Annotated in this window: 206 protein-coding genes, 4 pseudogenes and 2 riboswitches (2 of these 212 only partly in view); of the genes and pseudogenes, 105 read left to right on the forward strand and 105 right to left on the reverse strand. The window is 72.7% G+C overall.

The annotated features are described in order from the left end of the window. Together AB0B86_RS01200 and AB0B86_RS01205 are read right to left on the reverse strand one after the other, a co-directional pair. Positions 1–403 carry the start of a hypothetical protein gene (locus AB0B86_RS01200; protein WP_357409446.1) on the reverse strand. It extends 500 nt beyond the left edge of the window, so the window shows 403 of its 903 coding nt (coding positions 1–403); the start codon lies at positions 401–403; its stop codon lies off the left edge, out of view. Then, on the reverse strand, positions 400–798 hold the full coding sequence (locus AB0B86_RS01205; protein ID WP_357414788.1) for a hypothetical protein: 399 nt from the start codon (positions 796–798) through the stop codon (positions 400–402). Before AB0B86_RS01205 ends, AB0B86_RS01200 begins: the two co-directional genes overlap by 4 nt. A 73-nt stretch (positions 799–871) precedes the next feature. Between AB0B86_RS01205 and AB0B86_RS01210 the strand changes: the two genes are divergently transcribed. After that, positions 872–3670, forward strand: a complete 2799-nt coding sequence (locus AB0B86_RS01210) for a CHAT domain-containing protein (protein WP_357414790.1) — start codon at positions 872–874, stop codon at positions 3668–3670. 33 nt (positions 3671–3703) lie between these two features. Here AB0B86_RS01210 and AB0B86_RS01215 read toward each other — a convergent pair whose 3' ends face one another. Next, complete coding sequence (locus AB0B86_RS01215; RefSeq protein WP_357409452.1) at positions 3704–4813, reverse strand: tetratricopeptide repeat protein; 1110 nt, start codon at positions 4811–4813, stop codon at positions 3704–3706. Positions 4814–4962: 149 nt separating this feature from the next. Here AB0B86_RS01215 and AB0B86_RS01220 point away from each other — a divergent pair, with 149 nt between their 5' ends. Together AB0B86_RS01220 and AB0B86_RS01225 are read left to right on the forward strand one after the other, a co-directional pair. Beyond that, positions 4963–5781 carry a hypothetical protein gene (locus tag AB0B86_RS01220; protein WP_357409454.1) on the forward strand — a complete coding sequence of 273 codons (819 nt, stop codon included), beginning with the start codon at positions 4963–4965 and terminating at the stop codon, positions 5779–5781. Positions 5782–5872: 91 nt separating this feature from the next. Next, positions 5873–6694, forward strand: coding sequence for an RNA methyltransferase (locus tag AB0B86_RS01225; RefSeq protein ID WP_357409456.1), 822 nt, complete (start codon positions 5873–5875; stop codon positions 6692–6694). A gap of 13 nt (positions 6695–6707) precedes the next feature. Here the strand turns inward: AB0B86_RS01225 and AB0B86_RS01230 are convergent, their stop codons facing one another. From AB0B86_RS01230 to AB0B86_RS01245, 4 genes are all read right to left on the reverse strand, one after another. After that, on the reverse strand, positions 6708–7244 hold the full coding sequence (locus AB0B86_RS01230) for an alpha/beta hydrolase (RefSeq protein ID WP_357409458.1): 537 nt from the start codon (positions 7242–7244) through the stop codon (positions 6708–6710). Positions 7245–7330: 86 nt separating this feature from the next. Beyond that, complete coding sequence (locus AB0B86_RS01235) at positions 7331–7705, reverse strand: hypothetical protein (protein ID WP_357414792.1); 375 nt, start codon at positions 7703–7705, stop codon at positions 7331–7333. Between the two features lie 337 nt (positions 7706–8042). Beyond that, complete coding sequence (locus tag AB0B86_RS01240; RefSeq protein WP_357409462.1) at positions 8043–8381, reverse strand: PadR family transcriptional regulator; 339 nt, start codon at positions 8379–8381, stop codon at positions 8043–8045. Positions 8382–8449: 68 nt separating this feature from the next. Further along, positions 8450–10006: an NAD(P)/FAD-dependent oxidoreductase gene (locus tag AB0B86_RS01245; RefSeq protein WP_357409607.1), complete on the reverse strand. Its 1557-nt coding sequence runs from the start codon at positions 10004–10006 to the stop codon at positions 8450–8452. 176 nt (positions 10007–10182) lie between these two features. On the opposite strand from AB0B86_RS01245, the gene AB0B86_RS01250 reads away from it, so the two are divergent. The 4 genes from AB0B86_RS01250 to AB0B86_RS01265 all read left to right on the forward strand — a co-directional run bounded on the left by AB0B86_RS01250 (position 10183) and on the right by AB0B86_RS01265 (position 13003). Then, entirely contained in the window at positions 10183–11409 is a 1227-nt protein-coding gene (locus tag AB0B86_RS01250) for a hypothetical protein (protein ID WP_357409464.1), read from the forward strand. Between the two features lie 33 nt (positions 11410–11442). Continuing rightward, positions 11443–11883 carry a hypothetical protein gene (locus AB0B86_RS01255; protein ID WP_357409466.1) on the forward strand — a complete coding sequence of 147 codons (441 nt, stop codon included), beginning with the start codon at positions 11443–11445 and terminating at the stop codon, positions 11881–11883. 93 nt (positions 11884–11976) lie between these two features. Continuing rightward, complete coding sequence (locus AB0B86_RS01260; RefSeq protein WP_357409468.1) at positions 11977–12549, forward strand: GNAT family protein; 573 nt, start codon at positions 11977–11979, stop codon at positions 12547–12549. A gap of 40 nt (positions 12550–12589) precedes the next feature. Further along, positions 12590–13003 (forward strand): type II toxin-antitoxin system Phd/YefM family antitoxin, encoded by a 414-nt coding sequence (locus tag AB0B86_RS01265; RefSeq protein ID WP_357409470.1) that lies wholly within the window; start codon positions 12590–12592, stop codon positions 13001–13003. A 102-nt stretch (positions 13004–13105) separates the two neighbouring features. On the opposite strand, the gene AB0B86_RS01270 is transcribed toward AB0B86_RS01265, so the two are convergent. From AB0B86_RS01270 to AB0B86_RS01300, 7 genes are all read right to left on the reverse strand, one after another. Then, positions 13106–14173: an ABC transporter ATP-binding protein gene (locus AB0B86_RS01270; protein WP_357409472.1), complete on the reverse strand. Its 1068-nt coding sequence runs from the start codon at positions 14171–14173 to the stop codon at positions 13106–13108. After that, positions 14170–14985: an ABC transporter permease gene (locus AB0B86_RS01275; RefSeq protein WP_357414795.1), complete on the reverse strand. Its 816-nt coding sequence runs from the start codon at positions 14983–14985 to the stop codon at positions 14170–14172. Before AB0B86_RS01275 ends, AB0B86_RS01270 begins: the two co-directional genes overlap by 4 nt. After that, complete coding sequence (modA, locus tag AB0B86_RS01280; protein ID WP_357414797.1) at positions 14982–15770, reverse strand: molybdate ABC transporter substrate-binding protein; 789 nt, start codon at positions 15768–15770, stop codon at positions 14982–14984. The genes AB0B86_RS01275 and modA overlap by 4 nt, the downstream gene beginning before the upstream one ends. Beyond that, entirely contained in the window at positions 15770–16189 is a 420-nt protein-coding gene (locus AB0B86_RS01285) for a TOBE domain-containing protein (protein ID WP_357414798.1), read from the reverse strand. The genes modA and AB0B86_RS01285 overlap by 1 nt, the downstream gene beginning before the upstream one ends. Positions 16190–16476: 287 nt before the next feature. After that, positions 16477–16869, reverse strand: a complete 393-nt coding sequence (locus AB0B86_RS01290; protein ID WP_357409480.1) for an SCO5389 family protein — start codon at positions 16867–16869, stop codon at positions 16477–16479. Positions 16870–17008: 139 nt separating this feature from the next. Continuing rightward, complete coding sequence (smpB, locus tag AB0B86_RS01295) at positions 17009–17500, reverse strand: SsrA-binding protein SmpB (RefSeq protein WP_355028660.1); 492 nt, start codon at positions 17498–17500, stop codon at positions 17009–17011. 25 nt (positions 17501–17525) lie between these two features. Then, positions 17526–19781: a hypothetical protein gene (locus tag AB0B86_RS01300; protein WP_357409483.1), complete on the reverse strand. Its 2256-nt coding sequence runs from the start codon at positions 19779–19781 to the stop codon at positions 17526–17528. A gap of 151 nt (positions 19782–19932) precedes the next feature. Between AB0B86_RS01300 and AB0B86_RS01305 the strand changes: the two genes are divergently transcribed. Next, a complete protein-coding gene (locus tag AB0B86_RS01305) occupies positions 19933–21591 on the forward strand; it encodes an FAD-dependent oxidoreductase (protein ID WP_357409485.1) in 1659 nt (552 codons plus the stop codon). An 87-nt stretch (positions 21592–21678) separates the two neighbouring features. Next, positions 21679–23136: an ATP-binding protein gene (locus AB0B86_RS01310; protein WP_357409487.1), complete on the forward strand. Its 1458-nt coding sequence runs from the start codon at positions 21679–21681 to the stop codon at positions 23134–23136. 106 nt (positions 23137–23242) lie between these two features. Here the strand turns inward: AB0B86_RS01310 and AB0B86_RS01315 are convergent, their stop codons facing one another. From AB0B86_RS01315 to AB0B86_RS01375, 13 genes are all read right to left on the reverse strand, one after another. After that, positions 23243–24814: a nucleotidyl transferase AbiEii/AbiGii toxin family protein gene (locus tag AB0B86_RS01315; RefSeq protein WP_357414800.1), complete on the reverse strand. Its 1572-nt coding sequence runs from the start codon at positions 24812–24814 to the stop codon at positions 23243–23245. A 42-nt stretch (positions 24815–24856) separates the two neighbouring features. After that, positions 24857–25666 carry an SAM-dependent methyltransferase gene (locus AB0B86_RS01320; RefSeq protein WP_357414802.1) on the reverse strand — a complete coding sequence of 270 codons (810 nt, stop codon included), beginning with the start codon at positions 25664–25666 and terminating at the stop codon, positions 24857–24859. Positions 25667–25834: 168 nt separating this feature from the next. Then, positions 25835–26344, reverse strand: coding sequence for an NUDIX domain-containing protein (locus AB0B86_RS01325; RefSeq protein ID WP_357409493.1), 510 nt, complete (start codon positions 26342–26344; stop codon positions 25835–25837). A 67-nt stretch (positions 26345–26411) separates the two neighbouring features. Next, the gene (locus tag AB0B86_RS01330) at positions 26412–27053 is read right to left on the reverse strand and encodes an SRPBCC family protein (RefSeq protein WP_357414804.1); all 642 of its coding nucleotides are present in this window, start codon (positions 27051–27053) and stop codon (positions 26412–26414) included. Next, complete coding sequence (locus AB0B86_RS01335; RefSeq protein ID WP_357414806.1) at positions 27053–27418, reverse strand: metalloregulator ArsR/SmtB family transcription factor; 366 nt, start codon at positions 27416–27418, stop codon at positions 27053–27055. Before AB0B86_RS01335 ends, AB0B86_RS01330 begins: the two co-directional genes overlap by 1 nt. Before the next feature lie 27 nt (positions 27419–27445). Beyond that, positions 27446–29527, reverse strand: a complete 2082-nt coding sequence (locus tag AB0B86_RS01340) for a xanthine dehydrogenase family protein molybdopterin-binding subunit (protein ID WP_357414808.1) — start codon at positions 29525–29527, stop codon at positions 27446–27448. A 23-nt stretch (positions 29528–29550) separates the two neighbouring features. Then, complete coding sequence (locus AB0B86_RS01345; RefSeq protein WP_357414810.1) at positions 29551–30534, reverse strand: xanthine dehydrogenase family protein subunit M; 984 nt, start codon at positions 30532–30534, stop codon at positions 29551–29553. Further along, positions 30531–31028, reverse strand: coding sequence for a 2Fe-2S iron-sulfur cluster-binding protein (locus AB0B86_RS01350; RefSeq protein WP_357415042.1), 498 nt, complete (start codon positions 31026–31028; stop codon positions 30531–30533). The genes AB0B86_RS01345 and AB0B86_RS01350 overlap by 4 nt, the downstream gene beginning before the upstream one ends. A 150-nt stretch (positions 31029–31178) precedes the next feature. Further along, positions 31179–31847, reverse strand: a complete 669-nt coding sequence (locus AB0B86_RS01355) for a TMEM175 family protein (RefSeq protein ID WP_357414812.1) — start codon at positions 31845–31847, stop codon at positions 31179–31181. Between the two features lie 106 nt (positions 31848–31953). Beyond that, the gene (locus AB0B86_RS01360; RefSeq protein ID WP_357414814.1) at positions 31954–33330 is read right to left on the reverse strand and encodes a GH1 family beta-glucosidase; all 1377 of its coding nucleotides are present in this window, start codon (positions 33328–33330) and stop codon (positions 31954–31956) included. Between the two features lie 29 nt (positions 33331–33359). After that, positions 33360–34199, reverse strand: a complete 840-nt coding sequence (locus AB0B86_RS01365) for a carbohydrate ABC transporter permease (RefSeq protein ID WP_357414816.1) — start codon at positions 34197–34199, stop codon at positions 33360–33362. Next, positions 34192–35184 (reverse strand): sugar ABC transporter permease, encoded by a 993-nt coding sequence (locus AB0B86_RS01370; RefSeq protein ID WP_357414818.1) that lies wholly within the window; start codon positions 35182–35184, stop codon positions 34192–34194. Before AB0B86_RS01370 ends, AB0B86_RS01365 begins: the two co-directional genes overlap by 8 nt. A gap of 70 nt (positions 35185–35254) precedes the next feature. Beyond that, positions 35255–36547, reverse strand: a complete 1293-nt coding sequence (locus tag AB0B86_RS01375; RefSeq protein WP_357414820.1) for a sugar ABC transporter substrate-binding protein — start codon at positions 36545–36547, stop codon at positions 35255–35257. Positions 36548–36781: 234 nt separating this feature from the next. Here AB0B86_RS01375 and AB0B86_RS01380 point away from each other — a divergent pair, with 234 nt between their 5' ends. Together AB0B86_RS01380 and AB0B86_RS01385 are read left to right on the forward strand one after the other, a co-directional pair. Beyond that, the gene (locus AB0B86_RS01380; protein WP_357414822.1) at positions 36782–37981 is read left to right on the forward strand and encodes an ROK family transcriptional regulator; all 1200 of its coding nucleotides are present in this window, start codon (positions 36782–36784) and stop codon (positions 37979–37981) included. Positions 37982–38583: 602 nt separating this feature from the next. Further along, the gene (locus AB0B86_RS01385) at positions 38584–41217 is read left to right on the forward strand and encodes a discoidin domain-containing protein (protein WP_357414824.1); all 2634 of its coding nucleotides are present in this window, start codon (positions 38584–38586) and stop codon (positions 41215–41217) included. A 114-nt stretch (positions 41218–41331) separates the two neighbouring features. Here the strand turns inward: AB0B86_RS01385 and AB0B86_RS01390 are convergent, their stop codons facing one another. Next, positions 41332–42675: an FAD-dependent oxidoreductase gene (locus tag AB0B86_RS01390; RefSeq protein WP_357414826.1), complete on the reverse strand. Its 1344-nt coding sequence runs from the start codon at positions 42673–42675 to the stop codon at positions 41332–41334. 181 nt (positions 42676–42856) lie between these two features. Here AB0B86_RS01390 and AB0B86_RS01395 point away from each other — a divergent pair, with 181 nt between their 5' ends. The 3 genes from AB0B86_RS01395 to AB0B86_RS01405 all read left to right on the forward strand — a co-directional run bounded on the left by AB0B86_RS01395 (position 42857) and on the right by AB0B86_RS01405 (position 45624). Next, positions 42857–43210: a YciI family protein gene (locus tag AB0B86_RS01395; RefSeq protein ID WP_357409520.1), complete on the forward strand. Its 354-nt coding sequence runs from the start codon at positions 42857–42859 to the stop codon at positions 43208–43210. Between the two features lie 2 nt (positions 43211–43212). After that, positions 43213–44421, forward strand: a complete 1209-nt coding sequence (locus tag AB0B86_RS01400; RefSeq protein ID WP_357409522.1) for an RNA polymerase sigma factor — start codon at positions 43213–43215, stop codon at positions 44419–44421. Between the two features lie 69 nt (positions 44422–44490). Beyond that, positions 44491–45624, forward strand: coding sequence for a glutamate--cysteine ligase (locus AB0B86_RS01405; RefSeq protein ID WP_357414828.1), 1134 nt, complete (start codon positions 44491–44493; stop codon positions 45622–45624). 11 nt (positions 45625–45635) lie between these two features. Here AB0B86_RS01405 and AB0B86_RS01410 read toward each other — a convergent pair whose 3' ends face one another. Together AB0B86_RS01410 and AB0B86_RS01415 are read right to left on the reverse strand one after the other, a co-directional pair. Then, entirely contained in the window at positions 45636–47420 is a 1785-nt protein-coding gene (locus tag AB0B86_RS01410) for an N-acetylglutaminylglutamine amidotransferase (RefSeq protein WP_357409526.1), read from the reverse strand. A 147-nt stretch (positions 47421–47567) separates the two neighbouring features. Further along, entirely contained in the window at positions 47568–47999 is a 432-nt protein-coding gene (locus AB0B86_RS01415) for a MarR family winged helix-turn-helix transcriptional regulator (protein ID WP_357409528.1), read from the reverse strand. Positions 48000–48096: 97 nt separating this feature from the next. On the opposite strand from AB0B86_RS01415, the gene AB0B86_RS01420 reads away from it, so the two are divergent. The 8 genes from AB0B86_RS01420 to AB0B86_RS01455 all read left to right on the forward strand — a co-directional run bounded on the left by AB0B86_RS01420 (position 48097) and on the right by AB0B86_RS01455 (position 58240). Then, positions 48097–49875: an ABC transporter ATP-binding protein gene (locus AB0B86_RS01420; RefSeq protein WP_357415044.1), complete on the forward strand. Its 1779-nt coding sequence runs from the start codon at positions 48097–48099 to the stop codon at positions 49873–49875. Between the two features lie 46 nt (positions 49876–49921). Continuing rightward, positions 49922–50572 carry a TMEM175 family protein gene (locus AB0B86_RS01425; RefSeq protein WP_357414830.1) on the forward strand — a complete coding sequence of 217 codons (651 nt, stop codon included), beginning with the start codon at positions 49922–49924 and terminating at the stop codon, positions 50570–50572. A gap of 96 nt (positions 50573–50668) precedes the next feature. Further along, positions 50669–53764 (forward strand): NACHT domain-containing protein, encoded by a 3096-nt coding sequence (locus tag AB0B86_RS01430; RefSeq protein ID WP_357414832.1) that lies wholly within the window; start codon positions 50669–50671, stop codon positions 53762–53764. Between the two features lie 63 nt (positions 53765–53827). Further along, complete coding sequence (locus AB0B86_RS01435; RefSeq protein ID WP_357414834.1) at positions 53828–54559, forward strand: restriction endonuclease; 732 nt, start codon at positions 53828–53830, stop codon at positions 54557–54559. Between the two features lie 163 nt (positions 54560–54722). Further along, positions 54723–56195 (forward strand): hypothetical protein, encoded by a 1473-nt coding sequence (locus AB0B86_RS01440; protein ID WP_357414836.1) that lies wholly within the window; start codon positions 54723–54725, stop codon positions 56193–56195. 52 nt (positions 56196–56247) lie between these two features. After that, positions 56248–56586 (forward strand): hypothetical protein, encoded by a 339-nt coding sequence (locus AB0B86_RS01445; RefSeq protein WP_357409538.1) that lies wholly within the window; start codon positions 56248–56250, stop codon positions 56584–56586. A 213-nt stretch (positions 56587–56799) separates the two neighbouring features. After that, entirely contained in the window at positions 56800–57180 is a 381-nt protein-coding gene (locus tag AB0B86_RS01450) for a hypothetical protein (RefSeq protein ID WP_357414839.1), read from the forward strand. A 109-nt stretch (positions 57181–57289) separates the two neighbouring features. Then, positions 57290–58240 (forward strand): DUF559 domain-containing protein, encoded by a 951-nt coding sequence (locus AB0B86_RS01455; protein WP_357414841.1) that lies wholly within the window; start codon positions 57290–57292, stop codon positions 58238–58240. Between the two features lie 48 nt (positions 58241–58288). Here the strand turns inward: AB0B86_RS01455 and AB0B86_RS01460 are convergent, their stop codons facing one another. Next, positions 58289–59176, reverse strand: a complete 888-nt coding sequence (locus AB0B86_RS01460) for a hypothetical protein (protein ID WP_357414843.1) — start codon at positions 59174–59176, stop codon at positions 58289–58291. 293 nt (positions 59177–59469) lie between these two features. Here AB0B86_RS01460 and AB0B86_RS01465 point away from each other — a divergent pair, with 293 nt between their 5' ends. After that, positions 59470–59919, forward strand: coding sequence for a ribonuclease domain-containing protein (locus AB0B86_RS01465; protein WP_357414845.1), 450 nt, complete (start codon positions 59470–59472; stop codon positions 59917–59919). 77 nt (positions 59920–59996) lie between these two features. After that, complete coding sequence (locus AB0B86_RS01470; RefSeq protein WP_357409583.1) at positions 59997–60365, forward strand: barstar family protein; 369 nt, start codon at positions 59997–59999, stop codon at positions 60363–60365. Positions 60366–60567: 202 nt separating this feature from the next. On the opposite strand, the gene AB0B86_RS01475 is transcribed toward AB0B86_RS01470, so the two are convergent. The 8 genes from AB0B86_RS01475 to AB0B86_RS01510 form a co-directional block, all read right to left on the reverse strand. Continuing rightward, on the reverse strand, positions 60568–62055 hold the full coding sequence (locus AB0B86_RS01475) for an FAD-binding oxidoreductase (RefSeq protein ID WP_357414847.1): 1488 nt from the start codon (positions 62053–62055) through the stop codon (positions 60568–60570). A 149-nt stretch (positions 62056–62204) separates the two neighbouring features. Next, positions 62205–62933: an HD domain-containing protein gene (locus AB0B86_RS01480; protein WP_357409587.1), complete on the reverse strand. Its 729-nt coding sequence runs from the start codon at positions 62931–62933 to the stop codon at positions 62205–62207. Positions 62934–63014: 81 nt separating this feature from the next. After that, entirely contained in the window at positions 63015–64364 is a 1350-nt protein-coding gene (locus AB0B86_RS01485; RefSeq protein ID WP_357409589.1) for a polysaccharide lyase family 1 protein, read from the reverse strand. Between the two features lie 65 nt (positions 64365–64429). Further along, on the reverse strand, positions 64430–65614 hold the full coding sequence (locus AB0B86_RS01490; protein WP_357409591.1) for a Gfo/Idh/MocA family oxidoreductase: 1185 nt from the start codon (positions 65612–65614) through the stop codon (positions 64430–64432). A 19-nt stretch (positions 65615–65633) separates the two neighbouring features. Further along, entirely contained in the window at positions 65634–67127 is a 1494-nt protein-coding gene (locus AB0B86_RS01495) for a mannitol dehydrogenase family protein (protein WP_357414849.1), read from the reverse strand. Next, positions 67118–68422, reverse strand: a complete 1305-nt coding sequence (locus tag AB0B86_RS01500; protein ID WP_357414851.1) for an enolase C-terminal domain-like protein — start codon at positions 68420–68422, stop codon at positions 67118–67120. The genes AB0B86_RS01495 and AB0B86_RS01500 overlap by 10 nt, the downstream gene beginning before the upstream one ends. Beyond that, on the reverse strand, positions 68419–69852 hold the full coding sequence (uxaC, locus tag AB0B86_RS01505; protein WP_357414853.1) for a glucuronate isomerase: 1434 nt from the start codon (positions 69850–69852) through the stop codon (positions 68419–68421). Before uxaC ends, AB0B86_RS01500 begins: the two co-directional genes overlap by 4 nt. A gap of 24 nt (positions 69853–69876) precedes the next feature. Then, positions 69877–71205 (reverse strand): Gfo/Idh/MocA family oxidoreductase, encoded by a 1329-nt coding sequence (locus tag AB0B86_RS01510; protein WP_357414855.1) that lies wholly within the window; start codon positions 71203–71205, stop codon positions 69877–69879. A gap of 238 nt (positions 71206–71443) precedes the next feature. Here AB0B86_RS01510 and AB0B86_RS01515 point away from each other — a divergent pair, with 238 nt between their 5' ends. The 6 genes from AB0B86_RS01515 to AB0B86_RS01540 all read left to right on the forward strand — a co-directional run bounded on the left by AB0B86_RS01515 (position 71444) and on the right by AB0B86_RS01540 (position 77471). Further along, positions 71444–72574: a LacI family DNA-binding transcriptional regulator gene (locus tag AB0B86_RS01515; protein WP_357409601.1), complete on the forward strand. Its 1131-nt coding sequence runs from the start codon at positions 71444–71446 to the stop codon at positions 72572–72574. 19 nt (positions 72575–72593) lie between these two features. After that, a complete protein-coding gene (locus tag AB0B86_RS01520; RefSeq protein WP_357414857.1) occupies positions 72594–73940 on the forward strand; it encodes an extracellular solute-binding protein in 1347 nt (448 codons plus the stop codon). Positions 73941–73971: 31 nt separating this feature from the next. Next, entirely contained in the window at positions 73972–74955 is a 984-nt protein-coding gene (locus AB0B86_RS01525) for a sugar ABC transporter permease (RefSeq protein ID WP_357409605.1), read from the forward strand. A 119-nt stretch (positions 74956–75074) separates the two neighbouring features. Next, positions 75075–75836, forward strand: a complete 762-nt coding sequence (locus AB0B86_RS01530; RefSeq protein WP_357409620.1) for a carbohydrate ABC transporter permease — start codon at positions 75075–75077, stop codon at positions 75834–75836. Beyond that, positions 75820–76554: a hypothetical protein gene (locus tag AB0B86_RS01535; RefSeq protein WP_357414859.1), complete on the forward strand. Its 735-nt coding sequence runs from the start codon at positions 75820–75822 to the stop codon at positions 76552–76554. The genes AB0B86_RS01530 and AB0B86_RS01535 overlap by 17 nt, the downstream gene beginning before the upstream one ends. Continuing rightward, positions 76551–77471: a PmoA family protein gene (locus tag AB0B86_RS01540; protein WP_357411867.1), complete on the forward strand. Its 921-nt coding sequence runs from the start codon at positions 76551–76553 to the stop codon at positions 77469–77471. The genes AB0B86_RS01535 and AB0B86_RS01540 overlap by 4 nt, the downstream gene beginning before the upstream one ends. Here the strand turns inward: AB0B86_RS01540 and AB0B86_RS01545 are convergent. Next, on the reverse strand, positions 77458–78267 hold the full coding sequence (locus AB0B86_RS01545) for a helix-turn-helix transcriptional regulator (RefSeq protein ID WP_357411866.1): 810 nt from the start codon (positions 78265–78267) through the stop codon (positions 77458–77460). The genes AB0B86_RS01540 and AB0B86_RS01545 overlap by 14 nt on opposite strands. A gap of 35 nt (positions 78268–78302) precedes the next feature. Here AB0B86_RS01545 and AB0B86_RS01550 point away from each other — a divergent pair, with 35 nt between their 5' ends. Further along, entirely contained in the window at positions 78303–78692 is a 390-nt protein-coding gene (locus AB0B86_RS01550; RefSeq protein ID WP_357411865.1) for a nuclear transport factor 2 family protein, read from the forward strand. A 154-nt stretch (positions 78693–78846) separates the two neighbouring features. Beyond that, positions 78847–79221 (forward strand): cupin domain-containing protein, encoded by a 375-nt coding sequence (locus AB0B86_RS01555; RefSeq protein ID WP_357411864.1) that lies wholly within the window; start codon positions 78847–78849, stop codon positions 79219–79221. A gap of 31 nt (positions 79222–79252) precedes the next feature. On the opposite strand, the gene AB0B86_RS01560 is transcribed toward AB0B86_RS01555, so the two are convergent. The 16 genes from AB0B86_RS01560 to AB0B86_RS01635 form a co-directional block, all read right to left on the reverse strand. Next, entirely contained in the window at positions 79253–80008 is a 756-nt protein-coding gene (locus AB0B86_RS01560) for a hypothetical protein (protein ID WP_357414860.1), read from the reverse strand. A 70-nt stretch (positions 80009–80078) separates the two neighbouring features. After that, the gene (locus AB0B86_RS01565) at positions 80079–80540 is read right to left on the reverse strand and encodes a hypothetical protein (protein ID WP_357411862.1); all 462 of its coding nucleotides are present in this window, start codon (positions 80538–80540) and stop codon (positions 80079–80081) included. Beyond that, positions 80537–81460 carry a hypothetical protein gene (locus AB0B86_RS01570; protein WP_357411861.1) on the reverse strand — a complete coding sequence of 308 codons (924 nt, stop codon included), beginning with the start codon at positions 81458–81460 and terminating at the stop codon, positions 80537–80539. Before AB0B86_RS01570 ends, AB0B86_RS01565 begins: the two co-directional genes overlap by 4 nt. Continuing rightward, entirely contained in the window at positions 81457–81972 is a 516-nt protein-coding gene (locus tag AB0B86_RS01575) for a phage tail protein (protein WP_357411860.1), read from the reverse strand. The genes AB0B86_RS01570 and AB0B86_RS01575 overlap by 4 nt, the downstream gene beginning before the upstream one ends. After that, positions 81953–84595, reverse strand: coding sequence for a putative baseplate assembly protein (locus AB0B86_RS01580; protein ID WP_357414862.1), 2643 nt, complete (start codon positions 84593–84595; stop codon positions 81953–81955). Before AB0B86_RS01580 ends, AB0B86_RS01575 begins: the two co-directional genes overlap by 20 nt. After that, complete coding sequence (locus tag AB0B86_RS01585; protein WP_357411858.1) at positions 84592–85026, reverse strand: GPW/gp25 family protein; 435 nt, start codon at positions 85024–85026, stop codon at positions 84592–84594. The genes AB0B86_RS01580 and AB0B86_RS01585 overlap by 4 nt, the downstream gene beginning before the upstream one ends. Further along, positions 85023–85361: a hypothetical protein gene (locus tag AB0B86_RS01590; RefSeq protein WP_357411857.1), complete on the reverse strand. Its 339-nt coding sequence runs from the start codon at positions 85359–85361 to the stop codon at positions 85023–85025. The genes AB0B86_RS01585 and AB0B86_RS01590 overlap by 4 nt, the downstream gene beginning before the upstream one ends. Beyond that, a complete protein-coding gene (locus AB0B86_RS01595; RefSeq protein ID WP_357414864.1) occupies positions 85361–86953 on the reverse strand; it encodes a contractile injection system protein, VgrG/Pvc8 family in 1593 nt (530 codons plus the stop codon). Before AB0B86_RS01595 ends, AB0B86_RS01590 begins: the two co-directional genes overlap by 1 nt. Beyond that, entirely contained in the window at positions 86950–87876 is a 927-nt protein-coding gene (locus AB0B86_RS01600) for a hypothetical protein (RefSeq protein ID WP_357411855.1), read from the reverse strand. Before AB0B86_RS01600 ends, AB0B86_RS01595 begins: the two co-directional genes overlap by 4 nt. Continuing rightward, complete coding sequence (locus AB0B86_RS01605) at positions 87876–89345, reverse strand: hypothetical protein (RefSeq protein ID WP_357411854.1); 1470 nt, start codon at positions 89343–89345, stop codon at positions 87876–87878. Before AB0B86_RS01605 ends, AB0B86_RS01600 begins: the two co-directional genes overlap by 1 nt. Further along, the gene (locus AB0B86_RS01610) at positions 89320–89805 is read right to left on the reverse strand and encodes a phage tail protein (RefSeq protein WP_357411853.1); all 486 of its coding nucleotides are present in this window, start codon (positions 89803–89805) and stop codon (positions 89320–89322) included. Before AB0B86_RS01610 ends, AB0B86_RS01605 begins: the two co-directional genes overlap by 26 nt. A gap of 1 nt (position 89806) precedes the next feature. Further along, positions 89807–91069: a phage tail sheath subtilisin-like domain-containing protein gene (locus AB0B86_RS01615; RefSeq protein ID WP_357411852.1), complete on the reverse strand. Its 1263-nt coding sequence runs from the start codon at positions 91067–91069 to the stop codon at positions 89807–89809. Positions 91070–91092: 23 nt separating this feature from the next. Beyond that, positions 91093–91791, reverse strand: a complete 699-nt coding sequence (locus AB0B86_RS01620; RefSeq protein WP_357411851.1) for a carboxypeptidase-like regulatory domain-containing protein — start codon at positions 91789–91791, stop codon at positions 91093–91095. Beyond that, positions 91788–92396, reverse strand: coding sequence for a glycine zipper family protein (locus AB0B86_RS01625; protein ID WP_357411850.1), 609 nt, complete (start codon positions 92394–92396; stop codon positions 91788–91790). Before AB0B86_RS01625 ends, AB0B86_RS01620 begins: the two co-directional genes overlap by 4 nt. Before the next feature lie 11 nt (positions 92397–92407). Further along, a complete protein-coding gene (locus tag AB0B86_RS01630) occupies positions 92408–92743 on the reverse strand; it encodes a hypothetical protein (protein WP_357411849.1) in 336 nt (111 codons plus the stop codon). Positions 92744–92888: 145 nt separating this feature from the next. Further along, on the reverse strand, positions 92889–93683 hold the full coding sequence (locus AB0B86_RS01635; protein ID WP_357411848.1) for a DUF3153 domain-containing protein: 795 nt from the start codon (positions 93681–93683) through the stop codon (positions 92889–92891). 129 nt (positions 93684–93812) lie between these two features. Between AB0B86_RS01635 and AB0B86_RS01640 the strand changes: the two genes are divergently transcribed. The 3 genes from AB0B86_RS01640 (at position 93813) to AB0B86_RS01650 (ending at position 96115) form a co-directional block, all read left to right on the forward strand. Continuing rightward, the gene (locus AB0B86_RS01640) at positions 93813–93989 is read left to right on the forward strand and encodes a hypothetical protein (protein WP_357414866.1); all 177 of its coding nucleotides are present in this window, start codon (positions 93813–93815) and stop codon (positions 93987–93989) included. Between the two features lie 9 nt (positions 93990–93998). Beyond that, positions 93999–94424 (forward strand): NUDIX domain-containing protein, encoded by a 426-nt coding sequence (locus AB0B86_RS01645; RefSeq protein WP_357411847.1) that lies wholly within the window; start codon positions 93999–94001, stop codon positions 94422–94424. A gap of 545 nt (positions 94425–94969) precedes the next feature. Then, positions 94970–96115, forward strand: a complete 1146-nt coding sequence (locus AB0B86_RS01650) for an FUSC family protein (protein WP_357411846.1) — start codon at positions 94970–94972, stop codon at positions 96113–96115. A 93-nt stretch (positions 96116–96208) separates the two neighbouring features. Here the strand turns inward: AB0B86_RS01650 and AB0B86_RS01655 are convergent, their stop codons facing one another. Further along, the gene (locus tag AB0B86_RS01655; protein ID WP_357411845.1) at positions 96209–97201 is read right to left on the reverse strand and encodes a LacI family DNA-binding transcriptional regulator; all 993 of its coding nucleotides are present in this window, start codon (positions 97199–97201) and stop codon (positions 96209–96211) included. A gap of 160 nt (positions 97202–97361) precedes the next feature. Here AB0B86_RS01655 and AB0B86_RS01660 point away from each other — a divergent pair, with 160 nt between their 5' ends. Further along, entirely contained in the window at positions 97362–98621 is a 1260-nt protein-coding gene (locus tag AB0B86_RS01660; protein ID WP_357414868.1) for an MFS transporter, read from the forward strand. Positions 98622–98694: 73 nt separating this feature from the next. Continuing rightward, positions 98695–99591: an aldo/keto reductase gene (locus tag AB0B86_RS01665; RefSeq protein ID WP_357414870.1), complete on the forward strand. Its 897-nt coding sequence runs from the start codon at positions 98695–98697 to the stop codon at positions 99589–99591. 19 nt (positions 99592–99610) lie between these two features. Here AB0B86_RS01665 and ileS read toward each other — a convergent pair whose 3' ends face one another. The 8 genes from ileS to AB0B86_RS01705 all read right to left on the reverse strand — a co-directional run bounded on the left by ileS (position 99611) and on the right by AB0B86_RS01705 (position 107802). Further along, positions 99611–102757 carry an isoleucine--tRNA ligase gene (gene ileS, locus AB0B86_RS01670; protein ID WP_357414872.1) on the reverse strand — a complete coding sequence of 1049 codons (3147 nt, stop codon included), beginning with the start codon at positions 102755–102757 and terminating at the stop codon, positions 99611–99613. Between the two features lie 279 nt (positions 102758–103036). Beyond that, positions 103037–103699, reverse strand: coding sequence for a hypothetical protein (locus tag AB0B86_RS01675; protein ID WP_357414873.1), 663 nt, complete (start codon positions 103697–103699; stop codon positions 103037–103039). Between the two features lie 32 nt (positions 103700–103731). Then, on the reverse strand, positions 103732–104523 hold the full coding sequence (locus tag AB0B86_RS01680) for a metallophosphoesterase (RefSeq protein WP_357411840.1): 792 nt from the start codon (positions 104521–104523) through the stop codon (positions 103732–103734). Then, positions 104520–104645 (reverse strand): hypothetical protein, encoded by a 126-nt coding sequence (locus AB0B86_RS01685; RefSeq protein ID WP_357411839.1) that lies wholly within the window; start codon positions 104643–104645, stop codon positions 104520–104522. Before AB0B86_RS01685 ends, AB0B86_RS01680 begins: the two co-directional genes overlap by 4 nt. Before the next feature lie 62 nt (positions 104646–104707). Beyond that, positions 104708–105778 carry a DUF5937 family protein gene (locus AB0B86_RS01690; RefSeq protein ID WP_357411838.1) on the reverse strand — a complete coding sequence of 357 codons (1071 nt, stop codon included), beginning with the start codon at positions 105776–105778 and terminating at the stop codon, positions 104708–104710. A 90-nt stretch (positions 105779–105868) separates the two neighbouring features. After that, a complete protein-coding gene (locus AB0B86_RS01695; protein WP_357414875.1) occupies positions 105869–106429 on the reverse strand; it encodes a hypothetical protein in 561 nt (186 codons plus the stop codon). 88 nt (positions 106430–106517) lie between these two features. After that, positions 106518–107228, reverse strand: a complete 711-nt coding sequence (locus AB0B86_RS01700) for a hypothetical protein (RefSeq protein WP_357411836.1) — start codon at positions 107226–107228, stop codon at positions 106518–106520. Beyond that, positions 107221–107802, reverse strand: coding sequence for an RNA polymerase sigma factor (locus AB0B86_RS01705; RefSeq protein ID WP_357411835.1), 582 nt, complete (start codon positions 107800–107802; stop codon positions 107221–107223). Before AB0B86_RS01705 ends, AB0B86_RS01700 begins: the two co-directional genes overlap by 8 nt. Before the next feature lie 119 nt (positions 107803–107921). Between AB0B86_RS01705 and AB0B86_RS01710 the strand changes: the two genes are divergently transcribed. Beyond that, on the forward strand, positions 107922–108257 hold the full coding sequence (locus tag AB0B86_RS01710) for a hypothetical protein (RefSeq protein WP_355032578.1): 336 nt from the start codon (positions 107922–107924) through the stop codon (positions 108255–108257). 11 nt (positions 108258–108268) lie between these two features. Here AB0B86_RS01710 and AB0B86_RS01715 read toward each other — a convergent pair whose 3' ends face one another. After that, positions 108269–108976, reverse strand: a complete 708-nt coding sequence (locus tag AB0B86_RS01715) for an MBL fold metallo-hydrolase (RefSeq protein WP_357411834.1) — start codon at positions 108974–108976, stop codon at positions 108269–108271. A 349-nt stretch (positions 108977–109325) separates the two neighbouring features. Continuing rightward, positions 109326–109455: riboswitch (cobalamin riboswitch) on the forward strand. Positions 109456–109793: 338 nt separating this feature from the next. Here AB0B86_RS01715 and cobN point away from each other — a divergent pair. The 12 genes and pseudogenes from cobN to cobA all read left to right on the forward strand — a co-directional run bounded on the left by cobN (position 109794) and on the right by cobA (position 126079). Further along, complete coding sequence (gene cobN / locus AB0B86_RS01720; protein ID WP_357414877.1) at positions 109794–113462, forward strand: cobaltochelatase subunit CobN; 3669 nt, start codon at positions 109794–109796, stop codon at positions 113460–113462. After that, the gene (locus AB0B86_RS01725) at positions 113459–115741 is read left to right on the forward strand and encodes a VWA domain-containing protein (protein ID WP_357414879.1); all 2283 of its coding nucleotides are present in this window, start codon (positions 113459–113461) and stop codon (positions 115739–115741) included. Before cobN ends, AB0B86_RS01725 begins: the two co-directional genes overlap by 4 nt. A gap of 60 nt (positions 115742–115801) precedes the next feature. Further along, positions 115802–116413, forward strand: a complete 612-nt coding sequence (cobO, locus tag AB0B86_RS01730) for a cob(I)yrinic acid a,c-diamide adenosyltransferase (protein ID WP_357411831.1) — start codon at positions 115802–115804, stop codon at positions 116411–116413. Further along, complete coding sequence (locus AB0B86_RS01735; RefSeq protein ID WP_357414881.1) at positions 116407–117762, forward strand: cobyrinate a,c-diamide synthase; 1356 nt, start codon at positions 116407–116409, stop codon at positions 117760–117762. Before cobO ends, AB0B86_RS01735 begins: the two co-directional genes overlap by 7 nt. Beyond that, positions 117759–118580 (forward strand): precorrin-2 C(20)-methyltransferase, encoded by an 822-nt coding sequence (gene cobI, locus AB0B86_RS01740; RefSeq protein ID WP_357414883.1) that lies wholly within the window; start codon positions 117759–117761, stop codon positions 118578–118580. Before AB0B86_RS01735 ends, cobI begins: the two co-directional genes overlap by 4 nt. Then, positions 118577–119410, forward strand: coding sequence for a precorrin-4 C(11)-methyltransferase (gene cobM, locus AB0B86_RS01745; RefSeq protein ID WP_357414884.1), 834 nt, complete (start codon positions 118577–118579; stop codon positions 119408–119410). Before cobI ends, cobM begins: the two co-directional genes overlap by 4 nt. After that, positions 119407–120558, forward strand: coding sequence for a cobalt-precorrin-5B (C(1))-methyltransferase (locus AB0B86_RS01750; RefSeq protein WP_357414886.1), 1152 nt, complete (start codon positions 119407–119409; stop codon positions 120556–120558). Before cobM ends, AB0B86_RS01750 begins: the two co-directional genes overlap by 4 nt. A gap of 5 nt (positions 120559–120563) precedes the next feature. Next, positions 120564–121877: pseudogene (gene cbiE / locus AB0B86_RS01755) on the forward strand (precorrin-6y C5,15-methyltransferase (decarboxylating) subunit CbiE); the annotation flags it as partial. Then, a complete protein-coding gene (cobJ, locus tag AB0B86_RS01760) occupies positions 121859–123682 on the forward strand; it encodes a precorrin-3B C(17)-methyltransferase (RefSeq protein ID WP_357414888.1) in 1824 nt (607 codons plus the stop codon). The pseudogene cbiE and the gene cobJ, both read left to right, overlap by 19 nt. Continuing rightward, a pseudogene (locus AB0B86_RS01765) lies at positions 123670–123831 on the forward strand (4Fe-4S binding protein); the annotation flags it as partial. The gene cobJ and the pseudogene AB0B86_RS01765, both read left to right, overlap by 13 nt. Before the next feature lie 29 nt (positions 123832–123860). After that, on the forward strand, positions 123861–124457 hold the full coding sequence (locus tag AB0B86_RS01770) for a precorrin-8X methylmutase (protein ID WP_357414890.1): 597 nt from the start codon (positions 123861–123863) through the stop codon (positions 124455–124457). Further along, positions 124454–126079, forward strand: a complete 1626-nt coding sequence (gene cobA / locus AB0B86_RS01775; RefSeq protein ID WP_357414892.1) for a uroporphyrinogen-III C-methyltransferase — start codon at positions 124454–124456, stop codon at positions 126077–126079. Before AB0B86_RS01770 ends, cobA begins: the two co-directional genes overlap by 4 nt. Positions 126080–126082: 3 nt before the next feature. Here cobA and AB0B86_RS01780 read toward each other — a convergent pair whose 3' ends face one another. The 7 genes from AB0B86_RS01780 to AB0B86_RS01810 all read right to left on the reverse strand — a co-directional run bounded on the left by AB0B86_RS01780 (position 126083) and on the right by AB0B86_RS01810 (position 132591). After that, on the reverse strand, positions 126083–128236 hold the full coding sequence (locus AB0B86_RS01780) for an FtsX-like permease family protein (RefSeq protein WP_357414894.1): 2154 nt from the start codon (positions 128234–128236) through the stop codon (positions 126083–126085). After that, a complete protein-coding gene (locus AB0B86_RS01785) occupies positions 128233–128913 on the reverse strand; it encodes an ABC transporter ATP-binding protein (protein WP_357411822.1) in 681 nt (226 codons plus the stop codon). The genes AB0B86_RS01780 and AB0B86_RS01785 overlap by 4 nt, the downstream gene beginning before the upstream one ends. Continuing rightward, a complete protein-coding gene (locus tag AB0B86_RS01790) occupies positions 128910–129434 on the reverse strand; it encodes a PadR family transcriptional regulator (RefSeq protein WP_357411821.1) in 525 nt (174 codons plus the stop codon). The genes AB0B86_RS01785 and AB0B86_RS01790 overlap by 4 nt, the downstream gene beginning before the upstream one ends. A gap of 91 nt (positions 129435–129525) precedes the next feature. After that, complete coding sequence (crcB, locus tag AB0B86_RS01795) at positions 129526–129888, reverse strand: fluoride efflux transporter CrcB (RefSeq protein ID WP_357411820.1); 363 nt, start codon at positions 129886–129888, stop codon at positions 129526–129528. Further along, complete coding sequence (locus tag AB0B86_RS01800) at positions 129885–130361, reverse strand: CrcB family protein (RefSeq protein WP_357411819.1); 477 nt, start codon at positions 130359–130361, stop codon at positions 129885–129887. Before AB0B86_RS01800 ends, crcB begins: the two co-directional genes overlap by 4 nt. Positions 130362–130470: 109 nt before the next feature. Next, positions 130471–131229: a class I SAM-dependent methyltransferase gene (locus tag AB0B86_RS01805; RefSeq protein WP_357411818.1), complete on the reverse strand. Its 759-nt coding sequence runs from the start codon at positions 131227–131229 to the stop codon at positions 130471–130473. A gap of 141 nt (positions 131230–131370) precedes the next feature. Next, the gene (locus AB0B86_RS01810) at positions 131371–132591 is read right to left on the reverse strand and encodes an MFS transporter (RefSeq protein ID WP_357411817.1); all 1221 of its coding nucleotides are present in this window, start codon (positions 132589–132591) and stop codon (positions 131371–131373) included. Between the two features lie 137 nt (positions 132592–132728). On the opposite strand from AB0B86_RS01810, the gene AB0B86_RS01815 reads away from it, so the two are divergent. The 4 genes from AB0B86_RS01815 (at position 132729) to AB0B86_RS01830 (ending at position 136123) form a co-directional block, all read left to right on the forward strand. Continuing rightward, the gene (locus AB0B86_RS01815) at positions 132729–133178 is read left to right on the forward strand and encodes a MarR family transcriptional regulator (protein ID WP_357411816.1); all 450 of its coding nucleotides are present in this window, start codon (positions 132729–132731) and stop codon (positions 133176–133178) included. Between the two features lie 302 nt (positions 133179–133480). Continuing rightward, positions 133481–134587, forward strand: coding sequence for a nucleotide disphospho-sugar-binding domain-containing protein (locus AB0B86_RS01820; RefSeq protein WP_357414896.1), 1107 nt, complete (start codon positions 133481–133483; stop codon positions 134585–134587). A 55-nt stretch (positions 134588–134642) separates the two neighbouring features. Next, positions 134643–135209 (forward strand): dienelactone hydrolase family protein, encoded by a 567-nt coding sequence (locus AB0B86_RS01825; RefSeq protein WP_357414898.1) that lies wholly within the window; start codon positions 134643–134645, stop codon positions 135207–135209. 98 nt (positions 135210–135307) lie between these two features. Then, on the forward strand, positions 135308–136123 hold the full coding sequence (locus AB0B86_RS01830; protein WP_357411813.1) for a class I SAM-dependent methyltransferase: 816 nt from the start codon (positions 135308–135310) through the stop codon (positions 136121–136123). 49 nt (positions 136124–136172) lie between these two features. On the opposite strand, the gene AB0B86_RS01835 is transcribed toward AB0B86_RS01830, so the two are convergent. Then, positions 136173–138401: an adenylate/guanylate cyclase domain-containing protein gene (locus AB0B86_RS01835; RefSeq protein ID WP_357414900.1), complete on the reverse strand. Its 2229-nt coding sequence runs from the start codon at positions 138399–138401 to the stop codon at positions 136173–136175. A 193-nt stretch (positions 138402–138594) separates the two neighbouring features. Here AB0B86_RS01835 and AB0B86_RS01840 point away from each other — a divergent pair, with 193 nt between their 5' ends. The 5 genes from AB0B86_RS01840 (at position 138595) to AB0B86_RS01860 (ending at position 147088) form a co-directional block, all read left to right on the forward strand. After that, on the forward strand, positions 138595–141492 hold the full coding sequence (locus AB0B86_RS01840; RefSeq protein WP_357414902.1) for an AAA family ATPase: 2898 nt from the start codon (positions 138595–138597) through the stop codon (positions 141490–141492). A 135-nt stretch (positions 141493–141627) separates the two neighbouring features. Further along, positions 141628–142398 (forward strand): DUF5995 family protein, encoded by a 771-nt coding sequence (locus AB0B86_RS01845; protein ID WP_357413790.1) that lies wholly within the window; start codon positions 141628–141630, stop codon positions 142396–142398. A 415-nt stretch (positions 142399–142813) separates the two neighbouring features. After that, on the forward strand, positions 142814–143215 hold the full coding sequence (locus AB0B86_RS01850; RefSeq protein WP_357414904.1) for a hypothetical protein: 402 nt from the start codon (positions 142814–142816) through the stop codon (positions 143213–143215). An 87-nt stretch (positions 143216–143302) separates the two neighbouring features. Then, positions 143303–145399 carry an amino acid transporter gene (locus AB0B86_RS01855; protein ID WP_357414906.1) on the forward strand — a complete coding sequence of 699 codons (2097 nt, stop codon included), beginning with the start codon at positions 143303–143305 and terminating at the stop codon, positions 145397–145399. A gap of 171 nt (positions 145400–145570) precedes the next feature. Continuing rightward, a complete protein-coding gene (locus AB0B86_RS01860; RefSeq protein ID WP_357414908.1) occupies positions 145571–147088 on the forward strand; it encodes a hypothetical protein in 1518 nt (505 codons plus the stop codon). A gap of 157 nt (positions 147089–147245) precedes the next feature. Here the strand turns inward: AB0B86_RS01860 and AB0B86_RS01865 are convergent, their stop codons facing one another. Both AB0B86_RS01865 and AB0B86_RS01870 read right to left on the reverse strand, forming a co-directional pair. After that, a complete protein-coding gene (locus AB0B86_RS01865) occupies positions 147246–148205 on the reverse strand; it encodes a TIGR03557 family F420-dependent LLM class oxidoreductase (RefSeq protein WP_357412535.1) in 960 nt (319 codons plus the stop codon). Positions 148206–148395: 190 nt separating this feature from the next. Further along, entirely contained in the window at positions 148396–148602 is a 207-nt protein-coding gene (locus tag AB0B86_RS01870) for a hypothetical protein (protein ID WP_110566517.1), read from the reverse strand. A 251-nt stretch (positions 148603–148853) separates the two neighbouring features. Between AB0B86_RS01870 and AB0B86_RS01875 the strand changes: the two genes are divergently transcribed. Next, positions 148854–149681, forward strand: a complete 828-nt coding sequence (locus AB0B86_RS01875; protein WP_357412538.1) for a hypothetical protein — start codon at positions 148854–148856, stop codon at positions 149679–149681. Between the two features lie 225 nt (positions 149682–149906). Here the strand turns inward: AB0B86_RS01875 and AB0B86_RS01880 are convergent, their stop codons facing one another. The 5 genes and pseudogenes from AB0B86_RS01880 to AB0B86_RS01900 form a co-directional block, all read right to left on the reverse strand. Then, the gene (locus AB0B86_RS01880) at positions 149907–151097 is read right to left on the reverse strand and encodes a low temperature requirement protein A (RefSeq protein WP_357414910.1); all 1191 of its coding nucleotides are present in this window, start codon (positions 151095–151097) and stop codon (positions 149907–149909) included. Between the two features lie 265 nt (positions 151098–151362). Next, positions 151363–151617 (reverse strand): annotated as a pseudogene (locus AB0B86_RS01885) (hypothetical protein); the annotation flags it as partial. 1184 nt (positions 151618–152801) lie between these two features. Beyond that, positions 152802–154151, reverse strand: a complete 1350-nt coding sequence (locus AB0B86_RS01890; protein WP_357412542.1) for an NAD(P)/FAD-dependent oxidoreductase — start codon at positions 154149–154151, stop codon at positions 152802–152804. 154 nt (positions 154152–154305) lie between these two features. Continuing rightward, positions 154306–154620, reverse strand: a pseudogene (locus tag AB0B86_RS01895) (TcmI family type II polyketide cyclase); the annotation flags it as partial. A gap of 90 nt (positions 154621–154710) precedes the next feature. After that, positions 154711–155508: a BTAD domain-containing putative transcriptional regulator gene (locus tag AB0B86_RS01900; RefSeq protein ID WP_357412544.1), complete on the reverse strand. Its 798-nt coding sequence runs from the start codon at positions 155506–155508 to the stop codon at positions 154711–154713. A gap of 445 nt (positions 155509–155953) precedes the next feature. On the opposite strand from AB0B86_RS01900, the gene AB0B86_RS01905 reads away from it, so the two are divergent. From AB0B86_RS01905 to AB0B86_RS01950, 10 genes are all read left to right on the forward strand, one after another. Further along, positions 155954–156292, forward strand: a complete 339-nt coding sequence (locus AB0B86_RS01905; RefSeq protein ID WP_357414912.1) for a TcmI family type II polyketide cyclase — start codon at positions 155954–155956, stop codon at positions 156290–156292. Beyond that, entirely contained in the window at positions 156289–158022 is a 1734-nt protein-coding gene (locus AB0B86_RS01910; RefSeq protein ID WP_357414914.1) for an acetyl-CoA carboxylase carboxyltransferase subunit alpha, read from the forward strand. Before AB0B86_RS01905 ends, AB0B86_RS01910 begins: the two co-directional genes overlap by 4 nt. Continuing rightward, entirely contained in the window at positions 158019–158540 is a 522-nt protein-coding gene (accB, locus tag AB0B86_RS01915; RefSeq protein WP_357412550.1) for an acetyl-CoA carboxylase biotin carboxyl carrier protein, read from the forward strand. The genes AB0B86_RS01910 and accB overlap by 4 nt, the downstream gene beginning before the upstream one ends. Before the next feature lie 19 nt (positions 158541–158559). Then, complete coding sequence (locus AB0B86_RS01920; RefSeq protein WP_357414916.1) at positions 158560–160002, forward strand: acetyl-CoA carboxylase biotin carboxylase subunit; 1443 nt, start codon at positions 158560–158562, stop codon at positions 160000–160002. Beyond that, the gene (locus tag AB0B86_RS01925; protein ID WP_357412554.1) at positions 159999–160754 is read left to right on the forward strand and encodes an SRPBCC family protein; all 756 of its coding nucleotides are present in this window, start codon (positions 159999–160001) and stop codon (positions 160752–160754) included. Before AB0B86_RS01920 ends, AB0B86_RS01925 begins: the two co-directional genes overlap by 4 nt. Beyond that, positions 160747–161151, forward strand: coding sequence for a cupin domain-containing protein (locus tag AB0B86_RS01930; protein WP_357412556.1), 405 nt, complete (start codon positions 160747–160749; stop codon positions 161149–161151). The genes AB0B86_RS01925 and AB0B86_RS01930 overlap by 8 nt, the downstream gene beginning before the upstream one ends. A 46-nt stretch (positions 161152–161197) precedes the next feature. Next, positions 161198–162472 carry a beta-ketoacyl-[acyl-carrier-protein] synthase family protein gene (locus tag AB0B86_RS01935; protein ID WP_357412558.1) on the forward strand — a complete coding sequence of 425 codons (1275 nt, stop codon included), beginning with the start codon at positions 161198–161200 and terminating at the stop codon, positions 162470–162472. A 50-nt stretch (positions 162473–162522) separates the two neighbouring features. After that, the gene (locus AB0B86_RS01940) at positions 162523–163779 is read left to right on the forward strand and encodes a beta-ketoacyl synthase N-terminal-like domain-containing protein (RefSeq protein ID WP_357412598.1); all 1257 of its coding nucleotides are present in this window, start codon (positions 162523–162525) and stop codon (positions 163777–163779) included. Then, the gene (locus tag AB0B86_RS01945) at positions 163776–164093 is read left to right on the forward strand and encodes an antibiotic biosynthesis monooxygenase family protein (RefSeq protein ID WP_357412559.1); all 318 of its coding nucleotides are present in this window, start codon (positions 163776–163778) and stop codon (positions 164091–164093) included. Before AB0B86_RS01940 ends, AB0B86_RS01945 begins: the two co-directional genes overlap by 4 nt. Before the next feature lie 86 nt (positions 164094–164179). Further along, complete coding sequence (locus tag AB0B86_RS01950) at positions 164180–164440, forward strand: hypothetical protein (protein ID WP_357412561.1); 261 nt, start codon at positions 164180–164182, stop codon at positions 164438–164440. A gap of 147 nt (positions 164441–164587) precedes the next feature. On the opposite strand, the gene AB0B86_RS01955 is transcribed toward AB0B86_RS01950, so the two are convergent. After that, complete coding sequence (locus AB0B86_RS01955) at positions 164588–166024, reverse strand: glycine hydroxymethyltransferase (RefSeq protein ID WP_357412563.1); 1437 nt, start codon at positions 166022–166024, stop codon at positions 164588–164590. Positions 166025–166043: 19 nt separating this feature from the next. Beyond that, positions 166044–166133: riboswitch (ZMP/ZTP riboswitch) on the reverse strand. 131 nt (positions 166134–166264) lie between these two features. Here AB0B86_RS01955 and AB0B86_RS01960 point away from each other — a divergent pair. Further along, a complete protein-coding gene (locus AB0B86_RS01960; RefSeq protein ID WP_357412565.1) occupies positions 166265–167071 on the forward strand; it encodes an SDR family NAD(P)-dependent oxidoreductase in 807 nt (268 codons plus the stop codon). A gap of 60 nt (positions 167072–167131) precedes the next feature. Here the strand turns inward: AB0B86_RS01960 and AB0B86_RS01965 are convergent, their stop codons facing one another. The 4 genes from AB0B86_RS01965 to AB0B86_RS01980 all read right to left on the reverse strand — a co-directional run bounded on the left by AB0B86_RS01965 (position 167132) and on the right by AB0B86_RS01980 (position 170900). Next, a complete protein-coding gene (locus tag AB0B86_RS01965) occupies positions 167132–167632 on the reverse strand; it encodes a hemerythrin domain-containing protein (RefSeq protein ID WP_357412567.1) in 501 nt (166 codons plus the stop codon). 80 nt (positions 167633–167712) lie between these two features. Beyond that, on the reverse strand, positions 167713–168582 hold the full coding sequence (locus AB0B86_RS01970; RefSeq protein WP_357412569.1) for an NAD(P)H-hydrate dehydratase: 870 nt from the start codon (positions 168580–168582) through the stop codon (positions 167713–167715). Then, on the reverse strand, positions 168566–169297 hold the full coding sequence (locus AB0B86_RS01975) for a histidine phosphatase family protein (RefSeq protein ID WP_357412571.1): 732 nt from the start codon (positions 169295–169297) through the stop codon (positions 168566–168568). Before AB0B86_RS01975 ends, AB0B86_RS01970 begins: the two co-directional genes overlap by 17 nt. Positions 169298–169340: 43 nt before the next feature. Then, complete coding sequence (locus AB0B86_RS01980) at positions 169341–170900, reverse strand: glycosyltransferase family 39 protein (protein WP_357412573.1); 1560 nt, start codon at positions 170898–170900, stop codon at positions 169341–169343. A 196-nt stretch (positions 170901–171096) separates the two neighbouring features. Between AB0B86_RS01980 and AB0B86_RS01985 the strand changes: the two genes are divergently transcribed. The 4 genes from AB0B86_RS01985 to AB0B86_RS02000 are packed head-to-tail and all read left to right on the forward strand — an operon-like array spanning position 171097 to position 175320. Next, positions 171097–171987, forward strand: a complete 891-nt coding sequence (locus AB0B86_RS01985) for a glycosyltransferase (protein WP_357412575.1) — start codon at positions 171097–171099, stop codon at positions 171985–171987. Between the two features lie 23 nt (positions 171988–172010). Beyond that, positions 172011–172985: an NAD(P)-dependent oxidoreductase gene (locus tag AB0B86_RS01990; RefSeq protein WP_357412577.1), complete on the forward strand. Its 975-nt coding sequence runs from the start codon at positions 172011–172013 to the stop codon at positions 172983–172985. Positions 172986–173006: 21 nt separating this feature from the next. Continuing rightward, the gene (locus tag AB0B86_RS01995; protein ID WP_357412579.1) at positions 173007–174311 is read left to right on the forward strand and encodes an acyltransferase; all 1305 of its coding nucleotides are present in this window, start codon (positions 173007–173009) and stop codon (positions 174309–174311) included. Between the two features lie 37 nt (positions 174312–174348). Continuing rightward, positions 174349–175320 carry a DNA primase small subunit domain-containing protein gene (locus AB0B86_RS02000; RefSeq protein WP_357412581.1) on the forward strand — a complete coding sequence of 324 codons (972 nt, stop codon included), beginning with the start codon at positions 174349–174351 and terminating at the stop codon, positions 175318–175320. Positions 175321–175333: 13 nt separating this feature from the next. Here the strand turns inward: AB0B86_RS02000 and AB0B86_RS02005 are convergent, their stop codons facing one another. Both AB0B86_RS02005 and AB0B86_RS02010 read right to left on the reverse strand, forming a co-directional pair. Beyond that, a complete protein-coding gene (locus AB0B86_RS02005; protein ID WP_357412584.1) occupies positions 175334–177523 on the reverse strand; it encodes an acyltransferase family protein in 2190 nt (729 codons plus the stop codon). Positions 177524–177598: 75 nt separating this feature from the next. Further along, positions 177599–178072: an Lrp/AsnC family transcriptional regulator gene (locus tag AB0B86_RS02010; protein ID WP_357412600.1), complete on the reverse strand. Its 474-nt coding sequence runs from the start codon at positions 178070–178072 to the stop codon at positions 177599–177601. A 106-nt stretch (positions 178073–178178) separates the two neighbouring features. Here AB0B86_RS02010 and pdhA point away from each other — a divergent pair, with 106 nt between their 5' ends. The 4 genes from pdhA (at position 178179) to AB0B86_RS02030 (ending at position 183713) form a co-directional block, all read left to right on the forward strand. Beyond that, a complete protein-coding gene (gene pdhA, locus AB0B86_RS02015) occupies positions 178179–179378 on the forward strand; it encodes a pyruvate dehydrogenase (acetyl-transferring) E1 component subunit alpha (protein ID WP_357412602.1) in 1200 nt (399 codons plus the stop codon). Next, positions 179375–180379 (forward strand): alpha-ketoacid dehydrogenase subunit beta, encoded by a 1005-nt coding sequence (locus tag AB0B86_RS02020; protein WP_357412604.1) that lies wholly within the window; start codon positions 179375–179377, stop codon positions 180377–180379. Before pdhA ends, AB0B86_RS02020 begins: the two co-directional genes overlap by 4 nt. Beyond that, positions 180376–181818, forward strand: coding sequence for a dihydrolipoamide acetyltransferase family protein (locus tag AB0B86_RS02025; RefSeq protein ID WP_357412586.1), 1443 nt, complete (start codon positions 180376–180378; stop codon positions 181816–181818). The genes AB0B86_RS02020 and AB0B86_RS02025 overlap by 4 nt, the downstream gene beginning before the upstream one ends. A gap of 215 nt (positions 181819–182033) precedes the next feature. Beyond that, positions 182034–183713, forward strand: a complete 1680-nt coding sequence (locus tag AB0B86_RS02030; protein ID WP_357415046.1) for a right-handed parallel beta-helix repeat-containing protein — start codon at positions 182034–182036, stop codon at positions 183711–183713. A gap of 101 nt (positions 183714–183814) precedes the next feature. Here the strand turns inward: AB0B86_RS02030 and AB0B86_RS02035 are convergent, their stop codons facing one another. Next, positions 183815–185914, reverse strand: a complete 2100-nt coding sequence (locus AB0B86_RS02035; protein WP_357412588.1) for a PQQ-dependent sugar dehydrogenase — start codon at positions 185912–185914, stop codon at positions 183815–183817. A gap of 23 nt (positions 185915–185937) precedes the next feature. Further along, positions 185938–186888: a sugar phosphate isomerase/epimerase gene (locus AB0B86_RS02040; protein ID WP_357412590.1), complete on the reverse strand. Its 951-nt coding sequence runs from the start codon at positions 186886–186888 to the stop codon at positions 185938–185940. Between the two features lie 711 nt (positions 186889–187599). Between AB0B86_RS02040 and AB0B86_RS02045 the strand changes: the two genes are divergently transcribed. Beyond that, a complete protein-coding gene (locus tag AB0B86_RS02045) occupies positions 187600–188868 on the forward strand; it encodes an Ig-like domain-containing protein (RefSeq protein WP_357412592.1) in 1269 nt (422 codons plus the stop codon). 112 nt (positions 188869–188980) lie between these two features. On the opposite strand, the gene AB0B86_RS02050 is transcribed toward AB0B86_RS02045, so the two are convergent. After that, entirely contained in the window at positions 188981–189994 is a 1014-nt protein-coding gene (locus AB0B86_RS02050; RefSeq protein WP_357412594.1) for an SMP-30/gluconolactonase/LRE family protein, read from the reverse strand. 200 nt (positions 189995–190194) lie between these two features. Here AB0B86_RS02050 and AB0B86_RS02055 point away from each other — a divergent pair, with 200 nt between their 5' ends. Next, positions 190195–190617 (forward strand): STAS domain-containing protein, encoded by a 423-nt coding sequence (locus AB0B86_RS02055; RefSeq protein ID WP_357412596.1) that lies wholly within the window; start codon positions 190195–190197, stop codon positions 190615–190617. A gap of 72 nt (positions 190618–190689) precedes the next feature. Here AB0B86_RS02055 and AB0B86_RS02060 read toward each other — a convergent pair whose 3' ends face one another. Both AB0B86_RS02060 and AB0B86_RS02065 read right to left on the reverse strand, forming a co-directional pair. Then, positions 190690–191082 (reverse strand): FKBP-type peptidyl-prolyl cis-trans isomerase, encoded by a 393-nt coding sequence (locus AB0B86_RS02060; protein ID WP_357412800.1) that lies wholly within the window; start codon positions 191080–191082, stop codon positions 190690–190692. A gap of 190 nt (positions 191083–191272) precedes the next feature. After that, positions 191273–191830 (reverse strand): hypothetical protein, encoded by a 558-nt coding sequence (locus tag AB0B86_RS02065; protein WP_357412798.1) that lies wholly within the window; start codon positions 191828–191830, stop codon positions 191273–191275. A 191-nt stretch (positions 191831–192021) separates the two neighbouring features. Between AB0B86_RS02065 and AB0B86_RS02070 the strand changes: the two genes are divergently transcribed. Further along, on the forward strand, positions 192022–192711 hold the full coding sequence (locus tag AB0B86_RS02070) for a CBS domain-containing protein (protein ID WP_357412796.1): 690 nt from the start codon (positions 192022–192024) through the stop codon (positions 192709–192711). 169 nt (positions 192712–192880) lie between these two features. Continuing rightward, complete coding sequence (locus tag AB0B86_RS02075; RefSeq protein WP_357412794.1) at positions 192881–193825, forward strand: TerC/Alx family metal homeostasis membrane protein; 945 nt, start codon at positions 192881–192883, stop codon at positions 193823–193825. A gap of 23 nt (positions 193826–193848) precedes the next feature. Here the strand turns inward: AB0B86_RS02075 and AB0B86_RS02080 are convergent, their stop codons facing one another. From AB0B86_RS02080 to AB0B86_RS02090, 3 genes are all read right to left on the reverse strand, one after another. Next, on the reverse strand, positions 193849–194409 hold the full coding sequence (locus AB0B86_RS02080) for a hypothetical protein (RefSeq protein WP_357412792.1): 561 nt from the start codon (positions 194407–194409) through the stop codon (positions 193849–193851). Further along, positions 194406–195470: an Asp23/Gls24 family envelope stress response protein gene (locus AB0B86_RS02085; RefSeq protein WP_357412790.1), complete on the reverse strand. Its 1065-nt coding sequence runs from the start codon at positions 195468–195470 to the stop codon at positions 194406–194408. Before AB0B86_RS02085 ends, AB0B86_RS02080 begins: the two co-directional genes overlap by 4 nt. 140 nt (positions 195471–195610) lie before the next feature. Then, positions 195611–196303, reverse strand: a complete 693-nt coding sequence (locus AB0B86_RS02090) for a hypothetical protein (RefSeq protein ID WP_357415054.1) — start codon at positions 196301–196303, stop codon at positions 195611–195613. Between AB0B86_RS02090 and AB0B86_RS02095 the strand changes: the two genes are divergently transcribed. The 3 genes from AB0B86_RS02095 to AB0B86_RS02105 all read left to right on the forward strand — a co-directional run bounded on the left by AB0B86_RS02095 (position 196287) and on the right by AB0B86_RS02105 (position 199917). Further along, entirely contained in the window at positions 196287–197342 is a 1056-nt protein-coding gene (locus AB0B86_RS02095; RefSeq protein WP_357415048.1) for a hypothetical protein, read from the forward strand. The two genes, AB0B86_RS02090 and AB0B86_RS02095, sit on opposite strands and share 17 nt — an antisense overlap. Before the next feature lie 107 nt (positions 197343–197449). After that, positions 197450–198328, forward strand: a complete 879-nt coding sequence (locus AB0B86_RS02100) for a hypothetical protein (protein WP_357412786.1) — start codon at positions 197450–197452, stop codon at positions 198326–198328. Positions 198329–198621: 293 nt separating this feature from the next. Then, the gene (locus tag AB0B86_RS02105) at positions 198622–199917 is read left to right on the forward strand and encodes a hypothetical protein (protein ID WP_357412784.1); all 1296 of its coding nucleotides are present in this window, start codon (positions 198622–198624) and stop codon (positions 199915–199917) included. A gap of 127 nt (positions 199918–200044) precedes the next feature. On the opposite strand, the gene AB0B86_RS02110 is transcribed toward AB0B86_RS02105, so the two are convergent. Together AB0B86_RS02110 and AB0B86_RS02115 are read right to left on the reverse strand one after the other, a co-directional pair. After that, positions 200045–200392, reverse strand: coding sequence for an Lsr2 family protein (locus tag AB0B86_RS02110; RefSeq protein WP_357412782.1), 348 nt, complete (start codon positions 200390–200392; stop codon positions 200045–200047). 101 nt (positions 200393–200493) lie between these two features. After that, a complete protein-coding gene (locus tag AB0B86_RS02115) occupies positions 200494–201141 on the reverse strand; it encodes a response regulator transcription factor (protein ID WP_357412780.1) in 648 nt (215 codons plus the stop codon). A 98-nt stretch (positions 201142–201239) separates the two neighbouring features. Here AB0B86_RS02115 and AB0B86_RS02120 point away from each other — a divergent pair, with 98 nt between their 5' ends. From AB0B86_RS02120 to AB0B86_RS02135, 4 genes are all read left to right on the forward strand, one after another. After that, positions 201240–201971 carry a HAMP domain-containing sensor histidine kinase gene (locus tag AB0B86_RS02120; protein ID WP_357412778.1) on the forward strand — a complete coding sequence of 244 codons (732 nt, stop codon included), beginning with the start codon at positions 201240–201242 and terminating at the stop codon, positions 201969–201971. Positions 201972–202054: 83 nt separating this feature from the next. Beyond that, positions 202055–202924, forward strand: coding sequence for a manganese catalase family protein (locus tag AB0B86_RS02125; protein ID WP_357412776.1), 870 nt, complete (start codon positions 202055–202057; stop codon positions 202922–202924). A 140-nt stretch (positions 202925–203064) separates the two neighbouring features. Further along, positions 203065–205395, forward strand: coding sequence for an endopeptidase La (lon, locus tag AB0B86_RS02130; RefSeq protein ID WP_357412773.1), 2331 nt, complete (start codon positions 203065–203067; stop codon positions 205393–205395). A gap of 132 nt (positions 205396–205527) precedes the next feature. After that, positions 205528–205932 (forward strand): DoxX family protein, encoded by a 405-nt coding sequence (locus AB0B86_RS02135; RefSeq protein WP_357412771.1) that lies wholly within the window; start codon positions 205528–205530, stop codon positions 205930–205932. 48 nt (positions 205933–205980) lie between these two features. Here the strand turns inward: AB0B86_RS02135 and AB0B86_RS02140 are convergent, their stop codons facing one another. Both AB0B86_RS02140 and AB0B86_RS02145 read right to left on the reverse strand, forming a co-directional pair. After that, on the reverse strand, positions 205981–207726 hold the full coding sequence (locus AB0B86_RS02140) for a DEAD/DEAH box helicase (RefSeq protein ID WP_357412769.1): 1746 nt from the start codon (positions 207724–207726) through the stop codon (positions 205981–205983). Between the two features lie 187 nt (positions 207727–207913). Further along, complete coding sequence (locus tag AB0B86_RS02145) at positions 207914–208786, reverse strand: DUF6010 family protein (protein ID WP_357412767.1); 873 nt, start codon at positions 208784–208786, stop codon at positions 207914–207916. Between the two features lie 132 nt (positions 208787–208918). Here AB0B86_RS02145 and AB0B86_RS02150 point away from each other — a divergent pair, with 132 nt between their 5' ends. The 8 genes from AB0B86_RS02150 to AB0B86_RS02185 all read left to right on the forward strand — a co-directional run bounded on the left by AB0B86_RS02150 (position 208919) and on the right by AB0B86_RS02185 (position 215661). After that, positions 208919–210070 carry a histidine kinase gene (locus AB0B86_RS02150; RefSeq protein ID WP_357412765.1) on the forward strand — a complete coding sequence of 384 codons (1152 nt, stop codon included), beginning with the start codon at positions 208919–208921 and terminating at the stop codon, positions 210068–210070. Next, complete coding sequence (locus AB0B86_RS02155; protein WP_357412802.1) at positions 210067–210672, forward strand: response regulator transcription factor; 606 nt, start codon at positions 210067–210069, stop codon at positions 210670–210672. The genes AB0B86_RS02150 and AB0B86_RS02155 overlap by 4 nt, the downstream gene beginning before the upstream one ends. Before the next feature lie 189 nt (positions 210673–210861). After that, positions 210862–211227, forward strand: a complete 366-nt coding sequence (locus AB0B86_RS02160; RefSeq protein ID WP_357412762.1) for a hypothetical protein — start codon at positions 210862–210864, stop codon at positions 211225–211227. Continuing rightward, positions 211224–211679: a hypothetical protein gene (locus tag AB0B86_RS02165; RefSeq protein WP_357412760.1), complete on the forward strand. Its 456-nt coding sequence runs from the start codon at positions 211224–211226 to the stop codon at positions 211677–211679. The genes AB0B86_RS02160 and AB0B86_RS02165 overlap by 4 nt, the downstream gene beginning before the upstream one ends. Positions 211680–211748: 69 nt before the next feature. After that, positions 211749–212267 (forward strand): 2'-5' RNA ligase family protein, encoded by a 519-nt coding sequence (locus tag AB0B86_RS02170; RefSeq protein WP_357412758.1) that lies wholly within the window; start codon positions 211749–211751, stop codon positions 212265–212267. Between the two features lie 725 nt (positions 212268–212992). Then, on the forward strand, positions 212993–213736 hold the full coding sequence (locus AB0B86_RS02175) for a winged helix-turn-helix domain-containing protein (RefSeq protein WP_357412756.1): 744 nt from the start codon (positions 212993–212995) through the stop codon (positions 213734–213736). A gap of 75 nt (positions 213737–213811) precedes the next feature. After that, positions 213812–214846 carry a cytochrome P450 gene (locus AB0B86_RS02180; protein ID WP_357412754.1) on the forward strand — a complete coding sequence of 345 codons (1035 nt, stop codon included), beginning with the start codon at positions 213812–213814 and terminating at the stop codon, positions 214844–214846. Further along, a complete protein-coding gene (locus AB0B86_RS02185) occupies positions 214843–215661 on the forward strand; it encodes an isocitrate lyase/phosphoenolpyruvate mutase family protein (protein ID WP_357412752.1) in 819 nt (272 codons plus the stop codon). The genes AB0B86_RS02180 and AB0B86_RS02185 overlap by 4 nt, the downstream gene beginning before the upstream one ends. Here the strand turns inward: AB0B86_RS02185 and AB0B86_RS02190 are convergent. Continuing rightward, the gene (locus tag AB0B86_RS02190; protein WP_357412750.1) at positions 215658–216335 is read right to left on the reverse strand and encodes a PIG-L deacetylase family protein; all 678 of its coding nucleotides are present in this window, start codon (positions 216333–216335) and stop codon (positions 215658–215660) included. The two genes, AB0B86_RS02185 and AB0B86_RS02190, sit on opposite strands and share 4 nt — an antisense overlap. A gap of 200 nt (positions 216336–216535) precedes the next feature. Between AB0B86_RS02190 and AB0B86_RS02195 the strand changes: the two genes are divergently transcribed. Genes AB0B86_RS02195 through AB0B86_RS02205 form a run of 3 tightly spaced genes read left to right on the forward strand, consistent with a single transcriptional unit; the run spans position 216536 to position 219982 of the window. Continuing rightward, positions 216536–217504, forward strand: a complete 969-nt coding sequence (locus AB0B86_RS02195; protein ID WP_357412748.1) for a hypothetical protein — start codon at positions 216536–216538, stop codon at positions 217502–217504. Between the two features lie 3 nt (positions 217505–217507). Further along, positions 217508–219109, forward strand: coding sequence for an asparagine synthase-related protein (locus AB0B86_RS02200; protein WP_357414919.1), 1602 nt, complete (start codon positions 217508–217510; stop codon positions 219107–219109). Between the two features lie 48 nt (positions 219110–219157). After that, positions 219158–219982 carry a MerR family transcriptional regulator gene (locus AB0B86_RS02205; RefSeq protein ID WP_357412744.1) on the forward strand — a complete coding sequence of 275 codons (825 nt, stop codon included), beginning with the start codon at positions 219158–219160 and terminating at the stop codon, positions 219980–219982. Positions 219983–220065: 83 nt separating this feature from the next. Here the strand turns inward: AB0B86_RS02205 and AB0B86_RS02210 are convergent, their stop codons facing one another. Then, positions 220066–221289, reverse strand: a complete 1224-nt coding sequence (locus tag AB0B86_RS02210) for an SLC13 family permease (protein ID WP_357412742.1) — start codon at positions 221287–221289, stop codon at positions 220066–220068. 161 nt (positions 221290–221450) lie between these two features. Then, positions 221451–222881 (reverse strand): hypothetical protein, encoded by a 1431-nt coding sequence (locus AB0B86_RS02215; RefSeq protein WP_357412740.1) that lies wholly within the window; start codon positions 222879–222881, stop codon positions 221451–221453. A 138-nt stretch (positions 222882–223019) separates the two neighbouring features. Between AB0B86_RS02215 and AB0B86_RS02220 the strand changes: the two genes are divergently transcribed. The 4 genes from AB0B86_RS02220 to AB0B86_RS02235 all read left to right on the forward strand — a co-directional run bounded on the left by AB0B86_RS02220 (position 223020) and on the right by AB0B86_RS02235 (position 228314). Beyond that, positions 223020–223730, forward strand: a complete 711-nt coding sequence (locus AB0B86_RS02220; RefSeq protein WP_357412738.1) for a DUF305 domain-containing protein — start codon at positions 223020–223022, stop codon at positions 223728–223730. 88 nt (positions 223731–223818) lie between these two features. Continuing rightward, entirely contained in the window at positions 223819–225030 is a 1212-nt protein-coding gene (locus tag AB0B86_RS02225; RefSeq protein WP_357412736.1) for a sensor histidine kinase, read from the forward strand. After that, positions 225027–225692 carry a response regulator transcription factor gene (locus AB0B86_RS02230; RefSeq protein WP_357412734.1) on the forward strand — a complete coding sequence of 222 codons (666 nt, stop codon included), beginning with the start codon at positions 225027–225029 and terminating at the stop codon, positions 225690–225692. Before AB0B86_RS02225 ends, AB0B86_RS02230 begins: the two co-directional genes overlap by 4 nt. A 147-nt stretch (positions 225693–225839) precedes the next feature. Further along, positions 225840–228314, forward strand: coding sequence for an ABC transporter permease (locus AB0B86_RS02235; protein ID WP_357412732.1), 2475 nt, complete (start codon positions 225840–225842; stop codon positions 228312–228314). A 191-nt stretch (positions 228315–228505) separates the two neighbouring features. Here AB0B86_RS02235 and AB0B86_RS02240 read toward each other — a convergent pair whose 3' ends face one another. Together AB0B86_RS02240 and AB0B86_RS02245 are read right to left on the reverse strand one after the other, a co-directional pair. Next, positions 228506–229768, reverse strand: coding sequence for a nucleotide sugar dehydrogenase (locus AB0B86_RS02240; protein WP_357412730.1), 1263 nt, complete (start codon positions 229766–229768; stop codon positions 228506–228508). Between the two features lie 126 nt (positions 229769–229894). Further along, positions 229895–230686 carry the 3' portion of a serine/threonine-protein kinase gene (locus AB0B86_RS02245; protein ID WP_357412728.1) on the reverse strand. 588 nt of this gene lie beyond the right edge of the window, so only the last 792 of its 1380 coding nucleotides appear in the window; its start codon lies off the right edge, out of view — the gene reads right to left on this strand; the stop codon is at positions 229895–229897.

Genomic DNA, 230686 nt, shown 5'->3' on the forward strand with positions numbered 1-230686 from the left:
ACCGCAACCGGCGTGCCTTGTCCCGCAGGGCCTGCTCGTAGCGGTCCACGGCGGCGTGCCAGCGGCGCCGCCGCCGACGGGCCACGACCTCGCCGGCCCGGCCCCAGTCCTGCGTCCACAGGGTCACGACCAGGCGTTGCAGGCTCTCCGCGGCCGTCGCGGCGACGACGCTGGCCAGCACGACACCGAGCACGATCAGCAGCGCGGAGCCGGTGCTCCGGGTCGGCGTCCCGAGGATGATCCGGTCCAGCTCCTGCCGCAGCAGCCGCAGGTCCCACCAGTGGGCGTGGCCGAGCCGCACCGCCGCGGCGTACACCGCCACGAACACCACACCGGGCAGCGCCAGCCCGGCGAGCCACCGCTCCGCCAGCTTGCCGCCGAGCGAGGCGATCACCGCGTTCACGGGTCCATCCGAAACGTCGTCAGCGGGCAGTCCCACACGGCGCAGCGCGGCGGGTCGGCGTCCGGCCGGGGGATCTCCACCCGGTCGCACAGATCACCGGGGCACACCTGGACCACCTCCGGGCGGCGGCCGTGGATGCCGGCCAGGGGCAGGTAGCGGTGTCCCCGGACGATCGGGTCACCACCGACCAGCCCGCCGACCCGCATCAACTCGGTCACCTCGGCGAACACCGCGTCCACGCCCTGGTCGGACCGCTGACGGTCGCGCAGTCGGGCCAGGGCCTGGGCCGGTGCCGGCCCGAGCAGGTCGCCCACCTGCGCGATGTCGGCGCAGATCCGGGCCAGCCGGGCCGCCCGGTCGTCGTCGAGTCGCCTGTCCGGCACCGAGTGACTCATCGGTTGATTATCTCCTGTCGATGTCGGCGCGCGGCTGGCAGGCTGGGGGCAACCGCGAGGGGAGGGTGCGCCAGTGAGTCGCTTTGCGAGGGACGCCGTCGACCACTGGCGTCGTGTCGCGGCCGGGCAGCGGCGCGGGGACCGGCGGTGGGCCGAGGCCCAGGTGGAGCTGGGGGCCGCGCTGCTCGACAGGTACGACGCGGACCGGGCGCGGGAGGGCCTGATCGAGGCCACCGTCGTGCTGGAGGCCGCGATCCGCACGATGGCCGACTCCTTCCTGGCTGAGGAGTTGGGTACGGCGCACGGTCTGCGCGCGCTGGCCACGTACACCGATGTGCTGCTGGCCAGAGCCCGGATCGAGAGTGAGCCCCAGCTGCTGGACATCGCCGAGCAGTATCTGCGGTTCGCGGAGGACACCTCTGCCGACCTCGGCAACAGCGCGGTGCTGATGCTCAAGACCTGCCAGGTCTATCGGGTCCGGCACGACTTCGACGGCTCGGTCGACACGCTCTACCGGCTCACGGCCATCGCCACGATGGCCGAGCAGTGGATCAGCGAGGAGCAGCGGCCCGCGTTGCGAGGCATCCACGCGGAGGCGCTGTTGCGCGCCTACCAGCTCACCGGGGTGGAGGACTACGTCGACGAGGCGCTGGAGCTGCTGTCCCCGGTGGACACCGTCGGGCCCGACCAGGACCAGATCGTCGTGCTGCGAGCCAGGTGCCTGCTGGCCAGGGCGACCGGGACCACCCACACCGCCGATGTCGAACGGGCCGTCGCGCTGCTGCGGGAACACACCCCGCAGAGCTACGAGCCGCGTTTCCTGCTCGGGCAGACGTTGCTCACCCTGGTCGACCGCACCGGCCGCGCCGAGTTGCTCGGCCAGGCCTGGGAGGAGTTCGCCGCAGCGCTGAGCACCGTCGGAGAGCGGCACCCGCACCATCGGATGGCGCTCGCCAGCCTCTCCACCGTCGGCATGAAGACGCACCAGCTGACGGGTGACGTCTCTGCCCTGGAGGTCGCGATCGGCCTGCTACGCCGGGCGCTCGCGCTGTCCGTACGCGGCGAGGCCAACCATGCGTTGTACCTGGACCAGTTGGGCTACAGCCTCCGGCTGCTCTACGACGCCACCGGGGAGCCCGCCTATCTGGAAGAGGCTCTCGTCCTGCTGCGCGGAGCGCTGGACGCGCTGCCCGCGCGCGATCCGCGGCGTGTCGAGACCGGGTTGTCCATCGCCCAGGCGTTGCGGGCCACCTACCTGCGTACCGGCGAGAAAGCCCTGCTGACCGAGGCCACCGAGCAGGCGCTCGCCGCCGGGCGCATCGACTCCGGCGCGGTGCCGGTCCGGATCCAGGCCTTCGACAAGGCGGCCTACACGCTTACCGCGCTGGGTCGATGGAAGGAAGCGACGGATGCCTTCGACGAGGCCATCACGCTGCTGCCCCGGCTGGCCTCCCGGGGCCGTACCCGGCACGACCAGTACGCCGACCTCGGCTCGACGGCCGGGTTGGCGGCGACGGCCGCCTCCTGCGCGATCGGCGCCGGGCAGCCGGAGCGCGCTCTGGAGCTGCTGGAACGTGGTCGGGGCCTGCTGCTGCACCAGCGGTTGACGGCGGACGGCGAGTGGGCGGCACTGCAACGCGCCGACGGGCGTCTGGCGGCCGACTTCCAGCGGATGCGTCGGGACTTCGAAGCGCCCGTCCCCGAGTCCCCCCGACCCACCACCTTCGGCCGGGACCGGGAGACCGAGTGGAACGTGCTGCTGGCAACGATCCGGGAGTTGCCCGGCCTCGGTGGTTTTCTGCGCCCACCAAGCGCCCGGCAGCTGCTCGACCAGGTCGACCGGACCGTGATCGTGCCGATCGCGAGCGAGTTGCGCTGCGACGCGCTCATCCTGCGGGAGCACCGCGTGACGGTGCTGCCGCTACCGGATCTGTCGCTTGCCGACGCGATGACGCACCTGCGGCTGCTCCAGGAGGCCACCACCACCGCGTCCGACCCGGCGGCGGACGCCCGCAGCCGACTGCGCGCCCAGTCGGTGCTCACCGGCGTACTGGAATGGTTGTGGCAGGTCCTCGTCGGGCCGGTGCTGGACCGGGTCGACGCGCCCGGGGCAGCCGGCGAGTTGCCCCGCGTCTGGTGGTGCCCGGTCGGCCCGCTGGCGTTCTTCCCCCTGCACGCCGCCCAGGCCGGGGCCGGCCGGTCCGCCCTCGACCGGGTGGTCTCCTCCTACACGCCGACGGTGACAGCGCTCGCCCGCAAACCCACCGACCCGCGGCCGTCCCGGCCCGACGCCCGCTCCTGCGTCGTGGCGATGCGCGCCACCCCCGGCGGCCCGGGAGCGCTGCCCAGCGCCGAACGCGAGGCTGCGTCGGCGTCGGCAGCGCTACCCGGAGCGTGGCTCGGGCTGGACACGACGGCCACCCGGCAGCAGGTCCTGGACCGGTTGTCCGGCTCGGCGTACGCGCACTTCGCCTGCCACGCGGTGGCCGATCCGCACGACCCGGCGCAGGGCCGGCTGCTGGTGCACGACCACCAGGACAGCCCACTCACCGTGGCTGACGTGTCCCGGCTCGACCTGGACGCGGAGTTCGCCTTCCTGGCGGCCTGCGCGACCGCCCAGGCCCCGCTGACCCTTGTCGACGAGTCGCTGCACATCACCGGTGCCTTCCAGCTCGCCGGGTTCCGGCACGTCATCGGCACCCTGTGGGAGATCGACGACGCGGTCTCCCTCGCCCTGACCACCGCCTTCTACGCGCACGGCGACCCGACCGGCGCCCCGGCGTACGCGCTGCACTCGGCAGTGCGGGCGCTACGGGACCGCTACCCGGTGGCACCGACGCTGTGGGCGGCGCACATCCACACCGGCGGCTGACCGTCGCCCGCCGGCGTCGCCGCCCGGTCGGGGTCAGCGGGTGAGCCGGACCAGTTCCCGGGCCTTCTCCGTGTGCGGATGGGTCGGGCCGTGCACGCGTTCGCACCCGGCCAGCGCGGCCCGCGCCTCCTGGCCCGCCCGCCGGTCACCCGCCTCGACCAGCAGCATCGCGAAGAGAGTCCGCATCTCCAGGGTCGCCGGATGGTCCGCGCCCCGGCCCCGTTCGCTGTCCGGCAGGGTGTCGGCGAGCAACCGGATCGCCTCGGCCCGCCGGCCCACTCCGGCCAGCGCTCTGGCCAGCGAGTGCCGGGCGTGCAGGCGTACGCCATCGGTGTTGCCGAGCACGCGCCCGGCGTCGTCCGCGAGCGTTCGGGCCTCGTCGACCGCCTCGGCCGCCCGATCGGCGTCGAGCAGGACGACAAGCAGGTTGCTGCGGGCCTGGAGCGTCACCTGGTTGGTGGGGCCCAGCGTCCTGGTCAGCCGCCGGACCACGTCGCGCAGGGCCCGCTCGGCCTGCTTGCTGCGCCCCTGCAGGTGGTGGAGTCCGGCCAGCTTCATCTGGCAGGACAGGGTGTCCGGGTCGTCCCTGCCCAACGTCCGCACCATGCCGTCGGCGACCTGCCGCAGCAGCGGCTCGGCCTCGTCGAACCGACCCAGCTCGATGAGCACCCAGCCGAGGTTGTTTCCGCTGCGCAACGTCTCGGCGTCCCCGTCGCCGAGCACCCGGCGCCGCGCCTGGTAGACGTCTCGTTGCACCCGCTCCGCGTCGGCGTGCGAGCCGCGCTGCCAGAGCGCGAAGGCCAGGCTGTGCTTGTTGCGCAGGGTGTCCGGATGTGTCGGCCCCAGTGCGGAGCTGCGCAACCCGACGATCTCCTGGTAGACGGTCACGGCTTCGTCGATGTCGTTGGTGCGCATCAACTCCTGTGCGTAACGCGACCCCGCCTCCAACGTCCGGGCGTCTGTCGCGCCGTACTGGTCGTGATAGGCGTGGTACTGCAGCCCGAAGGCCGTCGGACCACCGATGGTCTCGGTAACCGAACGGCCGTCCTGGGTGACGGTTATCTCGATGACCGGCCCGGACGACGTCGATTCGCGGGGTGGCGCGTCGTCGCGTCTACGGCTGCGGTTGAACCATCTGCCCACCGCACGCACCTCCCGCAGTGTCGACGACCGTCCGACCCGTCCCCGATGGCAGGCTACGGGTCGACGTCACACCATATCGCTCCCGCTCGATTCCGTCTCGGTGGCGACCCGTGCGCCCGGGCGGCGGCCGGGCAGTCAGGAGGCCGACAGTGCACGTCAGCCTGGCCACCAGCGCCGGCCGGACCGACCGGGGCAACGAGGACTTCGTCGGTGCGGTGCCCGGCGCTGTCGTCCTGCTGGACGGCGCCGGCATCCCGGGAGCGGAGTCGCTCTGCCGGCACGGGGTCGCCTGGTACACCCACCGCCTCGGCGGCGCGCTGCTCGGCCTGCTGTCGGCCGGCGACGGACGGGACCTCGCGGCCGCCCTCGCCACCGCCATCGACGAGGTCGCCGCCGCACACCGGCACACCTGCGACATCGTGGATCCCCGTAGCCCGCAGGCGACAGTCGTACTGGCCCGCGCCCACCGGGGCCGGCTGGACTATCTGCTCCTCGCGGACTCCTACCTCGTCCTCGACCAGACCGACGGCGGCCCGCAGGTGATCACCGACGAGCGTGAGGTGGTCGCCCGGCGCGACTGTTCCGTGCCGCTGAGCGGTGTCGCCCGGGGGACACCGGAGTACGACAGCGTCCGCGCCTCCTGCGCCACGGCGCTGCGCGCCCGCCGGAACCGGCCGGGCGGCTACTGGATCGCCAAGGACGACCCCCGGGCGGCGTGGGAGGCGGTGACCGGCAGCCGGCGCCTCGCCGACCTGAACGGCATCGCGCTGCTCAGCAACGGCGCCAGCCGCCTCGTCGACCCGTACCGCCGGACCGACTGGCAAGGTGTGCTGGACCTGCTCGCCGCCGACGGCCCGGCCGGCCTCATCCGTCGCGTCCGGCAGGCCGAAGCCGAAGCCGGCGGCGGCCCCGATGGTCAGGCACCGGACGACGCCACTGTGGCGTACTGCCCGCACCTGTCGGGCTGAGGACCCTCCATCAGCAGGCTCGCGGGACCAGGAACCACCCACCCCAGTACGCTCGGTAGGTTCTGGTGCGCCAGACGCGACGGAGGCGGGGTTGGTGGCGGTTCTACGGGTGACAACTCGCAATGCGCGGTTCCAACAGTGGGAGGCGCTGTTGGGCAACCGCACCAAGCGTCAGCGCAGCGGCGAGTTCCTCGTTCAGGGCGTCCGACCCATCACGCTGGCGATCCAACTCGGGTGGCAGGTCCGCCAGCTCCTCTACAACGCGGACGCGCACCTGTCCGCCTGGGCGCGCGAGACCCTCGACGCGGCCGGTGCGACAGTGGTCGCCGTCGCCGGCGAGCTGATGGTCGAGCTGGGCGGCAAGGCGGACACCGCCCCGGAGTTGCTCGCCGTCGTGGCGTTGCCCGATGACGACCTCGGTCGCATCCCGGCCGGTCCGGACCTGCTCGCCGTCGTGTTCGACAGGCCCACCAGTCCCGGCAACATCGGGACGCTGGTCCGCTCGGCGGACGCCTTCGGCGCCGGTGGCGTCATCGTCACCGGCCACGCCGCCGACGTCTACGACCCCAGGTCGGTCCGGGCCAGCACGGGCTCGCTCTTCTCCGTCCCCGCGGTGCGGGTGCCCTCGCACCGGGCGGTGCTCGACTGGGTCGAGGCGATCCGCGCCGACGGCGTCGACGTGCAGGTGGTGGGGACCGACGAGAGTGGTGCGGTGGAGGCGGCGGAGTACGACTTCACCAGGCCGACCCTGCTGGTGGTCGGCAACGAGACGGCCGGGCTGAGTTCGGCGTGGCGCGACGCCTGCGACCACCTGATCCGGATCCCCATGGTGGGCATGGCCAGCTCCCTGAACGCCGCCACGGCCGGATCGGTCGTCCTGTACGAGTCGGCCCGCCAGCGGGCCCACAAATGACGGCTTCCGCGCGTCAGGGGATGAGCCGGTCGAGCAGTTCGAAACGCTCGTACGGCTGGTCGTAGTCGCCGAAGTGCCCGTCGTCGCGCACGATCTGGGTGCCGCCGAGTCGCTCGAACATGGCGCGCCCCTGGCGGTCGTCGCAGCCGTACGGGTCCTTTGTCGAGTTGATGAAGTAGATGTCGCGCACGTGGGACCGGATCGCGGCCCAGTCGTAGCTCTGCTGCAGGACCGGTTCCTCGCTGGTGTTGGGCGGGGTGCAGTAGCCGGCGACCAGGATCGCCTGGGCGACTGTCGCGTCGATGTGCTCAAGGAGCGCCAGCAGGAGCGCCGCGCCGCCGGAGTGGCCCACCAGGACGGTGTCCTCGTCGAAGCGGTGCCCGTCGAGCACCTTCGGCAGGAAGGTGGCGATCGGCTCGACGTTGATGCCCGGGTGGTGCGGCACCTCGACCGCGTACCCCCGGGCCTCCAGTCGCCTGGCCAGCCAGCGGTACCAGACGACGTCCGGGTTGCCGCCGGTCCCGTGGAAGATGATCGCCCTGCGCCCCACAGTGCCCCCTTCGGATCGACGTCCAGATCCAACCACGTGATCCGCCCGAGCGCCTCCGGCGCCCCGCGAGGCGAGAACCCGAGCAGTCAGGGAATCAGGACGATCAGCACAACCGCGAGCAGCAACGTGGCCGGCAGCAGCCAGCGGACGACCGCGAGCAGCATGGGTGGGGTGGTGAAGGGCTCCGCACCGGTGCGTGGGTCGATGATCCGATCAGCGAAGATGCGATCCGAGGCGATCGGCCACCATGCGGCGGCCAGCAGAAACAGGCCTGCGGTCAGTAGTGTCACCGCCGAGACATGGGCGATCGGCGTGGACCACAGCACCACCGGGGCCGCCGGCACCATGGGTACGACCGCCATGAGAATCGCCCGGGCCCGGCCACGGCGGAACAGCGCCGGACGGAACACGACTGCCAGGACGAGCGGGAACACGGCGGTGCCGACAGCGACACCCGCCACCTGCCCGAGGTCACCTCGGCCGGCCCGCTGTGCACCAGCCCGTCTACCCCGTCGAGAAGCGCGAAGACTCCGGTCAGTGTCGCGAACGCCTGAGCGGTGGGCAGCAGAATCTTGCGTACCGCATCCCCCGGGCGTCGGCCCGGGGCGTGTACGTCTGTCAGTGACTGGGCGTAGGTGATGGGGTCGCCGAATTCTTCGGTGGGCGTCTGGCCGCTGTCGGCGCAGTAGGCGTCCACCTCGGCCAGCACCTCACCGATGCGGTTGCCGGGCACCTCCCGCAGCCGCAGTTCGGTGATGAGGGTGTCGCGCCACGGGTCCATCACCTGACGAGCATGAATCATGGCGTCTCCTGGGAGGTCGTGAGCGTGCGCTTGGTCGCGTCCACGAACCGGTCCCAGTCCCGGGAGCGGTTCGCCAGGTCACGGTGACCTGCTGGGGTGAGAGCGAAGTACTTGCGGCCCGGGCCCGCAGCCCCGGTCTGCCACGTCGAACGCACGAGCCCGTCCATCTCCAGCCGAGCGAGCAGCGGATAGAGAGTCCCGCCCTTGACGGTGCCGAGCCCGGCATCGTCCAGTCGTTGAGCGATGGCGTAGCCGTACTCCGGTCCGTCGGCCAGCACGCCGAGCACGCAGAGAGTGAGTGCCCCTCTGAGCCATTCGGCGGGCCACTGAGTCACGCATAGATAGTATGGCAATCTAGATTGCCACACAACCTATCGTGGGTGGCGCGCTCCAGGAGCCGGTGTCAGCCCAGCGGCACCTGCGCCGGCCGCTCGGCGGTCCCGGCGGCACGCACACCCTCGGGAGTGGCGATCGGGGTGGCGACGATCCGGCTGGGCAGCACCGGCGCGTCCCGGCCCGTGCCGCGCCGGTCGCCGCCGGAGGACTGCTCGTGGTAGTCCTGCTCGACGTTGACCGTCCAGACGTCATGCGTAGTGCCGGTGGCGATGTTCTCGGCGGTGAGCATCGCGGTGAGCATCGAGTGGTCCTGGTTGTTGTAGCGGTGCATGCCGTTGCGCCCCACCGGGTGCACGTTCGGCACCGCCTCGGCCAGCCACCCCCGGATCACGTCCACGTTGTGCTGGTAGCGCTCGTCGTACACCGGGTAGGCCTTCGGCATCCGCACGACGTAGCCGGCCTCCACCACGCCGGGCCGCGCCAACCCCAGCCGCTCCAGCTCCGCGGTGGCCAGGGTCACGAGGTCGGCATCCGGGGTACGCCACATCTCGTCGTCCTCGAACACGAAGTACTCCAGGCCCAGGCAGGTGCGGCCGTCCTTGACCAGGTACGGCGACCAGGAGCCGAAGTTCTGGATCCGGCCCACCCGCACCCCCGGATCGTGTACGTAGATCCAGTTGTCCGGGAACGAGAACTCCGCCGGCACCACCAGCGCGACCGTCAGGAAGTCGCGGTAGCGCAGGTCGGCGGCGCAGGCCAGCACCTCCGGCGGCGCCGGCGGGTGAAGCGCGGACACCAGCTCCGAGATCGGCATCGACGAGATCACGTGGTCGGCCGCCTCGGTGCGTTGCCCGCCAGTGCCGTTCACCGTCACGCTTATCGCTCGCCGGCGTGCCGGGTCGCGGTGCACGGCGGTGACCCAGCTGCCTGTGGAGATGTGCCCGCCACGGTGGCGCACCTGCTCCGCGCAGCGCTCCCACATCATCCCCGGCCCGTACTTCGGGTACTGGAACTGCTCGATCAGGCTTGTCACGTCAGTGCGGTACCGCTTGGGCAGCAGCGCGTTGCGGATCGCCGTGGCCAGTGACAGGTTCTTGATCCGCTGCGCGGCCCAGTCCGCCTGCAACCGGTCCGCCGGCATCCCCCAGACCTTCTCGGTGTACGTCTTGAAGAAGATCGAGTACAGCCGCCAGCCGAACCGGGCCGACACCCAGCCCTCGAAGTGCGACTGGTCCCGGGGCGGCCGGAGCCGGGCGTGGGCGTACGAGCCGAGGCAGCGGGCCGCCTCCGACAGCCCCAGGTTGCGCAGGGCGTTGCCGGCGCTGAGCGGGTAGTTGAACAGGGCGCCCCGGTAGAAGATCCGGCTCATCCGGGGCCGGGTCAGGAAGTCCTCGTCGGGCAGGATCTCGTGCCAGAACGCCTCCACCCGGGGCACCTTCGTGAAGAACCGGTGCCCGCCGATGTCGAACCGCCACCCGTCGCGTTCCACGGTCCGGCTGATCCCGCCGACCACCTCGTCGGCCTCGAAGACCCGCACCGTCCGGCCGTGCCGGAGCAGTTCGTACGCCGCCGTGAGCCCTGCCGGTCCCGCGCCGATGACCACCGTGCCGTGCTGCTCGCCCATGCCGCCGCACTCCCTGTCCTGCGTCATCGTCGGAGGCGCCGCGCCTACCCGTTCTGCGCCGAATGTCACTCCCGGTCAACGATCGTTTCCGCTCCGGAGTGGCGTCTGGCGGCGTACAACGGGTTGGCCCACACTCCTGTGCGGCGGGTGGACCGGCGAACCGGGGGGCGGGGCGGATGCACCGGTGGCGGAGCGGCGCGGCGACGCTGGCCGTCCGAGTGGCCGCGGCAGGCCGGGTCGGAGCGCGGCTGGCCCGCCGGGTGCCGCCGCCCTGGCCGTACGTGATCGGCCTGTTCCTCGGCGCGAAGCTGCTGCTCACCCTGCTCGGGCTCCTGGTCCTGCACTCGTGGGACGGCGTGCCCGGGGCGCCGCCGCCGGACGAGGCGCTGATGTGGGCGCAGCAGCGCGACATCTCCGGGCACCGGTGGATCTCCTTCTGGTTCGCCTGGGACGGGCTGCTCTACCTGCGGCTGAGCGAGCTGCCCCTGACCGGGCCGTGGCGGGACTTCGGCTTTCCGCTGCTCTACCCGTTCCTGGCCCGGCCGGTCGGCGCGCTGCTCGGCGGCGACAACGCGTTGGCCCTGCTGTTGATCAGCAACGTCGCGTTCCTGCTGGCGCTCTGGTACGGCTACCGGCTGGCCGAGGTGCTGCTCGGCGACCCGCCCGCGGCCCGCCGGTTCACCAGGTACCTGGTGTTGCTGCCGACCGCGTTCCTGTTCCAGGCGGCGCTGACCGAGTCGCTCTTCGTCTGTCTCGCGTTGGCCGCGTTCTACCACGCCGAGCGACGCCAATGGCTGCTGGTCGGTGTGCTGGGCTACTTCCTGGCGATGAGCCGATCGGTCGGCCTGCTCGTCGCGCTGCCGCTGGCCCTGGTCCTGCTGCGCCAGCACGACTGGCGGCTCGGCCCCCGCGCCCTGCTCGGCCACCTACGCACCGGCTGGCCGTTGCTGCTGCTGCCCGCCGGCTGGTTCACCTTCATGGCGTTCTGCCGCTGGCGCGGCGGGGACTGGTTCGCCTACCAGCACGCCCAGCAGACCGGATGGGGCATCGAGGTGCAGAACCCGTTGCCGGTGCTGCTGAACGGGCTGGCCGGGGAGCCCCGCGACGCCGCCCGGGTCCTCTTCGCCGTGGCCGTGTTGGCAGTCCTGGTCGCCGGGTTCCGCCGCCGGGAACTGGCCTACCTGGTGTACGGCGTACTCATGGTGCTGGTGCCGCTGTCGATGGGCCCGGCGGTGTACCGGAGCCTGCTGCGGTACCTGCTCGCCGCGTTCCCGGTGGCCCTGGTGTTGGCCCGGTGGGCCCGCCACGGCGGCATCGACGTGTGGCTGACCGCGAGCCTCGCCGTGGTGCAGGGTGCGTTGTTCGTGCTCTGGCTCACCTACTGGACCCACATGATCATCTGATTGGGCTGGCCGTCGACCGGGCAGAAGGTGGGGGTGAGCGAGCCGCTGGTGCGCCTCGACGACCTCGGGGCCTGGTTGATCAAGGGCAACGCCGACCTGGTCGACCTGACCACCCGGTTCGCCCGGGACCCGCAGGTGACACGTTGGTGCGTACGCCCCGGCTACCGGGCGCGGCTGATGGGCGCCGGACAACCTGTCGTCTTCTGGGCCAGCGGCAGTCGCACGCGACTGCCCTACGGGTTGTGGGGGATCGGTCGGGTCACCGGGCCGGCCGAGCCAGGCCCGCCGGGGCAGCCCTGGTCGGTGCCGCTGGACCTGCCCATCCTCGCCGAACGGGACCGGGTGCCCCGGCGGCGACTCCGCGCTGACGAGCGGCTCGCCGCCCTGGAGGTGTTCCGTCAACCGCAGGCGGGCAACCCGTCGTACCTGACAGTGGCGCAGTTCGCGGCACTGCGTACCCACCTGCCCGGCTGAGCGCGCGGACAGCCGGGGCCCGGCGGGGACCACGGCGACGAGCCTGTGCGAGGCTGCTCCCCGTCCCTGGCGCCCTACCCGAGTGGAGGTCCGGTGTTCGCCCTGCCGCTGACCGAGGGGGTCGAGCTGCGCCCGCTGAACCCGTGGCGGGCCGAGGAGTTCCTCGCCCACCTGGACCGGGCCCGGGAGCACATCCAGCCCTGGGTGTCGCCGTCGTTCGTCGCCACCGACCTGCCGTCGGCCCGCGCGGTCTTGCAGCGGTACGCCGACCGGTGGGCCAGCGACACCGGCGGCATCTGGGGGCTGTGGTGGCACGGCACGCTCGTCGGCGGCGTCATGTTCGTGTCGTTCGACGTCGTGCTCGGCATCTGCGAGGTCGGCTGCTGGCTGGAGCCGGCGGCACAGGGACGGGGCATTGTCGCCCCGGCGATCCGCCGGATCGTCGACTGGGCGGTCCGCGAGCGCGGCATCAAGCGGGTCGAGTGGCGGACCAATGCCGCAAACGCCCGCAGCATCGCCCTGGCCCGCCGCCTCGGCCTGCGCCACGACGGCACCCTGCGCCAGCTCTACCCGAGCCCGCGCGGACGCATCGACCTGGAGGTCTGGTCGGTCCTCGCCGACGAGTGGCTGGCCCAGCCCGCCACCTCGCAGCCGACAGTCCACTGACGACGGCGCTTTTGTCGTACCCCGGCGGCACCATCCATCCATGGCCGTCCCCGCGCTCACCCCCCGTCCCGACCCGCCGCGTTCCGTGCCGCTGCGTGAGGCGCGCACCCGGTTCGGTCAGCTCGTCGCGCTCGCCGAGCTGACCGACGCGGTCACCGTCGTCACCCGCGACGGTGATCCCCGCCCGGTCGCCGCGATCGTTCCCGCCGTGGCCGCCCGCAGCGGCGCCCAGGCCCGCGCCGACGCCGACCGGCTCGCCACTGTCACCGCTGGCTGGGCGCGCCGGCTCGACGAGCAGCACCGCCGCAGCACCCAACGGCACGCCGCCGAGCTGGCCGCGATCCGCACCGCGCTGGCCGAGGCGTGGGCCGAGCTGGATCGCCGGGTCGTCCCGGGCAGCGACCCCACGCTGGCCCGACTGCGCGCGGCACACCACGACCTGCTCGCCGGCTGACCGCATCCACGGGCCGCTCGTCCGCCGACCGCGTCGGGCCGGCTCACCGCGTGCGCGCCGGCTGTGCCGCCCGCGCGGGCCGGCGGGTCCGTGGCCCGGCGGTCACCCGACCGCCGGGTACGCGTGCGTGTCGGTCGCCTTGACCGCCGCCCAGACCCGTTGCCCGGGGATCAGCCGCAGTTGGGCGGCGGCGGCCGGCGTGACGTCGGCGGCCACCCCGATCGGGCCGTCCAGTTGCACCCGCAGGTTGTCGCCGTGCCGCTGGACGCCGGCCACCGTGCCCGCCCAGGTGTTGCGCGGGCTGCCCTCCGGCCGGGACGGGTGCAGGGCCACCGCCGCCGGGCGGAACGCCACGAACGCCTCGCCGTCCAACCGGTCGGCGACGGTGAGGGTCAGCTCGGGCGCGACGCGTACCCCGTGCCCCTCGGCGGAGCCCCGGTAGAGGTTCAGCCCGACCAGGCGGGCCACGTAGTCGGTGCGCGGACGAGCGGTGACACTCGGCCCGTCGCCCTCCTGCACCACCCGGCCACCCTCGACGATGACCAGCCGGTCGGCCAACGCCAGGGCGTCCAGCGGGTCGTGGGTGACAAGCACCGTCGCGCCGGGGTGCCCGGACAGGTGCCGGTGCAGCTCCGCGCGGGTGTCCAGCCGGGTGCGGGCGTCCAGCGCGGCGAGCGGCTCGTCAAGCAGCAACAGTGCCGGCGACACGGCCAGCGCGCGGGCCAGCGCCACCCGCTGGGCCTGACCGCCGGAGAGCTGCCGGGGGCGGCGGTGCGCGTGCGCGGCGAGCCCCACCCGGCCCAGCCAGTCCCGGGCGGTGGCGCGGGCGGCCCGCCGGTCCACCCCGTGCCGGCGCGGCCCGAAGGCCACGTTGTCCAGGGCGCTGAGGTGCGGAAAGAGCAGATAGTCCTGGAAGACCACACCGATCGGTCGGCGTTCGGTGGGCACCCAGCCCCGCTCCGCCGGCCGGTCCAGGTCGACGCCGTCGAGCGTGACGTGCCCCGCCGTGAGGGACTGCAGCCCGGCCAGTGCGCGCAACGCGGTGGTCTTGCCGGCACCGTTCGGCCCGAGCAGCGCGACCACCTCGCCGGGTGCCACCCGCAGCGGGACGTCCAGTCGGAAGGCACCCCGGTCGACGACGAGCCGGGCGTCGAGCAGCGCGGACCTCATGCGCTCGTCATCCAGCGCTCCCGCAGGGCCACCAGAATGCCCACCGACACGACGAGCAGCACCAGGCTGAGCACGATCGCGGACTCCAGGTCGGTCTCCAGGGCCAGGTAGACGGCGAGCGGCATGGTCTGGGTGCGACCGGGATAGTTGCCGGCGAAGGTGATTGTCGCCCCGAACTCGCCAAGTGCCCGCGCCCAGCAGAGCACCGCCCCGGCGGCCAGCCCGGGGGCCACGAGCGGCAACGTGACGTGGGTGAAGGTGGTCCACCGCCCGGCGCCGAGCGTGGCGGCGGCCTCCTCGTAACGGTGGTCCGCGGCGCGCAGCGCCCCCTCCACGGCGATGACCAGGAACGGCATGGCGACGAACGACTCGGCCACCACGACGCCAGTGGTGGTGAAGGGCAGGGTGACGCCGAACGTGGCGTCCAGCCAACCGCCGAGCAGCCCTCGTCGCCCGAAGACGAGCAACAGCGCCACCCCGCCGACCACCGGGGGCAGCACCAGTGGCACGGTGACCAACGCGCGGACCAGTCGGCGGCCGGGGAACTCGACCCGGGCCAGCACCCAGGCCAGCGGCACCCCGAGCAGCAGGCAGAGCACTGTGGCCAGGGTCGCGGTCTGCACCGACAGTCGCAGCGCGGTGAGCGCCCCCGGCGCGGTGAGCCGCTGCGGCAGGGTCGCCCAGGGTGCCCGGACGACCAGACCGACGAGTGGCAGGACGAGGAAGAGCAGCCCCAGCCCGGCGGGGATCACCAGCGCCACCGGCACCCGCCCGCGCCGTCGCGAGGTGGCGTGTTCGAGGACGGCGCTCATGGCGCCTGGAAACCCGCCTCGGCGAGGATGGCCCGCGCCGGCGTCGAGGTGACGTACGCGACGAAAGCCCGCGCGCCGTCCGGATTGGGCGCGTCCCGCAACGCCACGATCGGGTAGTCGTTGATCGCCCGCGCCGACTCGGGAAACTCGACGCCTGTCACGTCGGCGCTCGCGGCCCGCGCGTCGGTGCGGTAGACCAGGGCGGCGTCGACCTCGCCGAGCTTCACCTTGGCGAGCGCGCCCTTGACGTCCTGCTCCAGGGTGACCGGGGTCAGCGTGACGCCGGCCGCGTCCAGGGCGGTGCGGGCGGCCGCCCCGCAGGGAACCTGGTTGGCGCAGAGCGCCACCTTCACGCCGGGCCGGCTCAGGTCGGCCAGCCCGGTCACAGCTGCCGGGTTGCCCCGGGGCACCGCGATCACCAACTGGTTGCGGGCGAAGACGCTCGGTGCGCCGTCGGCGGCGCCGGCCTTGGTGACAGTTGTCATGTTCGTCGGGGAGGCCGAGGCGAACACGTCCGCCGGGGCACCCTGGTTGATCTGGTTGGCCAGCGCGGAGCTGCCGGCGAAGTTGAGGGTCACGGTGCTGCCCGGGTGCGCGGCCTCGAAGTCCTTGCCGATGCGGGTGAACGACTCGGTGAGCGAGGCGGCTGCGAAGACCGTCACCGTGCCGGTGACCCGACCGTCGTCGGCCCCACCGGACGACTGGTCACCGCCAGCCCCGCAGCCGGCGACAGCCACCGCCGCCACGAGTGCGGCAACCGCCGTGCGCACCGCCCGCGCGCTCATCAGGTCGCCCGTCCCCGGGCCGGACCGGGCGCGGCCCGCTCCACCACCACGGTCGTCGACTTGATCACCGCGACGGCCACCGACCCGACCCGCAGATCCAACTCGTCGACCGCCTCCCGGCTCATCAGCGACACGACCCGGAACGGGCCGGCCTGGATGTCGACCTGGGCCATGACGGCGTCCTTGCGGACTTCGACAACGATGCCGCGCAGCCGGTTACGGGCTGAGGAGAGCTCGGCGCCCGCGTCCGGGTCGGCGGCCTGGGCGCGGGCGAAAGCCGCCAGGTCGACGCCGTCGATGATCCGATGACCGTGCTCGTCGCGCCCGGCGGCGAGTCGCCCGGCGTCCACCCAGCGGCGGATGGTGTCGGCGCTGACGCCGAGCAGGTCGGCGGCCTCTCCGATCCGGTACGTCGTCACCGGCCCACCCTAACGCCCGCACCTGCGAGCCCAAAAGGCCCATTCGGGCCGCATCCACCCACGTCGACAGGACGTCGATGCCGGCAGTTGCGGCCATCGACCCCGGTCACGGCGCAAGATCGTGCTCGATCCAGGAAGTAGTGGCATCGGGATGTCGGTGAGGCCACTACTTCCCGGATCGAGCGTGACCATCCGAGGCGAGCCCCGCGCCCAGCCGAGCGCGGGGCGCAGGGCGCGAGGGCGCGGGGCGGGCGGGCCGTGGCGGCTCCGCCCGCCCCGACGACCGCTCAGCAGTTGCGGAGTTCGGGGGACTGGTTGAGCAGTTGGCCACGAGTCGACACGAAGCGGCGGTAGCGCTCCCCGTCGACAGCCGACGGGCGGAACGCGGCGACGCGGTGGCAGTTCTGGAAGGCCAGGCGTACGCCGAAGTGCCGTTCCAGGCCGGCGCGGATCGCGTCGCTCGCCAGCGCGCGCAGCAACTGTCCCCGATCGGCGTCGGTGGGCGGCGCGACGACGTTGTCGGCCAGGTCGGCGTCGCCGGCCGCCAGTTCGGCCACCACCCGGCTGACGGTGGCCCAGGCGTACGGGAGTGAGTCGCGGACGCAGGCGATGAAGGCCTCGTCGTCGACGGGGCCGCGTTCGGCGGCGTCGAGCAGGGCGGGCGGGACGGTGAGTGACATGGTTCTCCTCCGCTTCAGCTAATGATTACCGTTTTCATTAACGGCGTCGACCGAGCAGACCACGTCATCGGACGGACGTCAACGATCAGCGGGCGTGGCGCGCCACGACCCGCCCGGGGAATTTGGGAATGACAGCAGGTCAGGGTCGGCGGGGATGGCCCTTGAGGTGCCGACCCAGCTCGCGGGCGATCTCCCGGTTGGCGTCCCGCTCGGCAAGCGTCTGCCGCTTGTCGTAGGAGCGCTTGCCCTTGGCCAGGGCCAACTCGACCTTGGCGTAGCCGTTCTCGAAGTACATCGACAGCGGGACCAGAGTCACCCCGCCCTCGCGGACCTTGTCCAGGATCCGGTCGATCTCGGCCCGGTGCAGCAGCAGCTTGCGGTTGCGACGCGGGGCGTGGTTGGTCCACGTGCCGTAGGCGTACTCGGCGATGTGCAGGCCGTACAGCACGATCTCACCGTCGCGTTCGTGCGCGAACGCGTCCACCAGCGAGGCCCGCCCCTCGCGCAGCGACTTCACCTCGGTGCCGACCAGCACGATGCCCGCCTCGTACGTCCGCAGCACCGTGTACTCGTGGCGGGCCTTCTTGTTCGACGCGATCAACCGGCGTTCGGGCTGCTTGGACGGGCTCACCCCGCGACGATATCCGGCCGCCGCCTCAGCCGGCCCGCCCGGCTCCGTCGGCCGCGGGTCGCCCTCGGCGCAGCTGCCCGGTCAACTCCCGTACCGCCGCCGCGAACTCGTCCTGCGACTCACACGGCCAGTGTCCCAGGATCGGTGGGGGGACGCTGTCGCTGGGCGCCGGCACCACATCCTCCGGGTCGACAAGTCGGCGGTCCACCATCGCCGCCGGCCCGGTGAGCGTTTCGGCCTTTCCGGGCCGGTGGGCGGCGAAGATCCAACCGCCGATCGGGTCGGTGTCGCGCCACAGGTTGATCCAGCGCCAGCCGACCCGCTCGCCGATCTCGCGCAGCGCCGGCTCGTCGGCGTAGGCCGGGAACAGCCGCGAGTACAACCGACCCAGAGGCGAGCCGTAGGTCAGCAGGGCGACCCGGTCGGTGATCCGGGTGGGCAGTTGCAGCACCGTGGCGGCGAGCAGCACCGAGCCGTGGCTGTGCCCGGCCAGCAGCACGCCCTGCCCCTGTTCCACCAGGTAGGAGATCCGCTTGGCCAACTCCGGCACGGCCCGCTCGGCGTAGCAGGGCGGCGCGAACGGGTGCGCCGCCCGGGGCCAGAACGTGCCCAGGTCCCAGAGCACACCCACGTACCTGCGGAACTGCGCGGTCCGGTACGCGAAGATGCCTCCCACCACCAGGCCGAGCAGGATCGCGGCGATCGCGTAGCTGCCCGACCCGATCAGGAAGTTGACCATGCTCTCGGGCACTCCGACGTAGCGCTGCGCCAGTTCGCCAGGCGGGAGCTGGAGCAGACCGAGCACGCTTGTCGACAGGCCGAGCGCCGCCAGCCCGGCGTACACCACGGAGAGCGGTTCCAACCGCTCGGTGAACCGGGCGCGGGCGATCGCCTGTTCGACCCGGCGCAGCCGGTCCGCCGCCGACGGGGGCGCGAGCGGGAAGTCGGCGGCCACGATCGCCCGCGCGGCCCGCCGCCGCCCGCGCCGGGTCAGCCTGGTCATCACCGCCGCCACCAGCAGGGCGCTCAGCACCGCCAGAAAGAACCCGAAGATCGCCCACTTGTACGCCAGGGGCGGGCTGGTCTCCAGGCCGTCCGCGGTCGTCCCCTCGCGATCGAGCAGGTCCGCCACCCGGTAGACCAGCTCGGCGGAGAACGCCACGGCGAGGCCGGCGGCGATCGTGACGAAGACCGGCGCACCCAACGCGCGCAGCGGCGCCCCGTGCTGCCCGCCGCCCCGCCGCCGGAGCACCAGCGCGGCCAGGGCGGTGATCAGCATCATCTGGCTGACGAACAGCCAGGCCACGATCGCCCCGTAGCCGGGCAGCGCGACGCCGTGTGGCCACGGGGCCGGGCTGATGACGATGTGCACGATCACCAGCATCGTCACACCGCAGGCGATCGTGCGCAGCCCGCGGAAGAGGGCGTCCACCCGGGGTGCCGGGTCGGTGCGGTCGATGCTCGGCACCACGGTGAGCAGGACCAGGCAGGCCAGCAGCAGCCCGCCGGTGGCCGCCAGCAGGATCACCATCACCCAGGAGCGGTGCTGGCTGGCCCGGGCGGCCAGCAGGCTGCCGTCAAGGGTGGCGAACGCCGCCGCGACGTGGACCGAGCGCAACCGACCCACCAGCGGCTCGCCGTCCCACTGGCCGACCGCGCTGAGCTGGTGTTTCGAGGTCGGGGTCGACGGGCTCCGGAACGCGTCGAACGAGTGGCCCGGTCGGGCGCCCAACCACCAGACCAGCCCGATGGCGGCGACCGGCACCAACGACAGCACACCCAGGCGCAGCCCCGGCGGGCGTTCACCGAGCCAGGACAGCCAACTCCGCCCGGCCAGGCACGACGGGGTGTCCATGCAGCGCCAGGCGACCAGGTCCAACGCCGCCCCGACGATGGAGAGCACATAGAGCATGGTGAGGGTGAGGGCGAGCACCCGGCACAGCGCCATGAAGCCGAGCTTCGAAGCGGGGCTCGCCGGGCGCATCCACAGCGCCACGTTGCAGAGCATGAACGGCAACAGGAACACCAGCGACAGCGTCCGCACGGCCGTGCCGGAGGGCAGGTCGCTCCACCGGTACGCCTCGAGCGTCACCCCGTCCGTCCCGGTCGAGTCCGGGTAACCGGGGCGCGGTCGGTAGAACCCGCCACTGCGGTCCCCGGCGACCTGGTGCACGTACGGCCGGCCCAGCACCTGGTCCGCCCCCGCGCCGGAGACGCCGTGCACCCGCAGCTCCACCATCCCGCCCGACGTGGTCGGTCCGGTCGGCGACACGTCCGCCATGGGCCCCCCGAGGTGTGCGCGGCAGCCGGCGCGTCGTCGACGTGCGACCACCCACGCGGCTCCCCGGCTTACCCATCCCGTACCCGGTCAACCGTCCCGGCGCGGCCGGGCCGTGGTGCGCACGACAGACGACAGGTGGTTTCATGGCGCCATGGCGAATCCGGTGATCCTGACCGTCGACGACGACCCCGTGGTGTCCCGTGCGGTGGCCCGGGACATCCGCCGCCGCTACGGCGACCGCTACCGGGTGCTGCGGGCCTCCTCCGGCCCGGAGGCGCTTGACGCGCTGCGGGAGGTCAAGCTGCGCGGCGAACAGGTGGCGTTGCTCCTGGCCGACCACCGGATGCCGGAGATGACCGGGGTGGAGTTCCTGGAAGCGGCGATGGACATCTTCCCGGCCGCCCGCCGGGTGCTGCTCACCGCCTACGCGGACACCGACGCCGCGATCGAGGCGATAAACGTGGTGGACCTGGACCACTACCTGCTCAAGCCCTGGCATCCGCCGGAGGAGAAGCTGTACCCGGTGGTCGACGGGCTGTTGGAGGCGTGGTCGGTCACCCCGGACGCGGCCAGCGCCGAGATCCGGGTCGTCGGGCACCGCTGGTCGGCGCCGTCGTTCAAGGTTCGTGACTTCCTGGCGCGCAACCTGGTGCCGTACCGGTGGATGCTCTCCGACGACCCGGAGGGCGCCCGCCTGCTCGACGCGGCCGGGGCCACCGAGGCGGACGTGCCGCTTGTGGTGACGGCCGACGGGAAGGCGTTGGTCGCCCCCAGTGAGGCCGAGTTGGCCGCGCTGGCCGGGTTGACTGTGGTGCCGGCGTCGGACTTCTACGACCTGGTGGTGATCGGTGGCGGCCCGGCCGGCCTCGGTTCGGCGGTGTACGGCGCGTCGGAGGGGCTGCGCACCGTGCTCGTCGAGCGGCGGGCGACCGGCGGGCAGGCCGGGCAGAGCAGCCGGATCGAGAACTACCTGGGCTTTCCCGACGGCGTCTCGGGCGCGCAGTTGACCGATCGGGCCCGGCGGCAGGCTGTCAAGTTCGGTGCCGAGCTGCTCAGCGCCCGGGAGGTGGTCGGTCTGAGTGAGGCCGGCGGCGCCCGGCTGCTGCGCTTCGGCGACGGCTCCGAGATCGCGGCGCACACCGTGGTGCTGGCGACCGGGGTGTCGTACCGGGTGCTCGACGCCCCCGGGCTTGCCGACTTCACCGGTCGGGGGGTGTTCTACGGTGCCGCGGCCACGGAGGCGCCGAGCTGCGTCGAGCAGGACGTCTACATCGTCGGCGGGGCCAACTCCGCCGGGCAGGCGGCGGTGCACTTCTCCCGGTACGCGTCGCGGGTGCACCTGCTGATCCGGGGCGCGGACCTGACCGCCTCGATGTCGCGGTACCTGATCGACCAGTTGGAGCGGATCGACTCGATCACCGTGCACCCGCACACCGCCGTTGTCGGCGCGGCCGGGGAGGGTCACCTGCAACAGTTGACCCTCTGCGACACCCGTACCGGGGAGGCCCGTTCGGTCGACACCTCGTGGCTGTTCATCTTCATCGGTGCGGAGCCGCGTACCGACTGGTTGGACGGGGTGCTGGTCCGCGATCAGCGTGGCTTCATCGTCACCGGCCCGGACCTGCTGGCGGGTGGGCGCCGGCCCGCCGGTTGGTCCCTGTCCCGCGATCCGTACCACCTGGAGACAAGCGTGCCGGGGGTGTTCGCCGCCGGCGACGTGCGGGCCGAGTCGGTCAAGCGGGTCGCCTCGGCCGTCGGCGAGGGCGCGATGGCAGTGTCGCTTGTACACCGCTACCTGGAGGCCCAATGAGCTGGCAGTCGCGAACGAAGGAGATCCGGTGAGCGTGAGGAGTGAGCCGGGTTTGCGAGCCCCGCAGTCGCGAACGAAGGAGTTCCTGTGACCACCGCGTCTGATCGGCTGACACCCGCGCAGTTGCGTACCCTGTTTCTGTTCGAGGCGCTCGACGACGGGCAGCTCGACTGGCTGGCGGAGCGTGGCCGCGTCGAGCAGCGGGCCGGCGGCACCCTCGTGTACGGCGAGGGCGAGCCCGCGACCTGTTTCTTCGTGCTGGTGCGCGGTGCGGTGGCGCTGAGCCGGCAGGTGCGCGGCGACGATGTCGAGGTCAGCCGGACCGACCAGCGCGGCGTGTACGGCGGTGCGGTCCAGGCGTACCTGGGTGACCAGGTCGACCAGGTCTACCGCAACAGCCTGCGGGCGGTGACCGACGCGGACTTCTTCGTGCTGCCGGCGGAGGACTTCGCGCACGCCCTGCGGTCCTGGTTCCCGATGCCGATGCACCTGTTGGAGGGGCTGTTCTTCGGCATGCGGGACTCGCAGACGATCGTCGGCGAACGGGAGCGGCTGCTGGCGCTCGGTTCACTGTCGGCGGGGTTGACCCACGAGTTGAACAACCCGGCCGCGGCGGCGGTGCGCGCCACCTCGGTGTTGCGCGACCGGGTCGCCGGGATGCGGCACAAGCTCGCCATGATCGCCGATGGTCGGCTCGACGGCACCGCCCTGCACGGCCTCGTCGCGTTGCAGGAGGAGGCGGTGGCCCGGGTGGCCAACGCGCCGACGCTGACCCCGGTGGCCACCGCCGACGCCGAGGACACCCTCACCGACTGGCTGGAGGAGCACGGGGTTGACGGTGCCTGGGACCTGGCGCCGATCCTGGTGGGTGGCGGTCTGGACGCGGCCTGGTTGGCGCGGGTGAAGGCCGCTGTGGGTGCCGCGGATCTGGAGGCGGCGGTGCGCTGGCTCACCTACACCGTCGACACCGAGCTGCTGATGCGCGAGATCGGCGATTCGGTCACCCGGATCTCGGGCCTGGTCGGCGCGGCCAAGCAGTACTCGCAGCTGGACCGCGCGCCGCACCGGGTGGTGGACGTGCACGACCTGCTCGACGCCACGCTGGTGATGTTCAAGGGCAAGATCCCCGCCGAGGTCAAGCTGGTCCGCGAGTACGACCGCGGCCTCCCGCCGGTCCCGGCGTACGCGGCCGAGCTGAACCAGGTGTGGACGAACCTGATCGACAACGCGTTGGGCGCGATGGGCGAGAAGGGGGTGCTGACCGTCCACACCGGACGGATTGGCGACCTGCTGGCGGTGGAGGTCACCGACACCGGCCCGGGTATCCCGCCCGAGGTGCGTCCGCGCATCTTCGAGCCGTTCTTCACCACCAAGCCGGTGGGCGCGGGCACCGGCCTGGGGTTGGACATCTCGTACCGGATCGTGGTGCACAAGCACCACGGCGACATCCGGGTGGAGACCGAGCCGGGTCGGACCACGTTCCGGGTGCTGCTGCCGATCACGGCGGGCGCGGCGGAGGTGCCCGGCGACGCGCCGGCCACCTAGTCACGACGAGCTGATGACGGGGGTCGACGAACGGAGTCCCGCCGACACCCGCTGACCGGGTCGCGCGGCGCTCAACCGAGGAGGCCGACGCGGACCGATGCGGCGACTATGCCCAGGCGCGGTCGAGGGCTATCGCCAGCCGCTGTATCCACTGCTCGACGGTGCCGCCGATACCCGGGTACTCGTCGGTGAAGTTGGCCCAGTCGACGTCCCAGGTCAGCACGGTCTCGGCGCCGAAGCTGGCGGCTTCGGTGGCGAGATCCGGTCGCATGAGCCGGCGGACCAGGCCGAGGTCGACGGTGGTGGTTTCGGCGAGGAGGACCGCGTCGTGGAGATCCTTGCCCTGCGGATAGGAGTCGGCGGCCAGCCACAGCAGCTTCCACGCCAGCGCCAGCGCGGCGGGTGCGGCGAGCATCGGCTCCGCGATACCCGGCAGCGTGACCGTCTCCGGTGGGAGAGGAAGCTCTTCGCCGAAGACGATGTCGATCTGTACGTGGCCGTCCGGCGCCCCGGCCACGCTGAACGGGACGACGAGGCGGCGGCCGACGGCTCGCTCGTACGTCCAGATGGCGGCCTCGCTGATCCGGTCCGGTCGCAAACCGGCATCCGGGACGGTCCGGATGACGGCCTTGACGGCGTCGAGTAGCGCACGGGCGTCGGCACTGTCGCTGGTGATCGTGTGCGGGATGACGACGAAGTCGAGGTCGCCCGGCTCACGGGCGCCGGCACCGACCTGGGCTGGCATGAGGACGCTGCCGCGCAGCATCAGATGGCGGCTCTCGGGGATCGCCGCGATGCCCGCCAGGACCTGGTGCATCGCGGCGCGCCGGGCGGTGGTCCACCGCTCACCGGTGGCGGCCACGAGGAAGTCGGGCTCACCGGCCCGGTACGCGTTCGAATACTGCCTCAGTGCCGGGTCGAACGCCGCCCGCTGGCGGACGGGCACGTCTCCGGGCAGTGGCCGGTAGGTCGGCGGGAAACCCGACGAGCCCTCCGGCGCGGACCTCATCAGGTTCTCGCGTTTCGCCGCCCACTCGTTCACGCGGCTTTCGGGCACCTTCAGCCAGCGTTCGTCGTGTGCCGGGTTGCCGTCGAACACGACGTACTCCTGCTCGACGGCAACGGGCTGATGGCCGGCGGCGGTCAGGGTCGCGACGAGGTCGTCCAGGCGTTGCGTGGCGGTGTCGAGCCCGACGCCGTGGCAGCGCTGGTTGACGAACCGCTCCTGCACACCATCAGCGCGTTCCCGGCGGGCGTTGCGGGACAGCCGCGCCCCGTGCGGCTCGACCAGATCGGTGATCGCCAACACCTGTGCCACAGCGGGGCCGGTCAGCAGCAGTTTGAGGTGATGCTCGAAGTACCTGCCCTCCGGCTCCGTCGCCGCCTGCTCGTCCGACTGCGGCACACCGACGGACCACGGCGCCGCCTCGATCTTCGTGCGGCGCACGTGCATGCCCGCGGCCCGCACCTCGCGTTCCCAGCGCAGCGCCGCGGCCCGCTGCTCGTCCAGCGTGCCTCGCCCGGTCACTGTGAGCATCGGCTGGGAGGCGAACGTGCCCCGGTCGAGCACGATGTGCACGAACTTCATCCCGTGCCGGGCCGCGAAGGCGGACAGCGCCTCCGCCTCGCGATCTTCGACCGTGATGTGGATTTCGAAGTCCCCCGACACCGCAAGCATCGGCGAAGTCTATGCCGTGCGAACCGGCCGGGGGGCCCCGCGTCAGCGCACGCGGGCGACCCCGCAGTAGCCATCCACGGCGGTCGCGGGCCGGCTGTCGGTCCGCCAGTGCCCCAGCGGCACGACACCCGGCTCGACGAGGTCGAGGCCGTCGAAGAACGCCGTGAAGTCCGCCACCTCGCGCAGGTGGTACGGCAGCGCACCGCTTTCGTTGTACTGCCGGTGCGACTCGATGACCCGCTCGCTGGTGGCTGTGCCGTCGGACATCGCCAGAAAGCTGCCCGACGGCAGGGACGAGACCAGAGCGTCGACGATGGCCTGCGCCTCGGCCGGCTTCTCGACGTGACCCATGACGCCCAGCATCATCAGCGCGATCGGCTCACCGAAGTCCAGTGTCTCGCGGGCACCCTGGACGATCTTGTCCCGGTCGCGCAGGTCGGCGTCGACATACTGGGTGGCACCCTCCTCGCTGCTGGTGAGCAACACCCGGGCGTGCGCGAGCACCATCGGGTCGTTGTCGACGTAGACGACGCGCGCCTGCGGCGTGATCCGTTGGGCGACCTCGTGGGTGTTGTCGGCGGTGGGTAGGCCGGTGCCGATGTCGAGGAACTGGCGAATCCCCGCCTCCGCGGCGAGATAGGTCACCGCTCGTCCGAGAAACGCGCGCGAATGCCGTGCCGCCTCGACGATTTCCGGGAAGACCGCCCGTACCTGTTGGCCGACCTCGCGATCCGGGGCGAAGTTGTCCTTACCGCCGAGCCAGTAGTTCCACACCCGTGCCGAGTGCGGCACCGTCGTGTCCAGTCTGGCGGCCGAACCTCCCACCGGCTGCTCAGTTTGGTCCTGCGACATGTCCGTCTCCCCTTACCAGCCATACGACGTCGAGGCCGTAGCCTAGCGGCGCGGCGGCACCCGCATGGTCCTGCGGATCGACCAAACCCTTGTCCCTGCTGCCTGATGGCGGCAAAGGCCATGGTCGGAGGCCGTCGGGCCACCCGCCGCGATCGGCGACCGGTGCCGTCAGGAGGCGGCTGTCAGGAACTCGGCAAGGACCCGCGTGTGGGTGGAGAACGCCAACTCGACCGGGTCGGTGAGCACCAGCCACTCGGTCGCCTCCTCCGTCGGCGTCGACGCTGGCAGGTCCTCGGCGTGCTGCTCGGGCAGCACCCCGAAGATCATCATGGTCCCGCCGGCAGGGGCGCCGTGCACCGCGAACAGCCGGGCATCCTCGGCCGCCGCTACCAGGCCGGTCTCCTCCCGCAGCTCACGGACGAGCGCGTCGGACCACTCCTCGCCGTACTCGATGAAGCCGCCGGGCAGCGCGAGCAGGCCGCGGGCCGGCTCGATGTCCCGGCGGACCACCACCACGCCCAGGCCCCCGGCGGTGCGGACCGGCAGCACCGCGACCGCCACGGGCACCGGGTTGCGCCAGACGGTCTCCCCGCAGGCCACGCAGACCCGGGGCCAGCCGGCGGCCGGCGGGTAGGCGGCGCCACAGGAGGAGCAGTGCGAGTGCGGCGTGCCGGTCATGTCGCAGCACGCTACTCCGCGCACTCTCCGGACTGCCGGGCCGTCGCTCGGGCCGTGCGGGCCGCGCTCAGGCCTCTGGGGTGCCGGTGTAGAAGGCGGTGGTACGGGCGGCGGCGGCGTTCGCCTCGTCGGGGTCGGTGCCGGCGGCGATGCTCGCCGCACCCCACAGGCGGCTGCTCAGCTCGATGGCCCGTCGGCCCTCGGCGGAGGCGGTCCACTCGGCGCCCTGTTCCGGGGTGATTCCGCTGCCGTCGCCGGCCAGGTGCGAGGCGAGACCGAGCAGGCCCAGATCCCAGCCGACGCCGACCGCGCCCGGCCCGAACTGGGCCCACCGGTCCTGGTCGACGTGCGCGATGTGGTCCAGGTCGAGGCGGGCCCGCTCGTCGTCGACGGCGGTGACGCGCACCTCGATCCAGCTCACCTCGCCGCCCATTTCCCAGGTGGCGGTGAAGCGGTGCGGCGGCTCGCAGCTCTCGATGATGCCGTGGGCGTTGCCCTGGAGTTGGTACTTGCCGTGCAGCCGCAGGTCGCCGGAGATCGGCAGGAACCAGCGGGGGATGCGCTCGGCGTTGGTGCAGGCGTCCCAGAGATCCTCGACCGTCGCCTGGTAGGTCTGGCTGATCGTGCTGACCCGGGCCTCACCGGCTGCCAGGGTACGGCTGCCGACGGTGCGCTGCACGGCGTTGATCTGCTCGGTGGCGTCGAACATCAGGGGGTCCTCTCGTCGGGTGGGTTGGTTGGCTCGCGCAGTCGACGTTCGCGTCGGCCTCGGGCCAGCTCGGTGGCGAGTGCCGTCAGGGGTGGGGTCCAGAATCGGCGGAAGTGCTCCAGCCAGCCGTCGACTTCGCGCAGCGGTCGTGGGTCGACCGCGTACAGCCGCCGGGCGCCCTCCGGCCGCACGGTGGCGAAACCGTTGTCCCGCAACACCTTGAGGTGCTGGGACACCGCGGGCTGGGAGATGCCGAACTCGTCGCGGATCAGCGCGCTCACCGCACCGGCGGTCTGCTCGCCGGTGGCGAGCAGCTCCAGGATGCGGCGCCGGACCGGATCGCCCAGCACGTCGAAGGCGTGCACGACACCTTTATATCAGCAGTAGCTTATTTAAGCCAAGCGTGATGAGCCGACCAGCTTGTCCAGGCGGATCGGCAGGTCCCGGATCCGCACGCCGGTGGCATGGTGCACCGCATTGGCGACCGCCGCCGCCGCGCCGACGATGCCGATCTCACCGATGCCCTTCACCCCGGCCGGGTTCAGCTCGCCGTCGCGCTCGTCGAGCCAGTACGCCTCGATGGACTCCACGTCCGCGCACCCGGTGATGTGATAGGTCGCTAGGTCGTGGTTGACCCAGTCGCCGTACCGCTCGTCGAGCAGGCCCTCCTCGTGCAGGGCCATCGACAGCCCCATGGTCATGCCGCCGATGAGCTGACTACGCGCCGTCGTCGGGTTCACCACCCGACCGGCCGCGAAGACCCCGAGCATCCGGTTCAGCCGTACCTCGCCGGTGTCGGCGTCCACCCGCACCTCGACGAACTGCGCCCCGTACGCGTACCGGGGCCGGGTCGGCTGCCCGCCCACCTCCTCGGCCGTGTCCACCTCGACGGTCACCTCGCCGGGGTGGTCGCGCACCTTCTCGCGTACGGCCTGGCAGGCGCGGATGACCGCCCAGCTCCAACTGGCGGTGCCCATCGAGCCGCCGGCGAGCGGAGCGCTCGGCAGCTCACTGTCCCCGATCTGGATCTCCACCCGCTCCGGCGGCACCCCGAGGGCGTCCGCGGCCACCTGCCAGATCGCCGTGCGGGCGCCGGTGCCGATGTCGGTGGCGTTGATCCGGACCAGGAAACTCCCGTCCGGCCGGGCGGTGGCGGTGGCCGACGACGGCCGGGCCCGGGCCGGGTAGCTCGACCCGGCCACCCCGGTGCCGATCAACCAGCGCCCGTCGCGCCGGGCGCGGGGCGTCGGGTCCCGGTCGGCCCAGCCGAACCGCTGCGCCCCCTCGCGCAGGCAGGTCACCAGGTTGCGGCTGGTGAACGGCAGCCCCTGGTCGGGGTCGACATCTGTGTCGTTGCGGATGCGCAGCTCCACCGGGTCGATGCCGACGGCGACGGCCAGTTCGTCCATCGCCGACTCCAGCGCGTACGCGCCGGGGCACTCGCCGGGGGCGCGCATCCAGAACGGGGTGGGCACGTCGAGGCGGGCCAGCCGGTGCGTGGTGCGGCGGTGCGGCGCGGCGTACATGCTGCGGGTGTAGACGGCGGTCTGCTCCGCGAACTCGCGGATGGTCGAGGTCTGGCTTATCGCGTCGTGGCAGATCGCGGTGAGCCGCCCGTCGGCGTCGGCGGCGAGGCGGACCCGCTGGATGGTGGGGGTGCGGTAGCCGACCGGGCCGAACAGTTGCTGCCGGGTCAACGCCAGCTTGACCGGCCGGTCCACGTGCCGGGCGGCGAGGGCGGCCAGCACCACCGGCGCCTTGGTGTAGCCCTTGCTGCCGAAGCCGCCACCGACGTGCTCGGCGACCACCCGGATCGACTCCGGGGGCAGCTCGAACAGCTCGGCCAGGGTGGCGCGGACCGGCGACGCGCCCTGGGTGGAGTCGTGCACCAGCAGCCGGCCGTCGCGCCACTGTGCCGTCGTGGCGTGCGGCTCCATCGGGTTGTTGTGGTACGCAGGCGTGCGGTACGTGACGTCCACCCGCACCGGCGCCGCCGCGTACCCGGCGTCGAAGTCACCCTCGACGGTGTCGGTCGGATAGCTGGGGTTTACCTGGTCCGGCTTGTACAGGCCGGGGTGCTCGTCGGTGAGCACAGTGCTGTGCGGCCCGGCGTCGTAGTCGATCCGGACCAGCCGGGCGCCCTCGCGGGCCGCCTCCAGGCTGGTGGCCACCACCACGGCGACGTACTGCCCCCGGTAGTGCACAGTCGGGTCCTGCAACAGCCACAACTCCCGCTCGGGACCGGACGCGAGTCGGGGCGCGTTGCCGTGGTGCACGACGGCCAACACACCCGGCGACGCCAGCGCCTCCGCCGTGTCCACCCGGGTGATCCGGCCGCGGACCACCGCCGACGGCACCGCCCAGCCGTAGGTGATCCCGTCCACCGGGTACTCCACCGCATACCGGGCGGTGCCGGTGACCTTCTCCCGACCCTCCAACCGGGGGTACGCGCGACCGACCGCCCCGGTGCTCACGCCGCTGTGAGGCTCGCTCGCGCTCACGACGCGGCCAGTTCGGTGAGCGCCCGCACCGTGATGGCCCGGGTCAGCGGCACCTTGAAGCCGTTGTGTCGCAACGGGCGGGCCTCGGCCAGCTCCGCGTCGGCGGCTCGCGCGGCCAGCTCGGGGCTGAACGGACGGCCGCGCAGCTCCTGCTCGGCCCGGTGCGCCCGCCACGGCCGGTGCGCCACCGCCCCGTACGCCAACCGCACGTCGCGGACGGTGTCGCCGTCGAGGTCAAGCACCGCGGCCACCGAGCCGGCGGCGAAGGCGAACGAGGCCCGGTCGCGCACCTTGAGGTACGTCGAGCGGCGCGCGGCGGGCAGCGGTGGCAACCGGACGGCGGTGATCAGCGCGCCCCGGGCCAGTGTGGTCTCCCGTTCCGGGTGCGTGCCGGGGGAGCGGTACAGGGCGGTGATCGGGATGTCGCGGGGCCCGTCGGACTCGTGCACCTGCACCTCCGCGTCGAGTGCGGTAAGTGCCACGGCCAGGTCGGACGGGTGGGTGGCCACGCACTGCTCGGACCAGTCAAACACCGCCAGGTCGCGGTTCTGGCCGTGCAGCGCGGCGCAACCGCTGCCCGGTTCCCGCTTGTTGCACGCCTTGCCGGTGTCCTGGAAGTAGACGCAGCGGGTGCGCTGCAACAGGTTGCCGCCGGTGGTGGCCATGTTGCGCAGCTGCCCGGAGGCGGCGGCGAGCAGGGCGCGGGCCAGCACCGGGTAGTCCCGGCGGACCACCGGGTGGGCCGCGAGGTCGCTGTTGCGGACCGTCGCGCCGATCCGCAGCCCCCCGTCGGGCAGCTCCTCGACGGTGTCCAGCGGGAGCCCGGTCACGTCCACCAGCACGTCGGGGCGCTGCACCCCGAGTTTCATCAGGTCCACCAGGTTGGTGCCGCCACCCAGGTAGGCCGCGTGCGGTTCCGCGCTGAGCACGGCGACGGCGTCGGCCACGTCGGCCGGCCGGTGGTAGCGGAACGCCTTCACGACGACGCCGCCGTCTCGCGCACGGCCGCGACGATGTGCGGGTACGCGGCGCAGCGGCACAGGTTGCCGGCCATCCGCTCGCGGATCTCCGCGTCGGACAGCTCGACACTCGCGCTCAGGTCGTCGGTGACCGCGCTGGGCCAGCCCCGGGCGACCTCGTCGAGCATGCCCCGGGCGGAGCAGAGCTGCCCCGGCGTGCAGTAGCCGCACTGGAACGCGTCGTGCGCGATGAACGCGGCCTGCAACGGGGACAGCTCGTCCGGCCCGGCCAGCCCTTCGACGCTGAGCACCGAGCGGCCGTCCACGGTGACCGCGAAGATCAGACAGCTCTTCACCCGGCGACCGTCGAGCAGCACCGTGCAGGAGCCGCATTGGCCGTGGTCGCAACCCTTCTTCGCCCCGGTCAGGCGGAGGTGTTCGCGCAGCGCGTCCAGCAGGGTGGTGCGGTTGTCGAGGGTCACCTCGTGTGGCGAGCCGTTGACCTCGAACGCCACCCGGGACGAGTGTCGGTCGTCGGTAGTCGTCGCGTTTGCGGGTCCGCCCTGCACCGGCCCAGAGTAGCTTTTTCGGTACAGCTCAGGGCGAATAACGCAAAGCCGTCCGGACCGGGGTGCGGCCGGTGACCGCCGACCTGCCGCTACCGGTCAGCGGCGGGTGAGCCAGCGGGGCAGCCCCTCACTTGTCACAGCGTGATAAGTGATCATGACGATGACGCCGATCAGGCCCAGCAGCGGGTTGACGAACCAGCCGAGCAGGCCGCCGAGCCCGTACAGGACGAGGCCGGTGATCGGTCGCAGCCGTTGCGCCCGCACGTACCCGGGGCTGACCCGGTGTTCGAGCAGCGCCGGGTGACGGTGCAGGTAGCCGAAGAACACCAGCCAGGGTGCCGACATCAACGCCGCGGAGAGCGCGTACAGGGCGACCGCCGCGCGCTGGTCGTCGATGTCGCCCCGGGTGAACGCCGACGCCAGCACGGCGGTGGGGAAGGGAATGATCACCGCGCCGAAGAGGACGCCGAGGTTGATCCAGCTCAGGGCGAGGGTGGTCCGGCGGATCAGGCGCAGCAGCGCGTGGTGGTTGAGCCAGAGCACCCCGATGTAGACGAAGGACACCACGAAGGCGAGGTACGAGGGGCCCTCGTCGAGCAGGTCGGTCAGCAGCTCACCCTCGTGGTACTCCGGCACCCGCAGGTCGATGACGAGCAGCGTGATGACGATGGCGAAGACACCGTCGCTGAACGCCGCCATCCGCTCGGTGCCGGAAATCCGCCCGGTGGGCTCGGGCTGCTCGATCTCGTCGGGCGCTGCGGACATTGCCGCAGGCTAGCCACTCGGCGTGGCGGCCGGTGGCGGTTTCGCCCGACCGGGACAGGAACGGCCGCCCAGGGGCACCCCGGGCGGCCGTCGCGCTGCCCGCCGGTCAGGCCACCGGCGTCGCGGTGCCCGCCGCCCGAGCGAGCCGCCGGTGGGCGCGGATCATCTCGGCGTAGCGCAGACCGCTCGCCTTCACCGTCCGTCGCTGGGTGGTGTAGTCGACGTGCACCAACCCGAAGCGCTTGTCATAGCCGTACGCCCACTCGAAGTTGTCGAGCAACGACCAGACGAAGTAGCCGTCCAGCGGCACGCCCCGGGCCACCGCCGACGCGCAGGCCGCCAGGTGCTGCTCCAGGTGGTCGGTGCGCTCCTTGTCCTCGACAGTCCCCTCGGCGGTGACCTCGTCCGGCCACGCCGAGCCGCTCTCGGTGACGATGATCCGGCCCGGCCGGTACTCCTCGTGCACGTCGACGAGCAGCCGCTCCAGCCCCGCCGGGTACACCTCCCAGCCCATCGCGGTCTCCACCGAACCGGGCACCGGCACCTGCTTCGCGTACGGTGCCGGGCCGGTCGGGTCGTCGACCACCAACTGCCGGAAGTAGTAGTTCACACCGAGGAAGTCCGTCGGCGTGGCGATCACCGTCAGGTCGTCGCCGCGTACCGGCGGTTCGACGCCGTAGGTGGCGATCATGTCGGCGGGGTAGCCGCGCCCGTGGATCGGGTCCAGCCACCACCTGTTGACGTGCCCGTCCGCCCGGCGGGCCGCCGCCACGTCCTCGGGTCGGTCGGTGGCCGCCTCGATCGGGCTGAGGTTGAGCACCAGGCCCACCGACGCCCGCCGGGCGGCGTTGGCCCGGATCGCCTGGGTGGCCAGGCCGTGCCCGAGCAGTACGTGGTGCGAGGCGTGCACCGCGCGGGTGAGGTCCCGCTCGCCGGGGGCCATCTTGCCCTCCAGGTGCCCGATCCAGCACACGCAGAGCGGCTCGTTCACCGTGTTCCAGTCGGCCACCCGGTCACCGAGGCGGGCGGCGACCACCGCCGCGTAGTCGGCGAACGCCTCGGCGGTGGCGCGCTCCGGCCAGCCACCGGAGTCCTGCAACGCCTGCGGCAGGTCCCAGTGGTAGAGCGTGACGAACGGCCGGATCCCGTCGGTCAGCAGCGTGTCGACGAGCCGGTCGTAGAAGTCCAGCCCGGCGGGGTTCACCCGCCCGACGCCGTCGGGCATCACCCGGGGCCAGGCCACCGAGAACCGGTACGCGTCCACGCCGAGTCGGCGCAGCAGCGCCAGGTCCTCCGGCCACCGGCGGTAGTGGTCGCAGGCCACCGCGCCGGTGTCGCCGTTGTCGACTGTGCCGGGGGTCGCCGAAAAGGTGTCCCAGATGGACGGTGCCCGGCCGTCGACGTCGACGGCCCCCTCGATCTGGTACGCCGCCGTGGCGACGCCCCAGAGGAAGTCGGGTGGCAGCTTGGACAGGTCGGGCACGGGACAGCTCTCCTCTGGGATTGACGTACTCACTTGACCGCGCCGGCGGTCAGGCCGGCGACGAAGTACCGCTGTAGGGCCAGGAACCCGACGACGACCGGGATGCTGACCACAAGCGAGGCGGCCATGATCTGGTTCCAGTAGACGTTGAACTGGGTGGAGTAGCCCTGCAGGCCGACGGCAAGGGTGCGGCTGCCCTCGTCGGTCATCACCGACGCGAAGAGCACCTCGCCCCAGGCGGTCATGAACGCGTACACGGTGACCGCGACGACGCCGGGCACGGCGGCCGGCAGGATGACCTGGAACAGGGTACGCAGCGGCCCGGCCCCGTCGACCTGCGCGGCCTCGTCCAGCCCTCGGGGGATCGAGTCGAAGTAGCCGACGAGCATCCAGATCGAGAACGGCAACGAGAAGGTCAGGTACGTGATGATCAGGCCGGTGCGGCTGGCGTACAGCTCGATGCCTGTGGCGTTGCCCAGGTTGACGTAGATGAGGAACAGCGGCAGCAGGAACAGGATGCCGGGGAACATCTGGGTGGACAGCACCGTCACCGAGAAGACGCCCCGGCCACGGAACCGGTAGCGGCTGACCGCGAACGCGGCGAAGATGGCCACCGCCACCGAGCAGACCGCCGCGATGCTCGACACCACCAGGCTGTTCACCAGGTACTTGGCCAGTGGCACGGTGCTCCACATGTCCACGAACGGTTGCAGCGTGGGCCGGCTCGGCCACCAGGTGAAGCCGTTCTGCACGTCCTGCAACGGCTTCGCGGCGGAGGTGACCATCACGTAGAGCGGGATGACGACGAACAGGGTGAGCAGGGTCAGCACGATGCGCCGGCCCCAGCGCTCACCGGCGGTCTCACGCATGGTCGTCCCTCCGACGGTTGGTGATCAGCAGGTAGGCGGCCGAGACGATCATCAGGAACAGCAGCAGCGCCACCGACATGGCCGAGCCCGAGCCGAAGTCCCAGGTCTTGAAGGAACTGCGGTAGATGTGGATGGAGATCAGGTCGGCCTGCGCGGGGGCGGAGCCGCCGAAGAGCACGAACGGGGTGTTGAAGTCGTTGAACGTCCACAGGAACAGCACAAGCAGCAGCACCAGGTTCACCGGCCGCAGCATCGGCAGGGTGACCGAGCGCAGCCGCCGCCAGAACCCGGCACCGTCGATCGCTGCGGCCTCGTACAGCTCACCGGGCACGTTCTGCAGCCCGGCCATCAGGCAGAGGAACGCGAACGGCCAGTTACGCCACACCGACACCACAAGCAGCGAGGCGAAGCTGTTGTCACCGATCAGCCAGAACGGCCGGTCGTCGAGCAGGCCGAGCTGGTCGACCAGGACGTGGTTGACCAGGCCGGTGTCGCGTTGCAGCAGAAAGCTCCAGGTGATCACCGCGGCGTAGACCGGCAGGGCGTACGGGGTGAGGAACAGTGCCCGCAGGATCGCCCGGCCCCGGAACGGCCGTTGCAGGACGACCGCCGCCGCGATGCCGAGCAGCCAGGCGAACCCGACCGACAGCAGGCTGTAGGCCAGGGTGACCCAGAAGGAGTGCAGCAGTTCCTTGCCGGCGGCGCTGTTCAGGTCGAGCGTCGCCCGGTAGTTCTCCCACCCCACGAAGGGCGCGGTGGACCAGTCGCGGATGTGGAACTGGGTCAGCTCCAGCAGGCTCATCCAGACCCCGACCACCATCGGGATCACGTGGATGGCGAGTTCCAGCACGATGGCCGGGGCGAGCAGCAGATACGGCAGGAGGGAGCGGCGCGGGCCGCGGGGCCGGCGGGCCGGCCCCCGGGCCGGTGACCCGGCCCGGGGTTCGCGCCGGTCGGCGTCCGGCGCGGTGGTGCTGGTTGCCATCGGGGTCCTCTCGGAGGCGGTGGCCGTGGCCAGGCTCAGCACCCGACCACGGCCACCGATGCCGCCTGGGTCAGCGCATCTTCTGTTGCGCGTCGGTCAGCTTCGCCTTCACCGACGCCTCGGTGACCGGCTTGCCGCTGGCCGCGTCCGCGAACAGCTCCTTCATCGCGGTGCCGACCAGGGTCTCGAAGGTGCTCTCCTCGGGCACCTGCGGCAGCGGGGCCGCCGTGGTGACCAGGGTCTCCTGGATGGTCTTCTGCTCGGTGGCGCTGAACGCCGGGTCGGAACCGGCGGTCTTCACCGCCGGCAGCGAGCCGTACGTCTTGTTGAGGATCGTCTGCTCCTCGTCGCTGGTCATGAACTTCACGAAGCTCAGCGCGCCGTCCTTGTTCTTCGTGTGCTTGAAGACCGCCATGTTGATCCCGGCGACCATGCTGTTGACCTTCTTGCCGCCGGCCGGCGGGTTGGCCAGGAACGGCACCGGGGCCACCCCGTACGCGTCGGCCGCCATGTTCTGCGTCTTCAGGTTCGAGCCGGCGGACTGCCACAGCAGCATGGCGGCCTTGCCGTTGGCGAAGTCCGAGACCGACTGGTTCTGCGCGTACTCCGCATTGCTCGGGTTGGTGATCTTGTCAGCGGCCATGAAGTCGATGTAGCGCTTGATCGCCGAGACGTTCTGCGGGGTGTCGAAGGTCGGCTTGCCGGCCGAGTCGAACCACTCGCCGCCGTACTGCTGGCTGAAGGTGAACGCGTGGTGGGCGTTCTCCGACGGGTTGGCCCCCTCGATGGCCAGGCCCCACTTGCCGCCGGTGCTGAGCTTCTTGCCGTCCTCGGCGAGCTGCTCCCAGGTGGTCGGCGGCGCGGCGATGCCGGCGTCGGCGAACATCTTCTTGTTGTAGTACAGGCTGTAGGCCATGCTGTAGAGCGGCACGGCGGCCGGCGGCTTGCCGGGGGCGCCGGCGGCGGCGAGCGCGGCGGGCACGATCCGGTCCTTGCCGCCGACGGCGGTCAGGGTGGCGTCGTCGAACTCGACAAGCGCGCCGGTGGCCTGCAACGACGCCGACCAGGTGTTGCCGATGTTCACCACGTCCGGGCCCTTGCCCGAGGTGGCGGCGGCGAGCAGCCGGTTGAGCAGGTCCGACCAGGGGACCACCTCGACGGTGACCTTGATCCCGGTCTGCTTCTCGAACTTGTCCAGCTCCGGCTGGAGCGTGGCCTTGTCGGCCTCCAGGCTGGCGCCCTGGTTGCTGGCCCAGTAGGTGAGCGTCTTGGGCGACGCGGCGGAGTCGTCGCCGCCGCAGGCGGTCAGCGAGGCGGCGGCCAGTACGGCGGCGGTGAATATCCCGAGGTGTCGTCTCGACACGGGTCAGCCCTTCCGGTGCGTGGTGGGGGTCCGCCGGTGGCGTCGCCGATAGGGGAGGGCGACGGGTGGCCGGCTGCGGACAGGGTTCGGGGGTGCGCCGTCGGGGTCCGTCGGCGTTTCCCGGGAGTTACATCACGGCTTAAATTATGTCGTCATTAAAGTTGCTGGCCGGTGGGTCGTCAAGCACGAGGCGGTTACAGTCGCTCGAACGGCCGACGGAAAACGAGGTGTCGAGTGGAGCTGGCGCGTGCCACCAACCGCAGCGTGCGGCTGCGCAACCGGTCCGCCCTGCTGACCAGGCTCTTCCTCGATGGTCCGCTCACCCGGCAGGACCTGGTGCGCAGCACCGGGCTGAGCCAGCCGGCGGTCAGCAACGTGGTGGCCGACCTGATCGACGAGGGGCTGGTCGCCGAGGCCGGGGCCGCCGAGTCCGACGGCGGCCGGCCCAGCATGCTGCTGCGGATCGCGCCCCGCTTCGCGTTCGTGGTCGGCGTGGACGTCGGCGAGACCCGGGTCCGGGTGGAGCTGTTCGACTTCGCGATGACCCTGCTGGCCAGCATCGAGTACCCACTCGATCCAGCCCGGACCGAGCCGGACCTGGTCGCCGGGCACGTGCTGGCCGGCATCGACGCGGTCACCGGTACGGCGCAGGTGGCCCCCGGCGACGTGCTCGGCGTCGGCATCGGCGTCTCGGGCGTCGTCGAGCAGGGCGTCGAGGCCGTCGTGCACGCCCAGGCCCTCGGCTGGGACCGGGTACCGCTGGAGCGGCTGATCGGTGCGGGCACCAACCTGCCGCTGCACATCGACAACGGCGCCAAGACCCTCGGCCAGGCCGAGATGTGGTTCGGCGCCGGCCGGGGCGCCCGGCACGCCGTCTTCGCGCTCGTCGGCTCCGGGGTGGGCGCGTCCGTGGTGACGAACGGCGCCACCTACCGGGGCGCGTCCAGCAGCGCGGGGGAGTGGGGGCACACCACCCTCGTGTACGGCGGGCGGGCCTGCCGGTGCGGCGCGCGTGGCTGCCTGGAGGCGTACGTGGGCGCGGAGGCGATCATCGACCGCTACCGGGAGGCACGGCGAGGTCGCCCGGTGCCCGGCGAAGATGAGGAGTCCCAGCTCGCCGCGCTGGTCGCCGCCGCCGACACCTCGGCGACCGCCCGGCGGGTGCTTGACGAGACCGCCGGCTACCTCGGCGCGGGCGTGGCCAACCTGATCAACCTGTTCAACCCGGAGCGGGTGGTGCTCGGCGGCTGGGCGGCGATGGCGCTCGGCGACCTGCTCCCGGCCGTCCGCGTGGCCGCCGGCCGGCAGGCGCTGCGCCAACCGTTCGAGCAGGCGTCGATCGAGCTGTGCCGCCTCGGCGTCGACGCGGTGGCGCTCGGCGCGGCCACGCTGCCGATCGCCCGCTTCCTCACCGAGGGCGGCGTCCGCCGCTGACCGCCCCGCCGAACGCTGACCGCCCCGCCGAACGCGGGTCGCCCCGCCGACATCGCCAGCCCAACCCGACCCGCCCAACCCGACCCGCCCGACCCGACCCGCCCGACCTGCCCCGTCCGGGCGTGATCGGGCGGTCGTGCGCTCATGATCGTGCTCGATCATGGTTGTAGTGGTCTCCGTTCGGGGGGAGGGCACTTCTTCATGGTTCGAGCGCGATCTTGGGGTCAGCGGCCGGCGTCGCCGGGTCAGGGCACTTCTTCCTGGTTCGAGCGCGATCTTGGGGTCAGAGCGATCTCGGCGTCAGCGGCCGGCGTCGCCGGGCCGGGGTGCGCCCCACGGGGCAGGTTCTCCGGCGAGCGTCAGGGGCGGCGGCGTGGCGGGGTGACGGGGTTGCGAGGGCGGAACTCGCACAAAAACGATTATCGGGATAAATAACGAAGTTATAGATCGATGTCTTGACGCCGCCGCAATCTCGCCGCAACACTCCTACGAGAGCGCTCTCCGACCCGCGGCGTCGCATCGGCGGCACCACCCACGGCACCACGGGGCGAGCCCGATCCCACCCTCACGGCTTCCGTAACCCCCTATCGACAGGCGATGTCATGACATCTCATGCAACATCCGTACGCCTGCGTCCCCGCCGGGTCGTTCGACACCTGCTCGTCGGGCTCACCATGGCCCTGGTCGCGGCGCTCACGCCGACCGGGGCCAGCACCCCCGCGCAGGCCGCGCCCACCCTGCTCTCCCAGGGCCGTCCCGCCACCGCCTCGTCCACCGAGAACGCCGGCACCCCCGCCAGCGCCGCTGTGGACGGCAACACCGGCACCCGCTGGGCCAGCGCGTTCAGCGACCCGCAGTGGCTCCAGGTCGACCTGGGTGCCCGGGCCACCATCAGCCAGGTGAACCTGCTCTGGGAGGGCGCCTACGGGCGGGCCTTCCAGCTGCAGACCTCCGATGACGGCGCCACCTGGACCACTGTCTACTCGACCACCACCGGCACCGGCGGCACCCAGAACCTCACGGTCACCGGCGCCGGCCGCTACGTCCGGATGAACGGCACCGCCCGGGGCACCGGCTACGGCTACTCGCTCTGGGAGTTCCAGGTCTACGGCGAGACCGGCGGCAGCACGCCCACCTGCGGCAGCAGCAACGTCGCGCAGGGCAGCCCGGCGACCGCCTCGTCCACCGAGAACGCCGGCACCCCGGCCAGCGCCGCTGTCGACGGCAACACCGGCACCCGGTGGGCCAGCGCCGCCAGCGACCCGCAGTGGCTGCGCGTCGACCTGGGCAGCACCCGCACGATCTGCCGGGTGGTGCTCACCTGGGAGGCGGCGTACGCGCGGGCCTTCCAACTGCAGACCTCGACCGACGGCGCCACCTGGAGCACCATCTACTCGACCACCACCGGCACCGGTGGCACCCAGTCGCTGACCGTCACCGGCAACGGCCGCTACCTGCGGATGTACGGCACCACGCGGGGCACCGCCTACGGCTACTCGCTGTGGGAGTTGGCGGTGCACACCACCGGCGGGACCACCGAGCCGCCGGTCGACGGGACCGACCCGCGCAACCCGAACCTCGGGCCGAACACGTTCGTCTTCGACCCGAGTACGCCGACGTCGACAATCCAGAGCCGGCTGAACACCCTCTTCACCCAGCAGGAGACCAACCAGTTCGGCCCGCAGCGCTACGCGGTGCTGTTCAAGCCCGGCAGCTACACCGCCGACGTGAACCTCGGCTTCTTCACCCAGGTCGCCGGCCTCGGCATGAGCCCGGACGACGTCAACCTCAACGGCCACGTCCGCACCGAGGCGTTCTGGATGGGGGGCAACGCCACCCAGAACTTCTGGCGGGCCGCCGAGAACCTCTCGGTCACCCTGCCCGCCGGGCAGACAGTGGAACGGTGGGCGGTGTCCCAGGCCGCGCCGTACCGGCGGATGCACCTGCGCGGCGGGCAGAACCAGATCCAGCTCTGGAACGGCGGCGACGGCTGGTCGAGCGGTGGCCTGCTGGCCGACACCCGCGTCGACGGCCTGGTCGTCTCCGGCTCGCAGCAGCAGTGGTACTCCCGCAACAGCGAGTTCGGCAACGGTTGGACCGGCTCGGTGTGGAACATGGTCTTCCAGGGCGTCGTCGGTGCTCCCGCGCCGAGCTTCCCCAACCCGTCGCACACCGTCATCGCGCAGACCCCGCAGGTCCGCGAGAAGCCGTTCCTGTACGTCGACGGCACCGGCGAGTACCGGGTGTTCGTGCCGGCGCTGCGTACCAACTCGACAGGCACCAGCTGGTACAACAAGACCCCGGCCGGCTCGTCCATCTCGCTGTCGCAGTTCTTCGTCGTCCAGGCCGGCACCAGCGCCGCCACCATCAACGCGGCCCTCGCCCAGGGCAAGCACCTGCTCTTCACCCCGGGCGTGCACCACGTCACCGAGCCGATCCAGGTCAACCGGGCCGACACCGTGGTCCTCGGCCTCGGCCTGGCCACCATCCAGGCCGACAACGGCAGCGTCGCCATGCGGGTGGCCGATGTGGACGGTGTCAAGGTCGCCGGCCTGATGTTCGAGGCCGGCACTACCAACTCGCCGGTGCTGATGGAGGTGGGGCCGTCCGGCTCGGCGGCGAGCCACGCCAGCAACCCGACCTCGCTGCACGACGTGTTCTTCCGCATCGGCGGGCCACACGTCGGCAAGGCCACCAACACGCTTACCGTCAACAGCGACAACGTGATCGGTGACCACATGTGGTTGTGGCGGGCCGACCACGCCGCCAGCGGCGTACCGACCGGGTGGACGCTGAACACCGCCGACACCGGGCTCACCGTCAACGGCGACAACGTCACCATGTACGGCCTCTTCGTCGAGCACTACCAGAAGTACCAGACCGTCTGGAACGGCAACGGCGGCCGGACGTACTTCTACCAGAACGAGCTGCCGTACGACCCGCCCAACCAGGCGGCTTGGATGAACGGGTCGACCCGGGGTTACGCCGCGTACAAGGTCGCCGACTCGGTGACCAGTCACCAGGCGTTCGGGCTGGGCAGCTACAGCTACTTCAACGTCAACCCAGCGGTGGTCGAGGAGCGGTCCTTCGAGGTGCCGACCAATTCGAACGTGCGCTTCACCAACATGGTCACCGTCTCGCTCGGTGGCGTCGGCACCATCAACCGGGTGATCAACAACGCCGGTGGCACCGCGAACGCGGCCAACCAGACGGTGTACCTGACCACCTACCCCTGACCGGGGCGCCCGCGCCTACCCGGTCGTCTCATCGGACCGGGCCGGCCGGGTCGCACCCAGGGCCGAGGCCGGCCCGGTCCCGCCGAGACCGGGCCGGCCACGGTCGTTGCGGTCTCAACCGGTGGCAAGTACCTCGGCCGCCGCCCGCTCACCGGCGCGCACCGCGCCCTCCAGGTAGCCGCTCCACCGGGTCGCCGTCTCGGTACCCGCCCAGTACACCCGCCCGACCGGCGCACGCAGGTGCGGACCGTACGTCCGCCACGTGCCCGGGGTGAGCGCACCGGAGAAACAGCCCCGCGTCCACTCCTCGGCCGACCAGTCGTACTCGATCAGGTCCACCGGCTCACCGGCTCGCGGCCCGACCACCGTGGCGAACGCGTCCAGCAGGCACCGCCGCCGCCGCTCGGGCGACATCCCGCGCAGCGCGGCGGCGTCCGAGGCGTAACTGAACCCGGTCAACACCCCGAGGGGCGAGGTCGGGGTGGAGTTGTCGACCGTCTCGGTGAGCGGACCGGTGGTGCTTGTGGACACCCCGGAGAGCCCGTCGGCACGCCAGAACGGCTCCGGGTAGACGGCGTGCACCTTCAGCGCCGAACCCATCGGCATGCGCTGGGTCAACCCGTCGCGCGCTGCGGGCAGTGGCGGGTCGTACCGAATCCGACCCGCCAGCGCCGGGGGCAGCGCGACCACCAGGGCGTCGCCGTTCACCCGCCCGGTGTCGGTCCACGCGGTCACCCCGTCGACGTTCTGTTCCACGGCCCGCACCGGCGCGGCCAGGGTCAGCGCCCCCGGCGGCAGTGCGGCGGCCATCCGCTCGGCCAGCGCCGGCGGCCCGCCCACGATCCGGTCCTGCTGCGCGCCGCCGGCCATCCCCAGCAGGAGCCCCGTCCCGCCGGCGCTGCGCAGGTAGAACAGCAGGTGCAACAACGACACCTCGTCCGCGCCGGTGGCCAGTAGCCCGCCGGCGAGCAGCCGCCCCAGGTAGTCGGCGGTGTCGTCGTCCCCGGCCGTGGTGGCGAGCCACCCGCCGAGGGTCGTGCGGTCCCACCGGGCGGCCTCCGGCGTCGCCCAGGGCTCGGCCGGGTCCACCCGCGCGGCGTACTCGTCGAGCAGGCCGAGCACCCGGCCGACCTGCGCTGGCGGCTCGGCCCGGCGCTTACCGGCCCAGAGCACTGTGGGCCCGCCTACCGAGGCCGAGGCGAAGGTGGCCAGCCTGTGTTCGGCGACAAGCGCGTACATCCGGTCCTGGGTCGGGCCGATCCACTGCGCGCCCAGGTCCAGTTGCGTGAGCTCGGGCAGCCACCGGGTCAGCACCCGCCCGCCCACCCGGTCGCGGGCCTCCAGCAACCGCACCTGGGCGCCGGCGCGGGTGAGCGCCAGCGCGGCCGCCAGACCGGAGAAGCCGGCGCCGACCACGACCACGCGGAAGCCGTCGACCACACCGGGTTCTACCCACAACCGTCGCCGGTATGGCTGTCGGCTCCGCTCCCGGCACCGGCGGACACCACCCCTGTCCTTCGTCAACACCGGGTCGGGTCGGGCGCCGAGAATCTTCTGCCGGCCTGTCGATTGGGGCGGCGGCCGATCGTATGGAGGATGAGAGGTCGGCGAGCGGCCGGCCGCCCCGCGAGGAGGAACGATGACGTTGTACCTGCTCAGCATGCACCAGCCCGAGGGAGAGCTGCCGGAGCCGGAGTTTCTGGCCGGGGTGATGCGTCAGCTCGGCGAGCTGCGCGACGAGCTGGCGTCGACCGGGTCGTGGGTCTTCGGGCAGGGCCTGCACGGCCCGGAGAGCGCCACCGTGCTTCGTCCCCGCGACGGTGAGGTGCTGATCACCGACGGACCGTTCGTGGAGGGCAAGGAATACCTCGGCGGCATCACCATCATCGACGTGCCGGACCTGGACGTCGCCCTGCACTGGGGTCGCCGTTACGCGCTGGCCACCACCCTGCCGATCGAGGTGCGCCCCTTCCAGGGCGGGGCCGGCGACTGAGCGTGTCCGACGTGGAGGCGGTGTTCCGCGCGGAGTACGGCCGCGCGGTCGCCGTCCTGGTGCGCCTCCTCGGCGACATCGACCTCGCCGAGGAGGCCGTCCAGGAGGCATTCGTCATCGCGGTGCGGCGCTGGCCGTGCAGCGGCCCGCCGCCCAGCCCGGCCGGTTGGATCATCACCACCGCCCGCAACCAGGCCATCGACCGGCTGCGGCGGGAGGCGTCCCGGGCCGGCCGGCACGCCGAGGCGGCCCTGCTGTTCGCCGCCGACGCACCCGTCGAGGAGGGACCTGTGCACGACGACCAGCTGCGGCTGATCTTCACCTGCTGCCATCCGGCGCTCGCCCCGAGCGCCCGGGTCGCCCTCACCCTGCGGCTGCTCGGCGGCCTGAGCACCGCCGAGATCGCCCGAGCCTTCCTGGTGCCCGAGCCGACGATGGCGCAGCGGCTGGTCCGCGCCAAGTCGAAGATCCGCAACGCGGGGATCCCGTACCGGGTGCCCCGCGACGCCGACCTGCCCGACCGGCTGCCCGGCGTCCTCGCGGTCCTCTACCTGATCTTCAATGAGGGGTACACGGCCAGCGGCGGCCCGCACCTGGTCCGCGTCGAGCTGTGCGCCGAGGCGATCCGGCTGGCCCGGTTGCTGGTCGCGCTGATGCCGGACGAGCCGGAGGCGGTCGGCCTGCTCGCGCTGATGCTGCTCACCGAGTCCCGCCGTGCCGCGCGAACCACCACCGTCGGCGACCTGGTGCCGTTGCCCCGGCAGGACCGAGGGCGCTGGGACGCCGAGCTGATCGCCGAGGGCCAGGCGCTGGTCCGCCGCTGCCTGCGCCGCGACCGGCCCGGCCCGTACCAGATCCAGTCCGCGATCGCCGCCGTGCACAGCGTCGCGAGGAGCGCCGCCGACACCGACTGGGCCCAGATCCTTCAGCTGTACGACCAGCTGAGCGTGGTCGCCCCCAGCCCGGTGGTGGCGCTGAACCGGGCCGTCGCGCTCGCCGAGGTGTCCGGTGCGGCGATCGCGCTGGCCGAGGTGGACCGCCTCGACCTGGTTGCCTTCCACGTCTACCACGTGGTCCGCGCCGACCTGCTGGCCCGGCTCGGTCGGGGCGGGGAGGCCGTCGAGGCGTACCGGACGGCCGTCGCCCTGACGGACAACGCGGCCGAACGGGCCTTTCTCGCCGCGCGCGCGGCGGACCTGGCGACGCCCTGACCGGGCGTTTGCCGCAGGGGTGGTCGGGAACCCGAGGCACCGGCCGCCGCAGGGGATGGGGGAGGGGTCATGGCCTACCGTCCGACCGCCGTCGACACCGCGCCCGACCTGTCCACCCTCACACTCGGCGTGGAGGAGGAGTTCCTGCTGCTCGATCCGGACAGCGGGCGCAACCTGCCGGTGGCCGACCAGGTGCTGGCCGCGCTGCGCGGCCCCGCCCGGGACCAGAGCCGCCAGGAGTTCCGGCACAGCATGGTGGAGATGGTCACGCCGGTCTGCGCCGACCTCAACGAGCTGCGCAGGCACCTGGTGGCGCTGCGGCACTCCGCCGCCGAGGCCGCCGCTGCGGCCGGTGCCCGACTGGTGGCCGTCGGCGCCACCCCGGTGGCCGAGCCGCACCTGACCGTCCCCGACGAGCCGCGCTACCACGCGATGTCGCGCCGGTACGGCCCGGTGGCGCACGACCCGGCGGTCTGCGGCTGCCACGTGCACGTCGGGCTGCCCGACCGGGAGCTGGCCGTGCAGGTCTGCAACCACCTCCGCACCTGGCTGCCGGTGATCCAGGCGATCACCACCAACTCACCGCTGCACGACGGGCACGACACCGGCCACGCCAGTTGGCGGTCGATGCAGCTGGAACGTTGGCCCAGCATCGGTCCGACACCGTACTTCGACTCCGCGGCCGACTACGACCGGACCGTCGACCAGCTGATCGCCGCCGGCATCATGCTCGACGCCGCGATGGTCTACTGGTACGCCCGGCCGTCGTCGGCCTACCCGACGGTGGAGGTGCGGGTGGGTGACGTCTGCTCCGACGTGGACGACGCGGTGCTGGTCGCCGCGCTGGTCCGGTCCCTGGTCGCCACCCTCGCCGACGACGTGCGCGCCGGGGTGACGGCGCCGCCCACCCGCGACTGTCTGGTCGCCGCCGCGCACTGGCGGGCCGCCCACCACGGTCTCGACGGCGAGTTGATCGACCTGCGCGCCGGCGGGACCCGGCCGGCCTGGGCGCTCGTCGACGAGTTGATGGCGGTGATCGCTCCGGCCCTGCTGCGCCACGGCGACCTGGGGTACGTGTTGGCGCAGCTGGCCCGGCTGCGCCGCGACGGCACCGGCGCGACCCGGCAACGCCGGGTGTTGGAGCGTACCGGTGACCTGTGCGCCGTCCTCGACGACCTGGCCGCTCGCACGGCCGCCAGGTGATCGGGCGGCGTTCACCGGATGTCGTGGGTCTGTAACCACAGCTCCAGCAGGCCGAGCTGCCACAGCTTGTTGCTGCCGGCCGCCGCCTCGGCCCGGTCCGGCTCGGCGAGCAGGCGGGCCACGTACTCCGGGCGGAACAGCCCGCGCTCCCGCGCGGCGGGCGCCTGCAACGCCTCGGCGACCAGCTCGCGCACCGGGCCGTCCACGTTGCGCAGCGCCGGCACGGGGAAGTAGCCCTTGGGGCGGTCGATCACCTCGGCGGGCAGCACTTCCCGGGCGACCTCCTTCAGCACGCCCTTGCCGCCCTGGCCGACCTTGTGTGCCGGCGGGCAGTGCGCGGCCAGGGTGACCAGGTCCTGGTCCAGGAAGGGCGTACGCACCTCCAGGCCCCACGCCATGCTCATGCTGTCCACCCGCTTGACCGGGTCGTCGGGGAGCATCAGGTGGGTGTCCAGCCGCAGCACGGCGTCCAACGCGGTCTGCGCCCCGGGCGCGGCGAGGTGCCCGGTGAGCAGCTCCCGGCTGGCGTCGTGCTCCAGCGCGTACGCCGGGCCGACGATGGCGCGCAGCTCGTCGTGGTCGCGGTCGAAGAAGGCGGCGGCGAACGTCTCGGCGGCGCTGTGCCGGGGCGCCTCGGTGAGCGGCTGGTGGTAGCCGTAGCCGGCGAACACCTCGTCGGCGCCCTGCCCGGACTGGGCCACCTTCACATGCCGTGCCACCTGCTCGGAGAGCAGATGGAAGGCGACCACGTCGTGGCTGCCCATCGGTTCGGTCATCGCGTGCACGGCACGTCGTACCGCCGGCACCAGATCGTCGTCGGCCAGCCGGATCCGGTGGTGGTCGGTGTCGTACGCGCGGGCCACCAGGTCGGAGTAGTGGAACTCGTCGCCGGACTCGCCGTCGCGGCTGTCGAAGCCGATGCTGAACGTGCGCAGCTGCCGCTGGCCGGCTTCGGCGAGCAGCGCCACGATGAGGCTGGAGTCCAGGCCGCCGGAGAGCAGCACCCCGACCGGTACGTCCGCGACCAGCCGTCGGCGTACCGCCGTGCGCAGCGCGTCCCCGATCGCGGCCCGCCAGTCGGCGGCGTCCATCCCCGCGTCGGCGGGCTCCCGCACGTAGTCGGGGCGCCAGTACACCTCCTCGCGGCTGCGCCCGTCCGCCTCGATCACCCGCACTGTGGCCGGCGGCAGTTTGCGCACCCCGCGCAGCACCGTCCGGGGCGCGGGCACGATGGAGTGCCAGGACAGGTAGTGGTGCAGCGCCACCGGATCGATACCGGTGTCCACGTCGCCGGCCCGTAACAGCGCGGGCAGGGTGGAGGCGAACCGCAGCCGCCCCGGTGACTCGGCGAGATAGAGCGGTTTGATGCCGAGCCGGTCGCGGGCCAGGATCAGCCGCCGCCGCGTCCGGTCGACAAGCCCGATCGCGAACATGCCGACCAGGTGGTCGACGAAGCGTTCACCCCAGTGCGCGTACGCGACCAGGATCACCTCGGTGTCACTTGTGGATCCGAAGGCGTACCCGGCGTTCTGCAACTCCTCGCGCAGTTCCGGGTAGTTGTAGACACAGCCGTTGAAGACCAGCGCCAGGCCGAGGTCGTCGCGGACCATCGGCTGCCCGCCCGCGTCGGACAGGTCGATGATGGTCAGCCGGCGGTGCCCGAGGGTCACCCAGCCGGCGGCGTACAGGCCCTCGTCGTCCGGGCCGCGTGAGCGCATCGCCTCGGTCATCCGGGTGACCGCCGCCGCGTCCGGCGACCGCCCGTCGAAGCGGGCCTCCCCGCTGATCCCGCACATCAGGCGGCGCGGTGCTGGTCCAGGGCAGACATGGCCCCTCCTGTCAGGTCTCCCCGACTGGTGGTGGCGGGGCCCGCGGTGGGAACGGGGCCGCTGGCTACCCGGGCAGCGGGCGGGCAAACGCGCAGGTGATCCCGCGTGTGTGGCTCAGCCGCGCAGGGTGCGCAGGATGCGGACCAGCTCGGCGCGGTCGGCGTCGGAGAGGTGGCCGAAAAAGCGGTCCGCCTCGGCCCGGCGGGCCGCCCGGATGGCGGTGCTGACCCGGCTGCCCTCCTCGGTGAGCGCGACGAGGGTGGCCCGCCGGTCGGCCGGATCGGGTCGACGTTCGACGAGCCCACGGGTCTGGAGGTCGTCGACGACCTCGGTCGCCGAGCGGGGTGCGATGCGCAGGTGCTCGGCGAGCGTGCCGGGGCGTACCTCGCCGTGCCGAGCCAGCACGCCGAGCGCCCGGGACTGGCTGGGGGTGATGTCCCAGGGCGCCAACGACTCGCGGGTCTGTCGGCGCAGACGGGACGCCACCGCCCAGAACGTCTCCGCCAGGCTCTCGTCGTCGGCGCTCGTGGAGGTGTGCTCGGTCACGGGAATACCGTAGCAGCAGATACGGTTGTTCCCTCATGTTGAGGTAACCTCAGTAATGTCTCCGATCGAAGGGCAGTGCTCCTTGGAACCCACCCCCATGGGCCGCGACCGCGGCCGCCGCGCCGTCAGCGCCGAAGAGAAGACCCAGGCCCGCCAGGTGTCGCTGCGGCGCATCGGCCGGCTGTTCACCCCCCACCGGCCCGCGCTGGCCGTGGTCACCGTGATCATCGTGCTCTCCTCGATCATCGCGATGGCCAGCCCGTTCTTGCTGCGCGCCGTGATCGACAGGGCGCTGCCGCAGGGTGACGTGACCCTGCTGGTCTGGCTGGTCCTGGGCATGGTCGCCGTCGCGGCCGTGACCTCCGTCCTCGGCGTCGTGCAGACCTGGATCTCCACCCAGGTCGGGCAGCGGGTCATGCACCGGCTGCGCACCGACGTCTTCAGCCACCTGCAACGCCAGTCGTTGGGCTTCTTCACCCGCACCCGCACCGGCGAGGTGCAGTCCCGGATCACCAACGACATCGGTGGCATGCAGTCGGTGGTCACCTCGACCGCCACCGCCGTCGCGGCCAACCTCACCACTGTGGTCGCCACCGCCGTGGCGATGGTCGCGCTCTCCTGGCAGCTCTCTCTGGTCTCGCTCGTGGTGCTGCCACCGGCGATCTGGCTGACCCGCCGGGTCGCCCGGATGCGCCGCGAGATCACCGACCAGCGCCAGCGCGAACTCGCCGACCTCAACGTCACAGTCGAGGAGGGGCTCTCGATCAGCGGCGTGCAGTTGGCCAAGACCCTCGGCACCGGGCCCGCGCTCATCGACCGGTTCACCGCCTCCTCGGAGCGGCTCGTCGACCTGGAACTGCGCAGCGAGCTGGCCGGCCGCTGGCGGATGGCCTCGATGAGCGTCATCTTCGCCGCCGTACCGGCGGTCATCTACCTCGCCGCCGGGCTGCCGGGCACCGCCGGCACCCTGAGCATCGGTACCCTTGTCGCGTTCACCGCCCTGCAGGGCGGCCTGTTCCGGCCGCTGATGGGCCTGCTCAACGTGGGCGTCTCGCTCACCGCGTCACTGGCGCTCTTCGCCCGGATCTTCGAATACCTCGACCTGCCGGTCGACGTGGCCGACCCCGCCGAGCCGGTCCGCCTCGACCCCGCCCGGGTCCGCGGCCACCTGCGCCTGGAGGACGTCACCTTCGGCTATCCGGGCAGCGACACCGCCGCCCTCGCCGGCATCACCCTCGACGTGCCCGCCGGCACCAGCCTCGCCCTGGTCGGCGAGACCGGCTCCGGCAAGAGCACCCTCGCCGGACTGGTCAGCCGCCTGCACGACCCGACCGCCGGTCGGCTCACCGTCGACGGTGTCGACCTGCGCGACCTGCGCCTGGTCGACCTGGCCGCGATCGTCGGCGTGGTCAGCCAGGAGACGTACCTGCTGCACACCACCGTCCGGGAGAACCTGCGCTACGCGCGCCCGGACGCCACCGACGCCGAGATCGAGGACGCCGCCCGGGCCGCCCAGATCCACGACCTGATCGACAGCCTGCCCGACGGGTACGACACGGTGGTCGGCTCCCGCGGCCACCGCTTCTCCGGCGGTGAGAAGCAGCGGCTCGCCATCGCCCGTACGCTGCTGCGCGACCCGCGCATCCTGGTCCTCGACGAGGCCACCAGCGCGCTGGACACCGAGACCGAGCGGGCGGTGCAGCGGGCCTTCGACGTGCTCGCCGAGGGACGTACCACGATCACCATCGCCCACCGGCTGTCCACGGTGCGTCACGCCGACCAGATCGCGGTGCTCGACCACGGTCGGATCGTCGAGGCCGGCACCCACGACAGCCTGCTGGACCGCAACGGCCGCTACGCCACGCTGGCCGCCTGAACCGACATCGCCCGGTACAAAGCGGGGCATAGAGCATTATGAGAGGGTGAATGCCCAGGGCGTCGCGCCACCACTGACCCGTCAACCGGGCCGGCTGGTGTCCTTCAGCGACGGAGTCTTCGCCATCGCCGTGACGCTGCTCGTGCTGGAGATCCAACCGCCACCGGACTTCGGGCACCTCCTCCGTGGCCTCGGCACGCTCTGGTCGTCGTACCTGGCGTACGCGCTGAGCTTCCTGCTCATCGGGCAGGTGTGGGTCAACCACCACGTCATGTTCGACTACGTCCGACACGTCGACCGGGGCGTCCTGTTCCTCAACACGGTGCTGCTGATGGTCATCGCGTTCCTGCCGTTCTCCACGTCGCTGCTCGCCGGGGCGCTGCGCGCGGAGCAGGGACTGCGGACCGCTGTCCTCGTCTACGGCGGCACACTGTGGATGGCAGCGGCCCTGTTCAACATCATCTGGCGCTACCTGCGCCACGCCGCACTGCTGGCCCCCACCCTCGGGGCCTTCGGCGTCCGGACCATCGGCCGCCGCTTCGCGCTCGCGCTGCTCTGGATCGGCTCCGGCATCATCGCCGGCGCGTTCGTACCGATCGCGGGAGTCGCCATCATCGCCGGCTTCCTGCCCGCCTACTACCTGCCCATCCGAGGCGAGTACGGCGAGCACGCCCCGGCCACCGACCAGGCCGCATAGCCCCGCCGCTGGCCGTGCGCCCGGTGCCGCGTCGAGGTGTGCCGGCGTCCGGCGGCGGGGGTGTGCTGACGAGCGCGGCTCGACCACAATCGTGCGGTGCGTCGTCGCGGATGGAAATGGGGATCGCTGACGGCCGTGGCCGCACTGGCGGTGGGCGGCACCGCCTGGGTGTGGCTGCGGTACGACTTCGAGAAGGTCAACTGGAGCTGGGGCGTCGTCGCCGGCGTCATCGCCGTCTACGTCCTGCTGGACCAGGTCTTCCGGCCCGGGACGACAGGTTTCGCCGAGACCGCTGCACATCGGCGCGCCGCCGCCGACGAACTTGTGGAACTCATCCGTCGCGACCCGACCGACGACGCGCTGCTGCGCACCGTCGACGAGCCGTATCCGCTGCCGGTGCGCTGGCGCACCGCGCCCGCGCGGTTCCTGCCCTCCTGGCGCTCGATCGGCCGATCGAGCGACGCCGCCCCGATGGACCTCAGCGGCGGCGCCGGAACACTGTGGAGCTGCTACCGGAAGGTGCCCTCCGGGCGGCTGCTGCTGTTGGGCCCGGCCGGCTCCGGAAAGTCGGTCCTCGCGCTGCGGATGGCCCGGGAGCTGCCGCGACTCCGTGACCCGGACACCCCCGTGCCGGTGCTGGTGCCGGCCGACTCCTGGGACCCGGACCGGGAGACCTTCCACGACTGGCTGGTCGACCGGATCGCCCGGCGCTACCCGCAGCTCGCCGCCGACCATCCGCGCCGCGACGCCGTGCTGCGTGACCTCGTCGAGACCGACCTGGTCGTGCCGGTCCTCGACGGACTGGACGAGGTGCCCGAGGATCGACTGCTCGCCTGCCTCGACGAACTCAACGCGCTACCGACCCAACGATTCGTGCTCACCTGCCGGACCACCGTCTATGAGCGATACCTGAGCCAGGGCGAGAAGCTGCGCGGCACCGCCGTGGTCATGCTCGAACCATCCGCGTCCGCCGAGGTGGCCGACTACCTGGTCGACTCGGCGCCGCTGCACCAGGTGGACAACTGGACCACTGTGGCGACCGGGCTGACCGCTGCCCCCCAGCTGACCGCCGCGCTGAGCACGCCGCTGATGGTGGCGATGGCCCGCAGCGCCTTCGACCAACCCGGCACCGATCCGCGCGACCTCCTGCCGTTGGCACGCGAGCGGGGCCAACGCTCGGTCGAGGACGACCTGCTGACCCGTGCCGTGGACGCCGCGCTGCGCTCGCGTCGGGGCGCGCAGGGCCTGCGCCGCTGGGAACCCGCCACCGCCCGGCGCTACCTGGCCTTCCTCGCCGCGCACCTGGAGTCGCTCGACGTGCGCGAGTTCCGCTGGTGGCAGTTGAGCGCCGCCCAGCCCGGCCCCTTCTGGGCACTCGCCGCCGGAGTGCGGACCGCGGCGGCGGTGTGGCTGACGCTGACGCTCGCCGCGGACGCCCTCACCACGACCGCGACGCTTGTCACCCACCCACCGACCAGGGACGTCCTCGACAGCCTGGTCCGGGAGACCGGCACCCTCACTGTGACGGCGTTCGTGCTGGCCTTCGTCGTGGCGCTGATCCGAGGCTCGGGCCAGGTCGGTCGGGAACGACCCCGCCGGGTGGCGTTCGTCGGCGGGGTGCGGGCGTTTCGCGACGGGCTGCCCGGCGCGCTGTTCGTCGGCTTCTCGATCGCCGGTGTCACGCTCGCCTTCCTCACGGCCTACCCACCCACCCCGCAGCTGGTCGCGCTGCTCGACCGACTGCCCGGGGTACCCCCGTGGTCCGATCCAGCCCGCGCCGCCCTGGTGCTCGCGCTGTTGGGTGCGACGTACGCGGCCGTCCGGGCCGGACTTCGGGTGGATGTCGCCGCGCCCGCCTCCGAGTTGGAGGCGACGAGCGTTGTCGAGACCGTCCGGGCCGACCGGGCCGCCGGCGTCGCCTCCGCGCTGGCCGCTGCCGCCACCGGCGTCGTCCGGCTGCTCGTCATCGTCGCGGCCCTGCGTCTGACCGGGGTGGTGTCGGCCGTCCCGCCACTGCCCGAGCTGAGCTACGCCGGTATCGGGTTCGGGCTGGGCTGGTGGCTGCTCCGAAGCGGCGGTGGGGCCTGGATGCGCTTCGCGCTCACCCGTGCCGCCCTCGCCGTCCGGGGTCGCACCCCGCACCGGCTGCTCGCCTTTCTGGCGTACGCCGAGGCCGTCGGCCTGTTGCGCGACGGCGCGGGAGCCTACCGGTTCCGGCACGCCCGTCTGCAGAGCCGACTCGCCGGCGGGTCGGTGAGCGCGCGACGGGGCAGCCGACTACGCGAGGAGTTCGGCGTCGAACTCGCCCAGGCCGGCTACTGGCCGGAGGCGCTCGGGGTGTTCGGCGACGTCACCCGGGTGCGAGCCGCGAACATCGGGCACGGCGACGACCTGACGGTGGCGGCACTGCGCCGGGCCCTGCTGACCGGCGCGGCGGCGGGGCAGTGGACCGAGCTGGCGAGTCTGCTGGCCCTCATCCCACCTCCGGCCGAGCCGACACCCCTGGCGGTGCTGCGGCACCGCGTCAGCCGACTGGTCGCGGCCGGCGCCCCGCTGGCCCAGCTGCTCCGCGCGGCCGAGGAGCTACGCGACGCGGCGACCGCCGACCACGGGCGGGCAGAAGCGGACGCCGGGCCCGGCCGGCTGGCACCGGGAATCAAGGAGTTCCTGGCCGTCCTGCACCACCTCAGCGGCGACACCGCTGCGGCGCAGGCCCGTCTGGACCAACTGCTCCTCGACGTCGGCCAGGATCTCGGCGAACCGGTGCCCGTCGGCGCGGGCCTGCTGGCCGCGCTGCTGGTCGACGACAACCTCCTCTCGCTCGCCCTGTTCGTCTGCCACCAGGAGCTGCTGCTCGCCGACCAGCCACCCGACCGGGTCGACCTGCTGCTGCTCGTTGAAAGCTGGCGTTGGTCGGTCGAGGTGATGCGACAGCACACCGACGAACGCGCCGAACTGCACAACCGCATCCGGGCCGCGGTGGCCGATCGCCGTGCGCACCCGGGCGGTCGCAGGTGCGGCCGACGCGAGCTGGCCGAGCTGGGACTCCAGCTGTGCCACGCGCTCATCGAGCACCAGACGCTGGGTCCGCTCGCCGTCGTGGCGTCGCGCCGGCTGGGAGCCGTCCTCGCCGAACCCGACATCCTCGAACTGACGCTGCACCGAAGCGCACCCATGTGGCACGGCGGCTGACGAGGACACCGACTGTTGAACCGGGACGCGACACTGGGGTTTCCGTGACCGGGGAGGAGACTCGTGCCGTTCGTCAGAGCGCACACCAGGAGGAACGGCGCGCGGGTTCGGGCGCACTACCGCAGGCGGCGCTCCGGGCGCGTTCGACGAAGGTCGACGGTCCGCCGCCTCTCCGGTGGCGGCAGCCCGGCCAACGGCTGGCTTCTGGTGCTGGCCCCCGTCATCGGCTTCGTGCTCCTCGGCATTGTCGTCGACGTCGTGCGGCGGCACCCCTACTGGTCCGCGTTCCTGGTGCTCCTCATCGTCGCCGGGGCGATCACCGTGGGACTGCTCGTGTCGCGGCAACGCGCCCGCGAACGGGTAGAGCAGGCCCAGCGGGACAGGTTGATCACGGTCACCGACACCATGAGTGGCCCGGAGTTCGAGCAGTGGTTCGCCCGGATCCTGATGGCGTCCGGGTTTCGGAACGTGACGGTGTGCGGCGGCTCGGGCGATCGGGGAGCTGACGTTCTGGCGAGCGCCCCCGACGGCCGCCGCGTCGTGGTGCAGTGCAAGCGGCAGAGCGTCGGCAACCGGGTGGGCAGTGCCGCGATCCAGCGGTTCGCCGGCACCTGCCGGGACATCCACGGCGGCGAGATCTGCCTGCTCGTGACGAACAGCTACTTCACCGCGGGCGACGGCATCCGGATGGCCCGACAGCTCAACCTCACGCTCGTCGACCGGGAGGCGCTGGCGAGGTGGGCCTGGACGGGGAGTCCGCCGGTGGCGGCGCTCGGGGCGGTAGTGCCGCGCTGATGCGGGTCACAGTCGGAGCTTGCCCGGCGCTGGCAGCCATCCTTCTGACGCGGCTTCCGGCACTGAAAGATCATGGACAGCGGATTGCGGGCGCGGTAACTACTGTCCCGGCATGGCACCGTCGGTTCCCAGAAGTGTCAGTGCGACAGACGCTGCCGGCACGGTGAGCGGCCGAGCCGGCGGGGGTTCGGTGCTGCCCTCGGTGCCGAACGATCTGGCCAGTCGACAGATGTGCTGTGCCATGCACCTGCACCCGCCGTTGGCGGCGCAGGTGTTGCTGCACTACAGCATCGACAACCCGAAAGCGTGGTGCCCCCCGTTCGGGGTGGACGCGGTTGCGCTGGTGCGGCACGCCCGGGCGGCCGACACTCGGTGGCGGGAGCTGTACGGCGCGGTCGCGCTGACGCGATATTCGTTGCTCATCCTGGTCGCGCTCGGCGTCCTCCTCCTCTGGCGCGACGGAGTGGTCACGGCGCTGCTCGCGCTGCCGCTCATCGTCGTGGCCTGCGGAGTCGGGTGGCGCACCACCTTCCTCAGTCTTCAGCAGACCCGCGCGGCGGCGATCGACACCATGGCGGAGGAGAAGCCGCTGGCCACCCAGGCGCCAGAGCTCGACTCCGACCTGGAGGAAGGACTCGCCGCCCTGCAGGACGCCAACATGATCGTCTTCGAGGTTGACGCGGACAGCCCGTTCGTCGGCAGCGGCACCGAGATCGGCCGCTGGGCACTGCCACCCATCGACGTCAGCCGCAGTCGAGAAAAGAATCGAGACGGTACGCGACCACCTGCGACCTTCTCCATCCGAGAACTGCACGACGATCTGATCCGGCTCGCCGGGTCACGGCTCGGGCTGAGCGACATCGAGGTCACCAAACGGATCTACGTGCGGGGGGACGTGCTGCCGGACTGCGAGGGGCTGTTCCATCCCGACGAGGTACGCCCGCCGTGCCGGCTGGACACCTCCTGGGTGGATCTGGGCAGCGACGCGCCGGGGGAGCAGGCCAGGACGTACGTGTGTCTGGCGAAGAGCCTCGTGGGTAGCCAGATCGTCGTCACGCTCTTCGCCCGCTACACCCTCGAACAGGGCATTCTGTCCTGCGAGTTCGCCGCCTTCGTCCTGCCGCCCGTCCTTCGCGACTCCGCGCCCGCCACCGGGTTCTACGGTCTGTTCGGGGAGGATCTCAGCCCTCTTCATGGCCGTTCGACCACCTGGGCACTGACCATCGCGGCGTGGCGCACCTACGTCGCCGAGCTGTTCCGGCGCTCGGACCGGGGCATCGATCTGGCCGAGGCGCACGAGAATCGGACGCAACATCACTACGAGGCGCTCCAGGAGGGCCGACGCTACGACTACGGGGCGCCCTTCAGCGCGCGAGAGCTCGCCGCGACCACGAGCATCGAGAGCTACTTCGAGATCGCGGATGTGCGTGACTGTCTGTTACGGATGCAGCGAGGAGTGATCGACTGTCTGGTCGCGTTCCTGACCGACAAGGGGATCGACACGTCCGAGATAGCCGCCGGAAAGCAGCGGATCATCAACAACATCACCAACATCGGGGAGGTGTCCGGCCGGGGCAACATCTTCGGGAACCACGGACGGGTGTCGAATTTCGATCGCGATGACCAGGCGGCCTGATCGGTTGGTGGCCTGCGGCTCCGGCCGGTCGGCGACCAGGAAGTAGGAGTCAGTGAGTCAGTTCAACTTCGGCGGCGACATCACCGGTGAGGCGAACGTCTTCGGTGACCACGCGCAGGTGCACAACCGGAGCAACGACTTCAGTCGAGGCTCGGATCTCGCCGGTCTCGTCGCCGCAATGGTCGACGAGATCGCGAAGCACCGGACGGAGGTTCGCGAGGCCGAACGGCTGACCCAACTGGCAAGCACGGCTGCGGCGTACGCCGCCGAGCCGCGGCCCAACGTGGAGGGCATCCGCAGCCTGCTCCCGGCGCTGCTGGCAGGTGCCGGCACGGTGACCGCCGTCGCCGATGCCGTGCTGCGCGTCTCCCAGGCCGTCAACAGCCTGTGATGCGTCCGGCGACCACCTCCCACCGTCAACCCCCGAGCATGGGGGAGGCGCGCCCAGATCGGGTGGGTGGGGTGTGGTTCGGCCGGGCCGGGTGATCGTCGGCTCGGATGCCCGGGTCGGTCTGTGCTGGCGCGCCGAACGGCGGCCACGACGGCCGCTCCGCTGGGTGGAGTCGGGGCGGCGTCGATCCGGCTGAGCCGGTTTAGTTGGGCCATGACCGTGCCGCCTCCTCCCGACCTTCCGGTCTCGCCCGTGGGTGGGATGACCAACGACGAACTGGCGGACCTCGCTGCCAGCCGGGACGCCTACCGGGGCAGGGCTCTGTTCGAGTTGATCTATCGGGCGCGGACGGACGACGAGGCCGCCGACCAGCTCGACCGGTTGAGCCGGCTGGCCACCCTGCGCGAGGACCGCGTGATGCACCTGGTGAACCACGCCTGGGCGGCGATAGTCGGCCTGCTGGCCGCGGGGACACCACATGCGCGGGCGAGGGCCTACGCGGCGTTCGAGGCCCTTGATGGCAACGACCAGGCGAACCTTCTTGAGTATCTGGGGGTGGAGCGGATCGAGGACGCGGACGTCCCGTCAATGTGAGTCGCGGTGCGCGATACCACAGTCGAGCACGGTCCGGGCCGTTGTGCACAGGTCCTGTCGTTGTCCACAGCGGCCCGCGCGGCGGCAGGGACGACGGCATGGTGGGCTGGTGGACGTCCGACTGAAATCCCTGCTGGTACGCCGCGGCGGGTTGGTCACCCGCCGGGACGTGCTGGGCGTGGCGCCTTCGTGGACGCTTCAGGGAGCGTGCCGGGCCGGTCGACTGGTCCGGCTCCTGCCGGAGGTCTATGTCGATCGGTCACTCGTCGGGGATGCCCGGACCGAGTTGCCGATGCTTGCGCGGGTCGAGCCGGAGTTGGCTCGCCGCGCTGCGCTGGCGTACGGGGGCGGGCGGGCTGCGCTCAGCCGACTGACCGCGCTGGACGTGTGGGGTCTACGCCGTCAACCGCCGGGCGAGCCGGTGCATCTCGACCTGCCCGTGGGGTCGGGCCTGCGTGACTGGCCGCATCTCGTGGTGCGCCGCCGCCCCGGCTTCGCGGTAGAGCCGCCGCACGCGGTCATCCGGAGCGGGGTGCCGATCACCCGGCTCGACCGGACCCTGGTGGACTGCTGGCCGCTGCTGCCGACTGTCGACCGGCCGGGGCTGCTCATCCGTGCGGTAAATGAACGGCTCACCACACCGCAGCGACTCACCGCCGCTCTTGCCGAGGTGCCGAGGTTGACCGACCGCGCGTCGGTGCGCAGGCTTGTGGATCGGCTCCTCGCCGGCTGCCGCAGCCCCTTGGAGGTGTGGGGTCACGAGCACGTCTTCGTCGGCCCCGACCTGCCGACGTTCATCCGGCAGGCGCGGATGCGCGTCGGCGCTCGGACGATCTACCTTGACATGTACGCCGAGGCGGAGCGGGTCGACATCGAACTGGACGGCGCGACAAGCCACGGCGACCCGACCGAGCGCGAGATCGACCTCCGGCGTGACGCCCTGTTGGCCACTGTCGGCATCCTCGTCGTCCGCTTCAGCCACCGTCGTCTCCTGGCCGACCCGGCCCGGGTCCGGGAGGAGACCCGTGCCATCCTCGCCAGCCGCCGTCTCCGCCCATGATCACTTAATGCGGAGTAGTTACTGGCACCTCAGAAAAGCTGCCCAGCATTAAGTGATCATGAATCGAGGTGGGCTGGGTGGGCTGGGTGGGCTGGGTGGGCTGGGTGGGCTGGGTGGGCTGGGTCGGCTGGGTGGGCTGGGTGGGCTGTGGGTCGGGGTGGGAGGCGGGGTGGTTGGGGGGTCGGCGTGGTGGTGGAGGAGATCGGTGATCCATCTTGCGGCTGCCTGCTGGGTGCTGAGCAGGTGGTCGCGGGCGTCGGCGATGTCCTGGTCATCGGCGTGGGCGTTCAGGATCGTGGTCCACTGGCGGCTGAGTTCCTCGGCGTAGCGGGCCTTGCGTAGCTGCTCGTCGAACTGGTACTCCAGCTTCAGCATCCGGTCGACGTGCGGTTGGAGCGCCGGCATGATCCGCTCGTCGAGGCGGACGGCGGCGTCGGGGCGGCAGGTGATGACGAGGTCACCCCGCTGGTAGGTCCACTCTGGTTCGTCGGCCAGCGCCTGTTGCAGCGCCACCTCCAGGTCGGCGGCCCGATGCGGCGGTAGGTCCCGGGCGGCGTCGGCGGCGATCCGGGTCAGTCGCTGCACGGCGGTGGGCTGGAAGTACCGCACGTACCAGCTCAGCACCTCGGCGCGGAGGCTCACCGGCGACGACCAGGCGAACGTGGCGCGGATGTGGAAGGAGTACACGTAGCCGCGCGCGGGCACCGCGATCAGCCGGGGCGCGTCGCGTTGTTCGACGAGCGGGCCGGCGGGGGACGGGTCGGCAGCGGAGCCGACGGGGGCCTCGTCCTGGAGGGCGGCGACAAGCCGATCCCAGGTCCGCGCCCACCACCGCCACCCGCGGACACTCACGTCGCGGGCGACGGTCAACCAGCGGATGCCCCGATGTCGCCACTGGTCCGCGGGCCTCGGCCTCCCATCGGGGGCATCCGTCATGGGCACCCCTCCACGGTCACGGATCCGCAATCCACGCTAACAACCGGTGACCGGTATCCTCGCCGCCACGCCGGTGGGGGACGAGTCGGACCTGTCCGACACCGCGCTGTCGCTTGCTGATGATGAGTGCGTGGGTGCGGCGGCTGCGCGGGGGAGGGCGGATCACCGAGGATTCACCGAGCATTCTGGCCGGGTTGCGGCAACGAGGGCTGTCGATGTCGACAGGCAGCGGCGAGACTGGGATCCGATCCGACAGTGGCGCGGATCGATGGCTCGGAGTCTGGAGGCAGCCTGTGTCACACCTCGTTTCCCCGCTGGCCACGCTCGGCGCGATCCGCCGGCGTACCACCTCTCTCGCCCTGCTCCTCACCATGGTCGCCGCCGCGCTGGTCGGCCCGTCCGTGGTGGCCCCGCGGTTGGCGGACTCCGCCTCGGCGGCGATCTACAGCTCCTGCACTGTCAGTCGCTGCGCGGACGCCCGCACCGCCCGCTCCGGGTGGGCCGCCAAGGGGTTCCCGACCAGCCGCGCCTGGTACTCGTGGAGCGGCGGCCTGTCCAATTTCGCCGGCGGTCGTTTCTACAACTACGAGGGCCAACTGCCGACCAACGCCACCTACTACGAGTACGACGTCTACCCGCGCACCCAGGGCGCCGCCCGGGACGCGTACCGGATCGTGGTGAACCGCAGCACCGGGGTCACCTGGTTCTCGCCCAACCACTACACCGACTTCTACCGGCTCTGACCGGTCCCGGGCCGGTCGGTAGCGGTCTCGCCGCCGGCCGGCCCTGTGGTTTCGGTGCCCGACGGATCAGGAGAGACGTGCTGGCCGACGAGGACGACGGACGATCGCCGAACTGGTTGACCGTGTGCCGTGACGACGCGCAGGAAGCGCCGGGCGCGGTGGTGCTGGCCGGCGCGGCGACCCGCACCCGGCCCGCGCTCTTCGCCGCGCTGGCCGACGCGCTGGCCCTGCCAACCCACCTCGGACACACCTGGGACGCCCTCGCCGACGCGCTCCGGGACCGGTTGGCCGCCGGGCCGCTCACCCTGTTGGTCAGCGACGCCGGTCAGCTGTTTGTCGACGAGCCGGCCGATCAGTACGCCCTGCTGTGCACAGTGCTCGGCGACCTCGCCAGCTCCGCACCCCACCCGCTGCGCGTGGTCCTGCGGGAGGCCCCGCCCTGCTGACCGCTCCCGCGCGCCACGACGGTACGCCAGCCCCGGGGCCGATGACGTCGCACGGCTGCTTGCGGCGTCCGGAGGCGCACGGTCCGATGGGCATAGATGTGACGCTGAGGTGTGTCGCTCGTGAGCAAGCCGGCCCGCCCGTGTCGTGCCGGGCGCTGGCCGGCGGCGCGAGTGGGGTCACCCGCGCCGCCGGCCACCGAGGTCAGTGGGTCGCGGGCGGGATGCTCTGCTCGTACTGGAAGACGTTGTGCGGGTCGTACTTCGCCTTGATCTTGCGCAGCCGCGGGAAGTTGCGACCCCAGTAGGCCTCCTCCCACTCCGCCATGCCGATGTTCGGCACGTTGACGTAGGCGCCGTCCACGTAGGGCCGCAGCGCCAGGCTGAACTCGGCGATCCAGGCCTGGGCGAGCGGGGTGATGGCGTCGTCGCTGTCCGGTTCGCCGCGCGTGCCCCAGCCGACGCCGGGCTCCGAGTAGAAGAGCGCGTCGCGGTGCGGGAACGCCGCCCCGCCGAAGGGCTCCTGCCGTTGGGCGCCCCGGCCGAAGGCCTGGGTGAAGAAGTTGCTGTCCGGTGACGGGGCCTTTTCCATGAACTGGCGGACGATGCTGATCGCCTCTGCCGGGAAGGGCTGCCTGGTGAACTGTGAGTAGAACTTCCACTTCGCCGGCTCTTCGTCGTTCGGGATCTGGAATCCGGCGTACGTCTCGCTCCAGCCGCCGATCTGCACGCTGACCTCGGGATTGCCGATCGAGAGCAGCGGCTCCAGCAGCCTGCGCGCCTCCGCCTCCGAGCCCTCGGCGAGCACCGCGAACAGCAGGATCGAGTCCGGGTGGACCTCGACCTGAGTGCCGAGCCGAGGATCGCTGAACGGTGCGGTGTGCTGCCAGGTGTCGAAGACCTCGCGCAGATTGTCGAGGCCCGGCCAGGTCACCTGCAGGTAGGCGACGCTCGCCAGGGGAGCCACCTGGTAGGTGAGTGACGTGACGATGCCGAAGTTGCCGTTTCCGGCGCCGCGCAGCGCCCAGAGCAGGTCCGCGTGCTGCCACGGGTCCACCTCGAGCACCTTGGCGCCGTCGGCCCCGGCCGCGACGACGATCTCCGCCCCGATCAGGTTGTCGCAGGCCATGCCGAGGTAGCGGGTGAGGAACCCGAAGCCGCCACCGAGGGTCGCGCCGGACAGGCCGACGGTCCCCTCCGTTCCGGTCGTGGCCGCGAGGTCGTACTCCCCGAGTGCGGTGACCGCTTCGGACTGGTTGAGCCCGGCGCCGAGCTTCGCCGTGCGCGTGGCGGTGTCGATGTGGACGTCCTTCAGCTCACTGACGTCGATCACGAGGCCGTTGTCGACGTTCGACCAGCCCTCCAGGCTGTGCCGGCCGCTGCGCACCCGCAGCGCGACGTCGTGCTGCCGGGCCCAGGTGAGGGCGTTGACGACGTCCTGCGTCTCCTGGGCGAAGACGATCACCAGCGGGTAGCGCACGAACAGTTCGTCCCAGCCGAGGCTCGCCTGCGCGTAGTCGGGGCTCTGCGGATGAACGATCCGGCCGGTCAACGTGGCCGGCGGGTACTTGTCACCGAAGGACGGGCCGTCCGCGGCCAACGCCGAACTGCCGGCAATCATGCCCGGGAGGGCGACCGCTCCGGCACCGACGGCCGTTGCCTTGAGCAGGTCGCGACGAGAAAGGTCGCGCATGGTCCGAGTCCTCTCGATCGGGGGCGCGTCGGAACTTCGATCGAGAGGACTTCTGCCTCCCAACTGACGCAAAATCACCGTAATGCCGCAGCAGGAGGCAAAGATCCGAGAGCTTGTCACAAAACCCGGTCGAGTGATGATTGCGCAGGTCAGTTGGGGTGGGCGGGCTGGTCCAGGATGGCGCTGAACCGCTCCTCGGCGAGGTCGAGCTGGCCGAAGATGTGCCGCTTCACCACCGCCGACAACGGGGTGTCCGGCCGGCCGATCAGGTCCCGGAAGAGTGGCACCAGCGGCCGGTACTTCCGGGCCGACGAGACGACCTTCGGCCCAACCGTGTGGATCACCCCGACGCCGTTGTCGGTGAAGTCCGACACCTTGATCACCCGGGCCCAGGGCTCGCGGTCCAGGCTGACCGCCAGGTGCTCGCGGTACTGCGTGTTGCGGTCCCGCTCGGGGTCGTACACCGGGTTGGTGACGGCGGCGACGAGCGTCGCGACGCGCGTGCCGAACCGCGCGGCGAGCGCGGCCAGCGCGGCAGCGGTCGGGTCGGTGCCGGCGGCACCGTCGGCCAGCTCGACCGGGTGGTCCTCGACCGCGTCGTGCAGCAGGCCGGCGACGATCACGTCCACGTCGCGCACCTGGTAGTGGTGCATCAACCGGATCGCCACCCGCAGCAGGTGGTTGAGGTACGGCTCGCGGACGCGCCGGTCGTCGCGGTGCAACTCGGCGGCGAGGTCGAGCGCGGCGGTCAGCCGCGCACGGGCGGCCTCGTCGAACTGCTGGACCTCCAACCGGAAGCGTTCCAGCAGGCCCGGTTCGCCGTGGATCTCGGTGATCGCGTGCATCGGCATGCTGCCCAGGTGCGGCGGGAAGTCCATGCGTCACTTATAGCCGATCTTCACCACATCGATGAGCCCAAACGTCGCCGACCCGACCGCGGGCCCGACCCGGTCGCGCGGTCAGGTCGGCAGCCGGTCGGCCCCGGCGAGGGGATTCACCAGGAGTGGGACCAGCGGCGCCGGTAGCGCGGGATCGTGGCGCAGGGTGGGCGTCCAGCCCGCGTCGGCGGCCAGGTCCGGATCGTGGCTCGCGTTGTACGCGGCCAGCAGGTCGACAGGCCGGGCCGGTCCGGCGCCCTGGCGCACCCAGGACCCTCGCTCGGTGAGCCCGGTGCCACCCCAGTCGTAGAGCAGGTCCGCCGGGTCGACAGTCGGGTCCAGTGTGAAGAAGTTGTGCTCCGCGTGGATCGCCGACTGGACCCCGACGCCGAGGGCGTACTGGAAACCCTCCCCGCCGAGCCGGTAGTGGTTGTTGTAGACGTCGACCTGACCGAAGCGCACCCGGGGCAGCCGTTGCAGCACACCGTCGAAGAGGTTGTGGTGCACTGTGACCTTCAGCCGGTCCACGTCCGGGCCGACGGTGTTCGACGAGCCGATCAGCATCAGCTTGTCCCGCCCGGTGAAGCGGTTCCAGGACGCGGTGACCAGGCTGGCGGTGTGGGTGACGTCCAACGACCCGTCGTGCACCTGGTAGGGCCGCCCGAAGTAGACCGGCTGGGCGCTGTCCGGGTTGGCACCGTCGGTGAAGCTGTTGTGGTCGACCCAGACGTGCTCGCTGCGGCGGACCGAGATCTGGTCGTACTGGCTGTTCCAGTTGCCGGCCTCACCGTCGGTCGGGGACCAGGCGGGGAAGCAGTCCCGGGCGTCGACGAAGGTCAGGTTCCGGACGATGACGTTCGACGCCCGGTCGATCATGAGAGTGAGCCCGGTCAGCCGGGCGCCACGCAGCCCGATGATCGTCGTGTTGGGGCCGACGTTGATCTGGGTCTGGCGGGTCTGGTTCGCCACCGAGCGCACCCGGGCCTCCTCCACCGGCCCGGCCGGCGCCACCCGACCCCACGCCGCCGGGTCGTACGTGGCCAGGTAGGTGTCCAGCCGGTACCCCGGATCGGCCAGATCGGCGCAGCTCAGCGGCGTACCGTCCGGTCCCTCGAAGCCGTCGATGGCGCCGTCGACGTAGATGAGTTTCGCTGTGGCATCTGTGGCGTTGCTGGCGTTGTCACCGCCAAGCGCGGCGACCAGCTCGGCCCGGGTACGCACCACCCGGGTCCGTTCGGGGCTGGCCGCCGAGCCGCCGGTGGTGCCGGCACCCTCGGCCGCCCAGCCGTCGCGTTCGGGCAGGGACTGTCGGCCGAGGTGACGGGCCAGCCAGGAGAGCCGCTCGGTGGACCGGACGTCGGCACGGGCGGGGCCCGGTGCGGCGACGAGCAGGAGGGCGAGCACCAGCAGGCCGAGGAGGGGTCTACGCATCGCTGTTGTCCCTTCACGTGCTGACGAACTGTCCGATGAGGCCCGCCGGAGTCGGGGCGGGCCGCCTATCTCGTCACGTCCGCGCGGTATCCGGCGGTCGCCCACGGCACCGCCAGCTCGCTCGGCAGCGCCCCCCGCTCGGCCGCCCGACGCAACACGTCGATCACGCCCCGCAGTTGGCGGACCCGCTGCGCGCCCGACCCGACGTCCGTCACCAGGTCGCCGTCGAGCAGTCGCGGTTCGGGGGCGGCCCGCAACGCGTCCAGCAGGGCGGTGAACGGCGCGGTACGGGCCAGCGGGGCGATGAGCGGCACCCCCGACGGGTCGTCCCGGTGCGCGAGCAGGTTCTCCAGCAAGCCCTGCCGCCCCGGGATCCGGCGGGTCACCACGTCCCCGGGCAGCCGCAGCCGGTCCGTCGGGTACTCAAGCACCGCCTGTCCCGCCGTACCGGTCACCGTCACCTCGCCCGGCACGAACTCCTCAGCGGCCAGGGTCACCGCCACCAGCACGGGTGGGCCGGCGCGCAACAGGATCCGCAGCACCGCGGTGTCCTCCACCTCGATCGGCCGGACCCGGTAGCGCTCCACCTCGATCGCCACCGGCCAGGGCGGCGCCCCGCCCAGCGCCTCGGCGACCGCCAGGCACTGCATCACCGCGTGCGCGAGCGGGTTGACAAGCGCGCCGTCCAGCACCGGCCGGCCGTCCAGGCTGCGTCGACCGGCCCACGGGGAGCGGACGAAGTAGGCGTCCGGCCGTTGCCAGGCGGCGACCGTGGAGATGCCGGTGACGGTGCCCAGCCGGCCCGCGGCGAGCGCGTCGGTGAGCGCGGTGAGCGCCGCCGAGCCGAGCGCCTGGAAGCCGACCTGCGCCACCCGGCCGGCGGCGGCGAGCGCCCAGGTCAGCTCCTCGTGCTCGGCGAGCGACAGCACCGGCGGCTTCTCCAGCAGCAGGTCCGCACCGGCGGCCAGGGCGTCCCGGGCGATCGCCAGGTGGGTGTGCGGCGGGGTGCAGATCACCACCACCTCCGGTCGGGTGGCGGTGAGCATCGCCCGGTGCCCGGTGAACACCTCGACCCCGGGTGGCACCGGTGCCGCCGGATCGTCCTGCACCGGCTGGACGTCGACAAGGGCGACCAGCCGCAACCGGCCGGCGGCGTGCAGCGGCGCGAGCACGCGCCGGTGCCAGCGGCCGTGCCCGTTCGCCCCGACCACCGCCACCCGGGGCGGCGTCGCTGTCGCCCCGCCGCTCACCGGTCACCGGCCGGGCGGCTCACCGGGCACCCGCCACGGTGGCCTCGACGCCGTGTCGTCCCAGCGCGGTCAGCCAGCCGATCACCTCGGCGCGGACCTCGTCGTCGGCGGCCACCTCCGCCGGGATGATCTCGCGGAGCGCGAAGACGGCGTCCACCGCGCCGGTCGGGGTCTGCCCGCCGGCGTCCAGGGCGGCCCGGATCGGCCCGGCCAGGGGGTCCTGCAACGGCAGCGGCCGGCCGTCGTCGGCGTACCCCAGCGCGAAGCGCAACCAGGACGCCACGACCAGCGCGCCCCAGCGCGCGGACCGGCCGGCCGCGCGCAGGTCGACGATGGTGTGCAGGACGCGTTGCGGCAGCTTCTGCGAGCCGTCCAGCGCGACCTGGAGGGTGCGGTGGTGGATCGCCGGATTGCTGAACCGGGCGAGGACCTGCTCGCCGTAGTCGACCACCCGGACCCCGTCCGGCGGGGTGAAGCTGGCCGCGACATCCTCGGCGATCAGCCGGCGCAGCACGTCGGCCAGGTGCGGGATCTCCAGCGCGTCGGCGATCGTCTCCCGCCCGGCCAGCGCGCCCAGGTACGCCACTGCCGAGTGCACGCCGTTGAGGGCACGCAGCTTCAACCGCTCCCACGGGCCGGCGTCGCCGGTGAGCACCGCGCCGGCGTGCTCCCAGCCCGGCCGGCCGCCGGGGAAGTCGTCCTCGATCACCCACTGCGCGTACGGTTCGGCGGCGACCGCGGCCAGGTCGGTCACGCCGAGCGCCCGGCGGGCCGCCTCGATCGTCGCCGGGGTGCTGGCCGGCACGATCCGGTCCACCATGGTGCCCGGGCAGGTGACGTTGCCGGCCACCCAGTCGACGAGCCCGGCGGGCACCCCGGCGGCACGCCCGACCGTCTGGTCGAGCATGCCGCGTAGTCGTCGGCCGTTGGCGGGCAGGTTGTCGCAGCTGACCAGGGCCACCGGTCCGGCGTCCGCCGCGGCCCGCGCGGCCAGCCCGCGCAGCAGCAGCCCCGGCACTGTGGTCGGTGGCCGGCCGCCGGCCAGGTCGGCGGCGAGCGCCGAGTCCGGGGACAGGTGCCCGGTCACCGGGTCGAGCTGGTACGCCTTCTCGGTGACGGTCAGGGTCACCACCCGCACCGCCGGGTCGGCGAGCAGCGCGACCACCGCGTCCGGGTCGTGGGGCGCGTGCCGCACACCGCTGAGGGCGCCCACCACCCGGGTGCCGCTGCCGGCGGCGGAGAGGGTGCTGACACTGAACAGGTTGTCCTGGGCGGCGAGCGCCTCGACGATCGCGGTGCTGCGCGGGGCGACGCCGACGATGCCCCAGTCCCCGCCGGCCGCGCCGACCGCCGCCTCGGTGAAGACCGCCTGGTGCGCCCGGTGGAACGCGCCGAGCCCCAGGTGGACGATGCCGGTCGGCACCGTGCCCGGCCGGACGAGGGGACGGGCCTCGGCGGGTAGCCGGCGCAGCACGCCCAGGCCGAGCCGGGAGGCGCCGACGGTCACCGCCATGCCGGGCCGTCCGGGAAGCGGAACTCGGCGATCGACGCCGGCTTCAGGGTGGCGCTGTAGCCGGGCTGTTCGGGAAGCAGGTAGCGGCCACCGCGGGTGCGGACCGGGTCGACGAAGTGCTCGTGCAGGTGGTCGACGTACTCGATCATCCGCCCGTCGAGGGCGGTGCCCACCCGCAGGTAGTCGAAGATCGCCAGGTGTTGGACGTACTCGCAGAGGCCGACCCCACCGGCGTGCGGGCAGACCGGCACCCCGAACTTCGCCGCCAGCAGCAACTCGGCGAGCACCTCGTTGACGCCGCCGACCCGGCAGGCGTCGACCTGCATCACCCCGATCGCCTCGGCCTGCAACAACTGCTTGAAGATCACCCGGTTGGCCGCCACCTCACCGGTGGCGACCCGGCACCGCCCGCCGGTCAGCTCGTCGACCGCCCGCGCGATCCGGGCGTGGCCCAGGATGTCGTCGGCGTGGGTCGGCTCCTCGATCCAGTACGGGTCGACCTCGGCGAGCGTGGCCATCGCGGTGATCGCCTCGTCGACGTCCCAGACCTGGTTGGCGTCCATCATCAGCAGCGCGTCCGGGCCGATCTCGGACCGGATGATCCGGGCCCGGCGCAGGTCGTCGGCGAGCGGGCCGCCGACCTTCATCTTCATCGCCCGCCAACCGTCGGCGTACGCCTGCCGGGTCAGCGCCCGCACCTTGTCGTCCGGGTAGCCGAGCCACCCCACCGAGGTGGTGTACGACGGGAAGCCGTCCCGTTCGAGCGTCGCCAACCGGTCGGGCAGGCCGTCGCGTCCCTTGTCGAGGATCGCCGCTGCGTCGTCGGGGGTGAGCGCGTCGCTGATGTGCTTGAAGTCGATGCTGGCGACGAGGTCGTCGGTGGACAGTTCGGTGAGGAACCGCCACATCGGCTTGCCGGCGAGGGTGGCCCGCAGGTCCCACACCGCGTTGACGAGCGCCCCGGTCGCCATGTGGATGACGCCCTTCTCGGGGCCCAGCCAGCGCAGCTGCACGTCGGCGCTCAGCGAACGCCAGAACGCCACCGGCTCGGCGGCGATCTCCTCGACCGTGCGCCCGCGGACGTGGTGGGCCAGCGCGCGGACCGCGGCGCAGGTGATCTCGTTGCCCCGGCCGTTGGTGAAGGTGAACCCCGCGCCGCTCGGCCCGGCGTCGGTGCCCAACTCGACGTACGTCGCCGAGTAGTCGCCGCGGTTGACCGCGTCGGAGCCGTCGCCGCGCGCGGCGGTCGGGAACCGCACGTCGTGCACCTCGACTGAGGTGATGGTGATGCTCACTGGTCACCGCCTTTGAAGTTGAAGGCCCGCTTGGGCAGCTGGTACGCCAGGTCGACGATGGTCTCGGCGGCCTCGTCCATGGGCAGCCGGTGCTCGGCGACCAGCCGGGCCAGGAAGCCGGCGTCCACCCGGCGGGCCACGTCGTGGCGTACCGGGATGGAGCAGAACGCCCGGGTGTCGTCGACGAACCCGGTGGTGTTGTAGAAGCCGGCGGTCTCGGTGACCGTCTCCCGGAACCGGCGCAGCCCCTCGGGAGAGTCCAGGAACCACCAGGGAGCGCCGAGCAGCAGCGCGGCGTACCCGCCGGCCAGGGGTGCCAGCTCGCGGGTGAAGGTGTCCTCGTCGAGGGTGTAGAGCACCACCCGCAGCCGGGGGTCGTTGCCGTGGCGCTCCAGCAGCGGGGCGAGGGCGTGCACGTACTCGGTGGCCTGCGGGATGTCGCCGCCGACGTCGCGGCCGTGCCGGGCGTGCAGCCACCGGTTGTGGTTGCGGACCGCGCCGGGGTGCAGCTGCATGACCAGGCCGTCGTCGAGCGACATCCGGGCGAACTCCATGAGCATGTGCGCCCGGAACGCCTCCGCGTCGGCGGCGTCGGCAGCGCCACGAAGGCCCCGGTCGTAGAGCCGTTCGGCCTCGGCCGGGCTCAGGTCCAGGGTGCGTGCGGTGGGGTGGCCGTGGTCGCTGGAGGTCGCCCCGGCGGCGATGAACGCGGCCCGTCGGGCCCGCAGGGCGGCCAGGTAGCCGGCGTAGGTGCCGGTGTCCTCGCCGGCCAGTTCGCCGAGCCGTGCCACGTTCGTCGACCAGCCGTCGAACTCCATGTCCACCACGTCGTCCGGGCGGAACGTGGTGACCACCCGGCCGCCCGGCCCGCCCCAACCGTCGGCGGCCAGCTTGGCGTGCTGGCTCAGGTCGTCGAGGGGGGATTCGGTGGTCGCGAGAACCTCGATGTGGAACCGTTCGAACAGCGCCCGGGGCCGGAAGTCCGGTTCGGCGAGCCGGGCCGCGATCTCGTCGTAGAGGGCGTCGGCGGTGGCCGGGCCGAGCGGGGTGTGCACGCCGAACACGGTGCGGAAGGTCTGTTCCAGCCAGAGCCGTGACGGGGTGCCCCGGAACAGGTGCCAGTGCGCGGCGAAGCGTCGCCAGATCGCCCGGCCGTCGGTCTGCACCGGGCTGCCGTCGCGGGTGGGCACGCCCAGCTCCGCCGGGGGAACGCCCTGGCTGAGCAGCATCCGGGTCAGGTAGTGGTCGGGCACGATGAGCAGCCGCGCCGGGTCCGGAAAGGGCTGGTCCTCGGCGAGCAGGGCGGGGTCGACGTGCCCGTGCGGCGAGATGATCGGTTGCTCCGCCGCGAGGGCGTACAGCTCCCGGGCCAGCGCGCGCTGGCCCGGTTCGGGCGGCAGGAGCAGGTCGGTGTGGTCGAGCGTCGGCACGGGGATGGGCTCCTCGTCTCCTGGTCAGTGGGGGGTGAGCAGGTCGGCGACCCGGACCGGTTGGCCGGTCTCGAAGGACCGGTTCGCGGCCAGGCCGGTGAGCAGGGCCAACGCGCCGTCCTCGGCGGTCGCGGCGCGGACCATCGGGTCGGGTTGACCACCGAGGAGCACGGCGGTCATCCGGGCGTCCGCGCCACCGTGACCGTGCCGGGTGCGACCCCGCACCGGGATCTGCCGGGGCGGGGCCCAGAACGGGCGCAGGGTCAGCATCGCACCACCGCCCTCGGCCGGCGCCTCGGCGCCGTGCAGGGCGGCGCCCTTGACCGCGCCGGCGGTGCCCCGGTCGACGAAGTCGTTCTCGGTCACCTCCAGCTCCAACCGACCGCGGCTGCCGTTGACCATCACCCGGTAGCCCTCCCAGGGCGCGTACGCGGTGAGGTGGTACGTCATGGTGGCACCGGTCGAGTAGCGGGCGAGGACCGCCATGTCGTCCTCGATGCTCACCCCGGGGGCGAAGACGTTGCGGTCACGCTGGTAGCCGTCCTCGGCCTCGGCGTCGAGGTACAGCTCGCGTAACCGGGGATGCGCGTCGAGTCGCAGCGCGAACGGGTCGTCGGCGGCGGCGGGGGAGCCGTACGCCCGGTCGTAGTCACGGGCGTAGCCGTGCCGGCGGCCCTGCTCGCCGTAGAAGAAGAGCCGGCCGGCGGCGTACACCTCGACGGGGGTGGCGGCCAGCCACCAGTTGACCAGGTCGAAGTGGTGGCTGGCCTTGTGCACCATCAGCCCGCCGGAGGTGGCCTTGTCGCGGTGCCAGCGGCGGAAGTAGTCGGCGCCGTGGCGGACGTCGAGCAGCCACTCGAAGTGCACCGAGCCGATCTCGCCGACCGCGCCGTCGGCGAGCAGCTGGCGGACCTGCTCGTGCAGGGGGTTGTAGCGGTAGTTGAACGCGACTGTCACCCGACCGCCGGTCTCGGTGACCGCGTCCAGGATGCGCCGGCAGCGCGGCGCGTCGACTGTCATCGGTTTCTCGGTGACCACCTCGCGGCCGGCGCGCAGAGCGGCCACCACGTACGCGTCATGGCTGACGTCCACGCTTGTGACAAGCACGACGTCGACGTGCTCGGAGTCCAGCATGGCCGCGAAGTCAGCGGCGCGGTAGGTCGGCACCGGGCGGTGGCCCAGCTCGGCCAGCCAGCGGTTGTGCGTGTCCATCCGGGTCTGGTTGACGTCGGCGAAGGCGACCAGCTCGGCGGTGTCGGCGTGGTCGAGCACCAGGGCCCGGACGAACATCTCCGCCCGTGCGCCGGCGCCCACCACGGCGTACCGGACCCGGCCGCCGGCTCTCGGTGACATGCGGTCGCCTCCCGGATGATCCTGCAAAGGTTTGCAATGAAGTAATCACGATCAATGCGATCACGTCAACGATGGCGGTGCAGGCGGTGGTATTTATTGGTCTTTGTGCGGTTGTATGTCACCGAGAGGAGGGTGGACGCAACACAGCCATAACCATTGACCGTTGACACTGGCACAACCGTTTGCATTAATGGGCCACACCCACGTGATCGCCGCCACATCGGACGAAGGGTCAGCCGTGCCAGTCACCATCCGGGACGTCGCCCGGGCGTCCGGTGTGCACATCTCCACCGTGTCCCGCACCTTCTCCGCCCCGCACCTGGTCAACCCGGACACCCGGGTCCGGGTGCTGGCCTGCGCGGAGGATCTGGGTTATCGCCCCAACCGCGCCGCCCGGGCCCTGATCACCGGGCGGACGCACAACATCGGGCTGATCATCGCCGACATCGCGAACCCGTTCTTCCCGCCGCTGATCAAGGCGGCGGAGAGCCAGGCCCGACACCGCGACTACCACGTCTTCGTGGCCGACACCAACGAGGACCCCACCGCCGAGGAGGAGCTGGTCCACGCGCTGGCCAAGCAGGTCGACGGGGTGCTGCTGTGCAGCCCGCGGATGAGCAACAGCCTGATCGAGCAGCTCAGCCGCGAGGTGCCGCTGGTGGTGGTGAACCGCCAGGTGACCGGTCTGCCCTGCGTGCTGATGGACGTCGGGCAGGGCGCCCGCTCGGCGGTCGAGCACCTCATCGGCCTGGGCCACCGCGGCATCGCGCTGCTCGGTGGCCCACGCAGCTCGTGGACCAACCGCGAGATGCGCCGCGCCGCCGGCACGGCGGCCCGAGCCGGCGGCGCGGAGCTGACAGTGCTCGGTCCGAACGCGCCCACCGTGAGCGGCGGCGCCGCCGCCGCCGAGCAGGTGCGCCGCAGCGGCGTGTCCGCAGTGCTCGCCTACAACGACCTGATGGCGATCGGCCTCATCGAAGGGCTGGACGCGCTCGGGGTCCGGGTGCCGCAGGAGGTGAGCGTCGTCGGGGTCGACGACATCACCCTCAGCCGACTGACCCGACCCAAACTGACGACGGTGGCCACCCCCACCGGGGCCGCCGGCCGGACGGCCGTCGACATGCTGCTGCAACAGGACATCGAGTCACCGCGCGGCGCGCGGGGAACCGGTGCCGGCACGGCGCTCGGCGTCCGTCGTACCACCGCACAGGTAATGCTGCAGACCGACCTGGTCATCCGCGACTCGACCGGACCGGGCCCGCACGCCCGGCCGGCACGTCCCCTGGCCGCACCGCAGGGCCCGGACCCGCATCGCCCTGCGGTCCCGGGCATCCCGACCACGGCCACCGGTGACGCCGTCGCCTCCTAATGCCGAGGAGTGAGCGCACATGCACCCCGCAACGCCTCCCACAGTTGACGCGCCCGTCGGGCGCAGTGACCGTACCCGGCTGCCTCGGCGGCGCCTGCTGCGCGGCCTGCTCGCCATGACGGTGGCCGCGCCGCTGCTGCTCGGGGCCGCCGCCTGCGGCGACGACGACGGCGCCGCCGGCCCGAACGCCCCGGTCAAACTCTCCATCTTCTGGTGGGGCGGCGACGCCCGCGCCAAACTGACCGAGGACGCCCTGGCGCTCTACACCCAAAAGCACCCGAACGTGACATTCGAGAAGACCTGGCAGGCCAACCAGGGCTACTTCGACAAGCTGGCCACGCTCACGGCCGGCGGCAACCCGCCGGACCTGTTCCAGATCGACGACAACTACCTGGCCGAGTACGCGGCCCGCAACACCACGCTCGACCTGACCTCGTACCAGAAGTCCGGCAAGCTGGACACCTCCAAGTTCCCCGAGAGCCTCTGGCAGTACGGCGTGGTCGACGGCAAACTCGCCGGGCTGGCCGCCGGGGAGAACACCCAGGGTCTGGTCTACAACAAGACGCTGCTGACCAAGAACAACCTGCCCGAGCCCACCACCGGAATGACCTGGGAGCAACACATCGCCTGGGCCGAGGAGGTGTCGAAGAAGACCGGCGTACCCGGCACCCAGGACCCCAGCGCCGACTACAAGGCGCTCTGGGTCTGGCTGCGCCAGCAGGGCAAGGATCTCTACAAGGGCTCCGAGTTGGGCTTCACCGCCGAGGACGTCACCACGTGGTTCGAGCTGTGGAAGGGCGCCCGCGACCGCAGGGCCACCCCGACCGCGGACGTCATCCACGAGGGCAACTCCAGCGACGTCACCAAGCAACTGGTGGTCACCGGCAAGTCGGCGACCTCGTGGGTGTGGGCCAACCAGATGCCCGACCTGAAGAAGAACACGAAGGACGAGCTGGGCGTGATCGCCTACCCCGGTGACCCCAGCGCGCAGTGGGCCCGCGCCTCGATGTACTGGTCGGTGTTCAAGGGCAGCAAGAACAGGGACGTCGCAGTCGACGTGATCAACTTCCTGAACAACGACCTGGCGGCGGTCAAGCTGCTCGGCACCGACCGGGGCCTGCCCTCCAACCTGGACCTGCGCCGGGTGGTGAGCGACGACACCACAGACCCGGCGATGAAGCAGTCGATCGCCGTCGAGGCCGAGCTGACCCAGAAGTTCGGCCCGTCACCGCAGGTGCCGATCAAGGGACACAGCAAGGTCAAGTCCGAGCTGATCAAATCCGCCGAGAACGCCCAGTACGGGCGGGCCACCCCCGCCGAGGCCGCCACCCAGTTCGTCGAGGCGTGCAAGTCCGCCATCGCCTGACCGCCGTAGCAGGCGAGGAGAGGAGCCGCAGGTGGCGTTGACCACGGCGCCCGACCCGACCCGACGCGGCCCCGGATCCGTCCGGGCCCACCCCAAGCGGCGTGGGCCCGGACGCATCCGGCACACCGAAGGTCTGGCGGGGTACGTCTTCCTGTCGCCGTGGCTCATCGGCCTGATGGGTGTCACGGCGATCCCCATGCTGCTGTCGCTCTACCTGAGCTTCACCGACTACGACGTGCTCACCCCCTTCTCCGAGGTGCGGTGGGTGGGGCTCGCCAACTACGAACGGATGTTCACCGCCGACCCGTCGTACTGGCACGCGGTGCGGGTGACAGTGACCTTCGCGCTTGTCGCCGTACCGCTGAAGCTGGTCGCGGCGCTCGGCGTGGCACTGCTGCTCAACCGCGCCTGGCGCGGCGTCGGGTTGTTCCGTGGGCTGTTCTACCTGCCGTCGCTGCTCGGCGGCAGCGTCGCGCTGGCCATCGTCTGGGTCAACATGTTCAACCGCGACGGCGCGTTCAACTCGCTGCTGAGCCTCTTCGGCATCACCGGCAAACCGTGGGTCAACGACCCCGACTGGGCCCTGGAAACGCTTATGGTGCTCGCCATCTGGCAGTTCGGCGCACCGATGGTGATCTTCCTGGCCGGGCTCAAGCAGGTGCCCACCGAGCTGTACGAGGCCGCCGCCGTCGACGGCGCCGGCCGGTTCCGCCAGTTCCGCAACGTCACACTGCCGATGCTCTCCCCGGTGATCTTCTTCAACCTGGTGCTGGAGACGATCAACGGGTTCCAGGGCTTCACCGCCGCGTTCGTGCTCAGCAACGGCACCGGCGGCCCGGTCGACTCCACCCTGATGTACACGCTGAACCTCTACATCACCGGCTTCACCGAACTCGACATGGGCTACGCCTCGGCGATGGCCTGGGTGTTCCTGCTCGCCATCGCGGTCATCACCGCGATCTTCTTCAGCACCGGACGGTTCTGGGTGCACTACTCCGACGAGGAGGACCGGTGACGCTGACCCCGACGGCCGTAGCGCTACCGAGCCCACGCCGACGCCCTGGCGGCCGGCCGCTGCTGCGACTGCTCATCCTGGTCGCGATCGTCGCCGTGGTGCTCTACCCGCTGATCTGGATGGTCGGCACCTCGGTGAAGTCCCAGGAGGAGATCGTCAACAACCTCGGGCTGCTGCCCGAGCGGTTCACCCCGGGCAACTACACAGCAGGGTGGTCCAACTTCGACGTCAGCTTCGGCCGGTTCTTCCTCAACAGCGCGATGGTCAGCCTGCTCACCGTCGTCGGCAACGGGCTCTCCTGCCTACTGGCCGCGTACGCCTTCGCCCGGCTGCGGTTCCGGCTGCGCGGAGTGTGGTTCGCCGTCATGATCGGCACGCTGCTGCTGCCGCAACACGTCCTGATCGTGCCGCAGTACATCCTGTTCCGGACGCTCGGGCTGGTCGGCGGCGAATGGCCGTACCTGCCGCTGCTCGTCCCGCAGTTCCTGGCCACCGAGGCGTTCTTCGTCTTCCTGATGGTGCAGTTCATGCGGGGCATCCCGCGCGAGCTGGACGAGGCGGCGCGGATCGACGGCGCCGGCCCGTACGGCATCTTCCGGCACATCATCCTGCCGCTGAGCCGCCCCGCGCTGGTCACCACGGCGATCTTCTCGTTCATCTGGACCTGGAACGACTTCTTCCGGCAACTGGTCTTCCTGTCCCAACTGCAGGACTACACGGTCCCGGTCGCGCTGACCCTGTTCATCGACTCGACAAGCCAGAGCGCGGTCGGGCCGATGTTCGCCATGTCGGTGCTGTCGCTGCTGCCGGTCTTCCTGTTCTTCGTCGCGTTCCAGCGGATGCTCGTCGAGGGGATCAACACAAGTGGCATCAAGGGCTGAACCGACGACCGACCCCACCGGCCGGCGGGACTGGCGCGACGTCACCCGCGACGCCGCCGACCTGGCGTTGCTCGGCATCCTGTTGACCCTGGCGGCAGCCCCGCTGCTCACCGCGGCGGCGGCTGCCGGCACCGCAAGCGCGGCGGTGCACTACTGGACGCGCACCGGCGGTTGGCCGTCGGCACGCGCCATCCTGCGCCGGTTCGTCCGTTCGGTGCTGCCGGGTGTGCCGGTCAGCCTGCTCGCGCTCGCCGTGGCCGGGCTGCTCGCCGCCGACCTGGCCGCGTTGGCCACCGGCCGGGTGCCGGGCGGGCCGCCGGCACTGCTGGTGACCGCACTGGTCGCGGCCGGCCTGGCCGGGTACGCCGGGCTGGTCGTCGTCGAGGTGGGCGGCGACGGGGGTGGGCGGTGGCGGGCGGCGGCCCGGTCCGCCGCCCGCGCCTGCCTCGACGCGCCCACCCGGTGGGCCGCGCTCGCCGGGGTGACCGCGCTCGCCGGGCTGCTCGCCGTGCTCGTCACCCCGGTCGCGGTACCGATCCTCGCCGGCTACACGGTGGCCGCCCTGCACGCCGTCGCCGGCCGTCGGCCGGCACCGGCGCACGCCGCCGGTCGACAGCCGGTCACCGTCGCCGGTTCGCCGCTGGCGCACGTCGCTGGTCGGCAGCCGGTGGCCGTCGCCGGTCGGCAGCCGGCGCGTGCCGACCGGGAGTCACGGTGAGCGCCGGTCCCGGGTCCCGGCTGCCGGCGGGCGACGGCGAGCACCAGCCGGCGCGGCTGGTGGTCGGCGGCACGGAGGTGGCCCGGTACGTTGTCGACCCGGCGCTTGACGTGCGGCACGGACCGCGGCCGTACCTGCATCCGGTCCGCACCCTGGGCGGCACTGTGGTCACCGACGCGCTGCCCGCCGACCACGTCTGGCACCTCGGTGCCTCCCTGGCCGTGCCGGACGTCAACGGCGCCAACCTCTGGGGCGGGCGCAGCTACGTCCGCGACGTGGGCTACACCTGGCGGGCCGACCACGGGCGGATCGTGCACACCGGTTGGTCGCAGCGGTCCGCCGACCGGCTGGCGCACCGGCTCGAATGGCGCGACCCGCAGGCGTCGGTGCTGCTCACCGAGGACCGTCGGCTCAGCGCGGTCGCGTTGACCAGGGACGTGCCGGCCTGGCGGCTGGACGTGGACTACACGCTGCGGGCCCCGGCCGGGCAGGACGTGCGGCTGGGCAGCCCGACCACAAACGGCCGCCCGGACCGGGCCGGGTACGGCGGGTTCTTCTGGCGGGCGGTCTCGGCCCGGCCCGCCTGGGTGTTCAGCGCCTCGGCGACGGGGGAGGAGGCGGTGAACGGGTGCGCCGAACCGTGGGTCGCCCTCGCCGGCACCGGGCCGGACGGGCGGGCGTACACCCTGGTCTTCACCGGTCTCGGCGACGGCGACAGGTGGTTCACGCGGACCGCGATGTACCCGGGCGTGGGGGTGTCGTTCGCGTTCGAGCGGCCGGTCACCATCGCGGCCGGCACGAGCCGGCGGGGCCGGCACGCGGTGGTCGTCGCCGACGGGGTGCTCGACCGCGCCGCCGCCGCGGCCCTGGCCGCCAGCGTCGACCCTTGTCGCTCGGACGGTGCTACTCCTTCGTGAAATAGGCGGCGCTCTCCGGGTCCGCCGGGTAGTAGGACTCGATAGCGATCTCGTCGATCGTGATGTCCACCGGAGTGCCGAACGTGGTGATGGTCGAGAACAGCCGCAGCTCACGTCCGCCGATCCGCAGGATCATCGGGATCACCACGTCGGCGTCGACCCGTTGGCCGTCCGGGTCCTCGGGACTCAGCAACTCCTCGTAGAGCGCTGTCAGCTCCGGGTCGGGAGCGTTGGCGAGCTGCCGCGAGATCCGGCTGCGGAACACCGCCCGCACGTCCGCCAGGTTGACGACCAGGGGAGCGAACCCGCGTGGGTCCAGGCCCAGCCGCACCAGGTTCACCGGTGGCCGCAACAGCTCGGGGGCGACCTGCGCGAAGAACGGGTCGATCGCGCTGTTGGTCAGCACGATGTTCCACCGCCGGTCGAAGACCAGTGCCGGATACGGCTCGTGCGCCCGCAGCACCCTGCGGACCGAGTCGAGGGCAGCCGACAGGGCGGCGTCGTCGAGTGGGCGCTCCGGGTAGCGGGGTGCGAAGCCGGCGGCGAGCAACAACCGGTTGCGCTCACGCAGCGGCACGTGGAGCTGATCGGCGAGCCGGAGGATCATGTCCGCGCTCGGCGTGGACTTGCCGGTCTCGACCAGGCTGACGTGCCGGGCCGAGACATCCGCGGCGATCGCCAGGTCGAGTTGGCTGAGCCCCCGGCGTCGCCGCCACTGCCGCAGGAGGTCCCCGACCGCATACACGATCATGAGGGTACTCAGCTTCGCGCCGAACACCATGAAGTGCGATGTCATCGACAACCGTCGGGGCCGGCGAAACACTTGCGGCCATGAGCACCGAAAACAAGATCATTGTCCAGCGGGCCCTGGCAGGACTGGCCGAGACGGGCGACGTCGACGCGCTCGGCGCGCTGCTGACCGAGGACTTCGTCCACCACCGGCCAGACTCGACCCGCTCCAGCAAGTCGGAATGGCTCGCCGCGGTCCGCGCCGCGCTGAGCCCGACCGCAGGCATGCGGGTCGAGGTCCTCCACCTGCTGGCCGACAGCGACCACGTCGTGGTGCACTCGCGACGTCGGCTGCCCGACGGCGGACCGGAGATCGTGGTCGTCGACGTCCTGCGGATCGCCGACGGGTCGATCGCCGAGGTGTGGGAGATCATCGAACCGGTCGCCCAGGCGACCGCCAATCTGACGTGGTGGGATCCGGCTCGGCAGTGACCGGGTGTCCACGCGGCCCACGACGCACGCCGCCACGTCGGGTGCCGCCCTTGTCGGTCATCTCCGCCCCGGACCGGTCGGTGGCCCCATATCCTCGAGCGGATATGCCAACCGGAGCGGGTGCCGTCTGCGCGACGGCGTACAGGGGGCCGTGGTGAGCGGAGGGGATCGACCGAAGGGCATCAGTCCGACAGCGGTGGAGGGAGCACCCGGGTTGTGGCGCGTCGACCTCCAGCGACACGATCTCAGCATTCCCGGACGAGAGGTCATCCAGAGCCGGGTGGAGTTCACCCCGGACTCGCCGCCGTTCAAACACTTCCACCCCGGCGAAGAGATCATCTGCGTTCTCCAGGGCACCCTCGAATACACCCTCGACGGCCAACCACCGATCGTGTGCGACGTCGGTGATGCGCTCACCGTGCCCTACGGCGTCCACCACCAGGCCCGCAACGTCGGCGACGGCATCGCTGTCGAGTTGGCCACCTACGTCGTCGAAAAGGGCAAGCCACTGCTCACCAAGGTGGAGTGAGCCCCGGACGGGGCCGGCCGCCAGGTTCTGGTCACCGGGCCGGCAGCGCGGCGGTGACCCGGATGGCCTTCACCATCGCCGGGATCGACCCGATCAGCAGCACCAGCCCCCAGATGATCGCGATCACCGCGAAGATCAGTGCCGCCACGTCGTCGACGATGCTGACCAGGATCACCGGCACCAGGTGGTGCAGAAACTCGAGCACGACAGTGCACAGCAGGGTGGTGAGGATCAGCAGGACGAGGCCCTTGTTCTGCAGGAAGCGCGGCTGGGCCAGCACCAACAGCCCGGCCCACACCAGCTTGAGCAGCAGCACCAGCCCCAGCAGCACTGCCGCCTCGCCGACCGGGAAGAACCCCCACAGCGCCAGGTACGCCACAGTGCCGAACGGGACCGCCAGGAACAGCGACACCATGATGGACAGTTCCACGAACGCGACGACAAGCGCGACCAGGCCGACGATGATCAGGATGATCGAGAAGATCAGGCCGGCCACGCCCTGCACCCGGCCCTGGACGCGTTCGGGCAGCAGCATGCCCAGGCAGAACAGCCCGGTGCTCCAGACCGCCACCGCGTCGATCAACGCCAGGTAGCCGGTGGCCCGGCCGGACGGCTCACTGACCCCGGACACGTCGTCGAGGTTCACCTCCAGCGCGCCCGCGCTGTCCGCGAGGGCCGCGCCGGCGTCGGCGCCGCCCAGCAGCAGCCCGGCGCCCAGCTCCACGCCGATCGCCAGGACGATGGCGAGCATCGCCAGCAGCAGGAACGGCTTACGCAGGTCACCCACGGCGGCACCTTCCTCTCCGGCCACCACGTGGCCACGGTGATCGGGCCACCACGTGGCCACGGTGATCGGGTCAGGAGCTGGCCACGACGACCGTGCAGCCACCGAGGCCCGGGCAGCTCAGGCCCACCTCGGTGGCCTTGTCGACGGCGACCTTCGCCACCGCGCCGGTGCCGTCGGGCGCCGGCTCGACCTCGTCGCGGATGGTCAGGTCGGCGTCGCCGGGAGCCGGCGCGACGACAGTGAACCGTGCCGCGCTGCGCAGCACCAGGGTGCGCAGCCCACCCGGGTCGGCGACCCGCACCACGCAACTGCCGGAGAACGTCAACCGACCCGTCCCGTCGGCGCAGTCGGCGTCGACGGTGGCCGGGTCCACCGCCGCGCGCTCACCGCCCAGCGCGGCCAACCGGTCGACGAACCCGTGCCGGGCGCCCGGATCACCCCGGTCGTCGCCGCCCACGCCGACCGCCACCGCGAACAGCGCCACCAGCAGCACGGCGACCAGCCCCAGCACCGCCTTCTGCCGGCCGCTCATCGGGCGGCGGCCGGTGACACGACCTCGCTGAACCGGATCAGGTCGACACCCGCGAAGTAGCGGTTGGTGCCCTGCGTCTTGCCCACCACCAGCAGCGTGACCTGGTGCGCGCCCTTGCTGAGCTGGACGGTGCCGACGTCCAGCAGCTCGGTCTTGCGCACCGTCGGCGTGAAGCCGAGGAACGTGCCGCCGACCTGGTTGCCGTCGATGGTGAAGACGGTGTTGGCGAAGTCGAACGAGGTGGTGCGCACCGCCGCGAAGCGCCAGGTGCCGTCGGCCGGGATCTGCACCGTCACCGTGACCTTGTCACCGATCGCCAGCCCCTGGAAGAACAGCTGCTTGTCCCCGGACCACACCACCGCACAGCAGTTGGGCTGCGCCTCCACCTTCGCCCCGCTCTTCTTCGGCGACTCCACTGTCGCGCCGCCGACCAGGCTCTCCGCCTCCACGGTCACCACCCGCGGGTCGGCCGGACCCGGGTCGCGGGTCAGCAGGACCACCCCCACGGCCACCACCACCAGCACCAACGCCGCCGCCGCGGCGATCCACAACCACGGGGTACGCCGGGGCGGCGCGACCGCCCGCACCTCGTAGGTGACCCGACCGCTGGACCGGGAACTCTCCTCCGGCGCGGTGTTCGCCGAGTAGGCGAACCCGGTCATGTCGTAGCGCCGAGGCGCGGTGCCCGCCGGCACGGCGAGCTTGACCAGGAACGACACCGAGCCCTGCCCGGGTACCACCCGCTGGGGCTCGGCGACGGTGAACCACGCCCGCTGGGAGCCGTCACCGGGCGCCACGTCGAACACCACGGTGTCCGGGGCGTTGCCCGGGTTGGAGACGGTGAAGGTCAGCTCGCCGCTGTTGAGCGGGTCGAGAGTGAACTGCTCGGCGGCGGCGACGACCGCCCATTCGGTGGTCATGACGACTCCTCTTCCAGAACGATCTCGACGGTGGTCGAGGCGGGCTTCTCGGCCTCGACGATGCGGGTGATCACGGCGAGTTGGTCGGCGGCGGCGGCCGGGACGCGCACCACGACGTGGAAGGGCCGCTCGGTCGGCTCGTCGATCGCGAAGCCCGGCATCCCGGTGGCCAACTCCAGGGCCCGCCGCATGCCGTACGGGGTGCCGCGCCACCGGGCCAGCACTGCGGCGTTGGCCACCAGGTCGCGCAGCCGGCCCACCGGCAGCGGCAGCGGGGCGTCCGGTCGGGGCGAGGCCACCACGTGGTCCAGCGCCACCCAGCGGGTCAGCCGCACGACCAGCCCGTCCGGCGCCCGGTACGGGTCGAACAGGGCGTCCACCTCGGCGAGGATCGCCTCGTCCGGGGCGTGCAGCCCCTCCATCACGTCCAGCAGCGCCCAGAGCACACTGCCGGGTACGCAGGCCCGCTGGTAGGCGGCGGGCAGCAGCCGTTCAATCGCCGAACGTCGCATCCTGGCGCACCACCTCGATGTCGTGCTCGCCGGAGCAGAGCAGCCAGGTATCCGGGACGGTCACCACGTCGGCGGTGGCCTGGTTGGCGCTCGGCGACCAGTCCACCGCGTTGGCGCTGCGGTGCACGCCGCGTTCGCCGCCGGCCAGGAAGAGCCGCTCCGCCGGCCCGGCCGCCGGGGCGCCCGCCGCACCGTCGGCCGGACCACCCACGGCGATGGCGTCCACCGGCACGAACCGGGTCCGGTCGCGCAGCGGCAACCCGCAGTTGACCGACACCGACTGCCACTGCGGCTGGGCGCCCAGGGTGTCCAGCCGCAGCACCCCACCGCTCTGCGTCGCCGCCACCGCGAGCTGGCCGGCGAACGCCAGGTCGCGACAGGTCCCGCCGATCCAACCGGCCTGCATCGGCTGCCACTTCACATCGGACTCGAACAGCCGGGTGCGGTGGCAACCCTGGCCGGGCTTCTTCGGGTCCGGCTCGCCGGCGCCGCTCCACAGCAGCGTCGCCGGGCCGTCGTACTGCACGGCGAGCACCCGATTGTCCACGTTCGCCAGACCCACGTGGACGAAGCTGCCCGGTCGGCCGCCGGCGGTCGACAGGTACACCCCGAAGCTGGCCTGCGCGGCCACCGCCACCCCCGGCGCACCCCGCTCGGAGACGAACGCGCGCACCGCGTAGAACCCCCGGTCGGCGTCGGACGGGTCGACAAGGATCTGCAACGGCACCGCCCCGGGCAGCAGCGACACCTCGTACAGGCCGGTGTCGGTGGCCACCAGCAGCGCGCCGGCGCCGTCGCGGTCCAGCCAGGCCACGTCGGAGATCCGCGAATCCAGGTCGGTCAGCAGCGACCACGTCTCACCCAGGTCGGTGCTCAGGTGCACCCGGGAGCCACCGGAGGCGCGCAGCGTCACCACGGCCACCGAGCCGGGCCGCGCGACGATGCCCGGCCGCACCGGCGCGGGCGCGGGCGCCACCCGCAGCACCGTCTCGTCGTCGAACCGGCCGGCCGGCTCCCACCCCGCACCGCCGTTGCTGGACCGGAACAACACCGGGCCGCGCCCGGCGTACCAGGTGCGCGGCTGGTACTTGTCGACGGCGAGGGCGCGCACGTCCGCGTCCGGGGCCTCGTCGACAACGAACCGGACCGACTCGACGTAACGCACCCCCGGCTCGGCGTGCTCCAGCAGCCGGTACACGTTCGACGCCCGCAACGGCTCACCGAACGGCCAACCGGTCGGGTTGAGCGCTGTCGGCAGCGGGCTCAACGTCTGGTGCAGCCGGTCGTGGATCCGGCGGCGGACCGCGTCCACGTCCTCCTCCCGGCGGACCACCACCCGGGCCCGGACCGACACCGCCTTGAACCGGGCCCAGGTGGCCCGGGACCGGATGCCGACCATCCGGCGTTCCTCCAGGTCCGCCTCCACCCGCAGGCGGGCCTCGGGCACCTCGTGCTCGCGCAGCACCGACACCGGCAGCCGGCCACCGGGGCGGGCGGGGGGCGGCACGTACGGCACCAGCACCACCTCGACCTCACCGGGCCGGGCGAAGCTGTACACCGCCGCCCGGGTGAACGCCCGAGCCCGCGCCACCGCCCCGGAGCCGGTGGCGAGGACCTCGAAGTCGCGGGCGGTGACCGCCCGTTGCTGGGCGAAGAACTCGTACGGGCCGCGTAGCAGCACCGACTCCAACGCCTCCATCTCCCGGCCACCGGCCGCCGGTGCGGGGTTGTCCACGCGTACCCCGGGTAGCGGGTCGCGCAGGCTGGTCAGGGTGCCCGCCGCCACGTTGCCGGTGGGCCCACCACCGGCGCGGTACCAGAGCCGGACCTGCCGCCCGGCCGGCGGCACGGCCGCCACGCTCACCGGCGTGGGGGCGCCCGCCGGGGTGGCCTGCCCGGCGGGCGGCCGCAGGTCGAGGGCCGGGGCGAAGGTGACGGTGCCCGAGCAGCGGTCCACCAGGTACGCCTTGGCCTGCGCGCCGAGCCCGGCGAAGCTGTCCACCGGCCGCCAGATCTCGAAGGTGCGGCCGTCGTGCTCCCGGGCCGCCGCGCCCAACTCCACGCTGCCGGCCGGCACCTCCACACCGAGCAGCAGGTCAAGCGGCTCGGCGGTGTGCGCAAGCGGCGCGTTCGCGGCCCGCAGCACCTGCCCCGGCTGGCCGGTGCCCATGCCCAGCAACTCCGCCTCGACCGGTTCGCAGTGGTGCATCCGTACCGTCACCGACGTCTCGTCGGCGGGCAGCAGCGCCGGTTCGGTGGTGACGAAGACGACCGGCCGGGGATCCGCGCCGCGCGCCGCCGCGACCCGCAGACCGGCCGGGATCCGGATCGCGGCCTGGTCGCCGCCGGTGCGGGTGAACCGGACGTCCGCCCAGGCCGCGCTCGGTGCGTGCCGGGTGACGCCGAGCAGGTTCAGAAACGAGACGTACGCCTTCTCCGGCAACTGGTTCAACCGGTAGATCATCACCTCGGTCAGGTGGGCGAACGCCTCCACGAGCGCCATCCCGGGGTCGTGCGCCGACAGGTCGGTCCACCCCGGGCAGGACTGCCGGATCCGTTCCCGGGCCTCGGTGACGAGGTCGAGGAAACCGCGATCGTCCAGGTGCGGCACGGGCAGCGTCATGACTGTTCTCCCTGCACGGGCTCGTCGGCGGGCAGCAGGTCCACGGAGAAGATCAGTTGCCCGGGTGTCAGGCTGGCGCGCACCCGGTAGTCCAACCGGATCACCAGCCGCCACGCGTCGTCCGGATCCGGCCCGGCATCGACGTCGATCACCTCGACCCGCGGCTCCCACCGGACGATGGCCTGCCGGACGTAGTGGATGGCCAGGCCGGCGGTGGTGTCGTCGTTGGGCGCGAAGACCAGCCGGTGCAGCCGGGAGCCGTACCCGGGGCGCATCAACCGCTCGCCCGGCGTCGTCGACAGGAGCAGGAACAGCGCCTGCCGTACGCTCTCGTCGCCCTCGGTCATCGCCAGGCCGCCGGCCGCGGTGAGGGCCGGGCCGCCGCCGCGCCCGGCGTCGAAGCCGGCCCCGACGAAACGGAACGCCCTCACCGGTCCGCCCCCAGGAACCGCTGGCGGGGATCCCGGACGGTGTGGTGGACCAGCCCCGGTGGGGTGCCGTCGGTGAACCCCTCCAGGTGCGACAGCAGGATCCGCTGCCCGTCCACCCGCAGCCAGTCGCTGTAGCCGACCCGGACGCTCACCGTCTTGCCGCACGGCTTGATCGTCGGCCCGTAGTTGGGGCAGGCCGTGATGTCGCGGCCCTGCGGGTCGTCGTCGACGAGCACGGGTACCCCGGTGATGGTCACCCACCGCTGCGAGGGTCGGTTCTCGACCCGACCGTCGTGATCGCAGGTGATCACGGAGTCACTGTGGATCCAGCGCATCAGCCGCCTCCTTCGTGGTGGGCGCGGGCCAGCGCACCGGCCTGCCGCGCCGCGGTGGTCGGGTCCTCGCTCGACTCGGCATGCAGGAAGTCCACGCTGCGGGCGCGGACCACCATGGCCCGGCCGGGCGCGGAGATCACCAGGTCGGACGCGGCGTGCAGGGTGGCCAGGTCGGGGGTCAGCTCCAGGAAGCTGCCACCCTCGGTGGCCAGCCGCAGGCTGCGCCGCACGTCGTCGACGACTATCGACTGCCCGCCGGCGGTGCGCATCGTCCAGCGGCGGGCCTTCCCGTCGTCGATGCCCGCGTCGTACGGCTCGACGGCGCCGAACAGCGAACCGAGCACGATGCCCGAGGCCGGTTCGCCACCGGGGAGCACCACGAGCACCGTGTCGTCCGGATCCGGCAGCGCCACCAGCCCCTTGCCCCGCCCCGCGCCGGGGCAGAGCACGGCGAGCCAGCCGACGTCCAGGTCCCCGTACGTCGGCAGGGTCAGGCGGACCCGACCCAACCCGTCGGGGTCGGCGACGTCGGTGACGGTGCCGAGGGTCACCACCGCCGCGCCGGGCGGGGCCGCCGGGATGGTCGGCGGCACCGTGGAGAACCGGGTCAGATGTCCGTTGCCGTCGACCGTGTGCACCACCTCGGTCAGCACGTACGTCCCGGCGACCGGGTCGGGCACACCACTCAACTCGACCCGACGGCCCGGCCGCAGCGCCGGGTCGCCCTCGGCCACCCCCTCGGCGGTGACCAGGGTGGCCGCCCGGCTGTCCAGCCGCGCCTGGGCCAGCGCCGCCAACTCGTCGTCGCTGCGGCCGGGCTGGTCGACGGCGGTGCGGACCCCGCCGGCGCCGACGTCGGCCGGGTCCGGTCGGTCGAACGCCGGCCGGCCGCACCGCGCCTCGTCGACCCGCTGGCTGATCACCTCGGCCCGCTGCGGGTGCCAGCCCAACGCGGCGCTGGCACCGCTGGCCTGGTCGGCGTTCGTGGCCAGGCGCAGGGTGTGCACGCTGGTACCGAGGGCCAACGCGACAGGGTCTCCGTAGCCCGCGAGGGTGACCAGCCGGAGCGTGTCGCCGTCGGCGGCCAGGTGCAGCCCGGCCCGGCCGGCCACCTCGCACAACAGCTCCAGATCGCTGTGCCGGTGCTGTGCCAACCGGTCCAGCCGTGGCCCGTCGACCTCCGCGCTCACCGTCAGCCCCACCGCGTCGCACAGCTCACGGGCCAGCTCGACGGCGGTCACCGAGGTGAAGACCCGCAACCCCTGCCGCTTGCGCAGCCGGTGCAGCGGGTCGTACGCCCGCAGCCGCAGCACTGCCGCGCCGTCGCCGGCGTACTCGACCTCCACGGCCGTGACCTCCCCGCTGAACAGGGTGTCGGCCTGGTCGGCGAGCCGGACGTCGAGTGCCGTGCCGGGGCGTACCGCCGGCTCGAACGCGCCGACCCCGACGGAGGTGGCCAGCACCAGCTCCGCCTGCGTGGGTTGGTTCAGGCGGGCCGCCACCCGCAGCGAGCGGATCCGTTGACGAACCGCGCCGGTCAGCTCGGCGCCGTCCAGCAGGACGATCAGGGCCCGGGGTGCGAGGCTGGTCACGGCGTACCCCCGGGGTTGCCGGGACCACCGCTGGTCGTGACCGGTGCTGCCGCCGGGTCGGTGAGCGCGGCGCCGACGAACGAGGCTCCCGTGCGTACCGCACCGGCCACCGTCCGAGCCATCCCGGCCACCGTGCCGGCCAACGTCGACCCGACCCCCGGGGGACCGCCGGTCGGGCTGCCACCGGTCAGACCGTCGCCGGCCCGGGTCGCGGCGGTCGGCGGTACGGCGAGGGTGGTGCCCGGCGGCACCGCGAGCGGGTCGGTGATCCGGTTGTGTTCGGCAAGCAGACGCCACCGCAGCGGCGAGCCGAGCGCGTCGTTGGCGAGCAGGTCGAACCGTACGCCGGAACGGCCCGGCTCCGCCGCGCCGTCGCCGGCCGCGATCACCGCGGTGCCCGGGGCGGCGGTCGGGGTGCTCGCCGCGGCCAACTCCTCGGCGAACCCCGCCTCGGCCTGGTCGGCGGTCTCGGCGGCGCGGACCAGCTTCATCCGCAGCCAGGAACGCCGGGGCGAGCCGGTGCCGGTGAACGCGTCGAACCGCTCCGCCACCGCGACGATCACGCCGGGCACGTTCCAGGTCTTTCCCCACACCAACCGGACCAGCGGCGGACGCAGCCAACCATGCTCGACTGCCGAGTTCTCGGCGAGCATCCACAGCGGACGGGTGAGCACCCGGACGTCGGCCGGACGCACCTGCGCCTGGACGAACTCGACGTCGAAGAGCAGGTCGAGTACCAGTTCGGTCCGGCCGCCGCCGGTGAAGACAAGCGGGTCGTCGGCCAACTCGGACCCGGTGAGCTGCCCACCGCCGGCACCCCGGTGGCGTACCCCGGCGAGCCGGGTCACCTGGACGGTCTCCGGGTTGAGCAGGCAGTCCACCCGCTCGCCGGAGGAGTCGATGAGGAACGCGACGCGCTCCATCAGCCACCCGCCTGTTCCCGGTCGAGTCGACCGAGTTGGGCGGTGTCCAGCGCGTCGGCCGGCACGGTCCACAGCGTCGCGTCGTCCGGCAGCGCCGGCCACCGGTCGGGCACCGGCGAGCCGACCGGGGTCGCCGCCCGTGGTTCGGTGCCGGTCGACCGCCCACCGTCGCTCGGGTCGTGCCACCCGCCGCCGGTCCAGGTCCGGCCGCCGGGCGCGGCGCTCTGGTCGACGTACCGTCCGAGCGGTGCTCCGCCCGGTGGCCGGGGCCGTGCCGCTTCGTCGGGCAGTGCCGGCCAGGGCCACTCGCCGGTGGCGGGTCCGTCGATCGTCGTGCCCCGGACACCTGACGGCACTGTGGAGCCCGCCGACCCGGGCCACGCCGTGTCCTCGTCGGCCGGGTCGGGTGCCGGCCCCGAACCCGCCGCGACGCCCGGTCGCGACGTCCGGGCCCGGCCCGGTGCCGGGCCGGCCGGAGACCCGCGTCGGTGGTCCGCCGACCCGGGTCGACTCCGGAACTGGCCGTCGCCGGAGCCGGCCGGGTCCGCGGGGACGGGCCGCGGAGCACCCGGTCCGCCACCGCCGGTGGGGTCCGACCATCGGGAACCACGGGGTACGCGGGCGGCGCGGCGCGGGGTGCGGGCGGGCGCGGACATGCCGTCACCCCACCCGTCCGGTCGCACCGACCCCTCCGGCCCTGTTGCTGCGCCCGGCCCGCCACGCCCGAACGAGGTGTCCGGCAGCGCCGGCACGCGAGGCGCCGAGCCGCCGACCGAGCCGCCGTCGCCGAGCCTCGTGCCGGCCGGGTGAGCGTCGCCGGTCCCGGTGTGGCCCGGTCCGGCGTTGCCGGTCCTCGTCCTGGCCAGGCCAGCGTCGCCGACCCCGGTGCCGCCCGGTCCGGCGTCGCCCGTCCCGGGGTCGGTTGGGAAGGCGTCGCCGGTCCCTGTGCCGGCTGGGTAGGCGTTGCCCGTCCCCGGGCCGGCTGGGTAGGCGTCGCCGGTCCTCGGGTCGGCGGCCGGCGGTGCCGCCCGGTCCGACCGCCCGGTCCGGTTCGCCGGGCGCGTCCCGCCCCGCCCCGCGAACCCACGCCCCCCGGCGGCGGCGGGGCCCGTCGCGCTGGTGCTGCCCCGCGCGCCCGTGGTGCTGCCGGACGGGCCGTGCCCGGTGGGTCCGGCAGCATCGACGCCGGTCAGCCCGGTGTCGCCGGGCTGGTCGGCGACCGGGGCGTCGTCGGAGTCGTGCGGGGACCGGGCGAGGTCCACATCGTGCAGCAGGCCGGGCGCGTGGGCGGCAACCAGGTCCAGCCAGTGTTGTGGGGGTTCGCCGAAGCGGCGCGGGGCCGCCGTCGGCGCGTCCGGCGGTGGGGGGTGCCCGGCCGGCTCGACCCATCCGGCGAGGCGCTGCACCGCCCCGGCCGCCGAGCGCAGCCGACCGGCCAGCCAGTTACGCGGGTGTCGGCGCGGTGGCACCGCCGGTCTCCAGCTCCAGGCCCTCATAGCGAAGGGTCAACGCGGCGATGGCGATCTCGTGGCTGAGCGTGTTGAGGTGCGCGCCGCGCCACCTGGTGGGCCAGGCGTCGATCAGGTTCCAGCGCAGCACCTCGGCGGTCCCTACCGAGTCGAGCAGCACCACCGAGACGTTGCGGCGGTTGAGGGTGCCCTGCGCGGTGGCGTTCACCCAGTCCCACAGCTCGCGGGAGGCGGTGAGGCCGAAGTGCAGCGTCACCGGCTCGTACTCGGCCTGGCCGGGCACCATCCGCATCCGGCCCAGGCCGTGCTCCCGGTACGGCTGCCCGGGGATGTTCACCTCCAGCCCGGTCATCTCGGTGAAGTGGCCGTTGGTGACGCCGTTGATGAGCAGCCGGAAGTTGTACGCCCGGTACGGGTCGACCGGGGCGCCGGGCTGCTGCGGGGTGGCGGGGGTGGGCATGTCAGCCTCCGATCGTCTCGGTCTCGGTGCCGCCGGCCCACTGGCTCAGCTTGAACACCACGAATTCGGCGGGCTTGACCACGGCGATGCCGATGTGGGCGATCACCATGCCGGCGTCGCGGACGTCCGCCGGGTTGGTCTCCTCGTCGCACTTGACGAAGAACGCCTCCTCGGGGCTGCGCCCGAGCAGCGCCCCGTCGCGCCACACCCGGGTGAGGAACGCCCCGATGTCGCGCCGGATCGAGCGCCAGAGGGTGAAGTCGTTGGGTTCGAAGACCATCCACCGGGTGCCGTTGGCGATTGCCTGTTCGATGGCGATGCTGAGCCGCCGGACGTTCAGGTAACGCCACTCGCTGGCCTCGGCGGCGAGCGTACGGGCGCCCCAGACCCGGATGCCCTCACCGGCGAAGTAGCGGATCACGTTGACGCCCTTGGGATTGAGCACGTCGTGTTCCGGCCGGGTGACCAGGTAGCCCAGGTCGACGGCCCCGCGTACGGGTTCGTTGGCCGGTGCCTTGTGCACGCCGCGCAGCGCGTCGGTGCGGGCCCAGATGCCGGCCAGGTGCCCGCTCGGCGGGGTCAGTTCCAACTCGCCGCTGATCGGGTCGCGAACCCGCAGCCACGGGTAGTAGAAGGCGCCGAACTCGGACTGCCGCGGCCGATAGGCTGCCCCCTCGTGGCCCCCGGAGCCGCCGGGCTGGGCGGTGCCGCCGCCGGGACCACCGGCCGCACCGCCGCCCGTACCCTCGGCGGGCTTGGCGGGTTTGCCGGAGGACGGCGTGGCGACCCGGGTCAACGCGGAGATGTCGTCGATGTCCGGCGCCGGATCGCAGATGGCGACCATGGTGCGGGTCCGCTCGGCCATGCTGAGCAGTGCCTCGTGGGACACCACGTCGTGGAAGCCGGGTGCGGCGATGATGGAGATCTCGTCGATGGCCTCCAGCAGTTGCAGGCCACCGCGACGCTGCCCGGTGCCGGTGATCGCGCCGCCCTCGCCGACGTTCACCACCCAGCAGCGGGCGCCCCCGTTGTCCAGGAAGCCGAAGACCGCCCGGGCCAGCGGGGTGCTCTCCAGCCGTTCTCCGTCGGCGAAGAGCCGCAGGAACTCCGTCCAGTTGTTGACCGGCACCGCCCGGCCCAGTTGGGCGTCGCGGTTCGGAGCGACTCCGACGAAGGCGGCGATGCTCGTGCTCGCCGGGCCGATCGGTCGGGCGCCGCTGGGGACCTCCTCGACATAGATGCCGGGGGAGAAGTAACTGGGCATCGGTCCTCCTGTGCGGGTGGGCGTCAGTGGGTCGGGGGCGCGCAGACGATGACGAGGTCGGCGTCGCCGGGGTCGACGTCGGCGGTGAGGACGAGCCCGCGCCCGCTCAGCCGGAGCCGGGCCGGGCCGGGGTGTTCGGGGTCGTGCGGGACGCCGACGAGCTGGAACCGGCCGTCGGTGTCGGTGCGGGTGGCGGACCCGGTGGCCAGAAGCTCGACCCGCATCGCGGTGAGGGGTTGGTCCTCGGGGCCGACCACCCGGCCGGTGAGGGTGCGCATCTCCAGTTGCCGCAGCCGCAACGGTCGCAGGACCGGCGGTGCGGCCGGGGTCGGGTGGTTGACCTGCGCGGGCACGTCGACAAGCAGCGCCGGGCGCGGTGCCGCGCCCAACGCCGTCCACAGTGCCGCGTCGCCAGCCGTCAGGACCACCGGGTACCTGCCGTCGGTGGTAGCGGCGGTGAGCACCCGGTCCAGTCGGGGCAGCCCGGCCGGCCCGGTCACGCAGAGCAGGTAGCGGACCGTGAACCGGTACGGTTCGCGGGCCGCGCCGCTGCAACGGGTCTGCTGGGCCGGGCGCAGCTCCAGCGGCCAGAGGGTGAGGTCCGGGGTGTCGCCGCCGGTGCCGGGTGGGCCGATCGGGACGGGTTCACCGGCCGCGCTGGTCAGCCAGGCGGCCAACTCGGCGGTGGCCGTCTCGATCGGTCCGCGCCCGTGGTCGCTCATCGCGGCGGGCTGCCCTGGATCCGGTACGCGATGGCCTCGTTCCACACGTGCGGGTAGACGCCGATCTCGAAGTACCTGGTGAACCTGTTGATCGGGGCGTTCGCGTGGTCGTGGTAGAGCAGCCAGACCGGGGCGATGGTGAACAGCACGTAGTTCGCCAGCACCAGCGGGATGTAGAGCGGGCCGAGCAGGCGGCCCTGGAAGATGTGCACGTCCTCGTGCCGTTGGATGCCGGAGCTGGCGCCGGCGCAGACGGTGCCGATGGTGGTGGCGTAGCGGGGCGAGACCCCCTCCACCACGCAGACCCGGCCGCTGCCGGCCGAGGTGGGCCGGTCCAGCGAGTGCCCGAAGATCAGGTGCACGCCCAGGTAGATGGCGCCGACGACCGTGTTGAGCAGGCTCCAGGTGTGGTCGACGACGAAGAGGAAGATGCCGCGGGCGTCCGCCGCGTACACCCCGGCGGAGGCCACCGCCCAGCCGAAGACCGCGCCGGTCAGCAGGCCCACGACGGCGCCGACCAGGAGGCCGATCGGGCCGCCGGCGAGGAAGCCGAACAGGGCGCCGAGGATGACCTGGATCGCCGCGCTGAGAACTCCGAAGACCATGACGACCCCCCTCAGACCCAGGACCGGAAGACCCGGGGCTCGCGACCGCTGGCGACCTGGGTTGGCGTCGCCTGCCGGTTGCCGGGCGGGAACTGGTTGATGCCGAGCGCGGCGGAGAAGATGACGAGCGCGTTGAAGAACGCGATGATCCACTTCTCGCCGCCGGCGTCGTCGGCGAACGCCGCGGTCAGGTAGGACAGCAGGAGCGCGATGGCGATGGCGATCCACTTGCGGAGCTTGTCGCCGCTGGGGCCGATCAGTCCGCCGATGACGTTTGTGGCGAGCAGGGTGGCGGCGCTCGCGCCGGCGATGGTCCCCAGGGCTGCCCAGGTGAAGAGATCGTTCATGACGATCCCCCTTTTCTGCGATGGTGCGACCGGGATGTGGTGGTGGTGAGGTCCGGTGCCGCCCAGAGGGAGCACCGGGGCCGGTCGCCGTCGTCTCGGGGCGGCCGGGGCCGGACGTGGCCGGCTGTGCCGGCCACCGGATGGATCAACCGGGCCCCGGGGCGCCGGCGGGCGGGCCCGGCGGTGTCGGTCCGGGCGAGGTTGGACCGGGGGCGGCCGGCGCCGTGGGGCGTCGACGTCGCAGCAGGAGTACGCCCACCGCGGCGAGCAACAGCAGGAGGAGTAGCGCACCGCCCACGATCAGCGGCCATCCGATGCCGCCCTCGTCGTCAGCGGCGGCGGCCGGCGAGGTCGACGGTCGAGGTGGCGCCTCGGCGACGGCGCGTAGCTCGGTCGGCTTGTCCTGGTTGGGGTCGACCTTCCAGCTAACCGACCGGCCGTTGACAGTGCCATTGCTGTCGATCACCCGGCCGGGGAATGTCACCGAGATCTCGAACGACATCAGCTTGAGGAACGCCTGCTGTTGCTGAGGATTCTGCTGTGCCACCTTTCCGCCGTATTTCGACGGATCGAGCGGCAACGTGAAACGGTACAAGTCACCGTCTCGGACCAGTTTTACGCTCTCCGTGTCAAAACCTGCCAGCGGTGCCTTGTGATAACTGATCTGGGAGCCGAACAGTTTGTCGTCCTGGTAACCGGTCTCTTCCCCGGCCGGCAGCGCGGGAATGTTCTGCCGCAGCTCTGCGAAGGCCGCCGGGATGTTCTTGTTTCGCGAGGTCAGCAGGGACTTCTCGGCGGTCAGCAGCAACTGCCCGTCGACTGTGTCGTCGGCGTTGACGGTGAGCCCCATGTTGAGTTGCATGCACCCGCTCAGCGCGGCGACCAGCAGGAGGCACACCGCGACGCGGAGTGCCTTACCGCGGTTGACTCTCCTGTTCATGGGCTCAGTGTGTGTGATCCATTTCACCATGAGCAGTCAGCGATCAGTCACAAGGTAGTCGCCGATTGTACCGACGTACTGTCATATGTGTCCGAGGTGAATCGGGGCGCAAATGACTACTCTGGAGCTTTGGGCCAAGAACAATTTCACGGTGGTGATCCCCCCGCGTGGGGCAGTGCCCAGCTCGGGGTGACCGCCGAGACCGCCTACGCCGCTGGCCTGCGCGGCATGCTCGGCGACGCCGCCGAGGCCGCACGACTGGTGACCGTGGGGGAGCAGGCGTACCGGGGCGGCGCACCTGCCTAAGCTGACCAGGTGATTGTTGTCGCGTGTGTGCTTCTTGTGGACCCCGACGGGCGGCTGCTGCTGCAACTGCGCGACGCCGACGCGATGCACCACCCGGACGTGTGGGGGCTGCCCGGCGGCCACGCGGAGGCGGGGGAGACGCCGGAGCAGGCCGCCGAGCGGGAGCTGTGGGAGGAGACCGGCCTGCGAGCCGACGGGCCGCTGCGCCCGATCGCCGTGCAGCCGAATCCCGAACTGGACCGGGAGATGCACTACTTTCTCGGCCGCACCCGGGCCCGACAGGAGGACGTGGTGCTCGGTGAGGGCGCGGCGATGGTCTTCGTGCCCGGCGACGAGGTGCTCAACGGTCGTCCCTGGACGCCGGGCACCCAGGAGGTGCTGACCCGGTTCCTCGCCGCGCCCGACTACACCGCGGCGTTCACCGAGACGTCCTAGCCGGCGGGAGGTCGCCAGTCGGCGTGGTGGGCCATGCCACGCAGCGCGACCCGCGGCGCGGGTGGCGTGGCGCGGGCCCGGCGCGTTCGCGGTGGCGGCCGGGGTGCGGCACGTTCGCGGTGCGGTGCGGTGCGGGCACGGTGCTTACGCGGCGCAGCCCCGGTGAGCAGGTCGGTCCCGTGATGGGAGACGATCGCCACGGGATGTCGTGGACTGGCGCAGCGGTGCCTCGGGCCGACGCTTTGGAGCTGAATCGTCTACGACATCAGGCGCGATCCGTTTACGACATCAACTCCAAAGGCGACGCGGGACCCTATGCCGGTCGACGGCGGATGCGACGGGTGGGGAGTGGGCGGGCTGGGGAGCGGGCGGGTCGGGAGTGGGCGGGTGGGGGAGTGGGCGGGTGGGGGAGTGGGCGGGTCGGGAGTGGGCGGGTTGGGCAGCGGGCAGGCCGGGAGCGGGCCGGTCGGGAGCGGGCGGGTTGGCGGCGTGGATGCCGGGCTGGTTTCGCGGCCGACCGGCCAGTGGGGGAAAGGAGGGTGGCGATGGTGAGGCTCGGTGGGCTGCGGACGGCCGGTGAACGGCTGCGAACGGCCGGTGAGCGGCTGCGGCACGGCTGGCGGCCGGTGCTGGAGGCGACCGCCGCGGCGACAGTGGCGTGGCTGCTGGCCACCCGGCTGCTCGGGCATCCGCAGCCCTTCTTCGCGCCGGCCGCAGCGTTGATCGTGCTCGGTCAGGCCCGCGGGCAACGTATTCGCCGGGCCGTCGAGGTCGTGCTCGGGGTCGCCGCCGGGGTGCTCGTCGCGGACCTGGTGGTGCAGGCACTCGGCCCGGGCAGCACCTGGACGGTCGGCACCGTCATCCTGCTCACCGTCGTCCTCGCGGTGGCCTTCGGCGCCACCGGTGTGACGCTGGTGCAGGCTGCGGTCTCCGCGCTCTACCTGGTGGTGGTCGCCCCGCCGGACGCCTCGTTGGTGCCGTTCCGCTTCGTCGACGCGCTTGTCGGCGGCGCGGTCGCGCTCGCGATCAGCCTGCTCGTCGACGCCCGGCACCCCCTCGCGCCGCTTGTCGCCGAGGTGCGGCGAACCTTCGACGAACTCGCCGGGCTGCTCGGTGAGATCGCCGACGCGCTGGACAACGGTGACGAGGCCGCCGCGTTTGCGGCGCTGACACAGGCCCGCGGCATGGACGCCCGGGTGGACGGGCTGCGCGACAAGGTGCTGGCCGCCGCTGAGGCGCTACGGCTCAACGTCCGTCGACGCCGGCACATCGGTCGGTTGAGGTCGGTGGACGAGTCGATCCGGCAGATCGACTACGCGGTCCGCAACGTCCGGGTGCTGGCCCGCGCGGGCGTGACGCTGAGCCGGCTGCACACCCCGGCACCGCCCGAGCTGGGTGCCGCTCTGCGATCCCTGGCCGAGGCCGTCCGCCAGGCCGGTGCCGCCCTCGCCGCCGACCTCGACGGCCAGGACGAGACCGCCGACCGGCACGGCAGCCGGGCCGACGAGTCGGCGTTGGCCGCCGTGCACATCGCCGGGCAGCTCTTCGGCGCCACGCCGACCCTCCCGCTCGCCATGATCATTGGCCAGGTCCGGGCAACCGCAATCGACCTGCTGCGCGGCGTCAACCCGGAGGCTGACGCCGCCGTCCTCGCCCGCGTCGACGAAGCCCTCGGCCTCCCCGCCATCTGACGTCCGCCCGGGCCCGACGCGGGTGCGGTGGTGAGCGGCAGCCGGCGGCACCGGTCGGCGGCGGGAGGCGCGGCGAGCCGCCGCCGGCCGGGATCAGGCGCTGGACCGGGCCACCAGGGTGGACGGGAAGAGGGTCACCGGAGGGGCCGGACGCCAGTCCAGCAGGGCGGTCGCCGCGGCGACGGCGATCCGCCCGACCGGGTGGCTCGCCGTGGTGAGCGCCGGGGCGGTCATCCCGGCCAGCGGGATGTCGTCGAAGCCGGCCACCGCGACGTCGCCGGGCACCCGTACACCAGCGTCGCGCAGCCCGGCCATCACGCCGAGCGCGGTCTCGTCGCTGATCGCGTAGATCGCGTCGACGTCCGCCCAGCGCCGCAGCGCCTCGCCGGCCGCCACCCGGCCGCGCGCCGCCGTGAAGTCCCCGCTGATCTCCCACGCCGGCCGGCCCGCCTGGCGCATCAGCCGACGGTACGTCTGCACGGGGCGTTGCGCGCAGGGCAGCCACCGGGGGCCGGTCACCATGGCGATCCGGCGGCGACCCGTGGCGTACAGGTGGCGCAGCACCGCGTCCGAGCCGGCGGTGTTGTCGACGTCGAAGGACGGCACTGTCGCCGAGCCGACCCCGATCGAGACCACCCGGCCGCGCAGCGACCCGGGCACCGCCGCCAGCAGGTCCTCGGTGGTGTTGACCAGGATCACCCCGCACACGCTGCGGTCCCCGGCGAGCTGGTGCAGGCCGCGGGGATCACCGAGCGGCAGCCAGTGCAACGCCACCCCGACTCCGGCGGGTGTGCACACCCGGGCGGCCGAGCCGACCACCTGGTGGACGTACGGGTCGTCGAGCACCGCCGCGCTGGCCGCCTGGGCGGCCACGACCAGTCGTACGCCACCGCCGCCACGCACCAGCGCCCGGGCGGCCGGGTTCGGCACGTAACCGAGCTGGTCAACGGCTGCCGTGACCTGTTCCCGGGCTGCCGGCGAGGCGAAGCCCGTGCCGGCGATCACCCGCGAGGCGGTGGACCGCGACACCCCGGCCATCCGGGCGACGTCCTCGAGAGTGGCCGGTCGCTGTGCCGCTGCCGTCATCATTGCCTCCCCGCGGCGACCCGTCCGGTCGGACAAACGCCTGTTCACATCATGCCCGGCCGGTCCGACAGCGATAAGGGGGCGGTAGCCGCTTGTGGTGGTAGCGCTCTCAGGTGTGCGATCGTGCCAGGAGATCACTCCGAGAAAGAGGTCAGTTCCCGTGAGCGCCCCCACCAGCAGAGCCGTAGCCCCGGACACCGCACCGCCCTCGCGGGCGGTGTTGATCGCCCGCAACGGCGTCGCTGTCACCTTCACCCTCAACGGGCTGGCCGTCGGCAGCTGGTTTTCGCGCGTGCCAGCGGTCCGGGAGGCGTTGGACCTCTCCGCCGGCCGGCTCGGGCTGCTGCTGCTGGCGATGAGCGTCGGCGCGTTGCTCGCCATGCCCACCGCAGGTCTGCTCGCCCAGCGACTCGGCGCGGCCCGCACCGTGACCGTGGCCACCCTGCTCGTCGCGGTCGGCCTGACCGTGGCGGGACTGGGCGCCACGATGACCGGGTCGTTCGCCGTCGTGGCCCTGGGCCTGGTCGCCTTCGGTTACGGCTCCGGTGCCTGCGACGTGGCGATGAACGTCGAGGGCGCGGCGGTGGAGCGGCGCCTGGGTCGTACGATCATGCCCCGTTTCCACGCCGGATGGAGCCTCGGCTCGGTGGCCGGGGCGGGGCTCGGCGCCGGTGCGGCCCGCTTCGACGTGGCGGTCGGCACGCACCTCGTCGCGGTTGCGGTGGTCGTGTTGGTCGGCACCGCGCTCGCCTCCCGGACGTTCCTGCCCGCCGTCGGCGATCACACCGGCGACCCGGCGGACGCCACCCCGGCGGCCCGCCGCCGAGCGCAGCTGGCCGCCTGGCGGGAGCCGCGGACTCTGCTGATCGGGCTGTTCGTGCTGGTGGCGGCGTTCACCGAGGGTGCCGCCAACGACTGGCTGGCCGTCGCGTTCATCGACGGACGGGACCTGAGCGAGGCAGCCGGCGCGGCGGTCTTCGGGGTCTTCGTGGTGGGTATGACCGCCGGGCGCACCGCGGGCACCGTGGCGCTGGACCGGTGGGGTCGGGTGCCGGTGCTCACCGGCACCATCGGGCTCGCCGTGGTCGGTGCCGGCCTGGCCGTGCTGGCCGGCTCGGGGCCGCTGGCCATCGTCGGCGTCGCGCTGTGGGGTCTCGGCGCGTCGCTGGGCTTCCCGGTCGGGATGAGCGCCGCCGCCGACGAGGAGGCGCACGCGCCGGTGCGGGTGAGCGTGGTCGCGGTGATCGGCTACACCGCGTTCCTGGGTGGGCCGCCGCTGCTGGGGCTGCTCGGCGACGAGGTCGGCACGTTGCGCGCCCTGCTGGTGGTGCCGTTGCTGCTGCTGCCGACACTGCTGCTGGTGCCGGTGCTGCGCCCGCCGCACACCGCCGAGCCGGCTCCGGCAGCCAACAAAAACTAACCCAGAACACCGCCGAGCGGTATCGGGTGCGCGGCCGACTGCGCCGCGTACCCGCCCTGGCTAGGGTCGCCGAATGTCAACCCACGAGATCACCGCCGCTGCGGCGGGCACCTGGACCCTGGGCGACCGCACCGTACGCCGGATGGGCTTCGGCTCCATGCGGATCACCGCGAACCCGGACCGGGACCGGGCGGTCGCGCTGCTGCGCCGCGCCGTGGAGTTGGGCGTCAACCACATCGACACCGCCGCGTTCTACGTCTCACCCGGCGGAACCCTGCGGGTCGGCACCGGCCCGGCCCGCTACGCCACCGAGCTGATCCGCGCGGCGCTCGCCCCGTACCCGGACGACCTGGTGATCGCCACCAAGGTCGGCTTCGGGTACGACCCGGAGGCGGGTTTCACCGAGGCGCTCACCCCGGCGCAGTTGCGCGCCCAGGTCGAGGAGAACCTGCGTCGGCTCGGCCTTGACCAGCTCGACGTGGTGAACCTGCGCCTCGGTCGGGGCGTCGGCGGGGTGCCGCTCGTCGATCGTTTCGGCGCGCTCGCCGAGCTGCGGGCCGCCGGGCTGATCCGGCACCTCGGGCTCTCCAACGTCCGGCCCGAGCACCTCGACGAGGTGGCCGACATCGCGCCGGTGGTGTGCGTGCAGAACAACTACGGGGTGGACGCCTACCGCGAGCAGGACGACTTCGTCCGGGACTGCGGTGCGCGGGGCATCGCCTACGTGCCGTTCTTCGCCCTCGCCGGCACCGGCCGGGAGAAGGGTGCGAGCGCCACCCAGAGCGAGGCGGTCGAGGCCGTCGCCCGCGCCCACGGCGTCACCCCGCAGCAGGTACGCCTGGCCTGGACGCTGCACCAGGGCCCGCACGTGCTCGCCATCCCCGGCACCACGGACCCGGACCACCTGGCACAGAACGTGGCCGCCGGGGCCCTGCGGCTGACCCCGCAGGAGCTGGCCCGGCTGCGGTGACCGTCCGGCCCGGCGTCGCTCAGGCCCGCACGACGTGCACCACGATCTCCTGACCGTCACCCACTGTGCCGGCGAAACCCTCCGACACCGCGTCCACCACAGTGAGCCCGAGCGCGAGGGTCTCGTGCGCGATGAGCTTCTGGTGCGCCGAGATCGCCGCCGCGACATCAGCGGGCGCGGCGATGGTCACCGTGATCCGGTCGGAGACCTCCAGATCAGCGTCGCGGCGGGCCTGCTGGACGAGGCGTACGACGTCGCGGGCGACGCCCTCGGCCGCCAGTTCGGCGGTGACCTCGGTGTCCAGCGCGATCGTCACCCCGCGCTGGGACTCCACCACCCAACCGGTACGCGGCACCTCCGTGATCAGGATGTCGTCCAGGCCCACCTCCACCGGCGCCCCGTCGACAGTCAGCGGGAACGTCCCGTCCGCCCGGACCCCGTCGACCAGCTCCCGCGGGTCCACCGCGGCGATGGCCTGCGCGACGTGCTGGGTGCGGTTGCCGAACCGGCGGCCCAGCGTCCGGAAGTTCGCCTTGACCCGTACGTCGATGATCCCGCTCTGGGCATCGAGCGGCTGGAGGACCTTGACGTTCAACTCGTCGCCGATGTCGTCGAGCAACGCCTGCGGGAGCACGGTGCCGGACGGTAGTCCCACAAGCGCCCGGCTCAACGGCTGACGGATCCGCAGGCCGCTCGCCTTGCGGGCGGACCGGCCCGCCTCGGCCAACGCCCGCGCCGTGGCCACCTGGGCCGACAACTCCGAGTTGATCACGTCGGTGTCGGGCCTGGGCCAGGACGCCAGGTGCACCGACTCCGGGGCCGATCCGGCACCCCGCCGGACGACCTGCTGCCAGACCTCCTCGGTGAGGAAGGGGATGAACGGCGCGAGCAGCCGGGTGAGGATGTCGAGGCACTCGTACAGGGTGGTGAGGGCGTTGGGGTCGCCCGCCCAGAAACGCTGCCGCGAGCGCCGCACGTACCAGTTCGACAGGTCGTCGACGAAGTCGGCGAGCAGTCGACCGGCGCGTGCCGTGTCGTAGTTCTGCATCCGTTCGTCAACGGCCGCGGCGAGGGCGTGCACCTCGCCGACGATCCACCGGTCCAGCACCTGTCGCTCGGCGACCGGCTGCGCCAGCTGCGGCGCCCACGTCGAGTTCGCCGCGTAGAGGGAGAAGAACGCAGCGGTGTTCCAGTAGGTCATCAACACCTTGCGGACGATCTCGTCGAGGGGACCGGGCCCGATCCGGCGCGGCGACCACGGTGAACCGGAGCAGGCCATGAACCAGCGCACCGCGTCGGCACCGTGGGTGTCCATCAGCGGGATCGGCAGCAGGATGTTGCCCAGGTGCTTGCTCATCTTGCGGCCGTCCTCGGCCAGGATGTGCCCGAGGCAGACGACGTTCTCGTACGGGGACCTGTCGAAGACCAGCGTGCCCACCGCCATCAGCGTGTAGAACCACCCCCGGGTCTGGTCGATCGCCTCGCAGATGTACTGGGCCGGGTAGCTGCGCTCGAAGGTCTCCTCGCTGCCCGGGACATGGGGGTAGCCCAGCGACGCGAACGGCATCGCGCCGGAGTCGTACCAGGCGTCGATCACCTCGGGTACCCGGGTGGCGAGCTGGCCGCAGTCCGGGCAGGCGAAGGTGATCTCGTCGACGTACGGGCGGTGTGGATCCAGCTCGGACAGGTCGGCGCCGGCCAGCTCGCCGAGCTCGCCGCGGGAGCCGACAGCTGTCACGTGGTTGTCCGGGCAGCGCCACAGCGGCAGCGGGGTGCCCCAGTACCGGGAGCGGGACACCGCCCAGTCGATGTTGTTCTTCAGCCAGTCGCCGTAGCGGCCGTGCTTGATGTGCTCCGGGAACCAGTTCGTGTGCTCGTTCTCCCGGGTCAGCTCGTCGCGTACCGCTGTGGTCCGGATGTACCAGGATGGCTGCGCGTAGTACATCAGCGGGGTGTGGCACCGCCAGCAGTGCGGGTAGGGGTGCTCGAACGGCTCGTGCCGGAACAACCGGCCGGAGCTGCGGAGGCGGTCGATGAGCAACGCGTCGGCGTCCTTGAAGAACACCCCGCCGACCAGGTCGATGCCGTCGTCGAACCGCCCGTTCGGGGCGACCGGGTTGACAAGCGGCAACCCGTAGGCGCGGCAGACGGCGAGGTCGTCCGCACCGAAGGCCGGCGCCTGGTGCACCAGGCCGGTGCCGTCCTCGGTGGTGACGTAGTCCGCGAGGACCACCCGGTGCGCGTCCGGGATGTCCACCAGGTCGAACGGCCGCTCGTACCGCAACCCCTCCAGGGCCGCCCCCGGGACCGTCGCCAGGATCTCCGCCTCGTCGCCGAGGACCCGCCGGGTCAGCGGTTCGGCGACGACGAACGTGCCCCGCTCGGTGCGGGCCAGGGTGTACGTCACCGTGGGGTGGACCGCGACGGCGGTGTTCGACACCAGGGTCCACGGGGTGGTCGTCCAGATCAGCAGGTCGACACCGCTGTGTCCGGCCACCTCCCCGCGCACCGGGAACCGCACGTACACGGACGGGTCGGCGACGGTCTCGTACCCCTGGGCCACCTCGTGGTCGGACAGGGTCGTACCGTCGCGGGTGCAGTACGGCGCGACCCGGAAATCCTCCACCAGGCGCCCGCCGTCGTGGATCCGCTTCAGCGACCACCAGACGCTGTCCACGTACTCCGGGGACATCGTCTGGTACGGGTGCTCCAGGTCGATCCAGTAACCCATCCGCTCGCTGAGCTGGACGAACTCGTCCACGTGCCGCAGCACCGAGGCGCGGCACCGGGCGTTGAACTCGGCGATGCCCATCTTCTCGATGTCGGGCTTGCCGCCGAGCCCCAACTCCTTCTCCACCGCCAGCTCGACCGGCAGGCCGTGGCAGTCCCAGCCGGCCCGGCGGGGCACCGAGAAGCCCCGCATCGTCCGGTACCGGGGAAAGAGGTCCTTGAACACCCGCGCCTCGATGTGGTGGGTGCCCGGCGTGCCGTTGGCGGTGGGTGGCCCCTCGTAGAACACCCACGGCGGGCCGTCCGCCGTCTGGGCCAGACTCCGCTCGAACACGTTGTTGGCCTGCCACCACTCGATCACCGCACGGTCCAGCCCACCAAGGTCGATCTTGGTGGGCAGTGGCACGAATGGCGACTTCGACGGACCGTCCGGCACCGACGTTCTCCCTACACTCCACAGTCCGCTCACGCGGGCATCAGCGCACTGCCCACGCGGGGACGAAGTGTCAGGCGTATGGCCAGGACTCCGCGGTACCACCCCGCTTGCGCCCCGACGTGCGGGCGCCGCTTCATTTCGCGACGTGACGTGCCGCTACGTCCGGTTCTACTGGGGCCGTTGTGCTGCCCGTTCTTCCGGAGGCTCCCCGGTGATGGCCGGATCGGTGCCGATGCCGCCCAGCATAGCTGTCCCAGCCGGGCACCAGTGGCCGCAGCGTCAGGCGTGCAGCCAGACGCGGAGCTGGCCGGTGGCGGTGAAGCCGGCGGCGAGCGCCGCTGCCAGCTCCGGGGTGGTCTCGTAGCCGACAAGCGGCGCGCCGGGCACTGTGGCGCACACCGCTCGCCAGATGTCGCAGGAGTCGTCGGTGCGGGTGAACAGGTTGGAGACGCCGTACGGGCCGTCGCCGCTGAGCACCGCTCCGCCGGTGATCGCACCCCGGGCGTCGTGGCGGGCGAGCACCCGCACCCGGGGGTGGGCCAGGAGCGCGGGGCGGAACAGCTCCCCACCGCCGTGGGCCGCCGCCCACGCGGCCAGCTCGTCGGCTGTGCCGACCGGGTCCAGCGGGGGGTCGACAGGTGGTGGCAGGGGTGGCCGGTGGATCCACCGCGCGTCGAAGAGCACCCGGAACCCGTACCCGGACAGGTCGAGGTCGGCGAAGCTGTCCTTCACCGACGCCCCGGGCCCCGCGTCGATCCGGGCCAGCAGCGCCACGGCGGCGACGCCCGGCCGCACTGTGACAGCGTCCGGGTACCACTGTGGTGAGCGGTGGGGGACCGACCAGGCGTCGGCGTCGGTCTGGCCGGTGAGCCCGTGGCTGGCGCAGACGATGTCGCACCATTCGGCGTTGTCGCGGGCCGCCGTCCGCACGTCCTTGAGCACGTCGGGCAGCCTAGCCTCGGGATCAGCCAGGGTCAGCGGAGTCGGGTGAGCAGGATCCGGCCGCCCTCATGGACGCCACCGTCGATGGCGATGACTCTGTCGTCGGCGTAGCGCAGCGCGACAGTGACATCCGACGGCGCCACGCCGAAGTGCGTGGTGAGGGTGCTGTGGCCGTGGACGAGCACGTCGCCCCCGAGCGTGCGCAGCATCATCGACACCCGGTCGTCGGGGCTGGCCGGTTCGGCGTCACGAAAGGCGCCCCGGTCGCTCATCCGAGCGCAGAAGTCGAGCCATGCCGCGGGGGCGCGGGAGCCGAGCGCCCTGCCGACCGCCGCGTTCACGGCGGCCACACGTGATCCCAGTTCCAGGTACCGGGTGGTGTCGGAGTGCACGAGCAGGAACCCGTCGACGACAGCGACCGCTGGCAGTCGCGTCATCCACTCGACCTGCTGCGGGGTCAGCTGGTGCAGGTCCTGCTCACGTCCGCCGAACCGGGCCCAGCCACCGCGAAACCCGCCGGGCTCGTCCCACCCGGGAACGGGCCGGCTGCCGAACCGGTGTGCGGCGAGTAACTGCACCTCGTGGTTACCCAACAGCGCCCCGACGTGGCCGCCCGCCGCGGCTGCGGCGCCGGCGAGCCGCCGGATGTCGTCGATGACGCCGAGACCGTCCGGGCCGCGGTCGACGTAGTCGCCGAGCAGCCACAGCCGCGCGTCACCCGCGGACCAGTGCCCGGCCTGGTCGACGAGCCCGGCCTCGCGAAGTGACTCCCGGAACTCGGACCGGTGACCGTGGATGTCCGCCGCCACGTACAGCGCCGTCATGCCGCCGCCAGCTCACCCAGGTGCACCGCGGCATGCCAGTACGGCTCGTGGCCGGGGACGGTCATGACGTACCGGGGCAGCTCGGCGGTCGACCGCCGCAGCGTCTCGTCGAGCGTCACCATGGCCGCCACGGTAGGGGGTGCCGCCGGCCGGCAGCCAATGTCTGCGCGTCTTCGGCAGGCAATCAGCGACGTAGCACGTCGAGCAGGTCGGCGCCGATCGCCTGGATGGCAGCCGCCTCCAGGGAATACCTGACGAAGTGCCCAGCTCGTTCGGCCCGGACCAGACCGGCGACGCGCAGTGCGGACAGGTGCTTGGTCACCGCGGTCTCGTCGAGGCGCCAGAGCCGGGCGATCTCCCGGGCGGACCTGGGTTCGACGGCTATCGCGCGGCACACCTCCAGGCGTGCCGGGTGAGCGAGCACGTCGAGGCGTCGCAGGGTCAGTCGCCGGTCGGCCGTGTGCTCCGGCGGCGGGAACGGGTAGTGCACCACCACCGGACGGCCCGCCTCGTCGGCGACGTAGACATGGGGGGCGCCGAAGACGGTGGGCACCAGCACCAGCCCCCGTTCGGGTACCGCCAGCGACTTGCTCTGCACCTTGTCGATGGTGACGCGGCCATCCGTACCGATGGCGACGGCGGGAGACAGGCCAGCCAGCGCGGCGGGCAGGTCGCCACGGGCGGCCGTACGTGATCGCGCCCGCACCTCACCGGCGAGCGCCGGCTCGATCCGGTGCCACTCGGCCGCGAAGAACGCCGCCCAGCACCCCTGCAGCAGGCGGACCACTGTGGTCTGTGCCGCGGCGGGCTGCTCCAGGAGCAGCCGCACCGCCCGCGTCGCGGCCGCGCCCCGCGCCCGGGACAACGCCATCAACTCGGCACCCACGCGATGGTCGGTCACGTCGGCGGACCGGCCGCCCACCCGCAGCAGCGGTCGGAGCATCGCGGCGGCGAACTGGGCGGGCGGCATCGCGCGCAGTGCCGCCACCGCCTGCGCCCAGTCGAGGGCCGGCGGCAGCGTCGGATCCGCGAACACTGTCGCGCGGACCGCCCGCACCGCGAACGACCAGGTATTCAGCTCCGCGACCAGGTCGGCTGGCAACTCGGCGAGGACGCGCGCCGCCCACTCCGCCCGCTCCGGGTGATGCTCGACGCCGACGAGCACGTGCCACGCCCAGGCCAACTCCACGATCGGCGAGACCGCGAACGTCACCGCCGTGGCCCGATCCGCGGGAAGCTGAAAGGTGATCGGCACGACCACACCCTAGGCGGCGGTGGCGGCGGGAGCGGGCGATGAGGTCGCCGCTCCCGCCTCGCTCGACGTCGTTGGCCACACCGGGGTGGCTCAGGGGGCGTAGACCAGGTCCATCGTGTCGGTGTGCCCGGACCAGCGTAGGTCGAGATGCCAGCACCCGGCCTGCGGCATGTCGATGATCGACGGACCGGGGCCGCCGGCGACCTCCCGGGTCACCCGGGTGTCGGTGCCGTCAAGCGTCGCGGTGATGACAAGGGCCGCCGGTGCGGTCGGGTCGGGTGAGGTCGTGGAGGCGCGGGCCACCCACAGGATCTTGTTGTTCGATCCGTCCTTGCGGACCTGGCGCAGCGGGTGGGCGAAGAGCACCGCCACGATGTCACCCTTTGCCCCGACGACGTGTGGCCCACTGCTGCCCCCGTGGAACCCGGTGTCCGCCCAGTCGGGCAGCGACGTCGTCTCGACCCGTGAGTGGCAGCCCGTCGCGGCGCCCGCGACGCCCGCGGCGCCTGCGGTGGTCGCGGCGCCCGCGCTGCTCGGCGTGGTGGTCGGCGCGGTGGTGGTCGGCGCGACCGACCCGCCGCCGGTCGTGGTCGCGCACCCCGCCAGCAGAAGCACCGATGCCGCCAGCAGCGACCTGCCCCGTGAACCCATCTCTACCTCCGGTACCCGTCGACAACCTCTCGCATCTTCAGGACACCGGCCGAGCCCGTCAGGTTCCCAGCTCCGATGAAACAGACCCCTAGCGCAGCGAACGGGCGATCTCGATCGCCTCGGCCTTGCTGACGGCACCCTCAAGCCGGTAGCTCACGTCGCCGTCCGCCCAGATCAGGGTCGAGGCGGCAAGCCGGGCGGTCTCCTGGCGGATCTGGCCCGAGCGGTCCACGTACGACAGCACGTGCGGACCGTCCACCCACACCGCGAAGCCACCGTTGACCTCGACCCAGCCCACACCCGCCGGCATGACCTCCTTGTGGAAGGACAGATTCAGCCGACCGTCGAACGCGTCGATGCGCAGCGCGCCGCCGTCATAGAGCAGCGTCGCGACCCGACAGGTGCCCGCCGGGTCGGGGTCGGCGACCTGCACCCGCTCGGGCGGGCCCAGCTTCGCCGGTAGCCGGATCGGGAACCGCACCGCACGTTGGGCCTCCTGCAGCCCGGTGACCCGCTGCGCGGGCAACGGCGACGCGACGCCACCGGGCAACGACGGGGTGGGCGAGACGGCGATGCTCACGCCGGCGAAGCGCAGCAGGCCGGTGACCGCGTCGGCGATGGCGGCACGGGTCGGCGGCAACACCGCCACCAGCACGGCGACGAGCACCGCAGCGACGAGCGGGCGCCACCGCCGCGCCGGTCGGCGCAGCCGGCCGCGGACCGCGGCGCGCACGTCGGGCGGCTCGGGCGTCTCCAGCCAGGCGGACAGGTCGCGCAGTTCCCGTTCCAGGTCAGCCATGCCGTACCTCCTCCCGGTCGAGCAGGCCGCGAAGCTTCGCCAGGGCCCGGGACGTGCGCGACTTCACAGTGCCCCGCGGCCAGCCCAGGGCCGCCACCGTCTCCTCCTCGCTGAGGTCGAGGAAGAACCGGCAGACGATCACCTCGCGGTCGCGTACGGGTAGTTGGCGCAGCGCCTGCACCAGGGCGGTGCGACGCTCACCGGCGAGAACCGCACCCACCGCCCCGTCCTCGGCGATCTCCGAGGTCGGGTCCGCCGCCGCGGCGCGCAGGACGAGCCCGTCGCGCCGGCCGCGCGACCGGTGCAGGTTGCGGGTCTCGTTGGCGACGATCGCGAGCAGCCACGATCGGAAGGACGACTCGCCCCGGTAACGGGACAACTTGCGGTACGCCTTCACGAACGCCTCCTGGATGACGTCCTCGGCGTCCGAGCCCGCGCCGAGCAGCACCGCCGTCCGGAACGCGGACGCGGTGTGCCGAGCGACCAGGAGGTCGTACGCCGCCAGGTCGCCGGAGCGGGCGCGGGTGACGAGTGCGTCGTCGTCCAGGGGAACCTCCGTTCGGGTCACACTCATGACACCGCCCACGCCTGGCGGGTTCCACCCTCGTCGGGTCAGCTTTCTCCCATCCGGCGTGCAGGGTATTGCCAGGAATCGGTGCTGCACTTGCGGGGCGTCGAGGAGAGGGGTTGGGCATGAGCTGGTTCAGTCGCCGGTCACGGGGTGCCGAGGCGACCCCGACGAAGCTGGACCGCGAGGCGACCCGGGACGACCTCGCCGCGCTTGAGGCGTTCGTCCTGAGCCGGCGCGGGGTGGAGTTCTACCTGGAGCCGGAGACCACCGCCACGGACACCACTGTGGTGGCGATCGCCCACGACGGGGAGTGGATCCGTCGGCGTACCGGCACGCCACGGGCGGCGGGATCCATCGCCCGCAAACACGCGGTGCCGTTGTACGAGGCGGGCCGGACCGGCTACCCGGAGCGGATGCGGGTGTGGAACCGCGCCCACCCGGAACGGCACGCCCGCTGAGGCCGGTCCGCTCAGGCGGGTCCGACCGCCGCGCGGGCCTGCTCAAGCGTCATCGGCTCGGCGTGACTCGACACGTACCAGTGGTAGGTGTCGTCGAGCAGCCGTCGGACCAGGCCCAGGTCGAGGTCGTCGTTGGGGCGGCGCAGGTGCGCCGGCGGGGGGTAGAAGCAGTCGCCCAGCAGCATGACGCCCGAGTCGGGCACCAGCACGACCGTCGAGTCCGGTGCGTGCCCGCCGCCGACGTGGCGTAGCCCCACCCCGACCGGCAGTTCGTCCCGCTCGGCGAAGACCCGGGTGGGCGGCAGGATGGTGAAGTCCGCCCAGGAGTCCATGGCCCGGGCCCGGGCCCGAAAGCTCGGGCCGAGGCGGGGCTCGGCGCGGACCTGCTCGTCCAGGTAGCGGTGACTCCACGGTCGGGCGGCTTCGGCGCGCAGCAGCGGCACGGCCGTCTGGTGCCCGACGATCTCGACTCCCGGCCACGCGCAGGCGCCCCAGACGTGGTCCCAGTGGTGGTGGGTGTAGACGAGCCAGCGCGGCGGCGGCAGCCCGGCGGCGGTCAGCGCCGCCTGGATGTCGCGGGCGTGCCCGGGGCTCTGCCCGGCGTCGATCATCACACTGCCGCGTTCGTCGGCCACGACGGCGACGCCGGCCTGGACCGCCGCTGGGTCCGGATCACCTGGGCAGAGCCAGACCCGGCCGGCGAGCCGGTGAAATCGCATGGCGACGATGGTGATCGACCTCCGGGATCGATTGCGGACGTTGCTGCGGTGGTCGCCGATCCTAGGTGACCGCGCCGCCTGACACCGCCCTGCCGGCCGACCGTCGCAGGTCAGCGCGGGTGTGCGCACCCCGCTCGGCGTCACCTGACGCACCGCGGGAACGGCCGCCCCGCCGCGCGCGGCACAGCAGAGAAAGCGAGATGCCGCATAGGCCGGCGCCATTGCCGGGCGCGACTTCGTGGCGATCATTATCGGCGTATGTCAATGGACTGCGCCCGCTTGACGGCCTCGGGGTCGACGTTGACCGGCGGCGCGGCGGTGTGGCAGCATTCGCGGCCTGACGGCAGTGAAGGAAGTCGGTGCGAATCCGACGCGGTCCCGCCACTGTCACCGGGGAGCGATCCCCCCTCGTGAGTCACGGCCGTGTGTCTGCGGTTGGAAGGCCGGGGGAGAGCGTCGATCCGGAAGCCAGGATACTTCGGCCGTCGGGACGTACCCCAGGGCGTGGACACCCGAGGAGGACCCGATGACGCACGGCGTCGCACACATTGACGACAATCGCCACGACAGGTGTCGTGGGCGCCGCACCGCGCCCACGACCGGCCGCGCCGGCATCCAGAGCGCCGGCCGCGCCGGCGGGCTCCAGGTCGGCCGAGCGGGCCACCGGTCCCGCTGAGCTGAGCGCCCGGCGCCGACCGACCCCCCGACGTCCGCGTCGACAGGTCCGGTCGCGCCGTCGTACCGGCTGACGCCGCACCCACCCGCTTCGTCCAGGTCGCCTCAGTGGCCGCCGGGGCGTCACTCTCCGGAGCCTGCCGTGCGCATCCTGCTGCTCTCCACCGCCGACACCGACCTGCTCGCCGCCCGCGCCAGCGGCGCCGACTATCGGCTCGCCAACCCCGCCCGCGTCGCCGCCGACGAGGTGCCCGCCCTGCTCGACGGGGTGAACCTCGCCGTCGTACGCCTGCTCGGCGGTCGACAGGCCTGGCCGGACGGTCTCGCCGCGGTGCTCGCCACCGGTGTGCCGACGGTGGTGCTCGGTGGCGAGACGCTGCCCGACGCGGAGCTGATGGCCATCTCCACAGTGCCGTCCGGGGACGTCACCCAGGCGCTCGCGTACCTGGTCGAGGGTGGGCCGGACAACCTCGGGCAGTTGGCCCGGTTCCTCTCCGACACGGTGCTGCTCACCGGCGAGGGGTTCGCCCCGCCCGCCCGCACCCCGGCGTACGGCGTGCACGGCGCGCACCTGGCCGACCCGTACCGGCCCACGGTGGGGATCGTCTTCTACCGGGCACACGCGCTGGCCGGCAACACCGGCTTCGTCGACGTGCTGGTCGACGCGGTGCGGGAGGCCGGCGGCAGTCCGCTGCCGATCTTCTGCGGCTCGCTGCGGGGGCTCACCGCCGACAGTGGACCGCTCGGGCTCTTCGCCCGCTGTGACGCGCTGCTGGTCACCGTCCTCGCGGCAGGTGGCGCGGTCGCCGCGGACGCCTCCGGCGGCGGCGACGAGGACGCCTGGGACGTCGGCGCCCTGGCCGCCCTTGATGTGCCGATCATCCAGGCGCTCTGCCTGACCAGCACCCGCGAGCAGTGGGCCGGCAGCGACGCCGGGCTGTCCCCGTTGGACGCCGCGATGCAGGTGGCCATCCCGGAGTTCGACGGCCGGATCGTCACTGTGCCGTTCTCGTTCAAGCAGATCGACGCCGACGGCCTCTCCGTCTACGTCGCCGATCCCGAGCGGGCCGCCCGGGTCGCCGGGATCGCGGTGCGTCACGCCCGGCTGCGGTACGTGCCCAACGGTGACAAGCGGGTCGCCGTGGTGCTCAGCTCGTACCCCACCAGGCACTCCCGGGTCGGCAACGCCGTCGGGCTGGACACTCCGGTCTCGGCGGTCCGGCTGCTCGCCGCGCTGGCCGAGGACGGCTACGACCTGGGCGACGGCCCGATGCCCGACGACGGTGACGCGTTGATCCACGCGCTGATCGCCGCCGGTGGGCACGACGTGGAGTGGCTCACCCCGGAGCAGTTGGCCGCCGCCGAGGCCCGGATACCGGGGGACACGTACCGGCGGTGGTTCGACAGGGTCCCCGCCGAGCTGCGCGAGCGGATGCGCGAACACTGGGGTGAGCCGCCCGGCCAGCTCTACACCGAGAGTGGGGACATCGTCCTCGCCGGGCTGCGCTTCGGCAACGTGGTGCTGCTGATCCAGCCGCCGCGTGGGTTCGGGGAGAACCCGATCGCCATCTACCACGACCCGGACCTGCCGCCGAGTCACCACTACCTGGCCGCGTACCGCTGGCTGGCCGCCCCTGTCGACGACGGCGGCTTCGGCGCGGACGCCGTCGTGCACCTGGGCAAGCACGGCACCCTTGAGTGGTTGCCCGGCAAGGGCCTCGGCCTGGCCGCCGGCTGCGCGCCCGACGCGGTCCTGGGTGACCTGCCGCTGGTCTACCCGTTCATCGTCAACGACCCCGGCGAGGGCACCCAGGCCAAGCGCCGGGCGCACGCAGTGGTGATCGACCACCTGGTGCCGCCGATGGCCCGCGCCGAGACCTACGGCGACCTGGCCAAACTGGAACAACTGCTCGACGAGTACGCCACAGTGCAGGCCCTCGACCCGGCGAAGGTGCCGACCGTGCGGGCGCAGATCTGGGACCTGGTCCGCGCCGCCGAGCTGCACCACGACCTGCACGCCGAGGCGATGCCCGACGCTGACGACTTCGACGACTTCGTGCTGCACCTCGACGGGTACCTGTGCGAGGTCAAGGACGTGCAGATCCGCGACGGGCTGCACATCCTCGCCGACGCTCCCACCGGTGAACCCCGGGTCAACCTGGTCCTCGCGGTGCTGCGCGCACCCCAGATCTGGGGTGGCGCCCACGCCCTGCCCGGCCTGCGGCAGGCGCTCGCCGTCGCGTACTCCCTCGACGAGCAGGCGCTGCTCGCGGCCCCGGGCGAACGTCTGACCGTGCCCACCACGCTTACCGACGTGGTGGACGGGCCGGCCGGCACCGCCGCCGACGCGATCGACCTGATCGAGGCGCTCGCCCGGCGCCTGGTGGTCGGGATGGAGACCCTGGACTGGGCGGTGGACGCGGTCGACGCGGTGGTCGTCGAGGTGACCGGCCAGCCGATCCCGGACGTCGCCGCAGTGCTGCGCTTCGCCGCGACCGAGCTGGTGCCCCGGCTGGACCGCACCACCGACGAGCTGACGAACACCCTCGGTGCGCTCGACGGCCGGTTCGTGCCGCCCGGCCCGTCCGGTTCACCCACCCGGGGCCTGGTGAACGTGCTGCCCACCGGCCGCAACTTCTACTCCGTCGACCCGAAGGCCATTCCCAGCCGCAACGCCTGGGACGTCGGGGTGGCCCTCGCCGACTCGCTGCTGGCCCGGCACCTGGCCGACACCGGGGCGTACCCCCGCTCGGTGGGGTTGACAGTGTGGGGGACCAGCGCGATGCGCACCCAGGGCGACGACATCGCCGAGATCCTCGCGTTGCTGGGCTGCCGGCCGGTCTGGGACGACAGGTCCCGGCGGGTCACCGGCATCGAGGTGGTGCCGACCGCCGAGCTGGGCCGGCCCCGGGTCGACGTGACAGTGCGGATCTCCGGGTTCTTCCGGGACGCGTTTCCGCACGTCGTGGCGTTGCTCGACGACGCCGTACGGCGGGTCGCCGCCCTCGACGAGCCGGACGACGACAACTACCTGCGGGCGCACGTCGCCGCCGACCTCGCCGAGCACGGCGACGAGCGGCGGGCCACGGCCCGGATCTTCGGCTCGAAACCCGGGGCGTACGGCGCGGGCCTGCTGCCGCTCATCGACGCCCGGACCTGGCGCAGTGACGCCGACCTGGCCGAGGTGTACGCGGTGTGGGGCGGCTACGCCTACGGCCGCGGCCTGGACGGGCGGGAGGCGCGCGCCGACATGGAACGCTCCTTCGCCCGGATCGCGGTGGCGGTCAAGAACCAGGACACCCGCGAGCACGACATCGTCGATTCCGACGACTACTTCCAGTACCACGGAGGGATGGTGGCGATGGTCCGCCACCTGACCGGCACGGCACCGCAGGCGTACGTGGGTGACTCGGCGATGCCGCACGACGTGCGCACCCGCACCCTGGGTGAGGAGACCCGGCGGGTGTTCCGGGCCCGGGTGGTCAACCCGAAGTGGATCGCCGCGATGCGCCGGCACGGCTACAAGGGCGCGTTCGAGCTGGCCGCCACAGTGGACTACCTGTTCGGCTACGACGCCACCGCCGGGGTCGTCGACGACTGGATGTACGAGCACCTGGCCGCCGCGTACCTGTTCGACGACACGACCCGGGAGTTCCTGGAGCGGTCCAACCCGTGGGCGTTGCGCGGCATCACCGAACGCCTGTTGGAGGCCGCCGACCGGGGGCTGTGGGCGAACCCCGAACCGGCGACCCTGGACCGGCTGCGCGACACGTACCTGGCCAGTGAGGGCGATCTGGAGGACCGGGCATGACCACTTTTCCGTTCAGTGCGGTGCTCGGCATGGCCGACATGCGGCTGGCGTTGCTGCTCAACGCGGTGTCCCCGGCGATCGGCGGGGTCCTCGTGCGCGGCGAGAAGGGGACCGCCAAGTCCACAGCCGTGCGCGCCCTCGCCGCCCTGCTGCCCCCGGTCCGCCGGGTCGTCGGCTGCCGCTTCGGCTGTGACCCGGGCGGGCCGGACCCGGGCTGCCCGGACGGCCCGCATCCCGCCGACGCCGCCGCCGAGACCCGTCCGGCCCGGCTCGTGGAGTTGCCGGTGGGCGCCGCCGAGGACCGGGTGGTCGGCTCGCTGGACCTGGAGAAGGCTCTCGGCGCCGGGGTACGCGCCTTCGAGCCGGGTCTGCTCGCCGCCGCGCACCGGGGCGTGCTCTACGTCGACGAGGTCAACCTGCTGCACGACCACCTCGTCGACCTGCTGTTGGACGCGGCGGCGATGGGCCGCAGCCACGTCGAGCGGGAGGGTGTCTCGGTAAGCCACGCGGCCCGGTTCCTGCTTGTCGGCACCATGAACCCGGAGGAGGGGGAGCTGCGTCCGCAGCTGCTCGACCGGTTCGGGCTCACCGTCGAGGTGGGCGCCAGCCGGGACCCGGAGGTGCGGGTGGAGGTGGTCCGTCGCCGGCTCGCCGCCGATGCCGACCCGGCCGGGTTCGCCGCCCGGTGGGCCGACGCCGATGCGGAGATCGCCGGCCAGGTGGCCGCCGCCCGTCGCCGGCTCCCCGGGGTACGCCTGCCGGACGCCGCGCTGCGCCAGATCGCCGAGGTGTGCGCCGCGTTCGACGTGGACGGGATGCGCGCCGACATCGTCACGGCCCGTACCGCCCTGGCCCACGCCGCCTGGCACGGCCGGGACCGGGTGGGCATCGACGACGTCCGGGTGGCTGCCCGGCTGGCCCTGCCGCACCGCCGCCGCCGCGACCCGTTCGACACTCCCGGACTGGACGAGAAGCGCCTGGACGAGGCGTTGCAACGTGCCCAGGACGCCCACCCCGACGGCCCGGACGACGGCGGCCCGAACGACAGCGGCCCGAACGACGGCGGCCCGCAGGGCGGTGGGCCGGACGACGGCGGCCCGACCGGCGCTGGACCGAACGACGGTGGTCCGCAGGGCGGTGGCCCGGCCGGTCCCGGCGGCCCGCGCAGCGTCGACCCGACGAACGGCGGCCCGCACGGCGGCGCAAACGGCGTGGATCAGGGGGAACCCGAGTCGACCGGGCACTCGGCGAAGCGTGACGGCACCGGCCCGCACGGACGTGTGGACGGCGGCGACGGCTGGCCGCAGCGTCAGTCGGGCGACCAAGGCGACGACTGTCGGCCGCCCCTCTCGGCGGACGACCGGGAAGGTGACGGCCGGGGCGCGGGCAGCCGCGACGGCCGAGCACGGGCGGCCGATCACGACGAGCCGACAACTGGCGGTGGGCGGACCCAGCCGGTGGCCGTACCCCGGGGTGGGTTGCGGGCGCGGGTGCTCACCGCGCCCGGCGTGGGTGACGGGGTGCCCGGCCGGCGTTCCCGGGCCCGCACCGGGCGGGGGCGCACCACCGGGGCACGGGTGCCGACCGGTCGGGTCGCGGCCCTGCACCTGCCGGCGACGGTCCGCGCCGCCGCGCCACACCAGGCCTCCCGGGGGCGGCTGACCGGCCCGCTGCGGTTGCGCCCGGACGACGTGCGGGAGGCCGTCCGCGAGGGCCGCGAGGGCAACCTGGTGCTGTTCGTGGTGGACGCCAGCGGCTCGATGGGTGCCCGGCAGCGGATGACAGCAGTGAAGGACGCGGTGCTCGCCCTGCTCACCGACGCGTACCAGCGGCGGGACAAGGTCGCGGTGATCGCCTTTCGGGGAGCCGGCGCGCGGACGTTGTTGCCGGCCACCTCGTCGGTGCTGGCCGCCTCGACCCGGCTTGCCGAGTTGCCCACCGGTGGGCGTACGCCGCTGGCCGAGGGGTTGCTCGCGGCCACCGACCTGCTGCGGGTGCAGCGGCTGCGCGACCCGTTGCGGCGTCCCCTGGTCCTCGTCGTCACGGACGGCCGCGCCACAGCGGGAAGTCGCCCGCTGGACCGTGCCGCCACGGCGGCGGCGGTGCTCGCGGCGACCGGCGCGCCCTGCGTGGTCGTCGACTGCGAGACCGGTCCGGTCCGCCTGCACCTGGCGCGTCGGCTGGCCACCCAGTTGGGTGCCTCCCACCACCCGCTGGCCGCCCTCACCCACCCGGACGGCGCCGCGCTCGCCGGCCCGGCGCTCGCCGGCCCGGCGTGAGCGACGACGGACACCGATGACCGAGCCGGACCACACGATCGCGCGAACGGGAGACCGCTGATGCCGCAGGGACAACCGAGCGTGGTGCCCGCCGACGGGTTGACGACCCGGCAGCGGCGGCACCGGCCACTGCTGATGGTCCACACCGGACAAATGAAGGGGAAGTCGACTGCCGCGTTCGGGTTGGCGCTGCGGGCCTGGACGGCCGGCCTGCCGATCGGCGTGTTCCAGTTCGTCAAGAGCGCCAAGTGGCGGGTGGGCGAGGAGCAGGCCTTCCGGGCCCTCGGCGAGGTGCACGAGCGCACCGGCCAGGGCGCACCGGTGGCCTGGCACAAGATGGGCGAGGGCTGGTCCTGGATCCAGCGCGGCGGCGACGCCGACCACGCCGCCGACGCCCTGGAGGGCTGGCGGCAGATCCAGCGCGACCTGGCCGCCGAACGCTACGGGCTGTACGTGCTCGACGAGTTCACCTACCCGATGACGTGGGGCTGGGTGGACGTCGAGGAGGTGGTCGCCACCCTGACCGACCGGCCCGGCTTCCAACACGTGGTGATCACCGGCCGCGACGCCGACCCGCGGCTGGTCGCCGCCGCCGACCTGGTGGCCGAGCTGACCAAGGTCAAGCACCCGATGGACGCCGGCCAGAAGGGCCAGAAGGGCATCGAGTGGTGAGCACACAGTGGGCGCCGCCCCGGCTGCTGGTCGCCGCGCCGGCCAGCGGCCACGGCAAGACGACAGTCGCCACCGGGCTGCTCGCCGCACTGCGCCGTCGCGGCCTGACGGTCAGCCCGCACAAGGTCGGCCCCGACTACATCGACCCCGGCTACCACGCCCTCGCCGCCGGAAGACCCGGGCGCAACCTCGACCCCTTCCTGGTCGGGGCCGACCGGATCGCCGCCCTGCTGCGCCACGGCGCGAGCGTCCCGACACCCGCCGACATCGCCGTCGTCGAGGGCGTCATGGGTCTGCACGACGGCGCTGTGGGCCGGCGCGACTACGCCTCCACCGCGCACGTCGCCCGGCTGATCGACGCACCGGTGCTGCTGGTGCTGGACACCACAGCGCAGGGCCGCTCGGCCGCCGCGCTGACCCTGGGCATGGCCGCCTTCGACCCGGCGGTGCGGATCGGCGGGGTGATCCTCAACCGGGTCGGTTCACAGCGGCACGAGAAGCTGCTCCGCGACGCCCTCGCCGAGGTGGACGTGCCGGTGCTCGGGGCCGTCACCCGCGCCGCCGAGGTGGCCGCGCCGGCCCGGCACCTCGGGCTGGTCCCGGTCGCCGAGCGGGCCCCCGAGTCCCTGGCGATCGTCACCGCGCTTGCCGAGCTGGTCGAGGCCACAGTGGACCTGGCCGCCGTACTCGACCTGGCCCGCAGCGCCCCGCCGCTGACCGCCCCGGCGTGGGACCCGGTCACCGCGGTCGGCGGGCCGGCCGGTGCCGGGCGGCCGGTGGTCGCGCTCGCCGGTGGTCCGGCCTTCACCTTCTCGTACGCGGAGACCGCCGAACTGCTCACCGCGGCCGGGGCGGACGTGCGCACCGTCGACCCGCTGCACGACCCGACGCTGCCCGCCGGCACCCGCGCGGTGGTCGTCGGCGGCGGGTTCCCCGAGGCGTACGCCGAGGCGCTTGCCGGGAACACCGCGCTGCGCGCCGAGCTGGCCGACTTCGACGGGCCGATCGTTGCCGAGTGCGCCGGGTTGCTCTACCTCGGGCGGTCCCTGGACGGCGTACCGATGTGCGGTCGGCTGGACCTGACCGCCCGGATGACCGGCCGGCTCACCCTCGGCTACCGCGAAGCCGTGGCGGTCACCGACTCCCCGATCGCCCGTGCCGGTGAGCCGGTACGCGGCCACGAGTTCCACCGCACCACCACCGACCCTGGGCACGGTGACCGGTCGGCGTGGCGCTGGGACGACGCGGAGCACGGCTTCGTCAGCGGTCGGGTGCACGCCTCCTACCTGCACACCCACTGGGCCGGTCACCCCGCCGCCGCCCGCCGACTGGTCGAGGCGTGCCGATGAGCGCGCAGCGCGCCGACGCGAGGCCGACCATCGAGGCGGGTCCCGCCGATGCCACGCTGACCGGTGTCGGTGTCGGCCCGGGTGACCCGGAACTGCTCACCGTCAAGGCGGTGCGGATCCTGCGTGACGCCGACGTGGTCTTCGTACCCGTGATGGCGGACCGGGTCGCGCCGACCGCGACCGCCGCCGCGACGCCGGCGGGCGCGGACGCCGGGCGGGCCGAGACGACAGTCCGCGAGCACGTGCCGGTGGACCGGCTGCGCCGGCTGCCGTTCGCCCTGGACGACCGGGGTGGGGTGACCGCCCGCCGGGCGGCGGCCTGGGATCACGCGGCCCGGGTGGTGGTCGAGACGATCGACGCGGGCGCGCGGTCGCTGGCGTTCGCGACAATCGGGGACCCCAACGTCTACTCCACCTTCGGCTACCTGGCGCAGAGCGTCCGGGCGCTGCGCCCGGCGGTGCGGGTGGCCACAGTGCCCGGCGTCACCGCCATGCAGGAGTTGGCGGCGCGCAGCGGCATCCCCCTCTGCGAGGGGCGCGAGCCGCTGACCCTGCTGCCGGCCACCGCCGGACTGACGCTGTTCGCCGACGCGCTCGCCGGGCCGGGCACCGTGGTCGCCTACAAGGGCTGGCGGCGGCATCCGGAGCTGCTCGCCGAGCTGCGCCGACAGGGCCGGCTCGCCGACGCGGTGCTCGGGCGCAGCCTGGGTCTGCCCGGTGAACGGATCGGCCCAGTCGACGACGCCGAGCACGACCTGCCGTACCTGTCGACGCTGCTGGTGCCGGCCCGCCGCGACCACCGAGGAGGAAAGCTGTGACAAGCGACGGCACTGTGTGGTTCGTCGGAGCCGGCCCCGGGGCGGCGGACCTGCTGACCCTGCGGGCCGCCCGGGTGATCGCCGCGGCGGACATCGTGATCTGGGCGGCCAGCCTCGTGCACGCCGACGTGCTCGACCACGCCCGGCCCGGCGCGGAGATCGTCGACTCGTCGCAGCTACCGATCGAGGGTGTCCTGCCGCTCTACCGGCGGGCCGCCGAGCAGGGGCTGACGGTGGCCCGCATCCACTCCGGCGACCCGGCGCTGTGGGGCGCGGTGCAGGAACAACTGGACCTGTGCCGGGCGCTCGGCCTGGCCGTCGAGATCGTGCCCGGGGTCTCCTCGTTCACCGCGGTCGCGGCGATCGTCGGGCGGGAGCTGACAGTGCCCGAGGTCGCCCAGTCGGTGATCCTCACCCGCCTGGAAGGCGGCAAGACCCCGATGCCGCCCGGCGAGCGGGTCCGCGACTTCGCCCGGCACGGCACCACAATGGCGCTGTTCCTCTCCGCCGCCCGCTCCGGGCAGGTGCAGGCCGAGCTGCTGGCCGGCGGCTATCCGGCGGACACCCCGGCCGTCGTGGCGTACCAGGCGACCTGGCCCGACGAGCTGGTCGTGCGCTGCACGGTGGGCACCCTGGAGGCGACTGTCAAGCAGCACAAGCTGTGGAAGCACACCCTCTTCCTGGTCGGGCCGGCACTGGCTGCCGAGGGCACCCGCTCGCACCTGTACCACCCCGGGCACTTCCACACCTTCCGTCGCGCCGAGCCGGCCGCCCGGGCCGAGCTGCGCCGCCAGACCGGCGTCCGCGCCGGGGAAACCGGCACACAGTGACGTACGCCGAACCGCCGCTGCGCGAGCCGGACCTGCCGCGCACCGCGAAGGTCCGGCCCACGGCGCTGCGCACCGGCTGGACCACCGGCGCCTGCGCGACGGCGGCGGCCAAGGCGGCGGTCACCGCGCTTGTCACCGGCGAGGTCCAGCCGGACGTGGAGATCGGCCTACCCGCCGGACGCCGGGTGCGTTTCCCGGTGCACCGCTGCGAACTGACCGGCACGCCGCCGGTGCGGGCCGAGGCGGTGGTGGTCAAGGACGCCGGGGACGACCCGGACGTCACCCACGGGGCCGAGCTGACCGCCACAGTGGACTGGATCGACGCCCCCGGGCTGCGGCTGGCCGGCGGCGAGGGCGTCGGCACTGTCACCAAACCCGGCCTCGGGCTGGCCGTCGGCGGTCCGGCGATAAACGACACCCCCCGCCGGATGATCGGCGCGGCGGTCGCCGAGGTGGTCGACCTCACCGAGGTCGGCGTCCGGGTGGTGATCAGCGTGCCCCGGGGCGAGATCATGGCCCGCAAGACCACGAACCGGCGACTCGGCATCCTCGGCGGCATCTCGATCCTCGGCACCACCGGGATCGTCCGTCCCTTCTCCACCGCCTCCTGGCGGGCAAGCGTCGTGCAGGCCGTGCAGGTGATGTCCGCCCAGGGGGAGCGGACCGTGGTGCTGTGCACAGGTGGGCGCACCGAACGGGCCGCCCGCGCGCTCCTGCCCGACCTGCCCGAGGTGTGCTTCGTCGAGGTCGGTGACTTCACCGGGGCCGCGGTGACCGCCGCCGTGGACGACGCGATGACGGGTGTCGTGTTCGTCGGCATGGCCGGCAAGCTTGCCAAACTCGCGGCGGGCATCCTGATGACCCACTACACCCGCTCGAAGGTGGATTTGTCCCTGCTCGGCGCGGTGACCGCCGACGCCGGGGGCGATCCGGCGCTTGTCGCCGCGGTGACCGAGGCGAACACCGGGCGGCACGCGTACGAGCTGTGGGAGGCCGCCGGGCTGCTCGAACCGGCCGGCGACCTGCTCTGCCAGCGGGTCCGCCAGGTGCTACGGCGCTTCGCCGGGCCGACCGTCACAGTGGACGTGGCGATTGTCGACTTCGCCGGCACGCGCGTCGTCGCCTCGTCCGGTCGGTGGTCCCGATGACCCGGCCGGCCGGCGTCACAGTGGTCGGCCTGGACGCCGCCGGGGCACCGCCGCATCCCGCGCTCGCGCCGGTGCTGGCCGCCGCCGGGCTGGTCGTCGGGGCCGCCCGGCACCTGGCCGCGGTGCCCGTACCGGCCGGCGCGCAGACGGTCGCCCTCGGGCCGCTCGCTCCCGCCCTGCACCGGTTGGCCGCCGCCGTCGCCGCCGGGGTGCCGGCCGTGGTGCTGGCCAGCGGGGACCCCGGCCTGTTCGGCATCGTCCGGCGGCTGCGCGCGGCCGGACTGCCGCTGCGGGTGGTGCCGGCGGTGTCCAGTGTGGCCGCCGCGTTCGCCAGCGCCGGTCTGCCCTGGGACGGTGCCGCAGTGGTCACCGCGCACGGCCGCGATCCCCGACCGGCGCTGAACGCGTGCCGGGCGCTGCCGCTCGTCGCGGTCCTCACCGCGCCCGGCGCCGGCGCCGCCGAGCTGGGCGAGGGTCTGATCGGCTGGTCCCGCCGCCTGCTTGTCGCCGAGCACCTGGGCACCGACGCCGAACGGATCCGCGCGGTGACCCCCGAGCGGGCCGCCACCGAAACCTGGGCCGACCCGCACGTCCTGCTCAGCCTCGCCGCGTCCGATCCGGCCGACGCCGCGCCCGACCTGGCCGACGCCGCGCCCGACCCGGCCGACGCCGCGCCCGATCCGGCCGGGTCCGCCCGTGATCGGTTCGGGCCGGGTGGGATGCGCGCGGACAACCAGCCGGCCGCCGCCCCGGCAGAGGGCTGGGCGTTGTCGGAGAGCCGGTACGCCCACCGCGACTCCATGATCACAAAGTCGGAGGTGCGTGCCCTCGTCGTCGCCCGGCTGCGCCCCCGCCTGGGCCGGCTGATCTGGGACGTCGGCGCGGGCAGCGGCTCGGTCGGCATCGAGTGCGCGCTGCTCGGCGCGGCAGTGCTCGCCGTCGAACAGGACCCCGGGGCCGGCGCGACCATCCGGGCCAACGCCACAGCGCACGCGGTGCACGTCCGGCTCGTCACCGGCCGAGCCCCACAGGTGCTGGCCGGCCTGCCCGAGCCGGACGCGGTATTCGTCGGCGGCGGCGGGGCCGACGTGCTCGCCGCAGTGGTGGCCCGCCAACCCGAGCGCGTGGTGCTCACCCTGGCCGCCCTGGACCGGGTAGCGCCGGCCGTGAATCTGCTGCGCGCTGCCGGCTACACAGTCGAGGGCAGTCAGCTCAGCGCCGCCCGCCTCGCCGACCTGCCCGGTGGGTCGATCCGCCTCGCGGCCACCAACCCGGTGGTCGTCCTCACCGGGGAGCGCCAGTGCCTGACCCGACCGTGACCTCCCGCATCGGCCTGGTGGCGGCCACCGCCGCCGGCCGGCGACACGCGCAGACCGTCGCCGCCGCCTGGCCGCACGCGCGGCTGGTGGCGGGGGAGAGCGTCACCGACGCGCTGCGGACCGCCTGGGCGCAGTGCGACGCGGTCGTCGCGTTCCTGGCCACCGGGGCCGTGGTACGCGTCCTCGCGCCACTGCTCGCCGACAAGCGCAGCGACCCGGCGGTGGTCGTCGTCGACGAGGCGGCCCGGCACGCCGTGGCGCTGCTCGGCGGGCACACCGGCGGCAACGACCTCGCCGAGCAGGTCGGCGCCCTGCTGGACGCCCGACCGGTGATCACCACCGCCACCGACACTGTCGGCCTGCCGGGGCTGGACACCCTCGGCTGGCCCGTGCGGGGCGCGGTCGCCGCGGTGTCCCGGGCCATCCTGGACGGTGAGCCGGTCCAGGTGATCGCCGACGCCCAGTGGCCGCTGCCCGCCCTGCCGCCGAACGTTCAGCCCCGGCCGGTTGTCGCCGCGTCCGCCGCCGGCACCGGTGCCGCGTCCGCCGACACCGGTGCCGCGTCCGCCGACACCGGCGCCGAGTCCGCCGCCGAGTCCGACAGCGGCGCCGAGCAGGGCAGCGGTTACCGGCTGTTTGTCACCGACCGGGTGGTGCCGCTTGACGGTCGGACCGCAGTGCTGCGCCCACCGTCGCTTGTCGCCGGGGTGGGGGCGAGTCGGGGCGTACCGGCCGCCGAGGTGGCGGAGCTGCTGCACCGGGTGCTCGCCGAGGCCGGGCTCGACCCGGCGAGCCTGCGCTGTCTGGCCACCGCCGACATCAAGGCCGACGAGGCGGGCATCCGCAGCACCGCCGACGCGCTCGGCGTACCCCTGGTGACCTGGCCGGCGACGCGGCTGGCGGCTGTCGACGTGCCGCATCCCAGCGAGGTGGTCCGCGCCGCGGTCGGCACGCCGAGCGTCGCGGAGGCCGCGGCGCTGCTCGGCCCGGACGGCCGGCCCGGCGACGCCACGCTGCTTGTCGGCAAGACCGCGACGGCGATGGCCACAGTGGCGGTGGCCCGGCACGCTCCGCGCGGCCGGCTCGCCGTGGTCGGGCTCGGGCCGGGCGCGGCCGACCTGCGCACCCCGCGCGCGGTGGCCGAGCTGCGGCGGGCCGCCGTGGTGGTCGGCCTGGACCAGTACCTCGACCAGGTGCGGGACGTGCTGCGGCCGGGCAGCCGGGTGCTCGCCAGCGGGCTGGGCGCGGAGGAGGCCCGGGCCCGCGCCGCCGTCGCCGAGGCCGTCGCCGGCCGGGCGGTCGCGCTGGTCGGGTCCGGCGACGCCGGGGTGTACGCGATGGCCAGCCCCGCCCTGGAGTACGCCGACGAGCGGATCGACGTGGTGGGTGTGCCCGGGGTGACCGCCGCCCTCGCGGCCGGGGCGCTGCTCGGTGCGCCGCTCGGCCACGACCACGCCTACGTGAGCCTGTCCGATCTGCACACGCCGTGGGAGGTCATCGAGCGGCGGGTGACAGCAGCCGCCGAGGGTGACTTCGTGACGCTGTTCTACAACCCGCGCAGCCGGGCCCGGGACTGGCAGCTCGGCAAGGCGCTCGGCATCCTCGCCGCGCACCGGCCACCGGACACCCCGGTCGGGGTGGTGCGCAACGCCAGCCGCCCCGGCGAGTGGGTGCACGTGGCGACGCTTGCCACCCTCGACCCGACGGTTGTCGACATGTACAGCGTCGTGGTGGTCGGCAACAGCGACACCCGGGTGGTCGCCGGCCGGATGGTCACACCCCGGGGGTACCGGTGGCGGTCGTGACAATCGGCGCCTGCCAGGGCTGCGGCGCCTGCCTGTTGACCTGCCCCACGCACGCGATCCGGCCGGTCGCCGGCGGCCTGACGGTACGCGCCGACCGGTGCACCGGCTGCCTGGAGTGCCTGGAGATCTGCCCGGTCGACGCGATCCGCGTCGTTTCCGACACTGGTGAGGGAGCCCGATGAGCCGGGTGGTGCATCCGATCGAGGTCGAGTCGTACCGCATCCTGCGCGAGCGCGTCGACCTGTCGCACCTGCCGCCGCTGACCCGGGCGGTGACCGAACGGGTGGTGCACGCCAGCGCCGACCTCGCGTACGTCGACGACCTGGTCTGCGACGAGGCCGCCCTGGAGTCGGGGCTGGCCGCGCTGCGCGCCGGGGCGCCGGTGGTCACGGACGTGGCGATGGTGGCCGCCGGGATCACCCGGGCCGGCCTGGAGTTGGTCTGTCCGGTCGCCGACCCGGCCGCCGCCGAACTGGGCCGCTCGGCGGGGATCACCCGCTCGGCGGCGGCCGTGCGGATCGCCCTGGCCCGGGTCGGCCCGGGCGCGGTCTGGGTGGTCGGCTGCGCGCCGACCGCGCTGATTGAACTGCTCACAGTGGACGCCGCACCGGCCCTCGTCATAGGTCTGCCGGTCGGCTTCGTGGGCGCCGCCGAGTCGAAGGCGGCGCTGCGGGCCAGCGGCCTGCCCGCCGTGTCGAACGTGGGCGAGAAGGGCGGTTCGGCGGTCGCCGCCGCCGCCCTCAACGCCCTGCTCTACAGCGAGGAGAAGTCATGACCGGGTTGGTCATCGTCGGGCACGGTACGCGCAGCGCGGCCGGTGTCGACCAGTTCGCCGCACTGGTCGAGCGGGTCCGTCGTCGCGGTGACATCGGGGACGTCGAGGGCGGCTTCATCGAGCTGTCCCGCCCACCGCTTACCGACGCGGTCGGCGCGCTCGTCGCCCGCGGACACCGCGCGCTGGTGGCGTTGCCACTGGTCCTCACCGGCGCCGGACACGGCAAGGGCGACATCCCCGCCGCGATGGCCCGGGAGCAGGAACGGCACCCCGGGCTGAGCTACCGCTACGGTCGCCCGCTCGGCCCACACCCGCTGCTGCACACCGCCCTCGAAGAGCGTGTCGACGCCGCACTGGCGGGCGCCGACCGGGCCGGCACGTGGGTGGCGTTGATCGGGCGGGGCTCCACCGACCCGGACGCCAACGCCGAGGTCGCCAAGGTCGCCCGGCTGCTCTGGGAGGGGCGCGGCTACGCAGGCGTCGAGCCGGCGTTCATCTCCCTCGCGTCTCCGTCGGTGCCGGACGTGCTGGAGCGGCTGCGCCGGCTCGGCGCGCGGCGGATCGTCGTCGCGCCGTACTTCCTGTTCGCCGGGGTGCTGCCGGACCGGATCGTCGCCCAGTCGGCGGAGTTCGCCGCCGCCCACCCGGACCTGGACGTGCGGGTCGCCGAGGTGATCGGCGACTGTGACGCCCTCGCGGATCTGGTGCGCGAACGCCACGCCGAGGCGCTGGCCGGGGACATCCGGATGAACTGCGACACCTGCGCGTACCGGGTGCTGATGCCCGGCTTCGCCGACAAGGTCGGTCGCCCGCAACGCCCGCACGACCACCCCGACGACCCGGTCGGCCACCACCATCACCACGCCCATTCCCACCAGCACGACCACGGGTCGGTAGCGGTGGTCGGTGGCGGGCCGGGCCCCGACGACCTGATCACGCTACGCGGGAAGACGCTGCTCGACGCCGCGGACGTCGTCGTGGTCGGCAGGTTGGCCCCGCAAGGGCTGCTCGCCGGGCTGCGCCCCGACGTGCTGGTCATCGACGCCGGCAAGGTGCCCCGTGGCCCGTCGATGGCCCAGGAGACGATCAACGCGGCCCTGGTGTCACACGCCAGAGCCGGTCGCCGGGTGGTCCGGCTCAAGGGCGGTGACCCGTACGTCTTCGGGCGCGGCCACGAGGAGGTGCAGGCCTGTACGGCGGCCGGCGTGCCGGTGACGGTGGTGCCCGGGGTGAGCAGTGCGCTCGCCGCACCGGCCCTGGCCGGCGTGCCGGTCACCCACCGGGGCGTGGCGCACGATGTCACAGTCGTGTCCGGGCACCTGCCGCCCGGGCACCCCGACTCGCTCGTCGACTGGGCGGCGCTGGCCCGCGCCCGGGGCACCGTCGTGTTGCTGATGGCCGTGGACACCATCGCGAAGATCGCGTCAGTGCTGATCGAGCACGGTCGGGCCCCGCAGACCCCGGTGCTCGCGGTGCAGGACGCGGGGCTGCCCGGCCAGCGGTCCGTGCCCGCCCGGTTGGACGAGATCGGCGCGGTCGCCGCCCGGGAGGGCATCGGTCCGCCCGCCGTCTTCGTGCTCGGCCCGGTGGTCGCTCTCGCGGCCACCGGGCCGAGCGCCTGACGGCTATTCGCTGCGGGCGGTCTCCGGCCCGGTGACGCGTTCCAGCAGCGGCATCGTGGAGGCGATGACGCCGAGGCAGGCGACCAGTCCGACCACGACGATCACGTAGAAGCGCGGCTGGGGCGCGATGAGCGTGTAGTGCATCTGCGCCCGCAGGAACAGATGCGCGGCGAGCAGGCCCATCCCGATGGCGACGGCGGCGACGGCGAGCATCGGTACGGCACTCTCCAGCGCCACCACCCGACGCAGCACCCGCACCGGAGCGCCGCTGAGGCGCAGCAGGCTGAACGGGCGACGGCGTTCGGTCAAACCGCCGATGACGCTTACCGCGAGGCTGCACCCGCCGAGCGCGAGGCTGGCGATGATGATGACGTTGGCCAGTTGTTCCCAGCCGCGCAGCGTGTCGGCGAAGTCCGACTCGAAGTCGCCGGGCACGTTCGGCCCCACCCAGAAGGTCGGGAAGGCGACCTCCAGCACTGTGCGGACGCGCTCGATAGCGGCAGCCGAGCCGTCCGTGCCCACGACGACCGAGCTCACCGGCAACCGCTGCAGCCCGTCGAGGGTGAGCGACGCGGCGGGCCAGACCGTCGCGGGCGACGCCGACTCCCGCCAGCGGCTCAGGCCCATCGGCACCTCGATGACGCTCGCGCCCTCGGCGCACCTGCCGTACGCGCTCGGCAGGTCGGCGCACGCGATCACCCCGCCCTCGCCGCCGGTGTTGATGTCCGGGGCTTCCCGGATGGCGGTCGCGGACCGCACGCCGGTGATCGCGTGCAGGTCGGCGAAGAGCGTGTCGGGCACCGATGACGCCTTCTCGTCGAAGACGGTGTTCACAGTGCCCGCGTCGGTCGAGCCGATCGGGGCCGGGCCGCGTTCGTCGACGATCGTGGTGATCACGCCGACGGCGACACTGGTCACGAACAGCGCGAGCATGATGCCGCTGATCGCCCGGAAGCCGGCCTTCGGGTTGTCGGCGAGCCGCCGCGCGGCGATGAGCGTGGCCGGACGGTTGGCGTATCGGGCCATCACCCGGGCGCCCACCATCGTCAACCACGGGCCGGCGAAGACGAGACCGGCCATGATGAGCAGCAGGCCGGGCAGGAAGATCGCGGTCTGGCCGTCGGACGTCTCGGGCCGGTATCCGAGGGCGAACACCAGCACGGCGACGCCGAGCACCATCGGGATCAACCGGTACGCGCGCGGCGCGCGGGGGGTGACCCGCCGGGTGACGCCCAGCGGCGAGATCCGGACCCGGCGCAGCGAGATCTGGGCGGCCAGCGCCGCGCCGGCCGGGACGCCGAGCGCCACGAGCAGGACGTTCAGCAGGCCCAGGGACATGTCGCCGGGGAAGAACGGCATGCCGGTGAACGGGATGCCCGCGAGCGGCTCGCGGAAGGCGTAGAACAGGCCGAAGCCGACGGCGGTGCCGGCGACGGCGGCGGCCGCCGCCTCCACCGCGGCGACCGTCGAGATCTGCCGGGGTGTCGCGCCCACCAGGCGCATCGCGGCGAAGCGCTGCTCCCGGCGGGCGGCGCTGAGCCGGGTGGCGGTGCCGATGAAGATCAGCACCGGGAACAGCAGCCCGCCGGCGACCACGCCCAGGATCAGGTTCACGGTGGTCTCGGGGAGGGCGGGGGTGTCGCCGACGCTGGTGACCTTCTTGGCGGCGGGCAGCGCGGCGACCTGGTCGGGGGTGCCGCCCACGATGATCAGCAGGGTGTCCGGCGAGGTCAGCGCGGCCGGACCGACAGTGCCGAGGCCACGCCCCGGGTAGCGGTCGCCCAACTCGGCGGTTGGCCGTGCGGCCAGCAACTCGCGGAGCGCGGGCGAGGCGAAATACTCCCCGGCTGCCGGAACGCGCGGGACGCCGACCGGGGTGGGCGACGTCGGACCGGTCGCGGCGACGTCGATGCGGATGATCTGCTTGCCGCGGAAGTAGTCCTGACGGGTCGACCACCACAGCGGGTCGACGTCGCCGGCCGAGGCGTTGGGATACATCGAGGCGTACCGGGTGAGCTGGGCGTCGACCGCGTTGACCCCGGCCAGGGTGGTCAACAGCAGCCCGCTGCCGATCGCGACGGCGGCGGCGATGACGAGCAGGCGGGTGAGTGCCTCCCGGCCGCCGGCCAGGGCGAGGCGGAGCCCGAAGCGGATCATGAGGCGATCCGGTCCGGCGCGTTGACGCGCCCGTCGCGCACCATGACCTCACGGTCGGCGTACGCGGCGATCCTGGCCTCGTGGGTCACCAGGATGACAGTGGTGCCCTGCTCGCGGGCCGCGCTGACCAGCAGGTCCATGACGTGCTCGCCGGTGAGCGAGTCGAGCGCGCCGGTCGGTTCGTCGGCGAAGAGCACCTGCGGCTCGGCGACCAGGCCCCGGGCCAGAGCGACGCGTTGCGCCTGCCCGCCGGACAACTCACCCGATCGGCGCTGTTCCAGGCCGTCCAGTCCGAGGCGCGCGAACCAGGCGCCCGCCTTGGGCAGCGCCTGCCTGCGGTGTACGCCGCTGAGCAGCAGGGGCAGGGCGACGTTCTCCACGGCGGTCAGCTCGGGGACGAGCTGGCCGAACTGGAACACGAACCCGAACCGGTCCCGGCGCAGGCTGCTGCGTTCGGTCTCGGCCATGGTGTGGACCGTGGCTCCGTCGAAGAGGATCTCGCCGGAGTCGGGCACCAGGATGCCGGCCAGGCAGTGCAGCAGGGTCGACTTGCCCGAGCCGCTGGGGCCCATGACGGCGAGGATCTCGCCCGCGTCCACGGCGAGGCTGGCTCCCCGCAGGGCGGGGGTCTGGCCGAAGGCGAACGTCACGTCGCGGGCCTCGATCATGACGCTCATCGCCGTACCTCCTTGCGCAGGGCGTCCAGGCGGGCGCTGGTCATCTCGATCCATCGCAGGTCCGCCTCCAGGTGGTACAGGCCGTGGTCGGCGAGCAGCGCGTCGACAAGGCTGCCGGCGCGCTTGATCTCGGTCAGCTCGCGCATCCGGTGCAGGTGCGCGCTGCGCTGGGTGTCGAGGTAGTCGGCGGCGGGACGGTCGAGCATCAGCGCGAGCACGACCTTCGCGAACAGCACCGTCTGCAGGTGCGGCTCCGGGTCGACCGGCTGGGTGAGCCACTGCTCGACCTCTGTCGCGCCGACATCGGTGATGACGTAGCGCTTGCGGTCGGGGCCGGAGCCGGGGGCGACGTCGCTGATCACCACCTTGCCGTCGCGGGCCAGGCGGCTGAGGGTGGAGTAGACCTGGCCGAACGGCAGTGGCTTGCCCCGGCCGAAGAAGGCGTCGTAGTCGCGCTTCAGGTCGTAACCGTGGCTGGGCTCCCGTTCGAGGAGGCCGAGAAGGGTCAGTGGCACGCTCATGGGAGGAGACTACACCGAGGGTATACCTCGCGTATATACATTCGGGGTGTTCTCGTTGGACCCCTGGTCGGGGCAGCACTGTGGTCGGAGGTCAGCCGGTCAGGGCGCGGGCCACGGCGTAGCCGGCGGTGGCTGCGGCGAGCCCGGCGGCCACACTGCCCAGCACGTAGACGATCGCGAGGCCTTGATCGCCGCCCCGGGCGAGCCGCAGCGTCTCGTAGCTGAAGGTGGAGTAGGTGGTAAGCGCGCCGCAGAACCCGGTGCCGAGCGCCGCCGTCACCGCCGGACCGACCGGCCATCCGACCAGCGCGCCGAGCAGCAGGGACCCGACCACGTTGACGGTCAGCGTGCCCCAGGGAAACGCCGAGTCGTGCCGGGACTGCACGGCCCGGTCGGTGAGGTAGCGCAGCGGCGCGCCGACGGCCGCGCCCAGGGCGATGAGCAGGACTGTCATCGGGTCGCCCCGCGTCGCAGCAGTCGGGCGGTGGCGGCGTCGCCCAGCCAGACCGCGACGAGCGCCCCGAGGAGCGTGGCGGCGAGGTAGGCCAGCGCGGTACCCGGAACGCCAGCGACGATCGTCTGCTGGACATCGACAGCGTAGGTGGAGAAGGTGGTGAACCCGCCGAGTACCCCGACCCCGAGGAACGGGCGAGCCAGGGGGTGCCCGCCGCCGAGGTGCCCGAGCACGGCCATCAGTACGCCGATCAGCAGACACCCGGACGTGTTGACACCGAACGTCGCCCAGGCGAACCCCGTCGGCGGGTGCGGTACGGCGTGTTGCAGGCCGGCCCGGGCCAGCGCGCCGAGCACCCCGCCGGCCGCGATGGCGGCGAGCGTCGTCGCGGGGCGCGCGGCCAGCTCGCCCCGGTCGGCCGAGACCCGCAGGTCGACGTCGGGGTCGGTACGCGGGTCCAACGGCTCTGCCACGGGTTGTCAGCGTAGTGCGGGCGACAGCGGCGTCGCTCACCTCCCCGCGAGGGTGGCGTTCGTCAGCCCCCGCTGAGGGCGCGGCGGTCACCTTCCGGCGCGGGTGGCGTCACCGCACTGCCGCGACAACGGCGTCCGGGCCCCCTCGCCAGACCGTGCCGACCTCGCTGAAGCCGGCCGCGGTGAGCGCGGCCAGGTGCCAGGAGACCGGCGGGTTCCATTCGGGGCTGTGCCCGGTCGGGTAGATCGCGTGTCGTTGGGCGACCAGCGGGGCGAGCGTCGGGTCGGCGCCGGCCCGCTCCCACCAGTCCGACCAGGACAGCGTCGAGCCGGCGGCGTACCGGGCGTTGCGTCGGTCCCGGGCCCGGTCCATCAGCCGCTTGGTCAGCTCCGGCAGGGTGTCGTCGGGCATGTGGTCGGCGTTGACGAAGACGCCGCCCGGTCGCAGCACGTCGCGCAGTTCGGCGTAGAGCTGCCCGAGCCGGTCGGCCGGCAGCCAGTGCAGGGCGGTGGCGGTGAGCACGGCGTCGTACTCCTGGTGGGGGAGCGTGGAGCGCCACTCGGGGGTGCCGAGGTCGGCCGTGACGATGGTGGCCCGTTCGGCCAGCGAGGCGGCGGCGATGGCGAGCAGCGCCGGGTCGAGGTCGACAAGTGTCGGCTCCGCGGCGGGGAAGCGGGCGAGGGTCCGCAGCGAGATGCTGCCGGTGCCGCCGGCCAGGTCGAGCACCCGCGGCGGCCGGCCGTCGAGGACCGCGTCGACGGTGTCGAGCATGGCGGTGAACCGGTGTTCCCGGTCCGGGAGGTAGGCCTCCTGCTGACGGTCCCAGCTCTCCTGCCAGGCCCAGGGATCCACAATGTAAGGACTCATGTCAGGAAGGCTAGTTACGTTGCGACCGCGTTGTCCAGACCTTGTTGCACATAGTTTGCAACTGCGGGATGATGGCAGAGCGATGATCAGAGTGACGCCGGGTCGGGCACCAGCCTGACCCGGCGTTCTCCTGTCGACGGCTCAGACCGCCGCTTTCACCAGGGCCGCGTCGGTCTCGGTCGGCTCGCTGCGACGGGCCAGGCGCAACGCACCCAGCAGGACGCCCAGCCCTGCCAAGGTGAGCGCCGCCCCGGCCCAGATCGGCGAGGTGTAGCCGAGTCCGGCGGCGATCGTCACCCCGCCGATCCAGGCGCCCAGCGCGTTGCCGAGGTTGAACGCCGCGATGTTCGCCCCGGACGCCAGGGTCGGCGCCTGGCTGGCGTAGTGCATGATCCGCATCTGCAGCGGCGGGACGGTGGCGAACCCGAACCCGCCCATCAGTACCAGCGAGATGACGGTCAGCACCGGGTTCGACGCGGTGAGCGCGAACCCGACGAGCACCACGGTGAGCACCGCCAGCACGGTGACCAGGGTGCGCGACAGTGACCTGTCCGCGGCCCGGCCGCCGAGCAGGTTGCCGGCGAAGAGCCCCGCGCCGAACAGGACGAGCAGCCACGGCACGGTGCTGCTGGCGAAGCCGCTGACCTCGGTGAGCGTGTAGGCGATGTAGGTGAAGGCGCCGAACATGCCGCCGAAGCCGAGCACGGTGATCACCAGCGACAGCCAGACCTGCGAGTGGGTGAAGGCGCGCAACTCGCCGCGTAGGCCACCGGCGGGCCGGTCGGCGTTCGTGCTGTCGCCGGCCGGAATGAGCAGGGCCAGCCCGATCAGCGCGACCACCCCGATGGCGGTGATCGCCCAGAACGTCGACCGCCAGCCGAAGTGCTGCCCGAGGAAGGTGCCGAAGGGGACGCCGAGCACGTTCGCGATGGTCAGGCCGGCGAACATCATCGCGATCGCGCCGGCCCGGCGGGCCGGTGCCACGAGGCCGGCGGCGACCACGGCGCCGATGCCGAAGAACGCGCCGTGGCAGAGCGCGGCGACGATCCGCCCGGCCATCATCACGGCGTAGTCGCCGGCGACAGCGGAGAGCAGGTTGCCGATGATGAAGAGCACCATCAGGCCCAGGAGCACCGGCTTGCGCGGCAGCCGGGTGACGGCCGCGGTGAGGGCGATCCCGCCGACGGCCACGCTCAGCGCGTAGCCGGAGATCAGCCAGCCGGCGACCGGTTCGGTGACCGCGAAGTCGGCGGCCACCTCGGGCAGCAGCCCCATGATCACGAACTCGGTGAGCCCGATGCCGAAGGCGCCGATCGCCAGCGCGATCAGGCCGGGCGGCAGGGACCTGTGGGGTACGGACATGGTCTTCCCATCGGGGAGGGGGCAGATATGCGGCGCGTGCAACTACCCGCGCCGGCAACGAAATACTTGCACACGCCGGATATCGGCGCAAGCGTGCTAGCCTGGGGTCGTCGAGATCACCCCCGAGGAGGGCCGGCATGGGCATCGCCGACGACGCGGTCGAGATCCGCGCGCAGGGCTGGCGCACCCTCGCCGCCCTGCACGGGTTGATCGAGACGTCCCTGGAACGGGCCTTGCAGGCCGACCACGACCTGTCCGTCGTCGAATACACGGTGCTCGACGCACTCTCGCGGCAGGACGGCTGGCACATGCGGATGAGCCAGCTCGCCCGCGCCGCCGCGCTCTCCGGCAGCGCCACCACCCGCCTGGTCACCCGGCTGGAGCAGCGCGGCCTGCTCACCCGCATCCTCTGCGCCGACGACCGGCGCGGCATCTACACCGAGTTGACCCCGGCCGGCTCCGACCTGCTCGCCCAGACCCGCCCCACCCACGACCGGGTGCTCACCGCGGCGCTGGCCGAGGCCGAGGCCACCCCCGAGTTGGCCCCACTCGTCGACGCCCTGCACCGGCTGCCGGCCGCCCGCTGACCGCCCCGTCAGCCTCGACGCCGGCGGGCGTACGGCCTGCGGACTCCGCAGCTGTCGCCGCACTTTCAGTGCGTACCGTGCGGGTGGAGCGGCGGCGTTCCCGCCCGGACGAGGTGGAGCGGTCGATGGGCAAGATGCGCCGCATCGGCGACCGGCGACCGGCGACCCTGTTTCGTCTCCTGTAGAGCTGCCCCAGATCTGGGGCAGGTGCGCTGGTCCCGGTGGGGTGGGCGTCCTGGGGACCGGTGGGTGCGCGTCCTGGGGGCCTGCCCCGACGCCGCTGCGGACCTAGGATTCGGGCCATGCGCGTGCTGGTGGTCTCCGCCCCGCTGGTCGGTCATGTCTTCCCGCTGGTGCCGCTCGCGGTCGCGCTGCGCGACGCCGGCCACGACGTGCTGCTGGCCACCGGCGGCGATGGTCTGACCGCCGCCGACGCCGGGTTGCCCGTACACGACATCGCACCGGGCTTCGACTTCGGCCGGATCGCCCTGAGGGTCTTCCCTCGCCATCCGCTGATCGCACGCGCCGAGATGGCCGGCACCGCCGGCACCCGGGGCGCCGGCCTGCTCTTCGGCGCGCTCAACGACCAGCTCACCGACCCGGTGGTCGCGCTGGCCGCCCGGTGGCGGCCCGACCTGGTGCTGCACGAGCCGTTCGCGGTCGCCGGCGCGGTGGCCGCCGCGCGCCTCGACGTGCCGGCCGTACGCCAGGAGAACGCCCTCTTCGACGGCCGCGACCTGGTCCGCGCCACCACCGCCCGGCTCGGCGCCGCCCTGCGCCGACACGGTCTGACCGAGCTGCCGCCACCCGCCGCCGCCCTCGCCGTGGCCCCGCCCAGCGTCGCCACGCAGAGCGGTTGGCCGATGCGGTACGACTCCTACGTCGGCGGCGGTGAGCTGCCGGCCTGGCTGCGCGAACCCGGTGAGCGGCCCCGGATCCTGGTCACCCGCAGCACCCTGACCGGCCCCGGTGACCGGGGGCCGATGCCCGCCGTGGTGGCGGCTGCCGCGCAGGTGGACGCCGAGATCGTGCTGGTCCGACCGGACCAGCGGTCGGCTCGCTCGCTGCCCGGCAACGTGCGGGTGGTCGACTGGATCCCACTCGACGCGGCATTGCCGGCGAGCGCGGCGCTGGTCCACCACGGCGGAGCGGGCAGTGTCTTCGGCGCTCTCACCGCCGGTCTGCCCCAGCTGGCCACCGTCGGTCCCGGGGACCGGCGGCACAACGCCGAACTGGTGGCCCGTCGCGGTGCCGGCCTGGCGCTGCGCCCCCGGGACATCACCGCGCCGGCGCTGACCCGTCTGCTCGACGACGGCGACCTGCGTACCGCCGCCGGGCAGGTCGGCCGGGAGATCGCCGCGATGCCGCCGCCGACGGACCTCGTCGCACGGCTGGCGGCGTTGGTCTGACCGCCGCCCCGCGTGGCCCCACCGGCCGTGCGGTCGGCTGCGGCAGGATGACGTGATGCGACACGTCGTGCTGTTCCACTCCGTGTACGGGTTGCGGCCCGCCGTGCGCGCCGCCGCCGACCGGCTGCGGGCCGCCGGGCATCAGGTCAGCACCCCCGACCTGTACGGCGTACCCGCCACCGACACCGTCGAGGAGGGCTTCGCGCTACTCGACAAGATCGGCCAGGAGGTGGTGCTCGACCGGGCCCGGACGGCGCTCGCCGAGCTGCCACCCGAGACGGTGCTCGCCGGCTTCTCGATGGGCGCCGGGGTGGCCGGGGCGCTGCTGGCCGAGCGCCCGGACGCCGCCGGTCTGCTCCTGCTGCACGGCACCGGTGGGGCACCGGACGCGGTCCGGCCCGGCTTGCCGGTGCAGCTGCACCTGGCCGACCCCGACCCGTACGACGCACCGGACGAGGTCGAGGAGTGGCAGCAGGCGCTCACCGGCGCCGGTGCCGACCTGACGGTCTTCCGCTATCCCGGTGCGGGGCACCTGTTCACCGACCCCGACCTGGCCGAGCATTCTCCGGACGCCACAGCGGCGACCTGGCCGCGGGTGCTCGCCTTCCTGGCCGCTACCTGACTGCCGGCGGGCGGCGTCCCGCCGCAGCGCGGGGCAGCACCCGACACCTCGCGTTCGATAGCGTGGCGGCACTATCAAGATCTTGAGCGGGGTGGGCAGTGCCGACGACAGCTTTCGACGAGTACGAACGGTCGCGCTGGGCCGGACGCGCGGCGGCGTTCGACAACAGTCTCGCCGCCCTCTGTGCCCATCCCGCGCCATCGTTGCTGGACGCCGCGCACGTCGCCGCGGGCACGCGGGTGCTCGATGCCGGCACCGGCTCCGGGACCGTGGCCGGGCTGGCGGTCGCCCGGGGCGCCACAGTCGTGGCCGTCGACGCCGAACCCAGCATGGTCGAGATGGTGCGCGGCCGTGTCCCGTCCGCCGAGGTCCGCCTCGCGGCCCTGCCCCACCTGCCGTTCCCCGCCGGGCACTTCGACGCGGCCGTGGCGAACTTCGTGATCAATCATGTCGGTGATCCGCTTGCCGCGATAGGCGAACTGCGACGGGTCGTCCGGGCGGGAGGCCGGATCGCGGTGACGATCTGGCCCGACCCGCCGCCGGAGGCGCAGCGGTTGTGGGGCACGGTGTTCGACACCGCCGGGGTCGACCGGCCGACCTCGGTGCCGTCGGTGGACGCGGAGCGGGACTTCCCCCGTACCCCCGACGGGTTCGCGGGTCTGTTGGACGCCGCCGGTCTCGCCGACGCGCGCTGCGACACGATCACCTGGGCGCATCGCACCGACCCGGAGGCCTGGTGGAGTGGCCCGGCCAACGGCATCAGCAAGCCAGGTCTGGTGCTGCAGCGTCAGCCGCCGGAGATGGTCACCCGGATCCGGGCCGCGTACGACGAACTGACCGCCGCCTACCGCGACCCGGACGGCCTGCTCGTACTGCCGACCGCGGCGCTGCTGGCCTCGGCGTCCGTGCCGTGACCGGGCCGTCGACGCGCCCACCCGGCCGACCGCGACCGCCGGCGGACCGTCAGGCGGTGGCGGCCAGTCCCGCTGCCCGGCGGACCGGCGGTGGGCCGGGTACGGCGCGTGAACCATCGGGCGGCACGCCGTCACCGGTGCGCACACCGGGACCGGCTGACTCCGGCCCGGCCGGCACCGCACGAATCGCCACCGGGGTCTGGTCGACGTCCGCGGACCAGTGACCGCCCGGGTTGGTTCGCGGCGCGGTCGGCGGCACCCCACCGGCCGGCGCGACGGCCCGGAGCCGGTGGACGTCCGGCGCCCGGTTGGTGCTGCGGGGCGGCGCGGCCGGCGGGGTCGCCATCGTCGGGGTGGGCAGGCGGGGCGGGGCGGGTGCCGGCGGCGCGAGGGCGGTGTCGAGGCCGACCCGGGAGCGAACGCTCTCGAGGCGCACTACCGCGGCGCCGTGGGTGGCCGCGCCGCCGCCGACACGGGCGGCCCCAGCGGAGTTCACGACAGCGCGACTCGGCCGCCGCAGGTCGGGACGGGCGGTGTCCTGCCGTGGGGTGTCGGCGCTGCGGCGGGTGAAGATGGCCCGCAGCGCGCGGGGCAGCCGTTCGGTGGCGACCTGACGCAGCGCGGGCGACGCGAACGCGTACCCGTCGGCGTGGTGGGGGAGCAGCAGTCCGGCCGCGACCAGCCGGTGCAGTGCCGGTGCGGACCGGCCGGGCACCCAGCCGAGCGCCCGGTCGAGCGCCGCGCCGGAGATCACGCCGCCGAGGACGCCGGCGGCCATCAGCACCGCCCGCTGCTCACCGTCGAGCTGGTCCACCTCGGCGCCGACGGCCCGGCGCACCGCCTCGGGCAGCGGGAGCGCCGCCGGGTCCGCCCCGGCCACTATCGACGCCACGTACGCCGTCGCGTGCCCGGGCCGCCCACCCACAAGCGGCAGCAGCCGGTCCACCAGGGTCGGCGGTTGACCGGACCGGGTCAGCAGATGGCGCAGCAGCCGCCCGGCCTGCACCGCGGCCAACGGTCGGATCGGCACCGGGCGGGCCACTCCGGGCGGGGTGTCGGCCCACTGCGGTTGGTGCAGGGTGACCACGGCCAGTGGCAGCCCCCGTGCCGTCGCCGCGCCGAACAGCGCCCGCAGAAACGCGCTCACCGCGGGCGCCGCCCGGTCCACGTCGTCCACGGCGACGATCAGCGGCACCTGGGCGGCCAGGCTCAGCAGGACGTCGCGGCAGATCGCCGCGCCGGCCATCGCCGCGGCGGAGCCGTCCGGGTTGGTGAGCAGCCGCTGCAGGAGCGGGACCGCGCTGGCGACCCGCGCCGGTGGGAACAGGGCGCTCAGGGCGGCGACGAGCCGGTCGTGGACCGCCGCCGGTCCGTCACCGCGACCCACCCCGACGACACCGCGGAGCAGCTCGGCGACTGGTTCCAGGACGTGCTCGGGGTACGGCTGGCAGGCCGTCGCCGACCATTGCACCGGCCTGCCGTCCACAGTGGTTAGTCCGCGGGTCAGCTCGTGCAACAGGCGACTGCGGCCACTGCCGGTGGGCCCGACCAGGGAGACCCAGCACGGGGTCTGCTCTCGGACGGCCAGGCTCAGCTGGTCTCGGATGGTGGCCAACTCGCGGCGCCGACCGATCAGCGGGACGTCGTGTCTGTCGATGCCGGGACGCACCGGCCCGACGGCGTGCCAGACCGGCGCTGGCGACACGCGGCTGGCGACCGCCAGCCGACGCTTGGTGATCAGACCGGCGGTGGCCTCCGCGGTGGCCGCGCAGAGCGCGACGGCGCCCGGTGGCGCGTACTCCTGTAGGCGGGCCGCGGCGGTGATCACCGCGCCGCTGGCCACCCCGTGCCCGCCGCTGACCGCGCCGCGCAGGTCGACGATGACCTCGCCGGTGGCGACCCCGACGCGTACCCGGGGGCGGATGTTCCCCACCATCGGCCGGCAGTCCAGCGCGGCCTGGATCTCGAGTCCGGCGCGCACCGCGCGGTACGCGTCGAAACCGTCGGAGTGCCGAGCGCCGAAGAGCGCCATCACGGCGTCGCCGATGTACTTCTCCACCACTCCCTGCCAGCGGTGCAGCACACCGGCGACGGTGTCGAAGTAGACGCGCTGCAACGCGCGGACGTCCTCCGGGTCGAGTTGGTTGACCAGCGCCGTCGAGCCGACGATGTCGGCGAAGAGCACCGTGACCGTGCGTCTCTCCTCCGGTACGGGCCAGTGCGGGCCCGCGGGCCGCCGCGCGTCGCCGACGATGATGCTGGTAGCGGTGGTGGTCATGGCTTCGCACCAACCCTTCTCCCCGCTGATGCCTGGTGACCTCAGGAGACTGGCATCGCTGGTCTGACGGCGGATCTGCAGAACGACGTATGTCGGCCACCTGCCACCTTTAGTCGCGAAGTCGACGCGAGGAGTACCACAACCGGCAGTTGGCCATAGAACGGGCCGGGGGCAAGTGATTAGGCTGCGTGCCATGGTCAGCGATGTGGACACCGCACCGCTCGTGGGCCGGACCGAGCTGGTGCGGACGGTTCGGTCCGCGCTTGTCGCTGGCGCCGCACACGGGCAGACCGCCGCCGTCTTCCTCAGCGGTGAGAGCGGTGTGGGCAAGACCCGACTGTTGGGTGAGGTCGGCGACGTGCTGCGTGCGCAGGGCGCCGTGGTGCTCACCGGCAGCTGTCTCGACATCGGCGACGCCTCCCCGCTGCACCCGCTGTTGCAGGCGCTGCGCCGCTTCGACGCCGATCTGTCCACCGCGCACCCGCGCACCTCGGCCGCGGTGCGGGGGCTGTTGCAGGTGTTCGCCGACGAGACCGCAGGGCCGGACGGCGCGGGCGCGTTGCTGGAGCGGGTCAGCCGCGGGCTGCACCTGATCGCCGAGGGCAGACCACTTGTGCTGATCCTCGACGACCTGCAGTGGGTCGACCGGAGCACCCGACAGTTGCTGCTCTACCTGCTCGCCGGGCTCGGCGACCTCCAGCTCTCCGTGTTGGCGGCGGTGCGGGCCGAGTCGTTGCAGGGCGCGCACCCGCTGCGTCGGGTGCTCACCGAGCTGCGTCGGCTGCGGACGGTGCGGGTGCTCGACCTGGCACCACTGGACCGGGCCGGCACCGAGAAGCTCGCTGCCGCAGTGGTCGGCCGGGCACTGCCCGCCGAGTCGGCCGAGCAGATCTGGCAGCGCAGCGGGGGCAACCCGTTCGTCATCGAGGAGCTGGCCCGCGACCTGCGCGACGGCCGCGACGGCCTGTCCGAGACACTGCGGGAGATCTTCCTCGACCGGGTCGACGCGCTGCCCCAGCACGCGCACGCCGTGGTGCACGCGGTGGCCGCCGGGGTGGAGCCGGTCCAACACTGGCTGCTGGCCCAGGTGCTGGGGTTGCCGGAGCACGAGCTGATCGAGGCGGCGCGCGCCGCGGTGGCCCACCGGCTGCTTGTCGGCGCCGACGACGGTTACCGGCTGCGGCACCGCCTGGTCGCCGAGGTGCTCGCCCACGAGCTGTTGCCGGCCGAGCGTTCCGGGCTGCACCGCCGCTACGCCGAGGCGCTGACCGCCGCGCCGGGTGAGCTGCACCAGGCCCGGCTGGCCCACCACTGGCGGTTGGCCGGTGAGCCGGCGCGCGCGTTGCCGGCCGCGGTGGCCGCGGCCCGGGAGGCCGAGCGGCTGCACGGTTACGCCGAGGCGCACCGGCACTGGTCGGCGGCGTTGCAACTGGCCGCCGACCCGGGCCCGCTGGCGGTGGACCGGGTCGAACTGCTGGAGAATGCCGCCGAGGCGGCCCACCACTGCGGCGAGCACGCCCGCGCGCTGGCCCTGTTGGAGGAGTTGGCCACGCTGCGCGGCGGCGAGCCGAGCAGCGCGCTGCACATCCGTCGGGCCCGCTACCTGGCCGCCGCCGGTCGTTCCGCGCTGGCCGAGGAGGAATACCAGCGGGCGCTGACCGCTGCCGACTGTTCCCCGCGGGACCAGGCCACCGCCGCCGCCCGCCTCGCCGAATTGCTGCTGCACCTGGGCCGCTACGCCGACGCCGGCCGGCGGGCCCGGGAGGCGCTGGCCTTGGCCGCCGAGGTGGCGGGCTCCGCCACCGAGGTGGTGCTGGCCAGCGCGGCGCTCGGCTTCAGTGACGCCTACCTGGAGGACCCGGAGGCGGGGCTGGCGGTGATGCGCGACGCCCTCGACACCGCCGAGCGCGCCGGCCAGCCCGAGGATGTGGCCTGCGCGTACCTGCACCTGGCGGAGCTGTTGACCGGGCCGCTGAACATCCTGGAAGAGGGTGTGGTGGTGGCCCGGCGTGGCGCCGAGCGGGTCGCCGAGCTGGGTCTGGGCCGCACCTGGGAGACCCGGCTGCTGGCCGTCGCCATCAACGGGTTGTTCCGGGTGGGCCAGTGGGCCGAGGCGGAGAAGGTGGTCGCCGCCGCCCTGCGGCACCGACCGTCCGGCGCGGACGCTGTCGAGCTGCTGCTGGCCCGCTGCCGACTCTCGGTGGGCTACGGCGACATCGACGCCGCCAGCCGCGACCTCGACGCGGTGGCGACCCTGCTCGCCGGAGGCGGGGCGCGGCACGTCATTCCGCTGCTCACCCTGCGCGCCGGGCTGGCCATGTGGGAGGGCCGGCACGACGTGGCGCGGCTGGCGGTGCAACGTGGCCTCACCGAGAGCCGTTCCGACGACGTGACGATCCTGTCCGCGCTGGTCTGGCACGGCCTGCGGGCCGAGGCCGAGGCACACGCCAGCCGTACCGTGGCGGTGGACCCGACAGTGGTACGCCGGCTGCGCGACGTGACGGACCGGGTGGCCCGCAAGAGCGTCGGCGCGGCCGGTCCGGTGCGGTCGGTGGTGGACGGGTTCCTGGCACTCTGCGCCGCCGAGGTGAGTCGACTCGACAGCAGCGACCCGGACCTGTGGGCCGCCTCGGTCGCCGAGTGGGATCGACGCCACCACCCCTACCCGGCGGCGTACTCGCGGCTGCGGCAGGCCGAGGCGCTGCTGGCCCGCCGCAGTCGGCTGGCCACCGCGGGCAAGTTGCTGCGGGAGGCGTACCAGGTGGCGCAGGGGCTGGGCGCGGTGCCGCTCACCTCGGAGATCCGCGAGCTGGCCGGGCGGGCCCGGGTGCCGTTGGAGGAGCACGAGGCCCTCAGCGCTACCCGGGCAGCCCCGACCGAGGCGTCCGACGACGAGTTGGCACTGCTCACCGCCCGGGAGCGGGAGGTGCTCGCGCTCGTCGCGGAGGGCCTGACCAACAAGGAGATCGGGCAGCGGCTGTTCATCAGCGAGCGGACCATCGGGGTGCACGTGTCGCACATCTTCGACAAGCTCCAGGTCCGTACCCGCGTCCAGGCCAGCGCGATCCAGTTACGCAACGTCCGAAGCTGACGATGCGTACCGTCCACCGGTGCGTGTGCGCGCCGGGATACGTCGTTCTACTGATTCGGCGGGTGGGTGTCGGCTGAGAGGCTGGGCCGCGTCGACGACGGCACGGGGGATGCCGCCGACCACTATGGAGGAGACATGGTCGAACTGGTCTGGGGGCCCGTGCACCGCGACATCGTCGATCTGCTCGCCGACCATCCCGCGGACGTGCCAGCAGTGGTCGATCACCTCACCAAACTCCAGGACATGTTGGTGCGGTTGCCCCCGTTGGGCGCCAGTTGCCCGCTGGCGGACTTCAACAGGCTCTACCTCACCATCACCAGCAGCGTGCTGGACGGGTTGTACGACGATCGGTTCGTCGACCCGGCCTTCCTCTCCCGGCTCGACGTGGAGTTCGCCGCGCGGTACTTCGACGCGATGCGGCTCTGGACCGACTCCAGCCCCGGCACTCCGAAGGCGTGGTCGTGCCTCTTCGAGCGGATGCGTGGGCCGGATGCCCGCCCGCTGCCGTCGGCGGCGGCCGGGGTCAACGCGCACATCAACTTCGACCTGCCGTTCGCGCTGGTGACCACGTTCGACCACCTGGAGTCGGAGCCGGTCGACGGCAGCGATCAGCACCACGACTACCTGGAGATCAACAAGATCTTCGCGGACAAGATCCCCGGTCTGCGCCGGGGCTATCTGGAGCGGTGGCAGCTGCTCATCGACATGCTCAACGGCGACATCGACGACTGGTACCAGGGGGAGCTGGTCGAGTACACCCGCGATGTCGCCTGGCGTAACGCGCAGAAGATCTGGCGGTGCCGGCACGATCCGGACGCCCGCGAGTGTGAGCGCACGCGGTTGGACGACAACGCCGCGGCGCTCGGCCGGCTACTGCTCTCCCCCCTGGGAGCGTTTCTGCAGTAGTCGGGACGGGGGGTCCCCGCGTTCCGCCCCGTGGGGGGTGGCCGGAGCGCGGGGACACGTCCCCCACCAGATCCACCCACCCCGGGTGGCCGGCCGTGCCCGGTCGACCCGGGAGTCACAGCCGGTCGGCCGCGGGGGTGCCGACCGACTGCCAAGCCGGTCGGCCCGCGGGGGTGCCGACCTGCCCCACCGTCGGCCGGCCACGGGGGTGCCGGCCGACGGTGGGGTCCGGGGGAGTCGGGGTCGTCCCGACGATGGCGGGCTGTCGGGGGTGTCGGCGGGCTCGTAGCGGGTACGCCCGCGCCATGACCGTCCTGGCCCGGCGCCGGCCCGCCGCCCGACCCCGGCCCGCGCGGCCCGGCCCGCTGCGGCCAGGCGGCCCGGTGCCGCGACCCACCATCCGACCTGGTGCGCGATGACCGGTGCCGAGACGCGGTTCGCGTTCCGCTTCGACCCGCTGTTCCGGCCGGTGCTGGCGCTGCTGGGGGTCCGCCCGGCGACGGCCTGGGTCGCTGTCACCGGCCGGGAGCTGTTGATCCGGTACGGGCCGTGGCGGCTGCGGACCGAGCGCGGGAACGTGACAGCCGTCGAGCTGAGTGGCCCGTACCGCTGGTGGCGGGTGATCGGACCGCACATGTCGCTCGCCGACGCGGGCGCCAGCTTCGGCACCAGCACGGCCGGCGGGATCTGCCTGCGTTTCGGGACGCCGGTGCCGGCTGTGGTGCCGGGCGGGCGGCCGCGACACCCGGCCGCCACGGTGACCATCGCCGACCCGCCCGCGCTGGCCCGCCTGCTCGCTGTTCCGGACCTGTCCTGAGCTGGCCATTCACCTGCCCGGTTCCGCCGGCCGGGTCCCGCGCCACCGCCTACCGTCGGATCAGGACCTGTGAGGGTGGGACTGGCGATGGGTGACGAGCACCGGGCGAAACCACGACGTTGGAGCGGACGCCGTCACGCGCCCACCGGGCCGGACCCGGCTCTGCGGGCGGCCCGCGACCCGGCCCGCCCGCACCGGGGCGGCCGGCCGGGTGTCGTGGTGCCCGAACGCGTGGCGACGCCGGCGCGCTCGACGCCGCCGGCCAGTCCGCTGCGCCGGTGGCTGTTCCAGCACCAGGTGCAGCCACCCGGGCCGGAGGCGGGCGAGGGACAGAACCGCAGGCACGCCTGGTGGCAGGTGATGTGCCTGACCGGCGTCGACTACTTCTCGACGCTGTCGTACCTGCCGGGTATCGCGGCGGTGGCGGCCGGTGCGCTGTCCCCGCTGGCGACCCTGCTGATCGTCGTGCTCACCCTGTTCGGCATGCTGCCGATGTACCGGCGAGTGGCCCAGGAGAGCCCGCACGGGCAGGGGTCGGTGGCCATGCTGGAGCGCCTGCTGCCGTTCTGGCGGGGCAAGATCTTCGTACTCGTGCTGCTCGGCTTCGTGGCCACCTCCTGGATCATCACGATCACCCTCTCCTCGGCGGACGCCACAGTGCACCTGTTGGAGAACCCGTACCTGCCGGACGCGCTGCACGGCCCCGCCGTCCCGGTCGTCGTCACCGTGGTGCTGCTGCTCATCCTCGGCGGGGTGTTCCTGCTCGGCTTCCGGGAGGCGGTGGTGGTGGCCATCCCGCTGGTCGCCGTCTTCCTGGCGCTCAACGCGGTGATCGTCGCGGTCGCGGTGGCCCGGATCGTCGGCGACCCGGGCATCGTGTCGGACTGGACCGCGGCGCTCACCGCAGGCGGCGGCGGGCCGGGCCACGTGCTGCTCACGGCGGTGCTGGCGTTCCCGCTGCTGGTGCTGGGCCTGTCCGGTTTCGAGACCGGGGTGAGCATGATGCCGCTGGTCCGGGCCGACGGGGCGGACAAGCCGGCCCGCCTGGCCGCAAGGATCCGCAACACCCGGCGGCTGCTCACCACCGCCGCGCTGATCATGTCGGTCTACCTCGTCTCGACGACCTTCGTGACCACGGCGCTGATCCCGCAGGAGGAGTTCCGCCCCGGCGGGGCCGCCAACGGGCGGGCCCTGGCGTTCCTGGCGCACGCCCACCTGGGGGAGGCCTTCGGCACCGTCTACGACGTGAGCAGCGTGCTCATCCTCTGGTTCGCCGGCGCCTCGGCGATGGCCGGGCTGATCAACATCGTGCCGCGCTACCTGCCCTCGTACGGCATGGCGCCGGAGTGGGCGCGGGCGGTGCGCCCGGTGGTGATCGTCTACACCGTGGTCAGCGTCGCCATCACCGTCGCCTTCCGGGCCGACGTCAACGCGCAGGCCGGGGCGTACGCGACGGGCATCCTGGCGATGATGGTCTCCGGTGCGGTGGCGGTGACGATCTCCGCGGTCCGCCACCGCCAGCGCGCCATCGCCATCGGTTTCACGGTGCTGACCCTGGTGCTGCTGTACGCGTTGCTGGAGAACGTCATCGAGCAGCCGGACGGGATCACCATCTCCGCGCTGTTCATTCTCGGCATCATCGTGGTGTCGTTGGTCTCCCGGGTCACCCGGACCACCGAGCTGCGCGCCGAGCGGATCGAGTTCGACGAGCCGGCCCGTCGGTTCATCACCGAGTCGCTGGCCCACGACGGGCAGCTGCACCTGATCGCGAACAAGCGGCAGAGCGGGTCGGTGAAGGAGTACACGGTCAAGGAACGGGCGCAACGGGGGATGAATCCGGTGCCCGGGGCGGCGGACGTGCTCTTCCTGGAGATCGACGTGGTCGACCCGTCGGAGTTCAGCCAGGTGCTGCGGGTGCACGGGATCGAGGCAGGTGGCTTCCGGGTGTTGCGGGCCAGCAGCCCGGCGGTGCCGAACGCGATCGCCGCGATCCTGCTGGCCCTGCGCGACGCCACCGGGGTGCGGCCGCACGCGCACTTCGAGTGGTCCGAGGGGAGCCCGATCGCGCACCTGGCGCGCTATCTCATCCTCGGTCGGGGTGACACCCCGCCGGTGGTACGGGAGATCATCCGGCGGACCGAGCGGGACCCGTTGCGCCGTCCCGGGATCCATGTCGGCGGCTGACCGGCGACCGTTTGGTGGGTTCAAAGATGAATAGGGGCACTATTCACGTTCACACCTTCCTGTCCGTATTGCAGACCTATCGTGACGTTTGGTGGTCGACGCTACGTCGAGCCCCCCGCGCCCGGATCGGCGCGCGGTCACGTCTTGCAGGCAGGAAGGCAGGCACCTTTGATGTCCACGTACCACGGGGGAGACCGCGAGATCCGACCCAGACGCCGGTCCCGATGGTTCCTGGCCAGCGGGTTGCTGGCGGGGAGCCTGGTCGTGGGAGCGGCCGGCGTGGCCGGTGTGGCCGCTGCGGCCGACCGTCACCTCGCCCTCCCCGGTCTGGGCCGGCTGAGCACGGCAGCCGGCAACGACGACGACCGCCGGCCCGGCGACCGGGGCGGCGCGGAGCGCGACCCGGACAGCGCCGAGCGGGGCCGCGCACCCGGCCCGGGCACCGGCAAGCGGGGCGTGGTGTCGGTGCCCTGCGACGCCGCGAAGCTGGTCGCGGCGCTGGTGACGGCGAACGCCGAGGGCGGCGGGGAACTGCGGCTCGCGCCCAAGTGCCGCTACCTGCTCACCGAGGCGTTCCACGAGACCGACCAGTACGACGGGGGGATCCGCGACGCACGGGAGGCGGCCGACGCCGCGGAGACCCCCGGCGACGCCGACGCCCCACCGCACAACCCGGCCGACGACACCGCCGGCCTGCCGGTGATCTACCAGAGCATCACGATCGACGGCGCCGGCGCCACCATCGCCCGGGACGCCCAGGCCGCGCCGTTCCGCTTCTTCACCGTCCGCGACGGTGGCGAGTTGACCCTGCGCGACATGGAACTGCACAACGGCCGTTCGGCGATCGAGGGCGGCAGCGTGCACGTGGTGCACGGGGCCACCGCGGTGGTGGAGCGGGTCACCGTCTCGCAGAGCACCTCGCTGTCCCCGGAGGGCGGCGGCGGTGGGATCTTCAACGACGGCAACATGGTGGTCAGCGACTGCACCTTCGTGGGCAACAGTGCCTCCGGCGCGGCGGGCAAGGGCGGGGGCCTGCTCAACGGCGGTGTGCTGACCCTGAAGCGCTCCGAGTTCCGCAGCAACAGCGCGAACGGCTACGGCGGCGGGCTGGGCAACTACCGCGGCGCGGCCGACGTGGAGAGCGTCTCGTTCACCCAGAACAGCGCGGGCCAGGGCGGCGGTCTGGCCAGCTTCTCGGCCCGCACGAAGGTTTCCGACACCGAGTTGCTCAACAACACCGCGCAGGTCGGCGGCGGCGCGGCGAACTCCGACGCGGTGCTGGTGATGCGCAAGATGACCATCCGCGGCAACACGTCCACCGTCAACGGTGGCGGCATCTCCACAGTGAAGGGCCTGACGCCGATCGACGACAGCGTTGTCGACGGCAACACCACCCACGGCGTCGGCGCCGGGATCTACGCCGAGAAGTCGAACCTGCTGGTCCGCGGCAGTGACGTGACCCGCAACGAGGCGGTCGGCGCGGCGTCCACCGGCGGTGGCATCTACGCCTCAGCGGGTTCGGTGGCGATCTACACCAGCAAGGTCACCCACAACGCCTCCACCGTGAAGCCCGGTGGCATCTCCGCCATGCACGCCCAGGTCAAGATCGACGACGAGAGCGTGGTCGTCGAGAACGAGCCGACCAACTGCGAGGGCAGCCCGGTACCGATCGCGCACTGCTTCCGCTGAGCAGACCGACGCGCCGGCGCGGCGCGTGGCCGGCCGCCCGGACGATCACCACGATCGTCCGGGCGGCCGTCCGCTGTCCCGCCCGGCCGTCGCGGGCGGTCGTCGCCTCGTCCCGTTCGACAGTCCGAGCGTGCGGGCGGTGGCCGTGCCGGCTGCGTCAGGACCTGGCCCGCAGCCGGGCGGAGAGGGTGCCGGCGAAGAAGTCGAGGAAGCCGTCCGGGTCGGGGCCGGCGTTCTGCAGGACGATGTGATCGAAGCCGGCCTCGACGTACGACTGGACCTTTGCCACGTGCGGCTCCGGATCCGGGCCGACGGCGAAGAGCTGACGGATGTGCTTCTCCTCCACGTGCGCGCTCGCCGCGTCGAAGTTGACAGGGTTCGGCAGTTCGCTCATCACCTTCCAACCGGTAACCATCCACCTGCTGGTCTGCATCACCGCCCGTACCGCCTGCTGCTCGTCACTTGCCCACGCCAGGGGGACCTCGGCGTAGCGCGGGCCGGAGCCGCGGGCCCGCCGGTAGTGCTCGACGATCGAGGCGTCCGGTTCGGTGGCGAACAACCCGTCGCCCAGCTCGGCGGCGAGCTGGGCCGACGCCTCGCCACTGGCCGCCACCGCGATCACCGGCGGGGTGTCCGGCAGGTCGAAGATCCGGGCGTCCTCCAGGTGCAGGTGCCGGCCTTCGTAGGACTGGTAGCCGCCCTGCCAGAGCAGTCGGATGATCTCCAGCGCCTCGCGCAGCCGTTCGTGTCGGCCCCGGACGCTGGGAAAGCCCGCTCCGACCACGTGCTCGTTGAGTCGTTCGCCGGCCCCCACCCCGAGGGTGAACCGCCCGTCGGAGACCAGCGCCATGGTCGCCGCCGCCTGCGCGATGATCGCCGGGTGGTAGCGGACGGTCGGGCAGGTGACGCCGGTGGCCAGACCCAGGGTGCTGGTCTTGGCGGCGATGGCGCCGAGCACGCTCCAGGTGAACGAGGAGTGGCCCTGCGCGTCCAGCCAGGGGTGGAAGTGGTCGCTCATCTCGACGAAGTCGAAACCAGCCCGTTCGGCAAGCACGGCCTGCCGGATGATCTCCTGAGGGCCGTATCCCTCCGCGGCCAGCTTGTAGCCGATCTGCATGCCACGCTCCCGTTGTCGTCGGCCGACTGACGCGGGGGCGGTTCCCGACCTCCGCGCCGACAAACCCCGACGACACCCGCAGGCCAGCCCCCTAGGATGCCGTACGGGGTGTGTGAGCCGAGCCGCCCTCCGGGCAGACCTCGGCCCGTGCCCCGGGGTCAGGGGGCACGGGCCGAGGTACGTCTGGGTCCTACTTGGAGGGCTCCGGCAGCTTGCAGTCGACCTTGGGGTTGGCGCCGATGTAGTTCAACGGACCGGCCACGATGGTGACCAGGATGGTGCCGGCTTCGGCGCAGTTGGTGTCGTCGCCGCTGTAGTAGCCACGCTGGCCGGCGGCGATCGCGCCGATCAGCAGCCAGATCACGACGATGACTCCGAGTATCGAGGTGCCGCGCATCGCTGCCTCCTGAGGAAATGTGGTGGATCTGAGGTGCAGTCGTTGTACCCAATTGGGTCGTGCGGCTAACGGCCACCGGAACGGGGCCGGGCCGGATCCTCCGTCCGGCCGATGCCGTTCGCCGTTGCGTACCGCCCGGGGTCGGCCGCTCGCACGTGGAAACGCGTGTCGGCTATCGGATCGGCGACCGACCCGGCCGTCGTGCCGTCCGCGGACGTAGAACTGCCTCACGGCCCCGCCGAGGAGGACTCATGGAAGCCCGGACACCGCCCCTGTACATCGACCGCCCCGAGGACGTCGCGGTCGCGGCCCGCGCGCTGGCTCGCGGCGCGGTCGTCGCGGCGGCGTTCGCCAACTTCTACGTCATCGTCACGCGCCCCGAGGCGGACACCGTCCGCCGGGTCAATCTGGCCAAGGGCCGCCCAGCCCAGCAGGTCGGCAGCATCACCACCGCGATCGGCCGGATCCCGGGGATGTTCGACTGGACCCGGATCTCGCCGCGGCTGCCGGTCGGTCGGGTGCGGGCCCTGATGGACGCCCTCTACGGGGCGGGGCCGTTCGGCTTCCGGGGGCCGGCGGCGGAGCGCCTCCCCGGGCACCTCACCCAGGTCGACCAGGGGCTGCGCACCACCCAGGTGATCGCCCCGGGCCTGACCTGCCCGTCCAACGTCTTCTTCGAGCGGGCGCTCGCCGAGACCGGATCCGACCACCTCTACATCACCTCGGCGAACCGGTCCCGGCATCTCACCGGCGCGGCGGAGGAGCCGGCGCACTGGAAGGCCGGCGCTCTCGCCGCCGACTTCGCACACCTCGACGACCTGGTGGTGCTCGCCCACCGGGACGAGTCTGCGGCCCGCGCCGCGTACCCGGGCTATCTCACCACCTCGGTCACCCTGCTCTCTTTCCACGCGCCGGAGGGCGAGCTCGAGGAGCCGCCGGTGCTCACCGTCGACCGGCACGGGTCCCTGCACCTTGACGACGTGCGCCGCGCCGCCGCGCCGCTCGGGTTGCAGGTGCGCCTGGGCGGCACCGCCGGGCAGCGGCTGCGGGTCCGCGCGTACGCCGGGGCGCTGGTGTGAGCGGTTACCGCGTCGGCCTGGTGGTACCGAGGCGGCGAGTCTGAGCGAGCCGGACAACGTCGCGGTGGGGCGCATCCCCACCGCTCGACTGGTCGAGCTGGCCGAGCGACTGGACGTGACCGACGTGGACACGGTGGTGCTGTCCGCCTGCGTCCAGCTGCCGTCGTTGGTGGCTGCTCGCCGGGTCGACCGCACGCTGAGGTGGGCCGGTGCTGGCCGGCCGGTTCAGTGCGGCGGGGACGGGGCCTCGGGTGGTTTGCCGTAGCTGCGCCGGAAGTCAGCGTAGGCCACCCCGATCAGCACCAACAGGGCACCGATCGAGGCGAACACCGGCGTCAGGTACAGCACCGCGGGCGCGATGGTCAGCAGCGCCAGCACACCGCCGGGCCGGGATCGGGACACCCTGCTGAACACCTCGTACTCGAAGGAGGCCCGGCCGGCCAGGAAGAGGGCCGGACCGCCGAGGATCACCGCCGCCCAGGCCGGCGGCGTCGGCCCGGTCGTCGCGTGCAGCACGAGGTCGAACCCGGAGGCCGTGGTGACCACCCCGGCGACCATCAGCAGATGGGTGTACGGCGCGGTGAACAGGAACTTGCTCGGCGACCCCGACCCCTTGATGGCCTGCGGGAGCAGCTGACCGGACTTGTGCACGTAGATCCGCCAGAGCAGCAGTGTGGTCAGGAACGCCACAGCGAACGCACCGATGTTGTGCACCTCGCTGTGAGCGGCGCTGAACATGGTGCCGATGGTCAGGATGGCGTCGCCGAGGGCGATGATGAAGAACTGCTGGTAGCGCTCGGAGAGATGCTCCGCGGTGACGTTGCGCTGGGGTTCGGGCACCACTCCGAGCCCCGGCACCGGGTACGCCAGTCGGAAGCCGACGTAGTCGATCGCGAGCGCGATGGCCCAGCACGCCAGGCGGGCGTCCTTGCTGACGAACGCACCGATGATCCAGGGGATCGCGGACACCGCGAACCAGACGAAGATGCGTGCCGCGCGGCGTTGGGTCTGTGGTTCGCGGCGGACGGCCGGCATCAGGAACAGCCCGCGCCCGAGGTGGATCGAAACGTAGGTGCCGGCGAACACGAGCCCACGGTCGCCGAACGCCTCCGGGATCGCCGTGGTCATCAGCAGTGCGCCGAACATCACGGCGCTGATCAGCAGCTTGATCTCGGTGCGTTCCGGGTTGTACAGGTCGGTGACCAGGGTGGTGATCACCCAGGTCCACCAGACGGCGGCCAGCATGATCAGTGCCTGTCCGGCCCGGTGCCAGTCGAGCTGGTTGACCAGCCCTCGGGAGATCAGTGCCAGGGCGACCACGTACACCAGGTCGAAGAAGAGTTCGAGGAGGGTCACCCGGCGCGGTGCCGCCGGGTCACGCACCGGGGACCCGGGCTCCGGCGCGGCGAGGTGCACTGTCTACTCCTGCGGAACCGGTCGACGACGGACCTGTCCGGCCCACCTGAGCGGACGGTAACCAGCTGTCGGCCGCGCGGCTGCGGATTCGCCGGGTCTTCCCCCAACCGGGGACTATCGACTCGCGTTCCCGCAGGCCGGGGTGTCCGGGGCGGCCCGATGCCCCGACTTCCTTGGACTCCGGGCCGGTTGTGGCGAGCCTTCCGGTCCCGGAGCCCCGGCCCACGGTCGCGTCGGACGGTGGGCCGGGGCCTCGATCCAGGTGTCAGGCCTGGTTGCCGTTCGACAGCACGGCGGCCATCTCGTCGCCCGCACCGGCCAGCACGCGGGCCTGCTGCGGCCAGGTGGCCAGCGCGGGTGCCGCGCGCAGGCCGGCGGCCCGGATCAGCTCGCGCAGCGCCGCCTCGTCGAGCGCACCGAGCTGGCCGTACGTACGCACACCGGCGTCCTGCAGGGCAGCCGCCATCTTCGGCCCGATGCCCTGGATGCGGCGGAAGTCGTCCGCCGGACCGGTCGGGTCGGTGTCCGTGTCGCTGGCGTTGTCGACGGCCGGGTCGACCGGCGGCGTCGCGGTGTCGCTCGGGAGGTCCGCAGGCGTGGCCGCCACCGGCCGCACCGACTCCGGCTCGGCGTCCAGCGACTCCGCTTTGGTCGTCCCGGTGCCCACCGCGCCGACGTTCACCAGGTCGTCGCCCACCGCGTCCACGCCGTTGGTCCGCACCGCGGTGCTCTCCGCAGCGTCGGCGTCCGCCGTGTTGGCGTCCGCGTCCTTCGACTCCGCGTGCACCGCGCCGTCGGTCACCGGTGCCTCCGCCGGCACCTCGTCGGTCGCCGCATCGTCCGTCGGGGTCGCCGGGGCCGGCTCGTCGGTCGGGGTGGTGTCGAGCGGCGTGCTGTCGGCGGACGGGAGGTCGTCCGCGGGCTGGCGGGGGGCGATCACGGCAGCCGGGGCGGGCTGCTCGTCGACCGCTACCGGCTCGGGGGTCGGCTCCACAGTGGGCTCCGCCGGCAGGTCAGCCGGGTCGGACTGCTCGGCGGCCGGTACGGGCGGCGGGGCCTCGGTCAGCGCCATGTCACCCGGGTCGACGGTGCTCGGGGCGTCCGCCGGTACCGCCACTGGCGTGGGCGCCGAGCTGGCGCCGTCCGGGCCGGTGACGGCGGCGGGCGCGCTCACCGTGTCCACCGGCGCCGGTTCGTCGGCGACCGCGGTCGGCGCGGCGTCGATGGTGGCCGCGGGCCGGGCCTCGTCGGTGGTGGCTGCCGGCGTCGGCGTGGCGATCACGGCCAGGCCGGCGACGGGATCACCGTCCACTATCGAATTGCCCTGTACGCCCCGCCGGCCGCGCAGCAGCCACCCGGCGGCCAGGCCCAGCAACAGTGCCAGTACCACTATCAGCGAGTGTCCGATAGACCACGCCACGGCGAACCTCCCTCTCAGCTCGTTGGAAAAGTCACGAGAAAAACTCGCCGCAGCTTCGCATACGCGTATTTCCGACGACAGACAGGATCGGCAGCAGATGTCCCGTTGGGGACTGTCACCTCAGACGGTGCCCGCCGAGTCACCCAGCGTCGCGCCGACAGGCGCAAAACCGGGATGACGGCGGCACCGGGAGAACGACGGGGGTGGGAACCCCACGGGGCCGGACACGACGGGACCCGGGCCGGCGGGGACGCCGGACCCGGGTCGACAGGCCGATACCGGGCTCAGTCCTGGTCGCCCTCATAGGTGTGGAAGTCGTCGACGAACCGGCGACGCAGCCGCGGCACCCGGCTTGTCACTCCGAAGTAGCCGCGTGCGCCGAGCAGCGCGAGTCGACCCACCACCGGCCGGTACATCCGGTCGTCGCCGCTGGTGCCGCTGCGGTTGAGTGATTCGGCGACCCGGGCGAAGCCGTACGGCACCATCGCGGCCTCGTAGTCGGCAACCGCCTGGACCAGCGTCTTGTCGCCGGTGACGGCCTGGCCGAGCTGGTCGCAGAGCAGGCGGGCGTCCCGAAGCGCGGTGTTCGCGCCCACCCCACGGCCGGGGGTCATGGTGTGGATGGCGTCGCCGAGCATGGTGACGGTGGTGCTCTTCCAGGGCGGCGTCGGCTCGGACGTGGACACCCGGATCGGCAGGGCACTCGCTGGGTCCGCGCGGGTCAGCAACTCCCGCAGGTTCGGGTGCCAGTTCGAGGTGAGGTCCAGGGCGACGCTGATCAGGTCCTCGCCGCGACGCTCCAGCACGTCGGCCGGGAAGCGGCGGCCGGTGCTCCAGATGATCAGATTGATGTTGTCGGTGGTGGTGTCGTGGGACAGGCCGGGCCAGCTGCGCAGCAGGGCGGCGTCGGCGTCGCTGACGTCGGGTTTGACCGCACGCCGGGCGTCCCACTTGAACTCCATGACGTGCAGCACGCCCATCATCCCGCCGACGCCGAAGATCAGCGAGATGCCCTGCCGGACCCGCTCCGGGACGAGACCACGGGTGTGCGGGGTGAGCGGAATCCGGGTGGCGATGTTGATCGTGCCGGCGTCGCGGGTGACGGCGTGCGGCAGGTACTGCCGGCGTACCGCAGAGTGGGTGCCGTCCGCGCCGACAAGCAGGTTGCCGGTGGCGCTGGTGCCGTCGGCGAAGTACGCGGTGACCGTGCCGTCGTCGCGCTGCTCGTAGTGGGTGAAGGTCTTGTCGAAGTGCACCACGTCGTCCAGGCCGGTGAGCAGCACCTGGCGCAGCACCATCCGGGCCACCGAATGTTCGGTGCGCACCGGGTCGGCGTTCGGTCGTAGCGCGAACGACGCGGTCTGGCGCAGCCCCTGGGTGACCACGTTGAAGTAGTGCGGTGGCCGCGCGCAGGTGACCAGGAAGGTGGCGAACAACTCCGGGGGCAGGCACTGCCGCAGGGCCCGGCTACCGGTGGGGCCGATGCCGACCCGGTAGCCGAGCAGTCCTTCGGTGCGGTCGCGGTGCCGTTCGTAGACGGCGACGCTGATCCCGGCCCGGCGCAGACCGTGCGCCAGGCACAGTCCGCCCGTGCCGGCGCCGATGATCAGGACGTGCGGTGGGGCGGCGGGCATGTCAGCCGGCCGGGTGCGCGGCTGGCGCGTCGGTGCTGGCCGGACGCGTGCCGGGCACGTCGGCGTTGGCCGGGCGCGTCGCGGAGGCGTCGGTGCTGGTCGGGCGGGTGGGGGACGCGTCGGTGCTGGCCGGGCGCGTGGGGGACGCGTCGGTGGCGTCCCACCGGTAGAAGCAGCCGGCGATCGCGTCCCGGGGGGAGCGCCAGGTCGGCAGGTACGGCGACGTGTGGGCGGAGAGCCGCTCGTTCACCTGTTGGAAGAGTGGGTGGTTGCGGGCCGCCGCGAGCGCGTCCGGGTCGACGTCCGAGGTCTCCAACAGGTGTACGCACAGGTCGTGCAGGCAGTACAGGGATCGGTGCGTGACGCCGGTCAGGCCGGGCAGGTCGGTGGCGTCGGACTCGGCGAAGATCTGTGCGACCCGCCCCTCCGCGCCCGGGATGATCCGGCTGACGATCAGTAGACGACTCATGGGACCCCTTCCGCCGGTGGCTCTCCGATCCTCGGACCGGCGCCACGTGCTCTGTGCGCCTACCGTGCCGCAGCGTCTGTCACATCACCGTCACGTCCGCCGGGCCACTGGTGACGGACGGTCGGTCACGGGGTCGCGGGTGGCCTGGCGGATCGGGGCCAGGGTGTCGTCGAGCAGGGCGCTCATCGCGGGACTCGGCTCCAGACTCAACTCCCGACGCAGCAGGTCCCGGTAGACGTAGAAGGCGTGCACGGCCTCGAAGGCGTTGCCCTCGGCGAGGTGGATGCGGACCACCAGCCGGTGCGGCGTCTCCCGTAGCGGCTCGGCGGCCATCGCCTCCAGCGCGGCCTCGAGGGCCTCGCCGTGCCGCCCCGCGCTCAGGTGCTGCCCGGCCACCTGTTCCAGCATGTGCAGGCGAAGTTGGCGCAGTCGCTCCCGGTCCAGCAGCACCCAGTCGTCGTACCAGCCGGGCAGCAGGTCGTGGCGGCCGGCGGCGAGAGCTCCCGCCGCGATCCGCGGATCGTCGCCGTGGCGGACCCGGGCCGCGGTGCCGACCAGGTCGTCCACGTCGAGCCGGACCGTCGGGTCGAGCCGTACGGTGTCGCCGGCCACTGTCATCGGGCAGCACGGGTCCTGGCGGAGCCGCCACAGCGCGGTGCGCAGCGAGGACAACGCCCGTTCCTCCGACGCGTCGGACCAGAGCAGCCCGGCGAGTTGGCTGCGGGTGGCACCGGGGCGCAGGCCGATCAGGGCGATCACCCGTTGCAGCCCGCGCGGGACCACGACCGGCACCGCCCCGCGCAACAGTCGGAAACCACCGAGCAGGTGCAGTGCGACGCCGTCGCCGGGCGGCTCGCCGGCGGTCGGCACGGACGGGTCAGCGGTCACGGCGGCACCCCCTGCGGAACGCTCGTCCCGACTGTCAGCTGTGTCCCGGATTGGTCGCCCGGGACGCCACTGTCGGCCCCGCCGGTGCAGGCGCGGCCCCACGGCTGCCGGGCGCGGCCCTGCCCGCCGAGGCGGCCGGGCTGACCACCACGAAGATTATCAATAGCGGTCACGGTGAGTCAACGACGCGGCGGCCGTTCTATTGGCGACAGTCAACCTGAGATCGGTTCTGAACTGCGAAAACGTGCACCGGGTTGGCTGCTTTGGGTGTGGCGCGCGCATAGCTGGTACACAGGTTGCGTCAACGCAGCGTCACCATCATGCGTCGCTGGCCGATGCGGCACGGTGACGCCGCCGTGACGAGGACTGCCGCATCGTGTCCGCAGTCGTCCAGCGCGTCCGGGGCCACCCGTCGCCGGCCGGACGCCGTGGGGGGAGGCCCAGGATGGACCGATCACTGATCGTCGCGAAGGTGGATCCGACCGCCGAGGAGCGGGTCGCCGAGATCTTCGCCGAGTCGGACGCGACGGAGCTGCCGCGCCTGGTCGGCGTCCGACACCGTTCGCTGTACCGGCTGCACGATCTCTACGTGCACCTGCTGGAGACCGAGCAGCAGGCAGCGGACGCGGTGGAGGGCGCCCGGGGCCACCCCGAGTTCATCCGGGTCAGCGAGCGCCTACGCCCGTACGTGTCGCCGTACCTGCCGACCTGGCGCTCGCCGCGCGACGCGATGGCGCGGTGCTTCTACCGGTTCGACGCCCCGGACACCCGGCGGCGGTCGTGACCTCCACCGCACCACGGGAGGAGCAGCTCTGGTCCCGCTGCGCCGGCTGCGCCAGCCTGCTCTACCGCAAACGGTTACGCCGCAACCTGGATGTCTGCCCCGAGTGTGGCGAGCACGCGCGCCTCGGCGCTCCGGAGCGTCTGCGTCAGCTTGTCGACCCGGGGTCGCTGCGTCTGCTGCCCAACCAACTCCCCGAGACGGACCCGCTCTACTTCGTCGACGTGCTGCCGTACCCGCACCGGCTCAGCGCCGCCCGTGCCAGCACCGGCCTGGCCGAGGCGGTCGTCTGTGCCACCGCCACCATCGGCGGGCACCCGGCAGTGTTGGCGGTGATGGATTTCCGGTTCCTGGGCGGCAGCCTGGGCTGCGCGGTGGGGGAGCTGATCACCCGGGCCGCCGAACGCGCACTCGACGACGGCGTCCCGCTGATCCTCATCACCGCCTCCGGCGGGGCGCGGATGCAGGAGGGCGTGCTGTCGTTGATGCAGATGGCCACCGTCAGCCAGGCCATCGCCGCGCTACGCGAGGCGGGCCTGCTCACCGTGAGTGTCCTCACCGACCCGACCTACGGCGGGGTGGCCGCGTCGTTCGCCACGAACACCGATCTGGTGCTCGCGGAGAGCGGCGCGCGGATGGGCTTCGCCGGCCCCCGGGTGATCCGCCAGGTCACCGGCCGGGCGCTGCCGGAGGGCTTCCAGAGCGCCGACGTCCTGCTGCGGCACGGACAGGTCGACATGGTGGTGCAGCGCCGGTCCCTGCGCGCCCGGCTGGGGGCGCTGCTCGCCGCCACCCGGGCCACCCGACCGGCCCGTGCGCCGGTACCCCGGCAGGAGCCGGCGCCGCGCCACGAGCGCCTCGGCGAGGCCGCCGCGACCCCGGCGGGCACGCCGGGTGCGGTGGACTACCCGGCGGTACGCGACGCGTGGGACACGGTCCGGCTGGCGCGACACCCCGGGCGACCGACCACACTGGACTACCTCGACTCGGTCTTCGACGGGTTCCTGGAGCTGCACGGCGATCGGCTCGGCGGAGACTGTCCGGCGGTCGTGGGCGGGGTGGCGCGGCTGGCCGACCGGCACGTGATGGTCATCGGCCACCAGAAGGGGCACACCACCGCCGAGTTGGTGGCCCGCAACTTCGGCATGGCCAGCCCGGCCGGGCATCGCAAGGCGCTGCGGCTGATGCGCCTCGCCGCCCGGCTCGGCCTGCCCGTGGTCACGCTGGTGGACACCCCCGGTGCCGACCCCGGGGTGAGCGCCGAGGAGCAGGGCCAGGCGGCGGCCATCGCGGAGAACATCCTCACCCTCACCGTGCTGCCCACCCCCGTGCTGGCCGTGATCACCGGTGAGGGCGGCAGCGGCGGCGCACTGGCCCTCGCCGTCGCCGACCGGGTGTTGATGTTGGAGAACGCCGTCTACTCGGTGATCAGCCCCGAGGGATGCGCGGCGATCCTCTGGCCGGACCGGTCGGCGGCGCCGCAGGCCGCCCGCGCTCTCCGACTGACCGCGCCCGACCTGTGCCGACTCGGAGTGGTCGACGAGGTCGTACCGGAGCCGTCGAGCGCCGCGCACGACGACCCGGCGGAGACCGCCCGCCGGTTGCGCGCCGCCCTGCTGAGCAATCTGCTGCCGCTGCTGGACGTGCCGCCCGCCATGTTGGTTCGCCTGCGTCGACAGCGCTTCCGCCGGTTCGGGGCGGCCCGTGCCGGTGCTCGGGCGGGTGCCCGATGACCGCCGGGGACACGAGCGTGTCGAGCGTCGAGGCACCCTCCGACGACGGGGTGGACGGCGAGGAGGCGCTCGCCGTCCTGCGTCGGCAGGCACACCACCTGATCGCCGAACTGGCCGGGCCGGTGCGCCGGATCCGGCTGCGCAGTGGGCCGGCGGTGCTGGAGGTCGAGTGGCACCCGGAGGAGCCGACCCGAGCGGACGGGCCCGCCGCGTCGACCGGGGCGCAGCGACCTACCGTCGATCCGCCGGGGGCGCCGGTGCGGGCCCCGGCGCCCGGACGGGCCGCGGTGCGGGCACCCATCGTCGGCACCTTCTACCGGGCACCCGAGCCCGGCGCGAAGCCCTTCGTCGCGGTGGGTGACCTGGTCCGTCCGGGCCAACCGGTCGCCATCGTCGAGGCGATGAAGCTGATGAACGAGGTGAGCGCCGACCGCGCCGGTCGGGTGGTCGCGATCCTCGTCGAGGACGGCCACCCGGTGGAGTACGACCAGCCGCTCGTCGAGCTGGACCCGGCATGACGGCGCGGGGTGGTGGACCATGTTCGAGACCGTGCTGATCGCCAATCGGGGCGAGATCGCGCTGCGGGTGCTGCGCGCCTGCAAGGAGTTGGGCGTGCGCACGGCGGTGGTCTACTCCGCGGCGGACGCCGACTCGGCGGCGGTCCGCCTCGCCGACCAGGCGGTCCGGATCGGGCCCGCGTCGAGCCGGCGCAGCTACCTCAACGCGGCGGCGATCGTGGAGGCCGCCCGGCAGGTGGGCGCGCAGGCGGTGCATCCCGGTTACGGCTTCCTCTCCGAGGACGCCGACTTCGCCGAGATCTGCGCGGACAACGGGCTGATCTTCATCGGCCCACCACCGGCGGTGATGGCCGCGCTGGCCGACAAGTCCTCGGCGCGGGCCCTGCTGAGCCGCGCCGGGCTACCACTGTCGCCGGGCAGTGTCGCACCGGTGCCGACCGCCGCCGCGGCGGCGGAGGTCGCCAACGCCGTCGGGTACCCGGTGATCGTGAAGGCCGCGGCCGGCGGCGGCGGTCGGGGCATGACCGTCGTGCGGACGCCCGGCGAGCTGCGCCGGGCGTACACGCGGACCCGGGCGGCGGCCCAGGCCGCGTTCGGCGACGACCGGGTGTACGTCGAGCGTTACCTCACCGAGGCGCGCCACGTCGAGGTGCAGGTGCTCTGCGACTCCCACGGCAACGGTGTGCACCTGGGCACCCGGGACTGCTCGGTGCAGCGCCGGCACCAGAAGCTGGTCGAGGAGGCGCCCGCTCCGGCGCTGTCCGCCGCCGTCCTCGACACCATCGCCGAGGCCGCCCTGCGGGGTGCGCTGGCTGTCGGTTTCGTCGGTGCCGGCACGCTCGAGTTCCTTGTCGACGCCGACGAGAAGTTCCACTTCCTGGAGATCAACTGCCGGATCCAGGTCGAGCATCCGGTCACCGAGATGGTCACCGGCATCGACCTGGTGCACGAGCAACTGCACATCGCCGCCGGGGTGCCACTGCGCTTGCGGCAGGAGGAGATCCGTCTGCGGGGCGTCGCTGTGGAGTGCCGGGTCAACACCGAGGACCCGGCCCGGGACTTCGCACCTACCCCCGGCCGGTTGACCCGGTTCACCCCACCCGGCGGCCCGTTCACCAGGGTGGACACCCACGCCAGCGCCGGCTACCTGGTCGGCCCCTGGTACGACTCGCTGCTGGCCAAGGTGATCGTCTGGGCGCCGGACCGGGAGTCGGCCCTCAACCGGCTGGAACGGGCCCTCGGCGAGTTCGACATCGCCGGACCGGGCGTACACACCACCATCCCGTTCGTCCGGCGCGTGCTCGACGACGCCGGATTCCGCAAGGGCCGCTACACGACCGGCCTGGTCGACCGGCTGCTCGCCGCACCCGACGCGACGACCGCGCAGCGGCCGACGGCCACCCCCGCCCCACGCCCCGCCGCCGCGGCGGAGCCCGACAACACCCTCAGGAGGACCCGATGACCGTCACTCATGGTCGCCCGATGACCGCCGAGATCACCGACATCCTGGTGGCGCACTGTGGGCTGGACCCCGACGCGGCGGCCCGGGCACCCGCCGCGTCGCTCGAAGAGCTGGGGATGGACTCCCTCGCGCTGCTGGAACTCTCCGCGGTCGTCGCCGACCGGTGGCAGGTGAGCATCCCCGAGCAGGCCGGGGCGCTGAGCATCCCGGCGGTGGCCGACCTGGTGGCCCGCCGCGTCGACCCACCCGGGCACACCGAGAACACGGTGCTCATCGACGCGCCGCTGCCGCTGGTCTGGGAGGTCACCAACGACGTGGCGAACTGGACCGAGCTGTTCACCGAGTACGCAGTGGTGGACATCCTGCACCGCGAGGGGCACACCGTGCGGTTCCGGCTCACCATGTATCCCGACGAGAACGGGGTGTCCTGGAGCTGGGTCAGCGAGCGCACCTCCGACCCGGTGAGCAGGCAGGTCCGGGCGTACCGGGTGGAGACCGGGCCGTTCGAGTACATGCGGATCCACTGGCGCTACACCGAGGAGGCCGGCGGCACCCGGATGACCTGGACGCAGGACTTCGCGATGAAGCCGACCGCGCCGGTCGACAACGCCGCGATGACCGAGCGGATCAACACCAACAGCGTCATCCAACTCGCGGTGATCAAGGATCGGGTGGAGCGGATCGCCCGGCAGCGCGCCGACCAGGGCGTCCCGGTGGCCGGCGCCGACACGACGGAGGCCGACGATGAGTGACCTGAGCACCCGGCCGATCGCCGCCGGGGACGTACCCGCCGACCGTCGACGCGGTGGTGAGCTGCGGGTGTTGCTCGGTCCCCGCACCGTCGGCAGCACCTCCGGGTTCCTCGGGGTCGCCACCATCGCGCCGGGGGAGCGGATCGCCGAGCACTACCACCCGTACAGCGAGGAGTTCCTGTACGTGGTGCGCGGCGCGATCACCGTCGACCTGGACGACCAGCCGACCCTGCTGGCCGCCGGTGAGGCGCTGTTCGTACCGGTGAACGTGCGGCACCGACTGCGCAACACCGGTGTCGAACCGGCCGAGGTGGTCTTCCACCTGGGCCCGCTCGCACCCCGCCCGGAGCTGGGGCATGTCGACACCGAGCTGGCCGAACAGCGCGGTGGGTCGTGAGCGCGAGTCGGGCGCCAGCCGTACCGTCGCGAACCGGGGTGCCGTCGTGACCGCACGCCGCACTGTGGTGACCGGGATCGGGGTGGTCGCCCCCGGCGGCGCGAGCCGGGACCGGTTCTGGAAGACCATCACCGAGGGGCGGACCGCCACCCGGCGGATCAGTTTCTTCGACCCGTCGGCGTTCCGGTCGCAGATCGCCGCGGAGTGCGACTTCGACCCGGGCGCCGCGGGGCTCACCGACGCCGAACGGCGCCGCGCCGACCGGTACGTGCAGTTCGCGCTGGCCTGCTCCGTGGAGGCCGTCGCCGACGCCGGGCTGGCGCTCACCGACGCCGAACGGGACCGGGCCGGGGTGGTGCTCGGCACCGCGGTGGGCGGCACGATGGCGCTGGAGCAGGAGTACGTCACCGTCAGCGAGCACGGCCAGCGCTGGCTTGTCGACGCGACCCGCGGTGGCCCCTACCTCTACCAGGCGCTGGTGCCCAGCAGCCTCGCCGCCGACGTGGCCTGCCGGCACGGGCTGCACGGCCCGGCGCAGGTGGTGTCCACCGGCTGCACCTCCGGCATCGACGCCATCGGCTACGCCCACCAGTTGATCGTGGACGGTGAGGCGGACGTGATGCTGGCCGGGGCGGCGGACTCGCCGATCTCGCCGGTCACCGTCGCCTCGTTCGACGCGATCAAGGCGACCAGCCCGGACAACGACGACCCGGCGCACGCCTCGCGCCCGTTCGACGCCGACCGGCACGGGTTCGTGCTGGCCGAGGGCGGGGCGGTGCTGGTGTTGGAGGAGTTCGGGCACGCCCGCCGGCGGGGCGCGCACATCTACTGCGAGGTGGCCGGCTACGCCAGCCGCAGCAACGGTTACCACATGACCGGGCTGCGCCCGGACGGGTTGGAGATGAGCCTCGCCGTCAGCGACGCGCTGAAACAGGGGCGGGTTCTCCCCGAGCAGGTGTCCTACATCAGCGCCCACGGCTCGGGCACCCGGCAGAACGACAGGCACGAGACTGCCGCGTTCAAACGGGCCCTGGGCCAGGCCGCGTACCGGGTGCCGATCAGCTCGATCAAGTCGATGGTCGGGCACTCGCTCGGCGCGATCGGGTCGATCGAGATGGCGGCCTGCGCCCTCGCCATCGAGTTCGGCGTGGTGCCCCCGACGGCCAACTGGAGCACCCGCGACCCGGAGTGCGACCTGGACTACGTACCGAACGAGGCTCGGGAGGTCCCGGTGGACGTGGCACTGTCGGTGGGCAGCGGGTTCGGCGGCTTCCAGTCGGCGATGGTGTTCCGCAGGCCGATCGGGCCGGTGGCGGCGTGAGCGCCGCCCAGGAGCGTGCCGGCGTGAGCGCGCCTCAGCAGCGGGACGGGATGAGCGTCCCCGCGGCCCGGGCGGTGGTGACCGGCATCGGGGTGGTCGCGCCCAGTGGCATCGGTGCGGACGCGCACTGGGAAACGGTGCTGGCCGGCACCCGACGGACCGGACCGATCACCCTGTTCGACCCGGCCGGCTATCCGACCCGACTCGGCGGTGAGGTGCCCGGCTTCACCGCCGACTCGTACGCCGACAGTCGACAGGTGGTGCAGACCGACAGGTGGACGCACCTCGGTTTCGCCGCCACCCGACTGGCGTTGGCCGACGCCGGCCTGCCCGAGCGGGCCCCCGACCCGTACGGCTACGCGGTGACCCTGGCCAGCTCGTCCGGAGGCAACCTGTTCGGCCAGCGGGAGCTGCAACGGCTGTGGGGCGGGCCGTCGCGCACGGTCGGGGCGTACCAGTCGATCGCCTGGTTCTACGCGGCGAGCGTTGGGCAGCTCTCCATCCACCACCAGTTCAAGGGCCCCAGCGGGGTGCTGGTCGCGGAGTCCGCCGGCGGGCTGGACAGCCTCGCGCACGCTGCCCGGGCGGTACGCCGGGGCACCCCGGTGGTGATCGCCGGGGGCACCGAGTGCCCACTCAGCCCGTACGCGTTGGCGTGCCAGCTGCGCTCCGGGCTGCTCAGCGACGTCGCCGATCCGCAGCGCGCGTACCGACCGTTCGACGCCTCGGCAAGCGGCTACCTGCCCGCCGAGGGGGGCGCGGTGTTCGTGGTGGAGGAGCTGGGGCATGCCCTCGCCCGGGGTGCCCGGGTCTACGGCGAGGTGAGCGGGTGGGGTTCCACCCACGACGCCGCGCACACCACAGCGGACAGTGCCGGCGACCCGGCCCAGTACGCGCGGGCCATGCGGCTGGCCCTGGACCGGGCCGGCGTGGTCGCGGGCGGGATCGACGTGGTGCTGCCCGACGCCCTCGGGGTGCCCCGCTACGACCGCAGCGAGGCCGAGGCGTTACGCGCCGTGTTCGCCGACCGGCCGGTGCCGGTGACGACGCAGAAGCCGCTGACCGGGCGGGCGTACCAGGGCGGGTCGGCGTTGGACGTGGCCACCGCGCTGCTGGCCTTCGCGCACGACACGCTGCCCGCGTCGGCCGGCCCGGAAGAGGTCGCCGAGGGGTGCGAACTCGACTTCCTGCGCGAGCACCGCCAGCCGCGCAGCCGCCTCGCGTTGGTCTGCGCGCGGGGTTTCGACGGGTTCAACAGTGCGCTGGTCCTGCGCGGGGCGGTGCCGATGAGAGGAGAGACGCCATGAGTGGACAGCGGGCGCGGGTGGTGTTCCTGGTGCGGGTGCCGGTGCCCCGCACCGAGGAGTTCCTCGCCGCCTACGAACAGGTGCGGCACCTGGTCGCCGACGGGGTACCGGGACACCTGGTCGACCAGGTGTGCCGCTCGTCGACCGACCCGGAGCAGTGGTTGATCACCAGCGAGTGGGCGACCCTCGCCGACTTCGAGGCCTGGGAGCGCAGCCCCGAGCACCGGGATCTGGTCCGCCCGATGCGGGAGTGCTTCACCGACGCCCGCTCGCTGCGGTTCCACATCCACGCCCAGACCCCGGCCCTGGTCTGACGAAGACGGGAACCGCTGACACACCGCGTTCACCGGATGGCAATGCGCGACGGTCAGTGTGCCGTCGTCCTGGGTGGACGGTCATAATGGGCCGCATGGTTGCCTGGGAGTACGCCCTGCTCGTCCGCCGCTATCAGGGACAGGGCCGCAATTTCCATGTCTCGTTCGTCTGGTACGCCCCGGACGGGTCCCGCAAGGACATCACCGCCTACGGTGACACCGCCATCGCGCACCTCAACCGCGCCGGCCGGGAGGGCTGGGAGCTGGTCTCCGCCGCCGAAGACGTCAACAACGTCCAAGGCAGCACCGAAGTCCACCGCTACCACCTAAAACGCCCCCTCCCCTAACCCACCCCCACCCCCACCCCCCACGCCCCACGCCCCACGCCCCACCCCCGCCCGGGTCGATCATGGAGTTGTGGTGGTGGACAAAGCGCGCTATCCGCCCCGATTCGGGCACCACAACTCCATGATCGACCCCGCAGGGGGCGGGGGTCAGGTCAGGTTGATGGCGGGGTAGAGGGGGTGGGGGGCCAGCAGGTCGGTCGCCTGCCGGGCGATCTTGTCGGCCAGGTCGGTGTCGAGAACGTACTTCGCCTTGGACGGGGTGCCGTCGGCGTTGGCGCCGGCGGTGGTCTGGGTCAGCACGGTGTGGATCAGATCCGCGGTCTGGTCCATCTCGGCGGTGCCCAGGCCCCGGGTGGTCAGGGCCGGGGTGCCGATCCGGATGCCGGAGGTGTACCAGGCGCCGTTCGGGTCCTGCGGGACCGAGTTGCGGTTGGTGACGATGCCCGAGTCGAGCAGCGCCTGCTCGGCCTGCCGGCCGGTGAGCCCGTAACCGGACACGTCGATCAGCACCAGGTGGTTGTCGGTGCCACCGGTGACCAGCTTCGCGCCCCGGCTCAGCAGCCCTTCGGCGAGGGCCTGGGCGTTGTCCACGATCCGCTGGGCGTAGTCGGCGAAGTCGGGGCGGCGGGCCTCGGCGAGGGCGACGGCCTTGGCGGCCATCACGTGCGGCAGCGGACCGCCGAGCACCATCGGGCAGCCCCGGTCCACCTGGTCGGCCAGCTCCGGCTGGCAGAGCACCATGCCGCCGCGTGGGCCGCGCAGCGACTTGTGGGTGGTGGTGGTGACGATGTGCGCGTGCGGCACCGGGTCGAAGTCGCCGGTGAAGACCTTGCCGGCGACCAGACCGGCGAAGTGGGCCATGTCGACCATGAAGGTGGCGCCGACCGAGTCGGCGATCTCCCGCAGGATCCGGAAGTTCACCTTGCGGGGGTACGCCGAGTAGCCGCCGACCAGGATCAGCGGCTTGAACTCGCGGGCCGCCTCGGCCACCCGGTCGTAGTCGATCAGGCCGGTCGCCGGGTCGGTGCCGTAGCTGCGCTGGTCGAACATCTTGCCGGAGATGTTCGGCCGGAAGCCGTGGGTGAGGTGGCCGCCCGCGTCCAGCGACATGCCGAGCATCCGCTGGTTGCCCAGCTCACGGCGCAGCGCGAACCAGTCGGCCTCGGTGAGGTCGTTGACCTGCCGGACCTGGGCCTTCTTCAGGGCGGGGGACTCCACCCGGTCGGCCAGCACCGCCCAGAAGGCGACCAGGTTGGCGTCGATGCCGGAGTGCGGCTGCACGTACGCGTGCGCGGCCCCGAACAGCTCGCGGGCGTGCTCGGCGGCGAGCGCCTCGACGGTGTCGACGTTCTGGCAGCCGGCGTAGAAGCGGCGGCCCACGGTGCCCTCGGCGTACTTGTCGCTGAACCAGTTGCCCATGGCCAGCAGGGTCGCCGGGGAGGCGTAGTTCTCGCTGGCGATGAGCTTGAGCGACTCCCGCTGGTCGGTCAGCTCGGCGCCGATGGCGTCGGCCACCCGCGGCTCGACAGCCCGGATCACCTCAAGGGCGCTACGGAATGCGGTGGACTCGGCGTTGTGCGACATGCGACCTCCAACAGACGTGCGGGAAGGCCCAGGCGCTCGGCAAACGTCCTCGTGACGGGGCCGCTCCCCGATGGTTGTCCATCCCCACGCGCCAGTAACGGCCCGCGCCGATCCTACCGGGCCGGCCGGGGCCGTCCCGGGCGACCTCCGGACGCCACCCGCCGGGAGGGTTGGGCGACCGCCGTGGGGGCACCCCCTTGACGGGCGGGTACGCCACCCGCGGGAGAGGAGTCACCAATCATGACCACACCGACCACCGACCGGCCGCTCGCCGTGGTGACCGGGGCGTCCAGCGGAATCGGGTACGAGCTGGCAGTGCAGTTCGCCGAGCACGGCTTCGACCTGGTCGTGGTCGCCGACGACGACGGCATCTCGACCGCTGCCGAGAAGCTGCGCCGTGACGGCGGCCCGCAGGTCCAGCCGGTCCGCGTCGACCTGGCCCGGGAGCAGGGCGTGGAGGAGTTGGCCTCGACGATCGCCGCCACCGGCCGCCCGGTGGACGCCCTCGCGCTCAACGCCGGCCGGGGCGCCGGCGGCGCCTTCGTCGGCGGCACCGACCTGCGCGACGAGCTGGAGATCGTCGACCTCAACGTGCGCTCGACTGTGCACCTGGCGAAGCGGCTGCTGCCCGGCATGGTCGAGCGGGGTGCCGGCCGGGTCCTGTTCACCTCGTCGATCGCCTCCACCATGCCGGGGCCGTTCCAGGCGGTGTACAACGCGTCGAAGTCGTTCGTGCAGTCCTTCGCCGAGGCACTGCGCAACGAGTTGAAGGACACCGGCGTCACGGTGACCGCGCTGATGCCCGGGCCCACCGACACGGAGTTCTTCGAGCGGGCCGACATGCAGGACACCCGGGTCGGCTCCGGCTCCAAGGACGACCCGGCCACGGTCGCCGCGCAGGGCTTCGAGGCGCTGATGAAGGGCGATCAGACGGTCACCGCCGGCTCGTTCGTGAACAAGCTGCAGACCGCGGCCGGCAAGATCATTCCGGACAGGCTCAAGTCCGAGCAGCACCGGCACATGGCCGAGCCGGGCTCGGGCAGCTGACCCCTGGTGTACGACGAAGGGCCCGACATCGTGCCGGGCCCTTCGTCGTGAGCAGGCGTCTCAGGCGGTCATCGCGTCCATCGCCTTCTTGATCGCCTTCGGCGCGGTGGGGGTACGCGGAGCGTCCGCCCGCAGCGCGATCATCCGCTCGCCGATCTCCTGCAACTGCTTGCGACCCAGGGCGTCGCGGACCTTCGGGAACCACTCCTCCTCTTCCTCCTCGACGTGGTGGGTGACGTTCTCGATCAGCACCGTCGTCTTGGCGTTGAAGCGTTCGTCGGTGGCGTCCATGCTGGCCAGCTCGGCGCAGAGCACGTCGGCGACGTGGTGCTCCTCGTACGACTCGAGGATGTCGTCCTCCAGGTCGGGCAGCAGGCGGCGGACCTCCGGGTACATCACCTCGTTCTCCAGATAGGTGTGCACCGTCAGGGCCTCGAGGATCTGGTTCACCAGCTTCTGGCGCTGGTTCGCCGGCCCCTCCTCGGCATCCTGGAAGGCCTTGAAGAGACGGCGCATCTCCTTGTGGTCCTCTTTGAGCAGGACGATCGCATCGGTCGACACGGGCATGACCTCCCTGGATCTCGGCTGGTGGAAATCCGGTACCCAGCAGGTCAAATGTGGAAACAGCGGATATCGGGCGATCAGACCATGGACAGTGTGCCGGGAATCTCGTCGAGCAGTTCCCGGGCGAGGAAGCCGATCCGGCCGTACCGGGGGATCAGCCGCTGACCGCTCACCGCGTGCGCGAACGAACCCCAGCAGGCGGACTGCGCCGGGTCGGCGCCCCGGGACAACAGCCCCGCCAGCAGCCCGGCGAGCACGTCCCCGCTGCCGGAGGTGCCCAGCCCGGCATCGCCGCTCTCCTCCCGCCACCGTCGCCCATCCGGCGCGGCCACGTGCCCGTAGAGCGAGACGACCGCCTCGTACCGGTCGGCCAGCTCGGCCGCCTCGGCGTCCAGATCGTCGCCCGGTTCCCGGCCGAGCAGGTGCTCGGCCTCGGTGACGTTCGGGGTGAGCACCACCGGCCGGCCCGAGCCGACAAGCAGCTCCGGTTCGTGGCTGAGCGCGCCGAGGGCGTACGCGTCGATCACCAGCGAGGTCCGCGGCCGGGCCGCCTCCAGGACCAGACCCAGCAACCGCCGCGTCTCCTCGATCCCTCGCAGCCCCGGCCCGACGGCCACCACGTCGGCCTCGGCGACCAGCTCGCCGAGCTGCCCGTCCCGGTCGGCGGCGACCGCACCGGCGGAGGTCTCCGGCAGCCCGACCACCAGCGCCTCGGGCACCTGGATGCTCAGCGTGGCGGCGGTGGACTCGGCGGCGGCGAGCTGGAGCACCCCGGCGCCGGCACGCAGCGCGGCCACCCCGGCGAGCAGCACCGCGCCCGGGGTGAAGCGGGAACCACCGACGATCAACACGGTGCCCCGGCTCTCCTTGCCGCCGGCCGGTACCGGTAGCGCCCAGTCCCGCAGCAACCCCGGCGTGATCACCTGCACCTCAGACCGGTTCGGCATGAATCTCGTCCTCCCTGGTCGGCTGGGCTCCCTGCCGCCGCAGGTGGCCGACCTCGTTGAATCCGCCAAGTGTCAGTCGGCCGCCCGCGTCGGCGGACCAGTCGGTGATCGAGCAGTTGGCGATCACGTGCTCCCGGGTGAGCGCCATCAGGTCCGGCTCGGTCAACCCCTCCACCAGGTAACGCAGCAGGAAGACGAGCGCGTCGTGACCGAACAGCAGCACCCGCTGGCCCTCGTGGTCCCGGCGCAGGTCGCCGAGGAGGGTCCGCAGCCGCAGCGCCACGTCGGTCCAGGACTCCCCGCCGGGCGGCCGGTAGTAGAACTTGCCGAGCCGGGCCCGGCGCTCGGCCTCGTCGGGGTACCGCCGGCGCACCCCGTGCCCGGTCAAGCCGTCGAGGATGCCCAGCTCCCGGTCGCGCAGCCGCTCGTCCCGGCTCATCGGCACCCCGGTGCCGTGCAGGGCCAACTCGGCGGTGCTTACCGCGCGCAGGTACGGCGAGACCACCGCCACGTCCGGGCGGCGGTCCGGCGGCAGCCCGGTCAACCACCGACCGGTCGCGCGGGCCTGCTCCGCGCCGGTGGGGGAGAGCGGCACGTCGGCGTCGCGGTGACCGAGCCCGATCAGCTCCTCGCCGGACGCCTCGGCGCGCGTCGCCGCCACGTTCGCGGTGCTCTCACCGTGCCGGATGATCCAGAGCGTCGCCAGTTCCGCCATGCCGACCCCCTACCCGGGTGTCGGTGGCGGTAACCGTGTCCGGTCAGCCGCGCCGTTGCAGCAGGGCGACGGTCAGCCCCTTCACGCGGGTCAGCCGGGCCAGTTGGTACCGCTCGCCGAGCAGGGCGGCCCGTTCCTTGGGCAGCCCCGCCAACGGCGCGTCGGTGACCGTCGGCAACACCAGCCAGAGCCGCGGCTCGTCGCGCAGACAACTCGCCGGGTCGTCGCAGTCCGCGCCGGACAGCTCGTCGCGCTGAGCCGCCGTCCGCTTCTGGAAGACGTTGCGGGGGGAGACGTCCGCCGGAAGGTAGTACCGCACCCCGGGTTCGGTCATCCACCACCAGACGCCGCCCACGACGAGGCCGTCACCGGGCTCGTAGCCGGCCTCGATGACCCGGGCCGCCTGGGAGTAGGACAGTGGCTCGAAGGCGCGGGTCCGCGGGTACGTGTACCAGCCGTGCGAGTACTCCCCGCGCAGCGCGAGCTGACCGGGCACGGACAGCGCGGCGACGACCACCAGCCCCGCCGCCATCAGCGGGGCCCGGCGCAGCGCGGCGATCCCGGCGCCGGCCAGCACCGCCCAGGCCGGCAGCAGGAACAGCAGGTACTTGGAGAAGAAGTAGTTGATCTCGCCGGTCGAGGCCAGCAGGATCACCGGCACCGGCAACACTGCGACAAGCACCGCGCTCACCGTCCGGTGCACGGCGTCGCGGCGCAGGTGGGTGAGCAGACCCGCGGTGGCAAGCGCGGTCACCGCGACGGCGAGCAGCGTCGAGCCGTACGCCTGCTCCCAGACCGTCCAGGGGGAGAGGTCCGGGATCCAGCTGATCTGCCGGCCCGCCTGTTTCATGCCGCGCAGGATCACCGGCGCGGCGATCGCCACCCCACCGAGGGCACCGAGCGGGAACCAGGCAAGCGACCACCAGTGGCGCTGCCGCCAGCAGTGGATCAGAACGGCAGTGCCGTGCCCGACCAGGAGGGTCAGCGCCACCACGTTGACCAGGCCGATGCCGGCCACCGCGAGCGCGTACGCCACCCAGCGCGGCCACCCGGGCCGCTCCAGCGCGCGGAGCAGGAACAGGGTGGCCGCCGCCGCGGCGAGGACGACGAAGGCGTACGAGCGGGTCTCCTGCCCGAACCGGGTGACAGTGGGCACCAGCGCGAAGACGAACCCGGCCGCGACACCCGTCGGGTGGTCGAACAGTCGCCGCCCCACAAGCGCCACGCTGGCCGTGGCCAGGGCCATGGCCAGCGCCGACGGCAGCCGTACCGCGATGGGGCCGGTGCCGAACACCGTCGTCCAGACGTGCATGAACAGGTAGTAGGCCCCGTGCACCGCGTCGACGTTCGCCAGCATGGCCCGGATCTGTCCGGTGGAGCGCGTCGCCACGTCGATGGTGACCAGCTCGTCGTGCCACATCTCCGGGCTGCCCAGCCGCCACCCGACGGCGAGCGCGGCGAACGCCGTGGGCCAGAACCAGACGCTGAGCGCCAGCCGGCGGGCGAGGGGGACCGGCTGGTGGTCCGGCCCGGCGGGCAAGGGTGGGGTCCTCCCGCCGGTCTGCGCGGGCTGCGCGTCCGTGGCGACGGCGCGGTTCGACATCGGCGTCCGATCGGGGGGCGGGGTTACGGGGCGCGACGATGATAGCGCCCGCCCCGGGCCGGCCCCGGGCGGCGATCGGTGGGGTCGGGGTGGGCGCGTCGTCCGGTTCGGCGCTGGCCGATCGCGGGGGTGAGCCTGATAATGTGGCCGCGCCCGTCGCGCATTCCCACCACGCACAGTGAGGCCTACCGACCCAATGATTGTCGACATTATGCTGCCGTACTACGGAAGCGTGCCCCTCATGCAGGCGGCGGTGCGCAGCGTGATGGCGCAGAGTGACCCCGGTTGGCGCCTCACAGTGGTCGACGACGGCACCGAGCCGGGCGTGCCCGAGTGGTTCGCGGGCATCGATGACGAGCGGGTCCGGTACCAGCGCAACGAGCACAATCTCGGGATCACCGCCAACTACCGCAAGTGCGTAGGTCTCGCTGAGCACGAGTACCTGGTGATGATGGGCACCGACGACATCATGCACCCCAACTACGTCGCGACGGTGCGATCGGTGATCGAGCAGTACCCGGGCGTCGGCATGGTCCAGCCGGGGGTGGAGATCATCGACGCCAATGGCACGGTGGTCAACACCATCGTCGACGAGGCGAAGCGGCGGATCTACGCCCCCCGGATCGACTCCCGCGAGCTGATGGGCGGCGAGGACCTGGCGGCCAGCCTGCTGCGCGGCTGCTGGTTCTACTTCCCGTCGATCTGCTGGCGGACGGACGCGCTCAAGGCCGTCGACTTCCGCGAGGAGTTCCAGGTCATCCAGGACCTGGCCCTGGTGATCGACCTGATCCAGCGCGGTGAGCAGATGGCCGTCGACAACACCCTCTGCTTCCAGTACCGGCGGCACGCGGTGAGCAAGTCCGCTGCCGACGCGGTGAACGGCTCCCGGTTCACCGAGGCGCGGGCGTTCTTCCTCGACGTCGCCCGGCGGATGGACGAGCAGGGGTGGCCGCGGGCGGCGCGGGCGGCCCGCAGCTACACCTCGTCACGCCTGCACGCCATCACCCTGCTGCCGACGGCGGTGCTCTCCGGCAAGATGTCCGGCGTACGCAGTCTGTCCCGGCACGCGTTCGGGCCGGGCCGATGACCGACGACAGCCAGGGAGACGCCATGACCGTCAGACCACGACGTCCGGCGGGAGACGCCGTAGCGCCCAAGCGGGTGGTGGTGCTCGGCGGCACCGGCTTCCTCGGCCGCCCGATCAGCCGCGCCCTGGCCGATCAGGGTCACACGGTGGTCGCCGTGGCGCGTACCCCGAAGACCATCGGCGCGGGTGTCGAGGTCCGGTCACTGGACCTGGCCGCCGCCGACATCGACGAGATCACCGCGGTGCTGCGGGACCTCGACCCGGACGTGGTGATCAACGCGGCGGGCGGGATGTGGGGCCTCACCGAGGCGCAGATGCTCGCTGTCAACGTCACCCTGGTCGAGCGGCTCCTGGCGGCCGCGGGCCGACTGCCAAGGCGGGTCCGGGTGCTGCAGATGGGCAGCGTGCACGAGTACGGGCTGGTCCCGGTGGACACGTCGATGCCCGAGCAGCTGACCCCGGCGCCGGTGATGCCGTACGGCGAGTTCAAGCTGCGCTGCACCGAGGCGGTCACCGCGGCGGACCGGCAGGGCCTGATCGAGGGCGTCACGCTGCGGGTCGGCAACGTCATCGGTGCCGGCCAGCCCGGCCACAGCCTGCTCGGCGTGGTCGCGGGCCGGCTGCGCGACGCCCAGCGGGCCGGCGAGCGCGCCCGGTTGGAGTTGGCACCGCTCGGCTCCCGGCGTGACTTCATCGGTCTCAGCGACGTGGTCGCCGCCGTGCAGTTGGCCGCGACCCGTCCCGAGGCGGCCGGTCGCGTGATCAACATTGGTCGGGGGGTGGCGGCCAGCGCGCGTGATATGGTCCGGCTCCTCATCGAGGTGAGTGAGGTGCCGACCGACCTGATCGAGGCGGAGCAGACCGGTCCCGCCGAGACCAGTTGGCAGCGGCTGGACGTCGGATCGGCCGCCGCGGTGCTCGGCTGGTCGCCGAGCGATGACCTGCACACCGAGATGAAGCAGTTGTGGGAGCACGCCGGCGCCGAGGTGCCCGCCTGATGCCGAGAGGTGCCTGACCGCATGACCACCCCCGCTCTCATCCGGTCCCGCGGCACACTGGCCGACCTGCTCTCCGGCCGCAGCAACGGCATCGGGCTGATCCGGCTCTGCCTGGCCGTCGGCGTCGTGCTCTCGCACTCCAAGCCGCTCGGCTTCGGTGCCCACGACCTCGGTTACTACCTGACCGGTCGGCAGACCAACGTCGGCACCATGGCCGTGTACGGCTTCTTCGTGCTGTCCGGCCTGCTGATCACCCGCAGCGCCCGGCGTACCGGCATCATCAGGTACGCCTGGCACCGGGCTCTGCGGATCTTCCCCGGGCTCTGGGTCTGCCTGTTGATCAGCGCGTTGGTGATCGCTCCGCTCGTCATGTTGCGCGAGCACGGCAGCACCGCAGGCTTCTTCGACAACGCCTGGGACCGGGGCGGCCCGTTGGCCTACCTGCGGGCCAACTGGTGGACCGGTGTCCGCCAGTACGGCATCCACGACCTGTTCACCGAGACCACCCCGTGGGGTCAGAAGGTCAACTACAGCGTCTTCAACGGTGCGCTGTGGTCGCTCAAGTACGAGATGTTCTGCTACGTCGTGGTGGGCGTGCTGGCGGTGACCGCGGTGCTGCGTAACGCCCGCCGGTTCGTGCTGTTCCTGACCGTCGCCCTCTACACGAGCATCGTGTACGACTGGGTGAGCTCCGGGCACTTCAGCGGCCCGGCGTCGACGGCGAGTTGGAGTTTCACCTCGCCACTGGTCGGCAAGATGACGTTCTACTACATCGTCTACCTGGGCTTCCTGTTCGCCGTCGGCGCGACCCTCGACCTGTACCGGGAGCGGGTGCCGATCAACGACGCGCTGGGCATCGGCTCGGCGGTGGCGCTCGGGTTGTCGCTGCTCTTCGGTGGCTTCTTCGTCATCGGGCTGCCCGCGTTCGCGTACCTGCTGGTCTGGCTGTCGGTGCGGATGCCGCGTCAGTTGCACTGGGTGGGGCGCAAGAACGACTACTCGTACGGCATCTACATCTACGGTTTCGTGTTCCAGCAGGTGATGACCAGTCTCGGTTGGAGCCGCTGGGGCTACGTGCCGTTCGCCGCGATGTCGGTAGCGGTCGCCTTCGCCGCCGCGTTCGTGTCCTGGAAGTTGGTCGAGCGGCCGGCGCTGCGGTTGAAGGACTGGACGCCGGGCTTCGTGGCCCGCCGCTCCGCGCAACGGGTGCCGGTCGAGCAGCAGACAGCTGTGGCCGAGGAGCCGCCCGCGACGCCGCCGGCACACCTCGACGGCCCGACCGAGGGGCTGCCGCAGCATCCTGGCACGCTGGTCCCGGGCCGGTAGCCCCACCGGGCCGCCGCCACGCCGTACCCTCGGGGGCGTGGCCACGGCGGCGGAGGAGATCCGGGTGGGGGAGCGGCTGGTCCGCGTCTCCAGCCCCGACAAGCCGTACTTCCCGGAGCGTGGGCTGACCAAGCTCGATGTGGTCCGCTACTTCCTGGCGGTGGGTGACGGGATCCTGCGCGCCCTGCGGGACCGGCCGACGATGCTCGAACGCTGGCCGCGCGGCGTCTTCGACGGCGCGACGATCGCCACCCGGCAGACCAACCGCGGCGACGCGTTCTACCAGAAGCGGCTGCCGGCGGGCGCGCCCGAGTGGGTGCGCACCGCCCACATCACCTTCCCCAGTGGCCGCACCGCCGACGAGATCGCCCCGAGCGAGTTGGCGGTGGTGATCTGGGCGGCCAACCTGGGCACCCTGCGGTTCCATCCGTGGCCGGTCAGCGCCGCCGACGTGGAACGCCCCGACCAGCTGCGCATCGACCTGGACCCGCTGCCCGGCGTCGGCTTCGAGCAGGTGGTGCCGGTGGCGCGGGAGGTCAATGCCTTCCTCGCCGAACTGGGGATGACCGGCTACCCGAAGACCACCGGCGGACGCGGCCTGCACGTCTACCTGTCGATCGAGCCGCGGTGGAGCTTCGGCGACTGTCGGCGCGCGGTGCTCGCCCTGGGTCGGGAGATGCAGCGCCGGCTGCCGGAGCTGGTCACCACCACCTGGTGGCGCGACAAGCGGGACCGCCCGGTCTTCGTCGACTACAACCAGATGTCCCGGGACCACACGATGGCCTCGGCGTACTCGATCCGACCGACACCGCAGGCCCTGGTGTCGGCGCCGCTGACCTGGGCGGAGCTGGACGACGCCCGACCGGAGGACTTCGACGTGCTGTCGATGCCGGCCCGCTTCGCCGAGCGCGGCGACCCGCACGCCGGCCTGGACGGCGACCGGCACTCGTTGGAGCCGCTGTTGGAGCTGGCCGACCGGGACGGGCTGGAGGCCCCGCCCGTCCGGTGACCCGCCGCCGACGTCACCGCGCGGTGATCACCGGTTTCAACGCGGCGCCCACCTGGGGCGCGAGGGTCGCCGAGTAGGTGGCGCTCAGGTGGTGCGCGTCGCGCCAGACGAGCACGCCGCCGATGACGGGGGCGCACCGGTCCGCGGGGCAGATCCAGTCGTTCAGGTCGATCAGGTGGGCGCCGGTGAGCCCGTCGGCCGCCGCCTCCTGGGCGGGACCGCCCCCGCGACCCAGGGCCTCGGTCCGGGCGGTGGCGCACTTCGTCAGCCGGTTGCGGTTCTTCGACACGCACTCGGCGATGTCCTTCAGGTGTAGCGGCGTGTCCCGCAGCACCACCACCGGCACCCCCTGCGCGATCATGCCGCCCCAGGTTGAGCGCAGCTCGCGGGCCAGCGCCGACCGCCAGTTCGCGGCCGACTCACCACGGACCGGGTACTCGGCGTTGGTGACCACCAGCAGGTCGGGGCGGTCCTCGCCGAGCAGCTTCTGCCGCACCGACTCGTTCCACTGGGTGCAGGAGGAGTAGGGCCTGTCGTTCAGGGATATCTCCGCCGTCAGGAACGGGCAGCCGCCCTTGGTGTAGGTGGCCAGGCGCCACCCGTTGGCCTCCGCCGCCAGCCGCATCGCGGGGACCCACTGGTCGGCGTGGGAGTCACCGGCCAGCGCGATAGTGGTCGCCGAGTCCGTCTTGCCGAAGACACACACCTCCGGTGTGGCGGATTCCAGCGACACGTGGCAACTCTTCGCCGCCTGCAACAGCGGTGCGTCCCGGGCGGCGCGTGCCGGGTCGGGGACTATCGAGTCCACAGTGTCGACGGGCACCCCGGCGCGACTGGTGCGGGGGGACCGGCCGAGGGCCGCGGCACCGGGCGCGGACGGTGGCGCTGCCGCCGGGGCGCTGGCGCCGGGCACCTGGCCCATGATGACCGACGAGGCGGGTGCCGGGCCGTCCGTCGACGGAACGGCCACCTGGAAGGTCAGGCCGGCGAGCGCGGCCGCAGCGGTGCAGACGGCGCCGATGCGCAGGGCTGCGGAGGGCCGGTCGGCGAGGGCCGGTGAGCGCCGGACCGGGTTCTCGATGAAGTGGTACGTCAGCGCGGCGGGGATGGCCGAGACGGCCACGACGGCGAGCGCGGCGCCGACGCCGAGGTCGCCGACGTGCGCCTGCGCGGCGACCAGCACCGGCCAGTGCCACAGGTACAGCGAGTACGAGATCCCCCCGACGTAGCGCAGGGGTTGCCGGCCGAGCAGGAGCGCGGGTCCGGCGCGACCGGCGGCCGGCCCGAACGCGATCACCGCGGCGGTACCGAGGGTGGGGCCGAGCGCGGCGTACCCGGGGAAGCCGGCCTCGGTGGTGATGAGCGCGGCCGAGGCGCCGACGGCGATCAGCCCGGCCCAGGCCAACGGGACGGCCACCAGGCGCGGTGACCGGCCCCACCAGACCGCCGTGACGGCGACGGCGCCGCCGAGGGCCAGCTCCCACATCCGGGTGGTGGTGACGTAGTACGCCGAGGCGTCGGTCGGTGAGACGTACAGCGCCCAGGCGAACGAGGGGACCGCGATCAGCGCCAACCCGAACAGGTAGCGACCGCGGCCCGCCCGTCCGTGGTGACGGGCGAACCAGCCGAGGCCGATCAGCAGCAGGGGCCACACCAGATAGAACTGTTCCTCGACGGCGAGGGACCAGAAGTGCTGGGCGATGCTCGCGGCGTCGTTGGCGGCCACGTAGTCGGCGGACTCCCCGGCCATCCGCCAGTTCATGGCGTAGCAGGCGCTGGCGATGACGTCCCAGGCCGTGGCCGCCCAGCGCCCCCGGGGCAGGAAGACGTAGGTGAGCACCAGGGTCGCGAGGAGTACGGTCGCGGCGGCCGGGAGCAGCCGCTTCGCGCGGCGGGCGTAGAAGTCGGTGAGGGACAGCCGCCCGCTTCTGTCGAGTTCCGCTAGCAGCAGGCCGGTGATGAGGAACCCGGAGATCACGAAGAACACGTCGACGCCGACGAACCCGCCGGGCAGGTGCGGCACCCCGGCGTGGCCGAGGAGCACCAGCAGCACGGCCACCGCCCGCATGCCTTCGATGTCCCCACGGAAGGACCGCGCGCCGGTGGGTCCCGGCCCGGTCGACACCCGCCTGGTCGACGTCGCCCTGCTCGGCGCCGGTGCGGTGTGCCGGGCCCGCTCCCACAGATCGTCTGAGATAGCCACGTCGCGGATAGTAGTGGCGCTTCGCGGCAATTAACCCGAGTCGGGGGGTTTTGTAGGTGGGTTCGTGTTATGGCGCTACTGCCAGGGGCTCTGCGTCCCGCCGAACTCCTCGAAGACGAGCCAGGACCGCGTCGACAACACCCCGGCGATGCGCTGCACCCGGTCCAACACCACGTCCCGCAGGGCGGCGTTGTCCGGAGCCCGGACCAGCGCCAGCACGTCGTGCTCGCCGCTGAGCAACGCGACGTGCTCGACGTAGCGGACCCGGGCCAGCTCGGCCGACACCTCCCGCCAGGTGTTCTGCTCGATCGTCAGCGCCATGTACGCCGAGGTGCCCAGCCCGGCCGCCTCGGGCGCCACCTGGGCGCGGAACCCGGTGATCACCCCGTCGCGCAGCAGTCGCTCCACCCGCGCGTACGCGTTGGTGCGGGAGATGTGGATCCGTTCGGCGAGCGTGCGCACCGACGTACGCCCGTCCCGGACCAGTTCGTCGAGGATCCGCCGGTCCACCTCGTCCAGGGCTCGAACCGATCGTCCCGATCCCGCCACCCGGTCTGCTTCGTCGCCGGTTTCCTGGCTCACTGAGACCTCCTCCGGATGCCAACCGTCCCGCCTTCTGCGTGGATCTTGAGTCAATCATCCGACACGCGGAAGCATAGGCTCACCACACGTCCCAGGAGGTTCCGCCGTGACGACCACTCCCCAGGCGGTCCGCAGGGCATCCCCGCGTACGCGTCGAGCGGCCACCCCGCCCGACCCGGCGCGCCCGCTACTGCCGGACGCCGAGCCGGTTCGCCTGCTCGACCCGAACGGCACACCGTTGCCCGCCCGTCCCCACTACCCGGAGCCACCCGTCGAGGCGCTGCGCGAGCTGTACCGCCGGATGGTGCTCGGCCGTCGGTTCGACACCCAGGCCACCGCCCTGACCAAGCAGGGCCGGCTGGCCGTCTACCCGTCCTCCCGGGGGCAGGAGGCGTGCCAGGTCGCCGCGGTGCTCGCGGTCCGCGACACCGACTGGGTCTTCCCCACCTACCGTGAGTCGATGGCGCTTGTTGCCCGGGGCATCGACCCGGTCGAGGTGCTCACCCTGCTGCGCGGCGACTGGCACTGCGGCTACGACCCGACCGAGGTGCACACCGCACCGCAGTGCACCCCGCTCGCCACCCAGTGTGTGCACGCCGCCGGGCTGGCGCACGGCGAGGCGTACCAGGGCCGCGACACAGTGGCGCTCGCCTTCATCGGTGACGGCGCCACCAGCGAGGGCGACTTCCACGAGGGGATCAACTTCGCCGCCGTGTTCAAGGCGCCGGTGGTCTACTTCGTGCAGAACAACAGGTACGCCATCAGCGTCCCGCTGTCCCGGCAGACCGCGGCCCCCTCGCTTGCCTACAAGGGCGTCGGTTACGGCGTGCCCAGCGAGCAGGTCGACGGCAACGACCCGGTCGCGGTGCTCGCCGTGCTCACCCGCGCGGTGGAGCACGCCCGCTCCGGCAACGGGCCGTTCCTGGTCGAGGCGCACACCTACCGGATGGAACCGCACACCAACGCCGACGACGCCAGCCGCTACCGCGACGGCGCCGAGGTCGACGCCTGGCGGGACCGGGACCCGATCGCCCGGCTGGAGACCTACCTGCGGGCGCGCGGGGTGCTCGACGACGCGGCGGTCGCCGAGGTCGCCGAGCAGGCCGAGGCGTACGCGGCGGACCTGCGGACCCGGATGAACGAGCAGCCCACGGTGGACCCGCTGAGCCTCTTCGACAACGTCTACGCCCAGCCCACCCCGCAGCTGATCGAACAGCGCGAGCAGGTTCGGGCCGAGTTGGCCGCCGCCCGCGACGAGGAGGGGCACGCCTGATGGCCACCACCATGGCGAAGGCCCTCAACACCGCGCTCGCCGACGCCCTCGCCGCCGACGACCGGGTTGTCGTCTTCGGTGAGGACGTCGGTCAGCTCGGCGGCGTCTTCCGGATCACCGACGGCCTGCAGGCCCGCTTCGGCGAAGACCGCTGCTTCGACACCCCCCTCGCCGAGGCCGGCATCGTCGGCTTCGCCGTCGGCCTGGCCATGTCCGGTCTGCGGCCGGTGGTCGAGATGCAGTTCGACGCGTTCGCGTACCCGGCGTTCGAGCAGATCGCCTCGCACGTGGCGAAGCTGCGCAACCGCACCCGGGGCAAGCTCAGTGTGCCCATCGTGATCCGGGTGCCGTACGCGGGTGGGATCGGCGGGGTCGAGCACCACTGCGACTCGTCCGAGGCGTACTACGCGCACACCCCCGGGCTGAAGGTGGTCACCCCGGCGACCGTCGAGGACGCGTACTCGCTGCTGCGCGAGGCGATCGACGACCCCGACCCGGTGGTCTTCATGGAGCCCAAGAAGCTCTACTTCGGCAGCGCCGAGGCGCAGCTGCCGACCCGGACCGAGCCGTTCGGGCGGGCCGTCGTACGCCGACCCGGCCGCGACGCCACCCTTGTCGCGTACGGGCCGGCGGTGCCTGTCGCGCTGGAGGCCGCCGAGGCAGCCCGCGAGGAGGGCTGGGACCTGGAGGTGGTCGACGTCCGCACCATCGTGCCGTTCGACGACGAGACCATCACCGCCTCGGTTCGGCGTACCGGTCGGTGCGTGGTGATCCAGGAGGCGCCCGGCTTCGCGGGTGTCGGCGCGGAGATCGCCGCCCGGGTGCAGGAGCGCTGCTTCCACGCCCTGCACGCCCCGGTGCTGCGGGTCGCCGGGCTGGACATCCCGTACCCGGCGCCGATGCTGGAGCACACCCACCTGCCCGGGGTGGACCGGGTGCTCGACGCGGTGGCCCGCCTGCAGTGGGACGACCAGCCGGACGCGCGTTGGGCGGCGGCATGACCACCGTCGAGCGGACGCAGGTCTTCCTCCTGCCCGACCTCGGTGAGGGGCTGAGCGAGGCCGAGATCGTCGAGTGGCGGGTCGCCGTGGGTGACATCGTCACCGTCGACCAGAGCGTGGTCGAGGTGGAGACCGCCAAGGCCGTCGTCGACGTGCCCTGCCCGTACGCCGGCCGGGTCGTCACCCTGCACGGCGCGGCCGGTGAGGTACGCCCGGTCGGCCAGCCGTTGATCACCATCGCGCCGCTGGACGGCGGCGACGAGCCCGCCGGACACGCCACCTACCGCGAGGAGGAGCGCGCCGGCTCCGGGAACGTGCTGATCGGCTACGGCACCGGCCACGGCGGCCCCACCCGCCGTCGACGTCGACCTCGGCTGACGCTCGCCCCCGAGCCGGCCGACACCGCGCGGACCGACACGGCTCCGACCGGTGGTGCCTCTCCGACCGGTGGTGCCGCCCCGAGCGGTGGTCCGGTTCCGGCCGGTGGTGCCGCCCCGGCGGTGGCCGCCGGGGCTGCCGCTGGCGCGGGGGACGCGCCCGGTCGTTCGGCGCGGCCGAGTGCCCTGGTCATCTCGCCGATCGTGCGGCGGCTGGCCCGGGAACGCGGCATCGACCTGAACGCGGTGCGGGGCACCGGGCCCGGTGGCGTGATCCGCCGGGCCGACGTGGAGGCGGCGCTCGCCGCACCCGCCGCCCGGCTCGCCGCCGTGCCGGACGCCCCCGTCGCGCCGGTGCCGTCCGGGGACGACGACGTGATCATCCCGCTCACCGGGGTCCGTAAGGTCATCGCCGACAAGCTCTCCCGCAGCCGGCGGGAGATCCCGGAGGTGACCATCTGGGTCGACGTGGACGCCACCGGGCTGCTGGAGACCCGGGCCGCGATCAACGCGGCGACGCCCGACGCGCCGGTGAGCATCCTGGCCCTGCTGGCCCGGATCTGCCTCAGCGGGCTGCGTCGGTTCCCGCAGCTCAACGCCCGCGTCGACAGCGAGGCGCAGCGGATCGTCCAGTCCGCAGGGGTGCACCTCGGCATCGCCGCGCAGACCGACAGGGGTCTGCTGGTGCCGGTGCTGCGCGACGCCCAGCGTCTCACCACCGCCGAGCTGGCCGCCGAACTGGCGGCGACCACCGCCGCCGCGCGGGCCGGCAGCCTGCCGCCGGCCCGGCTGACCGGGGGCACCTTCACCCTCAACAACTACGGGGTGTTCGGCGTCGACGGCTCCACGCCGATCATCAACCACCCGGAGGCGGCTCTGCTCGGCGTCGGCCGGATCGTGGACAAGCCGTGGGTGGTCGACGGGCAGCTCGCCGTCCGCAAGGTGACCCAGCTCAGCCTCACCTTCGACCACCGGGTCTGCGACGGCGGGGTGGCCGGTGGCTTCCTGCGGCACGTCGCCGACTGCGTGGAGCGCCCGGCGCTGCTGATCGCCGCCGTCTGACGCGTACCCCCGGCCCCGGCGCTGCCCGTGCGGCGCCGGGGCCGGCGTCGCGTCCGGGGTCTCGCCCGGCGGCGTGGGCGGGGCCCGCATTGCGCGGCGTGGGCGGGCCGGGATCGTCTGGCGGCGTGTGCGGGCCAGGGTTTCCCGGCGGCCTCACCGGGAAGTCGGCCCCGCCGGAGCGCACCGAACGCGTCGAAGGGAGCCCGACCGTGGCCGTGGCGAACGAGCAGCTGCTGAACTCGGTCCGGGTACGACGGCCCGCCGCGGCCGGGGCGCCGCTCTACTGCGACGCCCTGGACTTCGGGTTGACAGGTGACGGCTCGACGAACGACCAGCCGGCGTTGGCCGCCCTGGTGGATCGCCTCGGAGCCGGGTACGCCTCGGACGGGCGGGCCCGGGTCATCTACTGCCCGCCGGGCATCTACTCGATCCGGGACGCCGGCACGGTGTGGCGCAGCGGTGTGTCGCTGATCGGGGCCGGCCCGGCGGCGACCCGGTTCATGTTGAGCAACGAGGGAAACCGGTCCGACCCGACTCCATTGGCGTTCTGGACGACGCTTCAGCACGGCGCCGACCGGGACCGGCACATCGCCGACTGCACCTTCTCCGACTTCCAGATCGACGGCTCCGGCGTCGCCATGGCCGAGTACAACTACCTGGCCAAGGGCTTGGGCCTGCAGTACGTGGTGCGCGGCGTCTTCCGCAACCTCTACATCCACCACACCGCGGCCAGCGGGCTGGGCTGCGACTTCCTCCAGGACTCCCTGATCGACGGCGTCGTGGTGGTCGGCTGCGGCCGGTTGGACAACGGTGAGCAGATGGGCGGCGCCGGCATCGGTATCGGCGTCGGCGGGTGGGGTCCGGTGGAACGGCTGACCATCGCCAACTGCACCGCCCTGGCCAACGGCACCAACGGGATCTTCCTGGAGTTGCAGAAGGACTACTGGGAGCCGCCCCGCGGCTACCGGATCATCGGCTGCCACAGCCAGGGCAACCGCTTCGGCATCTCCGACTGGGGCACGGACGGGCTGATCGTGTCCGCCTGCACGATGACCGGCAACCTGGAGGCCGGCTTCGACGTGTCGTCGCAGGGCACCTCGACAGTGGCCGGTCGGGGTGGGCTCGTCACCGACTGCGTCATCGACGGCAACCTGCGCGACGGGGTCAGCATCGGCAACAGCCCCGGCCCGTACGTCGTGCGGGGCAACCGGATCAGCGGAAACGGCCAGCACGGCTACCACGCGCGCGACCTTCGGCGCGGGTACCAGGGCCCGATCCGGGACGTGGTGATCGAGAGCAACGAGTTCTGGGGCAACGGGCTGGACGCCGTCCGCATCGACCACCAGATGACCGACGCCGTGCTGCTCAACAACCGGGTCCGCAACAACGGGCGGCAGTACGCCCGAGCCGCCGGCGGTGCCGGCGAGGCGGTCCGCTACAGCGAACGGAGCCTGGTGGACCGGACCGCCGAATGGCCGCACGACGGGCACCGGGGCAAGATCCTGCGGGTCGGCCGGTCCGTGGCCACGGTGGCCGCCAACAGCGGCGACGAACTCACCCTGGCCCCGGTCCGCCCGGACGCGTTCAGCGCGTGGAGCGGGGACGTGCCGCCGCCGGGCTGCGCGTACGAACTGGACCCCGCCCCCGGGCAGCGGGCCGGCATCACCATCAACGCGCCGTTCGACTCGGCCACCATCCGGGGCAATCGGATCTGGGACAGCGACGAATCCCGGACCCAGACGCACGGACTGTGGATCACCGATCGGGGCAGTTGCGTGGACTGCCGGGTCGAGGACAACGACCTGGCCGGGAACGCCGACGAGGGGATGCGACTGGACACCCCGCCGGTGGGCGGACGGTGGCGGGACAACCACGTGGACAGCGACTGGAGCTGACCGGTCCACCCGTCGGCGGTGCCGGCGAGACCGGGGAGCTGAACGACGTGCGGCGGCGGCCGGAGTGATCCGGCCGCCGCCGCTGTCGGGGGTTGGGCTGGTCAGCCGGCCAGACCGGCCACCGGGGTCGGATCCAGCACCACGGTCGCCGAGGCGGACTGCGCGGGTACGCCCGGGTCGGTCGGCGCGTCGGTGTACTCCGCGACGAACACGGCGGTCAGATTGTCCGCACCGCTGTGCCCACCGTCCAGGAAGGTGGGGATGGTGCCGGAGCAACCCGTCGAGGTGGAGAGCGGGTGCCCGTGCTCATCGTGCCCGAGCACGTAGGTGACCTTCACCCGGGAGCAGTCCACCGGCAGGTCGTCGGTGACCTTCACCTCGTACGCGACGGTCTGCCCGAACTGGAACGGCTGCCCGGCCTCCGGGGTGACGAACTCGATGACCGGCGCGGTCGGCCCGACCACAAGCGGCAGGGATGCCGAGGCGGACCGTCCGGTGCGGTCGGTCACCTTCAGCGTCGGCAGGTACGAGCCGTTCTCCGGGAACGTCCAGGTCGCGTTCGGGTTGGTGCTGTCCACCGAACCGTCGGCGTTGAAGTCCCACGCGTAGCTCAGCTTGTCACCGTCCGGGTCGGTGGTGCCGGCGCTGGAGAAGGACACGGTGAGCGGGGCCTGCCCGACGGTCGGCGTACCGCTGATCTTCGGGATCGGCGTCCGGTTGCCCCGGACGAAGTCGATCCGGGACAGCTGGGCGTCCGGGTTCTCGGCGAAGTAGCCGTCGCCGTACTCCAGCACGTAGAGCGCGCCGTCCGGGCCGAACTCCATGTCCATCGGGTTGTCCACCACCAGCGACGGCGCCACCGGACGGATGTCCTGCACGTCCCCGTCGGAGTCGAGGCGGAACTCCTTGATGTAGTCGCGGGTCCACTCGTAGAACAGCGGCACCCCGTCGTAGTACGCCGGCCAACGGGTACGCGACGTGCTGGTCCCGTCGTAGTCGTACGCCGGGCCACCCATCGGGGCGATGCCGCCGGTGCCCAGCTGCGGGAACTCGGCCGAGGGGGCAGCCGCGTACCAGACCTCCGGCTGCTCGACCGGCGGCAGCACGCGCTTGCCGGTGTTGTGCGGTGAGTCGTTGACCGGGCGCTTGCAGTTGAACTTCGCGCCGGACTCGCCGGTGGCGAAGTCGTAGTCGCGGTAGGCGATCGTCGGCGTCACGCAGTACGGCCAGCCGTAGTTCGCCGGCTTGTCGACGCGCATCCAGCGACCGTGCCCGGCCGGGCCGCGCTCCGGGTTCGGGTTGGAGGCGTCCGGCGAGTAGTCGCCCACGTACACGTCGTCGGTGCGCCTGTCGACGGCGAACCGGAACGCGTTGCGCAGCCCCATCGCGTAGATCTCCGGGCGGGTCTGCGCGGTGCCGGGCTTGAACAGGTTGCCGGCCGGCACCGTGTAGCCACCGCCGGCCTTCACCTTGATCCGCAACAGCTTGCCGCGCAGGTCGTTGGTGTTGGCCGCGGAGCGCTGGGCGTCGAACGCCGGGTTGCGGTCGGCCCGCTCGTCGATCGGGACGTACCCGTCGGAGGCGAACGGGTTGGTGTCGTCACCTGTCGACAGGTACAGGTTGCCCTTGCTGTCGAAGTCGATCTGGCCGCCGACGTGGCAGCAGATGCCCCGGTCGGTGGGCACGTCGATGATCTGCTGCTCGCTGGCGAGGTTCAGCTTCATCCCGTCCAGCTTGAACCGGGACAGCCGCAGCGCGCCCTTGAACCGCTGCCAGTCCGCCTCGGTCCCGGTCTCCGGCGCGTCCCCCTCGTTGACGCCGGGGGTGGCCGGGTCGTCCACCGGGGTGTCCATCGGCGGCGAGTAGTAGAGGTAGACCCACTTGTTCTGGGCGAAGTTCGGGTCGATGGCGACCCCCTGCAACCCTTCCTCGTCGTGCTCGTACACCGGGATGTCGGCGGCGAGGGTGTTCAGCCCGGTGCGCGGGTCGTGGATGCGGACCTCGCCGGTGCGGGAGGTGTGCAGCACCCGCAGGTCGGGCAGGACGGCGAGGCTCATCGGCTCGCCCGGGAAGTCGTTGAGTGTCACTTTCTGGAAGCTGCTGTCCGGCGGCGGGGCCGGCGCGGCGGCCGCCGCCGACGGCGGTACGGCCAGGCCGGCCGTCGCCAGCAGCAGGGCGGACGCGAATGCGGTCCTGTTCATCAGGTGAGTCCCCCGGGGTGGTTTCAGTACCGAAGTGAAGCGAGATAGTCGAAGCCGACGCGGGCGGTGTCCAGGGCGTCGGCGGGGGAGCGTGGCGCGGTGCCCGCGTCGTCGCGCTCCACGATGTACTCCTCGATGCCGGCCTCCCGCTCGTGGGCGAAGATGCGGCCGAAGTCGATGACGCCGTCGCCGAGGTCGGCGAACCCGCTCTCGACGTCGAGGTCCTTGACGTGCACCTGGCGGATCCGGCCGCGGTTGGCCCGAATGATGTCGACCGGGTCGTGCGCACCCCGCCAGGTCCAGTAGAGGTCGAGCTCGAAGTGGACCAGGCGCGGGTCGGTCTGCCCGGTGAGGATCTCGAAGCCGGTCGAGCCGTCGGTCAACGGTACGAATTCCAGCTGGTGGTTGTGGTAGCCGAACTCGAGCCCGGCGCGTTCGGCGAGCCGGCCGGCCTTGTTCAGGTCGCGCGCCAGGGCCCGGTAGACGTTGGGGTCCCGGAACGGCTGACCGTTGGCGTCCCGACCGAAGTAGGGGTGGACGATCTTCTTGCAGCCCACGATGTTGGCGTCGGCGAGGGCCTGCTCCCAGGTGGCGGCGTCGAAGGGCTGCGGGATGCCGGTGTGCCCGGAGGTGGCCCGCAACCCGGCGTCGTCGAGCGCGGCCCGGAACTGCGCGGCGGTGCGTCCGACGAAGCCGGCGTGCTCCACCCGCCGGTAGCCGATCCGGCGCAGCGCGTCCAGGGTGCCGGGCAGGTCGGCGGCGAGCTGATCGCGCAGGGTGTAGAGCTGGATGCTGATCCGGTCGACCGGCACCCGGCGGCGGCCCTGGGGCTGCCCCGCGGGTGCGGCGGCGGCCGGGCCGGCGAGCAGGCCGGCGGTGCCGACGGCGGCGGCGGAGACGGTCGCGGCGCGCAGCACTCCGCGCCGGCTGATCGGCTCGGATGCCGGTGTCGGTCGGTTGAGCTGTTGATCCATGGTGGTGGTCCCTTCCTGACGGCAGGTACGCCGTCGGCGGCGGTCGACCTGGCTGTCGTCACCCGGGCGCGCCGAACCGGCCGGAGGCGGGCTCCGGCTGGACGGTGAGGACGGCGTGCCGGTGCGGCCCGGCCCCCGTCGGGGGCGGAACACGGCGACTCGGCAGGGTGGCGGCAGGCTGATCGACGAATGGGCAACCCTCTATCTAGATCGTGACCCTACCCTTGCAGCGGGACGAAGGCAAAGCTTCGTCGCGTTCGGCAGAAGTTTCGCTCCAAATGACAAAAGCGTGCTGTCGAGGTGCGCCGGGCGGTCGGCACGGGGCGTGATCCACTCGTGTTCGTGGAATCCGCTGTGTCGTAGCGCGGTTGATGCCCCGCTTTCGGGGAAACCCGAGTCGATCATGGAGGGTCGGGTTCGGTGGGCCCGGTTCACGGCGCGCGCGACCGCGCGGGAGGGTCGGACGGGCTCCTTCGGCGCGGTTCACCGCAACCGCCACGACGGGTTGTCTTCCGGACAGCCGGTGTCGCCCGCGTCGAAGCAGAGCAAACGGCACGACAGGTGCTGGTGAAGCTCCTGTTCCACCAAGCGGAACATTGTCGGAAAACTGTGCCGACAATTGCGCCGACGATTATTTCTAAATACCGCAATCGCCCACGCCGGGGAAGCGAGAATGTCGGCATAGGGAAGTCGAAAACGGGGGGACTGAACATGACGTGTAGGCGGCGATTGACGCTGTTGGCGGTAACCATCGCAGCCGCACCACTCGTCCTGGGTGGGTGCACCGCCGACCGGGGGTCGGCGACCGGCTCGGCCAAGAAGCACGCCGCCCCGCCGGAGCTCGTCGTGACACCGGGCGACAAGGCCCGGGACGTCCCGGTCAGCGCCGAGGTGGGCACCGTGGTCAAGGGTGGGCGGGTCACCGGCGTACGCCTCACCGACGACAAGGGCAAGCAGGTCGGGGCCGAGCCGCGCGAGGACGGCTCGGGCTGGGTGCCGAACGCACCGCTGCAACCGAAACGGACCTACACCGCCGAGGTGACCGCGACCGGGGACTCCGGTGCCACCACCACCCGCACGACCACGTTCACCACGATGGCCAAATCCACCAAACCGCAGATCACCAGCACCCTCTATTTTGTGGGCAATCGGACGTACGGCACGGCGATGCCGGTAACCGTCGCGTTCGACCCGGGAATTCCGAAAGAGGCCAGAGCGGATGTTCAACGGCGGTTGTTCGTAAAGACGAACCCGCCGCAGCCGGGCACCTGGTCGTGGCTCGAGGACGGCACGCAGGTCTATTACCGGGCGCCCGATTTCTGGAAGCCGGGGACCACGATCAGTGTGCGGGCCGGCCTGGAGGGCCTGCCGATCGGCAAGGACCGGGTCGGCGACGTCGAGCGGACCGCGACCTCCAAGATCGGACGCCAACTATCGCTGGAGATCGACAACGCCACCAAGCAGATGACAGTGCTGCGGGACGGCAAGCAGATCCGCCGGATACCGGTCAGCATGGGCAAGCCGAGCACGCCAAGTTCCAGCGGCAAGATGGTGATCATGGAAAAGCACGAGCGGACCACCTTCGACACCCGGGGTGAGCCGAACGGTGGCTACGTGGTCGACGTCGACGACGCCCAGCGCTACACCTGGGGTGGCGAGTTCATCCACTCCGCGCCCTGGTCGGAGGGCGAGCAGGGCTACACCAACACCTCGCACGGCTGCGCGAACGTCTCCGCCACGGCCGCCGACTGGTTGATGGGGGTGACCGAGGTCGGTGACCTGATCACCGTCAAGGGCACCGAGGTGGAGTTGCAGCCGGGCAACGGCTGGACCGCGTGGAACGTGAGCTGGGACGAGTTCGTCCGGGGCAGCGCCCTGCCCGTGCCGCCCGGGCTCAAGCCCGCGCCGGCCGCCCCGGCGCACCCGGGCGCGGTGGCCGGCGGTTCGCCCGCCCCGGCACCGTCGGTGAGCGGACGCTGAGGCACCGGGCCGACCCGCCATCGCGGTGGGTCGGCCCGTTCGCCGTGCGGGCAGCCCGGGCCGCGTCGGGGTCGGCCACCGCCCGACACGACGGGCGTGAGCCGGGCGCGCACTACAGGGGTACGCGGGCCACGCCGGGCCCGATGAGGCTGCCCAGCCAGAGTTGGTCGCCGTGCTGTCGTACCCCGGTGATCATCCAGTAGTTCCCGGCGGGACCGTGCAGCGTACGACGGACAGTGCCCTCGCCGTCGACGAGCGCGACGAGCCCGTAGCGGCGCGGCTGCGGCTGCATCGCGTCGGGCAGCAGCGCGGCGAGCTGGCGCAGCCGCGGGTGCGGCAGCAGCCGTTCCGCGATGGGCACGCGAGGGCTGGGCAGGGCGATCCAGTACGTCCCGTCGCCCACGGCGGAGAGATTGTCCGGGTACGCGGGCAGGTCGGCGAGCACCCGCACCCCGCCGCGCAACTCCACCCGGAGCAGTCGGTGGGTGGTGGTCTCGACAAGCATCAACGCCGACTCGTCCGGGGTCAGCGCGATCCCGTTGGGAAAGTACAGCCCCTCGGCCACCACCTCGGTGCGCCCGCTGCCCGGATGATGGGCCAGCACGCGGCCGTTGGGGCGATGCTCCAGCAGGTCCCGCTTCCAGTGCGAGACCGGAAACCGGTCCGACGAGTCGGTGAAGTAGACGGTGCCGTCGCGGGCCACCGTCGCGTTGTTGGCCAGGTGCACCGGCGACGCGGTGCCGGTCAGCTCGCGGACCGCCCCGTCCGGCGTGACCCGCAGCAACCCGCGGTACGCGTCGCAGACGATGAGCGCCTCCCCGGACGGGTCCGTCTCGATGCCGAGCGGCCGGCCGCCGGTCTCGGCCAGCAGCAGTCCTCGGGTGCCGGCCGGCGCGTCGGCGGGCCACCACCAGAGGTTGCCGTCCTCGTCGCCGCTGATGACCCGGCCGCTGGGGTCGATGACCACGTCCTCCGGCCCGACGGCCCCCTCGGGCAGGGGCAGGAGGTCGACCTGGTCGAGCCGGCGGTCCGTGGCCGCCCACACACCGTTGAGCGGAGGCGGGACGGTGGCCGGTTCGCGGACGGGACGGATCAGCCGTGGCGGTCGGGGCCGGGGGATCACCATCGGGTCATTCTCCACCGCCGATGCCCCGCGTACCCGAAGCGCCGAGCACGCGGCGCGGCACCGGACGTCCGGTCGACCGCGGGGCCGCTGGCCTCCACCCCTAGGGGGATGAGGGGCACCTCGGGGGATGACCCTGGGCGTACCCGGAATCACTCCGCCGAAGGGCGAAACTGTCGGTGGTGGGGGCTAGATTTCACGTCATGGAAGAGCGCAGCAACCGGATTGACGTGCAGGTCAGCGTGGGTGACCAGGTGGTCCAGGTGCGGGTGGCCGGCGAGGTCGACATCGCCACCGTTGCCGCGTTCCGGTCCGCTCTGTGGTCCGTGCCGGCGCGGCCGGTCGTGCAGCTGGAGATGTCCGGGCTGCGCCTGCTCTCCGCGGCCGGGGTGCGCGCGTTGCTCGGCGCGCACCTGCGTGTCCGGGCCAGGGGCGGCGAACTGGTCCTTGTCGATCCCACCCCGGTGGTGGCCCGGGTGCTGCGCGCCACCGGCCTGCACCGGGTGATGCCGATCCTCGAGCCCGCCCGGGTGGTCGAGGCCGCCCGTCGTCAGGTGCCAGCCGACCTGGTCGCGATCGTCCGTCGTCCGCCCGCCGCGGCCGGTGGCCTGGTGCTGGCCGCCTGAGGCTGATCTGGGGCGTGGCGTGCGTCAGGGGGTCGTTCGGCATCGAGCCGAACGACCCCCTGTCACGTTCGATCAGCGCACGCCGAGCAGGTCGACGACGAAGATCAGCGTCTCGCCCGGCTTGATGACGCCGGCGGCGCCGCGGTCGCCGTACCCCAGGTGCGGCGGAATGGTGAGGCGACGACGGCCGCCGACACGCATCCCCACCACGCCCTGGTCCCAGCCGGCGATGACCTGACCGCCGCCGAGCGGAAACTCGAACGCCTCGCCCCGGTTCCAGGACGAGTCGAACTCGCCGCCGGTGGAGTGGGACACGCCGACGTAGTGAACGCTTACCAACTGACCCGGCTCGGCCTGCGGGCCGTCGCCCACGGTGATGTCCTCGATCACGAGGTCGGCCGGCGGTGCACCCTCGATCGGGCCCACCTCGGGCTTGCCCGATCGGGCGCCTGCTGCCTGGTTCATGCGGGGATCTCCTGCCGTGTTGGGTGATGTCTCCGGTCACCGTCGATCCTGCCGGATAGCGCCTCACCGATGTGCGGCGGACCCGCCACCTGCCCCGACACGTTTCGAAACCGACCCCGGGCCACCTGGCGCACACGTGTCGGCGGGCGCCACCGATGGTGACGCCCGCCGTGCGATGGTGCGGGGGTGCTCACCGCAGCCAGGGAACCCGCGCCACGATCGGCAGCCTCGCCCAGAGCTTGCCGAGGCCCCAGGTGTCGCCGGCGTTGAGCAGCGCCAGGACCGCGAGCACCGCGGCGTAGATCAGGTGGTCGTCCATGAAGAGGTTGTTCTCCGGAGGCAGGACGGCGGTCCACATGAGGACCAGCAGCAGCCCACCGGCCACGGCTGCGACCCGCATGCCGACGCCGAGCAGGAGCGCGATGCCGATCCCGGCGAGGCCGGCCATGAAGAGCCAGTCGGCCCAGGCGGCGCCGGCGATGCCGGTGTAGACGTCCTTGAACGGGCCGGCGACCCCGAAGGTGAGGAAGCCCTTGGTGGGGCTGCCGCCGTTGATCCAGGCGTTCTTCGATTCCGTCTCGTGGCCGAGGCCGAACAGCTTGTCGAGGAATGCCCAGAGGAAGATCCAGCCGAGGGCCATCCGGATGCCGGCCAGGACGTACCGGGTGGCCTTCTCTCGGGTGGTGCCGGTCGCCGGAGCGGTGGTCTCGGCGGTGGTCCGCCCGATCGTCGCGGTCATGGTGTCCACGTCCCTTCTCTGCCTCGCACCGCGCTTCCCGGTGACATCTCCATCAGACGCTCTCGGCGGCGCCCTCGGCAGGGCCGACCGGTCCGCACCGGCCCGGGACCTTGGACCCCCAACGGCCCGGGCCGTCGACCCTGACCCGGGCCGCCGTCCGGCCGTAGCGTCCGAGGTGGAGGTACGAAAGGGAGGCTGTGATGAGGACCTGGCAGGTGGGTGACGTGATGACCCGGGAGGTCGTGACTGTGGAGGCCGGGACCCCGTACCGGGAGATCGTCGATGTGCTGCTGCGCCGCGGCATCAGTGCCGTGCCGGTGATCGACGGGTTCCGCCGGGTGTTGGGTGTGGTGTCCGAGGCCGACCTGCTGCACCGGATCGAGCGAGCCGGTGAGCCGACGCAGCGGCGGGTCTTCGAGAGCCGGCGTCGGCGCGACGCCCGCGGCAAGGGCGAGGCGTTGCTGGCCGGCGACCTGATGACCGCGCCGCCCGTGACCACCGGCGCGTCGGAGGCACTGTCCGCAGCCGCGCGGCTCATGGACCATGAGCAGGTCAAGCGACTGCCGGTCCTGGACGACCTCGGTCGGCTGGTCGGCATCGTCAGCCGCGCCGACCTGCTGAAGGTGCACCTGCGCTCCGACGCGGAGATTCGTGCGGACATCGTCCAGGAGGTGCTGCACCGGGTGCTCGCCGTGCGGGACGGTCTGGTGACTGTCGAGGTCCGCCACGGTGACGTCACCCTGGCGGGCCGGTTGGACCGTCGCTCCGCCGTCGACCTCGCCGGCCGGCTGGCGGGCCAGGTGAGTGGCGTCGTTCGGGTGACCAACGCGATCGCCTACGACGCCGACGACACGGCCATCGATCTCGGGCAGATCATGCCGGTCGCCTGAGCGATTTCAGGCCGCTGCCGCTGCCGCTGCCGCTTGCGGGTCGGCTACGCCGTTGCCGGGTTGCGACTTCAGCGGAGCGCCGACGGCGCCGGGGCGGCTCGCATAGGCTCGGGAACGCCGGCCGGCGGGGCAGCGGGGCGGTGCGCCATGGTCGATGCGGGGGACGCCGGTGGCTGAGGCGACGGTCGCGGTGCCGCTGTGGGCCTGGGCGGCGGTTGGCGGGTTGCTCGCCGTGCTGCTGATGGTCGACGTGTTGGCGCATCGTGACAACCACGTCATCGAGTTGCGCGAGGCACTGCTCTGGAGCGCCGTCTGGGTTGGCGCGGGTCTGCTGTTCGGGCTGGTCGTCTGGTGGGGCCTGGGCGGCGATCCGGCCATCGTCTACTTCTCCGGCTACCTGCTGGAAAAGGCGCTCTCGGTGGACAACGTCTTCGTCTTCGCGCTGCTCTTCGGCTATTTTCGGGTGCCGGCCGGTTACCAGCACAAGGTGCTGTTCTGGGGCGTTGTCGGGGCGTTGGTCTTCCGCCTGCTGTTCATCCTCGCGGGCGCGGAGCTGCTGGACCGGCTCACCTGGGCCGGGTTCGTGCTCGGCGCATTCCTGGTCTGGACCGGCTGGCGGCTGGCCGTACGCGGAAAACCCGACGTCGACCCCGACCGCAACCGGGCGGTCCGACTGTTCCGCCGGATCGTGCCGACCGACGCCAGCTACCACGGCGACCGCTTCACCGCCCGGGTCGGCGGGCGCCGGGTGGCGACCCTGCTGCTGGTGGCGCTCGTCGCCATCGAGGCCACCGACGTGGTCTTCGCCGTCGACTCGGTGGCGGCGATCCTCGCCATCACCACAAACACCTTTCTCGTCTGGACGGCCACCGCGTTCGCCGTACTCGGGCTGCGCAGCCTCTACTTCTGCCTCGCCGGCCTGCTGCGGCACTTCGGTCACCTGCGCTACGGGCTGGCGCTGCTGCTCGCGTTCGCCGGGTTGAAGCTGATCCTGGCCGAGACGCCGGTGGGAAAGCTGCCGGTCTGGTTGACGCTCGCCGTGGTGGTGCTGACCCTGGCGGTCTCCATCGCGTCGAGCGTCGTGGCCGAGCGCCGGGCCCGGGCCGGCCGTTGACCTGACGGAGCCGGACGACAGGCTCAGGAGTGGGCCGGTTCGATCCGGGCCGTCACGTCGAGGTGTGCCGGTTGGCAGCCGGCCGTGGTGGCGAACCGGCGGACGGCGTCGTGGACGTGCTCGCGGACTCCGGCGGTGCGGGCATCGCTGGTCAGATCCACTCGGACCCACACGTCGGGGCGCGGCGGCGTGCCGGTGAGCACCACCCGGGCCCGGTGCACCCCGGGTGCGCGCAGCAGGTCCCGTTCCAGCGCGCGTACGAGCACCTCGGTGGCCAGCCGGGTGCGACCGGGCAGGCTTCCGGTGCGGCTCAGAGTGCCCCGCAGGACCCGGTCGGGTCGGCGTAGCGCCCGGTACAGCAGGCGCTGGCCGGCGACGGCGGTCAGCAGCCCGGCGACCGCCGCGGACAGGGTGCTCCAGGGCGTCGCGACCCGCCACGCGTCCACCGGGCCGCCGCCGAGCAGGACCGCGTCGGGGTCGACGAACGGCAGCGCGCCGGAACCGACTGCCAGCGCGGTCACCCCGCCGGCCACCAGCAGCAGCGCGACGATCGTCCACAGCAGGCGGTGCGCGGCGTCGGTCATGCCGGTCGCCTGTGGGGCAGCAGCCGGACGTCGGCGCGGTCGGCGCGTGGCGAGGCGAGCTGACGCAGTTCCTGGCGTACGGCGAACTCGACCTCGGCGCGGGCCGCCGGGTCGCCGGTGGCACGCAACCGGGGCCGCCACCGGTCGCCGTGCCGCCGGACCCGCACCCGGGTTCCGCGTACGCCCGGCACGGTGTCCGCCGCGTCGGTCAGCCGGCGTTCCACGCACCGCCGGTGCAGGTGCCAACCGTCGCGCTCGTCGACTCGCAGTCGGACCGGCGTCCACCGGCGCAGTTGGGCGACCAGGACGAGCAGGCCCAGCAGTACGGCGGTGCAGGCGGCCGCCCGTACGCCGGGATCGTGCCACCGGGTGGTGGTCAGCGCGCCGTACCAGCCGGGGCGAAGGAGCAGCGGCGTCGGGCGACCCAGCGTGGTCAGCAGCATCTGCGCGGCCAGCAGGATCCCGCCGGCGAGCAGGGCGAGGCCCAGCAGCGCGGACGCCGCCCGGTTGGCGGTCGCTGTGGTCAGCTCGGGGCGGGCGATTGGTGTGCGCGACGCGGCGTCGTCGTCCGAGCCGGTCACCACCAGGTCCCGCACCGTGATCGTCACCGTGGCCACCGCGCGACCGGTGCCGGCGAGCACCTGTTCGGCGACCGTCCGGCGGACCGCGTCGGCGACGGCGGGCACGCTGTGGCCGTACTCGATGATGAGGTTCAGGTCGAGGCCCACGGACCGGTCGCCCACGCGGACGGTGGCCGGGCGCACGTCGGACACGCCCGGCACCCGACCGGCCGCGTGGGCCGCGATCCGCCAGACCTCCGCCGCGCCGGTTTCGCTGGCCGGGCGCGGTCCGCCGGGCGGGTCGGCGCTCGGGGCGCGACGGGTGAGGGTGGGGCGTTGGGGAAGTCGGTGGTGGCGTCCCGCCGGGTCGGCGTTCGGTCGGCGGCGGATGGTCGGATCACCGGCGGGGCGAAGCTGGCGAGGCCGACGCGGGCGCTCCCCGCTGGGTCGGCGAGGACCCTGCCCACGCGCGGCGAGGGTGCCGAACTGTTGACGCGACATGCTCTGACCTCCCAGCCGGTCCGCTACCGGGGACCTCGCTGGATACACGCCGCCCGGTGCTCTGGAACACGAACAAGGTGTGATACAGATCACAGGCCCTTGGCGAGTGCTGGAGTCGCCCGTCAACCCTCGGCCGGCTTCTACAACGTTGCAAGAATCCGTCGTCCGCTCCGCGCGCCGGCTGGGCACGCGGCGTCGCCGGCCTTGACGCCCGACGTCGATCGGAGCGAGGATCCAGTGACATACGTCGATGACGGGGGCTGTTGATGAGGAAGCGGATCGTCCGACTGACAGTTGCCGCGCTCGCCGCCGCCTCGGGTGTTCTCGCCGTGGTCCTCCCGGCGTCCGCCGCCAGCGGATGCGCGGCGCAGCTCCAGGTCCGCTTCCAGTACCCGTCGATGCTGCGCGGCGACCTCACGGTGCTGAGCGTCGGCCAGCCACTCACGGACTGGACGTTGAGCTTCCCGCTGCACTACCCGACCGAGCAGATCAAGAACGTCGACGGTGCGCGCTGGGAGCAGCACGGTGGTGAGGTCACGATCCGCAACCTGCCCGGTGTCACGTTGCCGGCCGACCAGCAGGTGTCCTTTCCCTTCGTCATGACGCACGGGGTGCGGGCCGCAGACCTTCACGCTCAACGGCGTCACCTGCACGACCGTGCTGCCCAGGCCCACGCCGACGCCCCCGTCGAGCCCGCCGCCGGTCTCTCCGAGCCCACAGCCGAGCGGATCACCCAGCCCTGGCCCCGACCCGAACCGGCCGACCGTCGAGATCACGAGCCCGCAAGGCGGGGACCACTTCTTCGCCCCGGCCACCATCACCGTGGAAGCCACCGCGACGCCCGCGCCCGGCCGGCGGATCACCCGCGTCGAGTTCTTCGGCTCGACCTTCCAGGTGGATACCCCGCTCGGCACCGACACGACCGCGCCGTACACCGCCCAGTGGCGTGACCTGCCGGCCGGCTACTACAGCTTCTACGCCAGGGCGTACGACGACCAGGGCGCGACGCAGACGGACGGGATGTCGGTCGTCCGCGTGTTGACACCGGGCGAGGAGCGGCAGGCACCGTACGTCAGCGTGGTGCGCGACCAGCTCTGGGGCATCTCCCCGGTCATCGACGCGGCCGCCCCCCGACGCCTGACGCCGCTCGTGCGCACCGGTGCGGAGGCCCGCTGCGTGCAGGGGCGCGGCATCTGGGACGGCCCGGTCGACGACGCCGCCGTGGCCAGGCTCGTCGCACGCGGCGTCCAGGCGGTGTACGTCCCGCTCAACGAGGCGTGCTGGCTCGGCCTGTCGTACGTGGATCCCCGCTACGGCGGTGAGCCGTACCGGCAGGAGATCGTCGCGTACACGCAACGCTTGACGGTCGCCGGCATCACGCCCGTCGTCGCGCTCGGCTGGAGCCACGGCCGCTACACCGGGCCGGGGGCGACCTGCCGGGACGAACGTGCCGTCTGCGCCAAGCCGATGCCCGACGCCGCGCACGCCATGGACTTCTGGGAGAGCGTCGGTCTGACCGCCTTCGGCGAGACCGTGGTGTTCGACCTCTTCTCGGCGCCGTACCCGGATCGGGCGATCGCCGACCCGACCCTCGCCTGGACGTGCTGGCGCGACGGTGAGGTGGCGTGCTCCGCGCTTGGCTATCCGACGGTCGGCATGCGGCTGCTGCTGGCCGCGCTCCGGAGAGGTTCCCCCAGTGTGCTGCTCGCCAGTGGCCTGAACGGTGGCAACGACCTGTCCCGGTGGGCCGCGTACGTGCCGGACGATCCGGTCCACAACGTCGCGGCGGCCTGGCGGCCGGCGACGCCCGGGGCCTGCCACCCGCCGACCCTGCCGCAGGCGCCCGTCGTCGTCACGACTGTCTGCCGCTAGGGCGCCGGGCGCGGCACTCCGGCAGCCGGCCGGGCCGCACCACCGGGACGGTTGATCGACCGCCTAGACTCGGCGCGGTTCGACCGACCGGCGGATGGATCAGGCAGATGACGAGCAGCGTGGATCGCGGCTGGCTGCGGGCGATGCCCGCCGATGGTGGACGCGACGTTCTCTTCAGCCGTGCCGGCCACCGGGTGTACGGGACGTGCCGGCTCAACGAACTGGTGCAGGGGCGTCCGCCGGGCGTCACCGGCAGCCAGTGGGGGTCCGCCAGCCGGGCGGCGTTCGACCTCGTGGTCAGCGACGCCGCCACCGGGCGGCCGGTCGTCGCCGTGGCGATCGGCCCGGTCCCGCCTGCCGGGTCGGCCGAGCAGCGCGCCGAGCGCCTCACCGACGCCGTGAGCGCTGCCGTCGAGCTGCCCGTGCTGCGCGTCGGGTCACCGACGTTGCGGGCCGCCGAGCACGGCCGGCGCCTCGTCGAGTACGTGGTCGACGCGCGCGCCTTCGCGGCGGGTGCCGCCGTGGCGGGCACCGACGACGAGCCCGCCCCGGTGGGCTTCCGCGACATCCTCGGGCGGCTTCCGGACGGCCGGACCGGTCCGGTGAACGACCTCGGCGCGCTGACCCGCGCGGCGGCTGTCGAGGCGTACGTGGCCGGGCGCCTGGCCGACCCGATCGTGCGCGGGCTGCACGTGCACTGGACCGAGGGCCCGGCGCAGGGCTGGAGCTGGGTCCAGGTGCGCCCGGACGCGTGCCTGATCGAGCGCGTCTCGGTGACCGCGCAGCGCTTCTCCTGCGGCGTCGACGTGGCCCGGCTGGCCGAGGACCTGGCGACCGTGGCGATCGGCGAGCGGCTGCGCGCCGTGCGGCCGGACGGCCCGGACCTGCTGGCGCGCGCGGACCTCACCACGGAGATCGTCGCGCTGAGCCAGCGGCGGGACGAGCTGGTGGGTGGTTTCGCGTTCGACCACCTCTGCGCGGACTGACCGGCCCACTTTCCCGCCTGACCCCTGTTCCGCAGCCGATCCGTTCGGACGCGGAGCAATTTTCTGTGCGCGCGTTGAACCTTCCCCGTCGCGGTCCCGTACTCCTGCGCGAACGAACAGGATCTCCCCATCCGCGTCCACCGGGCGCGGGAGACGGTGCGGAAAGGGCATCGTCGGCCATCGACGCAATACCCGGGTAGGTCACGGTGTTCACCGCCGTGGCGTGCCACCTCACATCCGTCGGTCCGCCGAGGGCAGGAATCCACTACCGGATCGAGAAGGAGAGCAATTCGATGCGCAGGTCCACACGGGCGCGCCGGTCATCCGGCAACGCGCGGAGCAAGCGTCTGCTGGCGGTTGTCGGCACGCTCGTGGTCTTCGGCGGAGTCGTCGCCGTGACCCAGATTTCGTCGGCCCAGGACCGGCGGACAAATACGCCGCGTCCGGTTTCCGGGCAGTGCGTGGAACCGAGCCCGGGTTCGACCGCCCCGGCTGGTGGCACCTCGACCAGCCGGACCTGGCAGAACGGTCGCTGGGTGCGTAATCACTGGGGTGACGGGCAGCAGACGGTACCCGAGTGTGAGGACGGCAAGGACGGCACGGTGGGCACCGGCACGGCCATCGCCTGCCCGGATGTGTCGGCGAAGTTGCCGCAGGTGCCGGCCCAGGCGCGGGCCGAGGTGGACCGCGGTCTCGCCCAGTTGCAGGCCCAGATCGCCGAGGCGGACCGCCGGCTGGCCGCCGAGGGCAACAAGGGAGAGGCGTTCGTCCGCAGCGCCATCCTGCAGCCGCTGCGGGACAAGCGGCGCGCCGTGCTGGACCGGATGACGACAGCGATCGACCGCTTCGGGCCCCGGCCGCAGGGTCTCGCCCAGCTCGCCGACTGTCAGGTGCAGCCGACCGGCAACGGCGGTGGCAGCAACGGCGGTGGCCCCACCAACGGCGGCGGCAGCAACGGCGGTGGCCCCACCAACGGTGGCGGTAACAACGGTGGTGGTAACAACGGTGGTGGTAACAACGGTGGCGGCAACGCTCCCGGGGCCGGGCTCGGCGTGCTGGCCAACGACTGCGACGAGAGCCGGCTCCAGCCGCACGACGGTTTCCAACTCGGCAACCGCTGCGTGAGCACCGAGTTCGGTGAGGTCGGCGCGGCCGCCAACAACCCGTCCCTGCTGATCACCCAGTTCCCCGACCAGGTCGGTCGCAACCAGGCATTCACCCTCCGGGTCAGCACCCGCAACCTGGTCCGGGACCGCTTCCTGGCGGCCGGGCAGGGCGGCTACTACGTGGAGAGCTCGCTGCTCAACGACCAGGGCCTGGTCCGCGGCCACTTCCACACCGCGTGCCGGATGCTTGACAGCCTGACCACCCCGCCGGAGCCGCAGGAGGTGCCCGCCTTCTTCGTCGCGACCGAGGACGGCCGCGGTGGTGCCCAGCCCGACGAGGTGACGATCCAGATTCCGGGCCTACCGGAGTCGGGGACCGCGCAGTGCTCGGTCTGGGCCGGCGACGGCTCGCACCGCCTGCCGATGATGGAGCGGGCCAACCAGACGCCCGCGTTCGACTCGGTGCGTATCGACGTCAACTGATCCATCTGCGCCGGCGGTGGCCGGTCACCCGGGCGACAACCCGGGTGACCGGCCACCACCGTTTCGTGCCGGGACAACCCGACGGGGTCCCGCCAGCACAGCGGGACCCCGTTTGGCTACTCGCGCGTCAGCGCGCCTTGTACGCCTCGACGACCTCTACCGGGATCCGGCCCCGCTCGGAAATCTTGTAGCCGTTGTTGACGGCCCATTCCCGGATGGCCCGGTTCTGCTCCCGATCCATTCCGGCCCCGGTGGGTCGCCCCGGCCGCCGGATCGATCGGGTGCTCTCCACCGGGCCGCGCCCGATCCGCCGACCCGCATTGATGTACGGATCCAGTGCCTTGCGCAAGACGCCGGCATTTTCGTCCGAGACGTCGATCGTGTAGGCCACTCCGTCGAGACTGAACTCGACCGTCCGGTCGGCCTTGCCGCCGTCGAGGTCGTCGGTCAGGACCGTGATTACTTTTCTCGCCATTGCCGATTACTCCCTGTGTGCGGCGGGATGTGTCCAAAGTCTGACCTATCACCCCGGTAATCCGCAACAATATGCCAACCATTCGGCGCGTCGTGATTCCGTTACCGAGAAAACCGTGAATGGGCTCGTTGGACGGGGCCGCAATCGTCGAGGAGGCCGCTGTGCCCGGCCACGGCGGCCGCCTCGGACCGGTTGGACACCCGCAACCTGCGCAGCAACGCGGCGGTCATCCGTTTCACGGTCCGTTCCGAGACGTGCAGTTCTTCGGCGATGTCGACGCTCGTGCGGCCGGCCGCGATTGCCCGCAGCAGCCGCCGTTCCTCAGCGTCGAGGTCGACTGACGGGGCGTGGGTGGGCCGCAGCATGGCTCGCAGCAACTCGGCGGGCAGCACCGCCCAGCCGTCGAGGACGGCCAGCAGTGGGGGCAGCAGTTCCTCGGGTTCGCTGGTTTTCGGCAGAAATCCCTCGGCGCCGGCCCGCAGCGCCTCCAGCGCTGGGCCGGGGTCGACGGAACCGGACATCGCCACCACCCGTACCCGTGGGGTGGTCCGCCGGATCGCGGCCACCGCCCGGACCCCGCCGGGAGCCGGCATGTGCAGGTCGACCAGGGCCAGGTCGGGCCGCCAGTTGTTGGTCAGCGCGGCTGCGGCGGCGGCGTCGCCGGTCGAGGCGACCACCTCGGCCCGGCCGTCGGTGGTGATCGGGAGCAGCAACTCCAGCCCGCGGACGAAGAGGGGGTGATCGTCCACGACAACGAGTCGGATGGTGGCGGCTCCCGGCATGTCTGCGCCGTTCCCCAGCGGGTACGGATCATGCGGGTACGCACCGAACGAGGGGAGTCGGGTGGATGCGCGCACGCCAGGGTCTGCGGGGTCTGCTGCGAGGGTTGCGCAGAATCGAGACGTGCTCGACTGACCTGCGGCTTCCGGGAGGCGATCCCGAGTTGCTGTTACGGGTGTTGTGTCACGAGTTCCGGACGCCGATCAGTAACCTGACCTCGCTGACCCGCGCGCTGGCCGACGAGCGTCGCGAGCTGACCGGCGCGGACCGGCGGGCGATCACCGAGTTGGCCCGTGACCAGGCTGCGCACCTGCAGAGCCTGCTGCGTGACGCGACCGCCGGCACCGGCGCGCTGGCGCTGGCTCCCGGACCGGAGCCGGTAGTGCCGCTGGAGGGCATCCTGCGCGAGGCCGTCGCGCTGGTGCCGGCCGGTCGGCGGCGTGCCCGGGCCACCCGGCGGGCGGCCTCCTGGCCGGTGCCCGGCGGGCGGACCCGTCAGGTGCTTGTCAACCTGGTGGAGAACGCGCTGCGGCACGGGCCGGCCGAGGGGCAGGTCGGGCTCTACGCCGCGCTGCGTGGTCCCGGCCTGAGCATCCTGGTCACCGACGAGGGGCGGGTGGACGACGCGCTGCTGGCGGCGCTGCGTCGTCCGGTGCCGTCCGTCGGGATGTCCGGGTTGGGGTTGTGGATCGTGCGGCAACTCGTGGCGAGGGATGGGGGGACGCTGCGGGTGCACCGACTGCGGCCGCGCGGTGTGGCGCTGGAGGTCCTGCTGCCCGTGGCGCGGCCGATGGTCTGACCCCGGGGGGACGCGGCTCGGCCCGACCGGGTCACCGGAAGGGGGACGCCTCGCTGTCAGCTTTCCGGTACTGAGGAGGTCAGATGTTCAGTCATGTCAAGGATCTGCAGTTCGAGGCCAAGCCGGACGGTCCGGACGCCGCGTTCGCCCGCCGGTTGCAGGAGGTCCTGGGCGGCAAGTGGGGCGAGATGACAGTTGCCAACCAGTACCTCTTCCAGGGCTGGAACTGCCGGTTGCCCGGCAAGTACAAGGATCTGCTGCTCGACGTCGGCACCGAGGAGATGGGCCACGTCGAGATGATCGTCACGATGATCACTCGACTGCTGGACAACGCGCCGCTGTCGCCGGCGGAGGGCGTTGCGGCCAACCCCGGGGGTGCGGCGGTCTTCGCCGCGTCGAACCCGGCGCACTTCATCCATGGTGGTGGAGGGGCGTTGCCCGCCGACTCCAACGGGGTGCCGTGGAACGGCTCGTTCGTCACCGCGAGCGGCAACCTGCTTGCCGACTTCCAGCTCAACGTCACCGCGGAGGCGCAGGGTCGGCTCCAGGTCGCCCGGCTGTTCAACATGACCGACGATCCCGGCGTCAAGCAGATGCTGCGCTTCCTGCTGGCCCGCGACACCATGCACCAGAACATGTGGCTGGCGGCGATCGAGCAGCTCAAGGAGGATGGCCTGGAGGACATGCCGGTGCCCGAGGCATTCCCGGACTCCGACGAGTTCACCGAGGAGTTCGGCTACACCTACCTGAGCTTCTCCTCGGGTACCGACGCCTCGCAGGGACGCTGGGCGTCCGGGCCCGCCCCGGACGGTAAGGGCGAGTTCCGGTACGGCGACAGCCCGCGGGCGAACGCCCCGGAGCCGGTGCTGCCGCCCGGGGACCCGCGCCTGTACGGCACCAACCCGGGTGTCGCCGGCTCGGTGGTGAACACGGTCAAGAACAAGCTCACCTGAGATGCCGTGGCGGGCCTCCCACCGGTTCGAGGGGGCCCGCCGGACCCCCGGTCAAGTGGTCTGGGTCACAGTCCGGAACAAGGGGAACGCTTTGTTACTTGAGCCAGACACGCTCAAGTCAACGTGATGGCAGGTGTTCCATGGCAACTCTTCCGGTACTTCCACTGACCGACGCCGTGCTGCTGCCCGGGATGGTCATCCCGGTGACCCTCGACCCGTCCACCCAGGCCGCCATCGACGCCGCCCGCGCGACCGGCGACCGCAAGCTGCTCGCCGTGCCCCGCATCGACGGCGAGTACGGCCCGGTCGGCGTGGTCGCCACCATCGAGAAGGTCGGCCGGCTGCCCGAGGGCGAGCCCGCCGCCGTCATCCGTGGCCTGTCCCGGGCCCGGATCGGCTCCGGCGTGCCCGGCCCCGGCGCCGCGCTCTGGGTCGAGGCGACCGAACTCGACGAACCCGCCTACGCCGGCAAGGCCCGCGAACTCGCCCGCGAGTACCGCGCCCTGGTGACCTCAGTCCTGCAACAGCGGGGTGCCTGGCAGGTCATCGACGCGGTGGAGCGGATGACCGACCTGTCCGAGTTGGCCGACTCGGCCGGTTACGCGCCGTGGCTGACCCTGGAGCAGAAGATCGAGCTGCTCGCCGCGCCGGACGTCACCTCCCGACTGGAGCTACTTGTCGGCTGGGTGAAGGACTACCTGGCCGAGCAGGAGGTCACCGAGCAGATCAACAGTGACGTCCGCGAGGGCCTGGAGAAGTCCCAGCGGGAGTTCCTGCTGCGCCAGCAGCTCGCCGCGATCCGCAAGGAGCTGGGTGAGGACGAGCCGGACGGCTCGGCCGACTACCGGTCCCGGGTCGAGGCCGCCGAACTGCCGGAGAAGGTCCGCGAGGCGGCCATGCGCGAGGTCGGCAAGCTGGAGCGGGCCAGCGACGCCTCCCCGGAGGCGGGCTGGATCCGCACCTGGCTGGACACCGTGCTGGAAATGCCGTGGGGCACGCGTACCGAGGACAACACCGACCTGGGCGCGGCCCGGGAGGTGCTCGACGCCGACCACGCCGGCCTGGCCGACGTGAAGGACCGCATCCTGGAGTACCTGGCGGTGCGCAACCGGCGCGCGGAGCGCAACCTCGGTGTGGTCGGCGGTCGCGGCTCCGGCGCGGTGCTCGCCCTGGCCGGTCCTCCCGGAGTGGGCAAGACCAGCCTCGGCGAGTCAGTGGCCCGGGCGCTGGGGCGCAACTTCGTCCGGGTCTCCCTCGGCGGTGTCCGCGACGAGGCCGAGATCCGCGGTCACCGGCGCACCTACGTGGGGGCGTTGCCCGGCCGGATCGTCCGGGCGCTGCGCGAGGCCGGCTCGATGAACCCGGTAGTGCTCCTCGACGAGGTGGACAAGCTGGCCGCCGGCTACGCCGGTGACCCGGCCGCCGCCCTGCTGGAGGTGCTCGACCCGGCGCAGAACCACACCTTCCGGGACCACTACCTGGAGGTCGACCTCGACCTGTCCGACGTGCTGTTCCTGGCCACCGCCAACGTGGTGGAGTCCATCCCCGGCCCGCTGCTGGACCGGATGGAGCTGGTCATGCTGGACGGCTACACCGAGGACGAGAAGGTCGCCATCGCCCGGGACCACCTGCTGCCCCGGCAGCGGGAGCGGGCCGGGCTGACCGCCGACGAGGTGGAGATCGCCGACGAGGCACTGGCGCTGATCGCGGGGGAGTACACCCGGGAGGCCGGTGTCCGGCAGCTGGAACGTGGCCTGGCCAAGATCCTGCGCAAGGTGGCGGTGGCACTGGCGACCGACCCGACGCCGGTACGCGTCGGCACCGACAACCTCGCCACCTACCTGGGACGGCCGAAGTTCACCCCGGAGTCGGCCGAGCGTACGGCGGTGCCCGGTGTGGCCACCGGCCTCGCCGTCACCGGCGCGGGTGGGGACGTGCTGTTCATCGAGGCGACAAGCATGGAGGGCGAGCCGGGGCTGACCCTGACCGGTCAGCTCGGCGACGTGATGAAGGAGTCGGCGCACATCGCCCTGTCGTACCTGCGCTCCAACGGGCGGCGGTTCGGCATCGACCCGAACGTCCTGGCCGGACGCCGGATCCACGTCCACTTCCCGGCGGGCGCGGTGCCCAAGGACGGCCCGAGCGCCGGCATCACCATGGTGACGGCCCTGGCGTCGCTTGTCACCGGCCGCCCGGTCCGCCCCGAGTTCGGGATGACCGGCGAGGTGACGCTCTCCGGACGGGTGCTGCCGATCGGTGGGGTGAAGCAGAAGCTGCTCGCCGCGCACCGGGCCGGCCTCACCGAGGTCATCATCCCGGCCCGCAACGAGCCGGACCTGGACGACCTGCCGGCCGAGGTGCGTGAGGCGCTGACCGTGCACACCCTGGCCGACGTGGCCGACGTGCTCGCCCTGGCGCTGCGCCCGGCCGACGTCGAGGCGCTTGACGGTCCGGCGCTCTTCACGGTCTGACGCTGCGATCACAGGGATCCCCGCCGGCTGCGCAGCCGGCGGGGGTCCTCCGGTACGTGGGCAGAGGTCTACTGTGCCGCGTGAAGCGTCAACTACCTCTCCGCCGCGAGGCGGCCCCCTGGAGGAACCCCCGTGAACCTGGTGCTCTGGATCATCCAGATCCTGCTCGCCGTCGTCTTTGCCGGCGCCGGCTTCGCCAAGCTGACCCAGCCCAAGGACAAGCTGCGCGAGATGATGCGGTGGGTGGACCCGGTGCCGCCGACCCAGGTCAAGGCGCTCGGCGCGGTCGAGCTGCTGGCCGCCGTCGGGCTGGTGCTGCCCCCGCTCACCGGCATCGCCACAGTGCTCACCCCGCTCGCCGCCACCGGGCTGGTCATCGTCATGGTCGGCGGCATCCTGGTGCACCTGCGTGACCTGAAGAAGCAGGACACGCCGCAGGGGCGGCGGACCGAGATCCAGGGCGCGATCACCTGCGCGGTGCTGCTCGTGCTCGCCGCAGTGGTGGCGTGGGGCCGGTTCGGCCCGTACTCCTTCTGATCCGCAGCGCCGGCGACCGTCGTACCCCGGCGGTCGCCGGCGGCGCGCTCAGCGCTCGTCGCCGCCGCGGTCGCGGCGCACCGTGGCCTTGCGGCCCTTGATCGTGCTCTGCCGCAGCCCGGAGATCACCTCGTCGGCCACCCCCTGCGGCACCTCCACCAGCGAGAACCGGTCGGCGATCTCGATCGAGCCGATGTCGCGGCCCCGGATCCCGGTCTCCCCGGTGATCGCGCCGACCAGATCCTGCGGGCGCACCCCGGCCCGCCGGCCCAGGCCGACGAAGACCTGGACGGTGTTGCCACCGCCGGAGCGGGAACGCCCCCCACCCCGCCGGTCGCCGCCCCGGCCGCCGGACTCCGGACGACCCTCGCGGGGTCCGCGTACCGGCACCTGCGGGATCTCCTCCTCGTCGTCGGAGCCCGGCGAGGTCACCTCGTGGGCCAGCTTCACGGCGGCGAGGGCGACCTCCATCAGGTCGAACTCGTCGGTGAGCGTCTCCACGATCACCCGGTACGGGTCGAGGTCGTCCTCCAGCAGGCTCTCCCGCAGCGCCGCCTGGGTCAGCTCCAACCGGCGGGTGCGCATGTCGGCCACGGTGGGGATCTTGTCGATGGTGATCCGCTGGCCGGTCACCCGCTCGATGGTCTTGAGCATCCGGTGCTCACGCGGCTCGGCGAGGGTGATCGCCACGCCCTCGCGGCCGGCCCGGCCCACCCGCCCGATCCGGTGCACGTACGACTCCGGGGCGGACGGCACGTCGTAGTTGACCACGTGGGTGAGCTGCTCGACGTCCAGCCCACGCGCCGCGACGTCGGTGGCCACCAGCAGGTCGGCGGTGCCCGCCCGCAGCCGGCCCATCACCCGGTCGCGCTGCTCCTGGCTCATCCCGCCGTGCAGCGCCTCGGAGCGGTAACCCCGCCCGTTCATCGTCTCGGTCAGCCGGTCGACCTCCTCCCGGCTGCGGCAGAACACGATCGCCGCGGTGGGCGACTCGACGTCCAGCACCCGACCCAACGCGGCAGGCTTGTGCGCCCGGGTCACGATGTACGCGCTCTGGCGCACCCGGGGCGCCTCACCGGCGACCGGCTGCTCCCGACCGATCTCGATCCGGACCGGCTCGCGCAGGTGCTGGCGGGCCATCCCGTCGATGCGCGACGGCATGGTGGCCGAGAAGAGCACCGTCTGACGCTGCGCCGGAGCGTGCTCCAGGATCGCCTCGATGTCCTCGGCGAAGCCCATGTCGAGCATCTCGTCGGCCTCGTCGAGCACCACAGTGGCCAGCCCACCGAGGCGCAGGGTGCCCCGGGCGATGTGGTCCAGGGCCCGGCCGGGGGTGGCCACCACGACGTCGACGCCGCTGTCCAGGGCCCGCAACTGCCGTCCGATCGGCTGCCCACCGTAGATCGGCAGCACCCGCGCACCCAGGTCCTTGCCGTAGCGGTGGAACGCCTCGGAGACCTGCACCGCCAACTCCCGGGTGGGCACCAGCACCAGCGCCACCGGGTCGCCGTCACGGCGGTGCGGCGTCATCAGGTTCAGCAGCGGCAGCGCGAAGGCCGCCGTCTTGCCGGTGCCGGTGGCCGCCTGACCCAGCAGGTCCCGACCCTCCAGCAGCGGCGGGATCGCCTCCCGCTGGATGGGGGTCGGCTCCTCGTACCCGAGGGCGGCGAGGGCGCCCAGCAGCTCGGCGCGCAGCCCCAGCTCGGTGAAGGCGCTCACCTCGTCGGTGCCGCCGGGGGTGGCGTCGATCGGTGCGTCGGTCGGTGCGTCGTGCTGTGCAGGTGCGGAACTCATGTGCCAAGCCTTTCATCACGCCGTCCGGGCCGTTGCGCCGACCGCCACAAGAGCGCGACAAGCGCCCACCGGCACCCCCACCGGACCCACGCGACAACTGTGAAACTGCTGCCTCCGCGACTCCTGAGGCAGCAGTTTCAGCATTCTTGCGCGAAGCGTGCCCGTTCGGCCCCGGCGGGCGGCGCCGTCAGACGGCGCCGGTCAGGATTGCCAGGATCATGATGCCCCCGAGCGTCGTGTCGAGCACGATGCACGTCTCCGTGTACCAGCGCGGCACCACCCGGCCGGTGCGGTGGTGGACCACGTCCCACCCGGCGTGCACCAGCCAGCCGAGCGCCACCAGCCACGCCGCCGTCCGCCCCCCGACCCCGACCGCGACAAGCGTCACCGCGACCCAGACGGCCAGGCCGACGAGTTGGGTGGCGAGCACGCCCGGCCCGTGCAGGGTGCGTCGGACCAGGCCGATCAGCAGGTACCCGCCGGGCAGCACCAGCATCGTCCACGGGTTGAGCACCGTCGGGTCGAGCCACATGTCCACCGTCACCAGCAGCGCCAGCCCGGTCGGCCAGCGGTGGGCCAGCGCCACCACTACCGGATGCCGGCGTACCGCCACCGGCGTCTCGTGCCGGTGGCGCACCGCCACCAGCACCATCGCCGGCACCATCAGTAGGTGACCACCGAGCATCAGGGCGTCGGCATCCAGCCGGCCGGCCCAGAACGGTGCGAGCACCAACAGGAACGGCACGTACATCGCCGCGGCCATCTCGACGACACCACGCCAGTGGTGCGCCCGGTAGCGCATCCACACCGTCATCCCGACCGTCATGTTCGTGGCCATCACCAGCGCGGCGACGTCCGGGCGACCCAGCGTCCCGGTGAGCCCGAGCAGGGTGCCGGCCACGTCCCACAGGGGCCCGAGCAGCACCATCCCGACGACCATCGCCAGTGCCATCTCGGCGAGATGCCACCACAGCCGCCGCGTGCCGGCGCCGGGCACTGCCGGCAGCGGCCCAGGCGGTGGTACGACAATGCTGTCCGCGTACACCCGTGTGTTTTCCATGCCGTTGACCCTGCCGGTGTCCCGGCGCGGTCGGCAGGCTCGTCCGTCACCGGAAAACCGTGCGGACCGCACGGTCCGACCGTGACATCTCGCATGGGTGGACCGGGTGACGGGCGGTCCTAGGATCGGTGCGTGGCGAGCGAGGCGGTGACCCCCCGGGCGGACCGCCGGCTGCACCGGGCTCGGCGGGCGACCCTGCTGTCGCTGGCCACCGGCGTGTGGGCGACTGTGCTGCTGCCCGCGGTAGGCCTGACCCGGGAACCGTCGACCGGCCGCGTCGCGCTCGGCGCGGTGGGGATCCTCGTCTTCACGGGCGGCCAGACCGCTGTGCTGTACGCGGCGGTCACCCCCTGGCTCGCGCAACGGTGGCGGCGTCGCGCCCAGGTCGGCCTGGTCGTCGTGGCGGCGCTGACAGTGCCGCTGGTGGCTCCGGTCGCGGCCGGGGTCTGGCCGACCTGGGCGTGGATCGGCGCCGCCCTGGTCGGCATGGCCCCCCTGCTGGTCCGCCTCCCGGGCGCGCTGGCGGTCACCGCCGGCACCCTGCTCGTGTCGGCGGCGGTGGCGTGGTGGACCGGCGGGTCCGTGGGGCGGTCCCTTGCCGTGACCGGTGGCTTCGGCGTGGGGGCGGCGGCTGTCAACTGGTTCCAGGTCTGGTTCTGGGACCTGCTGGTGGAGGCCCGGCAGGGGCAGGCCGCCCAGGCCCGGCTGGCCGCCGCCGAGGAGCGGCTGCGCTTCGCCCGCGACGTGCACGACGTGCTGGGGCACAGCCTCACCGTGATCGCGTTGAAGGCCGAACTCGCCGCGCGGCTCGCACCGGTCGACCCGGAGCGGGCCGGGCGGGAGGCCACCGAGGTGCAACGGTTGGCCGCCTCCGCGCTCACCGAGGTCCGCGAGAGCGTGCACGGCTACCGGGCCGTCGACCTCGCTGAGCAACTGGCGGCCGTGGCGGACGTGCTGCGCTCCTGTGGGGTGCGGTGCACGGTGCCGCCACGTGTCGACCTGCCCCAGCCGGCCGCCACCGAACTGGCGGCGGTGCTGCGCGAGGCGGGCACCAACGTGCTGCGGCACAGCCGGGCCGAGTGGTGCCGGATCCACATCGACCGGGACGAGAAGAGGGCCAGGATGACGATCGCCAACGACGGGGTCGACGACAGCGGCCCGGACGAGCACAGCCACGGTCTGCGCGGTCTGGCCGACCGGCTGGCCGCGATCGGGGGAGAGTTGCGGGTCCGCCGGGAGGAGCGGGTGTTCACACTTGAGGCGACAGTGCCGGTGCCGTGGTGATCCGGGTCCTGCTGGCCGACGACGAGGACCTGATCCGGGTCGCGGTCGCCGCGTTGCTCGGCCTCGAACCGGACATCGACGTGGTGGCCCAGGCCGCCGACGGGTCCACGGCGGTCACCGCGACGCTGGCGCACCGCCCGGACGTCGCCGTCGTGGATCTGGAGATGCCGGGCCTGGACGGCATCGCCGTCGCCGCGGAGCTGGCCCGGGTGCGTCCCGAGTGCGCGGTCGTCGTGTTGACCGGGCACGGCCGCCCGGGGCACCTGCGCCAGGCGCTGACCGCCGGGGCGCGGGGCTTCGTGCCCAAGGGCTCGCCCGGTGGCGCGCTGGCCGACGTGATCCGCCGGGTGCACGCCGGCGGGCGGTACGTGGACCCGTCGCTGGCCGCCGACGCGCTGACCCTGCCCGCGTGCCCGCTGACGCCTCGGGAGTTGGAGACGCTGCGGCTGGCCGAGTTCGGCGCGCCGGTCGCGGTGATCGCCCGCCGGGTGCACCTGTCCACCGGCACCGTTCGCAACCATCTCTCCGCGGCCGTGCAGAAGCTCGGCGCGGCCGACCGGGCCGAGGCGGTCCGCGCCGCCAGGGACAACGGCTGGCTCTGAGCCGGCCGGTCCCCGGGTCGCGGGCGGCGTCAACCCCGTGTCCGGCCAGGACGTCGCACTGCGCCGAACCCGGTGACGAGGGGGCCGCGGCCCCGATCGGCCCGGGCGTCGCGGAACGCCCGGCTGGCGTGGAGCGGTCGGTCGCTCGGATAGGGTCGCTGGGCCGTCGCCGGAGCGGGGAGGGTTCGATTGCGATACGTCGGCTACTTCACCGAACTGCCGCACGGGGATTCGTCGGGGCGCAGCCTGCGCGACGCCCGAGGCGAACTGCCCCAGCACCTTGTCGCCCCGGCCGTCCGGTATCTCACCGGCGGCGCGCCGCTCGCCGCGGCGGCCTGCTACGCGTACGACGAGCTGGACCCGGCACGGCCGGAGATCGCGCCCCTCGCCATCCTCACCGACGGTGACTGGTCGTGGCCCAGCGACCTCCCGTACTACGTGCAGAGGTACCGGGTCGGGCTTCCGGCAGACTTTCTGCACCACGCGCAGGCCCTCGGCTGGAATCCGCCCCGGTTGGGCATCGAGCAGCTCGAACGACTCTCGGAGCAGTGGTGAACGGCGCCGACTGGCGGCGTCAGTTCGGCGGGCCGAGGATCGTCCACGGAGATCTGCCCCTGCGGATCGACGGGGTGGTCAAGCCGTGGGCGATGGCCGTCGGCCACAGCACGCTGCACCTGCGGGGCATCATCGGCGACCAGGAGGAGGACGACGAACTCCGGGTGCTGGACGTGGTGTTCCGCGATGTCTCCCGGATCTGCGTGCCCGACGTGTGCCGCCAGTTCGCGCTCCGGGTGGCGTCCGCCGAGCAGCAGGCCGCCGAGGAGGAACGCGTCGGGGTGCGGTGGCCGTACGGGAAGATGTTCCTCCTCCACCACGACCGGAGCACTGACTATGTCGTGGCCGGCCGGGTCTACTGGGCCGAGGTCGGGGTTCCGCCGGCTGCCCCGTCCCCGTTGTTGGCGGAGCCTGGTGACACGGTCGTCCCCGATGAGATCTTCTTCGCCTGAGCGGACGACGCGGCAGCGCTGTGGCGCCAGCGTCCGGAGCCGACCGGGCCGTCCGGATAGCGTGAGCGCGTGCGTACCGTCGAACTGGTCTGCTCGCCCGGGTTGGAAACCGCGGTCCGGGCGGTCTGGCAGCGGTTGGTGGCCGCCGGGCTGCCCAGCCTGGCGCGCAACATCCACCCGACCAACCGGCCGCACCTGACCCTCGCCGCCGTCGACGAGTTCCCGCCCGGGGCCGCGTACCGCCTGGCCGAGTTGTTCGACGCCGCACTGCCGGTGCCGGTCACGCTCGACCGCGTCGTGGTGCTCGACGGCAGCGCCCCGCTGGTGTGGCTGGTCCGGCCGACGCCGGCGCTCACCCGGCTGCACGCCGCCGTCTGGGACGTCCTCGCCGAGGCCGACGGGCACCGCCCGTGGCACGCTCCGGGGGTGTGGGTGCCGCACCTGAGCCTGGCCCTGCGGTTCCGCGACGCGGACCTGCGGGTGGCCCGCGCCGTCGCCGGTGGGCAACGCCCGACGGGGGAGTTCTCCGCCGCCCGCAGCTACGACGGAACGGACCGGACGGTGACGCCGTTGACCCGCCTCCGCTAGGGTCGGCGCGTCGTCGGCCGAGCGGGGGATCCGGGTGCGGAACATCGACTCCCACGACGGTCAGCTGCGCGACGCCGGTGTCCCGGAGCAGTGCTGCTTCTGCGGGCGGCTGTCGCTCGGCCTGGTGGGTCAGGACTACTACCTGGCCCCGTATCTGCTCGGCTCGGACCGGTCCGGCACCGACGACCGGTACGGCCAGTCCCACCTGCGGTGCCTGCGGGGGAGGAGATGCCCGACCGGAGCCGCTCACGGAAACGAGCGCGGTGCGGATCCCCTCTTTCGGCGCTGGCAGACATTGGGGGATCATGGTCGCCATGGACGCTGTGGACACGGGGTGGGTCACCATCATTACCTATCCGAACGCCCGGGGCTGCCCGCAACCGACGGCGGCCGTACGCGCGTGACTGCGTGATCGGGGCATCGACTGGATGCCCTTCGTGGCGGACGCGATCGCCGTCGATCTGAGTTGTGGTGTCCGCGATGACGGTCGATGGCACGGCTGGGTCGGCATCCGTGTCCAGGCTGCTGCGCTGCGCGGACTCGGCCTGCACCCGGACCAGCCGACCGCGACGGCCGCCAACCCGAGCCCGCCCGCCTGGTGGCATGCGGCCGCGGAACGCCACGCTCGTCGGGCCGGTGGTCGTCAGTGAGCGGGCGACGCGGCTGTCCGGCGCGCGCCGGACCCGGAAGATCGGTGCGCCGCCCGTCGGGGCGATGATGACGGCATGAGTGATGGCACCCAGGGCCGCGCGATGGCCGAGCTGGCGGGCCTGCTGGCCGACGGCACCCGGGCCGGTATCTGTCTGGCGTTGCTCGACGGCCGGGCCTGGACGGCCGGCGAGCTGGCCCGGCGGGCCGGGGTCGCGCCCTCGACGGCAAGCGACCACCTCACCCGACTGGTGCACGGCGGCCTGCTGGTCGAGGAGCGGCAGGGCCGCCACCGCTACCTGCGGCTGGCCGGGCCGTCGGTGGCCCGGCTGATCGAGGAGCTGGCCGGGCACGCGCCGGCCGCACCGACCCCGTCCGGGTCGTTGCGCGCGTCAGTGGTCAGCGCCGCCCTGGCGTACGCCCGGACCTGCTACGACCACCTGGCCGGGCGGTTGGGTGTGTTGATGTACGACGCGCTGGTGGCCGACGGACGACTGGACCGCTCCAGCGGCCTGACGGTGACCGCCGCGGGCTGGGCGTGGGCGGGCGAGCTGGGCGTACCGGTGACTGCCCTGCGCGCCGCTCGACGCCCGGTGGTCCGCGACTGTCTGGACTGGACCGAGCGGCGCCCGCACCTGGCCGGAGCGCTCGGCGCGGCGCTGTGCGGCCGCTTCACCGACCTGGGCTGGATCACCCCGGGCACCGGTCGCGCGGTCCGGCTCACCCCGGCCGGTCGCACCGCCCTCGCCGAGTCCCTGGACGTCCCTACGGCCGCCCTCGCGCCCGCCCCGTCCCCGGCACCCGCCAGCGGCCGCGCCTGACCCGTCGGCCGGGCCCGTCGGCCGGGGCGGGATCGTTCGGCGCGGACCGAACGATCCCGGTCCTACCGTCGAGCCGTGACTGACACCTGGCCCGACCTCCCACCCGCCGCCGGAACACCGCAGTGCGGCCCACCCTCGTTCGCGCCGGAGCGCGGTTGGTGGGTTACGCGGCACGCGGACGTGCGGGCGGCGCTCACCGACCCGGCGTTTCGGGTTCCCGCTGTCGACAGCGGTCCGCCCGGCACGCTCGCCTGGCTGCGTGCCTCGGTGAGCAGGTTCAGCGAGCCGCCCCGACACGCCGAGCGCCGGTCGATAGTGGTCGGCGCGCTGACCACGTTGGACCCGGGCGAGCTGCGGCAGGAGGCGGCCCAGCGGACCGCTGCCGTCCTGGACGAGGCCGGCGACCGCCTCGACGTGATGCGTGCACTGGCCCGGTCGGTGCCCTTGCGGGTGCTGGCCGGGCGGCTCGGTCTCGCCGAACCGGCCGCCGCCGGAACGGCGGTCGCTGTCGTCGCGGCGGCGTACCACCCGGGGGTTGACGTGGCCCTGGTCCGGCGGGCCGACCGGGCGGTCGCGACGCTGCTGGCGGCGCTGCCGCCGGCCGCGCCGGAGGTACGCGCGAACCTGATCGGCCTGCTGGTCCAGGCGTGCGACGCGACCGCCGGTCTGATCGGCGGCGCCGCCCACCACCTGCTGCCCGGGCTGGGTGGTGGCCCGTCGCCGGCGGTACCGACGGCGGAGCTGCTGGCCGAGGTGCTGCGGCTGGACCCGCCGGTACGGGCGACCCGGCGGGTCACCGTGGGCACGGTGCGACTGGGCGGGCGGGAACTGCCGGCGGGCAGCCCGGTGCTCCTGCGCTTCGACGCGGCGAACCGTGACCCGACGGTGTTCGCCGAGCCGGCGGCGTTCCGGCCGGGCCGTGCCGGTGCCGGCCTGCTGACCTTCGGTGCGGGGGAGCGCGGCTGCCCCGGCGACCGGCACGCGCTGGCCCTCGCCACCGGGGTGCTCGACGTGCTGCGCGCACGCTGCCGGCGCACCGGCGCCCCGCTGTGCCACGAGCCGCACCCGACCCTGACGGTGCCGAAGACCCTGGAGGTGAGCGTCCGATGACCGACCGGTGTGCGGAGTTCCGCGCCCTGCATCACACAGGCCGACCGCTGTTACTGCCGAACGCCTGGGACCACGCGTCGGCGGCGGCCCTCGCGGCGCGCGGGCACCTGGCGATCGGCACCACCAGCCTCGGGGTCGCCGCCGCCGCAGGACGGCCCGACGGCACCGCGGCCACCGCCGTGGAGACCCTGGATCTGGCCCGTCGGCTGGCCCGCCTGCCGGTGCTGCTCAGCGTCGACGTCGAGGCCGGGTTCGATGACGACCCGGCGGCGGTCGCCGGGTACGTGGCGGAGCTGGCCGGGTTGGGTGTGGTCGGGATCAACCTGGAGGACGGGCGCGCCGACGGCACGCTTGCCGATCCGGAGTGCGTGGCCGACAAGGTCGCGGCCGTGAAGGCGGCGGTGCCGGACCTGTTCGTCAACGCCCGCGTCGACACGTGGTGGCTGGGGGTGCCGGAGCCGTTGCCGCAGACAGTGGCCCGGGCCCGGGCCTACCGGGCCGCCGGCGCGGACGGGATCTTCGTGCCGGGCACCGTCGACCTGGGGACGCTGCGCGTGCTCAGCGAGTGGGTCGACGGTCCGCTCAACGCGCTGTACCAGCCGGGCGGGCCGACGCTCGACGAGCTGGGCCGGGCCGGGGCCGCCCGGGTCAGCACCGGCTCGCTGCTGTTCCGGGCGGCGCTCGCCGCGGCGGTCACCGCCGCCGACGCGGTCCGGGCGGGCGGGCCCGTCGCTGCGTCGGGGCTGTCGTCGTACGCCGAGGTGCAGGGCCTGGTGCCTGCGGACGGCGAATCCGGCCAGCGGGACAGCCGCTAGGCAGGTGCGGGACGCCACAGGCCCACCTCGAAGGCCTCGCACAGCCCTCGGTCGAGGCCGGCCACCTGGGCCCACCACCGACTCTTGACCCGCAGGTACTCCTCGGTCATGTAGTCCCGGTCGAGGATCTGCTGGTACGCGGCGACCGCCTTCATCTTGGCGCACCAGACGTCAGTGACGTCCACGAAGAAGGTCGGTCGGAAGTCGGTGGTGGCGAAGGTCGGGTGGCCGAGCAGGAGCATCGTCGGATGACGGCTGCGGCTGACGGTGATCCGCACGGCGTGGCAGATCGCGTTGTGGTCCTGGTTCTGCCCGGCGCCGGGGCCGTGGGTGATCACGACATCCGGGCGGCGGGCATCGATCAACGCATCGGTGAGGGTGACCAGGTCTCCGTCGGTACGCAGGTCGTTGGAGGCCAGGTCGCCCACTTCGCCGGAGGCCCCGAGCAGCTCGCAGCAGGCGTCGAAGGCCTTGTCCCGGCCCTGCCCCCCGTGCGACAGGGCGGCGACGTGGACGCCCATCCCGGCCTGGGTCATCCGGGCGATGGTGCCGCCGCAGAGCAGCGCCTCGTCGTCCGGGTGGGCGACGATCACCAGAGCGGTGCGCAGTGTGGTCGTCGCGAAGGGATTCGCCCCGTTCGCCGTCAGCGAGGTCGGTGCGGTGTCGTCAGCCATTGACGAAGTATGGCGGCAATCCGTCAGCGTCTGATCACGCGCAGGTACCTCCCGTGCCGCCGTTCGGCGTAGCGGTGAGCGCGAGGTCCGGCTCCGTTAGGGGTGAATCGGAGGATTGTTCGATCCATCCCAGTCCGGCTGATTACGGTGGGTTTCAGGGCGATCCACCCAGTGCCGCGAGCGGAGAAGGGACCCCCGTCATGCGAGTGCCCAGCCGTAGTCCGGGACAGCAACCTGGTTCGCCCGTCTCACCCACCGCGCCGCCGCGCCGCCGGCCCACCGGCAGCACCGCGCGCCGCCGGCCAGCCGTCGAGCCCGACCTGGCCGCCTACCGGGCCGCCGTCGCCGAACTGCTGATCGAGGTCGGTGCCCTGGCCGACGCGGCGAGCACCCGGGCCCGCCAGGTGCTCGTCGACGAGCGGCTACGGGAGCCGGCGCTGGCCGCAGTCCTCGACGCCACCCCGCAGGGGCTGATCGGGGCCCGCGAGACGTTGCTGCTGGAGATGGCCCGCTACCAGCCCAACGAGCGCACCTCGGCGGCCGACCTCAGCGCGCTGGTGCGGATCTACCTGCTCTCCCGCATCGACGTGCTGTGGTGGCAGGACGCCCCCACGTTCGTCACCGACGACCAGGTGAACGGCAGCGCCGAGCTTGTCGACCTGGAGTGGCTGCGTCGCCGCGACCTGCTGCGGTTCCGCTACCAGGAGCAGCCCGCGACCCTGCTGGGCCGTGCCGCCCGCGGCCTGCGACGCCGACTGCGCCCGGACGCCACCCCGCAGACCGCCGGACTGCTGTTCCGTCGCGCCCGCCGGGAGGTGGTGGCGTTGCTCAACGACCTCGCGCGGGAGTTCGCCGCCGCCGCGCCGCCGAACACCCCACCGCTGTGGGTGACCAGCCTGGTCCGCAGTGCCGAACACCAGTACCGGCTGCGCCGGCTGGGCTACGCCGCGATGCTGCCCAGCGGGCACTGTCTCGGCTACTCGGCAGACGTCGAGCTGAGCTGGTTCGAACGCTTCGGTGCGCGCCAGGCGCTCGCGGAACTGCTGCTGGCCCGACAGGAGGCCGGCGAGATCAACGTGATCGACGAGGGGCAGGCGTGGCACCTGTGCCTCGCGCCCGCCGCCCGGCGCCGGCTACGCCGCGCGTACGAGGCCGAGATGGGGGTCTGAACCGTGTGCGGCATCGCCCTGAGCATCGGACCCGAGGCCGATCCGGCGACCTTCCGCCGGATGCTCGCCGTCCTGGCCCCGCGCGGCGAGGTCACCGAAACCCGGTCCGAGCGCGGGCTGCTCGCCGGCACCCGCCGCCTGCGCGTCGTCGACCGGGATCGGGCGGTGCAACCGTGGACCTCGACCGACGAGCGCTGGCTGCTCTGCTTCAACGGGGAGATCTTCAACTACCGGGAGCTGCGCACGCAGCTGACCCGGCTGGGTCAGGCGTTCCGCACCGAGAGCGACACCGAGGTGCTGCTCGCCGCGTTCCAGCAGTGGGGCGAGGCGGCGGTGACCCGACTGCGCGGCGAGTACGCGTTCGCGGCCGTCGAGCGGAGCACCGGCCGGGCCTACCTGGCCCGCGACCCGCTCGGGGTCAAACCGCTGTACCTGTCGCGTCGGCCCGGCTGCCTGCAGCTCGCCTCCGAGGTGAAGGCGCTCGTCGGGCACGGCGCACCGATCACCGAGGTGCCGCCGGGGCACCACGGCTGGGCTGAGGTGGATGGGCCGGTCCGCCTCAACCCGTACGTCGACCTGCTCACCATCGGCGCGGGCCTGCCGCTCATCGACGACCCGGACGAGGCCGCCCTGCTCGTTCGGGCCGCGCTGAGCGACGCCATCCGGATGCGGGTGGAGACCGACCTGACCGTCGGGGTGGTGCTCTCCGGTGGGCTGGACAGCTCACTGACGCTGCGGCAGGTACGCGACATCCACCCGGACTGCGTCGCGGTGACGGTCGGCGTCGCCGACAGCCCCGACGTCGCGTACGCCCGGCGGCTCGCCGCCGACCTCGACGTGCCGCACGTCGTGGTCGAGCTGCGCCCGCGCGACATCCGGCTCGCCGACGTGCGCGAGGCGATCCGGATCTCCGAGCTGACCGAGTACGGCGACATCATCAACGCGGTGGTCTCGGTGCCGATCTTCCGGCGCCTGCGGGAGTTGGGCATCAAGGTGGTGCTCACCGGTGACGGCTCGGACGAGTTGTTCGGTGGATATCCGATGTACCACCAGGTCGGCCCGGCCGCGGCCCGCCGGCTGTTCCTGCACCGGATCCGCAACCTGTGCCGGACGGAGTTGCAGCGGGTGGACCGGGCCGCGATGGGCCACGGCGTGGAGGCCCGCGTGCCGTTCCTCGACCTCAGCGTGGTGGAGCTGGCGATGCGGCTGCCACTGGACCTGAAGCTGCGCGACGGGCAGGAGAAGTGGATCGTCCGGCGGGCGTTCGCCGACGTGCTGCCCGACTACATTCTGCGCCGGCCGAAGAACCCGATGTCGTACTCGTCGGGGTTGCACGAGCGGGTCCGCCTGTACAAACCGCTCTTCGCCCGGCTGCACCGCTCGTTCGGCTACGACCTGCAGGAGCCGGTGCGCCGCGACTTCGACTCGGTGCTGAGCCGGTGCGGCAACGACCTCGACCGTGCCATCGCCGACGGGCTCGACCGGCCCGACTACACAGTCCTGGAGCATGCCCGCGATCTGGTCGGTGCCGCCAGGTGGAACGCCGCGCCGATGGTCCGTCGACTGGTCGGCCCGCGCCCGGCCCGCCGCTCGTCGGTCGGTTGACCCCACGCTTGACTCTGACACCGTGTCAGGGACGAGCGTGAGGGGATCATGTTCACCATCGGAGACTTCGCCCGGCTGGGCCGGGTGTCGGTGCGGATGCTGCGCCACTACGACAACGTCGGGTTGCTGCGTCCGGCCGCCGTCGACCCGCACACCGGGTACCGGTTCTACCGCGCGGACCAGCTGCGCCGGCTCAACCGGGTGATCGCCCTGAAGGACCTGGGCCTCACGCTTGAGCAGGTGCGGGTCATCGTCGACGACGCCGTCGACGTGGTCGAGTTGCGCGGAATGCTGCGGCTACGCCGGACCCAGTTGGAAGAGCAACTGGCGGCGGACGCCGCCCGGTTGGCAGCGGTCGAGGCGAGGCTCCGGATGATCGAGTCGGAGGGAACCATGACTACCCAGGACGTCGTCCTGAAGGAAGTTCCACAGGTGCGCCTCGCGGAGCTGACCGCTGTCGCGCCGAGCTACCAGGGCCAGGACATCGGCCCGGTGATCGGGCCGCTCTACCCGGAGCTGTTCCGCCGGCTGGCCGCCGCCGGCATCACCCCGACGGGGCCGGCGATCGCCTGGTACGAGCCGGCCGCGCCGGGTGACGGCGACGCGGTGCTGGTGCACGCCGGGGTGACCGTCGCGGCGTCGACAGTCCCCGACGTCGAGGTACGCGACCTGCCCGCGCTGGGCTCCGCCGCGACGATCGTCCACCACGGCGCGATGGCCGACGTCGAGCAGAGCATGCAGGTGCTGGCCCGATGGATCGACGACAACGGCTACCGCGCCGACGGCTTCGCCCGCGAGGTGTACCTGGACTACTGCGCGGACGAGCCGGAAAAGGGCGTGACCGAGATGCAGCTCGCGGTGCACCGGGACTGACCCGACCCTGCCGTCGGGTCCTCGTGGCGGGGACCCGACGGCGGCGGGCTGGGGACCAGCCCGCCGGTGCCGCCCTGGGCAGCTCAGCTCACCAGCAGCAACGCGCCGACCGCGGCGAGCGTGCCGGTCACCGCGAGCAGGGTGCTGCTCAGCACGAAGCGGGTCGACGGCACCGTCACCCCGGCCGCCCGGCACCGCTCGAACCACAGCAGGGTGGCGAGCGAGGCCCAGGGCGCGGCCAGCGGGCCGACGTTGGTGCCGATCAGCAGGGCCAGCAGGCGGGTGTGGTCGGTGGCCGGCAGCACCGCCTCGCCGGCCAGGTAGGCCGGCAGGTTGTTCACGCCGTTCGACAGCAGCGCCCCGGTGCCGCCGGCCCGCAGCGCGCCGAGCGCCCCGTCGTCGGCGCCGAGCAGGCCGGCGACCAGGTCGTCCAGCCCGTGCTGACCGAGGGTCTGCACCACCAGGAACAGCCCGACGACGAAGAGCAGCAGCCGCACCGGCACCAGCCGCAGGCGCAGCGTGGCGGGGGAGCGGACGACGAACCCGACAAGCACCAGTGCGAGCGCGACGGCCGAGGCGAGACCGATCTCCACCCCGGCGAGGATGCCGGCGACGAAGAGCAGGCAGCCGGCGAGTGCGACGCGGTGCAGCACCGGGTCCGCCGGCAGGTGCCGCTTCGGCGGTACGAAACGCCCGCCGGCCGGTCGGTCCCGCCGCCACCACACGTACCAGAGCAGTGCCATGGTGACCGTCACCGCGGCGAGCTGCGGCAGCGCCATCCGCTCGGCGTAGGCCAGTGGGGTCAACCCGACCCGGTCGGCGGCCAGCAGGTTGGTCAGGTTCGACACCGGCAGCAGCAGGCTGGCGGTGTTCGCCAACCAGACGGTGGTGACTGCGAGCGGGGCGGCCGGCACCCGCAGGTTGCGGGCCAGGGCGAGCAGCACCGGGGTGAGCAGCACGGCGGTGGTGTCGAGGTTGAGTACGAGGGTGGTAAGCGTGGCCAGGCCACCACAGAGCAGGAACAACGCCGCCCACCTGCCCCGGGAGGCGATGGCCAGTTGGCTGGCCAGCACGTCGAAGACACCGGCCACGGCGGTCAGTTCGGCGAGCACGATCACGGTGCCGAGAAAGAGCAGAAGCGGCAGGACCCGGTGCAGGGTGGCGGTGGTCTCCGCCGCGGGCAGCAGCCCGCTCAGCGCGCAACCCACCCCGAGTGCCGCGAGGACGACGGCCACCAGATCAAGCGGGTGGGGTCGCCAGCGGCTGGTCGGCTCGGGCGGTGCGTCGGCGACGGCGGCAGGCTTCACGTCTGACCACGTTCCCACGGCTGCCGGTCTGTCGCCCGCCGTGGTGACCAGCCCCACGATCGCGGCGGCCGGCCGCCGAGGGGACGTGGGCGGACCTGCCCGAACAGGGCCGGGTCCGGCCCCCCATGGATCGGGGGACCGGACCCGGTGCGGTGTGGTGCCTACCAGCCCAGGTAGCTGGGCTGGGTCTGCACGTTGAGTTCGGGGTAGCGGGTCAGTTTGGCCGTCCAGGTCCGCCAGTCGTTCAGCTCCAGGACGTCCAGGCCCTTCACCATGTCGTTGGAGTAGATGTGGCCGTTGTAGTAGTACGCGGACCAGGTGCCACCGCCGACGAGCCTCTCGGTCGAGAGCGGGCCGCGCTCCCAGAAGGCGATCTCCTTCGGGTTGGCCGAGTCGGTGAAGTCCCAGACCGAGATGCCGCCCTGGTACCACGCCTGGACCATGATGTCCCGACCGAGCACCGGGACCAGCGAGCCGTTGTGCGCCACGCAGTTCTCGGTGTCCGCGTTGGTCCGGGGGATCTTGTAGTAGCTGCGGAAGGTCATCGTCCGGGCGTTACCGCGGCCGGCGATGTCGTAGATGGCGTCCGCGCCCCGGTTGGGTCCGATGGCCTCGTTGCAGGTCGCCGCCCCGCCGCCACCCAGCTCGTCGGTGAAGACCACCTTGGTGCCGGAGTTGTTGAAGGTGGCCGAGTGCCAGAACGCGAAGTTGACGGTGTCCCGGACCCGGTTGATGACCCGGGGCGCCTCCCGGTTCTTGATGTCGAGCAGGATCCCGTCACCCATGCAGGCGCCGGCGGCGAGGTCCTTCGACGGGTACGCGGTGATGTCGTGGCAACCGGTGGTCGCCGAGCCCGGCCCGCCGGCGAAGCCGCCGTCCGGGAAGAGGTTCGGCGTGGCGACCACTGCCGCGTCGGTCGGCTTCTTCAGTGGCACCTTGATGATCGAGATGGAGTCGTGCGGCGGCTGGCAGTCCGGGAACTCGGCCCGCGGGCTGTACGACGACACGTACAGGTAGACGGCCTTGCGGTCCTTGCCCGGCACCAGGGTGTGGGTGTGCGAGCCGCAGGCCGTCTCGACGGACTTGATGTAGCGCGGGTTGGCCTTGTCCTTGATGTCGAAGACCTTGATGCCCTCCCAGGAGTCCTTCACGTCCGCCCCCTGCGCGGTGCTGTTGCAGGAGTCGTCGCTGCGTGACGAGTCGGTGGAGAGGAAGAGCAGGTCGCCGTGCACGGAGATGTCGTTCTGCGACCCCGGGCAGAGCACCCGGGCCGTGACCGTCGGGGCGCTGGGCCGCGAGATGTCGTAGATGACGAAGCCGTTGTAGTTGCCGGCGAACGCGTACTTGCCCTGGAAGGCGATGTCGCTGTTCGTCGCGTCCAGGGGGGCGACCTTTGGCACGTTGGCGATCTGACGCAGGTTGGGACTGCTGACGATCTCGTCGACGCCGGGGATCGCGGCGGCGGGCGCCGGCTGCGGCGCCACCTGGGCGTTGCTGGCCGGGGCGACGAGCGCGCTGGCGACGAGGAGGCCGGTCGTCGCGAGCGCCACGATGCGCAGGTGTCGTGGCCGGGGCAGGTGGAATTTGATCATCGGCGAGGCCCTTCGCAAGGGGGAGATGATTGTCGACACCTTACCGTCCTGCGAAGATCGTCGATGTGATGGGGGTCACATTAAAGTGACTCCATCAATGGGTAGCATCGCGATGACCTCGACTTCAGGGAGTGGCCCATGACCGACCGGCGCGCCCGAACCCTGGCGATTGTCACACTGGCCGTCATGCTCGCGCTGGTGGCCGTGGTGGTGACCCGCGCCGGCGGCGACGCCGCGACGGGCGCCGCCGGGTCGGCCTCCGCACCCGCCACCCCCGCGCCCACCTCGCCGACAGCCAGCCCGGTCCCCACCGACCTGACCGTCATCGCGCCCGGCCGCCCCGGTGAGGTCGCGGCCACCCGCGCGGCCCACGAGGTCCGCGACGCCGGCCCCGCGCCGCACAACTCCTTGGACGTCTGGTTCGTCCGGATGATGATCCCGCACCACGCGCAGGCGCTCGAAATGGCGCAACTCGCCGGTGACCGCGCTGCCGACCCCGACATCCGGGCCCTCGCCGAGCGCATGCGGGCCAGTCAGGAACCGGAGATCGGCATGATGCGGGGCTGGTTGCAGACCCGCGGCCTCCCGGCGGAGGTCGCGGGGCACGACCACGGCACCATGCGCGGCATGCAGTCACCCGAGGCGATGCGGCAGCTCGCCGCCAGCCGTGGCGCGGCCTTCGACCGGCTCTTCGTCCGGATGATGACCGAGCATCACCAGGGCGCCATCGAGATGGCCACCAACCTGCTCACCGTCGGGTCCGACCTCACACTCAACGAATTCGCCACCTCGGTCGCCACCGAGCAGACCGTCGAGATCGACCGGATGCGCGAGGTCCTCGACCGGTGAGCCGGGCCGGTCGGGCCGACCGGCGGGATCACCGCACGGTCCGGCCCGGCCGAGGCGCGCTGGCCACGCCTGCCGGCACGTACGCTGGGTGACCGTGAGACGCACGATGTTCGGTCGCCCGCTGCGCGGCGTCGCCTTCGACGTGGCCGTCTCCGCCGTGGTGGCCCTGATCGGCCTGGCCGGCGCGGCGAACCTGGCGGGCGGCTGGGCGGCCGCGATCGTCTGTCTGGGCATGGCCGTGGCGCTGCTGTTCCGCCGGGTCCGCCCGGGCGCGGTGACGGTGGTGGTCGCCGTGCTCGCCCTGGTGCAGGTGATCGCCCGCTGGGGTCCGCTGCCCTTCGACGTCGCCGTCCTGATCGCGCTCTACAGCGTGGTGAAGTACGGCGATCGGCTGCGCACCGGGGTGCTCGCCGGCGTGGTCGCCGCGGTGGGCGCGGTGCTCGCCGCCGTGCAGACCCCCGGCGTCATCGTCTGGTGGATCACCTCGGTGTGGTACGCGCTGGTCACCGGTGCGGTGTGGCTGGTCGCGCTGAACGTGCGGACCCGCCGGCTCTACGTACTCAGCCTTGAGGAACGGGCCACCACCCTGGAACGCGAACGGGAGGCCGAGTCCCGGGCGGCGGTCGCCGAGGAGCGCACCCGGATCGCCCGTGAGCTGCACGACGTGGTCGCGCACAGCCTGGCGGTGATGATCGTCCAGGCCGACGGCGCGCGGTTCATGCTCGACCGTGACCCCGCCCAGGCCCGCACCGCGGTGAAGGTGGTCGCGGACACCGGCCGCTCGGCGCTTGAGGAGATGCGCCGGTTGGTGGGCGTCCTGCGCGACGCCGGCCCGGCCGGCGGCGACGGGCTCGTGGCCGCCGCCGACCCGGAACACCGGCGCCTGGCCCTGGCCGAGCTGCCCGACCTGCTGGCTCGCTTCGGCGACGCCGGGCTGCACATCCGCAGCACCGTCACCGGCGAGCAGCCGGCGCTGCCGCCCGGGTTGGAGCTGACCATCTACCGGGTGGTGCAGGAGGCGCTCACCAACGCGCTCAAGCACGCCGGCGTCGGCGCCGGCGTCGAGGTCGTCCTGACCCACACCGTCGGGGCCGTCGTGGTCCGGGTCCGCGACGACGGCCGGGGCCGGCCGCTGGTCAGCCCGGCACCGTCCGGCGGTCACGGTCTCCTCGGCATGCGGGAGCGGGTCACTGTGTACGACGGCACCCTCACCGTCGGCCCCCGGCCGGCCGGGGGCTGGCAGCTCGAAGTGCGGCTACCGCTACCGTCGGAGCCGGCAACGGAGGTGATCGCGGCATGACGGTCCGGGTGGTGATCGTGGACGACCAGGCGTTGGTCCGCGCCGGGTTCCGGATGGTGCTCGAGTCCCAGCCCGACCTGGAGGTGGTCGGGGAGGCGATCGACGGCGCGGACGCCCTGCGGGTGCTCTCCCGCACCGAGGCCGACGTGGTCGTCATGGACATCCGGATGCCCACGATGGACGGGGTGGAGGCGACCCGGCGGCTCTGCGCCGACCGGCCCGCGGGCCCGCCCCGGGTGCTGGTGCTCACCACCTTCGACACCGAGGCGGACGCGTTCGCCGCGCTACAGGCCGGGGCGAGCGGGTTCCTGCTCAAGAACGTCCCGCCGGAGGAGTTGCTGGCCGCGATCCGGGTGGTGGCCGGGGGCGACTCGGTGGTGGCCCCGTCGATCACCCGGCGGCTGCTGGACCGGTTCGCCGGGCAGCTCGGCGCCGCACCGAGCGCGGACCCTCGCCTTACCCAGCTCACCGAGCGGGAACGGGAGGTGCTGCTGCTTGTCGCCCAGGGCCTGTCCAACGCGGAGATCGCCGCCCGGGTGCACGTGGCCGAGGCGACGGTGAAGACCCACGTCGGTCGGATCCTGGCGAAGCTGCACCTGCGCGACCGGGTCCAGGCGGTGGTCCTGGCGTACGAGAGCGGGCTTGTCACACCCGGCGGATGACGCCGCGTACGACCTGGGTCGTAGTGGGTGATGGGCGCACCGCGACCCGCGGCGCAGGCAGGTCGAGCGCGCAGGTGGAGATCGACTGACCAGCTCCGGCCATAGCGTCGGAGGGGTCCGATCCGTCACCTGCACCGGGAGCTCCGCATGATCCGCCTGACCCTGCGCTCGTTGCGTGCCGAGGCGCTGCGCATGCTGCTCTCCGCGCTGGCCGTCGTGCTCGGGGTCGCGTTCGTGGCCGGCACCATGATCTTCGTCGACGGGATGCGCGCCGGGGCGTACGAGCGGGCCGGCACCTTCGACCGGCACACCGACCTGGGTGTCTACTCCGCCGGCCGGGAGGCGCTGGCCCCCGCCCTGGTCGACCGGGTGCGCGCGGTCGACGGGGTGGCCGCCGCGGCTGGTGAACTGACGGACACCGCCGGGATCCTCGGCTCCGACGGCCGTCCGGTGCTCGGCTTCACGATGCTGGTGGCCATCCCCACCGAGCCGGCGCTGCGCTCGTACGACGTGGTCGCCGGCCGCCTGCCCGACCGGGCCGGGGAGGTGGTGCTCGACGCGCCGACGGCGGCCGAGGAGGGCTTCGCCCTCGGCGCGGAGGTGCGGGTCGGCGGCGGTGGCGGCGCGGCCCGCCCGTACACCCTGGTGGGCACCGTCGACGTGGCTGGCACCGTCCGCGACGTCGGGGGGCCGTTCGTCGGCCTGGTCGGGCCGGACGCGTTGGCCCTCACCGGCCAGCGGGGATACGGCCGGATCATGGTGGCGGCCCGTCCGGGTGCCTCCGTCGCGGCGGTGACCGAGCGGGTGCGGGACGTGGCTGGCGGCGAAGCCCTCGTGAAGAGCCGGCAGCGGATCCTCGACGAGGCCGTCGAGGAGGCGGTCCGCAGCGCGGACCAGTTCCGGATGCTGCTGTTGATCTTCGTGGGGGTCGCCGTGGTGGTGGCCGGCTTCGTGATCGCCAACACCTTCGCGATAGTGCTGGCCCAGCGCACCCGGCGCACCGCGCTGCTGCGCCTGATCGGCGCCACCCGGGGGCAGGTGTTCCGGGCCGCAGTGCTGGAGTCGGCGGTGCTCGGACTTGTCGCCTCCGCGCTCGGGGTGCTGCTCGGGGTGGCCCTCGCCGGCGGGCTGCGGCTGCTGCTGTCCGAACTGGACGTGTTGGGCACCGGAGCCCTGACCGTTACCGGTTCGACAGTGCTCACCGGTCTGTTGCTGGGCACCGCGCTCACCGTGTGCGCCGCCCTGCTACCGGCCTGGCGGGGCACCCGTGTCGCGCCGGTGGCCGCGCTCACCGACGCCGCGGTGCAGCCGAGCCGGGGCGCCGGCCGGCTCCGGTTGGCCTTCGGCGCGGTGCTGCTGGCCGTCGGTGTCGCCGCACTGGCCGGTGCCGCCAGCGCCGGCCAGCTGGTGCTGGTGGCGGCGGGTGGGGTGCTCACCTTCTTCGGGATCGTGCTGTTCGGGCCGGTGCTCGTCCCGGCCCTGGCCCGGGTGTTCGGCTGGCCGGTCCGGCGCGTCCTCGGGGCGACCGGCGCACTGGCGGTGGCCAACACGGTCCGCAATCCGCGCCGGGTCGCCGCTACCGCCACCGCCCTGGTGATCGGGATCGGACTGGTGTCGGCCTTCATGGTCGGCGCACGCAGCACCAAGGACGGCATCGAACGCAGCGTGGATGAGCAAGTCGGGACGGACTTCGTGGTGAGCGGAATCGGTCAGGATCTCCCGGCTGCGCTCACCGGTGAGCTGGCCGCCCGTCCCGAGTTGGGGGTGGTGCACGAGCAGCGTCACACTGTCGTCGACGACGTCGAGATCCGGGCGGCCCACCCGGCGCTCGTCGGCCGGACCCTGGGCGCGGTGCTGGCCGGCGACGCCACCCGGGTCGGTCCCGGGCAGGTGCTCGTACACCAGGAGTTGGCCCAGGCACGCGGCCTGCGGGTCGGCTCCCCGGTGACAGTCGCGGACCGGCCGTTCCGGGTGGCGGCGGTGGTCACCGACGACACGCCGGCCGACGGTGCGCCGGCGGGTCACGTCATCGACATGGCCGACGCGGACTTCGCCGCGCTCTTCCCCGGTCAGCGGGGTTTCCTGGCCGAGATCGACCCCGCCGCCGGGGTGAGCGCCGAGCAGGCCCGGGACGTGATCGAGGGGGTGCTGGCCCGTTATCCGACGGTGAACCTGATGGACCAGGGCGCGTACAAGAACATGCTCACCGGCACCGTGGACATGGTGCTCGCGTTCGTCACCGCGCTGCTCGGCCTGGCCGTGGTGATCGCCCTGGTCGGCGTGGCGAACACGCTGAGCCTGTCGGTGGTCGAGCGGACCAGGGAGAACGCCGTGCTGCGGGCGGTCGGGCTGACCCGCGCCCGGATGCGGGCGGTGCTCGCCGTCGAGGCGGTGCTGATGGCGCTTGTCGGTGCGGTGCTCGGTGTGGGGCTGGGCACCGGCGTCAGCGCCTCCGCGATGGCCCTGTTGAGCCGCCTCGGCGGGGACTTCCACGTGGTGCTGCCGCTCGGCCAGCTCGGGCTGATCCTGGGCGTCGCGGTGCTGGCCGCCCTGCTCGCCTCGGTCCTGCCGGCCCGCCGGGCGCTGTCCCGCCCGGTCGTCGAGGCGCTCGCCGACCAGTGACGACGCCGCGGCCGGCCGGCCGGCCGTCGACGGGTGTCACCGCCCGGTGCCGCCGGCCGGGACGGGAACGGACGAGGTGCCGCCGGCCGGGGCGGGAACGGACGAGGTGCCGCCGGCCGGGGCGGCAACGGACATCCGCCGGCCGGTCCCGCCGTCTTGCGCGGCGGCGGGACCGGCCAGCGGTGCCGGGTCTAGAGGCGCTCGACCATCGGGCCGACGCACCGGTTGCGGGTGTCGAAGACGTAGCGCGCGTGCCGGACCACCAGGTCGTAGTCGAAGGTGTCGTGGTCGGTGACCACCACCACCGCGTCGGCGGCGCGTACCTCCTGCTCGGTGAGCCCGACCACTGTCACCCCGGCCGGGATGTGGTGCGCCTCGGCGTACGGCTCGACCGCGTGTACCTCGGCACCGAACCCCCGCAGTCGGAGGGCCACGTCGACCGCGGGGGAGTCGCGCATGTCGCCGGTGTTCTTCTTGTACGCCAGACCGAGCAGCAGCAGCCGGGCCCCGCTGACGGCCCGGCCGTCCCGGTTCAGTCCCGCCATGATCCGTTGGCAGACGTGTTCGGGCATCTCGTGATTGATGTCGTTGGCCAGTTCGATGAAGCGGAACTGCCGGCCCAGGCGGCGCTTGACCTGCCAGGACAGGTAACACGGGTCGATCGGCAGGCAGTGCCCGCCGACTCCGGGCCCGGGCCGGAACGGCAGGAAGCCGAACGGTTTGGTCTCGGCGGCGTCGATCGCCTGCCAGACGTCGATGTCGAGGTGGTGCGAGAGCATGGTCAGCTCGTTGATCAGTGCGATGTTGACCTGGCGGAAGGTGTTCTCGATCAGCTTGGTCAGCTCCGCCACCCGGGTCGAGCCCACCGGCACCGTGCGGTCCACGAGCCGCTTGTAGAACTCGTCCACCCGGGCCAGCGAGGCCGCGTCCACGCCGGAGACCACCTTCGGCGTGTTCTCCAGCCGCCAGGTCCGGTTGCCCGGGTCGATCCGCTCCGGGCTGTAGCCGAGGTGGAAGTCGCCGGGACTACTCAGTCCGCTCGCCGACTCCAACAGTGGGCGCAGCAGCTCCTCGGTCGTGCCGGGGTACGTGGTCGACTCCAGGACCACAGTGCACCCCGGCCGGACGTACGGACCGATGCCGACACCGGCCTGCTCGACGAAGCTCAGGTCGGGGGTGCCGTCGCGCAGTGGGGTCGGCACGGTGATGACACAGATGTCGAAGCCCTCGGCATCCGTGTACTCCGTACTGGGGTGGTATCGGCCGCTACCCAGGGCGCGGCCCAGCCGGTCGGTCGGGATGTCCTCGACGAACGACTCGCCGGAGGCGAGACGCTTCACCCGGTCGGCGTCGACGTCGAGGCCGACCACGTCCAGCCCCGCCTCCACCGCGCGCATGGCCAGCGGCAGCCCGACGTACCCCTGACCGATCACGACCAGCTTTTCAGCGTTCACCCGGGCTCCCGCAGCAGATGGTGGATATGACCTGCCGAGGAGCCTAGAGGGGCGTTGGGTGACGCAAGTCCGTTTTGGGGATATCGGTGCTGGTGGGACTATCCGCGCTGGGCGAACCCGGAGCGCTCAGTTGCCCTCCGGTACGTCCGGACCACCGGTCGGCAGGCCGTCCGGCGGGGTCGTCGGGGGCACCGACGGCGGGGTCGCCGGGGTGCTCGCCGGGCTGCTGGTCGGCGGGGTGGTGAGCGTCGGCGCCCCGGTTGGCGTCGGCGGGGTGCTCGTCTGACTGGGTCGCGTGCTCGGCGTAACGGGAATCGACGCCGACGGCGAGTTGCCGGGCGGCGCCGCCCGGTCGGGTCGGGTCGGACCACCGGTGGCGACCTGCTCGTTGCCCGCCGGCAGCTCCAACGGGCCACTCGGCGCCACAGCCGGCGAGGTGGTCGGCAGGTTGACCGCCGGATCGTCGCCGGTACCCCGCGTCGCGCCGAGCGCCGCGCCGAGCCCGACAAGGGCGACGAGCACTGCCACCCCCGCGCCGACCAACGGACCCCGCCGACGCTCCCGCCCGACCTGCGGCCCACCTGCCACCGCCGCGCCAACCGGCCCGTCGGTGCGGGTGCCCGGCCCGGCGTCGCGCAGCGGAACGGCCCCGGCCAGCGCGGTCGGCGGCTCGCCGCCGGTGACCGCGGTCCGGGCCGCCTCGGCCATCGCCGCGCCGCTGCTGAAACGCTCGAGTGGGTCCTTGGCCAGCGCCCGGTACACCAGGGCGCGGACCGCCTCCGGAATCTCGTGCGGCAGCTCCGGCGGCTCGTCGTCGAGGTGTCGGACGGCCACCTGGAGCGGGTTGTCGCCGGTGAAGGGCGGACTGCCGGTGAGGCAGCAGTAGGTGACCGCGCCCAGCGCGTAGATGTCGGTGGC

It is taken from the genome of Micromonospora sp. NPDC049047, from assembly GCF_040649135.1.
In the GTDB taxonomy this organism is placed as follows: domain Bacteria; phylum Actinomycetota; class Actinomycetes; order Mycobacteriales; family Micromonosporaceae; genus Micromonospora.

Excerpts from the sequence above, each read along its gene's own strand:
- AB0B86_RS01205 (WP_357414788.1), bottom strand. The coding sequence starts at position 798 with ATGAGTCACTCGGTGCCGGACAGGCGACTCGACGACGACCGGGCGGCC.
- AB0B86_RS01245 (WP_357409607.1), bottom strand. The coding sequence starts at position 10,006 with ATGGGCGAGCAGCACGGCACGGTGGTCATCGGCGCGGGACCGGCAGGG.
- AB0B86_RS01250 (WP_357409464.1), top strand. The coding sequence starts at position 10,183 with ATGCACCGGTGGCGGAGCGGCGCGGCGACGCTGGCCGTCCGAGTGGCC.
- AB0B86_RS01265 (WP_357409470.1), top strand. The coding sequence starts at position 12,590 with ATGGCCGTCCCCGCGCTCACCCCCCGTCCCGACCCGCCGCGTTCCGTG.
- AB0B86_RS01270 (WP_357409472.1), bottom strand. The coding sequence starts at position 14,173 with ATGAGGTCCGCGCTGCTCGACGCCCGGCTCGTCGTCGACCGGGGTGCC.
- AB0B86_RS01275 (WP_357414795.1), bottom strand. The coding sequence starts at position 14,985 with ATGAGCGCCGTCCTCGAACACGCCACCTCGCGACGGCGCGGGCGGGTG.
- modA (WP_357414797.1), bottom strand. The coding sequence starts at position 15,770 with ATGAGCGCGCGGGCGGTGCGCACGGCGGTTGCCGCACTCGTGGCGGCG.
- AB0B86_RS01290 (WP_357409480.1), bottom strand. The coding sequence starts at position 16,869 with ATGTCACTCACCGTCCCGCCCGCCCTGCTCGACGCCGCCGAACGCGGC.
- AB0B86_RS01300 (WP_357409483.1), bottom strand. The coding sequence starts at position 19,781 with ATGGCGGACGTGTCGCCGACCGGACCGACCACGTCGGGCGGGATGGTG.
- AB0B86_RS01305 (WP_357409485.1), top strand. The coding sequence starts at position 19,933 with ATGGCGAATCCGGTGATCCTGACCGTCGACGACGACCCCGTGGTGTCC.
- AB0B86_RS01315 (WP_357414800.1), bottom strand. The coding sequence starts at position 24,814 with ATGCTTGCGGTGTCGGGGGACTTCGAAATCCACATCACGGTCGAAGAT.
- AB0B86_RS01320 (WP_357414802.1), bottom strand. The coding sequence starts at position 25,666 with ATGTCGCAGGACCAAACTGAGCAGCCGGTGGGAGGTTCGGCCGCCAGA.
- AB0B86_RS01325 (WP_357409493.1), bottom strand. The coding sequence starts at position 26,344 with ATGACCGGCACGCCGCACTCGCACTGCTCCTCCTGTGGCGCCGCCTAC.
- AB0B86_RS01330 (WP_357414804.1), bottom strand. The coding sequence starts at position 27,053 with ATGTTCGACGCCACCGAGCAGATCAACGCCGTGCAGCGCACCGTCGGC.
- AB0B86_RS01355 (WP_357414812.1), bottom strand. The coding sequence starts at position 31,847 with ATGTCCGCAGCGCCCGACGAGATCGAGCAGCCCGAGCCCACCGGGCGG.
- AB0B86_RS01365 (WP_357414816.1), bottom strand. The coding sequence starts at position 34,199 with ATGCGTGAGACCGCCGGTGAGCGCTGGGGCCGGCGCATCGTGCTGACC.
- AB0B86_RS01370 (WP_357414818.1), bottom strand. The coding sequence starts at position 35,184 with ATGGCAACCAGCACCACCGCGCCGGACGCCGACCGGCGCGAACCCCGG.
- AB0B86_RS01385 (WP_357414824.1), top strand. The coding sequence starts at position 38,584 with ATGACATCTCATGCAACATCCGTACGCCTGCGTCCCCGCCGGGTCGTT.
- AB0B86_RS01395 (WP_357409520.1), top strand. The coding sequence starts at position 42,857 with ATGACGTTGTACCTGCTCAGCATGCACCAGCCCGAGGGAGAGCTGCCG.
- AB0B86_RS01405 (WP_357414828.1), top strand. The coding sequence starts at position 44,491 with ATGGCCTACCGTCCGACCGCCGTCGACACCGCGCCCGACCTGTCCACC.
- AB0B86_RS01410 (WP_357409526.1), bottom strand. The coding sequence starts at position 47,420 with ATGTGCGGGATCAGCGGGGAGGCCCGCTTCGACGGGCGGTCGCCGGAC.
- AB0B86_RS01420 (WP_357415044.1), top strand. The coding sequence starts at position 48,097 with ATGGGCCGCGACCGCGGCCGCCGCGCCGTCAGCGCCGAAGAGAAGACC.
- AB0B86_RS01450 (WP_357414839.1), top strand. The coding sequence starts at position 56,800 with ATGACCGTGCCGCCTCCTCCCGACCTTCCGGTCTCGCCCGTGGGTGGG.
- AB0B86_RS01460 (WP_357414843.1), bottom strand. The coding sequence starts at position 59,176 with ATGACGGATGCCCCCGATGGGAGGCCGAGGCCCGCGGACCAGTGGCGA.
- AB0B86_RS01475 (WP_357414847.1), bottom strand. The coding sequence starts at position 62,055 with ATGCGCGACCTTTCTCGTCGCGACCTGCTCAAGGCAACGGCCGTCGGT.
- AB0B86_RS01480 (WP_357409587.1), bottom strand. The coding sequence starts at position 62,933 with ATGGACTTCCCGCCGCACCTGGGCAGCATGCCGATGCACGCGATCACC.
- AB0B86_RS01485 (WP_357409589.1), bottom strand. The coding sequence starts at position 64,364 with ATGCGTAGACCCCTCCTCGGCCTGCTGGTGCTCGCCCTCCTGCTCGTC.
- AB0B86_RS01495 (WP_357414849.1), bottom strand. The coding sequence starts at position 67,127 with ATGGCGGTGACCGTCGGCGCCTCCCGGCTCGGCCTGGGCGTGCTGCGC.
- AB0B86_RS01510 (WP_357414855.1), bottom strand. The coding sequence starts at position 71,205 with ATGTCACCGAGAGCCGGCGGCCGGGTCCGGTACGCCGTGGTGGGCGCC.
- AB0B86_RS01520 (WP_357414857.1), top strand. The coding sequence starts at position 72,594 with ATGCACCCCGCAACGCCTCCCACAGTTGACGCGCCCGTCGGGCGCAGT.
- AB0B86_RS01530 (WP_357409620.1), top strand. The coding sequence starts at position 75,075 with ATGGTCGGCACCTCGGTGAAGTCCCAGGAGGAGATCGTCAACAACCTC.
- AB0B86_RS01545 (WP_357411866.1), bottom strand. The coding sequence starts at position 78,267 with ATGACATCGCACTTCATGGTGTTCGGCGCGAAGCTGAGTACCCTCATG.
- AB0B86_RS01550 (WP_357411865.1), top strand. The coding sequence starts at position 78,303 with ATGAGCACCGAAAACAAGATCATTGTCCAGCGGGCCCTGGCAGGACTG.
- AB0B86_RS01565 (WP_357411862.1), bottom strand. The coding sequence starts at position 80,540 with ATGAGCGGCCGGCAGAAGGCGGTGCTGGGGCTGGTCGCCGTGCTGCTG.
- AB0B86_RS01570 (WP_357411861.1), bottom strand. The coding sequence starts at position 81,460 with ATGACCACCGAATGGGCGGTCGTCGCCGCCGCCGAGCAGTTCACTCTC.
- AB0B86_RS01575 (WP_357411860.1), bottom strand. The coding sequence starts at position 81,972 with ATGCGACGTTCGGCGATTGAACGGCTGCTGCCCGCCGCCTACCAGCGG.
- AB0B86_RS01580 (WP_357414862.1), bottom strand. The coding sequence starts at position 84,595 with ATGACGCTGCCCGTGCCGCACCTGGACGATCGCGGTTTCCTCGACCTC.
- AB0B86_RS01590 (WP_357411857.1), bottom strand. The coding sequence starts at position 85,361 with ATGCGCTGGATCCACAGTGACTCCGTGATCACCTGCGATCACGACGGT.
- AB0B86_RS01600 (WP_357411855.1), bottom strand. The coding sequence starts at position 87,876 with ATGGAGCGCGTCGCGTTCCTCATCGACTCCTCCGGCGAGCGGGTGGAC.
- AB0B86_RS01610 (WP_357411853.1), bottom strand. The coding sequence starts at position 89,805 with ATGCCCACCCCCGCCACCCCGCAGCAGCCCGGCGCCCCGGTCGACCCG.
- AB0B86_RS01615 (WP_357411852.1), bottom strand. The coding sequence starts at position 91,069 with ATGCCCAGTTACTTCTCCCCCGGCATCTATGTCGAGGAGGTCCCCAGC.
- AB0B86_RS01620 (WP_357411851.1), bottom strand. The coding sequence starts at position 91,791 with ATGAGCGACCACGGGCGCGGACCGATCGAGACGGCCACCGCCGAGTTG.
- AB0B86_RS01625 (WP_357411850.1), bottom strand. The coding sequence starts at position 92,396 with ATGGTCTTCGGAGTTCTCAGCGCGGCGATCCAGGTCATCCTCGGCGCC.
- AB0B86_RS01630 (WP_357411849.1), bottom strand. The coding sequence starts at position 92,743 with ATGAACGATCTCTTCACCTGGGCAGCCCTGGGGACCATCGCCGGCGCG.
- AB0B86_RS01635 (WP_357411848.1), bottom strand. The coding sequence starts at position 93,683 with ATGAACAGGAGAGTCAACCGCGGTAAGGCACTCCGCGTCGCGGTGTGC.
- AB0B86_RS01650 (WP_357411846.1), top strand. The coding sequence starts at position 94,970 with ATGGTGAGGCTCGGTGGGCTGCGGACGGCCGGTGAACGGCTGCGAACG.
- AB0B86_RS01655 (WP_357411845.1), bottom strand. The coding sequence starts at position 97,201 with ATGACGGCAGCGGCACAGCGACCGGCCACTCTCGAGGACGTCGCCCGG.
- AB0B86_RS01665 (WP_357414870.1), top strand. The coding sequence starts at position 98,695 with ATGTCAACCCACGAGATCACCGCCGCTGCGGCGGGCACCTGGACCCTG.
- AB0B86_RS01680 (WP_357411840.1), bottom strand. The coding sequence starts at position 104,523 with ATGACGGCGCTGTACGTGGCGGCGGACATCCACGGTCACCGGTCCGAG.
- AB0B86_RS01685 (WP_357411839.1), bottom strand. The coding sequence starts at position 104,645 with ATGGTGACGCTCGACGAGACGCTGCGGCGGTCGACCGCCGAGCTGCCC.
- AB0B86_RS01695 (WP_357414875.1), bottom strand. The coding sequence starts at position 106,429 with ATGGGTTCACGGGGCAGGTCGCTGCTGGCGGCATCGGTGCTTCTGCTG.
- AB0B86_RS01700 (WP_357411836.1), bottom strand. The coding sequence starts at position 107,228 with ATGGCTGACCTGGAACGGGAACTGCGCGACCTGTCCGCCTGGCTGGAG.
- AB0B86_RS01705 (WP_357411835.1), bottom strand. The coding sequence starts at position 107,802 with ATGAGTGTGACCCGAACGGAGGTTCCCCTGGACGACGACGCACTCGTC.
- AB0B86_RS01710 (WP_355032578.1), top strand. The coding sequence starts at position 107,922 with ATGAGCTGGTTCAGTCGCCGGTCACGGGGTGCCGAGGCGACCCCGACG.
- AB0B86_RS01715 (WP_357411834.1), bottom strand. The coding sequence starts at position 108,976 with ATGCGATTTCACCGGCTCGCCGGCCGGGTCTGGCTCTGCCCAGGTGAT.
- AB0B86_RS01725 (WP_357414879.1), top strand. The coding sequence starts at position 113,459 with ATGACCACTTTTCCGTTCAGTGCGGTGCTCGGCATGGCCGACATGCGG.
- cobO (WP_357411831.1), top strand. The coding sequence starts at position 115,802 with ATGCCGCAGGGACAACCGAGCGTGGTGCCCGCCGACGGGTTGACGACC.
- cobI (WP_357414883.1), top strand. The coding sequence starts at position 117,759 with ATGAGCGCGCAGCGCGCCGACGCGAGGCCGACCATCGAGGCGGGTCCC.
- AB0B86_RS01770 (WP_357414890.1), top strand. The coding sequence starts at position 123,861 with ATGAGCCGGGTGGTGCATCCGATCGAGGTCGAGTCGTACCGCATCCTG.
- cobA (WP_357414892.1), top strand. The coding sequence starts at position 124,454 with ATGACCGGGTTGGTCATCGTCGGGCACGGTACGCGCAGCGCGGCCGGT.
- AB0B86_RS01780 (WP_357414894.1), bottom strand. The coding sequence starts at position 128,236 with ATGATCCGCTTCGGGCTCCGCCTCGCCCTGGCCGGCGGCCGGGAGGCA.
- AB0B86_RS01785 (WP_357411822.1), bottom strand. The coding sequence starts at position 128,913 with ATGAGCGTCATGATCGAGGCCCGCGACGTGACGTTCGCCTTCGGCCAG.
- AB0B86_RS01790 (WP_357411821.1), bottom strand. The coding sequence starts at position 129,434 with ATGAGCGTGCCACTGACCCTTCTCGGCCTCCTCGAACGGGAGCCCAGC.
- crcB (WP_357411820.1), bottom strand. The coding sequence starts at position 129,888 with ATGACAGTCCTGCTCATCGCCCTGGGCGCGGCCGTCGGCGCGCCGCTG.
- AB0B86_RS01805 (WP_357411818.1), bottom strand. The coding sequence starts at position 131,229 with ATGAGTCCTTACATTGTGGATCCCTGGGCCTGGCAGGAGAGCTGGGAC.
- AB0B86_RS01810 (WP_357411817.1), bottom strand. The coding sequence starts at position 132,591 with ATGTCCGTACCCCACAGGTCCCTGCCGCCCGGCCTGATCGCGCTGGCG.
- AB0B86_RS01815 (WP_357411816.1), top strand. The coding sequence starts at position 132,729 with ATGGGCATCGCCGACGACGCGGTCGAGATCCGCGCGCAGGGCTGGCGC.
- AB0B86_RS01820 (WP_357414896.1), top strand. The coding sequence starts at position 133,481 with ATGCGCGTGCTGGTGGTCTCCGCCCCGCTGGTCGGTCATGTCTTCCCG.
- AB0B86_RS01825 (WP_357414898.1), top strand. The coding sequence starts at position 134,643 with ATGCGACACGTCGTGCTGTTCCACTCCGTGTACGGGTTGCGGCCCGCC.
- AB0B86_RS01835 (WP_357414900.1), bottom strand. The coding sequence starts at position 138,401 with ATGACCACCACCGCTACCAGCATCATCGTCGGCGACGCGCGGCGGCCC.
- AB0B86_RS01840 (WP_357414902.1), top strand. The coding sequence starts at position 138,595 with ATGGTCAGCGATGTGGACACCGCACCGCTCGTGGGCCGGACCGAGCTG.
- AB0B86_RS01845 (WP_357413790.1), top strand. The coding sequence starts at position 141,628 with ATGGTCGAACTGGTCTGGGGGCCCGTGCACCGCGACATCGTCGATCTG.
- AB0B86_RS01850 (WP_357414904.1), top strand. The coding sequence starts at position 142,814 with ATGACCGGTGCCGAGACGCGGTTCGCGTTCCGCTTCGACCCGCTGTTC.
- AB0B86_RS01855 (WP_357414906.1), top strand. The coding sequence starts at position 143,303 with ATGGGTGACGAGCACCGGGCGAAACCACGACGTTGGAGCGGACGCCGT.
- AB0B86_RS01860 (WP_357414908.1), top strand. The coding sequence starts at position 145,571 with ATGTCCACGTACCACGGGGGAGACCGCGAGATCCGACCCAGACGCCGG.
- AB0B86_RS01865 (WP_357412535.1), bottom strand. The coding sequence starts at position 148,205 with ATGCAGATCGGCTACAAGCTGGCCGCGGAGGGATACGGCCCTCAGGAG.
- AB0B86_RS01870 (WP_110566517.1), bottom strand. The coding sequence starts at position 148,602 with ATGCGCGGCACCTCGATACTCGGAGTCATCGTCGTGATCTGGCTGCTG.
- AB0B86_RS01875 (WP_357412538.1), top strand. The coding sequence starts at position 148,854 with ATGGAAGCCCGGACACCGCCCCTGTACATCGACCGCCCCGAGGACGTC.
- AB0B86_RS01890 (WP_357412542.1), bottom strand. The coding sequence starts at position 154,151 with ATGCCCGCCGCCCCACCGCACGTCCTGATCATCGGCGCCGGCACGGGC.
- AB0B86_RS01905 (WP_357414912.1), top strand. The coding sequence starts at position 155,954 with ATGGACCGATCACTGATCGTCGCGAAGGTGGATCCGACCGCCGAGGAG.
- accB (WP_357412550.1), top strand. The coding sequence starts at position 158,019 with ATGACCGCCGGGGACACGAGCGTGTCGAGCGTCGAGGCACCCTCCGAC.
- AB0B86_RS01920 (WP_357414916.1), top strand. The coding sequence starts at position 158,560 with ATGTTCGAGACCGTGCTGATCGCCAATCGGGGCGAGATCGCGCTGCGG.
- AB0B86_RS01925 (WP_357412554.1), top strand. The coding sequence starts at position 159,999 with ATGACCGTCACTCATGGTCGCCCGATGACCGCCGAGATCACCGACATC.
- AB0B86_RS01930 (WP_357412556.1), top strand. The coding sequence starts at position 160,747 with ATGAGTGACCTGAGCACCCGGCCGATCGCCGCCGGGGACGTACCCGCC.
- AB0B86_RS01940 (WP_357412598.1), top strand. The coding sequence starts at position 162,523 with ATGAGCGTCCCCGCGGCCCGGGCGGTGGTGACCGGCATCGGGGTGGTC.
- AB0B86_RS01945 (WP_357412559.1), top strand. The coding sequence starts at position 163,776 with ATGAGTGGACAGCGGGCGCGGGTGGTGTTCCTGGTGCGGGTGCCGGTG.
- AB0B86_RS01950 (WP_357412561.1), top strand. The coding sequence starts at position 164,180 with ATGGGCCGCATGGTTGCCTGGGAGTACGCCCTGCTCGTCCGCCGCTAT.
- AB0B86_RS01955 (WP_357412563.1), bottom strand. The coding sequence starts at position 166,024 with ATGTCGCACAACGCCGAGTCCACCGCATTCCGTAGCGCCCTTGAGGTG.
- AB0B86_RS01960 (WP_357412565.1), top strand. The coding sequence starts at position 166,265 with ATGACCACACCGACCACCGACCGGCCGCTCGCCGTGGTGACCGGGGCG.
- AB0B86_RS01970 (WP_357412569.1), bottom strand. The coding sequence starts at position 168,582 with ATGCCGAACCGGTCTGAGGTGCAGGTGATCACGCCGGGGTTGCTGCGG.
- AB0B86_RS01975 (WP_357412571.1), bottom strand. The coding sequence starts at position 169,297 with ATGGCGGAACTGGCGACGCTCTGGATCATCCGGCACGGTGAGAGCACC.
- AB0B86_RS01980 (WP_357412573.1), bottom strand. The coding sequence starts at position 170,900 with ATGTCGAACCGCGCCGTCGCCACGGACGCGCAGCCCGCGCAGACCGGC.
- AB0B86_RS01985 (WP_357412575.1), top strand. The coding sequence starts at position 171,097 with ATGATTGTCGACATTATGCTGCCGTACTACGGAAGCGTGCCCCTCATG.
- AB0B86_RS01990 (WP_357412577.1), top strand. The coding sequence starts at position 172,011 with ATGACCGTCAGACCACGACGTCCGGCGGGAGACGCCGTAGCGCCCAAG.
- AB0B86_RS01995 (WP_357412579.1), top strand. The coding sequence starts at position 173,007 with ATGACCACCCCCGCTCTCATCCGGTCCCGCGGCACACTGGCCGACCTG.
- AB0B86_RS02025 (WP_357412586.1), top strand. The coding sequence starts at position 180,376 with ATGACCACCGTCGAGCGGACGCAGGTCTTCCTCCTGCCCGACCTCGGT.
- AB0B86_RS02035 (WP_357412588.1), bottom strand. The coding sequence starts at position 185,914 with ATGAACAGGACCGCATTCGCGTCCGCCCTGCTGCTGGCGACGGCCGGC.
- AB0B86_RS02040 (WP_357412590.1), bottom strand. The coding sequence starts at position 186,888 with ATGGATCAACAGCTCAACCGACCGACACCGGCATCCGAGCCGATCAGC.
- AB0B86_RS02045 (WP_357412592.1), top strand. The coding sequence starts at position 187,600 with ATGACGTGTAGGCGGCGATTGACGCTGTTGGCGGTAACCATCGCAGCC.
- AB0B86_RS02050 (WP_357412594.1), bottom strand. The coding sequence starts at position 189,994 with ATGGTGATCCCCCGGCCCCGACCGCCACGGCTGATCCGTCCCGTCCGC.
- AB0B86_RS02055 (WP_357412596.1), top strand. The coding sequence starts at position 190,195 with ATGGAAGAGCGCAGCAACCGGATTGACGTGCAGGTCAGCGTGGGTGAC.
- AB0B86_RS02060 (WP_357412800.1), bottom strand. The coding sequence starts at position 191,082 with ATGAACCAGGCAGCAGGCGCCCGATCGGGCAAGCCCGAGGTGGGCCCG.
- AB0B86_RS02070 (WP_357412796.1), top strand. The coding sequence starts at position 192,022 with ATGAGGACCTGGCAGGTGGGTGACGTGATGACCCGGGAGGTCGTGACT.
- AB0B86_RS02080 (WP_357412792.1), bottom strand. The coding sequence starts at position 194,409 with ATGACCGACGCCGCGCACCGCCTGCTGTGGACGATCGTCGCGCTGCTG.
- AB0B86_RS02085 (WP_357412790.1), bottom strand. The coding sequence starts at position 195,470 with ATGTCGCGTCAACAGTTCGGCACCCTCGCCGCGCGTGGGCAGGGTCCT.
- AB0B86_RS02100 (WP_357412786.1), top strand. The coding sequence starts at position 197,450 with ATGACGAGCAGCGTGGATCGCGGCTGGCTGCGGGCGATGCCCGCCGAT.
- AB0B86_RS02105 (WP_357412784.1), top strand. The coding sequence starts at position 198,622 with ATGCGCAGGTCCACACGGGCGCGCCGGTCATCCGGCAACGCGCGGAGC.
- AB0B86_RS02110 (WP_357412782.1), bottom strand. The coding sequence starts at position 200,392 with ATGGCGAGAAAAGTAATCACGGTCCTGACCGACGACCTCGACGGCGGC.
- AB0B86_RS02120 (WP_357412778.1), top strand. The coding sequence starts at position 201,240 with ATGCGCGCACGCCAGGGTCTGCGGGGTCTGCTGCGAGGGTTGCGCAGA.
- AB0B86_RS02125 (WP_357412776.1), top strand. The coding sequence starts at position 202,055 with ATGTTCAGTCATGTCAAGGATCTGCAGTTCGAGGCCAAGCCGGACGGT.
- lon (WP_357412773.1), top strand. The coding sequence starts at position 203,065 with ATGGCAACTCTTCCGGTACTTCCACTGACCGACGCCGTGCTGCTGCCC.
- AB0B86_RS02140 (WP_357412769.1), bottom strand. The coding sequence starts at position 207,726 with ATGAGTTCCGCACCTGCACAGCACGACGCACCGACCGACGCACCGATC.
- AB0B86_RS02145 (WP_357412767.1), bottom strand. The coding sequence starts at position 208,786 with ATGGAAAACACACGGGTGTACGCGGACAGCATTGTCGTACCACCGCCT.
- AB0B86_RS02175 (WP_357412756.1), top strand. The coding sequence starts at position 212,993 with ATGAGTGATGGCACCCAGGGCCGCGCGATGGCCGAGCTGGCGGGCCTG.
- AB0B86_RS02185 (WP_357412752.1), top strand. The coding sequence starts at position 214,843 with ATGACCGACCGGTGTGCGGAGTTCCGCGCCCTGCATCACACAGGCCGA.
- AB0B86_RS02190 (WP_357412750.1), bottom strand. The coding sequence starts at position 216,335 with ATGGCTGACGACACCGCACCGACCTCGCTGACGGCGAACGGGGCGAAT.
- AB0B86_RS02195 (WP_357412748.1), top strand. The coding sequence starts at position 216,536 with ATGCGAGTGCCCAGCCGTAGTCCGGGACAGCAACCTGGTTCGCCCGTC.
- AB0B86_RS02205 (WP_357412744.1), top strand. The coding sequence starts at position 219,158 with ATGTTCACCATCGGAGACTTCGCCCGGCTGGGCCGGGTGTCGGTGCGG.
- AB0B86_RS02215 (WP_357412740.1), bottom strand. The coding sequence starts at position 222,881 with ATGATCAAATTCCACCTGCCCCGGCCACGACACCTGCGCATCGTGGCG.
- AB0B86_RS02220 (WP_357412738.1), top strand. The coding sequence starts at position 223,020 with ATGACCGACCGGCGCGCCCGAACCCTGGCGATTGTCACACTGGCCGTC.
- AB0B86_RS02230 (WP_357412734.1), top strand. The coding sequence starts at position 225,027 with ATGACGGTCCGGGTGGTGATCGTGGACGACCAGGCGTTGGTCCGCGCC.
- AB0B86_RS02235 (WP_357412732.1), top strand. The coding sequence starts at position 225,840 with ATGATCCGCCTGACCCTGCGCTCGTTGCGTGCCGAGGCGCTGCGCATG.